Source organism: Micromonospora sp. RTBAU3-60, assembly GCF_054963695.1.
In genome coordinates, this window is the sequence record NZ_JBUEGB010000001.1 from 230686 (window position 1) to 461371 (window position 230686).

The 230686-nt window shown below is 73.3% G+C and carries 175 protein-coding genes, 8 tRNA genes, 1 pseudogene and 1 riboswitch (2 of these 185 running past the window's edge); of the genes and pseudogenes, 94 read left to right on the top strand and 90 right to left on the bottom strand.

Annotation, left to right across the window (positions count from 1 at the left end):
• The 8 genes in view from ACY34I_RS00955 to ACY34I_RS00990 are tightly spaced (at most 43 nt apart) and all read left to right on the top strand, a layout consistent with a single transcriptional unit that may run on beyond the window.
• Window positions 1–817, top strand: the 3' portion of a protein-coding gene (locus ACY34I_RS00955) for an extracellular solute-binding protein (RefSeq protein ID WP_462751497.1). 581 nt of this gene lie to the left of the window's left edge; the window shows 817 of its 1398 coding nt (coding positions 582–1398); the start codon falls outside the window, past its left edge; it ends in the stop codon at window positions 815–817.
• A complete protein-coding gene (locus ACY34I_RS00960) occupies window positions 792–1751 on the top strand; it encodes a carbohydrate ABC transporter permease (protein WP_462751499.1) in 960 nt (319 codons plus the stop codon). The genes ACY34I_RS00955 and ACY34I_RS00960 overlap by 26 nt, the downstream gene beginning before the upstream one ends.
• Window positions 1752–1794: 43 nt before the next feature.
• A complete protein-coding gene (locus ACY34I_RS00965) occupies window positions 1795–2637 on the top strand; it encodes a carbohydrate ABC transporter permease (protein WP_462751501.1) in 843 nt (280 codons plus the stop codon).
• The gene (locus tag ACY34I_RS00970) at window positions 2637–3773 is read left to right on the top strand and encodes an ABC transporter ATP-binding protein (protein ID WP_462751503.1); all 1137 of its coding nucleotides are present in this window, start codon (window positions 2637–2639) and stop codon (window positions 3771–3773) included. Before ACY34I_RS00965 ends, ACY34I_RS00970 begins: the two co-directional genes overlap by 1 nt.
• A gap of 1 nt (window position 3774) precedes the next feature.
• A complete protein-coding gene (locus tag ACY34I_RS00975; protein ID WP_462751505.1) occupies window positions 3775–4983 on the top strand; it encodes a CehA/McbA family metallohydrolase in 1209 nt (402 codons plus the stop codon).
• Window positions 4974–5885 carry a sugar phosphate isomerase/epimerase family protein gene (locus ACY34I_RS00980; RefSeq protein ID WP_462751507.1) on the top strand — a complete coding sequence of 304 codons (912 nt, stop codon included), beginning with the start codon at window positions 4974–4976 and terminating at the stop codon, window positions 5883–5885. Before ACY34I_RS00975 ends, ACY34I_RS00980 begins: the two co-directional genes overlap by 10 nt.
• Window positions 5882–7012 carry a Gfo/Idh/MocA family protein gene (locus tag ACY34I_RS00985; protein ID WP_462751509.1) on the top strand — a complete coding sequence of 377 codons (1131 nt, stop codon included), beginning with the start codon at window positions 5882–5884 and terminating at the stop codon, window positions 7010–7012. The genes ACY34I_RS00980 and ACY34I_RS00985 overlap by 4 nt, the downstream gene beginning before the upstream one ends.
• Complete coding sequence (locus ACY34I_RS00990; RefSeq protein WP_462751511.1) at window positions 7012–9858, top strand: glycoside hydrolase family 38 N-terminal domain-containing protein; 2847 nt, start codon at window positions 7012–7014, stop codon at window positions 9856–9858. Before ACY34I_RS00985 ends, ACY34I_RS00990 begins: the two co-directional genes overlap by 1 nt.
• Window positions 9859–9891: 33 nt before the next feature.
• On the opposite strand, the gene ACY34I_RS00995 is transcribed toward ACY34I_RS00990, so the two are convergent.
• The gene (locus tag ACY34I_RS00995; protein ID WP_462751513.1) at window positions 9892–10518 is read right to left on the bottom strand and encodes an SGNH/GDSL hydrolase family protein; all 627 of its coding nucleotides are present in this window, start codon (window positions 10516–10518) and stop codon (window positions 9892–9894) included.
• Window positions 10519–10812: 294 nt separating this feature from the next.
• On the opposite strand from ACY34I_RS00995, the gene ACY34I_RS01000 reads away from it, so the two are divergent.
• From ACY34I_RS01000 to ACY34I_RS01030, 7 genes are all read left to right on the top strand, one after another.
• Window positions 10813–12048, top strand: coding sequence for a sensor histidine kinase (locus ACY34I_RS01000; protein WP_462751515.1), 1236 nt, complete (start codon window positions 10813–10815; stop codon window positions 12046–12048).
• Complete coding sequence (locus ACY34I_RS01005) at window positions 12045–12503, top strand: roadblock/LC7 domain-containing protein (protein ID WP_148798849.1); 459 nt, start codon at window positions 12045–12047, stop codon at window positions 12501–12503. Before ACY34I_RS01000 ends, ACY34I_RS01005 begins: the two co-directional genes overlap by 4 nt.
• Before the next feature lie 19 nt (window positions 12504–12522).
• Window positions 12523–12864, top strand: coding sequence for a DUF742 domain-containing protein (locus ACY34I_RS01010; RefSeq protein WP_222870589.1), 342 nt, complete (start codon window positions 12523–12525; stop codon window positions 12862–12864).
• A complete protein-coding gene (locus ACY34I_RS01015) occupies window positions 12842–13447 on the top strand; it encodes a GTP-binding protein (protein WP_462751517.1) in 606 nt (201 codons plus the stop codon). Before ACY34I_RS01010 ends, ACY34I_RS01015 begins: the two co-directional genes overlap by 23 nt.
• Before the next feature lie 17 nt (window positions 13448–13464).
• Window positions 13465–14703: a styrene monooxygenase/indole monooxygenase family protein gene (locus ACY34I_RS01020; protein WP_462751519.1), complete on the top strand. Its 1239-nt coding sequence runs from the start codon at window positions 13465–13467 to the stop codon at window positions 14701–14703.
• Between the two features lie 284 nt (window positions 14704–14987).
• Window positions 14988–16412 carry a M1 family metallopeptidase gene (locus tag ACY34I_RS01025; protein WP_462751521.1) on the top strand — a complete coding sequence of 475 codons (1425 nt, stop codon included), beginning with the start codon at window positions 14988–14990 and terminating at the stop codon, window positions 16410–16412.
• Window positions 16413–16565: 153 nt separating this feature from the next.
• Window positions 16566–17783 carry an MFS transporter gene (locus ACY34I_RS01030; RefSeq protein WP_462751523.1) on the top strand — a complete coding sequence of 406 codons (1218 nt, stop codon included), beginning with the start codon at window positions 16566–16568 and terminating at the stop codon, window positions 17781–17783.
• 15 nt (window positions 17784–17798) lie between these two features.
• Here the strand turns inward: ACY34I_RS01030 and ACY34I_RS01035 are convergent, their stop codons facing one another.
• Window positions 17799–18221: a glutaredoxin domain-containing protein gene (locus tag ACY34I_RS01035; RefSeq protein WP_462751525.1), complete on the bottom strand. Its 423-nt coding sequence runs from the start codon at window positions 18219–18221 to the stop codon at window positions 17799–17801.
• 62 nt (window positions 18222–18283) lie between these two features.
• Window positions 18284–21079, bottom strand: coding sequence for an FAD-binding and (Fe-S)-binding domain-containing protein (locus ACY34I_RS01040; RefSeq protein WP_462751527.1), 2796 nt, complete (start codon window positions 21077–21079; stop codon window positions 18284–18286).
• Between the two features lie 186 nt (window positions 21080–21265).
• Here ACY34I_RS01040 and ACY34I_RS01045 point away from each other — a divergent pair, with 186 nt between their 5' ends.
• The 12 genes from ACY34I_RS01045 to ACY34I_RS01100 all read left to right on the top strand — a co-directional run bounded on the left by ACY34I_RS01045 (window position 21266) and on the right by ACY34I_RS01100 (window position 49708).
• A complete protein-coding gene (locus ACY34I_RS01045) occupies window positions 21266–22132 on the top strand; it encodes a S1 family peptidase (RefSeq protein ID WP_462751529.1) in 867 nt (288 codons plus the stop codon).
• A 289-nt stretch (window positions 22133–22421) separates the two neighbouring features.
• On the top strand, window positions 22422–26786 hold the full coding sequence (locus ACY34I_RS01050) for a peptidoglycan-binding protein (protein ID WP_462751531.1): 4365 nt from the start codon (window positions 22422–22424) through the stop codon (window positions 26784–26786).
• A gap of 28 nt (window positions 26787–26814) precedes the next feature.
• Complete coding sequence (locus ACY34I_RS01055; RefSeq protein ID WP_462751533.1) at window positions 26815–30444, top strand: DUF6603 domain-containing protein; 3630 nt, start codon at window positions 26815–26817, stop codon at window positions 30442–30444.
• Window position 30445: 1 nt separating this feature from the next.
• The gene (locus ACY34I_RS01060) at window positions 30446–35245 is read left to right on the top strand and encodes an RHS repeat domain-containing protein (protein WP_462751535.1); all 4800 of its coding nucleotides are present in this window, start codon (window positions 30446–30448) and stop codon (window positions 35243–35245) included.
• Complete coding sequence (locus ACY34I_RS01065) at window positions 35245–39756, top strand: hypothetical protein (RefSeq protein ID WP_462751537.1); 4512 nt, start codon at window positions 35245–35247, stop codon at window positions 39754–39756. The genes ACY34I_RS01060 and ACY34I_RS01065 overlap by 1 nt, the downstream gene beginning before the upstream one ends.
• 140 nt (window positions 39757–39896) lie before the next feature.
• Complete coding sequence (locus tag ACY34I_RS01070) at window positions 39897–41738, top strand: hypothetical protein (protein ID WP_462751539.1); 1842 nt, start codon at window positions 39897–39899, stop codon at window positions 41736–41738.
• A gap of 40 nt (window positions 41739–41778) precedes the next feature.
• Complete coding sequence (locus ACY34I_RS01075) at window positions 41779–43578, top strand: hypothetical protein (RefSeq protein ID WP_462751541.1); 1800 nt, start codon at window positions 41779–41781, stop codon at window positions 43576–43578.
• Complete coding sequence (locus ACY34I_RS01080; protein ID WP_462751543.1) at window positions 43575–45227, top strand: serine/threonine-protein kinase; 1653 nt, start codon at window positions 43575–43577, stop codon at window positions 45225–45227. Before ACY34I_RS01075 ends, ACY34I_RS01080 begins: the two co-directional genes overlap by 4 nt.
• 198 nt (window positions 45228–45425) lie before the next feature.
• Complete coding sequence (locus tag ACY34I_RS01085) at window positions 45426–46448, top strand: HNH endonuclease signature motif containing protein (protein ID WP_462751921.1); 1023 nt, start codon at window positions 45426–45428, stop codon at window positions 46446–46448.
• 197 nt (window positions 46449–46645) lie between these two features.
• Entirely contained in the window at window positions 46646–46870 is a 225-nt protein-coding gene (locus ACY34I_RS01090) for a hypothetical protein (protein WP_462751545.1), read from the top strand.
• A gap of 444 nt (window positions 46871–47314) precedes the next feature.
• The gene (locus tag ACY34I_RS01095; RefSeq protein ID WP_462751547.1) at window positions 47315–48178 is read left to right on the top strand and encodes a peptidoglycan-binding domain-containing protein; all 864 of its coding nucleotides are present in this window, start codon (window positions 47315–47317) and stop codon (window positions 48176–48178) included.
• A gap of 18 nt (window positions 48179–48196) precedes the next feature.
• Complete coding sequence (locus tag ACY34I_RS01100; RefSeq protein WP_462751549.1) at window positions 48197–49708, top strand: hypothetical protein; 1512 nt, start codon at window positions 48197–48199, stop codon at window positions 49706–49708.
• A gap of 45 nt (window positions 49709–49753) precedes the next feature.
• Here ACY34I_RS01100 and ACY34I_RS01105 read toward each other — a convergent pair whose 3' ends face one another.
• The 6 genes from ACY34I_RS01105 to ACY34I_RS01130 form a co-directional block, all read right to left on the bottom strand.
• Complete coding sequence (locus ACY34I_RS01105) at window positions 49754–50566, bottom strand: SAM-dependent methyltransferase (protein ID WP_462751551.1); 813 nt, start codon at window positions 50564–50566, stop codon at window positions 49754–49756.
• A 91-nt stretch (window positions 50567–50657) separates the two neighbouring features.
• Complete coding sequence (locus ACY34I_RS01110; RefSeq protein ID WP_462751553.1) at window positions 50658–51761, bottom strand: glycoside hydrolase family 18 protein; 1104 nt, start codon at window positions 51759–51761, stop codon at window positions 50658–50660.
• 54 nt (window positions 51762–51815) lie between these two features.
• Window positions 51816–52610, bottom strand: a complete 795-nt coding sequence (locus tag ACY34I_RS01115) for a nucleotidyltransferase domain-containing protein (RefSeq protein ID WP_462751555.1) — start codon at window positions 52608–52610, stop codon at window positions 51816–51818.
• A gap of 32 nt (window positions 52611–52642) precedes the next feature.
• Window positions 52643–53677 carry an ABC transporter ATP-binding protein gene (locus tag ACY34I_RS01120; protein ID WP_462751557.1) on the bottom strand — a complete coding sequence of 345 codons (1035 nt, stop codon included), beginning with the start codon at window positions 53675–53677 and terminating at the stop codon, window positions 52643–52645.
• Complete coding sequence (locus ACY34I_RS01125) at window positions 53674–55185, bottom strand: ABC transporter permease (protein ID WP_462751923.1); 1512 nt, start codon at window positions 55183–55185, stop codon at window positions 53674–53676. The genes ACY34I_RS01120 and ACY34I_RS01125 overlap by 4 nt, the downstream gene beginning before the upstream one ends.
• A gap of 56 nt (window positions 55186–55241) precedes the next feature.
• Window positions 55242–56279 carry an iron ABC transporter substrate-binding protein gene (locus ACY34I_RS01130; RefSeq protein ID WP_462751559.1) on the bottom strand — a complete coding sequence of 346 codons (1038 nt, stop codon included), beginning with the start codon at window positions 56277–56279 and terminating at the stop codon, window positions 55242–55244.
• A gap of 83 nt (window positions 56280–56362) precedes the next feature.
• Between ACY34I_RS01130 and ACY34I_RS01135 the strand changes: the two are divergent.
• Window positions 56363–58924, top strand: a pseudogene (locus tag ACY34I_RS01135) (AMP-binding protein); the annotation flags it as partial.
• Here the strand turns inward: ACY34I_RS01135 and ACY34I_RS01140 are convergent.
• Entirely contained in the window at window positions 58862–59788 is a 927-nt protein-coding gene (locus ACY34I_RS01140; RefSeq protein WP_462751561.1) for a diacylglycerol/lipid kinase family protein, read from the bottom strand. The pseudogene ACY34I_RS01135 and the gene ACY34I_RS01140 sit on opposite strands and share 63 nt — an antisense overlap.
• 153 nt (window positions 59789–59941) lie before the next feature.
• Here ACY34I_RS01140 and ACY34I_RS01145 point away from each other — a divergent pair, with 153 nt between their 5' ends.
• The 5 genes from ACY34I_RS01145 (at window position 59942) to ACY34I_RS01165 (ending at window position 65905) form a co-directional block, all read left to right on the top strand.
• Window positions 59942–61150: a hypothetical protein gene (locus ACY34I_RS01145; protein ID WP_462751563.1), complete on the top strand. Its 1209-nt coding sequence runs from the start codon at window positions 59942–59944 to the stop codon at window positions 61148–61150.
• Between the two features lie 160 nt (window positions 61151–61310).
• A complete protein-coding gene (locus ACY34I_RS01150; RefSeq protein WP_462751565.1) occupies window positions 61311–61991 on the top strand; it encodes a hypothetical protein in 681 nt (226 codons plus the stop codon).
• 250 nt (window positions 61992–62241) lie between these two features.
• The gene (locus ACY34I_RS01155) at window positions 62242–64563 is read left to right on the top strand and encodes a transglycosylase domain-containing protein (protein ID WP_462751925.1); all 2322 of its coding nucleotides are present in this window, start codon (window positions 62242–62244) and stop codon (window positions 64561–64563) included.
• Window positions 64564–64622: 59 nt separating this feature from the next.
• Complete coding sequence (locus ACY34I_RS01160; protein WP_462751567.1) at window positions 64623–65240, top strand: YdeI/OmpD-associated family protein; 618 nt, start codon at window positions 64623–64625, stop codon at window positions 65238–65240.
• A complete protein-coding gene (locus ACY34I_RS01165; RefSeq protein WP_462751569.1) occupies window positions 65237–65905 on the top strand; it encodes an HAD family hydrolase in 669 nt (222 codons plus the stop codon). The genes ACY34I_RS01160 and ACY34I_RS01165 overlap by 4 nt, the downstream gene beginning before the upstream one ends.
• 16 nt (window positions 65906–65921) lie before the next feature.
• Here ACY34I_RS01165 and ACY34I_RS01170 read toward each other — a convergent pair whose 3' ends face one another.
• The 4 genes from ACY34I_RS01170 to ACY34I_RS01185 form a co-directional block, all read right to left on the bottom strand.
• A complete protein-coding gene (locus tag ACY34I_RS01170) occupies window positions 65922–66524 on the bottom strand; it encodes a TlpA family protein disulfide reductase (RefSeq protein WP_462751571.1) in 603 nt (200 codons plus the stop codon).
• Entirely contained in the window at window positions 66521–66952 is a 432-nt protein-coding gene (locus tag ACY34I_RS01175) for a hypothetical protein (RefSeq protein ID WP_462751573.1), read from the bottom strand. The genes ACY34I_RS01170 and ACY34I_RS01175 overlap by 4 nt, the downstream gene beginning before the upstream one ends.
• Before the next feature lie 75 nt (window positions 66953–67027).
• Window positions 67028–69082 (bottom strand): M6 family metalloprotease domain-containing protein, encoded by a 2055-nt coding sequence (locus ACY34I_RS01180; protein WP_462751575.1) that lies wholly within the window; start codon window positions 69080–69082, stop codon window positions 67028–67030.
• A 242-nt stretch (window positions 69083–69324) separates the two neighbouring features.
• Window positions 69325–70215 carry a dihydrodipicolinate synthase family protein gene (locus tag ACY34I_RS01185; RefSeq protein WP_462751577.1) on the bottom strand — a complete coding sequence of 297 codons (891 nt, stop codon included), beginning with the start codon at window positions 70213–70215 and terminating at the stop codon, window positions 69325–69327.
• A 302-nt stretch (window positions 70216–70517) separates the two neighbouring features.
• Between ACY34I_RS01185 and ACY34I_RS01190 the strand changes: the two genes are divergently transcribed.
• On the top strand, window positions 70518–71744 hold the full coding sequence (locus tag ACY34I_RS01190) for a PucR family transcriptional regulator (RefSeq protein ID WP_462751579.1): 1227 nt from the start codon (window positions 70518–70520) through the stop codon (window positions 71742–71744).
• 46 nt (window positions 71745–71790) lie between these two features.
• Here ACY34I_RS01190 and ACY34I_RS01195 read toward each other — a convergent pair whose 3' ends face one another.
• The gene (locus tag ACY34I_RS01195) at window positions 71791–73707 is read right to left on the bottom strand and encodes a Xaa-Pro dipeptidyl-peptidase (RefSeq protein WP_462751581.1); all 1917 of its coding nucleotides are present in this window, start codon (window positions 73705–73707) and stop codon (window positions 71791–71793) included.
• Window positions 73708–74141: 434 nt separating this feature from the next.
• On the opposite strand from ACY34I_RS01195, the gene ACY34I_RS01200 reads away from it, so the two are divergent.
• The 3 genes from ACY34I_RS01200 (at window position 74142) to ACY34I_RS01210 (ending at window position 78924) form a co-directional block, all read left to right on the top strand.
• Window positions 74142–76559: a M14 family metallopeptidase gene (locus ACY34I_RS01200; RefSeq protein WP_462751582.1), complete on the top strand. Its 2418-nt coding sequence runs from the start codon at window positions 74142–74144 to the stop codon at window positions 76557–76559.
• Window positions 76560–76751: 192 nt separating this feature from the next.
• Window positions 76752–77960 (top strand): NAD(P)/FAD-dependent oxidoreductase, encoded by a 1209-nt coding sequence (locus ACY34I_RS01205; protein WP_462751584.1) that lies wholly within the window; start codon window positions 76752–76754, stop codon window positions 77958–77960.
• Window positions 77961–77970: 10 nt separating this feature from the next.
• Entirely contained in the window at window positions 77971–78924 is a 954-nt protein-coding gene (locus ACY34I_RS01210; RefSeq protein ID WP_462751586.1) for a sigma-70 family RNA polymerase sigma factor, read from the top strand.
• A 203-nt stretch (window positions 78925–79127) separates the two neighbouring features.
• On the opposite strand, the gene ACY34I_RS01215 is transcribed toward ACY34I_RS01210, so the two are convergent.
• Window positions 79128–79718 (bottom strand): DinB family protein, encoded by a 591-nt coding sequence (locus ACY34I_RS01215; protein ID WP_462751588.1) that lies wholly within the window; start codon window positions 79716–79718, stop codon window positions 79128–79130.
• 123 nt (window positions 79719–79841) lie between these two features.
• On the opposite strand from ACY34I_RS01215, the gene ACY34I_RS01220 reads away from it, so the two are divergent.
• On the top strand, window positions 79842–80252 hold the full coding sequence (locus tag ACY34I_RS01220) for a hypothetical protein (RefSeq protein WP_462751590.1): 411 nt from the start codon (window positions 79842–79844) through the stop codon (window positions 80250–80252).
• A 189-nt stretch (window positions 80253–80441) separates the two neighbouring features.
• On the opposite strand, the gene ACY34I_RS01225 is transcribed toward ACY34I_RS01220, so the two are convergent.
• From ACY34I_RS01225 to ACY34I_RS01240, 4 genes are all read right to left on the bottom strand, one after another.
• Window positions 80442–84497, bottom strand: coding sequence for a ThuA domain-containing protein (locus ACY34I_RS01225; RefSeq protein ID WP_462751592.1), 4056 nt, complete (start codon window positions 84495–84497; stop codon window positions 80442–80444).
• 196 nt (window positions 84498–84693) lie between these two features.
• Complete coding sequence (locus ACY34I_RS01230) at window positions 84694–85926, bottom strand: multicopper oxidase domain-containing protein (RefSeq protein ID WP_462751594.1); 1233 nt, start codon at window positions 85924–85926, stop codon at window positions 84694–84696.
• On the bottom strand, window positions 85923–86888 hold the full coding sequence (locus ACY34I_RS01235) for a sugar phosphate isomerase/epimerase family protein (protein WP_462751596.1): 966 nt from the start codon (window positions 86886–86888) through the stop codon (window positions 85923–85925). Before ACY34I_RS01235 ends, ACY34I_RS01230 begins: the two co-directional genes overlap by 4 nt.
• 20 nt (window positions 86889–86908) lie before the next feature.
• A complete protein-coding gene (locus ACY34I_RS01240; RefSeq protein ID WP_462751598.1) occupies window positions 86909–90049 on the bottom strand; it encodes an OmpL47-type beta-barrel domain-containing protein in 3141 nt (1046 codons plus the stop codon).
• Between the two features lie 1010 nt (window positions 90050–91059).
• Here ACY34I_RS01240 and ACY34I_RS01245 point away from each other — a divergent pair.
• Complete coding sequence (locus ACY34I_RS01245; RefSeq protein WP_462751600.1) at window positions 91060–93099, top strand: M4 family metallopeptidase; 2040 nt, start codon at window positions 91060–91062, stop codon at window positions 93097–93099.
• A 100-nt stretch (window positions 93100–93199) separates the two neighbouring features.
• Here ACY34I_RS01245 and ACY34I_RS01250 read toward each other — a convergent pair whose 3' ends face one another.
• The 3 genes from ACY34I_RS01250 to ACY34I_RS01260 all read right to left on the bottom strand — a co-directional run bounded on the left by ACY34I_RS01250 (window position 93200) and on the right by ACY34I_RS01260 (window position 96599).
• Window positions 93200–93655 (bottom strand): YbaB/EbfC family nucleoid-associated protein, encoded by a 456-nt coding sequence (locus ACY34I_RS01250; RefSeq protein ID WP_462751602.1) that lies wholly within the window; start codon window positions 93653–93655, stop codon window positions 93200–93202.
• A gap of 150 nt (window positions 93656–93805) precedes the next feature.
• Window positions 93806–94459, bottom strand: coding sequence for a transglycosylase family protein (locus ACY34I_RS01255; protein WP_462751604.1), 654 nt, complete (start codon window positions 94457–94459; stop codon window positions 93806–93808).
• A riboswitch (cyclic di-AMP (ydaO/yuaA leader) is annotated at window positions 94459–94605 on the bottom strand. It overlaps the preceding gene by 1 nt.
• Window positions 94606–94775: 170 nt before the next feature.
• A complete protein-coding gene (locus ACY34I_RS01260) occupies window positions 94776–96599 on the bottom strand; it encodes a glycoside hydrolase family 3 protein (protein WP_462751606.1) in 1824 nt (607 codons plus the stop codon).
• Window positions 96600–96799: 200 nt separating this feature from the next.
• Between ACY34I_RS01260 and ACY34I_RS01265 the strand changes: the two genes are divergently transcribed.
• Together ACY34I_RS01265 and ACY34I_RS01270 are read left to right on the top strand one after the other, a co-directional pair.
• Window positions 96800–98368 (top strand): LLM class flavin-dependent oxidoreductase, encoded by a 1569-nt coding sequence (locus ACY34I_RS01265; RefSeq protein ID WP_462751608.1) that lies wholly within the window; start codon window positions 96800–96802, stop codon window positions 98366–98368.
• A 110-nt stretch (window positions 98369–98478) separates the two neighbouring features.
• Window positions 98479–99486 (top strand): glycoside hydrolase family 25 domain-containing protein, encoded by a 1008-nt coding sequence (locus ACY34I_RS01270; RefSeq protein WP_462751610.1) that lies wholly within the window; start codon window positions 98479–98481, stop codon window positions 99484–99486.
• Window positions 99487–99547: 61 nt separating this feature from the next.
• Here the strand turns inward: ACY34I_RS01270 and htpG are convergent, their stop codons facing one another.
• On the bottom strand, window positions 99548–101440 hold the full coding sequence (gene htpG, locus ACY34I_RS01275; RefSeq protein WP_462751611.1) for a molecular chaperone HtpG: 1893 nt from the start codon (window positions 101438–101440) through the stop codon (window positions 99548–99550).
• Window positions 101441–101574: 134 nt separating this feature from the next.
• On the opposite strand from htpG, the gene ACY34I_RS01280 reads away from it, so the two are divergent.
• From ACY34I_RS01280 to ACY34I_RS01290, 3 genes are read left to right on the top strand one after another with little or no spacing between them, the layout of a single operon-like run.
• On the top strand, window positions 101575–102300 hold the full coding sequence (locus ACY34I_RS01280) for a FadR/GntR family transcriptional regulator (protein ID WP_462751613.1): 726 nt from the start codon (window positions 101575–101577) through the stop codon (window positions 102298–102300).
• Window positions 102297–103124, top strand: coding sequence for a sterol desaturase family protein (locus tag ACY34I_RS01285; protein WP_462751615.1), 828 nt, complete (start codon window positions 102297–102299; stop codon window positions 103122–103124). The genes ACY34I_RS01280 and ACY34I_RS01285 overlap by 4 nt, the downstream gene beginning before the upstream one ends.
• Window positions 103121–103765, top strand: coding sequence for a lysoplasmalogenase (locus ACY34I_RS01290; RefSeq protein ID WP_462751617.1), 645 nt, complete (start codon window positions 103121–103123; stop codon window positions 103763–103765). The genes ACY34I_RS01285 and ACY34I_RS01290 overlap by 4 nt, the downstream gene beginning before the upstream one ends.
• Before the next feature lie 140 nt (window positions 103766–103905).
• Here the strand turns inward: ACY34I_RS01290 and ACY34I_RS01295 are convergent, their stop codons facing one another.
• Window positions 103906–104706: a DUF4253 domain-containing protein gene (locus tag ACY34I_RS01295; protein ID WP_462751619.1), complete on the bottom strand. Its 801-nt coding sequence runs from the start codon at window positions 104704–104706 to the stop codon at window positions 103906–103908.
• 78 nt (window positions 104707–104784) lie between these two features.
• Window positions 104785–105396 (bottom strand): TetR/AcrR family transcriptional regulator, encoded by a 612-nt coding sequence (locus tag ACY34I_RS01300; protein ID WP_462751621.1) that lies wholly within the window; start codon window positions 105394–105396, stop codon window positions 104785–104787.
• Window positions 105397–105465: 69 nt separating this feature from the next.
• On the opposite strand from ACY34I_RS01300, the gene ACY34I_RS01305 reads away from it, so the two are divergent.
• Window positions 105466–105996 carry a hypothetical protein gene (locus ACY34I_RS01305; protein WP_462751623.1) on the top strand — a complete coding sequence of 177 codons (531 nt, stop codon included), beginning with the start codon at window positions 105466–105468 and terminating at the stop codon, window positions 105994–105996.
• Window positions 105997–106036: 40 nt separating this feature from the next.
• Here ACY34I_RS01305 and ACY34I_RS01310 read toward each other — a convergent pair whose 3' ends face one another.
• Both ACY34I_RS01310 and ACY34I_RS01315 read right to left on the bottom strand, forming a co-directional pair.
• Window positions 106037–106699, bottom strand: coding sequence for a response regulator (locus ACY34I_RS01310; RefSeq protein ID WP_462751625.1), 663 nt, complete (start codon window positions 106697–106699; stop codon window positions 106037–106039).
• Window positions 106687–108669, bottom strand: coding sequence for a sensor histidine kinase (locus ACY34I_RS01315; RefSeq protein WP_462751627.1), 1983 nt, complete (start codon window positions 108667–108669; stop codon window positions 106687–106689). The genes ACY34I_RS01310 and ACY34I_RS01315 overlap by 13 nt, the downstream gene beginning before the upstream one ends.
• Before the next feature lie 159 nt (window positions 108670–108828).
• Between ACY34I_RS01315 and ACY34I_RS01320 the strand changes: the two genes are divergently transcribed.
• Complete coding sequence (locus ACY34I_RS01320) at window positions 108829–109197, top strand: hypothetical protein (RefSeq protein WP_462751629.1); 369 nt, start codon at window positions 108829–108831, stop codon at window positions 109195–109197.
• Complete coding sequence (locus ACY34I_RS01325; RefSeq protein ID WP_462751631.1) at window positions 109194–109871, top strand: hypothetical protein; 678 nt, start codon at window positions 109194–109196, stop codon at window positions 109869–109871. The genes ACY34I_RS01320 and ACY34I_RS01325 overlap by 4 nt, the downstream gene beginning before the upstream one ends.
• 142 nt (window positions 109872–110013) lie before the next feature.
• On the opposite strand, the gene ACY34I_RS01330 is transcribed toward ACY34I_RS01325, so the two are convergent.
• Window positions 110014–111696: a multicopper oxidase family protein gene (locus ACY34I_RS01330; RefSeq protein ID WP_462751633.1), complete on the bottom strand. Its 1683-nt coding sequence runs from the start codon at window positions 111694–111696 to the stop codon at window positions 110014–110016.
• 152 nt (window positions 111697–111848) lie between these two features.
• On the opposite strand from ACY34I_RS01330, the gene ACY34I_RS01335 reads away from it, so the two are divergent.
• From ACY34I_RS01335 to smpB, 3 genes are all read left to right on the top strand, one after another.
• Entirely contained in the window at window positions 111849–112979 is a 1131-nt protein-coding gene (locus ACY34I_RS01335; RefSeq protein WP_462751635.1) for a sensor histidine kinase, read from the top strand.
• A complete protein-coding gene (locus ACY34I_RS01340) occupies window positions 112976–113662 on the top strand; it encodes a response regulator (protein WP_462751637.1) in 687 nt (228 codons plus the stop codon). The genes ACY34I_RS01335 and ACY34I_RS01340 overlap by 4 nt, the downstream gene beginning before the upstream one ends.
• 87 nt (window positions 113663–113749) lie before the next feature.
• Window positions 113750–114235, top strand: a complete 486-nt coding sequence (gene smpB, locus ACY34I_RS01345) for an SsrA-binding protein SmpB (protein ID WP_148798141.1) — start codon at window positions 113750–113752, stop codon at window positions 114233–114235.
• 91 nt (window positions 114236–114326) lie between these two features.
• Here smpB and ACY34I_RS01350 read toward each other — a convergent pair whose 3' ends face one another.
• Entirely contained in the window at window positions 114327–123992 is a 9666-nt protein-coding gene (locus ACY34I_RS01350) for a hypothetical protein (protein WP_462751639.1), read from the bottom strand.
• Window positions 123993–124215: 223 nt separating this feature from the next.
• Between ACY34I_RS01350 and ACY34I_RS01355 the strand changes: the two genes are divergently transcribed.
• Window positions 124216–124731: a M14 family zinc carboxypeptidase gene (locus ACY34I_RS01355; protein WP_462751641.1), complete on the top strand. Its 516-nt coding sequence runs from the start codon at window positions 124216–124218 to the stop codon at window positions 124729–124731.
• A gap of 131 nt (window positions 124732–124862) precedes the next feature.
• Here ACY34I_RS01355 and ACY34I_RS01360 read toward each other — a convergent pair whose 3' ends face one another.
• Together ACY34I_RS01360 and tnpA are read right to left on the bottom strand one after the other, a co-directional pair.
• Window positions 124863–126080, bottom strand: a complete 1218-nt coding sequence (locus tag ACY34I_RS01360) for an RNA-guided endonuclease InsQ/TnpB family protein (RefSeq protein ID WP_462751643.1) — start codon at window positions 126078–126080, stop codon at window positions 124863–124865.
• Window positions 126081–126479, bottom strand: a complete 399-nt coding sequence (gene tnpA, locus ACY34I_RS01365; protein WP_462751645.1) for an IS200/IS605 family transposase — start codon at window positions 126477–126479, stop codon at window positions 126081–126083.
• A 124-nt stretch (window positions 126480–126603) separates the two neighbouring features.
• Between tnpA and ACY34I_RS01370 the strand changes: the two genes are divergently transcribed.
• On the top strand, window positions 126604–127443 hold the full coding sequence (locus ACY34I_RS01370) for a proprotein convertase P-domain-containing protein (RefSeq protein WP_462751647.1): 840 nt from the start codon (window positions 126604–126606) through the stop codon (window positions 127441–127443).
• 76 nt (window positions 127444–127519) lie between these two features.
• Window positions 127520–128749 (top strand): ricin-type beta-trefoil lectin domain protein, encoded by a 1230-nt coding sequence (locus ACY34I_RS01375; RefSeq protein WP_462751927.1) that lies wholly within the window; start codon window positions 127520–127522, stop codon window positions 128747–128749.
• Between the two features lie 86 nt (window positions 128750–128835).
• On the opposite strand, the gene ACY34I_RS01380 is transcribed toward ACY34I_RS01375, so the two are convergent.
• Both ACY34I_RS01380 and ACY34I_RS01385 read right to left on the bottom strand, forming a co-directional pair.
• Window positions 128836–131019, bottom strand: a complete 2184-nt coding sequence (locus tag ACY34I_RS01380) for a WD40 repeat domain-containing protein (RefSeq protein WP_462751649.1) — start codon at window positions 131017–131019, stop codon at window positions 128836–128838.
• A 5-nt stretch (window positions 131020–131024) separates the two neighbouring features.
• The gene (locus ACY34I_RS01385) at window positions 131025–134624 is read right to left on the bottom strand and encodes a TIR domain-containing protein (protein WP_462751651.1); all 3600 of its coding nucleotides are present in this window, start codon (window positions 134622–134624) and stop codon (window positions 131025–131027) included.
• Window positions 134625–134720: 96 nt separating this feature from the next.
• Here ACY34I_RS01385 and ACY34I_RS01390 point away from each other — a divergent pair, with 96 nt between their 5' ends.
• The 13 genes from ACY34I_RS01390 (at window position 134721) to ACY34I_RS01450 (ending at window position 151055) form a co-directional block, all read left to right on the top strand.
• Entirely contained in the window at window positions 134721–135953 is a 1233-nt protein-coding gene (locus ACY34I_RS01390) for an ArsB/NhaD family transporter (RefSeq protein WP_462751654.1), read from the top strand.
• A 271-nt stretch (window positions 135954–136224) separates the two neighbouring features.
• Complete coding sequence (locus ACY34I_RS01395) at window positions 136225–137586, top strand: M14 family zinc carboxypeptidase (RefSeq protein ID WP_462751656.1); 1362 nt, start codon at window positions 136225–136227, stop codon at window positions 137584–137586.
• A 743-nt stretch (window positions 137587–138329) separates the two neighbouring features.
• The gene (locus ACY34I_RS01400) at window positions 138330–139262 is read left to right on the top strand and encodes a glycosyltransferase family 2 protein (RefSeq protein ID WP_462751658.1); all 933 of its coding nucleotides are present in this window, start codon (window positions 138330–138332) and stop codon (window positions 139260–139262) included.
• Complete coding sequence (locus ACY34I_RS01405) at window positions 139259–140578, top strand: hypothetical protein (protein ID WP_462751660.1); 1320 nt, start codon at window positions 139259–139261, stop codon at window positions 140576–140578. The genes ACY34I_RS01400 and ACY34I_RS01405 overlap by 4 nt, the downstream gene beginning before the upstream one ends.
• Window positions 140575–141690, top strand: a complete 1116-nt coding sequence (locus ACY34I_RS01410) for a GNAT family N-acetyltransferase (RefSeq protein WP_462751662.1) — start codon at window positions 140575–140577, stop codon at window positions 141688–141690. The genes ACY34I_RS01405 and ACY34I_RS01410 overlap by 4 nt, the downstream gene beginning before the upstream one ends.
• Window positions 141687–142997, top strand: a complete 1311-nt coding sequence (locus ACY34I_RS01415) for a nucleotidyltransferase family protein (protein ID WP_462751664.1) — start codon at window positions 141687–141689, stop codon at window positions 142995–142997. The genes ACY34I_RS01410 and ACY34I_RS01415 overlap by 4 nt, the downstream gene beginning before the upstream one ends.
• Entirely contained in the window at window positions 142994–144037 is a 1044-nt protein-coding gene (locus ACY34I_RS01420) for a phosphotransferase family protein (RefSeq protein WP_462751666.1), read from the top strand. Before ACY34I_RS01415 ends, ACY34I_RS01420 begins: the two co-directional genes overlap by 4 nt.
• A 52-nt stretch (window positions 144038–144089) precedes the next feature.
• Entirely contained in the window at window positions 144090–146372 is a 2283-nt protein-coding gene (locus ACY34I_RS01425) for a glycosyltransferase (RefSeq protein ID WP_462751668.1), read from the top strand.
• Window positions 146369–147187: a polysaccharide deacetylase family protein gene (locus tag ACY34I_RS01430; protein ID WP_462751670.1), complete on the top strand. Its 819-nt coding sequence runs from the start codon at window positions 146369–146371 to the stop codon at window positions 147185–147187. The genes ACY34I_RS01425 and ACY34I_RS01430 overlap by 4 nt, the downstream gene beginning before the upstream one ends.
• A 40-nt stretch (window positions 147188–147227) precedes the next feature.
• Entirely contained in the window at window positions 147228–148571 is a 1344-nt protein-coding gene (locus ACY34I_RS01435) for a lipopolysaccharide biosynthesis protein (protein WP_462751672.1), read from the top strand.
• Window positions 148568–150406 (top strand): hypothetical protein, encoded by a 1839-nt coding sequence (locus ACY34I_RS01440; protein WP_462751674.1) that lies wholly within the window; start codon window positions 148568–148570, stop codon window positions 150404–150406. The genes ACY34I_RS01435 and ACY34I_RS01440 overlap by 4 nt, the downstream gene beginning before the upstream one ends.
• 101 nt (window positions 150407–150507) lie before the next feature.
• Window positions 150508–150846, top strand: coding sequence for a hypothetical protein (locus tag ACY34I_RS01445; protein WP_462751676.1), 339 nt, complete (start codon window positions 150508–150510; stop codon window positions 150844–150846).
• Window positions 150843–151055 (top strand): hypothetical protein, encoded by a 213-nt coding sequence (locus ACY34I_RS01450; RefSeq protein ID WP_148798165.1) that lies wholly within the window; start codon window positions 150843–150845, stop codon window positions 151053–151055. The genes ACY34I_RS01445 and ACY34I_RS01450 overlap by 4 nt, the downstream gene beginning before the upstream one ends.
• On the opposite strand, the gene ACY34I_RS01455 is transcribed toward ACY34I_RS01450, so the two are convergent.
• Window positions 151040–152083, bottom strand: coding sequence for an NAD(P)/FAD-dependent oxidoreductase (locus tag ACY34I_RS01455; protein WP_462751678.1), 1044 nt, complete (start codon window positions 152081–152083; stop codon window positions 151040–151042). The genes ACY34I_RS01450 and ACY34I_RS01455 overlap by 16 nt on opposite strands.
• An 80-nt stretch (window positions 152084–152163) precedes the next feature.
• Here ACY34I_RS01455 and ACY34I_RS01460 point away from each other — a divergent pair, with 80 nt between their 5' ends.
• Window positions 152164–152781 (top strand): helix-turn-helix domain-containing protein, encoded by a 618-nt coding sequence (locus tag ACY34I_RS01460; protein ID WP_462751680.1) that lies wholly within the window; start codon window positions 152164–152166, stop codon window positions 152779–152781.
• A gap of 10 nt (window positions 152782–152791) precedes the next feature.
• On the opposite strand, the gene ACY34I_RS01465 is transcribed toward ACY34I_RS01460, so the two are convergent.
• The 6 genes from ACY34I_RS01465 to ACY34I_RS01490 form a co-directional block, all read right to left on the bottom strand.
• Window positions 152792–153460, bottom strand: coding sequence for a hypothetical protein (locus ACY34I_RS01465; protein WP_462751682.1), 669 nt, complete (start codon window positions 153458–153460; stop codon window positions 152792–152794).
• Entirely contained in the window at window positions 153457–154923 is a 1467-nt protein-coding gene (locus ACY34I_RS01470) for a hypothetical protein (protein ID WP_462751684.1), read from the bottom strand. The genes ACY34I_RS01465 and ACY34I_RS01470 overlap by 4 nt, the downstream gene beginning before the upstream one ends.
• A complete protein-coding gene (locus ACY34I_RS01475) occupies window positions 154920–155666 on the bottom strand; it encodes an ATP-binding cassette domain-containing protein (protein WP_462751686.1) in 747 nt (248 codons plus the stop codon). Before ACY34I_RS01475 ends, ACY34I_RS01470 begins: the two co-directional genes overlap by 4 nt.
• Window positions 155663–156391, bottom strand: a complete 729-nt coding sequence (locus ACY34I_RS01480) for a hypothetical protein (RefSeq protein WP_462751688.1) — start codon at window positions 156389–156391, stop codon at window positions 155663–155665. The genes ACY34I_RS01475 and ACY34I_RS01480 overlap by 4 nt, the downstream gene beginning before the upstream one ends.
• Window positions 156388–156942 carry an RNA polymerase sigma factor gene (locus ACY34I_RS01485; protein ID WP_462751690.1) on the bottom strand — a complete coding sequence of 185 codons (555 nt, stop codon included), beginning with the start codon at window positions 156940–156942 and terminating at the stop codon, window positions 156388–156390. The genes ACY34I_RS01480 and ACY34I_RS01485 overlap by 4 nt, the downstream gene beginning before the upstream one ends.
• Window positions 156943–157143: 201 nt before the next feature.
• Window positions 157144–157455, bottom strand: a complete 312-nt coding sequence (locus ACY34I_RS01490) for a DUF6959 family protein (protein ID WP_462751692.1) — start codon at window positions 157453–157455, stop codon at window positions 157144–157146.
• Window positions 157456–157518: 63 nt separating this feature from the next.
• Here ACY34I_RS01490 and ACY34I_RS01495 point away from each other — a divergent pair, with 63 nt between their 5' ends.
• Window positions 157519–158235, top strand: a complete 717-nt coding sequence (locus ACY34I_RS01495) for a methyltransferase (protein ID WP_462751694.1) — start codon at window positions 157519–157521, stop codon at window positions 158233–158235.
• Entirely contained in the window at window positions 158229–158573 is a 345-nt protein-coding gene (locus ACY34I_RS01500; RefSeq protein WP_462751696.1) for a DUF952 domain-containing protein, read from the top strand. Before ACY34I_RS01495 ends, ACY34I_RS01500 begins: the two co-directional genes overlap by 7 nt.
• Before the next feature lie 114 nt (window positions 158574–158687).
• On the opposite strand, the gene ACY34I_RS01505 is transcribed toward ACY34I_RS01500, so the two are convergent.
• From ACY34I_RS01505 to ACY34I_RS01535, 7 genes are all read right to left on the bottom strand, one after another.
• Window positions 158688–159467: a polysaccharide deacetylase family protein gene (locus ACY34I_RS01505; protein WP_462751698.1), complete on the bottom strand. Its 780-nt coding sequence runs from the start codon at window positions 159465–159467 to the stop codon at window positions 158688–158690.
• Window positions 159468–159656: 189 nt separating this feature from the next.
• A complete protein-coding gene (locus ACY34I_RS01510) occupies window positions 159657–160559 on the bottom strand; it encodes an inositol monophosphatase family protein (RefSeq protein ID WP_462751700.1) in 903 nt (300 codons plus the stop codon).
• A 15-nt stretch (window positions 160560–160574) separates the two neighbouring features.
• A complete protein-coding gene (locus ACY34I_RS01515) occupies window positions 160575–161228 on the bottom strand; it encodes a hypothetical protein (protein ID WP_462751702.1) in 654 nt (217 codons plus the stop codon).
• A complete protein-coding gene (locus ACY34I_RS01520) occupies window positions 161225–162226 on the bottom strand; it encodes a hypothetical protein (protein WP_462751704.1) in 1002 nt (333 codons plus the stop codon). Before ACY34I_RS01520 ends, ACY34I_RS01515 begins: the two co-directional genes overlap by 4 nt.
• Window positions 162227–162281: 55 nt before the next feature.
• Window positions 162282–163073 (bottom strand): class I SAM-dependent methyltransferase, encoded by a 792-nt coding sequence (locus tag ACY34I_RS01525; protein ID WP_462751706.1) that lies wholly within the window; start codon window positions 163071–163073, stop codon window positions 162282–162284.
• A 142-nt stretch (window positions 163074–163215) separates the two neighbouring features.
• On the bottom strand, window positions 163216–164172 hold the full coding sequence (locus tag ACY34I_RS01530; RefSeq protein WP_462751708.1) for a TolB family protein: 957 nt from the start codon (window positions 164170–164172) through the stop codon (window positions 163216–163218).
• Window positions 164173–164476: 304 nt separating this feature from the next.
• Window positions 164477–166741 carry a hypothetical protein gene (locus ACY34I_RS01535; protein WP_462751710.1) on the bottom strand — a complete coding sequence of 755 codons (2265 nt, stop codon included), beginning with the start codon at window positions 166739–166741 and terminating at the stop codon, window positions 164477–164479.
• A 192-nt stretch (window positions 166742–166933) separates the two neighbouring features.
• Here ACY34I_RS01535 and ACY34I_RS01540 point away from each other — a divergent pair, with 192 nt between their 5' ends.
• Complete coding sequence (locus tag ACY34I_RS01540; protein WP_148804305.1) at window positions 166934–168178, top strand: PucR family transcriptional regulator; 1245 nt, start codon at window positions 166934–166936, stop codon at window positions 168176–168178.
• 9 nt (window positions 168179–168187) lie between these two features.
• On the opposite strand, the gene ACY34I_RS01545 is transcribed toward ACY34I_RS01540, so the two are convergent.
• Together ACY34I_RS01545 and ACY34I_RS01550 are read right to left on the bottom strand one after the other, a co-directional pair.
• A complete protein-coding gene (locus ACY34I_RS01545; protein WP_462751712.1) occupies window positions 168188–168436 on the bottom strand; it encodes a potassium transporter TrkA in 249 nt (82 codons plus the stop codon).
• 156 nt (window positions 168437–168592) lie between these two features.
• On the bottom strand, window positions 168593–168796 hold the full coding sequence (locus ACY34I_RS01550; RefSeq protein WP_462751714.1) for a hypothetical protein: 204 nt from the start codon (window positions 168794–168796) through the stop codon (window positions 168593–168595).
• A 518-nt stretch (window positions 168797–169314) separates the two neighbouring features.
• Here ACY34I_RS01550 and ACY34I_RS01555 point away from each other — a divergent pair.
• Both ACY34I_RS01555 and ACY34I_RS01560 read left to right on the top strand, forming a co-directional pair.
• Window positions 169315–170130, top strand: coding sequence for a rod shape-determining protein (locus ACY34I_RS01555; RefSeq protein ID WP_462751716.1), 816 nt, complete (start codon window positions 169315–169317; stop codon window positions 170128–170130).
• Window positions 170131–170203: 73 nt separating this feature from the next.
• The gene (locus ACY34I_RS01560; protein ID WP_148804309.1) at window positions 170204–170524 is read left to right on the top strand and encodes a TraR/DksA family transcriptional regulator; all 321 of its coding nucleotides are present in this window, start codon (window positions 170204–170206) and stop codon (window positions 170522–170524) included.
• An 83-nt stretch (window positions 170525–170607) separates the two neighbouring features.
• Here the strand turns inward: ACY34I_RS01560 and ACY34I_RS01565 are convergent, their stop codons facing one another.
• Window positions 170608–171027: an NUDIX domain-containing protein gene (locus ACY34I_RS01565; RefSeq protein ID WP_462751718.1), complete on the bottom strand. Its 420-nt coding sequence runs from the start codon at window positions 171025–171027 to the stop codon at window positions 170608–170610.
• Between the two features lie 4 nt (window positions 171028–171031).
• Window positions 171032–172108 carry an ArsR/SmtB family transcription factor gene (locus tag ACY34I_RS01570; RefSeq protein WP_462751720.1) on the bottom strand — a complete coding sequence of 359 codons (1077 nt, stop codon included), beginning with the start codon at window positions 172106–172108 and terminating at the stop codon, window positions 171032–171034.
• Here ACY34I_RS01570 and ACY34I_RS01575 point away from each other — a divergent pair.
• From ACY34I_RS01575 to ACY34I_RS01595, 5 genes are all read left to right on the top strand, one after another.
• Window positions 172107–173372: an MFS transporter gene (locus tag ACY34I_RS01575; RefSeq protein ID WP_462751722.1), complete on the top strand. Its 1266-nt coding sequence runs from the start codon at window positions 172107–172109 to the stop codon at window positions 173370–173372. The two genes, ACY34I_RS01570 and ACY34I_RS01575, sit on opposite strands and share 2 nt — an antisense overlap.
• 139 nt (window positions 173373–173511) lie before the next feature.
• Complete coding sequence (locus ACY34I_RS01580; protein ID WP_462751724.1) at window positions 173512–174066, top strand: AMIN-like domain-containing (lipo)protein; 555 nt, start codon at window positions 173512–173514, stop codon at window positions 174064–174066.
• Window positions 174067–174158: 92 nt separating this feature from the next.
• A complete protein-coding gene (locus ACY34I_RS01585) occupies window positions 174159–174839 on the top strand; it encodes a response regulator (protein WP_462751726.1) in 681 nt (226 codons plus the stop codon).
• Window positions 174840–174846: 7 nt separating this feature from the next.
• Window positions 174847–176244, top strand: a complete 1398-nt coding sequence (locus tag ACY34I_RS01590) for an ATP-binding protein (protein ID WP_462751728.1) — start codon at window positions 174847–174849, stop codon at window positions 176242–176244.
• Window positions 176232–177122, top strand: a complete 891-nt coding sequence (locus tag ACY34I_RS01595) for a Gmad2 immunoglobulin-like domain-containing protein (protein WP_462751730.1) — start codon at window positions 176232–176234, stop codon at window positions 177120–177122. The genes ACY34I_RS01590 and ACY34I_RS01595 overlap by 13 nt, the downstream gene beginning before the upstream one ends.
• Here ACY34I_RS01595 and ACY34I_RS01600 read toward each other — a convergent pair.
• From ACY34I_RS01600 to ACY34I_RS01610, 3 genes are all read right to left on the bottom strand, one after another.
• Complete coding sequence (locus ACY34I_RS01600) at window positions 177082–178224, bottom strand: glycosyltransferase (RefSeq protein ID WP_462751732.1); 1143 nt, start codon at window positions 178222–178224, stop codon at window positions 177082–177084. The genes ACY34I_RS01595 and ACY34I_RS01600 overlap by 41 nt on opposite strands.
• On the bottom strand, window positions 178221–178811 hold the full coding sequence (locus tag ACY34I_RS01605) for a hypothetical protein (protein WP_462751734.1): 591 nt from the start codon (window positions 178809–178811) through the stop codon (window positions 178221–178223). Before ACY34I_RS01605 ends, ACY34I_RS01600 begins: the two co-directional genes overlap by 4 nt.
• A 63-nt stretch (window positions 178812–178874) precedes the next feature.
• Entirely contained in the window at window positions 178875–179093 is a 219-nt protein-coding gene (locus tag ACY34I_RS01610) for a hypothetical protein (protein WP_148804318.1), read from the bottom strand.
• A gap of 121 nt (window positions 179094–179214) precedes the next feature.
• Between ACY34I_RS01610 and ACY34I_RS01615 the strand changes: the two genes are divergently transcribed.
• From ACY34I_RS01615 to ACY34I_RS01625, 3 genes are all read left to right on the top strand, one after another.
• Window positions 179215–179706 carry a hypothetical protein gene (locus tag ACY34I_RS01615; protein ID WP_148804319.1) on the top strand — a complete coding sequence of 164 codons (492 nt, stop codon included), beginning with the start codon at window positions 179215–179217 and terminating at the stop codon, window positions 179704–179706.
• Between the two features lie 93 nt (window positions 179707–179799).
• On the top strand, window positions 179800–180558 hold the full coding sequence (locus tag ACY34I_RS01620; protein WP_462751736.1) for a HipA family kinase: 759 nt from the start codon (window positions 179800–179802) through the stop codon (window positions 180556–180558).
• Entirely contained in the window at window positions 180555–180923 is a 369-nt protein-coding gene (locus tag ACY34I_RS01625; RefSeq protein WP_462751738.1) for a DUF3037 domain-containing protein, read from the top strand. The genes ACY34I_RS01620 and ACY34I_RS01625 overlap by 4 nt, the downstream gene beginning before the upstream one ends.
• Window positions 180924–180995: 72 nt before the next feature.
• Here ACY34I_RS01625 and ACY34I_RS01630 read toward each other — a convergent pair.
• The 13 genes from ACY34I_RS01630 to ACY34I_RS01690 all read right to left on the bottom strand — a co-directional run bounded on the left by ACY34I_RS01630 (window position 180996) and on the right by ACY34I_RS01690 (window position 186546).
• Window positions 180996–181081 (bottom strand) — tRNA-Ser (locus ACY34I_RS01630).
• Window positions 181082–181189: 108 nt separating this feature from the next.
• Window positions 181190–181261: transfer RNA gene (locus ACY34I_RS01635), tRNA-Ala, on the bottom strand.
• A 135-nt stretch (window positions 181262–181396) separates the two neighbouring features.
• Complete coding sequence (locus ACY34I_RS01640) at window positions 181397–182254, bottom strand: group I intron-associated PD-(D/E)XK endonuclease (protein ID WP_462751740.1); 858 nt, start codon at window positions 182252–182254, stop codon at window positions 181397–181399.
• Between the two features lie 227 nt (window positions 182255–182481).
• Window positions 182482–182555, bottom strand: a tRNA-Gln gene (locus tag ACY34I_RS01645).
• 24 nt (window positions 182556–182579) lie between these two features.
• Window positions 182580–182652: transfer RNA gene (locus ACY34I_RS01650), tRNA-Arg, on the bottom strand.
• A 39-nt stretch (window positions 182653–182691) separates the two neighbouring features.
• A complete protein-coding gene (locus tag ACY34I_RS01655; RefSeq protein WP_462751929.1) occupies window positions 182692–183891 on the bottom strand; it encodes an RtcB family protein in 1200 nt (399 codons plus the stop codon).
• Window positions 183892–183920: 29 nt separating this feature from the next.
• Window positions 183921–183994 (bottom strand) — tRNA-Gly (locus ACY34I_RS01660).
• A 27-nt stretch (window positions 183995–184021) separates the two neighbouring features.
• Window positions 184022–184093, bottom strand: a tRNA-Glu gene (locus tag ACY34I_RS01665).
• 31 nt (window positions 184094–184124) lie between these two features.
• Window positions 184125–184197, bottom strand: a tRNA-Pro gene (locus ACY34I_RS01670).
• A 109-nt stretch (window positions 184198–184306) separates the two neighbouring features.
• Window positions 184307–184378: transfer RNA gene (locus ACY34I_RS01675), tRNA-Trp, on the bottom strand.
• Window positions 184379–184451: 73 nt separating this feature from the next.
• A complete protein-coding gene (locus ACY34I_RS01680; protein ID WP_462751742.1) occupies window positions 184452–184574 on the bottom strand; it encodes a hypothetical protein in 123 nt (40 codons plus the stop codon).
• 182 nt (window positions 184575–184756) lie between these two features.
• Window positions 184757–185167 carry an NUDIX hydrolase gene (locus ACY34I_RS01685; RefSeq protein ID WP_462751744.1) on the bottom strand — a complete coding sequence of 137 codons (411 nt, stop codon included), beginning with the start codon at window positions 185165–185167 and terminating at the stop codon, window positions 184757–184759.
• A 71-nt stretch (window positions 185168–185238) separates the two neighbouring features.
• A complete protein-coding gene (locus ACY34I_RS01690; protein WP_462751746.1) occupies window positions 185239–186546 on the bottom strand; it encodes a hypothetical protein in 1308 nt (435 codons plus the stop codon).
• Between the two features lie 261 nt (window positions 186547–186807).
• On the opposite strand from ACY34I_RS01690, the gene ACY34I_RS01695 reads away from it, so the two are divergent.
• On the top strand, window positions 186808–187419 hold the full coding sequence (locus ACY34I_RS01695; protein WP_462751748.1) for a DUF6058 family natural product biosynthesis protein: 612 nt from the start codon (window positions 186808–186810) through the stop codon (window positions 187417–187419).
• Here the strand turns inward: ACY34I_RS01695 and ACY34I_RS01700 are convergent.
• Together ACY34I_RS01700 and ACY34I_RS01705 are read right to left on the bottom strand one after the other, a co-directional pair.
• A complete protein-coding gene (locus ACY34I_RS01700) occupies window positions 187397–189403 on the bottom strand; it encodes a GTP-binding protein (protein WP_462751749.1) in 2007 nt (668 codons plus the stop codon). The two genes, ACY34I_RS01695 and ACY34I_RS01700, sit on opposite strands and share 23 nt — an antisense overlap.
• A gap of 182 nt (window positions 189404–189585) precedes the next feature.
• A complete protein-coding gene (locus ACY34I_RS01705; RefSeq protein WP_462751751.1) occupies window positions 189586–190011 on the bottom strand; it encodes a hypothetical protein in 426 nt (141 codons plus the stop codon).
• Window positions 190012–190062: 51 nt separating this feature from the next.
• Here ACY34I_RS01705 and ACY34I_RS01710 point away from each other — a divergent pair, with 51 nt between their 5' ends.
• Window positions 190063–190365 (top strand): ArsR/SmtB family transcription factor, encoded by a 303-nt coding sequence (locus ACY34I_RS01710; protein WP_462751753.1) that lies wholly within the window; start codon window positions 190063–190065, stop codon window positions 190363–190365.
• Window positions 190362–190823, top strand: a complete 462-nt coding sequence (locus ACY34I_RS01715; protein WP_462751755.1) for an SRPBCC family protein — start codon at window positions 190362–190364, stop codon at window positions 190821–190823. The genes ACY34I_RS01710 and ACY34I_RS01715 overlap by 4 nt, the downstream gene beginning before the upstream one ends.
• Here the strand turns inward: ACY34I_RS01715 and ACY34I_RS01720 are convergent.
• Window positions 190820–191212 carry a hypothetical protein gene (locus ACY34I_RS01720; RefSeq protein ID WP_462751757.1) on the bottom strand — a complete coding sequence of 131 codons (393 nt, stop codon included), beginning with the start codon at window positions 191210–191212 and terminating at the stop codon, window positions 190820–190822. The two genes, ACY34I_RS01715 and ACY34I_RS01720, sit on opposite strands and share 4 nt — an antisense overlap.
• A 178-nt stretch (window positions 191213–191390) precedes the next feature.
• Here ACY34I_RS01720 and ACY34I_RS01725 point away from each other — a divergent pair, with 178 nt between their 5' ends.
• Window positions 191391–191726 carry a PadR family transcriptional regulator gene (locus ACY34I_RS01725; protein WP_462751759.1) on the top strand — a complete coding sequence of 112 codons (336 nt, stop codon included), beginning with the start codon at window positions 191391–191393 and terminating at the stop codon, window positions 191724–191726.
• A 76-nt stretch (window positions 191727–191802) separates the two neighbouring features.
• Complete coding sequence (locus tag ACY34I_RS01730) at window positions 191803–192573, top strand: permease prefix domain 1-containing protein (protein ID WP_462751761.1); 771 nt, start codon at window positions 191803–191805, stop codon at window positions 192571–192573.
• A 5-nt stretch (window positions 192574–192578) separates the two neighbouring features.
• On the opposite strand, the gene ACY34I_RS01735 is transcribed toward ACY34I_RS01730, so the two are convergent.
• Together ACY34I_RS01735 and ACY34I_RS01740 are read right to left on the bottom strand one after the other, a co-directional pair.
• Window positions 192579–196868, bottom strand: a complete 4290-nt coding sequence (locus tag ACY34I_RS01735) for an FtsK/SpoIIIE domain-containing protein (RefSeq protein ID WP_462751763.1) — start codon at window positions 196866–196868, stop codon at window positions 192579–192581.
• Between the two features lie 2 nt (window positions 196869–196870).
• A complete protein-coding gene (locus ACY34I_RS01740; protein ID WP_462751765.1) occupies window positions 196871–199384 on the bottom strand; it encodes a WD40 repeat domain-containing serine/threonine protein kinase in 2514 nt (837 codons plus the stop codon).
• Window positions 199385–199504: 120 nt separating this feature from the next.
• Between ACY34I_RS01740 and ACY34I_RS01745 the strand changes: the two genes are divergently transcribed.
• The 5 genes from ACY34I_RS01745 to ACY34I_RS01765 are packed head-to-tail and all read left to right on the top strand — an operon-like array spanning window position 199505 to window position 202945.
• Entirely contained in the window at window positions 199505–199813 is a 309-nt protein-coding gene (locus tag ACY34I_RS01745; RefSeq protein WP_462751767.1) for a hypothetical protein, read from the top strand.
• Window positions 199810–200103 (top strand): WXG100 family type VII secretion target, encoded by a 294-nt coding sequence (locus ACY34I_RS01750; protein ID WP_148799876.1) that lies wholly within the window; start codon window positions 199810–199812, stop codon window positions 200101–200103. The genes ACY34I_RS01745 and ACY34I_RS01750 overlap by 4 nt, the downstream gene beginning before the upstream one ends.
• On the top strand, window positions 200100–201578 hold the full coding sequence (locus ACY34I_RS01755; RefSeq protein WP_462751769.1) for a hypothetical protein: 1479 nt from the start codon (window positions 200100–200102) through the stop codon (window positions 201576–201578). Before ACY34I_RS01750 ends, ACY34I_RS01755 begins: the two co-directional genes overlap by 4 nt.
• Window positions 201575–202132, top strand: coding sequence for a hypothetical protein (locus ACY34I_RS01760; protein ID WP_462751771.1), 558 nt, complete (start codon window positions 201575–201577; stop codon window positions 202130–202132). The genes ACY34I_RS01755 and ACY34I_RS01760 overlap by 4 nt, the downstream gene beginning before the upstream one ends.
• Window positions 202133–202159: 27 nt before the next feature.
• Window positions 202160–202945 (top strand): alpha/beta hydrolase, encoded by a 786-nt coding sequence (locus tag ACY34I_RS01765; RefSeq protein WP_462751773.1) that lies wholly within the window; start codon window positions 202160–202162, stop codon window positions 202943–202945.
• Window positions 202946–203059: 114 nt separating this feature from the next.
• On the opposite strand, the gene ACY34I_RS01770 is transcribed toward ACY34I_RS01765, so the two are convergent.
• Both ACY34I_RS01770 and ACY34I_RS01775 read right to left on the bottom strand, forming a co-directional pair.
• Window positions 203060–204256, bottom strand: a complete 1197-nt coding sequence (locus ACY34I_RS01770) for a M20 metallopeptidase family protein (protein ID WP_462751775.1) — start codon at window positions 204254–204256, stop codon at window positions 203060–203062.
• A 90-nt stretch (window positions 204257–204346) separates the two neighbouring features.
• The gene (locus tag ACY34I_RS01775) at window positions 204347–204853 is read right to left on the bottom strand and encodes a DinB family protein (RefSeq protein ID WP_148799884.1); all 507 of its coding nucleotides are present in this window, start codon (window positions 204851–204853) and stop codon (window positions 204347–204349) included.
• Window positions 204854–204958: 105 nt separating this feature from the next.
• Here ACY34I_RS01775 and ACY34I_RS01780 point away from each other — a divergent pair, with 105 nt between their 5' ends.
• Window positions 204959–205996, top strand: a complete 1038-nt coding sequence (locus tag ACY34I_RS01780; protein WP_462751777.1) for a M36 family metallopeptidase — start codon at window positions 204959–204961, stop codon at window positions 205994–205996.
• 36 nt (window positions 205997–206032) lie between these two features.
• Here the strand turns inward: ACY34I_RS01780 and ACY34I_RS01785 are convergent, their stop codons facing one another.
• The 7 genes from ACY34I_RS01785 to ACY34I_RS01815 form a co-directional block, all read right to left on the bottom strand.
• Window positions 206033–206896 (bottom strand): M15 family metallopeptidase, encoded by an 864-nt coding sequence (locus ACY34I_RS01785; protein WP_462751779.1) that lies wholly within the window; start codon window positions 206894–206896, stop codon window positions 206033–206035.
• 148 nt (window positions 206897–207044) lie between these two features.
• Window positions 207045–208925 (bottom strand): copper resistance CopC/CopD family protein, encoded by a 1881-nt coding sequence (locus tag ACY34I_RS01790; protein ID WP_462751781.1) that lies wholly within the window; start codon window positions 208923–208925, stop codon window positions 207045–207047.
• A 5-nt stretch (window positions 208926–208930) separates the two neighbouring features.
• Window positions 208931–209398 carry a hypothetical protein gene (locus tag ACY34I_RS01795; RefSeq protein WP_462751783.1) on the bottom strand — a complete coding sequence of 156 codons (468 nt, stop codon included), beginning with the start codon at window positions 209396–209398 and terminating at the stop codon, window positions 208931–208933.
• Between the two features lie 57 nt (window positions 209399–209455).
• Window positions 209456–212428 (bottom strand): multicopper oxidase domain-containing protein, encoded by a 2973-nt coding sequence (locus ACY34I_RS01800; protein WP_462751785.1) that lies wholly within the window; start codon window positions 212426–212428, stop codon window positions 209456–209458.
• 20 nt (window positions 212429–212448) lie between these two features.
• Entirely contained in the window at window positions 212449–213750 is a 1302-nt protein-coding gene (locus tag ACY34I_RS01805; protein WP_462751787.1) for a multicopper oxidase domain-containing protein, read from the bottom strand.
• A gap of 13 nt (window positions 213751–213763) precedes the next feature.
• Window positions 213764–215023: a multicopper oxidase domain-containing protein gene (locus ACY34I_RS01810; RefSeq protein ID WP_462751789.1), complete on the bottom strand. Its 1260-nt coding sequence runs from the start codon at window positions 215021–215023 to the stop codon at window positions 213764–213766.
• A gap of 71 nt (window positions 215024–215094) precedes the next feature.
• Window positions 215095–220230: an IPT/TIG domain-containing protein gene (locus ACY34I_RS01815; protein WP_462751791.1), complete on the bottom strand. Its 5136-nt coding sequence runs from the start codon at window positions 220228–220230 to the stop codon at window positions 215095–215097.
• A 261-nt stretch (window positions 220231–220491) separates the two neighbouring features.
• Between ACY34I_RS01815 and ACY34I_RS01820 the strand changes: the two genes are divergently transcribed.
• A complete protein-coding gene (locus ACY34I_RS01820; protein WP_462751793.1) occupies window positions 220492–221145 on the top strand; it encodes a response regulator transcription factor in 654 nt (217 codons plus the stop codon).
• On the top strand, window positions 221126–222208 hold the full coding sequence (locus tag ACY34I_RS01825) for a sensor histidine kinase (RefSeq protein ID WP_462751795.1): 1083 nt from the start codon (window positions 221126–221128) through the stop codon (window positions 222206–222208). The genes ACY34I_RS01820 and ACY34I_RS01825 overlap by 20 nt, the downstream gene beginning before the upstream one ends.
• A 66-nt stretch (window positions 222209–222274) precedes the next feature.
• Here the strand turns inward: ACY34I_RS01825 and ACY34I_RS01830 are convergent, their stop codons facing one another.
• The 4 genes from ACY34I_RS01830 to ACY34I_RS01845 form a co-directional block, all read right to left on the bottom strand.
• Window positions 222275–223006: a polysaccharide deacetylase family protein gene (locus ACY34I_RS01830; protein ID WP_148799910.1), complete on the bottom strand. Its 732-nt coding sequence runs from the start codon at window positions 223004–223006 to the stop codon at window positions 222275–222277.
• Window positions 223003–223434, bottom strand: a complete 432-nt coding sequence (locus tag ACY34I_RS01835; protein ID WP_462751797.1) for a hypothetical protein — start codon at window positions 223432–223434, stop codon at window positions 223003–223005. The genes ACY34I_RS01830 and ACY34I_RS01835 overlap by 4 nt, the downstream gene beginning before the upstream one ends.
• Window positions 223435–223443: 9 nt before the next feature.
• Window positions 223444–225204, bottom strand: coding sequence for a lysylphosphatidylglycerol synthase domain-containing protein (locus ACY34I_RS01840; RefSeq protein WP_462751799.1), 1761 nt, complete (start codon window positions 225202–225204; stop codon window positions 223444–223446).
• Window positions 225205–225267: 63 nt separating this feature from the next.
• The gene (locus ACY34I_RS01845) at window positions 225268–226551 is read right to left on the bottom strand and encodes a D-alanyl-D-alanine carboxypeptidase family protein (protein WP_462751801.1); all 1284 of its coding nucleotides are present in this window, start codon (window positions 226549–226551) and stop codon (window positions 225268–225270) included.
• On the opposite strand from ACY34I_RS01845, the gene ACY34I_RS01850 reads away from it, so the two are divergent.
• Window positions 226550–226708 (top strand): hypothetical protein, encoded by a 159-nt coding sequence (locus tag ACY34I_RS01850; RefSeq protein ID WP_462751803.1) that lies wholly within the window; start codon window positions 226550–226552, stop codon window positions 226706–226708. The genes ACY34I_RS01845 and ACY34I_RS01850 overlap by 2 nt on opposite strands.
• A 10-nt stretch (window positions 226709–226718) precedes the next feature.
• Here ACY34I_RS01850 and ACY34I_RS01855 read toward each other — a convergent pair whose 3' ends face one another.
• The 4 genes from ACY34I_RS01855 to ACY34I_RS01870 form a co-directional block, all read right to left on the bottom strand.
• Entirely contained in the window at window positions 226719–227138 is a 420-nt protein-coding gene (locus ACY34I_RS01855; RefSeq protein ID WP_148799918.1) for a protein-tyrosine phosphatase family protein, read from the bottom strand.
• 121 nt (window positions 227139–227259) lie between these two features.
• Complete coding sequence (locus ACY34I_RS01860; protein ID WP_462751805.1) at window positions 227260–227892, bottom strand: carboxypeptidase-like regulatory domain-containing protein; 633 nt, start codon at window positions 227890–227892, stop codon at window positions 227260–227262.
• Between the two features lie 15 nt (window positions 227893–227907).
• Complete coding sequence (locus ACY34I_RS01865; RefSeq protein ID WP_462751807.1) at window positions 227908–229689, bottom strand: DUF4012 domain-containing protein; 1782 nt, start codon at window positions 229687–229689, stop codon at window positions 227908–227910.
• A gap of 126 nt (window positions 229690–229815) precedes the next feature.
• Window positions 229816–230686, bottom strand: partial view of a glycosyltransferase family 4 protein gene (locus tag ACY34I_RS01870; protein WP_462751809.1) — the 3' portion only. The gene runs 356 nt beyond the window's last position; only the last 871 of its 1227 coding nucleotides appear in the window; the start codon falls outside the window, past its right edge — the gene reads right to left on this strand; the stop codon is at window positions 229816–229818.

Sequence of the window (230686 nt, forward strand, 5' to 3'; positions counted from 1 at the left end):
GGAGATCCTCGACGCCGGCACCAAGCTCAAGGCGCTGCCCGGGGTGACGCCGATCCAGATCAACGCCGGCACGGCGATGGGCGAGGCGACGACCATGCAGGGCGCGCTGCCGCTGCTGGTCGGCGCCGGCGGGGAGATCTGGAAGGACGGCAAGTGGGCCGGCGCCAACCAGCCGGTCAAGGACATGCTCGACTTCTACACCAAGGTCTACGGCAGTGGTCTCGGCGACCCGAAGCTCCAGCAGGAGGCGAAGGGGCGGGACAAGTCCTTCGAGGAGTTCGCCGCCGGAAAGATCGGCATCCTGGGCGAGGGCGACTACTTCTGGCGCAGCGTGATCAACCCGAAGGACGGCACCGCGAAGATGCCCGACCGGGACAGCACCGTCGGGTACGCGATGATCCCGGCCAAGCAGCCCGGCGCGGGCATCCGGGGGCAGGACTTCGTCAGCATGTCCGGCGGCGGCGTCGACGTGCTCAACCCGAACTCGAAGTACCCCTCGCAGGCGTTCGAGCTGCTGGCGTTCATGCACTCCGCGGAGGCGACCAAGGCGCAGCTGGCCGGCGCCGCGCGGATCACCTCCCGCGCGGACGTCAACAAGGAGGTCCTCGCCGGCGACCCGATGCTCAACTTCGTCGCCGAGAAGGTGCTGCCGTTGACCGCCTACCGGCCGCCGCTGGCGGTCTACCCGCAGGTGTCGGTGGCGCTGCAGGAGGCGACGGCGGCGGTGGCGTCGGGCAAGAGCGTCGACGAGGCGGCCTCGGCGTACCAGAAGAAGGTCGAGGGGATTGTCGGTGGTCCAGGTAACGTCTCGTCCTGACGAGACGGTCGCGGGAGGGCGCCCGGCGACGGGCGCCTCCCCGGCCCCCGACGCCGCCGGGCTGGGCCGGGCCCGGGCGGCCGGGTTCCTCGTGCCGAGCATGGTGCTGATCCTGCTCTTCCTCGTGGTACCGGCCGCCTGGACGATCTACCTCGGCGTCACCAACTACCGACTCACCGGGTTGGCCGCGGCCCACCCGGAGGTCGTCGGCCTGGACAACTACACCAAGGCGCTGACCGACGAGCGCTTCCGCACCTCGCTGCTGCTGACCCTGCAGTTCGTGCTCGGCTCCGCGGTGCTCGGGCAGGCCGGGCTCGGCTTCGCGATCGCCTACGCGCTGCGCGACCGGCGGGGCCCGCTGCGCCGGGTGGTCGAGGCGTTCATCCTGCTGTCCTGGATCCTGCCCAGCTCGGTCGTCGCGTTCCTCTGGATCGCCCTGCTCGACCGGGACGCCGGGACGCTCAACGCCCTGCTTGGCACGCCCGGCATGGCCTGGCTGCTCGACCACCCGATGCTGTCGATCATCATCTTCAACACCTGGCGGGGCACCGCGTTCTCGATGATGCTCTACGCCGCCGCGCTGGAGAACGTGCCCCGCTCGCATCTGGAGACCGCCCGGCTGGCCGGCGCGTCCACCGGGCAGCAACTGCGCGACGTGGTGTTCCCGCGCATCCGCGGCCACGTGCTGACCAATCTGCTGCTGATCAGCCTCTGGACGTTCAACGACTTCACGCCGTTCCTGATCACCGCCGGCGGGCCCGAGCAGCGCTCGGAGATCCTGGCAGTCTACGTGTACAAGGTGGCGCTGTCCGGCGGCGAGCTGGGCTTCGGTGCCGCGATCTCGTTCATCATGCTGCTGATCAACCTGGTCATCGCGCTGGTCTACCTGCGCATGCTGGCCGGCGAAGGGATCGGGCGTGAGCGCGAGGAGTGAGCCGGTTCCGCGAGCCCCGCAGTCGCAAAGGAAGGGAGCGGGCGTGAGCGACCAGGCAGCGCGGGCGGCGGTACGGCACGTGCTGGCCCGCATCGGGCGCTACGTCTTCCTCTGCCTCGTGCTCGCCTTCTTCGCCCTGCCGCTGCTCTGGCTGGCCACCGCGCCCTTCGACGACACCCCGACGATCGGCATCTCGCTGCCGCGGTTCACCCTGGACAACTTCCGCACCCTGCTGGACAACCCGTACGCGCTGACCTCGCTGGTCAACTCGGTGTGGCTGGCCGGCGGCACCGCCGTCCTGGTGGTGGTGTTCGCCGCGCTGGCCGCCTACGCGCTGAGCCGGGTGCGGGTGCCGGGGCGGGACGGCCTGCTCTACGGCCTGCTGCTGCTGTCGTCCATCGTGACCGGCACGGCCACCATGGTGCCGCTGTTCGAGCTGGCGTTCCGGCTCAACCTGATCGACTCCCGGCTCGGGGTGATCCTGGTCCTCAGCGGTGGCCTGCTGCCCGCGGCGATCTTCATCCTCAAGGACTTCATGGACGCCACGCCGACGTCGTACGAGGAGTCGGCGCGGGTCTTCGGCGCCAGCGCGTTGCAGATCATGCGGCACATCGTGGTGCCGGTGGTCCGGCCCGGGCTGGCCACCGTGGGGGTGTGGGCGGTGGCGAACGTGTGGGGCAACTTCCTGGTGCCGTTCCTGCTGCTGCGCGGCCCGGACAAGGCCCCCGCCGCGGTGATCATGTACACCCTCTACACCGAGGGCGGGCAGGCCGACCTGCGGCTGCTCTCCACCTTCTCGCTGCTGTACTCGCTGCCGGTGGCGCTGATGTTCGTCTTCGTGAGCAGCAGGTACGGGTTCCGCTTCCACGGAGGGATCAAGCGCTGATGTCCGCCATCACCCTGCGCGAGCTGACCAAGGTCTACCCCAACGGGGTACGCGCCCTGGACACCCTCGACCTGGAGATCGCCGATGGCGAGTTCTTCGCCCTGCTCGGCCCGTCCGGCTGCGGGAAGACCACCCTGCTGCGGACCATCGCCGGTCTGGAGCTCGCCTCCGCCGGCAGCGTGTCGATCGGCGACCGGGCGGTCACCAACCTGCCGCCCGGGCAGCGGGACGTGGCGATGGTCTTCCAGGACTACGCGCTCTTCCCGCACATGACAGTGCGGGACAACATCGCGTACCCGTTGCGGATCAAAAAGGTCGGCCGGACCGCCCGGCACGACAAGGCGGCGGCCACGGCCGACGAGCTGGGGCTGTCGGCGCTGCTGGACCGCCGGCCCGGGCAGCTCTCCGGCGGCCAGCAGCAGCGGGTGGCGCTGGCCCGGGCGATGGCCTGCCACCCGCAGGTGTTCCTGCTCGACGAGCCGCTGTCCAACCTGGACGCCCGGCTGCGGCTGGAGGCGCGCACGTTCCTCAAGCGGCTGCAACGGGAACTGGGCGTCACCACCGTCTTCGTCACCCACGACCAGGCCGAGGCGCTGGCCCTGGCCGACCGGATCGCGGTGATGGAGGGCGGCCGGATCCGGCAGGTCGGCACCCCGACCGAGGTGTTCCGGCGCCCGGCCAACACCTTCGTCGCCGGGTTCATCGGCTCGACCCCGATGAACCTGGTCCCGGCGCGGGTGCACGGCGACGAGCTGGCCGTCGCCGGGGTGCGGCTGCCGGCGCCCGAGGACGTCCGCGGCCGGCTGAGCGACGGCGAGCCGGTGGTCTACGGGGTCCGCCCCGAATACCTCGACTACTCCCCCGAGCCCCTGCCGGGCGCCCTCACCGGCCAGGTCGTGGTGGTGGAGAACCTCGGCAGCTTCTCCCTGGTGTCACTGGACGTGCCGGCCGGGGACGACACGGCGACCAGCGTGCAGGTCGTGGTGCCGGAGGGGCGGGAGCCGGCGCCCGGCGACACCGGCTGGGTGGTGCCGCGACCCGGGCGGTCCCTGGTCTACCGGGACGGCGAGCTGGTCACCGGCGCGGCCGCGCCATCGGTGCCCGCGCCGCGTCCCGGCGTCGGGGCGGACGCCTGAGATGGTGACGCACCGGGGCAGGTGGACGCTGCGGGACCGCGCGGAGAGCATCATGCGCGCCCTGCCGGTCACCGTGCCCCCGGGCACCGCCACGCTCACCGTACGACTCGACCACCCCCGCGACGCGGGCGTGCTCGACCTCGGCTGCCTGGGTCCGGCCGGATTCCGCGGCTGGTCGGGCGGCGCCCGCGACGGCTTCACCATCACCGCCGACTGGGCCACCCCGGGCTACCTGCCCGGCGAGCTGGAACCCGGCGAGTGGCAGGTGCTGCTCCGGCTGCACCGGATCCCGCCCGACGGGCTGCCCTACGAGGTCACCGCCACCACCAGCACCCGCTCCCCCGCCCCACCGCCCGCGCCCGAGGCGCCGCCCCGGCCGGAACGGCCGCCCCGCCCGGCGCTGCCGGAGGTGGACGGCCGGCGGTGGCTCGCCGGGGACCTGCACGCGCACACCGTGCACAGCGACGGCGCGTACACCATCGACGAACTGGCCGCCCTCGCCGCCGGGCGGGGTCTGGACTTCCTCGCCGTCACCGACCACAACACGGTCAGCCACCACCCCTGGCTGCCCGGCGCCTCGGCCCACTACGGCGTCACGCTCGTGCCCGGGCAGGAGGTGACCACCGACCGGGGGCACGCCAACGTCTTCGGCCCGGTGGGCTGGATCGACTTCCGGGAACCGGCCGACCACTGGCTCGCCGCGGCGGAGCGGGCCGGTGGGCTGATGTCGGTCAACCACCCGCTCGGCGGCGACTGCGCCTGGCGGCAGCCGCTCACCACCCGGACCCGGCTCGCCGAGGTGTGGCACTCGGGCTGGTGGGACCGCACCTGGGGCGCCCCGCTCGCCTGGGCGCAGGCGTGGCGGCCGGACGTCGTACCGGTCGGGGGCAGCGACTTCCACCGGCCCGGCGCGGACGCGCTGCCCGGCGCGCCGACCACCTGGGTCCTCGCCGACGGCGACCCCACCGACGAGGGTGCGGTCCGCGCCGCTCTGGCCGCCGGCCGCACCGCCATCTCCGCCGGGCCCGACGCGCCCCTGCTGCTGCGGCTGGGCGACGAACTGCTGGCGCTCGGCGCGGACGGCGCGCTGCTCGGCTGTCCCGACGGCCGGCACCGGGTGGTCCGCGGCGACCGGTGCCTGCTGCCGGCCGCCGACGGGCTGCACGTCCTGGAATCCCACCGCATGGAGGTGATCGCACTGTGCAGCTGACCGGACGCACCAGAGTGGCCGGAGCCCCGGTCAACTACGGCATCTACCAGGCGACCGACCCGGACGTCGGCCCGGAGGACCTGCTCGCGTCGTTGGCCGCCGACGGCTACGCCGGCGTGGACTCCGGGCCGATCGGCTACCTCGGCACCGACGCGGTGCTCACCCGCCGGCTGGCCGCGGCCGGGATCGGGCTGGCCGGCGGCTGGGTCGACCTGCGCTTCGCCGACCCGGACGGGTTCACCGCGGACCTGGCCCAGCTCGACGCGGCGCTGGACGTGTTCACCACCGGGCAGGTCGACGACCTGCGCTTCGCGCCCCGGCCCACCCTGGCCTGCGCCGCCAACCCGGCGCGGATGGCCCGACCCGGCACCCCGCCGGACCTGGCCTCGGCGCTGCCCGCCGCCGCCTGGCCGGGCTTCGCCGCTCGGGTGCAGCGGGCCGTCGACCGGTGCCGGGAGCGCGGCCTGGAACCGGTGTTCCACTACCACCTGGGCACCGACGTGGAGACCGAGGCGGAGGCCGACCGGCTGCTGGAACTGACCGACGTGGCGATCTGCCTCGACACCGGGCACCTGACGCTGGCCGGCGGCGACCCCGTCGCGGCGGTGCACCGGTGGGCCGGGCGGATCGGCCAGGTGCACCTCAAGGACGCCGACCTGGCCGCGCACCGCCGGGTACGGGACGCCGGCGGCGGTCTCACCGAGGTGGTCGCCGCGGGCGGGTTCTGTGCGCTGGGCACCGGCGACGTCGACCTCGCCGCGGTGCTGCGCGGCCTGGACGAGACCGGCTACGCCGGCTGGCTGGTGATCGAGCAGGACGCGCCCGAACGGGGACGGAACCTGGACCGGATCCGCGCCGACCAGCGCGCGAACCTGCGCTGGCTGGCGGAGGTGCGGCGATGACCGAACCGGGGAAACGGATCAGGATCGCGGTCGCCGGGCTGGGGATCATCGCCCGTACGGTGCACCTGCCCCTGCTGCAGCGCCGCGCCGACCTGTTCGACGTCGTCGCGCTCAGCGACCTGTCCCCCGCGCGGCTGGCCGAGCTCGGCGACCGGTACGGCGTCGAACCGGCCCGCCGGTACGCGGACGCGGCCGAGATGCTCGACGGCGGTGGCTGCGACGCGGTGCTGCTGGCCACGTCCGGGTCGCACGGCGAACTCGCCGCCGCGGCGTGGGACCGGGGGCTGCCCGTGCTCTGCGAGAAGCCGCTCGCCTACACCCTCGCCGAGGCGGACCGGCTGACCGGGGCGGCGCTCATGGTGGGCTACATGAAGCAGTACGACCCGGCGGTGGTCGAGGCCGCCCGCCTGCTGGACGGGATCGGCGGCGCGGCGGCGGTGCACGCGGTCGAGGTGACCGTCCTGCACGCCGCCGGGGAGCAGCAGCTCACCTTCGCCCACCTGCCTCCGCCGCCGGTCGACGTGCCGGCCGCGGCGGTGGCCCGGCTGCGGGAGGCCGACGCGCGGCTGCTCGACGCCGCGGTGGGCGGGGACGCTGGGGCGCGCGCCCTCTACCAGATCCTGATCAACAGCATCTCGCACGACCTGTCCCTGCTGCGGCTGTTCACCGGGGCGCCGGCCACGGTGGACCAGGTGGCGACGTGGCCGCTGGCGCCCGGCGGGCCGTCCGAGCCGTCGGTGGAGATCTCCGGCCGGCTGCCCGCCGGCGGCCGGTACGGCATCCGGTGGCTCCACCTGCCGGACTACCCGGCCTACCGGGAGACGGTCACCCTGCACCACGCCCGGGGCACGCTGGAGCTGGTCTTCCCGTCGCCGTACCTGCTCAACGCCCCGACCACGCTGACCGCGGTGGACCGGCACGACGGCGGCGAGCGGCGGACGCAGTTCCGGTCGGTGACCGAGGCGTTCGAGCAGGAACTGGTCGCCTTCCACGCGATGGTGACCGCGGGCGCGCGCCCGCGGACCGGCGTCGCCGAGGGCGCGGCCGACCTGCGCACCAGCCAACAGGTGGTACGCCGCTACGGGGAGCTGACCGGGGCGGCGATCGGCGGAGAGGCGGCGAGCTGATGCACCGGCCGACCGAGATCATCGTGGTCCCGCACACGCACTGGGACCGGGAGTGGTACGAGCCGTTCCAGCGGTTCCGGCTGCGGCTCGTGGCGCTGCTCGACGAGGTGTTCGACCGGATGGCGACCGACGAGCGCCAGCGGTTCACGCTGGACGGCCAGCTCGCCGCGGTCGACGACTACCTGGAGGTGCGCCCGGAGCGCCGGGAGCAGGTGGTCGCGCTGGTACGGGCGGGCCGGCTGGCCATCGGGCCGTGGCAGATCCTGCTCGATGAGTTCCTCTGCTCCGGGGAGAACATCGTCCGCAACCTGGAGCGCGGGCTGGCCCGCAGCGCGGCGCTGGGCGGCGCCATGCCGGTCGGCTATCTGCCCGACATGTTCGGCCACATCGCGCAGATGCCGCAGCTGCTCGCCGGCGCGGGCCTTGCCCACGCCTGCGTGTTCCGGGGCGTGCCGGACCGGGTCCGGTCGCACGCGTTCGCCTGGCAGGCCCCGGACGGCACCGCGATCCGCACCGAGTACCTGCCCGGGGGCTACGGCAACGCCGCCGGGCTGATGGACGACCCGCGACTGGTCACCCGCCGGGCCGCCGAGCTGGCCGAGCGGCTGCGCGGCTGGCGATCGGCCGGCGACGACACGCCGATCCTCGCGATGTACGGCACCGACCACGCCGCCCCGGCGCCGGACGCCCCCGACCTGCTGGCCGCCGCGGCCGTCGACGGCGTACGGCTGCGGCTCGGCACCCTGGCGGAGTACTTCGCCACCCAGCCGGCCACGGTGGACGGGCTGCCCACGGTGACCGGGGAGCTGCGCTCGCACGCCCGGGCCAACATCCTGCCCGGCGTGATCTCGGTACGGGCCCATCTCAAGCAGGCGATGGGCCGGGCCGAGCGGCGCGTCGAGCGGTACGCCGAACCCCTCGCCGCCCTCTACCACGATTCGTCCGTGCAGCGGTTCCTGGACATGGCCTGGACCCGACTGATCGACGCGAGCTGCCACGACTCGGTGACCGGATGCGGCTGCGACGAGACGGCCGAGCAGGTGGCCGCCCGGCTCGCCGAGGCGGACCAGCTCGGGCGGGCGGTGTGCGACCTGGTGGGGGCGCGGCTGGCCGGCGGGGTGCCGCGCGACGGGTACCTGCTGTTCAACCCGACTCCGGCGGCCCGGACGGCCCTGGTCCGGCTGGACGTCGAGGTGCCGGCGGACGGACCCGTCGGCCTGCTCACCGCGGACGGTCGGGTGGCGTCCGTCCAGGTCCTCGACCACGCCCCGCTGCTGCTCGCCGACGAGGTGGTGCCGGCCGCCGACCTGCCCGCGATCCTCACCCGGGTCCACGGCCGGGAGCTGTACGGGCAGGAGGTCACCGCGTGGTCGGTGTCGGCCGCCGACGCCACCCTGACATTCCAGGTGGCCCGGCACGGCGACCCGATGTTCGACGTCGAGGACGTCCGGCTCGCGCTCGCCGCGGCCACCGGCCCCGACAGCTGGCGGGTGCGCATCGTCGCCGCCCCGCGGGTGACCGTCGCCGCGCTGGTGGACGTCCCCGCGCTGGGGCAGGCCGCGGTGCGCCCGGTCGCCCTGCCGGTGGCCGGCGCGACACCGCCGCCCACCGACATCGCCCCGGCGGCCGGCGCGGCACGGCCGCCCACCGACATCGCCCCGGCGGCCGGCGTGGCACCGCCGCCCACCGGCGCCGCCCGGCCGGCGCCGGTCGTGCTGGACGGCCGGAAGGTCGACAACGGTCTGCTGCGGGTGACGGTGGCCGAGGACGGCACGCTGCGGCTGTCCACCCCGGACGGACTGAGCGTCGACGGGGTCGGCCGGATCGTCGACGGCGGCGACGTGGGCGACAGCTACAACTACGCCCCACCGGCCGCCGACGAACTGGTCGACAAGCCCCGGGCCGTGCGTACCGTCGTGGTGCACCAAGGTCCGGTGGTCGCCGTGCTCGACGTGGTCCGCGAATACCGCTGGCCGGTCGGCGCCGACGTGGACGCGGACTCGCGCCGGGTGGAGCGGGAGACCGTCACGGTGACCACCCGGGTGGAGGTGCGGGCCGGTGAGCGGTTCGTCCGGCTGCGGCTGACCTTCGACAACCGCTGCGACGACCACCGGGTCCGGCTGCACCTGCCACTGCCGGCACCGGCCGCCACGTCGTACGCGGAGGGGCAGTTCGCGGTCGTGGCGCGGGGGTTGACCGCCGAGGGCGGCGGTGGTGAGGTCCCGCTGCCGACCTTCCCCGCCGCCGGCTTCGTCGCCGCCGGCGGCGCCGCGGGCTCGCTCGCGGTGCTGCTGACCCAGCCCACCGAGTACGAGCTGACCGAGTCCGGCCGGGAGCTGGCGGTCACCGTGCTGCGGGCGATCGGGATGCTGTCCCGCAACCGGCACGCCCTGCGGGACGAACCGGCCGGCCCGCAGCTGCCTACGCCGCAGGCGCAGTGCCGGGGCGAGCGCAGCGTCGAGCTGGCGGTGCTGCCGTTCCGGGGCGACTGGGACTCCGCCGGGGTGCCGGCGGCGGCCGAGGCGTACCGGCACGAACTGCTGGCCTTCGCCGGGGCCGGGGACCCGTCGGCCGGGCTGCCGGCGCCGGTTACCGGGCTGACGGTCGACGGGGACGGCGTCACGCTGACCAGCGTCCGGGACCGGGCCGGCCGGGTCGAGCTGCGGGTGGTGGCGACCCGCGACACCGGCGCCGTCATCGGGGCCGGGCGCGGCGTACGCGGCGCGTGGCGGGCAGACCTGCTCGGCCGGCCGGGCGCGCCCCTGCCGGTCGACGGTGACGGCCTGGTCCGGGTGCCGCTGCGCGCCTGGGAGATCGCCACCGTCCAGCTCGACCTGGCCGGCTGAGCCGACGGGGGTCGGGCGCGCGTCGCCCGACCCTCAGGCCGTCGGCGTGACCGCCCGCAGCCAGGCCTGGGCGATCAGGGCGTGGCCGAACGGCGTCGGGTGCACGCCGTCGCGGGTCCACACCCGGTCGTCGACGTCGGCGGCCTGGAACAGCTCGTCGACCGCGACCAGCGTCGCGTCGAACTCGGCGGCGAGGCGGCGTACCACGTCGACCTTCGGGTCGAGGTCCTCCCGCCAGCCGCGCTGGGCGTCGTCGAGCGGGACGACGAACGGCTCGACGAGGACGATGCGGGCACCCAGCCGCCGGGTCTCCTGGAGGATGTGCCGGTAGTCGCGGGCGAACTCGTCGGCGCTGGTCGGATCGTCCTTGCTGTAGCGCCGCCAGGTGTCGTTGACGCCGATCAGCACCGACACCACCTGCGGGGCGAGGGCCAGGCAGTCGTCCGCCCAGCGGGCGCGCAGGTCGCGCACCCGGTCGCCGGAGATCCCACGGTTGCGGAAGCTGACCCGGTGTTCGGGGTGGCGGGCGGTGAACCAGGCCGCCGCCATCATCGCGTAGCCGGTGCCGAGGTCGTCGCCGCAGGACCGGTCCCGGCCGGCGTCGGTGATGCTGTCCCCGATGAAGAGCACTCGCCCGCCGCGCGGCACCGCCACCGTCATCGCCATCTCCTCCCCTGGACGTTTCGCATGATCATGCAGTGGCGGTCGGGGCGGCCGGGTGACGGGGTCGCCGTAGCGGCCCGGGTGGCCGACGACCGTCCGGTACGCCGTGAAGATTTCTCCGTTCGGCTGTTGCATTTTGTCAGCCCGACCCGATCAACCATTCGTGGCAGCACGGCGAGGCGGGTGGGAAAACCGCCCTAAGTTGACCTTGACCGTTGCAATCGGCACACAAACGGTGGTTGACTGCTGCACCATGCCAGAGCCGACGATCACGTACGGGCCGGTAATTTTGTGAGAAGCACCGACATCACCCCAATGTCCTCGGTCGGTCGACGCCGGGTCACCTGGCGACAACGGGCGGCGCGCTGGTTGGACCCGACGGTCGCGCAGTGGGACGTCGCACCACAGGAGACGCCCGAGCCGCCGCCCCCGCAGGAACCGCCGCCCAGTCCCTGGCCGGCGATCTGCGAGCAGTTCGCGATGCGGATCATGGCGTCGGCGTACCAGATGGGCTCCCACCTGGAGGCGGTGGAGGCCGACGAGCAGGACCCCGACCGGCTGGAGCGGCTCTACCGGATCGACCACGCGAACACCCGCATCCGGCGGCACGCGGAGAACCTCCAGGTCCTGCTGGGCCGCCGGGTCGAGGACGCCAACCCGCAGACCGTCCCACTGGTCGACGTCGTCCGGGCGGCCAGCTCGGCCGTCGAGCACTACGCCCGCATCCGCGTGGGCCACGTGCTGGACCTGGCGGTGGTCGAGTTCGCCGCCGACGACGTGATCCGGGTGCTCACCGAGCTTCTGGACAACGCCACCCGGTTCTCCCCGCCCACCGCCCCGGTGATCGTGTCGGCGTTCATCACCGAGGACGGCGGCACCCTGCTGCGCATCGAGGACGCCGGGGTGGGCCTCCACCCCGACCACCTGACCCAGCTCAACGCCCTGCTCGGCGGCCGGCCGCTCAGCCCGGCCACCCTCGACCCCACGACCCACCTCGGGCTCGCCGTCGTGGCCCACCTGGCCGTCGCCCACCAGCTGCGGGTCACCCTGACCAACCGGCCCTCTGGCGGGACCACGGCGACCGTGCTGGTCCCCGGCGGGCTGCTCTGCGAGATCCCCACCCCGGCGGGCCCGGACCCCGCCGCCCCGACGCCGGCCTGGCCACCCCCGCCCGGACCGGTACCCGGCCAGGCCGGCATGCCCACCCCGCCGCCGGCCTGGCCACCCGCGCCCGCCGGAGGCGGCACCGCCCCCTGGAGCAGACCCGTGGCCACTCCCCCGGACAGCACCCACTCCCCCACCGTGCGCCTGGCCACGCTGGGCGGCCAGACCGCCGACCAGCAGCCGGCCGGCGGCCTGCCGAAACGGGTACCGGCGAGCGTCCGGGACGACTCCACGGCGGCGGCGCGGCCCCCGGCCGACCCCGATGCCGGATCCCCACCCGAGGCGTGGCCGGACGAGACGGCGGCCTTCGCCGCCGGCGTCAGCGACGCGCGGACCACCAGCCACGAAGGACAGCAGCCATGACCCACCCCTACCAACGCACCGGCCCGGCGAGCACCGGCCAGGGGCTGCCGGACTGCGCCTGGCTGATCCGTCAGTTCGCCGAGGACGTGCCCGGGGTCACCCACGCGATGCTCGTCTCGCTGGACGGCCTCCAGCTCGCCGCCTCCGGCAGCGTCGGCCGCGACCTCGGCGACCAGCTCTCCGCGCTGACCGCCGGCCTGCTGAGCATGGCCGACCGCAGCGCGTCCCTGCTGGACCTGGGCCCTTCCGAGTACCTGACCGTCCGGCTGCCCCGCGGGCACCTGCTGTTCATGCGGGTCGGCGAGTCGGCGGGGCTGGCGGTGGCCGCCGCTCCCGGCTGCGACCTGCGGGTCGTCTCGTACCGGATGACCCAGTTCGTCGGCGCGGTGTGGCACGCCCTCACCCCGCAGGTCCGCCACGAACTGCACCGGATGACCGCCAGTCAGCCCCGGTGACGGGCCGAAGGAGCCGATCATGCCGATGACCTACTGGAAGGTGCGGCCGTACGTGCTGACCGCCGGGCGGACCCGTACCCGGCAGCCGCTGCTGGTGCACACCCTGGTGTCGGTGCCGCACTACGACGCCGTCTTCGCCTCCGGGCTGCTGCCCGAGGCCCGGACGCTGTACGAGCACGCCCGCCGGGCGGCCCGCTCGGTGGCCGAACTCTCCGCGGCCTGCGGGATGTCGCTGGGGGTGACCCGGGTGGTCGTCGACGACCTGGCCGCCACCGACCGGCTCATGATCCACGCCGACCACCACAACGTCGACTTCCGCCTCCTGGAGAGACTTCGCGATGGCCTCCGCAAGCTTGCCTGACACTCCGCTGCTGACCTCGGCGAAGATCGTCATCGCGGGCGGCTTCGGGGTCGGCAAGACCACCTGCGTCGGGTCCATCTCGGAGATCCCGCCGATCAACACCGAGGCGTGGATGACCGCGGCCAGCGAGACCGTCGACCGGATGGACCCGGGGATCGACAAGAAGACCACCACGGTGGCGATGGACTTCGGGCGGCTGACCATCGGCCCCGACCTCGTGCTGTACCTGTTCGGCACGCCGGGCCAGCCCCGGTTCTGGCCGATGTGGGACGACCTGTGCCGGGGCGCGGTCGGCGCGCTGGTGCTCGCCGACACCCGGAACCTGGCCGCCGCGTTCCCGGCGGTCAACTACTTCGAACAGGACAGCGACCTGCCGTTCGTGGTCTGCGTGAACCTCTTCGACGGGGTGCTGCACCACCCGCTCGAGGAGGTACGCGAAGCGCTCGCGCTGCCCACCGGCGTACCGCTGACCGCCTGCGACGCCCGTGACCCGTCGTCGGTGGCGCGGGCCCTGCTGACGGTCGTGGAGCACACCATGTCCCGTACCGCCCGGCCCACCGCGGGCGCCCTCGCGGCGCGGTAGCCCAACCTGGAGGAACGATGCGCAAGATCCTGATCGTCGGAGCCGGACAGTCCGGGCTCCAGCTCGCCCTGAGCCTGCTCGCCGAGGGCTACGACGTGACCGTCATGTCCGCCCGTACGCCCGACGAGATCCGCCGCGGCTGGGTGATGAGCACCCAGGCCATGTTCGGCAGCGCGCTGGCCACCGAACGCCGGTACGGGCTGGACCTGTGGCAGGACCAGGCGCCCCGGATCGAGGGGTTGCAGGTCTCGCTGTCCGCCCCGCCCGGCGAGCGGGCGCTGCGGATCCCGGGCCCGATCGACGAGCCGGCGCAGAGCACGGACCAGCGGATCAAGATGGCCACCTGGCTGGAGCTGTTCGAGCAGCGCGGCGGGACCGTGCTCTACCAGACGGTGACCACCGCCGACCTTGACGGGCTGACCCGGCTCGGCCGGTACGACCTGACCGTGGTGGCCGCCGGCAAGGGCGACCTGGTGGGCGTCTTCGACCGGGACCCGCAGCGCTCGGTCTACGACACGCCGCAGCGGGGGCTGGCCGTGGCGTACGTGCACGGGATGACCCCGGACCCGCTGCTGCCGATGCCGCACGTCGGCTTCAACGCCGTACCGGGGCTGGGTGAGCTGTTCGTCATTCCCGGGCTGACCCATTCCGGCCCCTGCGAGATCCTGTTCTGGGAGGCGGTGCCCGGCGGTCCGCTGGACCTGTGGACCGAGCGGCGCGACCCGGCCGAGCACCTGAAGCTGACCCTCGACCTGGCCCGCCGCTACACCCCGTGGGTCTACGAGCGGTGCGCCGACGTGGAGCTGACCGACGGCCGGGCCACCCTCTCCGGCCGTTACACGCCGACCGTCCGCCACCCGGTGGCCGAACTGCCCTCGGGCGGGCTCGTCCTCGGCATGGCCGACGTGGTGGTGGCGAACGACCCGATCACCGGCCAGGGCAGCAACACCGCCGCGAAGTGTGCGTACTCGTACCTGGGGTCGATCGTGAAGCGCGGCGACCAGCCGTTCGACCGGGAGTGGATGACGGAGACCTTCGAGCGGTTCTGGACCGAGACCGGCGAGGCGGTCACCGGCTGGACCAACGCGATGCTGCAACCGCTGCCGCCGCACGTGCAGCAGATCCTCGGGGCCGCCGCCGGGAATCCGGTGGTCGCGCGGCGTTTCGCCAACGGCTTCAGCGATCCGAACGACTTCCGGGACTGGTTCATGACGCCGGACGCCGCCGAGCGTTACCTGGCCGGCGTCGCCGGCTGACCGGGCGGGCCGGGATCCATCCGTCCCCGGTGGATCCCGGCTGCCGGGCCGGCCGCCCGGCTGGGTACGCACCGGGGCGAAGGACCTCGCGCGGCACCCCGCGACGACAGCCCCGGTTCCGCCAGAGATCCCGGGCCACCCGGCTCCGGGACGCTCTCCTGGTGGGCGGGACCGGGTGGCCGTAAAGGCGATGGCTGGCCTGTAGATCTTGACGGCGTCGCCTCGGTGCGGGTGGATAGGGCCAACCCCCGAAGGCCAGCGGCCTTCCCACAGGAAGGATTCCCATGACCATCCCACGCCTGCGCGGTGCCGCGCTGGCCACGGTTGCCCTGGTGGCGGCCGGGTCGGCGGTGGCACCGGACGCGGCCGGCGCGGCGCCGGGCAACCCCGGCGCCCCCCGCTACTCGGCCGGTGCGGCGAGCGTCCACGATCCCTACTTCCCGGACCAGGGCAACGGCGGATACGACGTCCAGCATTACGACTTCGACTTCTCCTACGACCCGGCGACCCGGCTGATGGACGCCACCGCCACGATCACTGCGATCGCCACCCAGGACCTCGACCGGTTCAATCTCGACTTCCGCGGGCCGGAGATCTCCTCGGTGACGGTCAACGGGCACGCCCACGACTTCACCCGTGAGGGCCAGGAGCTGGTCGTCACCCCGCGCCCGAAGCTCAAGGCCGGGCAGACGTTCACCGTGGTGGTGAAGTACGCCGGCGTACCGAGCGTCATCACCGACCCGGACGAGTCGATCGAGGGCTGGGTGCCGACCGACGACGGCGCCTTCGTCGCCGGGGAGCCGCAGGGCGCGCCGGGCTGGCTGCCCACCAACGACCACCCGACCGACAAGGCCACCTACCGGTTCACCGCCAGGGTGCCGGAGGGCCTCACCGCCGTCGGCAACGGCCAGCTCCTCTCCCAGGAGACCAGGGACGGCTGGACCACCTTCGTCTGGGACTCGACCGAGCCGATGGCCAGCTACCTGGCGACGGTCACCATCGGCAACTTCGTGGTCACCGAGTCGACCACGCCGAGCGGGATCCCGGTGTACGTGGCGGTCGACCCGCGGCTGGTCGCCGGGTCGGCCGCCGCGGTGTCGCAGATCCCGAAGATGATCGACTTCTTCGCCGCCACGTTCGGCCCGTACCCGTTCGCCTCCACCGGCGCGATCATCGACCGGGCCCCGAACGTGGGCTACGCCCTGGAGACCCAGACCAAGCCGATCTTCTCCAACACCGCGAGCGTCGGCACCATGGCCCACGAACTGGCCCACCAGTGGTACGGCGACAGCGTCTCGCCGGAGCGCTGGTCGGACATCTGGCTCAACGAGGGCTTCGCCACCTACGCCCAGTGGATGTACACCGAGTACAACGGCGGCGCGTCGGTCAACCAGACGTTCAACAGCAGCAGCAACTACGGGCGGGCCGCGTCGTCGTCGTTCTGGCAGACGGTCCTCGCCGACCCGGGCCCCGTGGACATGTTCAGCAGCATCCCGTACAACCGGGGTGCGATGACCCTGCACGCGCTGCGCGGCAAGGTCGGCGACGAGACGTTCTTCCGCATCCTGCGCCAGTGGGCGGCGACCCACCGCTACGGCCACGCCAGCACGGCCGACTTCATCGCCCTGGCCGAGCGGGAGTCCGGGCAGGACCTCGACGCCTTCTTCGACGTGTGGCTCTACCAGAAGGGCAAGCCCACGACCTGGTGACGCTGGTGGGCTCCGCGACCCGACGGGTCGCGGGGCCGCAGGCGCCTGCGGGCGCGAACATCGGCCCGTGTCAGGGCACCGGATCGGCCGCGCGGAGCTCCCCGGTCTGCCACCGTTGACGGCAGAGTCCGAGCGGGTCGGGGGGTGACAGGGTTGACCGAGCAGCCGCCCGACGAGCCGGACAGCGCCCCGACCGGTCAGCCGACCGGGTCCTGGCTGACCCGGAACCTGAAGGTCCTGTCCGGGGTGTCGCTGCTGCAGGACGCCGCGTCGGAGTTGCTGTACCCGATCCTGCCGATCTTTCTGACGACCGTGCTGGGGGCGCCCGCTGCCGTGGTGGGGGCGGTGGAGGGTGTCGCCGAGGGCACCGCGGCGGTGAGCAAGGTCGCCAGCGGCCGGCTCGCGGACCGGTTCCGGGCCCGTCCGATGATCGGACTCGGGTACGGGCTCGCCGCGCTCGGCAAGGTCGCCATCGCCGCCGCCACCGTCTGGCCGATCGTCCTCGCCGGTCGCAGCGTGGACCGGTTGGGCAAGGGCATCAGGGGTGCGCCCCGGGACGCGCTGATCGCGACCGGCGTGCCGGAACGCGCCAAGGGACGGGCGTTCGGCTTCCACCGGGCGATGGACACCGCCGGCGCGGTGATCGGACCGCTCATCGGTCTCGCCGGTTACGAACTGCTGCACCACCACATCCGGCCACTGCTCATCATCGCCGTGGTGCCCGCCGTGGCCAGCGCCGTCCTCGTCGCCGCGGTCCGCGAGCCACCCCGCCGCCGCCACAAGGCCGGTGGCTGGCACCCGCGGCGCCTGCCCGGCCGCTACTGGCGAGTGGTCGCCGTACTGGCACTGTTCGGCGTGGTCAACTTCCCCGACGCGCTCCTGCTGCTCCGCCTGCACGAGATCGGCTTCTCCGTCCCCGCGGTCATCGGCGCCTACGTCACCTACAACGCGGTCTACGCCGTGCTGAGCTACCCGGCCGGGGTCGTCGCCGATCGGCTGTCACCCCGCACGGTCTTCGGCGCCGGCCTGGTGCTGTTCGCCCTCGCCTACACCGGGCTCGGGCTTACCCGCTCCCACACCGCCGCCTGGGTGCTCCTGGCCGCCTACGGCGGGTTCACCGCCTTCACCGACGGCGTCGGGAAAGCCTGGATCTCCGGACTCCTGGCCGCCCATGAACAGGGGACCGGCCAGGGCCTGTTCCAGGGACTGACCGGGCTGGCGGTCCTGGCCGCCGGCCTCTGGGCCGGACTCGCCTGGGGTCACGACGGCACCCTTCCCCTCCTGGTCTCCGGAATCGCCGCCGCCGTCCTCGCCGCGTGGCTGCTCACCGACGCCGTCCGGCACGTCCACCTGCGGGCCGGCCGGGCCTGAGCCGCCGGGTGTGCCCTACGGCGTCAGCCGCTGCAGCAGCCAGGCCGGCGCCGGGTTCACCACCGCCGCACCGCGCGCCACGACCGTCGGGACCGTCTCGTCGCCGCCGGTGACCGCTCGGACCGCCGCCGCCCCGGCCGGGTCCCGCCAGATGTTGACCCAGTACGCCCGGCCGGCCCGGTGTCCGAGCCGGAGCCGCAGCCGCAGGCAGTACCGGCAGCCGGGCCGCCAGTAGACGATCGGCCGGCCGTCCCGGGCGCTGCGCTGCTGCGCCTGCTCGGCCGAGAGCGACCGGGGAAAGACCAGCGGCGAGAACAACGCCGCCAGGACCAGGAAGATCAGGAACTCGGCCCCCGCGACCCCGGGCACGTTCTGGGTGACCGCGACGAGCACCCCGAGCGCCAGCATCACGATCGCGAACCACCAACTGCGCAGCACGCCGCCGAATGCTACCCGTCAGGCCGATCTCCCCGTTTCCGCCCAGGCACGGGCGGGAGCCTTCAGGCGGTCGCGTCGGCGAGGAGTTCGAGCAGGTGCCGGTACGGCTGCCCGGTCGCCCGGGCCATCCCGATCTCGCAGGTCCGGTTGACCGAGGCGTACCCGTCGAAGGGCCGGGCGGACACGGCGGCCGACTCCTCGCGGGTGGCCGCGGCGGTCAGCTCCGGATGCAGCAGCCCCCGGTCCCCGGCGAAGCCGCAGCACTGCCAGCCGTCGGGGACCACCACCTCGTCGGCGATTGCCCGGGCCACGGTGAGCAGCGCCTCGTCCAGCCCCAGCCGGGTCGACGAGCAGGTCGGGTGCAGGGCGAGGGCGCCGAGCCGGCGCCGGACGGTGAGCCGGGGCAGCAGTTCCGTGGCGGTGTACGCGACGGCGTCGACCACCCGCAGCGGACCGGCGTCGGCGAGCAGCTTGGCGAAGCCCTCGGTACACGAGGCCGCGTCGCTGACCACCGGCAGCGCCCCGTCGCGGCTGGCCGCCCGCAGCGCCGGCGGCACCCGGTCGTGGATCCGCTGGTAGCCGGCGATGAGGCCCTTGGACGACCAGGGCGTGCCGCAGCACATGCCGGCCACCCCGTCGGGCACGAGCAGGCGCACTCCGGCCCGCTCGGCGAGGGTGAGCAGCGCGGCGGCGACCCCCGTACCGCCGTCGGCCGGGGCGAAGAGCGTGCCCAGGCAGGACGGGACGAAGACCGCGTCCGGCTCGTCGACCGGGTGCGGCCGGCGGACGCGGCCACCGCGGGGCAGGTCGCGTCGCCACTGCGGGACCCGATCGGCGCCGAGCACGGCGCGGGCGGCGCGGGTGGCCGTCTCGGGCAGCGCGGGCGGCAGCGCGCCGGCCAGGTCCAGCCCGCGGGCCATTCCCCGGGTGACCGTGCCCCACCGGTTGGCCGCGCTCCGCCAGCCGGACTGGGCGAGACCCCCGTTGGCGTCGCTGCGCAGCCGTTTCACCAGGTCGCCGGTGTTGATCAGGACCGGGCAGGCGGTGGCGCACATCCCGTCGACCGCGCAGGTCTGCACCGCGTCGTAGTCGTACGCCGATTCCAGTTCCCTGGCCAGCACGAGGTCGCCGCCGGCGCGGGCGGCGGCGATCTCCCGGCGCAGCACGATCCGCTGCCGCGGGGTGGTGGTCAGGTCGCGGCTGGGGCAGACCGGTTCGCAGTAGCCGCACTCGACGCAGCGGTCCACCTCGGGTTCGACCGTGGGCACGGTCTTCAGGTGGCGCAGGTGGACGTCGGGGTCGTCGCTGAGCAGCACGCCCGGGTTGAGCATCCCGTCGGGGTCGCAGAGCGTCTTCACCTCGCACATCACCGCGTACAGCTCGTCGCCGAACTGGCGGCGGACGTACGGGGCCATCACCCGGCCGGTGCCGTGCTCGGCCTTGAGCGTGCCGCCGTGGCCGAGGACCAGGTCGACCATCTCCTCGGTGAAGTCGGCGTAGCGGGCCGGCGCCGCGCCGTCCGCGAACCGCTCGTTGAGCATGAAGTGCAGGTTGCCGTCCTTGGCGTGGCCGAAGATCACGCTCTCCTCGTACCCGTGCCGGTCGAAGAGGTCGGCGAGCGCGGCGCAGGTGTCGGCGAGCGCGTCCACCGGGACGGCGATGTCCTCCAGCAGCGCGGTGGTGCCCGAGGGGCGGGCACCGGCGACGGCCGCGTACAGACCCTTGCGGATGTGCCAGAGCCCGGCGCGGGCCCCTGCCTCGCCGCTGAGCCGGGCCGGGGTGGTCAGCGGCAGCTCGGCCAGGACCGGCCCGGCCGCCGCCACCCGCTCGGCGAGCGCGTCCGGGTCGGACTCCTGCCACTCGACCAGCAGCGCCGCGTGGTCGCGGACCGCGAGGCCACGCAGCGCGGCGTCCGCCCTGGGGTCACCCTGGGCGACCCGCAGCGCGGCGGCGTCGAGCAGTTCGATCGCCGCCGGCCCGGCGGCCACCAGCGCCGGCATCGCCGCCATCGCGGCGGCCAGGGTGTCGAAGACCAGCAGGCCGGTCGCGGCGTGCCGGTGCGCCGGTACGGTGCGGAAGGTGGCCGCCGCGACGAACGCGAGCGTGCCCTCGCTGCCGACCACCAGGCGGGTGAGCAGGTCCGCGGGCGAGTCGTGGTCGAGGAAGGCGTTCACCCCGTACCCCATGGTGTTCTTCATGGCGTACTGGGCGTGGATGCGGCGCACCGAGTCGGGGTTGCCGCGGACCCGGTCACGCAGCCGCAGCAGGCCGGCGTGCAGCTCCGGTTCGGTGGCGCGCAGCCGGGCGTCCGCGTCGGGGGCGCCGGTGTCCAGCACCGTGCCGCTGGGCAGCACCAGCACCAGCGACTCCAGCGTCCGGTAGGTGTTGAACTCGTTGCCGCAGGTCATCCCGCTGGAGTTGTTGGCGACCACGCCGCCGACCGTGCAGGCGGACTCGCTGGCCGGGTCCGGCCCGAGCCGCCGGCCGTACGGGGCGAGCCGGGTGTTCACCTGCCGCAGGACCACCCCGGGCTGCACCCGGACCCGGCGGCCGTCGTCGAGCACCGCCAGCTCGCGGAAGTGCCGGCGGGTGTCGACGAGGAGCTGGTCGGTGACCGCCTGCCCGCTGAGGCTGGTGCCGCCGGAGCGGAAGGTGAGCGGGGTGCCGGTCCGCCGGCTGTGCCGCAGCAGCGCGGCGACCTGGTGGGCGTCGGCCGGGGTGACCACCGCGCGGGGGTGCAGCAGGTAGTGCGAGGCGTCGTGGGCCAGCCGGAGCCGGTCGGCGGCCCGGGTCAGCACCCCGCCGGGGACCGCCGCCTCCAGTCCGGCCAGCGGCGTCCCAGTCATCTCCGGCGTCATCGCCCACCTCCCCGGCTCCACCCTAACCAGCGGTGATCCGACGGCGACTGGCCCCTTGCACTTTGCATCGACCTCGATAGATACTCGCCGCTGAAGCGTTCGCCGAGGTCAACCCCGAACCGTTCCCCGGCGACGGTCCACGGGCGCCGACGCAACCGGCGGCCAGCACCCTCCCAGGAGGAGACCGTGAGAATCCGCCGTAGCCGACTCACCCCGCTGCTCGCCGCGACCGTCGGCCTGGTGGCCGCCGGCGCGTTCGCCGTCCCGGGCACCGCCTCGGCCGCCCCGCAGACCTACACCGCCGACCAGCTTTCCCAGGTCGAGGCCGCCGTCGGCGCCTCCGGAGTCGAGGGCATCGCCTGGCACGTGGACAAGGCGTCCGGCCGGGTCGTGGTGACCGCCGACGAGAGCGTCTCCGCCGCCGAACTCGCCACGCTCAAGAAGAGCGCCGGCGCCCAGGCGGGGGCGATCCGGATCGACCGGGCCCGCGGCACCTTCCGGCCGCTGCTGTCGGCCGGCAACGCCATCTACGGCGGCGGCTACCGCTGCTCCCTCGGCTTCAACGTGGTCAAGGGGAGCACCTACTACTTCCTCACCGCCGGGCACTGCGGCAACGTGGCCAACACCTGGTACACCAACTCGAGCCTGACCACGCTCATCGGCCCGACCGTCGGCTCCAGCTTCCCCGGCAACGACTACGCCCTGGTCCGCTACGACAACACGTCGCTGACCCACCCGGGCGGCTACACCGCCGCCAACGCCTTCGTCGGTGAGGCGGTCAAGCGCACCGGCTCGACCACCGGCACGCACAGCGGCACGGTGACCGCCCTGAACGTCTCGGTCCGTTACGTCGGCCAGGGCGGCGGCACCGTGAAGGGCATGATCCAGACCACGGTCTGCGCCGAGCCGGGCGACTCCGGCGGCCCGCTCTACGACGGCACCAAGGCGCTCGGCATCACCTCCGGCGGCAGCGGTGACTGCCGGTCCGGCGGCACCACCTTCTACCAGCCCGTCCCGGAGGCGGCCAGCGCCTACGGCGTGACCGTCTACTGAGCCACCGCCGGCCCGCGCCGGCAACCGGGGACCCGCGCCCGCCAGGGTGCGGGTCCCCGCGCGTCTACGCCTTCTCCACGCCTCCGGCAAGCGGCCGTCGGGTCTCCGTCAGTGAAACAACCTGAGTGGACGTTCACCCCCGACGGTCGGGCGGACCGGCCCGTCGCGGGCCCGATAGTTGCCATCCGGCAAGTCGGAAGCTTCGCGCTGTTGCGCCGTAGGCGCGGCCGGACGTGACGACTTCAATCGAAGTCGACACTTTCACGGCCGAGGGCGAAGGGGATCCCGCATGACCGCTCCGACCGGCCTACCCCTCGTACTCTGCGGCCCGATCGTGCGCCGCGTCGACCCGACCAGCGTCACCGTCTTCGTCGCCCTGCGCGCCGAGTGCACGGTGGCACTGACCGTCTTCGCCGTCGGCGCGGCTCCCGGATACGCCCGGGGCGCCACCGTCGGCACCGGCAGCCGGGCCACCGTGCGGCTCGCCGAGCGGCTGCACGTCGTCGCGGTGACCGTCGCCGGAGTCACCCTCCAGCCGGGCACGCTCTACGGCTACGACCTGGCGTTCTCCGGCGGGGCCACCGCGGGCAGCCTGTTCGACGCCGACGTGGTGGCCGCCGACGCGGCGACCGCCCGGGCCGCGCTGACCTACCAGGGCCACCCGCAGGCGCCGGCGGCGATGCCGGCCGTGCCCACCTTCGTCACCCCGCCGACCGACCCGAACCAGCTGCGGATCTTCCACGGCTCGTGCCGCAAGCCGCACGGCGAGGGCCAGGACGCCTTCCCCGTCCTCGACCCAATCATCGCCGCCGCCGGCGGCGACCCGGCGCTGCGCCCGCACCAGCTCGTCCTCGGCGGCGACCAGATCTACGCCGACGACGTAGCCGACCCGCTGCTCGCCATCATCCACGGCCACGACGCCCTGCCGGCCAGCGGCAGCGACCCGGCGGTGCCCACGTACCAGGGGGTCGCGGCCCGGCTCGGGCTGGCGCCGGAGGCGATGCCGGTCGGCACCAGCTCGCCGCCGACCGACGTGACCTACCTGCCGGGCAAGCGGGCCACCACGATGGAGCGGGACGCGAAGTTCACCTCCGGCGCCGCCCACAGCCACCTCATGTCGCTGCGCGAGTTCCTGTGCATGTACCTGCTGGCCTGGTCGGACGTGCTGTGGCCGGCGAGCTGGCCGACGTTCGAGCACGTGCTGCCGGCCGACACCCGCATCCTGACCGACCCGCAGGGCCGCCGGCCCGGCGAGACGGTGTACGACCTGATGCGTGCCGGCCGGGCGTACTCGCCCAGCGCGCAGCAGAAGGAGATCATCGAGCGCTGGGAGCGCTGGCAGCAGCAGGCCATCGCGCTGGCCACGTTCCGGACCGGCCTGACCGCGGTGCGCCGGCAGCTCGCCAACGTGGCGACGTACATGGTCGCCGACGACCACGAGGTCACCGACGACTGGAACATGACCCGGTCCTGGGTCAACGACGCGGTGGTCAACTCCGCGCTGGGCCGGCGCATCGTGCGCAACGCGATGGCCGCGTTCGTGGTCTTCCAGGCCTGGGGCAACACCCCGGAACGGTTCGGCGAGACCGGGGACGCCGGGGAGCCGGGGCAGGCCGCCCTGACCGCGCTGCGCGGCTGGTCCACCGCACCCAACGACGGCGACGACCTCACCCTGCGCACCCGGCTCGGCCTGCCCACCGGCGTCACCGCCGAGGGCAGGCTGGCCCGGCCGGCCGGCGCGCTGACCTACCACTACACCGTCACCTGGCCCCGCTACCAGCTGATCGCGTTGGACACCCGCACCTGGCGCCAGTACCCGGGCGGCAACGGCAACCCCGGCGGGCTGCTGCTGGACGATCACCCGCTCAACGACATGCTCACCGGCGGCGGGGTGCTCGGCGACGACGCGGTGACCGTGGTGGCCCAGCCGGTCGCGCTGTTCGGCGTGCCCATCCTCGAGCAGGTCGCCCAGCCGCTGGCCAAGGCGACCGCAGGCCGGTGGACCGCCGACGCGGAGGACGCCTGGGTGGCCAGCGACGCCGCCGTGCACAAGATCCTCGCCCGGCTGTTCGCCGCGGCACCCGCGGGGCCGGACGGGATCCGCCGCCGGCGGCTGGTGCTGCTCGGCGGCGACATCCACTTCGGCTCCGCCGAACGGATCCGCTACTCGGCGACCCTCCCGTACGCCTGCGGGCCCGACCCGGCCAAGCCGTACGAGGGGGTCAACCGCACCGAGGGCGTGCTCGCCGGCTTCGTGGCCAGCGCCTTCCGCAACGAGGACTCGATGACCCGGATCCTGCACGACGTCGGCTACGTGCCGCTGCTCGACGTGACCGGCCGGATCGACCTGGTCGGCTGGGCCAACGAGCTGCCCGACAAGGAGGGGCAGCGGATGCGGGCCGGCGTCCAGGTGACCGTCGGCGCCGACGACACCACCGGCTGGTGGGTGTCCGGCCGGCCGGCGGTCAGCGACATCGACGCGCTCAAGCTGCTCGGCCGGCAACCCGAGTGGAACATCTACGTGCAGTTCCTCCGGCACGACGAGGCCGACCCGACGGCACATCGCGACGGCGTGCCGGAGCCGGTGGTGGACCCGGCCGGGCTGCCCCGCGACCAGGCCCTCGCCCAGTACCTGGCGGCCGCCCGCAATTTCGAGGACTACAAGGGATCCTGGGGCAGCGGCAAGGAGATCGTCGGGCGCAACAACCTCGGCGAGATCACCTTCGACTGGCCGGCCGGGGAGTGCAAGTCGGCCACCCAGCGGCTCTGGTGGCACCTGCCCGGCGAGAACCGGGCCGCCGCGTTGACCACGTACACCGTGGACCTCTCGCTCGGTTGCTCGCTGACCAAGCCACCGCCGTACGGCGGGTTCGTGCTGCGGCCCGACGACCACGACGCCACCGGCACGGCCAAGGCCTGCTACGACGGGGTGGATCGGCCGGCGGACCTGGTCAAGGACCGCTGGGTGAGCCGCCTCCAGCACGACCTGGCCACGCTGGGCTTCCTCACCCCCGGGGAGACCGACGGGACGTACGGCATGGTCACCTACTGGGCGGTGCGGGAGTTCCAGGCGTACGCCCGGCGGGAACGGGCGGCGGTGGAGCCGACCGGCTCGACCGCGCCCCGGTGGTCGGACCGGCTGCAACCGGTCGATGTGCCGGAGGCCGAGCGCTACCTCGGGCCGATCAGCGGGGTGGCGGACCTGGCCACCCAGGAGGCGATCCGGCACTGGCTGGACAAGCGGTGGCGCTGCCCCGTCGTGGTCGAGTCCTGGCAGGTTTCCGGGGACACCCCGCAGCGCCTCGACCAGCCCAACGTCTGGCTCTTCGACGATGTCACCGCCACCGACCGGCGGCTCTACTCGCGGGTGGTCACCGGCCGGCCGGCGGGTGCCGGCGGTGCCCCGCCCGGGCATCCGGAGCTGATCCGGCTCGGCGGGTACCGCGCGCATCCGACCGACGCGCAGTGGAGCGGGCCGGTCCTCGACGGCGAGTCGGAGCTGCTGCCGGAGGCCGTCCTGCCCGTTCCGCAGGGACACGGCACCGGTCCCACGCTGACCGACCTGGTCGCCACCATCGGCGCCGGCGGCGACGCCGGTACGCGGGCCGCCCGCCAGCTCTCCACCTTCAAGGTGCTGCGCGCCGCCGCCGAGAACCAGGCGCCCGACGCGGCCGGCGGCTGGCTGGACCGGGTGGCCGCGGACGACCCGGCGGTGATCCGGTTCGGACCGTTCGCCTGGCGGGCGCACGGGCCGCAGACGGCACCCACCACACTGCCGCCCGCGCTGGACATCAATGCCGAGCCGGGCGAGATGTGGGCGTACCTGGCCTTCCTGCGGGCCACCGACCGCGACGCGTACGCCGCCCTCGGCGGGCAGGGCGGCATCAACGCCGTGCCCGGCTGGGGCAAGGACGGCGGCGGACTGCTCCACCCCGAGCTGCGGGTGCTGCGGGCCCGGCCCGCGGAGACCGACTCGACCGGCGCGGCCCGCGAGGCGGTGGGCACCACGCTGGAGCTGCTCGGGCTGCGCTCCTGGCACTGGATGCACCGGTACGCGCTGGCCCTGCGGACCGACGACGGGGTGCGCCGGGGCCTGTGGACCGTCGCCCGGCAGCGGCTGCACGACCTGCTGGTCACCGACTGGGACTCCCCGGACCCGGCGGTCACCCCGACCGTGCCGGACGTGGCCGGCGCCGACGGCAAGCCCCGCCGGGCCCGGATCGGCGACGTGTTCACCTCCGAGCGGTCCGTGGCGCTGCTGGCCTGCTGGCAGCTGCACCGGGCGCACCAGCTCGTCGCGGTGGGACCGCCGGCCGACCGGGCGGAGAAGCCCGAGTTCCGCACCCGGACCCGGGCGGCCAGTGAGCTGCACACCGTGCTGAACCGGGCGAAGGCGCGCGCGGACTTCAGCGGCCCGCCCACCGGCTGGACCGACCTGCACGAGGACGCGCTGATCGGCGCCATCGGTCAGGTCGTCGCCGCCGACGCGCCGGTGGCGGCCGCGCTGGGCGCGCTCGTCGGCTGGCCCGGCTGGCCGACCGGGCACCGCTACACGCTGCCCGTCGCGGTGCTGCCCGCGGCCGAGCGGACCCTCTCCCCCGCCCGCGGCTCGCTGCGGCTGGACCTGAGCGACCTGCCGAGGGTGACGGCATGACCGGCGGCACTGAAGGACGGGAGCTGCGATGACCGAGCCGAAGAACGCCCTCGCCCTGCTCTGGGACGAGGTCCGGTTGCTGGCCGAGCCGGTGCTGTCCGCGTACGACCCGTGGCGGCGGGCCCGGTTGATGCGCGCGCTCGGCTGGGACCTGGAGGCGGTCAGCGGCTTCGACGCCGCCCGCTTCGAGGAGTGGGCCGCCACGGTCGAGGAGGCCCTGGCGGCGGTGTCGGTGGTGCGCAACGACAACCAGCTCGACACCCTGGCTGGGCTCGGCAAGTTGGCCGAGGCGGTCGGGAAGGTGTTCGGGAAGATCGGCGAGCTGCCGACCGTGAAGGGTGGCCTGCCCGACGTGCCCGGGCTGCCCGCCGAACTCGCCGACGACCTGGTCGACCTGCTGGTGCTGACCTACCTGCTGCGCCGGGTGCCCTGGTCGGTGCCGGTGCTCGACCTGCTCGGCCTGGTGGATCCGGCCGCCGCCAACCCGCCCAGCCCGCCGATGCCGCCGACTGATTCGCCGATCCGGCTGCCCAAGCGCCGCGACGAGCTGCACCTGGACCGGGTGGTCGACCTGGTCCGCGACCCCGGTGGTTACTTCCGCGCGCTGTACGCCCCGGCTGGCTGGGACACCCCGGCGGGCGTGGCCGAGCTGTCCGCGCGGCTGCTGCCCCGGCTGGCCCGGGCGCTGCGGGCGTTCGGCCTCGACGCCGACCAGGGCGTCCGCCCCGATCTCGGGCCGGACCAGGGCGAGGTGGGCCGGCGGCTGGCCGACAGCCTGCTGCGGCTGCGCTTCAGCGGCCTGCGTACGCCCGGCGGCGCGCCGCCGCCCGGCGCGGGGCTGGCACCGTGGAGCCCCACCTTCGGCATCGGCGCCACCCTCGGTCTGGCCAGTTGGGACGGCCGGCTCACGGTGATCCTCGCGCCCACCGGCGAGGCGCACCTGGAGGGCTCGATCGGGGCGTGGAACGTCGCCACCGACCTCAGTGGCGCCGGGCCGGCCCTCGCCATCAACAGCCAGGGGGTGACGTTCAGCGGCGACAGCGCCGTGGTGAAGTGGGCCGCGGAGGTGGCCCGGATCGCCCCGGCCGGACAGCCCGGCTGGATCCTCGGCGCCCCCGGCGGCACCCACCTCGCCATCGGCCAGCTCGTCCTCGGCGGGAAGGCCACCCTCGGCGCCGGCCGCGACGACGTCGAGCTGAGCATCCAGGCCGGCCGGGCGGAACTGGTGGTCCGCCCCGGCGACGGCGACGGGCTGCTGGCCAAGCTGCTGCCCGCCGACGGGCTGCGGGTCGGTCTCGACCTCGGACTGGCCTGGTCGCTGCGCGGCGGGCTGCACCTGTCCGGGGCGGCCGCGCTCGCCGCCGAGTACCCGCTGCACCTGTCCTGGCACGGCCTCGGCCTGGAGGGACTGCGGATCGCGCTGGAGGCGGACACCGCCACCCGCGCGCTGCGGCTGACCCTCAGCACCACGGTCCGGGCCGCGCTGGGCCCGCTGCACGCGGTGGTGCAGAACATCGGCGTCCGCGCCGACCTGACCTTCCCGCCGGCGCTGCCGGCCGGCTCCGGTGACCAGGCCACCGCCGGCAACCTCGGCGCGGCCGACCTGCGCCCCCGGTTCAAGGGCCCGGACGGCGTCGCGCTGCGGATGGACAACGGCATCGTCACCGGCGGCGGCTACCTCTTCGTCGACGAGGCCCGCGGCATGTACGCCGGGGTGCTGCAGCTCGGCATGACCTCCACCACCCCCCTCGCCCCGATGAAGGGGTTCCGGCTCCAGGCCACCGCCATCCTCAACACCCGCAACCCCGACGGCAGCCGGCTCACCGAGGCCGACGGCGGGCACACCTTCTCGCTGCTGCTGGCCGGCACGTACGAGTGGTTCCCCGGACTGATGCTGTTCTGGGGCATCTCCATCACCGGACTGGGCCTGGTCGTCGGCTGGAACCGGCGGACCAACCCGGAGGAGGTACGCAACGCCGCCCGCGCCGGCACCCTGGACGCGCTGCTGTTCCCCCAGGACCCGGTCGGCAACGCGCCCGCCGTCATCGCCACCCTCAGCCGGATCTTCCCGGTCGACACCACCGGCACGGTGCTCGGCGCCATGGTTCGGCTGAACTTCCTCAACGGGCAGGTCACCGCCGACCTCGCCGTGCTGGTCGAGTTCCCTGACCCGGTCCGCATCCTGCTGCTCGGCAAGCTGGTCATCGACTTCAAGGAGGCGGGAAAGTTCCGCCTCGACTCGGCGGGCATCGTGGACTTCGCCCGTCGCGAGATCAGCGTCGACGCCGCCCTCATCGACTCCAAGCTGTTCGGCCGGCCCGTGTCCGGGGAGATGGCGCTGCGCGCCCGGTGGGGCGAGGGCAAGGCGTTCGCCCTGTCGATCGGCGGCTTCCATCCCAAGTTCATCGCCCCGCCCGGGTTCCCGCCGGTCAAGCGGTTCAGCATCGCCCTGTCGAAGTCCGGCAAGGGCCTGGACCTGACCGCGTACCTCGCCGTCACCAGCAACACCGCGCAGTTCGGGGCTGAGCTGAAGCTGCACTTCGAGGCCGGCGGGTTCGTCATCGACGGCCGGGCCTGGCTGGACGTGATGTTCCAGTTCAAGCCGTTCTGGTTCACCGCCGAGATCGGCGCGACGGTGTCGCTGAAGTACAAGGACACCGAACTGCTGGCGGTCAACCTGCTGATCGGCGTCAGCGGGCCCAAGCCGTGGCGGGCCTGGGGCGAGGCCCGGATCAAGTTCCTGTTCTGGGAGGTGTCGGCGCACTTCACCTGGACCGACGGGGACACCGCCGCCACCGACGAGCCCACGTACGTCAGCGCGGCCGAGGCGCTGCAGCGGGCGCTGAACGCCCCGGACGCCTGGGAGGTCCGGCCCGCGCTGACCGCCGGGGAACCGGTGACCCTGCGCGACCTGACCGGATGGGCCGGACCGGTGCTGCTGCAACCCGGCGCCCTGCTCGCGGTGCGGGAGAACGTGCTGCCGCTGGACACCGACCTGTCCCGGCTGGGCACCTCCAAGATCAGTGGCGCGAACCGGTTCACCCTCACCGGGGTGACCGTCGGCGTCGGCGACGACGAGCTCGCCGGCCAGCTCGGCGAGCCGGTCGAGGACGACTTCGCCCCCGGCCAGTTCCGCGACCTGTCGCCCGAGGAGCAGCTCACCACCCCCGGATTCGTCCGCCTCGCGGCGGGCCGCACCGTGGCGCTGCCCGACGGCACCGCGCTGCCCCCGGCCGAGTTGACCACCTTCGCCGCGCTCAGCGACGACTCGGCGTACGACCGGATCATCATCGACGACCCGGACGCGGCCGGGCGGCCGCTGCCCGCGGCGCGGCGCCTGACGGCGGCGGGCGGCGGCGACCTGCTGGCCCGGTTCGCGGCCACCTCGCCGGCCGCGTTCGCCGGCAGCCGCCGTGCCGGCCCGGCCCGCTTCACCGGTCCGGCGTTCACCCTGGCCGACGCCGGCCCCGGCGACGCCGGTCTGACTGTTCCCGCGCCCCGCCGCGCGGAGCGGACGACGGACGCCGGCCCGATCCCCACGCCGCGCCGCGGCGTCGACACCACACGGTCCCCGTCCCGGCGCGCCGGGACGCTGCGCCGCCCCCGGGTGCGGGTGCCGCAGCCCCGGATCGTCCCCGCCGAACTGGAGGTCCGCTGACATGGGTGGCCTGCGTTTCCTGCCCTGGGTACGCGACGGCGTCACCCGCGTCGTCGCCGACACCGACCCGTTGGCCGGGGCCCTGCCGCACGCCCGGGCCACGGTCAGCCTCCACGTCACCGCCCTGGGCACCGAGACCGCCACCGGCGAGACCCAGGAGATCGTCGGTACCTCGACGGCGCTGCTGCACGGCCCGGGCGACGTGGTCGGCATCGACCCGCAGGAGATCATCCGCAGCTACCCGGCGCCGGGCGCGGAGAACGTCGAGGTGTCCCTGCTGGCCGCGGTCGAGTTCGACCGGCCCGACCTGCCCTGGCTCTACACCCCGGCCAAGCCCGACGCCCGGGGCGCCCTGCGCCCCTGGCTGGTCCTGGTCGTGGTGCCCGTCGACGGCGGCGGAGAGCTGCGGACCGAGGCGGGCCAGGCGCTGCCCCGGCTCGCCACCACCGTGCGGCAACTGCCCGTCCTGGCCGACTCGTGGGCCTGGGCGCACGCCCAGGTGCTGGTCACCACCGAGACCGAGGACGTCGCCGCGGTGATCGCCGGTGCGCCGGAACGTACCCTGTCCCGGCTGCTCTGCCCGCGCCGGCTCGCCGCCGGCGCCGACTACCTGGCCGCCGTGGTCCCCGCGTTCGAGGCCGGGGTCCGCGCCGGCCTCGGCGAGCCGGTCGACGACGCCGGTCCGCTCGCGCCCGCCTGGGGACCGGGGTCGGCGCACGTCGGGCCGGACGAGCCGGTGCTGCTGCCCGTCTACCACCACTGGACGTTCCGCACCGGGCCGGACGGCGACTTCGAGTCACTCGCCCGCCGGCTGCGGGCCCGACCGCTGCCGCCCGACGTCGGCCGGCAGCCGGTGGACATCGCCGCACCCGGCGGCGGCCTGCCGGCGCAGCCCGACGACGGTGTCGAGGGCCGCTCGGTGCTGGGCTTCGAGGGCGCCCTCGCCGCGCCCGGGATGACCCCGACCAGCTGGGCCGAGGACGTCCGCACCGCCTGGCAGACCGCCCTGACCGGGCTGCTGCGGCACGCGGCGGACCGGCTCACCCCGCCGCTGTACGGCGACATCCACAGCCAGGAGACCCAGCTGCCCGCCCCCGGCGCCGAACCGCGCTGGCTGGCCGGACTCAACCTGGACCCCCGCTACCGCGCGGCGGCCGCGCTCGGCACCCAGGTGGTGCAGCGGCATCAGGAGGACCTGGCGGCGGCGGCCTGGCAGCGGGCCGCCGAGATCCGCGAGGCCAACGAGCAGCTGCGCCGGGGCCAGGCGGCCCGGGACACGGCCACCGCCCTGTACGCTCGCCGGGTCGACCCCGACACCCCCGGCGCGGCGGTCGACGACGACCGTCTGGTGGCCCTGACCCAACCGGTGCACGACCTGGTCGAGATGCCGACCCGCGGCCTCGCCGCCGGCACCGCAGACCCGCTGGACCAGCAGTTGGCGGACAATCCGGGCGCGAAGGCGGCGACGTCGGCGCCGGTCCGCCGGCTGCTGCGCGCCCGCGGCCCGCTGGCCCGCCGGGTGGACGCCGACGCCGGGGCGGCCGCGCTGGCCCGGCTGGCCGGCGGCGCCAGCGCGGTACCGCCCGCCCGGGTGCCGAAGGGCGGCACGGTCCTGGACAACCTGGTCAGCGACGGCCGCGGCGTGGGCGACCTGACCCCCGCGGTGATCGAGCAGGCCGCCGCGAACGGCTGGTGGCGCACCGGGACCACCGGGCTGCGGGCCGCGGCGACCGGCAGCGTCGCGCTGGCCGCCGACGACCCGGTCACCCGGGTCGTCACCAACGGCGGTGACCTGCTCACCGGCGACCGGTTCTTCGTCGGGGCGGCCGACGGCCGGCTGTTCGAGCGGCGCCGAGTCGGCCCGGACAACTGGGTCTGGCGGGACCACGGCACCCCGCCGGGCACCACCGTGGCGACCTCCGGCGCCGTCCTGTCCCCCGGCCGGGTGTACGTGCGTACCCGGGACAGCCGGCTGTTCGAGCGGAGCTGGGACGGCGACCGGTGGGTGTGGGCCGACTGCGGCGCCCCGACCGGCGGAGTGCACAGCCGCCCGGCGGCCGGCGGCTCGCTGCTGTACGTGCTCGGCGGCGACGGGGCGCTGTGGCGCTTCGATCCGACGGGCCGTTCCTGGGTCTCGCTGGGCACCCCGGTCGGCGGCAACGAACGGCTCTGGGGCACGCCCCGGCCGTCGTTCGTCGGCGTGCTGGTCGCCACCAGCGCCAACCGGCTGTTCGCCCACAACGGGCAGTGGCGGTCGTTCGGTGGGCCGGCCGTCTGGGGCTCTCCGGCCGCGGAGCACCGCTACCCCAACGGCCAGTACGGCATCGAGTACGTCACGCCGGACGGGCGGCTCGTGTCGCTGTACGGGGACGGGTCGACGTACCTGCACGACCCGGCGCCGGACAGCCGCCGGGTGGTGTCGCTGGCGCAGCAGGCGGCGCCGTTCGGCAACGACGAGGAGCTGGGCATCGTCACCCTCGCCGCCGGCCCCACCGACGTCCGCCTGATGACCCGCTACCTCTGGTACCACGACGTGCAGGAGCGCTACCTCTGGGGATGGCGCGCGGAGACCACGCAGGTCCCGGCCGGTGGGTTCGGCGCGCACCGGCCCGGGCCACTGGTCGGCGACTCGCGCGACGGGGAACTCTTCGCGGTCACCGCCGACGGCCGGCTCACCTCGTACCGCTGGGCGTACCCGCGCCCGTCCGGTTGGCTCGATCACGGCACCCCGGCCGACCCGCGCGGCGCCGGGCCGGTCGACGCCCCCGCCCCGGCCGACGTGCGGTTCGCGCCGAAGGTGGGGCTGCTCACCTCGCTGGTCTTCACTCACACGGTCACCCAGGGCACCGGCAGCCGGACCCGGACCCAGGTCGCCCACAACCTCGGCGAGGACGGCGCGGTGCAGGAGCCGGCGCTGACCGCCGCGGTGGACGGGCCGGCGATCCCGGCGGTCGCCCTGGCCACCGCCACCACCCTGGGCACCGTCCTGCCGACCGGCCGGCCCACCCTGGTCACCGCCGCGCTGCTGCCGGGCACGGTGGCCGGCACCTGCCGGCTCGCCTACTGGGTGGGCCGGGACGCCAGCGCGAACGGGACGGCGACCGGCGGCTGGACCGGCCCGTACGAGCTGCCCGACCCGGTCAGCGGAAACGCGTCCGGGCTCGACGTGGCACTGGCCGACCTGGACGGCGACGGCCGCCCCGAGCTGGTCGTCGCGTACGCGCTGAACCGGGCCGGCGGCGCCGACAACCGGGTGTTCTACCGGATCGGCTGGCGGCTCGACGAGGCGGGCGCGGTCAGCAACGGCTGGACGGATTCGCTGCCCACCCCCATGCAGCTCGACCGGATCACCTCGGTCGGCATCGACGTGGTGGACATGACCGGTGACCAGGTGCCCGACCTGCTGGTCTTCGCCGTCGGCACGGTCGGCGGCACGGCGGTGGCCCGCTACCTCACCGGGCGGGGGCTCAACCGGCGCGGCCGGGTGGTCGGCGGGTGGACCGCATCCCAGCCGGTGCGGGACGAGGTGGCGACGGCCAGCGCCGAGGCGGCGGGCGTGGTGGTGGCCGACATCACCGGCACCCGCCGGCCGGACCTGGTGGTGGCCCGGCGCACCGGCGGGACCATCACCTACCGGGCCGCCTTCGACCTCGATCCGGACGGCGTCCCGGTGCAGTGGGCCCCGGCGGTCACGCTGACCGGCGCCGCCGACGCCGGCGCCGCCCGCGGCTGCACGGTGGCCGTGGCCGACCTGCGCGCCGACCTGGTCGCCGACCGGGCGAAGATGGGTGACGACTTCATGGGCGCCGCCGCGCGCCACCAGGGCCGGCTCGCCCCCGCCCAGGCACTGGCCCGGGACCACCGGCCCGCCCCGGTGGACGTGGCCAGCGCGGCCGCGGCGGTGCGCGAGACGGTACGCCCGGAGACCGCGGTGGCCGGCGAGGTGCTGGCCGGGCTCACCCTGGGCGGCGGCGACCTGGTCGACGCCCTGCCGGACAGCGGCGACCCGCTGCGGCGGCTGCTCGCCGGGGTCACCTTCGACGTGCCCGCCTACGAGCTGCTGCGTGGGCTCTCCCAGGAGCACGTGGTGCCGAACCTGCCTGCGGTGGCGCCGGAGACGATGACCGCGCTGGCCGCCAACCCCCGGTTCATCGAGGCGTTCCTGGTTGGGCTCAACCACGAGATGAGCCGGGAGATGCTGTGGCGGGAGTTCCCCGCCGACCCGAAGCAGACCTGGTTCCGGCAGTTCTGGGACGTACGCGGCGCCGTGTCGGCCGGCGCGCCGCTGACCGACATCCCGCCGCTGACCGACCCGGCCTGGCGCAACGGGCCGCTCGGCACCCACCTGACCGCCGTCGGCGCGCCCGGCGAACAGTCGCTGGTGCTGGTCATCCGGGGCGAGCTGCTGCGCCGCTACCCGTCCACCATCGTCACCATGCGGGCCGCGACCTGGACCGGCGCGGAGGAGCGCACCCCGACCGGGCCGGACGTGCTGCCCATCTTCAACGCCTGGCTCTCCCCCGACCTGCTGCTGTTCGGCTTCCCCTACCCGGCCGAGGTGGCACGGGGCGCCGGCCGCCAGGCCGACGGGCCGGCCGGGCACTTCTTCGTGCTGCGCGAACAGCCGACCGCGTCCCGCTTCGGGGTGGACCTCACCGGCGACCCGCCGCCGCCGGACGCGGTGGTCTTCGCCGCCCGGCAGGACGGCAACGCCGCCGACACCGCCCTCGCGCTCCTGCAACGCCCCGTCCTCCTGGCCCGCCATGCCAGCGACCTGCTACCCACGCCGGAGAGCCAGTGATGAGCACCTCGTCGTCGTACGCCGCCGACCGGCCGCCGCTGTCCGGCGTGCTCACCGGCACCCCGTGGACGCTGGCCGCCACCGCCCCGGCGGTCATGCTGCCGGTATGCCTGGAGACCCGGTTCGCCGGCGCCACCCTGAAGATCCGCGTCTACCCCGACCAGATCCACGTCGACGACCACGAGCCGGGGCTGACCGCCGAGGAGATCGCCGCCGGGCGGACGTACTGGGGGGAGGGACGCCCGGGCGGGCTGACCGACACCCCCGACGAGGCGGCCTGGAGCGACCTGGTCCGCCGCTTCGGGGCGCCCCGCGCCGCCTGGATCGCGCGGGTGCTGGAACCGGCCGGCGGGCTCTTCCCCGACCCGCTGACCCGCCCCGGCCCGTGGTGCGAGCCGGCCCGGGCCCGGCTGCTGCCCACCCAGTGGTACGCGGTCGGCCGCACCAGCAGCGGCAAACTGTTCACCGGCACGTCCACCACGGTCACCCCCGACCTGCCGGTCGGCCCCAGCCCGGTGCTCAGCGGCGACAGCAGCATCGCGCGCCTCTCCCCCGAGGCTCCCCCGGTCGACGACGGGATGCGCTGGACCGTCGACTTCGCCACCGCCGTCGCCGCCGGCATGGCGCTCACCGTCACCGTGCCCGTGAACGACAAGGGCGAGCCGGAGCGGGTGGAGCGGCTGCTGGTGTTCGGGCTGGACAGCGTCACCGGCCCGGCCGCCTCCGCTCAGGCGCTGAGCCGGCTGCTGGAGGCGCACGCCGCCACCGACGGGCTGGCCTTCCTCGCCCCGGACACCCCCACCAACAACACCGGCACGGACACCCCGGCGGCCACGCCGACCGTGGCGCCGGTGTCCACCGCGGACAGCGCCGCCGGGGTTGCCCCGGAGGCCGCCGCCGCCCTGGTCGCCACCGCGCTCGGCGTGCCGCTGGCCGCGGCGCCGAACGACGCGCTCGCCGCCGCCCGCCGGCGGCCGGCCCGCACCGGCGCGCCGACCGCGCTGGCCCGGGGCACCGGCGCCACCACCGTCGACCGGCCCACCGGACGGCTGGTCCGCCGGGCGCTCTGGCCGGCCAGCTTCGGCGGCCTGCTGCGGCATCTGCTGCCGGTGGCCACCCCGGCCGAGCAGGCCGCGGTACGCGCACACTTCGTCGAGCAGGTGCACGCCGAGGGTCCGCTGCCGACGCTGCGGGTCGGCCGGCAACCGTACGGGCTGCTGCCGGTGGCGAGCCTGCGCGACTGGCAGCCGGCCGGGCCGGGCGAGGCGAAGGCGGTGGCGCTGCTGAACAACCTGTGGCGGAAGGTCTGGCTGCCGTCGCCCATGAAGCGGATCGTGCCGGGACTGCCCGACCCCGAGGGCACCCTGCTGGAGATCCTCGCCACCGACGCCCGGGTGCTGGAGGTCCGGGCCCGCAGCATGCTCGGCAACGAGTACGTCAGCTGGCTGTGGCGCTTCGCCCGGCTCGGCCTCGGGCCGGACTGGCGGGAGCAGGTGGTGGAACCGGCCCGGGACCTGCTGGCCGCCCTCGGGCTGGGCGGCGCCACTGACCCACGGCTGTCCCTGGCGGTTTTCGCCAAGCAGGCGTACGCGCTGGGCACCCCGCTGCTCGACGGGCCCGGACGACCCAGGGCCGATCGGGTCCGGACCTACCTGGACGCGCTGGCCGCGGTCGGGCTGCGCGGCGACGCGGTCCCGGTCAGCCCCGGCGACGGGCCGGTGCCGCTGTTCCACCGGCTGCTGCGGGCCGCCCTGATCGCCGAACACTCGGCCGCCGCGGACGCCTTCGCCGCCGAGGCGGGGCTGCCGGCGGCGGCGGAGATCCCCGAGCCGGAGCTGGTGGACATCCGCCCGCACGACCGTACCGGGGTGCTGCGGCGGCGGCTGGCCGTGCAGGTGCCGGGCACCACGGCCACCGTCGGTGGCCACCTGGCCGGCACGTCGGACGACGCCCGGCAGGTCCGCGCCACCGCCGACCTGCGGGCCTTTCGTGCCGCGCTGGCCGGGCTGGGCGACGCGCTCGACGCTGGGCTGCCCGCCGCCGACCTGGAACGGCACGTGGCGGGGACGCTCGGGTTGGCCAGCCACCGGCTGGACGCCTGGATCACCTCGCTGGCCACCCGGCGGCTCGCCCAGCTCACCGCCGGCCCGGCGCCCGGGGTGCACGTGGGCGGCTACGGCTGGCTGGTCGATCTCGCGCCCGTCGGGAAGCCCACCATGGTGGACCGTCCGGCGGACATCCCGGAGTCGGTGGCGCCGCCGAAGCTGCCCCTCGCCCCGACCGGGGCCGGGCACGTGCACGCCCCCTCCCCGGCCCAGGCGGTGACCGCCGCGGTGCTGCGCAGCGCCTCGCGGACGCACGGCGGGGAGCCGGCGCTCGCCGTGGAGCTGTCCTCCCGCCGGGTCCGCCTCGCCGAGCAACTCCTCGACGGGGTACGCGCCGGGCAGAGCCTCGGCGCGCTGCTCGGCTACCGCTTCGAACGCGGCCTGCACGACCACCCGGCCGGCCCGTGGGACCAGCTCCTGCCGACGTTCCGCGCGCTGGCCCCGGTCCGCGCGCACCGGGTGGACCCCACCGACGACGGCCGCACCAGGATCGCCGCCACCGTCGAGTCGACCGCGACGGTGGACGGGCTGGAGCTGCACCGGCTGCACCAGGCCGGCCAGCTGGACCAGTGGCTGCGCAACCGGCCGGCCGCCGAACGCGCCGCCGTCACGGAGGTCCTCGCCGAGCTGGCCGACGCGGTCGACGCGGTGGCCGACACCCTGCTCGCCGAGAGCGTGCATCAGCTCGCCCTGGGCGACATGAACCGGGCGGCGGCGGCCGTGGACGCCGCCTCGGGGGCGGCCACCAATCCACCCGAGCTGCACGTCACCCGGACCCCGGTCACCGGGGCCACGCTCACCCACCGGGTGCTGCTGCTGGTCAACGACGACACCCGCTTCGCCCAGCTCCGCCGGGACTGGCCGGCGGCCCGCGGCGAGCACCCGCGCATGGCCGGGGCCGCCGTGGACGAACTCACCTCCGTGCTGCTGCCGCCCTCGTTCCGGGTGTTCTGGCGCTACCGCTGGCACGCCCCGGACGGGGTCACCGCCACCGTCTGGCGGCCGGCGAGCCTGGACCGGATGCAGACGCCGGCGGTGGACCTGCTCGCCGCGCCGCCGCACCCCGGCCGGCCGGACGACGCCGAGTTGGATCGGCGGATCGCGCTGGACGCCTGGGGGCCGCTGCGGCCGGCCGAGGTCGGTGACGACTGGACGCTGGAGCTGGACTACGACCGGGCGCCCGACTGGCCGCTGGAGCGGGTCAGCCTCGCCGAGTTCCTGCACGCGGTGAACGTCCTGCGCGACCTGTACGGCCGGTCCCGGCCGGTGGTCACCGCCGACCTCGGCGCCGACCCGTCGGTCCCGCCGCAGATGGACGAGAGCACCCGGGCGCAGGCCGACGAGACCTGGCAGGCGGCCCGGCGGATCGCCACCGGGCTGGCCGCGCTGCCCGCCGAGCCGGCCCCCGGCTGGGACGAGACCACGGCCCGGAACCTGCTCACCGTCGCCGCCGGCCTCGGCGTGGTCGGCGCGGTGCCGCCGCCGGCGCGTCCGGGCGCCGCCGGGGCGGTCGCCGACACCGCGGTCACCGCCCGGTTCGAGCTGGACCGCCGGCTCGCCGCGCACTGCCGGGTGATCGGCGAGTTGCACGAGCGCCCGCCGTGCCCGCCCGGCGACTGCACGTGCGACCCGGCCACCGACTTCGACCGGCCCGACGCGCCGCCGGCCCGCCGCCGGGAGGCACAGATCGCCCGGCTGCGGGCCCTGCTCGGCCCGGACATGCCGGTCTTCCCCAAGGCCACCGCGCCGCAGCCGGCGCAGCTCGCCGCCGCGCTCGCGGCCAGCGACGCGCTCCAGGGTGGCTCACCTCATCCGGTACGCCGCTGGCTGTCCCGCTACGGCCGGGTCCGCCCGGCGGTAGGCCGGCTGCAGGAGGTGCTCACCACCGCGGACGCGCTCGACGCCGGCGGCGTGGTGAAGGTGCCCGCCACCGTCCGGGCGGCTCAGCTCCCGTACGCGCCCGGCGACCGATGGGTCGGCGAGGCCGCCCCGAAGGCGAACACGGACCCACTGTCCCTGGTGGTGGTCGCCCCCGGGGACATCGACCCGAACCGCCCCGTGCAGGGCCTGGTGGTCGACGAATGGACCGAGGTGGTGCCGGCCCAGCGGGTGCAGACCGGGCTCACCTTCGAGTACGACGCGCCCGGCGCCGCCGCCCCGCAGGCGGTGCTGCTGGGGCTGGCGCCGCAGGGGGCGACGAGCTGGCAGCCCGCCAGCCTCGCCCAGGTGCTGGAGGAGGCCCTGGACCTGGCCCTGGCCCGGGCCGTGGACCTGGATTCCCTCGGCGCGGCCGGGCAGTTCCTGCCCGCCCTCTACTTCCCGACCAACGTCGCCGAGGCCACGACCACCACCGACTTCGTGCCGGACGCGACGCTGACGCCGCAGGGCGGACAGGTGGCCCCGTGACCACCGTCGATCCAGGAGGCCCCGGGCGCGCGAGGAGTGAGCCCGGCCGCGAACCCCGCAGCCGCGAACAGGAGATGCACCGTGAGCGCGAGGAGTGAGCCGGGCATGCGAGCCCCGCAGCCGCGAACAGGAGAAGCACTGTGACCACCGTCGAGCAGCCGCTGACCGAAACCGAGCCGCCGTCGGTGACCACCTGGACCCGGCTGGAACCGCGTACCCGCCGGGCGGATCTCGCGCCGGCCGTGGACGCCCGGATCGCCGATCCGCTGTGGCTGCTCGCCCGGCAGTGGCAGCTCGGGGAGTTCACCGGCGAGGACGCCGGCTCCCCGGTCGCCGCCCGGGTGCACGCCGAGGTCGCCCGTTTCACCCGCTACCGGCCCGGCCCGGCCGCCGGGGCGGTGGGGTTGCCCGCCGGCGTGCCGTGGGAGGCGCTGGTGGAACGGGAGGCCGCCGCGACCGCCGATGACCTGCGCTTCGCCGTGGAGAGCGGGCAGCAACTGCTGCGGCTGCTCGCCGACGCCCACGCCGGCGGGCTGGCACCCCGGCTGTGCGACACCTACCGGGTACCGGCCACCCCGCCGGACGGCGCCTCGGCGGCCGACCCGGAGACGGTCGGCTACCTGCGCATCGCCGCCGGCCGGGTGCCGCACGGAGGGTTGGCGCTGCGCGCCTGGGCGGAGGGCCGGTTCATCCGCGAGGTGCAGGTGCCCGACGACCTGGTCGCCGCCGTCAACCGGGCCGTCGCGGACTGGCTGGCCTGGCTGGGCGCGCCGCCCCGGCCCGCCGGACCACCCCCCGGCTACCTGCTGCAGCTGCCGGCGGTGCTGGCGCCCGGCGGCTCCCGGCCGGCCGCGCCGCCGTGGCCGCCGGCCGACTTCACCCCGCTGTTCAGCGCCCCCGGGCTGGAAGGATCGGCGTGGCGCCGGGAGCGGATGGAGTACGAGGCGGCCGTGGCCGCGCACGACGGCCAGGCCGAGCTGGTGCTCACCGCGCACGAGTACGACGGGAACCGGCTGGACTGGTACCACTTCGACCACGAGCCGGGCACCACGCTGGAGGCGCGCAAGGCCGTCGACGACGTGGTGAAGGTGCTGCTGCCCAGCCCGGTCGCGTACGCCGGCATGCCGTCGACCCGGTTCTGGGAGCTGGAGGACGCCCAGGTCAACCTGGCCGGCATCGGTGCCGGGGCCGGCGATCTGGCCCGGATGTTCGTGGTGGAGTACGGCCTGGTCTACGCCAACGACCACTTCCTGCTGCCGCTGGAGCTGCCGGTCGGCTCGGCCACCCGGATCCGCTCGCTGCTGGTCACCGACACGTTCGGCGGGCAGACGCTGGTGCCCGCCGCCCCGGAGTCCACCGCCCTGTTCCGGCCCGCCGCCGACGACGGGCGTGGGGCGACCGACGTGCTGGTCCTGCCGGCGACCGCCGCCGCCACCCTCGACTCCGCCCCGGTAGAGGAGGTCCGCCTCGGCCGGGACGAGACGGCCAACCTGGCCTGGGCCATCGAACGCACGGTCACCGGCGCCACCGGCCGGCCGATCGACCGCACCGCCCAGGTCGGCCGGGCGGCCGTGCCGCCGCGCCCACCGGTCACCGCCGACGCGGACGTGCCCGCGCTGTCGTACGCCTTCGCCACCACCGTGCCGGAGAACTGGGTGCCGCTGCTGCCCGGCCCGACCCAGGACCGCCCCGACGTGGTCCGGCTGCGCCGGGTGCCCCTGCAACAGCCCAGCCGCGACGGGGAGCCGGTCGCGGTGACCGGCTACAGCCGGCTGCTCGACTGGCGCCAGCGGGACGGGCGGCTGGTCGAGCTGGCCTTCCCGGAGGAGGAGGTCCCGCGCGCCGGCAGCCGGGTGCTGCGGCAGTGGCAGCTGGCCCGGTGGACCGACGGCTCGGTGCACCTCTGGCTCGGCCGCGCCCGGCACGTCGGCGCCGGCGAGATCGCCAGCGGCCTGCGCTACGACACCGTCCAACCGCGCTGACCACCCGCCCGCGACCGACCACAGACAGCGGAGAACACGCATGACGATCATCTGGAAGAAGGACCTGCCGCTGCCGATGGCGCGGCCCCGGTACTACGACTACGAGTACCTGCGCGCCGACGACCTCACCCAGGCGTTGGACTACCTGCTGGCCCGGCAGAACCTGGCCGCCCGGCTGCTGCGGCCGATGGGCGTGGTCAGTGGGCTCGAGCTGACCGCCACCGGCAGCGACGTGACCGTCGGCCAGGGCGTCGCGATCGACGGCGACGGCATCGTGATCGTGCTGCCGGAGAGCCGGCGCAACGCGCTGCCCGGCGACGGCACCTTCTTCGTCTGGGTGGAGTACCACGAGTTCCTGTCCGACCCGCGCGACGAGGGCGGGGTCGCCGCGGAGACCCGGTGGACGGAGGAGGGGCTGGTCAAGGTCAGCGCCACCGCCCCGCCCGACGCCGCGCACGCGGTGCTGCTGGGCAAGGTGACCCGGACCGGCGGCACGGTGACCGTGCAGGGCACCGGCCGGCAGGTCGCCGGGCTACGGGTGCCGGTCGGCGCGATCGTGCCAGCCGTCGGCGGCGGGTCCCAGGCCGGCATCACCTTCCCCACCGACCCGGGCGGCGGCTCGGGTGACGAGGCGTTCATCCGCTACTGGCCGTACAGCGGGGAGAACACGATCCTGCGGATCGCCAACAACAACGACCCCGACGACCTGATCGCGTTCACCCAGTACGGTGCGGACCGGCTGCGCATCGGCGGCGGGATGCTGCACCTGGGCAGCATGGAGGGCACCCTGGTGAGCGCCGGGCAGGTGGTCACCGCGCTCGGCTTCTGGGGTCCGGGCGTGCAGCACGCTCAGCTGTCGTTCCGCGCCGGCAAGGGCTTCGAGCTGGTCGACCGCAGCGCCGACGGGCCGAACCTCAGCTACGCCGAGGGCAGCAAGCCGTACGCCGACCTGGGCGTGCGGGAGCTGCGCGCGAGCACCCTGCGCGGGCGTGGCGGCCTGTCGCTGACCGCCGAGGGCAACTTCGCGGTCCGGGCCAGCGGCGGGGTCACCGTGGTCAAGGACGGCACCGGCAACGGGGACCTGACCGTCCAGGGCAACGCGTGGGTGAACGGCAACCTCACCCTGCCGAACTGGAGCTGGATCAACGGCGGCACCCGGCTGCACATCGGCGGCCCGGAACGCCTGCACCTGCTCAACGCCGCCGGCGTGTACGTCGGCTTCGGCGGGGTGCCCGGCGCCGACAGCGGCTGTCTCTTCGTGCAGAACCGCAGCTCCTTCGGTGGCGACATGACCGTGACCGGCAAGCTCATGGTCGGCCCGGCGACGCCGCCATTGGCCTCGTGGAGCGGCGGCGGCATCAGCACCTGGGACCTGTTCGCCTCCGGCGCCATCTACCTCGGCCTCAGCGAGTCCAGCGGCTACACCATCAGCCTGAACGCCGGCAGCGGCGTCATCAAGGGCAAGTCCAAGCAGTTCGCCATCGACCACCCGCTGGACCCGCCGGACGCCACCCAGCGCCGGCAGCTCATCCACGCCGCGATCGAGGGACCGGAGAACGGCGTCTACTACCGGGGCGAGGGCCGACTCGAGGGCGGCGTCGCCACGGTGGAGCTGCCCGCGTACTTCGAGGCGCTGACCCGCCCCGAGGACCGGACCATCCAGCTCACCCCGGTCTTCGAGGACGACGAGCCGGTCTCCCCGCTCGCCGCCGGCCGGGTCCGCGACGGCAGGTTCCGGGTCCGCACCGTCGACGGCTCCCCCGCCTCGCACGCCTTCTACTGGGAGGTCAAGGCGGTCCGCGCCGACCTGGAGCCGCTGGCCGTGGAGGTACCCGCATGATGCCCACCGGCTGGTGCCCGGGCACCCGCACCGTGCCCGGGCTGCTCACCGCGTACCCGGGGACCAGCTGTGTGCGGATCTTCTTCGGGCCCGGCGACGGGCTGCCCGCGTCGGCCTGGACCGACCAGCGGCAGCGGCTGGCCCAGGTGCCCGCCGGCGCCGACGTCATCGTCTCGCACAAGGACCCGGACGTGGACGCCGCCGCGTTCGTCGCCGCCTGGCAGGCCACCGGCCGGACCGGCCGGCTGATCCTGGTGCCGCATCACGAACCGGAGCAGCAGACCGGCGGCGACCCGGCACCGGCCGAGTTCCGCAAGTCGTGGACCCGCACCCGGACCCAGGTGGGCGACCACCCCGCCCGGCACGACGGCCGGTTGCGGCTCGCGGTCTGCTGGACCCTGCAATGGGTACGCCGGGTCGACGCCGCCGGCCGCCGGGTCAACAACTGGCGGACCTGGTGGCCGGAGCACGAGGCCGGCGCGGTGGACCTGGTCCTCGCCGACTGGTACCCATACGACCCGACGGCCCCCAACCCGTTCCGCCCGGCCGCGTACGAGGAACCGCCGGCCGCCCTCGCCGTCATGGTCGAGCTGGCCAAGGCCACCGGGAAGCCGTGGGGCATCGCCGAGATCAACCATCCACGGATCACCACGGCGGGCGGCTACCCGGTCGACCTGGACCCCGACGGCAGCCGCTGCGCCGACTGGTACCGGCGGATGCACGCCTGGGCGAAGGCGAACGGCTGCCAGGTCTGGTCGCACTACCACCGCGACGAGGGCGACCTCACCGAGCGGACGGCCGAACAGCAGGCGCTGCGGGAGCTGATCGCCAACGAGGCCGCCGCGCCCCGCCGGCTCGCCCCGGCGCTGGAGACGCTGCGCGCCGAGCTCACCCGCCGCTGGCCGGGCAGCGGCCGCACGGTGGTCGAGTCGACCCACCACGCCGACCACCGGGCCAACCTGCGGGACACCGTGGACGCGCTCGACGTGGACGTCACCGGGGTCGACACCACCGCGCTGCTCGCGGCGTTCCAGCGCCACCCGTCGGCGACACAGTGGATCCTCGCCGGCAGCAGCGCCCGCGCCGACGACGGCTGGACCCGGCGGCCGTACGCCGGCACCGATCCCGGCGCGGGCCGGCTGCACCTGGGCATCCGCGCCACCGAGGCGGCCGAACGGGACCAGCGACCCTGGGGGCTGGCCGACGGCGACGGTGGCGGCGACGACGCGAAGCGGTTCCTCGCTCTGCTGAAGGATCCGGCGGTGGCCACCCAGCTGCGCGCCCTGCCCTGGCAGTACGCCGGCGGCGGCATCCCGCGCGGCATGTCCACGCTGGCGGTGCTCAACGAGATCGTCCTGACGGTCCGCACCGTCGGCGAGGCCGTCGCCCGACTGGCCGCGGACCCGGCACCGGTACGGGCGGCGCTGGCCCGGCTGCCCCAACCGCGCACCGACACCGGCGCCCCTGTCACCGCGCCGCCTACGACGCCCGTCGACGCCAGCCCGTCCCGCACACCGGCCGATATCCACACGCTTGCCGACGCACTTGCCTCGCGGGTGCTCGCCCTGCTGCCGCCCGATGACACCGGTCCGTCCCATGCCGAACTGACCGCCGTGCTACGCAGCGGCCTAGCTGACCTTGTGCGCTGATCGTGACGCAGGTCACCCCTGTCTCCGATACCCGCGTCACGTTCGCGCTGCCCGACAGCACCGTTGCCATAATCGCCTGTGCCATTGACTCAGCAGCAGGTACAGCCACATGTCGCGCGCTTCATCACGGCGCTCGAGAAGACCGACTCCTGCTGGTATCTCATGGGACGCGCCCGGAGCAACGGCTACGGTTCGATCATGGCCGACGGCAAGCGTGTCAGCGGACACCGCTTCGCCTACGCCGCATTTGTCGGTGACATACCGCCAGGCCATGAAATTGATCATCTCTGCCGAGACCGGGCCTGCGTCAATCCGGCTCACCTGGAGTTGGTCACCCGGGCTGAAAATCTCCGGCGACGGGATCATTTCGGAAAGCCCCTGGGGCACCTGGCCGTAGCCGACCGGCTTCTCGCCCGCCGGTTCGTCGACAGTGACGGGTGCTGGATCTGGACCGGAGCCAAAGTATGCGGCTACGGCGTCCTCTCCGTCGCGGGCCGGACCCGCTACGTCCACCGGGTTGCCTACGAACTCGCCAGTGGCACGCTCGACGACGACGTGACGCTCGATCATCTCTGCCAAAAGCCGGCCTGCTTCAACTCTGATCACCTTGAAGCTGTGCCCCGGAGGGAGAACAGCAAGCGAGCAGCGACGTCGAGCAGACGCCGACGTACCTGCCGCAACGGGCACGTCCGACAAGCGGTCGGTGTCAACTCGGACGGAACGTGCGCAGGCTGTCATCCCGACCGCCGGCGCAAGGGTCCTCCTCGGCGTACGGACGTACATATCAGGTGCGCCAAGGGGCACTCCTACGCCGAGACCGGTCGTTACCCCTCGGGCGGCTGCATCGCCTGTCAGAAGATCAAGGACGAGGGCCGACGGAAAGGTCTGCGTCCACCCGTGCAGTACTGTCCTCGCGGTCACGACACGTTCCAGGTAGGCAGATCGCGTGGCAACGGCGAGTGCCGTGAGTGCGCCCGGCAGTATGCCCGCACCCGATACGGCTACCGGCGCACCGCAGCGGAGCTGGTGACCCACTGCCGGAATGGGCACGTCCGTACTGACGACAACACCCGCACCGTCGGCAGAACCCGGAATGGCCAGCAGCGTACAGAGCGACTCTGCCTGGACTGCCGGCGCGAGGCGGTGGCCCGCCACGAACAGCGGCGAACTGCCCGCTACGGGCCGATGGCGGGCGGCCTTCAGCGGCGCTCCCACCACTGACCGATCTCGGCTCTGCCGCGGGGCCAGCATCGACACCAGACCAGCCAGCGCCTACGGCATGACCGTCTATTGATCCGCGGATCCCGGCCGCCCGGCGCCGCGCCTGGCGGCCGGGCCGCGTCAGCCGGTCTTGCGGCCCACCCGCAGTATTCCGAGGTGGGGTGGTGTTGTTGCCGTGCGGACGCCACCGGGGAAAGGTGACCAGCGACCTGGTGCACTGGCCCGTCCGCGCCATCTCCGGCCACGCCGCTCGCGTCGCCTGGATAGCGGGCACCCTGGCCGACGCGCGGGGCGGCGTAAGGGCGGCGCGGCCCTCGGAGCGGCCGGCGCGCGGCGTACGAGCGCTCTGGGCGGCGGCGCGGACGAGCGCCCTGGACCCGACGCGGGCAGCGACGCGCGCACCGACGGCGCGGGCCGCGTAGGCGAGCGGCGTGGGCGGCCCGACCGAACCGGTGGGCCGCCGCGCCGATCGTGCCGTGCATCACCGCCCGGCGGAGCGGCCGGCTCCACCGATCCCCCACGACCGGCCCGACCGGTCGGCGGCGACGCTGCTCGATCGGCGCGGATCGGCCGCCGCTCGGGTCGCCGCGTCGCCGATAGCCGACTCATGCCTTGCCGCGCTGACCTGGACTTTCGACAGTGGACGCAGCCTTCGGTCGGCACGCCTCGGCGGCCGGCGAGGGCGCGGCGACCCGCCGGTGTGGAGGCCACCGCGCCGGCCCGAGCGGAGAGCGGAGACACGGTGATGGACACCGCCACAGCCGACCCGGACTACCAGGTGACCGTCTTCGAGGAGGACGACGACCCGGAGTCCCTGATCGGCGACGACGTCGACTACGACCTGGCCCTGGACGAGGAGCACTGACGTGAGCGCTCACCTGGCACCCACCCTGCGGGTGCTGCGCGATGAGATCAACGCCCGGTGGCCGCACCGGGACCGCGGCTCCGACGGCTGGATCGGCGACGCCGCCCACCAGGCGCGCGGCTCCCGCTCCGACCACAACCCGGATGGCGACGACCGCTCGGTCAACGCCATCGACGTGGACGTCGACGGCATCGACCCGCTGCTCGTGATCCGCCACTGCATCACCCACCCGTCCTGCCAGTACGTGATCTACAACCGGGTGATCTGGAGCCGCGTCCGCGGCTTCGCCCCCGCCCGCTACACCGGCTCCAACCCCCACAACAAGCACCTGCACGTCAGCGTCAGCCACCAGCGCGCGCTGGAGGACAGCCAGCGGCCGTGGGGCATCGCCGCCGCGGCGGTGACCCGGCTGGGCGACCGGGTGCTGCGCGACGGGTGCCGGGGCAGCGACGTACGGGAGTTGCAGACGCTGGCCAACCGGCTCGATGCCGGGCTCACGGTCGACGGGGCGTTCGGGCCCCGGACCACCGCCTGGGTGCGCAGCTTCCAGCGGGCCCGGGCGCTCACGGTGGACGGCGTCGTCGGCCCGGCCACCCTGGCGGCTCTGCGGAAGGCCACCGCGCCGCCCCCGTCGCAGCCCGGGCGCGCGCCCGGGTCCCGCACCGTGCGGCGGGGCAGCACCGGCGAGGACGTCGCCTTCGTCAAGCGCTTCATCGGCACCCGCCGCTGCGGCCCGCCCGGCGTCGACTTCGACGAGCGCACCGACGCGGGCGTCCGCTGGTACCAGCGGATGCGCGGGCTCACCGACGACGGCATCGTCGGCCGGCTCACCTGGGCGCAGATGGGCGTCCGGGTCACCTACTGAACACACTCGGGAGTCCTCATGCGGGTGTCCTTCCGTCCGGCCTGGGACGGCTTCGCCTTCACCAACGCCTTCGTCAACCAGATCAAGATCATCGGTCTGCCGATCACCGAGACCAAGGGCCGGTGCGGCGGCATGGCGTTCGCCGCGCTGGATCACTGGCACCGGCGGCTCCCGGTGCCCGACGCCGGCTCGCTCCCGGCCGACGGCAACCCGGTCGCCGACTACATCTACGACCGGCTGATCACCAGCATCATGGACAACTGGGCGATGTACGCCCAGTTCATGAGCACCCCGGACCACCCGACGACGCTGCGCGGGATCGGCGTGGCCCGGATGACCCGGGAGGAGCAGTTCCCCAAGCTCAAGCAACTGCTCGACCAGGGACTCCCGCAGCCGCTCGGGCTGGTCCAGTCCCGCGACCCGGCCGGCTTCGGCAACGACCACCAGGTGGTGGCGTACGGCTACGAGCAGGACGCCACCCGGACCCGGATCTTCATCTGGGACAACCGGTTCCGGCGGCGGGAGGACGTGCTGGAGTTCAAGACCGCGTACGACCCGGCCGACCGGGCGGTGCGGCAGAGCAACGGCGACGAGTGGCGGGGCTTCTTCGTGGAGCGCTACTCCCCCCGGACGCCGTGGTACCTCTCCGCGGGCAAGCTGCTCAGCGACCGCTCCGACCCGCGCATCTACGTGGTGCACGGCGGGGCGAAGTTCTGGGTGACCAGCCCGCAGGAGTTCGATCGGCTGGGGCTGCGCTGGACCGAGGTGGTCGAGCTGCCCGACGGCTCGACGGCGTACGTCGCCGACCGGCCCGGCGACCGCCTGCTGCTCCGCGAGATCGACCGCCCCGAGGTGTACGTCACCTATGGCGGCCACGGCTTCCACATCCCCGACCCGGACACCCTGATCCGGCTCGGCTTCGCCTGGTCCGACGTCCGGGTGGTGCCGCGCGACTCGCTGCGCGCCCTGACCCCGGTGCCGATCGACGGCACGGTGCTCCGCGAGGAGCACAAGGATCCCGTCTACCTGGTGTCCGGCGGCGCGCTGCACCACGTACCGGACCCCACCACGTTCACCGCGCTGGGGCTGCGCTGGGACCGGGTGGGGGTGGTGCCGGACGGCGCGCTGGCCAAGCTGCCGATGGGCGACCCACTGCCCACCAGCCACCTGCCGGCCTGGTCCGAGCTGCCGGCGGGTCAGCTGATCACCCGGGACCACGACGCGGTCGACTACCGGATCGAGGCCGGCGCCAAGCCCGCCGACGAGGTGGAGTTCGTGCTGACCCTGGGGTCCGGCCTGACCTGGCGCAAGGAGATCGGGCTGCACGCGAAGGACGGCGACTGGACGATCGCGGTGCAGGACGCCAAGCGCACCGACGCCAACGGGCTCTACCGCTACCAGCTCCCGGAGGGGCAGCTCCGGCTGCGCAAGGCCAAGCTGTTCGGCGCGGTCACCGGCGTGCTGGAGCTGAACGACCTGGACCGGCTGCCGGCCGGCGCCCGGGTCACCTTCACCTGGGTGCGGGACTGATCCGATCCCGGCCGCCCGGCACCGTGCCCGGGCGGCCGGCCCGGGTCAGCCGTTCTTGCGGCCCACCGCGCAGTATTCCGAGGTGGGGGTGGTGTCGTTGCCGTCCGGACGCCACCGGGAACAGGTGACCAGGCCGGGTTCGAGGAGCTCCAGCCCGTCGAAGTACCGGGCGATCGCCGCCGGGGTCCGGACGGCCATCTTGGCGGCGCCGCCCTCGTTCCACATGGCGAGCGCCCGGTCGACCGCCTCCGGGTTGACCTCCCGGGTCGGGTGCGACAGGACCAGGTAGCTGCCGGGCGGCACGGCGTCGACCAGCCGCCGGACGATGCGGGCGGCCTCCTCGTCGTCAACGACGAAATTGACGATGCCGAGCAGCATGATGGCGATCGGCTGGTCGAAGTCCAGCGTCCGGCGGGCCTCGGCCAGGATCAGCTCCGGGTCGCGCAGGTCCGCCTCGATGTAGTCGGTGGCGCCCTCGGGGCTGCTCGTCAACAGGGCGCGGGCGTGGACCAGCACCATCGGGTCGTTGTCGACGTAGACGATGCGCGACTCCGGCGCGGTGGCCTGGGCGACCTGGTGGGTGTTGTTGGCGGTCGGCAGGCCGGTGCCGATGTCGAGGAACTGCCGGACGCCGGCCTCGCCGGCGAGGTGGCGGACCGCGCGGCCGAGGAACTCGCGGTTGAACCGGGCCGACTGGACGAGCTCCGGCATGAAGGCGAGGACCTGCTCGGCGGCCTGCCGATCGGCCGCGAAGTTGTCCTTGCCGCCGAGGAGGTAGTTCCACAGGCGGGCCGAGTGCGGGACGCTGGTGTCCAGCGCGTCGGCGCGGGCCGGGGCGGTCAGGGGCTGCTCGGTCACCGACGCTCCTTTGTGTCTGGTGGTCGCGCACAGCGTAGGTGCCCGTCGGACGTGCGGCAACCGTCGGCCCGGCCGGCCGGGTCCCGCCCGGTCAGCTCTGCCGCAGCGCGGGCATCGGCACCGGGGCGGCCAACGCGGTCGCGCCGGCACCGGCGCCGCGCTCGCAGGTGTTCGGCGGCACCGTGCCGATGCCCCGGGTGGCGGGGCGTTCGGCCGCCCAGAACATGAAGCCGAGCATGCCGGCGGTGGTGCCGGCACCGCGCGGGGCGACGCTCTGCACGTACGGGGCGGCGGCCTGCTGCACCGAGGTGGCGTAGTCGACGCACTCCGGCAGCGGCTTGCCGCCGTAGGCGAGGTAGACGCCGCCGGTGAACTTGGCCGGGGCCAGCGGCGGCACCGGCGGGCTGTACTGCGGCTTTCCGTCGACGTGCTCCTGCCAGCTCGCCTGCGAGGTGCTGGCGGAGGCGGGTCGGGCGGGCACCATCGCGTTGGCGTAGTCGAGGACCGGGGTGTCGGTACGCAGCCAGTCGGCGGTGGCCTTGCGGTTGAGGTCGATGAGCCACCGGTCGCCGGCCGCCACGTCGATGGTGAGCCGGGCCTCGGGCCGGGCGCCGGTGGCGTCGTACGGGTGGATCGCCCGGTAGGCGTCGATGAAGGACTGGAGGCCGGTGAGGTTGGGGCTGCTGTTCTGCTCGTAGTCGATCTCGATGCCCACGCCGAGCCGGGTGGCGACGGCGGCGGCCCGCTGGCCGAGCAGGGTGGGGTTCTCGGCGAGGGCGGCGTCCCAGTCGTCGGTGTAGGTGATCCCGCCGATGGAGAGCATCACCCGCACGCCGTGGGTGGTGAACCAGCCGACGATCTCGGGGGTCATGCCGCGCGGCACGCCGTCGAGGGTGGTGGCGTCGGTGGTCTGGTGCAGCAGGTCGAGCGGGTTGACGAAGCTGAGCACGACCAGGTTGACCGAGGGCCGCCCGTCGCCCCGGTCGATCAGCCAGTGGTTCTGGCTGTCGAACTCGGTCACGGTGCGGGCGGTGCCCCAGGTGCAGTAGTCGTTGCCGCAGTGCCAGGCGCCGTAGACCTGGATCGGGGTGGCCGCGGCGGGTGCGGGCGCCGGCCGGGGTGGCGGCGCGGCGGCGGCGGGCGTGGTGGTGGCGAGCGCGAGCAGGAGCGCGGCCAGCGGTACCGAGCGTCGCATGGGGCCTCCCCGACTCAGCGGTACACCTTGTTTACAGTAGAGCGTCGAGCTCCGTCAATGCGTGCCGGCGATTTCGTCGAGGACCCGGCGCTGGAAGGCGCGGGCCTCGGGGCCACTCGGCGGCAGGCCGCCCCGGCGGGCCGCGATCGACCGCTCGATCAGGTCGGCGTCGTCGCGGCCGGGGCCGGGCCGCGCCTGTCCCGCCGCGAGCCGCCGCCCGGCGTCCACCTTGGCCAGCCAGACGCCGTCGCGGCAGCGAACCAGGGAGCGGCAGGCGCCGAGCACGGCGTCCTCCGCGCCGGGGGCCGGGCCGTCCCCGGACGGGGTCGGCAGCGCCAGCCACCAGGTCAGCGCCGCGACCAGCAGCCGGCGCAGGTCCTCCGGCGTGGGATCGGCGAACACGTCGGCGGCGGGCGGGCCGAGCAGGCTCAGCCCGGACTGGCGCAGGATGCTGCGGTCGAGGGCGTACCAGAAGCGCCCGTCGGCGGCGGGCCGGTCGGCCGGGTCGTACGTGGCGCGGAACGGCATGGTCGCCCCGGTGTTGAGTTCGACCTCGAAGCCCGGCTCAGGGGTGCCGGAGCCGGCGACGTCCCGCCGGTAGGCGACCAGTTCCAGGCCGCGCGCCGGGCAGGGCAGGGCCTCGTGCCGCAGCCGGTCCACCAGCGCCCGCTTCGCGGCGCCGTCGAGCGGGCGGGCGACCACCAGCGCCACGTCCACGTCGCTGCGTCCCGGTTGGTACGCGCCCAGCCCCACCGAGCCGGCCGCGTACGCGCCGACCAGATTCTCGCCGAGCACCGCCCGGGCCCGGTCCACCAGCTCGGCGAGGTATCCGCGTACGTCGTCGTCCATGCCCGCATCCTGCCGGTCGGCCCGGCGGCGGCTCAGACCGGCCCGGCGTACGCGCGGACCTGCCCGCGGACCGTCACCCCGACCTGGGCACCGGCGGACAGCTCGGCGCCCTCGTCGAGCGTCCGCGCGGTGAGCAGGGTGCCGTCGGGCAGCCGGAGGGTGGTCAGCGCGTCGTGTCCGTGGAAGTCCTGCCGGACCACCGTCGCGGCCGACCCGCCGCTCGGGGCGAGTCGGAGCTGTTCGGGGCGGATGAGCACGGTGACGGTGCCGCCGGTCGCCGGGCCGCGTAGCGGCAACCGGCCGAGCGGGGTGACCGCCACATCGACGTCGACGGTGGCCGGCAGCAGCACGGCGTCGCCGACGAACGCGGCAACCCACGGGTCCGCGGGGTTGCGGTAGACCTCGGCCGGAGGACCGCACTGGACGATCCGGCCGGCCTGCATCACCGCCACGGCGTCCGCCATGGACAGCGCCTCGCCCTGGTCGTGGGTGACCAGCACGACGGTCGCCCCGTCAGCGCGCAGCGCCTGGCGGACGTCGGCGCGCAGCTCGCCACGGAGCTGGGCGTCGAGAGCGCTGAACGGCTCGTCGAGGAGCACCAGCGGCGGGCGAGGGGCCAGGGCCCGGGCCACCGCCACCCGCTGCTGTTGCCCACCGGAGAGCTGGTGCGGCATCCGCCCGCCGTATCCGGCGAGCCCGACCAGGGCCAGCACCTCCCCGACCCGGCCGCCACGCCGGTCGGCCCGGGCCAGGCCGTAGCCGACGTTGTCCGCGACGGACAGGTGCGGGAAGAGCGCGCCGTCCTGCGGCACGACCGCGACCCGGCGGCGGTGCGGCGGCACGTGGAGCCGGTCGCCGGCGAGCTGTCGCCCGGCGACGGTGACCACGCCGGAGTCGACCCGTTCGAAGCCGGCGAGGCAGCGCAGCAGGGTGGTCTTGCCGCAGCCGGACGGGCCGAGCACGGCCAGCAGGTCACCGCGGGCGACGTCCAGGTCGACGCCGGCAAGCGCGGCCACCCGGCCGTACGACTTGGTCACCCCGGTCAGGGTCACCATCCTCTCGGTCATCGGGCACCTCCGGTGAGTCCGGTTCGGACGGCGAGCAACCATGTCGGCACGGCGGCTAGCGCCACCAGGATCGCGGCGTATGGGGCGGCGGCCGCGTACGCGGCGGTGGACGTGTGGGTCCACAGCTCGGTGGCAAGTGTGTCCATCCCGGTCGGGCGCAAGAGCAGGGTGGCCGGGAGCTCCTTCACGCAGGTGAGGAACGTCAGCGCGGCGCCGGCGCCGATGCCGGGCAGCGTCAGCGGCAGGGTCACCGTGCGGAACACCGTGAACGGGCCGCGCCCGAGGGACCGGGCGGCCTCTTCGACGGCGGGCGGGCTCTGCGCGGCGGCGGAGGCCACCGCGCCGACGGCCAGGGGCAGGAAGAGCGTCGCGTACGCCAGGGCGAGCAGCCAGGCGCTCTGGTAGAGGGGGTAGGCCACGTTGACCGCGAAGAACACCAGGGAGAGGCCGATGACCACGCCGGGCAGGGCATGGGCCACGTAGGTGAGCCGGTCGAGCACGGTGGCGACCGGTCCCGGCGCCCGTGCGGTGAGCAGCCCCAGCGGCAGGGCGAGGAGCATGGTCAGTGCCGCACCGGCGAGGGAGACCGTCAGCGACGCGCCGGCGGCGGCCGCGATCTCGGCGAGGGAGCCGGGGCGGGACACCCCGGCCGCGAGCCACCGGGCCAGGCCGGCGGCCGGCACGCCGAGGGCGAGCCCGTTCACCGCGAGCAGACCGGCCAGCGCAGGCCCGCGCCACCGGGCCAGCCGCAGCCGTACGGGGGGTCGGACGGCGGTGCTGGCGTACCGGGCGTCGCGGGTGCGGGTGGTCAGCTCGGCGCCGATCAGCAGGACGGTGAGCAGCACCAGCACAGTGGACAGCACGAGAGCGCCGGTGCGGTCGAAGCCGAGGTTGAACGCGGTGAAGATGGCCCGGGTGAAGGTGTCGACCCGGACGATGGAGACCGCGCCGAAGTCGCTGAGCACGTACAGGGCGACCAGCAGTGAGCCGGCGGCGACGGCGGGGCGGATCTGGCGCAGGGTCACCCCGAACAGGGTGGCCCATGGTCCCTTCCCGAGTGATCGGGACACCTCCTCCTGGCCCGGGTCGGTCCGGTTGAGCGCGGCAACCGCGGGCAGGAAGACGTACGGGTAGGAGCAGAGGGTGAGCAGCAGGGCGGCGGCCCAGAAGCCCTCGAAGCCGGTGACGGTGGCGGTCCAGGCGAAGCCGGCCACATAGGTGGGGACGGCCAGCGGCAGCGCGGCGACGACGCCGAAGACCCGCCGGCCGGGCAGGTCGGTGCGGGTCACCAGGAGTGCGGTGCCGACGCCGAGCACGGCGCAGGCGGCGGTGACCACGGCGGCGAGAGCGAGGCTGCGTAGCGCGAGCACCGCGACCCGCGCGGTGAACAGCTCGGCGGCGACTCGGTCACCGCCCGCCTCGCCGGCGCGTACGGCGAGGTAGACCAGCGGTAGCAGGGCGACCGCGACGGCGGCGGCCGAGGCGGCGGTGAGCGCCGGGCGGCGGATCGGCCGGCGCGGCGACCGCCGGGCCTCCGCCCGACGGTCGCCGGCCAGGACGGCGCTCAGGCCAGCCCCGCTTCCTTGATCATTGCGACGGTGGCGTCGAGGGTGTCGAGGTCGTTGAGGTCGATCTTCGGCGCCTCGAGGGCGGTCAGCTGCGGCAGACCCGGCGCGGCGGGCACCCCGGCCGCCAAGGGATACTCGAAGGTCTGGGTAGCGAAGTAGGTCTGCGCCTCGGTGCCGAGCAGGTAGTCGACCAGCGCCTGGGCGTCCGGGTCCGCGCCGGCCCGCTCCAGCAGGCCGACGCCGGCCGCGTTGACCAGGCCACCGGTGTCGCCGTCAGGGAAGAAGTGCAGCTTCGCCTTCAGCACGTCGGTGCTGCCGCCGCGCTCCTTGGCCAACTCGTACACGTAGTAGTGGTTGACCAGGCCGACCGCGAGGGTGCCGGCGTCGATGTCGGCGACGATCTGGACGTTGCCCTCCCGGATCTGCGGCTGGTTGGCCTTGAGCCCGGTGAGGAACTCGCGCGCCTTGGCGTCACCGTGCTGCACCCGCAGGGCGGTGACGAACGCCTGGAAGGAGCCGTTGGTGGGGGCGACACCGATCTTGCCCCGCCACTTCGGGTCGGTCAGCGCGAACACACTCGTCGGCAGTTCGGCGGCACGGACCTGGTCGGCGTTGTAGGCCAGGACGCGGGACCGGCCGCTGACGCCGACCCACCGGCCGTTGGCGTCCCGGTACGCGGCCGGGACCCGGTCGAGCTGCTCGGCGGGCAACACCGCGAAGAGGCCGGCCTTGCTGACCGCGCCGAGCGCGCCGGCGTCCTGGGCGAAGAACGCGTCGGCGGGGCTGCGCTTGCCCTCCTCCAGCAGCTGCGCGGCCATCTGGGACGTGGTGCCGTAGCGCACGTCGACCTTGACGCCGCGGGCCTTCTCGAACTTCTCCAGCACCGGCTTGACCAGGGCCTCGCTGCGGCCGCTGTAGACGGTCAGCCGCTTGTCCCCGGGCTTGCCCGGGTCGCCGTCGGGGCCGCCGCAGGCGGTCAGGGACAACAGGCCGACGAGAGTGCTGGCCAGAAGGAAACTGAGACGCTGTCGCACAGGTAAGGCTTACCTTACTGGCCCCGGTCGAAGCAAGCCGCCCCCTCGTTGGAAATTAGGTGAGGCTCCCCTAACCTGTCGCCATGCGCGTCCTCCCCCACACCGGGCCGGCGCCGTTCGTCCGCGCCCTGGCCGGGCACGGCGACCGGCCGGCAGTGATCACCGCCGACGGCCGGCTCAGCTACGCCGAGCTGGCCGAGCGGGTCAGCGAGCTGGTCGCCCGGCTCGGCCCGGTCCGCCGGCTGGTGCTGCTCGCCGGCGCGAACCGGGCCGACGAGCTGGTCGCGTACCTGGCCGCGCTGGCCGGCGGACATCCCCTGCTGCTGGTGCCCGGAGACCACGACACCGCGACCACCGAGCTGACCCAGGCGTACGACCCGGATGTCGTGATCGGCCCCGTCGACGGGGAACTCGTGGTGGACGAGCGCCGCCCCGGCAGCCGCCACGAGCTGCACCCCGAGCTGGCGCTGCTGCTCAGCACCTCCGGCTCGACCGGCTCCCCCAAGCTGGTCCGGCTGTCGTCGGCGAACCTGCAGGCCAACGCCGAAGCGATCGCCGAGTATCTGGACATCCGCGACACCGACCGGGCCGCCACCACCCTGCCGCTGCACTACTGCTACGGCCTGTCGGTGGTGAACAGCCACCTGCTCCGCGGGGCGGCGCTGATCCTCACCGGACTATCGGTCACCGACCGCTGCTTCTGGGAGCTGTTCCACGCCGCGCACGGCACCACCCTGGCCGGCGTGCCGTACACCTTCGACCTGCTGGACCGGGTCGGCTTCGACCGGATGCACCTGCCCGACCTGCGCTACCTCACCCAGGCCGGCGGCCGACTCGACCCGCAACGGGTGACCAGGTACGCCGCCCTCGGCCGCCGCCACGGCTGGCGGTTCTTCGTCATGTACGGCCAGACCGAGGCCACCGCCCGGATGGCGTACCTGCCGCCGGAGCTGGCCGAACACCGACCGGAGGCGATCGGGCTGCCGATCCCCGGCGGGTCGTTCCGGCTGCGCCCGCTGCCGGACCGGCCCGAGCCGGACACCGGCGAGCTGGTCTACGCCGGACCCAACGTGATGCTCGGCTACGCCGAACGGCCGAGCGACCTGGCCCTCGGGCGCACCGTCACGGAGCTGCACACCGGCGACGTGGCCCGGCGTGCGCCGGACGGGCTCTACGAGATCGTCGGGCGGGCCGCCGAGTTCGCGAAGATCTTCGGCCTGCGGGTCGACCCACGGCGCGTGGCGGAGCGGCTGCGGCGGGCGGGCGTCGAGGCGTACTGCGTCGGCACCGACCGCGAGCTGGTGGTGGCCGCGACCGGCGCTCACCACCCCGACCGGGTGCGCCGCCTGGCCGCCGCCGCGGCGGGGCTGCCGGCCCGCGCGGTCCGCGCGCACGTGCTGGCCGAGCTGCCCCGGCTGGGCAACGGCAAGCCGGACCTGGCGGCCGTCCGCGCCCTCGCCGCGCCGCCAGTGCCCGCCTCCGCGCCCTCCGGGGCGGGTCCGGACCAGGTCTGCCGGCTCTACGCCGAACTGCTGGACCAGCCCGACGTCAGCCCCGACCAGAGCTTCGTCGACCTGGGCGGCGACTCGCTGTCCTACGTGGAGGCGTCCGTCCGCCTGCAGGTTCTCCTCGGCGACCTGCCCGCCGACTGGCACACCACCCCCATCCGGGAGCTGGCCCGGCCGGCGCCAGCCCGGCCGGCCCGGCGTCGGGTGCTGGAAACCGGCGTGGCCCTGCGGGCGCTGGCGATCGTCGTCATCGTCGGCTCACACATCCCGGTCTTCACCATCAAGGGCGGCGCGCATCTGCTGCTCGCCGTCGCCGGGTTCAACTTCGCCCGCTTTCAGCTCACCACCGCGCCCCGGCGGGAGCGGGTACGCGGCGGCGTCCGCGCCGTCGGCCGGATCGTGCTGCCGTCGGTGGCCTGGATCGCCCTGGCCGGCGCGGTCACCGGCGACTACACGCTGGCCAACGTGCTGCTGCTCAACGGCGTCCTCGGCCCGCACGACGGAGCGACTCAGTGGCATTTCTGGTTCATCGAGGCGCTGGTCCACCTCCTCCTGGTGGTCACCGTGCTGATCGCCGTACCGGCCGTGGACCGGATCGAACGCCGATACCCGTTCGGGCTGCCGCTGGCGCTCGCCATCCTCGGCCTGGTCACCCGGTACGACCTGCCCGGTCTCGCCGCCCGCGGACACGTGCCGGAGTCGGTGGTCGTCGGCTGGCTCTTCGCGCTGGGCTGGGCGGCCGCCCGGGCGCGCGGGACCGCGCAGCGGGTGGTGGTCACCGCCGTCGCCGCGCTCACCGTGCCCGGGTTCTTCGGCCAGCCGTACCGGGAGGCGTTCATCGTGGCCGGCTTCGCCCTGCTGGTCTGGGTGCCCCGGCTGCCCAGCCTGCCGGCCATCAACCGAGCGGCCGCCGTGCTGGCCGGCAGTTCCCTCTGGATCTACCTGACCCACTGGCAGGTGCTGCCGGTGGTCGGGCCGTGGTCGCCCGAGCTGGCACTGGTCGCCTCGCTCGCCGTCGGGATCGGCTGCGCCGCGGCCGTCCGCGGCGTGACCCGGCGGCTGGCCCGGCTCGGCTCAGTCAGGGCAGCAGACGGTCAGCGCCCCGGGCACCGCCTTCACCTTCAGCCGCCGCGCCGTGCCCCGCGCGCCGCCGTCCAGCTCGTACGTCTTCGGCGCGGCGAAGCGCACCCGGACCCGGTGACCACGGGTGATCCGGACGAACGGCGAGTCGGCGGAGCGGCCGGCGGCCATCCGCCCCAGCGTCCGTGCCCAGTCGACCGCGCCGCTCGCGGTGGCGACGCCGATCTCCAGGGCGCCGTCGTCGGGGCGGGCGTCGTCGAAGGCGGGGATGCCGCCGGTGATCGTGCCGACGTTGCCGAAGAGCACGCAGCTCGCCTCGCCGTCGAACCAGTCGGCGCCGTCCACCCGGATCCGGGTGCGGACCAGCTCGCCGCGTACGTGCCGTAGCCCGGTCCAGACGTATGCGACCCGGCCCAGCCGGCCCTTGAGCCTGCGGTCGGCGTCGCGGATCAGGTCGCCGTCGAAGCCCGCGCCGGCCATCACGGCGAAGTGCTCCCGGTTGAGCCGGCCCAGGTCGAGCCTGTGTCGCGGGCCGTGCAGGGCGATCCGGACCGCCTCGGGCAGGTCGGTGGGGATGCCCAGGTTGCCGGCGAAGAGGTTCGCGGTGCCGGCGGGCAGGATGGCCATCGGCACCTCCGTCCCGGCCAGGGCGTCGGCGCAGCGCTGCACCATCCCGTCGCCGCCCCACACCAGGATCAGCTCGGCGCCCCGGTCGAGGGCCTTGCGTACCTTCTTCGGCGCCTTGCGGCTCTTCGGCACCTCGTACCAGAGGAGCTGGCCGACCCCGGCGGCGACCAGGCGGGTGCGCAGCTCGTCGAGGCCACCGCCGAAGGTTTTCTTCCGGTGGGCGACGACCGCGACGACGCCGGCCGCCGGGGTGGCCGGGTCGACGACGGGGCGGTCGGCAGTGGGCGTGCTCATGACCCCGGTGGTACCCAGCGGCCGGCGTGGGCACGCCTGGACACCGCGCGACGCGCCGACTTCGACCAGCGGCACCCTGTGATCAATCGACTGCGTTCGGTAGAGTGCGGACGTTGATCGCTGGCGATGGCCGGTGGCCGGAGAGGTGCTGGGATGACTCGACGAGGCGGGCGGTGGACGCGCGTTGCGCTGCGCCTCGGGCTCCTGCTCGGCGGGGTCGTCGTGGCGTGGGGCGCCCACGAGGCCGCCACCAGCCCGGCCGCCTACGCCGCCGAGCGTCCGCCGGCCGCGCCGGTGGACGCCGCCGCCGACCTGCTCGCCGGCATCCTCCGCCCGGTCCTCGAGGCGGCGGCACCTCCACCGGCACCGGAAGCGCCCGCCGACGTCGCGGCCCCACCCACCCCGCCGGCGGCACCCGGCTCCCGCCCGGCGCCGCCGCCGACCCGGACGGCACCGAGCCGCCCGGCCCCGGACCGGGCCTCGCCCCGGCCGGGCCGGGTGTCCGCCCCGCCGGCCCGCCACCTGGAGCCACCGGCGCGGGCCGGCGCGCCGAAGCCCGCCGAGGCGCCCCGCCCGGCCACCGGGCTGCTCGGCGGGGACGCACTGGCACCGGTGGGTGACGTCCTGGGCACGGTCACCGACCCGGTCCGTTCCGGGGTGCTCACCCCGGTGGCCGAGGCGCTACGGCCCGTCACCGACCCGGTGCGCGGCGGAGCGCTCGCCCCGGTGGCCGACGCGCTACGGCCGGTCACCGAGCCCGTGCGGACCGGCGTGCTCACCCCGGTGGCCGACGCTCTCCGTCCGGTGACGCAGCCGCTCGCCCCGGTCCTCTCGCCCGTCTGGCAAGGGCTGGATCCGGTGCTCGAGCCGCTGGATCCCGTGCTCGAGACCCTCGAACCGGTGACGGACCTGGTGGATCCGCCACCCGCGGCGACGCCGCCGGCCGGCCCGGTCGGCGAACCGACGCCCGGCGACGGCCCGGTCGGCGAGCCGATGCCCGGCACCGGCCCGGGCTGCGTCGGGCCGGCCACCGGACCGGTCGACGCCCCGGCCAGAGCCGCCTCGGAACCCGCACCCGGCAGCGCCCCGACGGATCGGCCCACCACGACACAGCTCTCGTCCCTGCCGCGTCTCGCCGGGTCGGACGGCCCGCATCCGGTCGGGCCGGACGCGGACTCCGCGCCGGCCACGACCTTCCCCGGCACCAGCGGATCCGGCGCGTCCGGCACCGTCCACGGCGGCCCGGCCGACGCCCCCACGTCGGCATGGACACCGCCCAGCCTGGCCGGACACCGTTGCCAACCGACCGGTGGCGGCGCTCTCCCCTCCCGCTCGCCCCGCCCGGGCACCCGGCCCGCCTGACCGGCGGGCCGTTTCGTGCCGTCCGCACGGCACAGGCGGCCCCCGCGTACCCGTGTGCCTTGACGGCCCCTGGTGGCCCGTGCCGGCCCGCGGCGGTCCGCGCCGACGCCGGCATCCCTTCCCCGACGTACCCGATCACGATGGTGACCAGGAGTTACCCATGAACGTGAGCATGCCCGTCGTCCGGGCCCGGTGGTGCGACATCGGCCGGATCGCCGATCTCGCCGCCGAGGCCCTCGCACCCACCGACCTCGGCGCCTGGCTCGTCCCCGACGAGCACCGCCGGCCGGCCGTCCTCGCCACCGTGGCCCGGATCTGGGCCGAGCACGCGCTGCTCTTCGGCGACGCGTTCCTGCTCCCGGACGGCACGGCCGCGACCGTCTGGTTCCACCGCTACCGGCCGATCCCACCGCCGGCCCGGTACGCCGACCGGCTCGACGACGCGTGCGGCGCGGACCGGGACCGCTTCCTCGTGCTCGGCCGAAGCCTCGCGGCGCGCCGGCCCACCGAGCCGCACAACCATCTGGCCCTGCTCGCCGCACCGGGCCCGGCGGAGTCGGGCCACGCCGCGGCCGTGCTCGCCAGGTCGCAGCGCTGGATGGACACGCTGAGCCTGCCGACGTACGCGGACGTCTTCACCGAGGCGGGCCGCGAGCTGTTTCAGCGGCACGGCTACACCCACCGGGACGCCTTCCCGCTCGACGGCGACACGACCACCTACTCGATGTGGCGGCTGTCGCCGTTCTGGACCGGCCGGTCCAGCCGCAATGCCCGCTCGCCGGTGCGCCGTCCACTCGTCCTGCCCCGCAACGGCCCGGTCCACCGGTGGGCGCTGCACTGAGCGGCCGGAGCCGCGACGGTGACCGGGGCGCCCCGCTGCCCGTCACCGTCGCGGCGGCGTCCGGTGATGCCAGCCGGTAGCCACCCGATCACGGGGCGCGGCCGAGCTGGTCCGCACGGCAGCAGCGCGGCGGCGACCAGCATCACACCCGGCGGCGGCGACTGCCGCCGTTGTCACCGCAGGTCCGCTAGCCTGGCGGGCCGAGGCAGGGACACGATTCGGCCGAGCAGTCGGAGGGTATCGGGTGCGGATGCTTCCAACCGGTGACAGCGACCACGTCGGGGGTGCCACCGCCCCAAGGCCGGGGCGGCCACGTCGGCGCCGGCGAATACTGATCTTCCTGGCGGTCTTCGCGCTGCTGGCCGGCTCCGGCGTGCTGGCCGGCGGCTACTACTTCGACAGCGTGCCCACGCCCACCGACCTCAAACTCCCGGAGTCGACCACCGTCTACTACTCGGACGGCCGCACGCCGATGGCCAAGCTGGGCGCGGAGAACCGCACCATCGTCCCGTACGACCAGATGAACGACTCGGCCAAGCAGGCCATCGTGGCGGCCGAGGACCGCACCTTCTGGACCAACAAGGGCATCGACTTCAGCGGCGTGCTCCGGGCCGCCTGGTCGAACCTCACCGGCGGGCAGCGGCAGGGCGCCTCCACCATCACCCAGCAGTACGCCCGCGTCGCCGCCGACCTGCGCGGGGTCACCTACTCCCGGAAGCTGCGCGAGGCGGTCATCGCCTGGAAGCTGGACGACAAGTACAGCAAGGAGGAGATCCTCGGCTTCTACCTGAACACCGTCCCGTTCGGCCGGGGCGCGTACGGGATCGAGGCGGCCGCGCAGACCTACTTCGGCAAGACGGTGCGCCGGGACGCGCCCGCCTCCCAGCAGCTCACCCAGGCGGAGGCGATGGTGCTCTGCGCGATGGTGAAGCAGCCGGAGGCGGATCCGAACGATCCCGAGGGCTCCCCCGGCTACGACCCGCGGCGCAACGCGACGGCCCGGCAGAACTCGATGGACCGCTGGAACTACATCCGCGACGGCATGGTGAAGCTCGGCTACCTCACGCGGGAGGAGGCGGCGAACCTGGCGTACCCGGACGACGTGAAGCCGATCGACCCGGACGCCGGCCAGTCCGGCCTCGACCGGCCCACCGGCCTGGTGGTCGACCACGTGCTCAGCGAGCTGCGCCAGACCGAACAGTTCCGCGGCAAGCCGGACGAGGTCATCCGCGACGGCGGCTACCGGATCGTCACCACCATCGACAAGCGGGTCCAGGACGCGGCCGAGGCGGCCGCCGACATCCGGCGCGGCACCGCCCCCGACGCGGTCCGCGGCCAGCCGAAGAACTGGCAGGCCGCCCTGGTGGCGGTGGAACCGGGCACCGGGCGGGTGCTCGGCTACTACGGCGGCAACAGCAGCACCGGCGCGGACTACGCCGGCTGGTACTACGACGAGAAGGGGCAGGCGCACGGGTTCGGCCAGCACCCGCCGGGCTCGTCGTTCAAGGTGTACGACCTGGCCGCCGCCGTGGAGAACAAGGTTTCCGTGAAGCAGCACTTCGACTCGCCGGACACCAAGGAGTTCCCCGAGTCGGGGCGGACCAAGGCCAGCCCGGCCGGCCCCATCCGCAACGCCGAACATGCGCCGTGCCAGCCGAACTGCGCCCTCTGGGAGGCCACGGTCGCGTCCCTGAACGTCACCTACTTCGAGCTGACCGAGAAGCTGGGGGTCGCGAAGGTGATGGACATGGCCAAGCGGGCCGGCGTCGACTCCATGTGGGAGACGGTGCAGGGCAACCCGCAGCCGCAGCGGGTGGACCTGCGCGACAAGCCGACCGACGAGGTCGCGAAGCGCTTCTCCACCGAGGTCGGCATCGGCCAGTACGGCATCACCGTGCAGGACCACGCCAACGGGATGGCCACCTTCGCGGCCGGCGGCAAGCGCGCCGAGGCGCACTTCGTCCGGTCGGTGACCAAGGGCGACGACAAGATCTACACCGAGCAGCTGAAGACGACGGACCTCGGGCTGAACGAGGAGGCGATCAACCAGCTCGACTGGACGCTGCGCCGGGTCAAGGCCGCCAAGTTGGACAACGGCTGGGACTCCGCCGGGAAGACCGGCACCTGGCAGGCCGGGCAGAGCACCACGCAGAACGTGCACACCTGGATGGTCGGCTGGACCGGCGCTCTCGCGGCCGCCGTCTGGCTCGGCACCACCGACGGAAAGCCGCTGCGGACGAAGGACGGCAGCTACGAGGTGTACGGCGCCAGCGGCCCGGGGCCGATCTGGCGGCAGTTCATGGCGCAGGCGACCGAGTCCCTCAAGCTCGACCCGGACAAGTACCGGTTCGACGACCCGAAGTTCCCGGACGATGCCCCGTCGACCACCGGCCCGGCGCAGCCGGCGCCGACCACCTCCGCGCCCCGGCCCACGACGCGGCCGACGCCGAGCGTGACGCCCTCGGAGTCCAGCCCCAGCCCGACCGACTCGTCGACACCGCCGCCGACGGGGTCGCCGTCGCTGCCCCCGCTGCCCACCCTGTCGCCGTCGAAGACCCGGAAGCCGCAGTGACGGACGCTCCGCCCGGGCCACCGCCGGCGGTGGGATGATCCACCGGTGGAGAACCTGACGTGAGCGGTGACCTGCCGGAGCTGACCGTCCCGGATGCCGCCGCCTGGCGGCGGTGGCTCGGCGAACACCACGCCGACCCCACCGGGGTGTGGCTGGTCCTGGCCAAGCGTGGCAGCCAGGGGCCCACCACCCTCAGCTACGACCAGGCGCTCGATGAGGCCCTCTGCCACGGCTGGATCGACGGGCAGGTCAAGGGCCGCGACGAGAGCACCTACCGGCAACGGTTCACCCCGCGGCGGGCTCGTAGCCCCTGGTCGGCCCGGAACGTCGGCATCGTGGCCCGGCTGCTGGCCGAGGGCCGCATGCACCCGGCCGGGATCGCCGAGGTGGAACGCGCCAAGGGCGACGGCCGCTGGGACGCCGCCTACGCGGGACAGGCCGCGGCGGAGGTCCCGGCGGACCTCGCCGCCGCGCTGGCCGCGGAGCCCCGGGCCCGGGCGATGTTCGACATCCTCACCGCGCAGAACCGGTACGCCATCCTGTACCGGCTCACCAGCGCCAAGCGTGCCGACACCCGGGAACGCCGCATCGCCCAGTTCGTCGCCATGCTGGCCCGCGGCGAGACCGTCTACCCGCAGCGCCGCACGCTCGACGAACGGGGGGACGTGGCCGGGTGATCCGGGCTGTCGCGGTCGACGTCGACGACACGCTGTGCCTCACCGAGGCGGCGTGCTTCGAGCTCGAGAACGAGGTGCTGGGGCGGATCGGCCGCGACCCGATGCCGCGGGCCGTGCACCTGGCGACCTGGGGGCAGCCGCTGCTGGAGGCGATGCGGCAGCGCTCGCCGGGGGTGGACCTGGACCGGTTCGCGGCGGCGTACCCGGACGTGCTGCACCGCTACGTCGCGGCCGGCCGGCTCGACGTGATCCCGCCGGAGAACCTGCGCGCGCTGGACCGGCTGGTGGCGGCGGGGCGGACGGTGCTGCTGCTGACCTCGCGCACCGAGGCGGAGATGGCGCACCTGCTGGCGCCGGACCACGTCCTGGCCGAGCGGGTCAGCGCCGTCTTCCACGCCGGCAACACCCGCTACCGCAAACCCGATCCCCGGGCCTTCGACGAGCTGCTCGCCCGCACCGGGTTCGCCCCGCACGAGTGCGCCTACGTGGGCGACTCGCCGGGTGACGCCGAGGCCGCCGGGAAGGCGGGACTGTCGTTCGTCGGTTGCCTGCAGAGCGGCGTACGGCGGCGCGCGGATTTCGACCCGCGCCACGTCGACCTGTTCATCGACGCGTTCCCCGAGGTGGTGGACGCCGTGGCGCGGCTGGAGTCCGGACGCCGCTGACGGCCGGCGGCGCCGGTCAGGGGGCGAGCACCAGCTGGCGCAGCTGGCCGTCGAGGGTCGGTGCGTCCACGCCGCCCGGCCAGCCCCGCAGCAGCGCACCGCCCTTGGCGACCAGCACCACGGCTGGGGGTTCGCGGACCGCGTACGACCGCCAGATCGCGCCGTCGTCGTCGACCACGATCGGATACTCCACCCGGTGCTCCCGCAGGTAGCGCTGCAGATCCTCCGGCTTGTCCTCGGTGACCACCCCGACGAAGACGACCTTGTCCCGGTGGGTGCGGGCCAGCTCGCTGAGGGCGTCCTGCCGTTGCGCGCAGGCGGTGCACCAGGAGCTGAAGAAGACCAGCACGACCGGGCGGTCGGCCCACAGGTCGGCGAAGGCGATCGGGCTGCCGTCGGTGAGCGGGCCGGTGACGGCCGGGGCGCCCGGCGCGCCGGACGGGGCCGGTCGCAGCGCCAGGCCCGCCGGCGCCGGGCCGGGCAGCGCCGATGCCCCACCGGCGACGGTCTCGGTCCGCGCCGGCGCGTCGTCGCCGCCGCCGGAACAGGCGGTCGCGGACAGCACCGCGCCGAGCGCCAGCGCGACGGCCGCCAGCCGGACGGCGTACGGGCGGGTCACGAGGGCACCACGGCGACCAGCGCCGGCCCCTCGCTGCTGTTCGAGGTGAGGTCGATCGCCGGGTGGCCGTCGACGACCAGCCGGTAGGCGTCCCGGGCAGCCAGCTCGACCGGTATGGAGAACTCGCAGTACGTCGGGACGCGGGTCACCTCCAGGTCCTCCTCGAAGGTGGCCACGGACGTGCCGGAGGACAGCGCGCCCTCGGCCAGCGTCCGCCCGCCGGCGTCGATCACCTGGAACGGCGCGCGGTTGTGGAAGTGGGTGTACGGGCCGGTGCCGGCGCACTCCACGCCCTCCGGCCGGATGTTGATGTCCCGCACCAGCACCCGCACGGTCATCGCCGACCGGGCCTCGTCGGCACCACCGCACCCGGCCAGTGCGCCGGTGAGCAGCGACGGCAGCACGACCGCTGCCAGCAGACGCCGCATCTGTCCTCCAGATCGTCGGGGCGGGCCCGGGGTGGCGGGGAACGTGGTCCCCACCGCCCCGGGCCCTTCCGTGGGTCAGCCGAGCAGCGCCCGGGGCCGTTCGACCCGGCACTGGCTGGTCACGGTCTTGCTCGGGTCGCTCTCCGAGGTGGCGGTGAGCGTCACCAGGGTGGTCGCGGCCGCGTCGGCGGTGGCGCCGACCGAGACGCCGACCGGGGTGGTGGCGCCGAACTCGGCGGTGGCCAGCTCGTTGGGCAGCTGCACCCGCCAGCCCTTGCCGTCGACGGTCGCCGAGAGCCGGTACACGTCGGACTTCAGGTACGCGCTGGCGTCCTCCGGGTGCACCTGCTCGCCGGCCACGTACCGGCCGGTGTTGGTCAGGTCGAACGTGCAGTTCGCGCCCTTGCCGGTGGGCTCGCCCCGGGTGACCAGGGAGCCCTTCGACAGGGCCACGCCGTGCTCGCTCGGGCCGGCGCCGTCCAGCGACCGGACCGCCACCGTGTAGGACAGCACCCCGGCACCGTCGCGGCGGAGGTTGAGCACGTAGAAGTGCAGCCGGTTGGCCTCGTCCACGTACTCGTACTCGCTGCCGGAGTTGGCGCCGGCGTGGAACAGCGCGTCCGACAGCTGCCGGTAGTCGCCCATGGTGATCTTCTGCGGGGTGCCGTTCGGCTGGTAGAAGTCCACCATGTCGATGTCCTGCGGGTTCGCGTCCACGACCCACACGAACGGGGCGCTGTCGGTGTTCTTGGTCTTGCTGATCAGCACGCCGTTGTCCGGGGTGAACGAGTCCGCACCCATCCGCTGGACGACCTCGACGGTGTAGTTGTTGAACCGGCCGCCGTCGCAGAGCGGGTCGGTGGTGGTGCTGCACGCCGGCGAGCGGTCGGCGTTCATCGCGATGTTGATGCCGGTCAGCCCACCCGGGCCGGCGTCGACCGCGCGGGCGGTGACGTCGGCGACGACCAGGCCGGACGACGCGAGCCCCTCCCGCGACAGCCGCAGCGCGTGCTCCTCACCGACCAGCCCGATCTTCAGCTTGTCCCGCAGCGTGTGCAGCGATCCCATCGAGCCACCGTTGACCGGGGGGATCTGCCAGCGGGTGTGCGGTCCGCCCGGGCCGTTGAAGGAGCCGCGCGACATCATGCTCCAGATGCCGGTGTACGCGCGGCGCAACGGAACGCCGTACGGGTTGTTGTAGTTGTCGCCGATGCTCAGCAGGTGGCTCAGCTCGTGCGCGTACACGCCCATGCCCGAGCTCTCCGCCTGGGTCGACGAGCCACCACCGGCGTTCGGCCAGATCGTGGCGGCCGCCTTCCAGGACGTCCACTCGACGTACCGGGTCTTCGCGTAGTTGGGCAGGTTGGGGTCCGGCGGGCCCCACGCGTCCGGCACGTCCTCCTTGTTCTGGAACATCATCTGGCCGAACTCCTGCCAGGTCGAGGACTCGTCCTGACCGGCCGACAGAATGAAGACCAGCTCGAAGCTGTTGGCCACCGCGTCGCCGACCGCCGCGCGCCAGGCGCCCAGCCCGTCGGTACGGATGTTCTTCGCGCACGCCTCACCCGACGGGCAGGCGCCGGGGTTGAAGCCGTTGTCGATGCCGTACTGGTAGGACTTCGCCGGCATCTCGTACGGGCCGAAGCCGCTGAGGTCCACGCCGTAGCGGCCGTTGGAGTCCTGCATCCAGTACTCGTGCAGGGTGTGTCCCCGGTTGAGGTCGCCCGGCTTGTTGAGGAAGTCCGAGTAGAACTGCGCGACCTGGTTCCGCGGGATGTTCGCGGCGGTCGCCTGGGGGTTGCCGAAGACCGAGGACTTCGCCGGCTGGGTGACGACGAACGGCTGGTCCGGGTAGTCGAGCGTGACCAGGGCGATCTTGAAGTTGCGGACCGACCCGCGCACGGCGGGGTCGGCCCAGTTCTTGTTGGGAACCGGCTTGTAGTCGTCCCAGGTCATCGCGTCGGGATTCTGCCAGTTCTGCGGGTCGAGCACCTGGAACGGGGCGGTCCCGTCCAGGTCGCCCGGTGCGGCGGCGGCCGGCCCGGTGGCGCCGGACGCGACCACGACGGCCGTGACCGCGGCGGCCAGCACCGAACGCCACACCGCGCGCCTGGGGGGTAGAAGGTGCATCGGGTCACCTTTCAGGTCGGGGGCTTCATCGGCGGGGCGATCGAGCGACGGTTCCGGCTCACGGCGCGACGTCAGACGCGCCGAGCCCGAGTTGTCGCGATACGGGCCACTCGTCGTCCCGCGTGATCACACCCGATCCGAATCTAGGAGCCGGCCGGCGTACGGTCACCGTGCAGATGTCGGCAGGTGGACCGACCACTTCCGACACGTGCAGGACGACATCCGGGCCCGATCCGGTGTGGCTACGCCTCGACGTCGGCCCGCAGCGCCCGCCGCACGTCCCGGCACAGCTGCGTCTCGGTCTCCGGCGGCAGCATGCCGCGGGGTGGCCGGCAGGGCCCGCCGTACCGGCCGACCAGCCCCATCGCCAGCTTCACCGCCTGGACCGCCTCCGGCCGGGAGGCCCAGCCGAGCAGGGGGTGCAGCTGCGCGTACAGCGGCAGCGCCGTCGCCAGGTCGCGGGCGGCGCACAGCCGGTGCAGGCGTAGGCTGAGCCGGGGCAGGGCGTTCGCGCAGTGCCCGATCCACCCCGTCGCGCCGCACATGGTCAACTCCAGCAGCACGTCGTCCGCCCCGGCCAGCACGTCGAGGTGGGGGCACAGGTCACGCACCCGGTGCAGCCGCCGTACGTCGGACACCCGCACCGCCACCACGCCGTCGAGCTCGGCGATCCGGGCCAGCAGGTCCGGCGTCAGATCTGTCCTGCCCTCGACCGGATCGTCGGAGACCACCACCGGCAGCCCGACCGCGGCGACCTCGCGGTAGTGGGCGACGACCTCGGCGGCGCCGACCGGGTAACCGACGGGCGGCGGCGCGAGCACCGCCTGGGCACCGACCGAGCGCGCCTGCTCGGCCCACCGCCGGGCCTGGCGGCTGCCGTACCCGCCGACGCCCGGCACCACCGCGCAGCCGGCCGGCGCCGCCTCGACGGCCGCGCGGACCACGTCGGCGCGCTCACCGTCGGACAGGGCCCGGTACTCCCCCAGGGAGGCGGAGGGTGACACCCCCTGGCAGCCCTCGTCGGTGAGCCACCGCACGTGCTCCTGGAGCCGGTCGTAGTCCACCGAGAGATCGGCCCGGAAGGGGGTGGGAACAGCGACGATGACGCCCTGCCAGGGCCTGGTTGCGGCCACGGAGGTGTTCCCTTCTCGAACGCTGGCGCTTTGGTGGGCGTACACCAACCGGCAGGACGCCCCCACCTGGCCTCTCGGGCCGGCTTCCGCAAACGTTAGGGGCGAAGCCCGCCGTGGGTCTTCCGACAGATGCCGAAACCGTCCAGGGTTTATCGAGATTAGGTGTCGCGGCACTGGCACGAGGATTGCGGCCGGGTCAACATCATCGGGAAGGTTTGCCAACGGTCCTACCCGCACAACAGCCAGCCGGGGCCGAGCGGCGACACCGCAGGGATCGGGCTGGCCGGGGGAAGCGCATGCGCATGGAGCTGCAACGCATCGTCGACCGCGTCGCGGCGCGGGTCAAGCGGCCGGCTCTGATCGAGGACCGGCGCCAGCGGGTCGTCGTCTACAGCGAGCACAGCGGGGTGATCGACGGGGTACGCCGAAGCTCGATCCTGCGCCGGCACACCACCCCGGAGGTCATCGCCTGGGCCCGGGAAATCGGGATCATGGAGGCCCGGGAGCCGGTCCGCACCCCGGCCTGCCCGGAACTGGACCTCCTGCCCCGGGTGTGTGTGCCGATCCGGCACCAGGACCTGCTGCTGGGCTTCGTGTGGTTCATCGACGAGACCAACGGGATGACCGACGAGGACATCTCGGCGGTGGCCGAGGCGATGCCGGACCTGTCGCTCGCTCTCTACCGGGAGAACCTGCTCGGCGAGCTGGCCTCGCAGCGGGAGGCGGAGGCGACCCGGACGCTGCTCGTGGAGTCCCCGGAGGCCCGGCGGGAGGCCGTCCGGTCGCTGCTGACCGACGGCGTGGTCACCAGCGACGGTCAGGTCACCGCTCTGGTCGCCCAGCTCGTCGTGGCCCCGGACGGGGTGCTCGACGACGCGGCCCGGATCGCGCTGGAGCACGCCCTCGTCGCCACCCGGCACTGGGTCGGATCGCGCGAGACGCTGCACCTGGTCCGGCACGATCACGGGGTGCTGCTGCTGTGCGGTGGGCGCAACACCGGGCGGCTCGCGGCGGCGGACGCCGCGGCGCAACTCGACCAGGCGTTGCGCGGGGCCATCCGGGGGCTGGCGTCGGTGGCGCGGACCGTTGTCGGGATCGGGGACGACCGACCGCGCCTGTACGACAGCGTGCTGTCGTACCAGGAGGCCTTCCAGGCGGCCCGGGTGGCTGTCCAACTGCCCGCCCTGGGTCCGGTGGTGCTCTGGTCCGAGCTGGGCATCTACCGGCTGCTGTCCGGGATGGACGCCCGCCACCTGGACGTCGCGCGGGTGCATCCGGGGCTGGGCCGGCTGCTCGACGACGAGGCCCACCAGGTGTTGCTGGAGACCTTGGAGACCTATCTCGACCTGGCCGGCAACGCCCACGCCACGGCGGAGCGACTGCGGCTGCACCGGACGACGCTGTACTACCGGCTGCAGCGGGTGGAACTGCTCGCCGACGCCGACCTGAAGGACGGCAACGAACGGCTCTGCCTGCACCTGGCCCTCAAGCTCGGCCGGCTGACCGGCCAGTACCAGCCGAGCGGCTGACGACGGGGGCGGGGCGCCGGATGCCCGGCGCCCCGCCCCGTGATCCCTACAGACCGGCGGCCTCCGCGGCCGTCCGGCCACCGACCACCGGCAGCGTGATCCGGCTCCGGTCGAAGTGGACGGTGATGTGGGCCCGGTTCTGCTTGGCCCGGCTGCTGTACCCGGAGTACGACCCGAGCAGGACCACCCCGATCTGGTGCCCGGCGTCGAAGACGTAGTCCTCGGGCAGCAGCTTCACGTCGACCTCGGTCTTCGTGCCGGGTGCCAGGGGCGTCGACACCGACGGCGAGTCGAGGTTGAGGCCGTCGATGATGCCCTTGGTCACCAGCTCCTGCGGGTTGGTGGCGACGTTCTTTTCCACCTTCTTGTAGCAGGCGTCCTCGGCGAAGCCGCCCCAGGTCGCCGGCTCTCCCCAGCAGTCCTCCTCCGTCAGCGTCCGGACGCCGTCACCGGCGGTGCTGAAGCGCTGGCGGGTGCCGTAGTCGACGAGCAGCCCGGCGAAGCTGGTGTCCTCGCCGTCGACGGTGGCGTTGATCTTGACGATCGGGGTGCCCGAGATGTGCAACGGCGCCTTCAGCGGCGCGGAGAGGAACACCAGCCGGTTCTCGGTGTTCGCCGTCGGATCCGACGGGTGCCGGATCGCGTTGGTCTGGCTCATCGTCGGGGTGTCCTGGAAGGTCGCCGAGCGGTTGCCGGGACCGGACTTGACGGACAGCCCGCCGGCGTTGCCGGCGGCCGGCGCCTGCAGGAACACCTGGGTCGGCTGGGTGTTCGGCAGCGGCCAGGTGGCGGCGGTCTCCCACACGTCCGGCAGCCGCTCGATGTCGACGGCCGGCTCCTTCATGATCCCGTTGTCGATGCCCTGCAGCCAGTAGTCGAACCAGCGGTGCAGGGTGTCGACCCACTGGGCCCGCCGGAAGTCGAACGGGTCGACGTGGCCGGTGCCGGTCATCCAGAGCTTGCGCGGCACGCCCTGCGCGCCCAGCGCCTCCCACCACTTGCTGAAGTGGTCCGGCCGGACGTTGTCGTCGTTGATCCCGTGCACGACGAAGACGCTGGCCTTGACCCGGTCGGCGTGCGGCACGTAGTCGCGTTCCGCCCAGAAGTCGTTGTAGTCCCCGGTGGTGTCGTCGCCGCCCTGCCCGAGAGCGGTGCGCACCGGCGCGCAGTACGCCCGGCGGGCGGGGTTGGTGACCGTGTTGGCGAGGCTGCCCGAGTAGTTGTTGGCCCGGGTGACCAGGCCGTTGCTACGCGAGTAGTCGTACCAGCTGGAGATGGCGGAGATCGGCACGATCGTGGTCAGCCCGTCCACCCCGCTCGCCGCGGCGGCGTTGGCCAGGGTGCCGTCGTACGACTTGCCGATCATGCCGGTCCGGCCGTTGTGCCAGTCGGCGACGACCTGCCGGCCGGCGGCGTCGTAGCCGGGCCGGCGCCCGTTGAGCCAGTCGATCGCGGTCGGCGCGCTGATGTTGTCGGCCTGGCCACCGGTGACCGGGCAGCCGGTCGAGTTGTTGGTGCCGATCATGTCGAGCAGGATCATCGCGTAGCCGCGCGGGACGAAGTAGTTGTCGTAGAAGAGGGGCCATTTGTCGTTCAGCCCGTCCCCGTCGACGTCGGCCTTGCACTCGCTTTCGTTGCCTCGGCAGACCGTCGAATAGTAGGGGCTGGCGTCCATCACGACCGGCACCTTGAGCCCGTTCTGGCTGGCCTTCGGGCGCATGATGTCCATGGCCACGACATCGAGCTTGCCGTCGCCGTCCGTGTCGACGTCGGACGTGACGAAAATGCGTTCCCGAACCGCGTCGGCATAACCGAACACCGGCTGCGTGACACCGTTGGAAATCATCAACTCGGCGCGCTCGTCGGCACCCGGCTGGGCCAGCGCCCCGGTTGCCGGCAGGCCGGCGGCCACGACCGCCAGGGCCACCACCGACGCCCGCCAGGCGCGTCTTCCTCTTCGCATCCACCTGCTCCTCTCCCGCACACCGGCCGTCGACCAGCGGCTCCGGTAACCCTCCGTTCGGCGGGCACCGGTCACCGCCACGACGTCGCACCGAACCTACGGATCGACACATCTGCAGGTCATCGGACACCTGTGGAAGATGCGTGCCGTCGACTCCTACGCCTGTCGCAGGGCGGAAGCACAATCACCGGCATTCATCGTTTCGTGACGTACCGTCATTGACAGCGCGCGTGGCGTGAGTTCAGGATTTTGGCCAACCCGCCGGCCGATCGCCACCCCGGGGCACCTCTCGCCGTCAATTAGCGACGGCTCCGGTAAGCGATTTTCACCGGCCCTCATCCGTCGGTCGCGCCGAACCTCCGCAGCAGCTGGACCCCGATTCCACCGACCGTCGACGCCCGCAGTTCCGTACGACAGAAAGGGCAACGATGCGAATGCCTAACTCCGGTGACCGCCGCTGGCGCGCACCGGTCGTCGCGATCGCGGCCGTCTCGGCCGTGCTCCTGGTCAGTCCGGCCTCGGCCGTCACGCCGAAAACCGAGGACGCCGGCGCGAGCACCGAACTGAACCGGCTGCCCGACGAGGCGGCCAGCGTGGTGGAGGTCCTGCTCGCCGACCGCGACGAGTTGGACGAACTCGTCGCCACCGGCGTCGACCTCGACCACCACGTCGAACAGACCGAACAGGGGATCGTCGCCCACGCGGTGGTCACGCCCACCGAGGCCGCGGCCCTCCGGGCCCGGGGCTACCGGCTCGGCGAGACCCTCCTCCGGCCCAGCGACTCGGCGGACCGGGTCGCGGAGCGCGCGGAGACCATCGCCGCGCACGTCGCCGAGAACCGGGCGTTCACCGCGGCCCTGGAGACCGCCGGGACCTCGGATGTTAAGATCATCCGCGCCGACTACTACACCTCGGGGACCAGCCAGATCCTGTCCGTCGAGGCGAAGTGGGCCCAGGGCCAGACCTCGACCAGCACCCTCACGGTCGTCCGGGACAGCGGCCCGGGCACCGAGCTCGGCTCCGGCGGCAGCCAGAGCATCTCCCGCTTCGTGGACGCCGGCGTCTACCTGTACCACCGGGGCGCGTCGACGGTGACGACCCGGCCGGACCGGATTCAGATCACCAGCCCGACCGGTGGGGTGGCCGTCGCCCAGGTCAAGGAATGGCTGCCCATCCCGGCCGACGACCCGGAGGGCGCGGGCTACCAGAAGGACTTCGTCACCAGCTACCTGACGCCGACCGACCTCTACGACCGGATCCACCAGCTCGCCGCCGAGTTCCCCGACCTCGCCGAGGTCGTGGAGCTGCCGTACAAGACGAACGGCTACCGCCGCAAGGCGCAGGCGGTGCTCGGCACCACGAACGCCAACCGGGTGGCGATCGACTCGCTCGCCTGGGGACACGAGGGCGGCAACGGCATCTCGGTCGAGCTGGTCAACCCGGGCGCCGCCAGCCGACCGCTGTCGGTGAGCGTGACCGGCAAGGACATCCGGGTCAGCCTGGCGACCAACGCCAGCGGCGCGCTGACCAGCACCGCGGCCCAGGTCGCCGCGGCACTGAACGCCAACGCCGGGTCGCTGGTCCGGTCGTACACCTACCGCGGCGACGCCGGTGCCGGTGTGGTCGCGGCCGCCGCCAAGACGGCGCTCACCGACAATCTGAAGGCGCCGGCCAGCGTGTCCCGGGACCCCCACCCGGTGTACGCGATCCGGATCGGCGAGCAGCGCGACGGGTCCAAGATGGGTGTCCTCGCGTACGCCCAGGAGCACGCCCGCGAGTGGGTGCCGCCGCTGGTCGCCGTCGAGACCGCCGAGCGGCTGCTGCGCAACTACGGCCACGACGGCCGGACCAAGCAGCTGCTCAACAACCTGGACATCTGGATCGCCCCGTCGATCAACCCGGACGGCGGCCACTACTCGTTCTACGACTTCAACTCGCAGCGGAAGAACATGACCAACCACTGCGCGCTGACCGACGCGGCCGACGCCAACGGCCGGAACTCGTGGGGCGTGGACAACAACCGCAACTACACCGAGTACAGCCTCTTCGACGGTTACTCGGGCGCGTCCAGCAGCTGCACCAGCGGCACCTACGCCGGCCCCAGCGAGCTGTCCGAGCCGGAGGACAAGAACCTCGACTGGCTGGCGCAGCGCCCCAACATCAAGTTCTCGATGAACCTGCACTCCTCGGGCAACTACTTCATGTGGTCGCCGGGGGCGTACGCCACCCCGGGCCGGATCTCGGCACCCCGGCCGACCCTCGCCGAGGAGTCGTTCTTCTGGGGCGCGTCGGCCCGGATCCTCACCGCGATCAAGCGGCAGCGCAACATGGCGGTGACGCCGGCGCGGACCGGCCCGATCTCCGACGTGCTGTACTCGGCGGCCGGCAACTCCGGCGACATGCTCTGGTACAAGTACGGCATCTATGCCTGGAACTTCGAGGTCGGCACCTCGTTCCAACCGGAGTGGGACGAGGCGCACCAGGAGACGATGGAGTTCTCCAACGGCCTCGTCGAGCTGATGCGGGTGGCCCGGGACTTCGACACCGACCACCAGCGGCCGGAGAGCGGCCTGTCGGTGAAGCCCAGCGCGACGCCCGGCATGGTGGACGTGACGTTCACGGTGAGCGAGCCGGCGGCGGTCTTCTACACCCTCGACGGCAGCGCACCGACCTACTCGTCCACGCTGTACGCCTCGGCGGGGATCCGGGAGGGCGGCGAGACCCTGACCCTGCCCGCCGGGACGAAGATCCACTGGTTCTCGGTGGACGCGGCCGGCAACGTGGAGCAGAACTACCGCGCTGACGGCACCGGCAAGAACTTCCGCAAGGGCAGCGCCGTGCTGCCCGGATAACGGCATCCGACACGGTGCCGGGTACGGCGGGCTCGCGCCCCGTACCCGGCACCCGGGCGCGCCTCGGCGTCGCGAGCATCGTTGGGCGGCGCACCTGCCGCTCTGTGACCCATGCCACGTGCAGTTCCTGTCAGCAATCGGGGCGCCGTTCCGCTCAACTCACGGAGGCAAGCGAACCGACAGGAGCAGCACATGAAGCACCGCATCGTCGTCCTCGGCGCCGGCTATGCCGGGGCCCACGTGGCCGGGAACCTGGCCCGCCGGCTGTCCCCGGCGGACACCGAGATCATCGTGGTCAACGCCGAGCCGGACTTCGTCCAGCGGCTGCGGCTGCACGAGCTCGCGGCCGGCCACGAGATCAAGGCTCCGAAACTCGCCGACGTCTTCGCGGGCACGGGGATACGGCTGCGCTTGGCCCGTGTCACCGCCGTCGACCCCGAGCGCCAGGTCGTCGCCGTGGCCGGCCCCGACGGCGACGGCGAGCTTGGCTACGACACGCTTCTCTACGCGCTCGGCAGCCACGGCGACGACCGCGGCGTCCCCGGCGTTGTCGAGCATGCCTTCGACATCGCCGCCCGGCCCTCGGCGCTGCGCCTGCGCGAGCGCCTGGACAGCCTGGGCAGGCGGAGCGAAGGCGGGCGTGTGCTGGTCGTCGGCGACGGGTTGACCGGCATCGAGACCGCCACCGAGATCGCCGAAGCCCGGCCCGGCCTGTCGGTGGCGTTGGTCGCCCGCGGCGAGCTGGGCGCCCGGCTCTCCGCCGGAGCCCGCAGCCACCTGCGCCAGGCCTGCGCCCGGCTGGGCATCACCGTCCTGGAGCACACCAGCATCGAAGCCGTCGAAGCGACGCGGGTGCTGTGCGCCGATGGCACCACCCTGGCGTCCGATGCAACCGTGTGGACGGCCGGGTTCGCGGTCAACCCCATCGCCGCCGCCAGCGGGCTGGAGGTCACCGAGAACGGTCGGATCGTCGTCGATCGCACCATGCGGTCGGTCTCGCACCCGAACGTCTACGCCGCCGGCGACAGCGCCTATGCCATCGGCGACAACGGCCGGCCGCTGCCGATGTCCTGTGCTTCGGCCGGCTTCACCGGCCAGCAGGCCATCGAGGCGATCATGGGACGCCTGACCGGCCGCAAGATCGCGAACACCAAGCTGGTCTACCCGGGCAACCACATCAGCCTCGGGCGGCGGGACGGGATCCTGCAGCTGGTCGACGACGAAGCGCGAGCAAAGCCGAAGTACGTGGGCGGCCGGAAGGCCGCGCGGATCAAGGCGGCCATCCTCAAGGTCTCGCTGTGGGCCACATCGCACCCGACCTTCGGCATGCCCAAGCGCAAGCGCCGCCTGGCCGCCGCGCCGAATGCGTCCGCCAAGAAGGCGGTCGGCGTAGCCGCCTAGGGTGATCCGCGTGGACGGCACCGCCACTGATCGCTTCGACACCAGCCGGTTCGAGGCCAGCCGGAATCGGCTGGCCTCGCTGGCGTACCGGCTGCTGGGCTCCGCCGCCGACGCCGAAGACGCCGTGCAGGATGCGTTCCTGCACTGGCAGGCCGTCGACCGGCAGCGGATCAAGGTGCCGGAAGCATGGCTGACCAAGGTCGTCACCAACCTGTGCCTCGACCGGCTCCGCTCGGCACAAGCCCGCCGCGAACGCACCGTCGGCGCCTGGCTGCCCGAACCGCTCCTCGACGGCGACCCGATGCTCGGCCCGGCCGACACTTTCGAGCAGCGCGAATCGGTCTCCCTGGCCGTGCTGACACTCATGGAGCGCCTGTCACCCCTCGAGCGGGCCGTCTACGTCCTGCGCGAAGCGTTCTCCTACAGCCACGCCGAGATCGCCGAGATCCTCGACATCACGGAGTCCGCAAGCCAGCAGCACCTCCACCGGGCCCGACACCGCATCACCGCCGCGCGCCGCCGCGGCGGCGAAGTCGACCCGGCATCCGCCCGCAGGATCGTCGAGGAATTCCTCGCCGCTGCCTCCTCGGGCCGCACCGAACGGCTGGTGGCGCTGCTCACCGACGACGCGACCGCGATCTCCGACGGCGCCGGCCTGGCCAAGACGCTGTTGCGGTACGACACTCCGCAGCGCATCGCCGCCGTCGTACGGGCCGGCTTCAAACCCACACCCGCGAAACGGCGATTTGCCGGCGGCACGCCCGCCATCCACTACGCGCTCGTCAACGGCGCCCCCGCCATCCTCTTCGTGCTCGGCGACCAGGTCATCGGCGCCGTGGCGTTCGACGTCACCACCGGCAAGATCGCAACCGTGCGCGGCATCGCCGCCCCCACCCGCCTCGCCCGTCTCACCGAAGCCTGGCGGCAGCACGAACCGGACCCGCCCCTCATCGCCGCGTGGTGACCCGACGCCAACCGCGGCCAGGCGCAGCACCGTGCTGCGATGAACCGCTCCCAGGCTTCGGACACCACCAGCCGCATGCGGACAGCGTGCAGCGGCTCGCTGCCGTCACGCGCTGAGAGCCCTGCCAGTCACCGAGAGCTGAGTATGCAATCGGCGGCGAGGTCGCCGCTGAACTCACCGACTGTGCCGACGGGACCCGGCGGCTATCCGAAGCGGTCAGCCAGCTTCGTCAGCTTGGTGACGTACGCCGGCCAGTCATAGTCGTGCGGGATGTTGGTGTTCTCCCGCCGCAGGCCGATCGCCGTGTCGTGCTGCTCGCGCATGATGTCGGCGTGACCGGCGTGACGAGCAAGGTCGCAGGTCACGTGAATGATGATCCTTTGCAGCGTCACGGCCTGTGCACCTGGCCGCCACCACGGCACCCGCCCCGGCGCGTCGAGCGGTAGCTGTTCGATCGTCTGATCCGCGAACACTCCGACACGGCGATACAGGTCGATCAGCCCTTCCTTCGTCTCCTCCTCCCGCGCGTACCAGTCTGCCTGCGGGTCCTCCTCGAACGCCTGCATGGGGACCAGTTCCTCAGGCGTCGGGAATTCGCGCCCGAAGGTAGGCCCGAAGTAGCCGGCTTCGACGTTGAGGCAATGCTTGAGGACTCCCAGCAGGTTGTTGCCGGTCGCGGTGCGGGGCAGTCTGGCTTCGCGTTCGCTCAGCCCGTCGAGCTTCCAGATCAGGTCTTCGCGAGTCGTCTGGAGGTAGTGGTGCAGCGCAGCCTTCGCATCGCCCAAGTCAGCCATGCCCGCCAGTCTTCCTCATGCGCCGAGCCATCGTGCGAGGTGCCGTCTCCAAGATCAGAGAACACCAGCCCGGCGGCGAGCTGACCGGTGGCCACTGGGCGCAGGTGAGCGAGGATGTGGCCCATGGGCCATGCGCATCATGTTTTCCACAACCCGCCGCCGGCGACGCCGGCCGATGTGCTCGCGGCGCTTGATCGCGGCGAGCTCTCCAGCGCCCTGGATGCGATGGTCGGTGCCGCGCTGTACGGCGACGGGGACTGGAAGGAGCTGCAGGAACTCTATCTTGGGCTACTCGATCACGAGGATTGCCAGGTGAAGGCCCTCGCCGCCACGTGTTTGGGCCACCTGGCGAGGGTTTACGGCCAACTGGAGGAAGCTCGAGTAGTTGCCGCCCTTCGCCGTGTTCGGTCGGCCCCTTATGTCGGCGGTACCGCCATCACCGCCCTGGAGGACATTGAGCTCTTCCTCCATCCTCGGCGTGCGCGGTGGCGGGGGCGCCTATGGAGAACCCTTCGTCCTTGGACCTGGATCTGAATTTATCCACCAGGGGCGCGTCTACGGACAGGTGACATCCTCCGGCGACCAGCCGTCGGACCAGGACGCTGTTTGTGCGTGCCTCGTCCTGGTGCAGCAAGGCCACCTCCCGTTTCCGGGGAGTGGCCTTCCTGCGTGAGCGGCGAGGGCGCCGGGCACGGGAGGATCCCGTGCCCGGCGCCGAACGGATTACAGCGAGCGGACCCGCACGTCGCGGAACTCGATCAGGTCGTTCGTACCGTGGTTCTGCAACCCGACGAACCCGCTGAGGAACTGCCGCAGGTCGGTCGGCGGGTCACCCGCACGGGAGGACGCCTTGCCGGGCGTGTTGTCGAACTCGTTGATCACCACGCCGTTTCGGATGATCGTGTAGTGCTGGCCGACCACCCGAACCTCGTAGTCGTTCCACTGGCCCTTCGGGGTCGCCCCCGCCTGGTCGAGCCCCTGCGGGTCGAAGTTGTAGATCGACCCGGTCTTCTGCGGCTCGCCGGTCGGCCCGTCGTAGATCTGGATCTCGTGACCGCAGTAGATCGCCACCCAGGCCTGCGAGCTCCGGGCCGAGCCGACCGTGCCGCAGCTGCCGGCCGGCCGCTGGTCCAGCGGGATCCGCGGGTCCGGGAACCGGGTGAAGACCCCACTGTTGGCGTACGTGGTGCCGGCGGAGACGTCCCGGAACTTCAGCCGCAGCGAGAAGTCGGCGAACTCGTCCTTGGCGTACCAGAGCATGCCGAGCCCACCCGAGCTGCGGATGGTCCCGTCGCGCTGCAGGATGAACGACCCGCCGGGCGCCTGCCGCCAGTCGGCGAGCGACGCCGCGGTGCCGTCGAAGAGCGAGCGGTACCCCGCGACCTTGCCGATCTTCGACTGGGATGCGGCGGTCTGCAGCTTCTGCGCCTCCCGGTTGTCCACGACACCGCCGGCCCGCAGGTCGTTGACCACGTCGGCGACGTGGCTCACGAACTGGCCGTGGTTGGTCCAGTTCCGCTCGTCGTCGATCAGGTCGTTGATCGTGCAGCCGCCGCCGACCGCGTGGTTGGTCACGCCGGTGTCGGTGTCCAGCAGCTGCACCGTCTTACGGGTGTCCGGCGCGGCACAGCCCGTGGTGACGGTGATCTTCGCGGTGGACACCTGGCCGTCGGCGTACGTCACCTTGAGGGTGGCCTCGTAGGTGCCGTAGTCCGCGTAGGTGTGGGTCGGGTTGGCCTCGCGCGACGGCGCGCTGCCGTCACCGAAGTTCCACTCCCACGCCACGCCACCGGCCCGGGCCGACGAGAAGGCGATGCTCTTCGGCTGGCTCGGCGTGACCGCCTGCCAGGTGGCGTCGCTCGGCCGCGGCGTCGCCTCGCCACCCTTGTACGTGATCCGGATCAGCTTCTGGTTCGAGTGCAGGCTGAAGAAGCCACCGGCGTAGTCCAGCATGTACAGCGCGCCGTCCGGGCCGAACTTGGCGTCCATCCAGGACTGGAGCTGGGTGCCGCCGCTGCCGGAGCGGATGATCTGGCGCAGGTCCTCGGCGAACGCCGACGGTCCGGCGCTGGCGACCTTGGCCGGGTCGACGGTGACGGCGATCCGGTTGTTGGCGTTGGACTCGTCACCGATGAACCACTTGTTGTCCCAGTACGCCGGCCAGGCGACGCCGCTGTTGGTGTCGACCTTCGCCCGGTGGTAGGTCGGGCCGTCCATGATGGCCTGGCCGCCGCCCTTGAGGTACGGCTGGGTGAAGGTCTCCTCGCCCACGACGTACGAGGGCAGCCCGCTGCCGTCGGTCCGCTTCGGGAAGACCGGGCCACCGCCCTGCGGCGAGTACCAGATCATGTTGTCCCGGGCTGGCGGGATGTTGACCAGGCCGGTGTTGCGCGGCGACTCGTTCTTCAGGTTGTCGCAGTCGTACCAGCCGGTCAGCACGTTGGCGTCGGTGTTGCTGCGGTCCCGGTAGGGCTGCCGGTTACCCATGCAGTAGGGCCAGCCCTGGTTGCCCGCCGAGGTGATGATCGTTGCGGTCTCGTACTTCGCCGGACCGAGGTCCGGGCTCGGGGCGCCGGCGTCCGGGCCCACCCAGGCCGCGGTCAGCCAGTGGTTGACCGGGTCCCAGGCGATCCGGGCGATGTTGCGCACGCCCATCACGTAGATCTCCGGGCGGGTCTTGCCGCCGCCCTCCTCCTGGCCGGTGAACAGGTTCCCGGCCGGGATGGTGTAGGTGCCGTTCGCCTCCGGGTGGATGCGGAGGATCTTGCCGTTGAGGTCGTTGGTGTTGCCCGAGGTACGGCGGGCGTCCTGGAACGAGGTGCCCTTGTAGTCCTGGGTCCAGTTGTTGCCCGAGTAGCCGCTCGACCCGCCGGAGGAGTTGCTGTCACCGGAGCCGATGTAGAGGTTGCCGCTCTCGTCGAACGTCATCCCGCCACCGGCGTGGCAGCAGCTGTGGATCTGGGTGTCCCAGCTGAGCAGGTCCTTGCGGGTGCTCTGGTCGATCGTCTGCGTCGCCGCGTTGTAGGTGAACCGCGAGACGGTCCGCTTGCCGATCCGCTTGTCCCGGTCGATGGACTCGTGCGGCATCCAGTAGACATAGACCCAGCCGTTCTCCGCGAACTTCGGGTCGAGGGTGATGCCGACCAGGCCCTCCTCGTTCTTCACCAGCTCGCTGCCGCTGCCCCGGTTGCCCATCACGGCGAGCGTGGTGAGCAGCTTGACCTGCTTGGTCTTCGGGTCCCACTGGTGGATGGTGCCGCAGCCCAGGCCGACCTTGGGGTCGTCCCAGCTCACGATCGGCCCGCTCGGGCAGGCGGCCTTGCCGATGTAGAAGACCTTGCCGTCGGGGGCGATGGTGAGGCCGTGCGGCTCACCGATCTGGTCGAGCTGGCCCGACTGGTTCGTGGTGGTGAGCCGCTCGATCTGGTAGTTCGAGGCGATGGTGGCCTGGCAGTCGCCGCGGACCAGGCCCGCCGACCACCGGATGGCCCCGGCCAGGTGGCCCTGGAACTGCTTGTCGCTGGTCCAGCTCGCCTCGGTCCGGCCCATGCCGGTGTAGAACGACCGGCCGCCCTCGTAGTCCTGGCACCAGGAGATCGGGTGGAAGGCGCCGTTGCCGCTCAGGCCCGGGTTGTACGTGCCCTCCTCGACCTGCGCGATGGTGTGGACCTTGCCGATCGGGCTGGGGTCCCAGTTGATCCACTGGTCGGAGCGGGTCCAGGTCAGCGGCAGGCCCTTGTTGGCCGGGTGCTGCCGGTCCGTCAGGTCGACGGTGGCCTTCTGCACGGTGCTGTCCGGGGCGGGCCCGGCGTCCGGCCCGATCAGCCACAGCTCCGCCAGCTGCACCAGCGGCTCCCCGCTGTTCGCGGTGACGTTCAGCCGGTAGTGCTGGTACGCCGTGGTGTTGGTGAAGCTGTACTGCTTGGTCTGGAACCGCTGCGGGAAGGTCTCGTTGCTGCGGCTGTCCAGGTCGGTCCAGGTGGTGCCGTCGTTCGAACCCTGCAGGGTCCAGTTCTTCGGGTCCCGGCCGGGGAAGTCGTTGGCCGAGGTGAGCGCGTAGCGGCTCACCGCCACCGGCTTCGCCAGCTTCGCCGCCAGCCACCCGGTCGGGTTGAACGTCAGCCACTTGGTGCCGGTCGACCCGTCGATGGCCTTCGCCGCGGTCTCGTTCGGCGGGTTCTCCGCGCTCGCGGTGGCCGAGACGGGCTTCTCGGCGTTGGGCAGGCTAGTCGCCGGGCGGGCGCCGATCAGGCCGGTGAACCAGGAGGACTCCGGCTGGGCCCGCGCGGCGTCGTGGACGCCGACGAAACCGCCGCCGCCCTTCACGTACGCCTGGAAGGCGGCCTCCTGTGCCTCGTTGAGGGTGACGCCGTTGGCGGAGAGGAACACCACCGCGCGGTAACGGGCCAGGTTGCCGAAGGTGAACACCGCCGGGTCGGCGGAGTCGTCGACGGTGAAGCCCTGCTGCTCGCCCAGCTCTCGGATGGTGGCGGTGGCCCGGGCGACCGGGTCGTCCTGCTTGTCCACCGGGCCGTGGAAGACCAGCACCTTGACCGCGGCGGCGGCCTCGGCGGCGGCCGCCGCGGGGGTGGCGGCCTGGGCGGGCAGGGCCAGCACACCGAGCGCCAGGGCGGCGCTCGACGCCAGGGCACCGATTCGGCGCCCCTGGGTGCGACGCGGTACAGCTGTGGTGAGCGGTGTGGGTGTGGTGGATCCCGTCGAGTCGGCGCGGAGGCGTCCGACCCATCGGGAGAACCGGAAATGGCGTCTGTCGGCCATCTCGACTCCTCCTGGATTGAGGGACAGGTTCTTCCGGGTCGTCCATCTGCCGGTGAGGTGAGGCGCTCACCGGAGCATTGGCCGCGCGACCGCCGGCGCCACCCGGGTCGGGCGGCCGGTGCGGCGGTGTCGCGGGTGGTGGTGCCGGTCCGGTGGCTGCTGGCCCCCTCGACGGAGGCCAGCAGCCACGGACCCGTCAGTTGTGCTGGTGCTGGCCGCCGGCGGCGGGCGCCGCGGCGGCGGCCGCGGTGCCCGCAGTGCCGGCGGTGCTGGCGCCGTGCTGGTGGTCCATGCCCGGCGGCATGTTCCCGTTCTCGTCGAGGACGTGCAGCATGGTCGACATGCCGGCGTCCGAGTGGAACTGCATGTGGCAGTGCAGCATCCAGTGCCCCGGTCCGACCGAGTCGCCGGCCACCACCTGCACGCCGAAGGAGTCACCGGGGCCGAGCGTCTTGTTGTCGATGATCGGTATGGAGTCGACGAACGGCTGCCCGTTGTTGCTGATCACCCCGGTGCGGGTGTCCGCCCAGGAGTGTCCGTGCAGGTGGAAGGTGTGCATGTCGTTGCCGATGCCGACCACGACGAACTCCACCCGCTCGCCCTTGCGGGCGACCAGGCAGCTCGGGCCCGGCTGCGGGTTCACCTCGGTGCAGGTGTCCGTGGCGGCACCGCGGCGCAGGTTGATGCTCTGCCGGTCACCGAAGACCACCGTGTAGGTCCGGTCCGGCTTCGGGTCGCCGGGACGCCGGACGACCACGCCACCGAAGAGACCGGATGAGAGGCCCTGGGTGCCGTGCGGGCCGCCCACCACGTGGTCGTGGTACCACCAGTAGCCGGCCGTGCCCTGCGCCCCGGTCCGGTTGTTGCGCGGCTGGGCGTACCAGGTGTAGGTCCGCGATTCGCCCGGCGGGACGTACGACCCGCTCTGCACCGTGCCGTCGGACTGCTGGGTGTACTTGACCCCGTGCACGTGCAGCGAGACGCCGAGCGGGTGGGCCGGGTCGGTGCGCAGCGCCGCCAGCGTCTCGGCGGACACCTGGTTGTGCAGGGTGATGGCAAGGCACTCCCCCTCCATCATCTCCATGAGCGGGCCCGGGTAGGAGGCCGTCTGCGGAGTGAGGCCGTAGCCCAGGCGGATCTGGGTGCCGTCCTTGGGCAGCTCCACCGCGTACAGCTGGATGCTGCGGTCCGGCTTGCTGCAACCGTCCGGCTTCTCGGCGAACATCCCGGTGCCGGCGACGGCCAGCCCGCCGGCGCCGATCAGGGTGAGCAGCACGGTCGCCGCGACCACCAGCATCCGCCGGGCACCGGTACGCGGGCGCTCGGTCCGGCCGCCCAGCGGACCGGTGGCCTCGCTCGGCGGCCCGGCCTCGCTCGTCGGCCCGGCGTTGGGTGCCGGGTCGTCCTCGACCAGCCGCCAGGAGCTCATCGGGCACCCCGCAGTTCGACCAGGCGCTGGTAGCTACGCTCGGCGGCGCCCAGCGAGCCCGGCGGGTTCGGCTGGGCACCCGGCGCGGAGTCCTGCTCCCAGAGGAACTCGAAGCGGCCCCGGCCCTTGAGCTCGCCGAAGAACTCGGCGAACGGGATGACCCCGGCGCCGAACTCCACGTCGAGGTAGGAGTTGCCCTGCTGCGGGTTGGGCAGCGGCACGCCGTCCTTGACGTGGAACAGCGGGAAGCGGTGCGGGTGGGCGTTGACGTAGTCGACCGGGCGGAAGCCCGGGTACTTCCGCGCCCCGCCGTACGCCCAAAGGATGTCCATCTCCAGGAACACGTACCGGGGGTCGGTCAGCTCCAGGAAGAGGTCGTACAGCCGCACGTCGGGCCGGTCCGTCGCGAAGCTGAACTCGATGGTGTGGTTGTGTTGGTAGAGCTTGAGGCCGCGGGCCGCGGCGGCCTCGCCCCACGCGTTGAACTCGGCGGCGGCCGCCTGGTAGCCGGCGATGGTCCGGTTTCCGGTGGGCGCCTCCGCGGTGCCGATCGCCGGCATGCCGAGGATCTCGGCGACGTCCAGCTCCCACGCCAGGTTGGTGCGGAAGTCTCGCAGCCCGCGGTGGCTGCCGGCCGCCTTCAGCCCGTTGTCGTCGAGCAGCTGGCGGATCTGCTCCGGGGTGATGGCGCCCACCGAGCCCTGGGTGTAGCCGGCGAACTCCACCTCCCGGTAGCCGATGCGGGACAGCTCCTCGAAGACCGCGGCGAAGCCGACCTGGGAGATCTTGTCGCGGACGCTGTAGAGCTGGATGCCCAGGTGCCCCTGCGGGATCAGCTTGCCCTGGCCCCCCTGGTCGGCTCCGGCCGGCAGCGCGCCGGCGAGGCTGGCCGCGCTGACCGCCACGGTGGAGCCGGCGAGGCCCCGCAGCAGGGTACGTCTGTCGATCCTGTTCCTTGCCATGGTGGTTCCCTTTCGCTCGATCAGCAGCAGGAGTTCGGGCCGCCCGCCGCGCCGCCGGGGCAGCAGGGGGTCAGCGGGGCGATCCGGACGTTGCGGAAGCTGATGACGTCGCCCGTGCCGTGGTTCTGCAGCCCGACGTAGCCGGTGGCGTGCTGCCGGCCGGCGCCGCCCGGGTCGTCCGCCCGGGGCGGGCTGAACACGGCGTCCGCCCGGTTGACGTACTCGTTGATCAGCTTTCCGTTGCGGAACACGGAGTAGTGCTGGCCGACCACCCGGATCTCGTAGTCGTTCCAGGTGCCCTTGGGGGTGACCCCCGCGCCGGCCAGGTTGACCTGGTCGAAGCCGTACACCGAGCCGCTCTTGTACTGGTCGCCGTCGGGCCGGTCGAGGATCTGCAGCTCGTGGCCGTACTTGATGGCGACCCACTCCGGCCGGGATTCCGCCGGGTGGCGGCGCACGTCCGGGAATCGGACGAAGACGCCGCTGTTGGCCCGGGCGTCGCCCGGCGCGTCGTCGCGCCACTGGAACTTCAGGGAGAAGTCGCCGTACTGGGCGACCGGGTACCAGAGCATGCCGAGCCCGGGCACCGGCTTGCTGGTGATGGACCCGTCGGCGTTGCGGGTGAAGCCGCCCGCGCCGACCTGCTGCCACTTGCCGAAGGACGCGGCGGTGTCGTCGAGGATCGGCTGGTAGCCGTTCTTCGTGTCCGGCTTGCCGACGCCCGAGCGGGCGGCGGCGCTGGTCAGTTTGCCGTGCTCCTGGTGGCTGATGACGCCCAGGTGGTGCAGGTGCTCGGCGACCTCGTTCACGTAGGAGACGAACTGGCCGTGGTTCGGCCACGGGCGCTCGTCCTCGATGACGTTGTTGATGGTGCAGTCGCCCGCCACCACGCGGTTGGGGACACCGCTGTCGACGGTGCCGAACCAGACGGTGGGCCGGGTGTCCTTCACGCACTCCGGCTGCGGCCCGCTGGCGACCACCGTGAAGGTGACCGAGGCGGCCCCGGAGGTGTTGCCGGCCTTGTCGGTGGCGCGGTAGCTGACCGTGTGCTGGCCCGCCTGGTTGACCGTGACCGGCGCGGAGTACCGGGCGTAGGCGCCGCCGTCGAGGGAGTACTCGATCCGGTCCACGCCCGAGCCGCTGTCGCTGGCCGAGATGATGACCGTGGCGCTGCCGACGTACGCGCCGTCGTCGTCGAGCTGACCGGAGACTGCGGCGGTGGCGGTCGGCGGGGTGGTGTCCGGGGCCGGCGGGTCGACCACCGTGAACGACACCGACTGCGGCGAGGACGTGTTGCCCGCCTTGTCGGTGGCCCGGTAGCTCACCGTGTGCTGGCCCACCTGGTTGACCGTGACCGGGGCGGAGTAGGCGGCGTACGGCTGCCCGTCGAGGGAGAACTCGACCCGGTCGACGCCCGACTGGGTGTCGGTGGCGGACAGGGTGACGGTGGCGCTGCCGATGTACGCGCCGTTGGCGTCCCGCTGGCCGGTAACCGCGGCCGTCACCGTGGGCGGGGTGGTGTCCGCCGGGGGCGTCTCGACCACCGTGAACGATACCGACTGCGGCGACGAGGTGTTGCCCGCCTTGTCCGTGGCCCGGTAGCTCACCGTGTGCTGACCCGGCTGATTCACCGTCACCGGCGCCGAGTACGTGGCGTAGGCGCCGCCGTCGAGCGCGTACTCGACCCGGTCGACGCCCGATTCGGTGTCCGTGGCCGACAGGGTTACCGTCGCGCTGCCCACGTACGCGCCGTTGGCGTCCCGCTGGCCGGTCACCGCGGCCGTCACCGTCGGCGGGGTCGTGTCGGTCGGCGTCGGCTCGGCCACCGTGAACGACACCGACTGCGGCGAGGACGTGTTGCCCGCCTTGTCGGTCGCCCGGTAACTCACCGTGTGCGGACCCGGCTGGTTCACCGTCACCGGCGCCGAGTAGGCGGCGTACGGCTGCCCGTCGAGGGAGAACTCGACCCGGTCCACGCCCGACTGGGTGTCGGTGGCGGACAGGGTGACGGTGGCGCTGCCGATGTACGCGCCGTTGGCGTCCTTCTCCCCCGTCACCGTCGCCGTCACCGTGGGCGGGGTGGTGTCCGCCGGGGGCGTCTCGACCACCGTGAACGACACCGACTGCGGCGAGGACGTGTTGCCCGCCTTGTCGGTCGCCCGGTAACTCACCGTGTGCGGACCCGGCTGGTTCACCGTCACCGGCGCCGAGTAGGTGCCGTACGCCCCGCCGTCCAGGAAGTACTCGACCCGGTCCACGCCCGATTCGGTGTCCGTGGCCGACAGGGTCACCGTCGCGCTGCCGATGTACGCGCCGTTGGCGTCCCGCTGGCCGGTCACCGCGGCCGTCACCGTGGGTGGCGTGGTGTCCGTCGGCGGCGGTTCGACCACCGTGAACGACACCGACTGCGGCGACGAGGTGTTGCCCGCCTTGTCCGTGGCCCGGTAGCTCACCGTGTGCGGACCCGGCTGATTCACCGTCACCGGCGCCGAGTAGGTGCCGTACGCCCCGCCGTCCAGGGAGTACTCGACCCGGTCCACGCCCGAGCCGCTGTCGGTCGCCGACAGGGTCACGGTCGCGTTGCCCACGTACGCCCCGGTGGAGTCCTTCTCCCCGGACACGGTGGCGGTCACGGTGGGCGGCGTGGTGTCCGAGCTGCCGCCGCTGACCACCAGCAGCCCGGTCATGCCGCCGTGGCCCGGGATGGAGCAGAAGTACCGGTAGGTGCCGGGCGACAGCACCACGTCGACGGTCCAGCGGCCCCCGTTGGCGTCCGTCGGGTCGGCCAGGATGTTCACGTCGACGTCGCTGTTGTACCTCGGGTCGCCCGTTTCGAAGGTGAGCGTGTGCTGCATGCCGGTGGTGTTGCCGGTGGCCCGGCTGTTCTCGAAGACCAGCGTGGCCGGCCCGGCCGTGGCGGTGGTCGGCGCCGACAGGTACGACAGGAAGTTGTCGCCGGCGGTCCAGGTCAGGACCTGGGCCTGCAGTTGCGTCGAGGAGCTGGTCCCGGCCGTGGCCGACCGCTCGGTGTCGATCGGACGCGCGTTCGCCGGGGAGCCGGTCAAACCGGCGGTCAGCAGCAGCGCCATCGTGGCGATGGCGGCCACCGATCTCCGAAGCCGGCTCCCGGAGAGCCGAGCCCGCGGTGCGGATGGGTTCATGGATGCCTCTTTCACGGTCCGGGAACAACCGGGCGGATTCGGCCCGTCGGTGTCAGGTGTCGTCAGAGGTGCGTTGTCGCGTGCTGGCGTCCCGCCGGCCCCTCCCTGGCCGCACGGGATCCCCGGCCGTGGCGGCGGCCACGGTCGTCCGATGTGGATGCTTGGTCGGCTCCGATGTCAGCGGCGAGCCGGATCGCCCGCGACACCGGGCAGGGTGGCGCGTCGGAGCTGGTCGGAGGTTGTCGGGTACGGGCGGTCGGTCGACCCGTGGCGCGTGCCCGCGCCGAGTCGCCGTGGTGCGGCGTTGACCCGGGGTGGCCGTCGCTGGCCGGTCATGACCCTCGGACGTGTTGCGCCGCCTGAAGGCCACGGTCGAGAACTACTGTGCCGGTAGTTCATCTCGACGAAACATATTGATGGTGCCCGACAGTACTAACTTCCTCTCAGGCTGTCCATAGCTTTCGTCGGCTCACGGACTACTTTTCTCTACGACAGACGAAAGTGGCCGGAAGGTCCCGATGGGGCGGCCAGCGCCCGGTCCGGCGAGATCAGCCGAACGGCGATCTCGCCAGACGCCACGGATGATCGTGGCCGCCCGTTCGGCATCGGGCACCCGACCGGTCGGGTCGGGTAGATCGACATATCGACCGAGGGTGAACGTGCGCCATCCGCGCGGAGCGGCAATAGCCGCCTGTCGGGCGCGCCGCCTCCACTCCGGAGCGTATTAGCCCTGGCCAGGGGCCATAGAAGACCCTGGCTCGCTGGCTCCGGCGACCCGGCGCGGAGATCGACCGAGGCGGTTGCCCGGGTCACCCATTGATCCGGGTCGACGGCCGTGTGATTGTGCTCCAGCGAGTCGCCGACCCCCGGCGGCTCGGACGGTCGATCCGTCGAACCGGGGCCACGCCGGCAGCCCCGGGGACCGACCGTCGTCCCGCCTCATCACCATGTCGCGCCGCGTGTCCCCACCGGGCTCCATGCTGCGCGCCCAGGAACAGGAGCGTACCCCCGTGAAGCTCTCACCCCGCCTCGCCGCGCTCTCCGGCGCGGCCGCGGCCGGCCTGATCGCCGCCGGCACCGCCGCGGCCGTGCAGGCCGCGCCGTCCAGTCCCGCTCCCGACCCCGCCCAGGCCCGTACGCTCGCCGCGAACTCGGCCAGCGCGCTGGTCGCCAGCCGGCCCGGCTACCTGCACGCCAGCTCCGACGAGGCGTTCGTGCAGAAGCCGGTCATCAGCTCCGAGGGCACCCAGTACGTGCCCTACGAGCGCACCTACAAGGGCCTTCCGGTGACCGGTGGCGACTTCGTGCTGGCCACCGACTCGCTCGGCAACCTGAAGTACGCCTCCGTCGCGCAGCAGCGCGCCATCGGCAGCCTGTCCACCACGCCGAAGCTCGCCTCGACGGCGGCGGAGAAGACGGCCCGAGCCCAGCTCAAGACGGTCAGCGCCGTCGAGGGCACCCGGCTCGTCGTCTTCACCCTGGACGCCACGCCGGCGCTGGCCTGGGAGACCACGGTCCGCGGCACCGGCGCCGAGGGCCCCAGCCGGCTCACCGTCGACGTCGACGCCCTGACCGGCAGGGTGCTGCGTACGCAGGAGCACGTCGTGCACGGCACCGGCACCGGCGCGTGGAACGGCCCGAGCCCGCTCACGCTCAACACCACGCTGTCGGGCAGCACGTACTCCATGAAGGACCCGACCGTCACCAACCTGAGCTGTCAGGACGCCGCCACCAACACGACGTTCACCGGCTCGGACGACGCCTGGGGCAACGGCACCGCCACCAACAAGGAGACCGGCTGCGTCGACGCGCTCTACGGCGCCCAGACCGAGCACAAGATGCTCTCGCAGTGGCTGGGCCGTAACGGCGCCGACGGCAACGGTGGCTACTGGCCGATCCGGGTGGGCCTGAACGACCAGAACGCCTACTACGACGGCACCCAGGTGCAGATCGGCAAGAACACCTCGGGCCAGTGGATCGGCTCGCTGGACGTGGTGGCCCACGAGATCGGCCACGGCATCGACGACCACACCCCGGGCGGCATCTCCGGCTCGGGCACCCAGGAGTTCGTCGCCGACACCTTCGGCGCGGCCACCGAGTGGTTCGCCAACGAGCCCTCCACCTACGACGCCCCCGACTTCCTGGTCGGCGAGAAGGTCAACCTGGTGGGCAGCGGCCCGATCCGCAACATGTACAACCCGTCGGCCCTCGGCGACCCGAACTGCTACTCCAGCAGCATCCCGAGCACCGAGGTGCACGCCGCGGCCGGCCCAGGCAACCACTGGTTCTATCTGCTGGCCATGGGCAGCAGCCCGACCAACGGCCAGCCGTCCAGCCCGACCTGCAACGGCAGCTCGGTCACGGGCCTCGGCATCCAGAAGGCCATCAAGATCATGTACAACGCGATGCTGATGAAGACCTCGTCGTCGTCGTACCTGAAGTACCGCACCTGGACGCTGCAGGCGGCCAAGAACCTCTACGGCAGCACCGGCTGCACCGAGTTCAACACCGTCAAGGCCGCCTGGGACGCGGTCAGCGTGCCGGCGCTGTCCGGTGACCCGACCTGCTCGGGCAGCACCACCCCGCCGCCGACCGGCTCCTGCTCCGGCCAGAAGCTGGCCAACCCCGGCTTCGAGTCCGGCAACGTGAGCTGGAGCGCCTCCTCCGGGGTCATCACCAGCTCCACCGGCCAGGCCGCGCACAGCGGCTCGTGGAAGGCGTGGCTGGACGGCTACGGCACCACCCACACCGACACCCTGTCCCAGTCGGTGACGATCCCGTCCGGTTGCCGGGCGACCCTCACCTTCTGGCTGCACATCGACAGCGCGGAGTCGACGACCACCACCGCCTACGACAAGCTGACCGTGAAGGCGGGCAGCACCACCCTGGCCACCTACTCCAACCTCAACAAGGCCGCCGGCTACGTCCAGAAGTCCTTCGACGTCTCGTCGCTGGCCGGGACCACCGCCACCATCTCGTTCACCGGTGTGGAGGACGTCTCCCTGCAGACCTCCTTCGTCATCGACGACACCGCGGTCAACCTCTCCTGAGCACAACCGGAGCGGCCGGCCGTCGTCCTCCCGACGGCTGGCCGCTCCGTGGCTGCTCCATGCCGGGATTGTGCCGTCCGGGTCCGACGGCGGGCGGCGCTCAGCCCGGGCGACCCGCCCGGGCGTCACCGCCGCGGTTGAGCCGGGCCAGCACGTCGTCCACCGCCCGGCTGAACAGCTCCACCTGTCGCACCGGCTGCTCCTCGAGCCCGCCGAGCCGCGCGGCCAGAGCGTCGACGTCGGCCTGGGCCGAGGCGCTGACCTGGGCGTCGAGCTCGGCGAGGGCGGCGTTGACGGCCACCACGACGTGCCCGCAGACCGCCGCCAACCCCTCCCCGGCCAGTGCCGGGTCCACCGTGACGGACTCCAGCCGGCCGCCCTGGACGACCCGGGCCCGGACCCGGCCGTCGGCCGCCGTACCCTCGGCGCGGAGCAGCTCGCCCGGGTCGCCGTCGGGGTGCTCGGCCGCCCGCGAGCGCATGGCCGACAGCGCCTGCTGCGTCCTGGTGAGCAGCTCGTCGAGGCTCGCCGCCGCGGAGAACGAGTCGTTGGTCATATCCGCGCCTTCTTCACGTCTTTCCGGAGCACCGCGACGATAGCAACCGCCCCGACCCGGGCACCGCGAGCACCCAGAGCCCGGAACCCGGAGGGAGCGGCCATCCGGGCGGGACGGCCACTCCTTCCGGGTATCAGCGCGGAACGCGGGTCAGCGCAGGCGTAGCTGCTGGCCCGGGAAGATCAGACCCGGGTTGTCGCCGACCACGCGCTTGTTGCGCTCGTAGAGCGCCTGCCAGCCGCCGGCGAGGTGCTTCGCCTCCGTGATCAGCGACAGCGAGTCACCCGGCTGGACGGTGTAGGTCGCGCCGCCCGACGCCGGCGCGGTACGCCGGTGGCTGCGGGTGGCCGGCTGGTCGCTGCGGGACGGCCCCTTCTTCGTCACCTTCTTGTGCGGCTTCGGGGAGCCGGCGTCCTTGGTGGAGTAGTGCCTGGTGGAGCCGCCCTTCTTGCCGCAGACCGGCCAGGCGCCGATGCCCTGTCCGTCGAGGACCTTCTCGGCGACGGCGATCTGCTCGCTGCGGCTGGCCAGGTCGGCGCGGCTGGCGTACTTCTGGCCGCCGTAGCCGTTCCAGGTGCTCTTCGAGAACTGGAGGCCGCCGTAGTAACCGTTGCCGGTGTTGATGTGCCAGTTGCCGCCGGACTCGCACTGGGCGATGGCGTCCCAGTTCACGCTGGACGCGCTGGCCGGCGCGGCCGGCCCGAGGATGGCGGCGGCGCCGGTGGCGGCACCGACGACGAGCGCCCCGACGGCGACGCGACGCTGCGTGGCCCGCCGGTGGCGTGCGACGTATTCAGTTGCCATGTTGGTTTCCTCCACGCCGACGAGGTGAGCTGTCGGGTTCGGGCCGAGGAGCCCGGCCGCCGGAAGGGCGGCTTCACCCCGAGGTGTCGAGCACCGAGGAACATGTGGGTCCCCCGCTCCCGCCTGAGGTCCAGTGACCGACGGGCCGGCGGCGGGATTAGGCGTTGCCGGCCCGTGGTGTCCGCGATCGCGAACGCAGTCGACGTTAGGGACGGATTCGGACGATCGCCCACTTCTTGTGAAGTTCTTCACCCAGCCGGGCGAAGGCCGCACCGTACGAGTTGCGCGACGTCCACAGGTGCCTTACAAGCGGCCGTCAGTAGGTCAGGCCGAAGCCCTGCGGGAAAAGCGGAACCTGCCCGTCACCGGCGTTGATGGGCTGCTGGTCAACGGAGTTCATCCAGGTCATCGGCAGTTTTCCGGTCGGCGCGTACCCGCCGAAGAGGACGTCGGCGACGCCGGCGCCCTCGGTGCCGGGCAGCCAGGAGGCGAGCAGCGCGGCCCAGTTCGGCAGCTCGCCGGCGACGTCCAGCGGCCGGCCGGAGACCAGCACCACGATCACGGGTACGCTGGCGTTGCGCAGGGTCGCGATGGTGCGCAGGTCGTCCCGGTCCAGGCTCATGGCACCGGTCCGGTCGCCCTGGCCCTCGGCGTACGGTGTCTCGCCGACCACGGCGATCGCGGCGCGGTAGCTGCTGTTGATGCCGGTGCCGCGCTGGTTGTAGGTGACCGTCGTGGTCGGACCGACGGCGGCGCGGATGCCCTGGAGGATGCTGGTGCCGGGGGTGATGTTGCCCGACGAGCCCTGCCAGGAGATGGTCCAGCCACCGCTCTGGTTGCCGATGTTGTCGGCGTTCTTGCCGGCCACGAAGATCTTGTTGTTGTCCCGGGCCAGCGGCAGGATCCCGGCGGAGTTCTTCAGCAGCACCTGGGACTCGCGGACGGCCTGCCGGGCGAGCGCCCGGTGCGCCGCGCTGCCGACCGTCGGGGTCCAACTCCGATCCGTGTACGGCCGCTCGAAGAGGCCCAGCTCGAACTTCTTGGTGAGGATCCGCCGGTTGGCGTCGTCGATCCGGCTCATCGGCACGTGCCCGTTCTGCACCTCGGCGCGGAGGGTGCTGATGAACGTCTTCCAGGCGGTCGGGACCATGACCATGTCGATGCCGGCGTTGATCGCCGTGGTGACCTCGGCGGCGGTGAAGCCGGCGCTGCCGTCGATCTGGTCGATGCCGTTCCAGTCGGAGACGACGAAGCCGGAGAAGCCCAGCTCTCCCTTGAGGACAGTGGTGATCAGGTACTGGTTGCCGTGCAGCTTCACGCCGTTCCAACTGCTGTAGGAGATCATCACCGCGCCGACGCCACGCTGCACCGCCGCCTGGAACGGGGGCAGGTGGACGGCCCGTAGTTCGGCCTCGCTGAGCTGGGTGTTCCCCTGGTCGTCGCCGCCGGTGGTGCCGCCGTCGCCGACATAGTGCTTGGCGGTGGCGAGCACCGAGGTGGGCCCGCCGAGGGTGTCACCCTGCAGGCCGGTGACCAGGGTGGACATGCTCGACGGCAGGTCGGGGGTCTCACCGAAGGACTCGTAGGTGCGGCCCCAGCGGTCGTTGCGGGCGACGCAGAGGCAGGGCGCGAAGTCCCAGTCGACGCCGGTGCCGGCGACCTCCTCGGCCACGGCCTGGCCGATCTGCTGCACCAGGGCCGGGTCGCGGCTGGCGCCGAGGCCGATGTTGTGCGGGAAGATCGTCGCCCCGTACACGTTGTTGTGCCCGTGCACGGCGTCGACGCCGTAGATCATCGGAATGGCGAGCGGGGTGGCGAGGGCGGCCCGCTGGAAGCCGTCGTACATGTCCGCCCAGGCGGTGGCGGTGTTCGGCGTCGGCGCGGAGCCGCCACCGGAGAGGACCGAACCGAGCCGGTAGGTGGTGAGGTCGCTCGCCGTGACCGAGCCGCGCTCGGCCTGGGTCATCTGGCCGATCTTCTCGTCCAGGGTCATCCGGGAGAGCAGATCGGCGACGCGGGTGGTGACCGGCAGCGTGGGGTCCTGGTACGGGTAGCCGGCGGCAGCGGCCGGGGCGGGCGCGGCCACGGCGGTGACCGCGACGACGAGGAGGGCGAGGCCGAGGGGGCGGTGGCGGATCACGGGTCGCTCCTTTCGAAGGAACGTGAAGGCCGTTCACCAGAACCCTAGGCCAGCGGGACATTGATCGACACCACTGCGTTCGTCACCCTGCGCGAAAAGTCCTCGCGGTTGCCGGAGCGGGCGCGCGCCGCCCCGGCACCGACTACGGTGGCGAGGTCCGGCACGGTCGCCGGGCCCGGGGCGCACGCAGGCGGAGATACATGACTGACTACGGACACGAGCTGGCCTTCGGCGGCTTCCTCACCCCCACCGCCGGCCAGTTCGCGCAGGTGGTGTCGCTGGCCAAGCTCTGCGAGCAGGTCAACCTGGACCTGGTCACGTTCCAGGACCACCCCTACCAGCCGGGCTTCCTGGACACCTGGACGCTGATGTCCTACCTGGCCGCGGCGACCAGCCGGATCCGGTTGGCCGGCAACGTGCTCAACCTGCCCCTGCGCCAGCCGGTGGTGCTGGCGCGCAGCGTGGCCAGCCTGGACCTGCTCACCGGCGGCCGGGTCGAGCTGGGTCTCGGCGCGGGGGCGTTCTGGGAGGCGATCGAGGCGGTCGGCGGTCGGCGGCTCAGCCCCGGCGAGGCTGTGGACGCCCTGGACGAGGCGATCCGGGTGATCCGCGAGGTCTGGGACGCCGGGCGGCGGGACATGGTCCGGGTCGACGGCGCGTACTACCGGGTGGTCGGGGCGAAGCGGGGACCGGCGCCGGCCCACCCGGTGGAGATCTGGGTCGGCGCGTACAAGCCCCGGATGCTGCGGCTGGTGGGGCGGGCGGCGGACGGCTGGCTGCCGTCGCTGTCGTACCTGCCCAAGGGGTCGGCCGAGCTGCCGGGGCTGAACACGCTGATCGACGAGGGCGCCGAGGCCGCCGGGCGGGACCCCCGGTCGGTCCGCCGGCTGCTGAACATCAATGGCCGGTTCACCCGCTCCTCCACCGACTTCCTCGCCGGGCCACCGGAGCAGTGGGTGGAGGAGCTGGCCGGACTGGCGCTGGACCACGGCATCTCCACCTTCATCCTGGGCGCCGACGACCCCACCGCCATCCAGCTCTTCGCCCGGGAGGTGGCGCCCGCGCTGCGCGAGCTGGTCGCCGCGGAGCGCGCCGAGCCGGGCACCCGGGCCAGCGCGGTGGCGGAACAACGCGAGGCGATCGAGGCCGGCGGGTCGACCACGCTCACGGTCACCCCCACCCCCGATCCCGGGGTACGGCTGACCGACCACCAGCTGTGGGACGAGTCCACCCGCCCGGTCGCCCCGCGGGCGCCGGCCGGGCACGTCTACACCCCGCACGGGCAGGCCGTCGGCGCGCACCTCGTCGACGTGCACGACCACCTGCGCCAGGAGTTGGCACAGGTGCGCGACCTGCTGGAACAGGTCAAGCGGGGGGTGGTCTCGGCCGGTGCCGCCCGGGCCGTGCTCAACCAGATGACCATGCGGCAGAACAACTGGACGCTAGGGGCGTACTGCGCCGCGTACTGCACGGTGGTCACCCAGCACCACGGGCTGGAGGACAACTCGATCTTCCCGCACCTGCGGCGGTCCGACCCCGGGCTGGGCCCGGTGCTGGACCGGCTGGAGGCGGAGCACGTGGTGATCCACGATGTCGTGGAGGGCGTGGACCGGGCCCTGGTCGACCTGATCCGCAACCCGGGCGACTTCACCGAGGTCCAGAAGGCGGTGGACATCCTCACCGACACCCTGCTGTCGCACCTGTCGTACGAGGAGCAGAACATCGTCGAGCCACTGGCCCGCCACGGCTTCTACGCCGGCCAGATCTGACCGCCGGCGGCCGCCGCCACGGGGCCGTCGGCCATCCCAACCACTGACCAATTTTCGCGTTAGCGCAGGTCAGATGGGCCGAGCTACGGTGGGCGGCAGAGGTGATGGCAATGGTCACGATCTATGTCGACCTGTCCTACCACGACTGGGACCGGGTGAAGGGCGAGTTCGACTGGGGGGCCGTCCGCCGGGCCACCTCCCCGGTCCTGTGCCTGCGGGCCACCTACGGCGATCCGCAGGGCTATCACCCGCCCAGCCCCCACGTCAGCGAGATGGCGCACGGTGCGGCCAGCGCCGGCTTCGACGTGATCGGCGGCTACCACAACCTGATCCGGGGCGATCAGGCCAGCACCAACCGGCAGGTCGACTACCTGCGGAGCACCCTCGACGGGATCGGGGCGGTGTGGGCGATGCTCGACGTCGAGCGCTACCCGGAGCTGGTCGCCAACGGACTGTGGCCGCGCTTCGACGACGTACGCCGGTTCGTGGACCGCTGGCACGCCGTCGACCAGCGGGTGCTGGCGATCTACCTGCCGAAGTGGAACTGGGACGGGAACCTCGGCCGGCCCGACCTCCGGCCGCTCAACGCACCCCTGGTCGCCAGCGACTACGGCAGCAACCCCACCGGCGCGCCCGCTGCCGTCTACGCGCAAGGTGGTGGGGACGGCGGCCCGGGCTGGGCCGCGTACGGCGGGGTGACCCCGTCGATCTGGCAGTACGGGTCGAACGTCGCCTGCCCCGGCGCGTCCGGACAGACCGACTGCAACGCATACCGTGGCACGCTCGCCCACCTGCGGGCCCTGTTGACGAAGGACGACACCATGACCCCCGCCGAATTCTCCGCGATCCTGTCCGACCCGGCTGTCGCCGCGAAGATGCGCGCGCTGCCCTGGCAGTACATCGGTGGCGGCATCCCCGCGGGCATGTCGACGCTGAACGTGCTCAACGACCTCTACCAGACCACCCATGCCGCCCCGACCGCCGCCGCGATCGCCGCGGCGACCGTGCAGGCACTTGGCGGGCAGGCCCCGGCCGATGCCGCCGCCGCCATCGTGGCCGCGATCGGCAAGGACCGGGCGGCGGCACTCGCCGCGGCCCTCACCGCAGCCACCCAGTAGCGACGGCGGTGGTCTCCGTCGGCCGCGACGGGGCTGCCGCGGCCGACGGAGGCGGCGGGCGCTACAGCGTACGGGCCAGCCGGTCGGCGAGGATGCGGGTGAACCGGGCCGGGTCGGCCAGCTCCCCGCCCTCGGCGAGCAGCGCCATCCCGTACAGCAGCTCGGCGGTCTCGGTGAGGGCGGTCTGGTCGCCGCCCTGCTCGTGGGCCTTGCGCAGCCCGGTGACCAGCGGGTGGGTCGGGTTGAGCTCCAGGATCCGCTTGACCCGGGGCACCTCCTGGCCCATCGCCCGGTACATCTTCTCCAGCGTCGGCGTCATGTCGTGCGCGTCGCCGACCACGCAGGCCGGCGAGGTGGTCAGCCGCGAGGAGAGCCGGACCTCCTTGACGCTGTCGGTCAGCGCGCCGCTCATCCAGCTGAGCAGGTCGGCGTACTCCTGCCGCTCGGCCTCGGCCTTCTCCTTCTCCTCGTCGGTCTCCAGGTCGACCTGCCCCTTGGCGACCGAGCGCAGGGTCTTCCCGTCGTACTGGCCGACGCGCTCGACCCACACCTCGTCGACCGGGTCGGTGAGGATCAGCACCTCGAAGCCCTTGGCGCGGAACGCCTCCAGGTGCGGCGAGTTCTCGATGGTGGCCCGGTTCTCGCCGGTGGCGTAGTAGATCTCGGTCTGGCCGTCCTTCATCCGCTCCACGTAGTCGCGCAGGGTGGTCAGCTCGGCCGGGTCGTGGGTGCTGGCGGCCCGGACCAGGTCCAGCAGCGCCTCGGTGTTGTCCGGGTCCTCGAGCAGCCCCTCCTTGACCACCGCGCCGAACTCACTCCAGAAGGTGCGGTAGGTCTCCGCCGACATCTCCTTGAGGGTGGCGAGGACCTTCTTGACCAGGCGGCGGCGCACGGCGCGGATCTGCCGGTCCTGCTGGAGGATCTCCCGGGAGATGTTCAGCGACAGGTCGTGCGCGTCCACCACGCCCTTGACGAAGCGCAGGTAGTTGGGCATCAGCGCATCGCAGTCGTCCATGATGAAGACGCGCTTGACATAGAGCTGCACGCCGCGACGGCCCTGCGGGGAGAACAGGTCGAGCGGGGCGTGCGAGGGCAGGAAGAGCAGCGCCTCGTACTCGAACGTGCCCTCGCCGCGCATGTGGATGGTCTCGAGGGGATCGGCCCAGTCGTGGGCGACGTGCCGGTAGAACTCCTTGTACTCGGCCTCGTCGACCTCGTCCCGGGAGCGGGCCCAGAGCGCCTTCATCGAGTTGAGGGTCTGCTCCTCGCGGGTGGTGGCGCCGTCCTCACCCGACCGCTCGACGGTCATCCGGATCGGCCAGGCGATGAAGTCCGAGTACCGCTTGACGATCTCCCGGATCGTCCACTCGGCGGTGTAGTCGTGCAGGTTGTCCTCGGCGTCGGCCAGCTTGAGATGCAGGGTGACCGAGGTGCCCTGCGGGGCGTCGTCGACCGACTCGACCGAGTAGGTGCCCTCGCCGGTGGACTCCCAGCGGGTGCCCCCGCCCTGCCCGGCGCGGCGGGTCAGCAGGGTGACCTTGTCGGCCACCATGAAGGTGGCGTAGAAGCCGACGCCGAACTGGCCGATCAGCTCCTGGGAGGCGGCGGCGTCCTTGGACTCGCGCAGCTTGCGCAGCAGCTCGGCCGTGCCGGACTTGGCGATGGTGCCGATCAGCCCGATCACCTCGTCGCGGGACATGCCGACGCCGTTGTCCCGCACGGTCAGCGTGCGGGCCTCCTTGTCGACCTCGATCTCGATGTGCAGGTCGGCGGTGTCGACCTGCAGGTCCTTGTCGACCAACGACTCCAGCCGCAGCTTGTCCAACGCGTCGGAGGCGTTCGAGATCAGTTCGCGCAGGAAGACGTCCTTGTTCGAGTAGATCGAGTGCACCATCAGCTGGAGCAGCTGACGGGCCTCCGCCTGGAACTCCAACGTCTCGACCCGGTCGCTCACACCGACTCCCTTCCATGTCGCGGGCCTTCCGGCGGAAAGGATACGAGGCGTGCGCATCCGGCCACCGCAGGGTGGCGGATTCCAGCTGGTCCAACCAGTTGACGGGTTGATGTGTCGGGGACCACACTGCTGTCATGGCCTTCGCCCCGGTCCCCCGCGCCTCGGTCTCCGACCACGTCTTCGGCCAGCTCCGCGACGCCATCGTCAGCGGCCGTTACCGGCCCGGCGAGACGCTGCCCGGCGAGCGGGAGCTGGCCGCCGCCTTCGAGGTCAACCGGCACGCCGTCCGGGAGGCACTGCGCCGGCTCCAGCAGCTCGGGCTGCTCCGGGTCAGCCAGGGCGGCGCGACCCGGGTGCTCGACTGGCGGGTGCACGCCGGGCTGGACCTGGCGCTGTCGCTGGCCCGGTCAGGCGACGTACTCCCGGTCGAGACGCTGGTCCGCGACATGCTGGAGATGCGGGCCTGCGTCGGGATCGACGCGGCCAGGCTCTGCGCCGAACGCGGCGACCCGGCGATCACCGCGGAAGTGGTCCGGGCCGCCGAGGAGTACGCGGCGCTCGCTCCCGACCTGCCCCGGATGCACGACGCCGACATCGCCATGTGGCGGTTGATCGTCACCGGCTCCGGCAACACCGCCTACCTGCTGGCCTTCAACAGCCTGGTGGCGGGCGCGCTCGCGGTGGACGACGTGCCGCTGGACGGCCGGGCCGCCGAACTGCTCGACGTCGCCGGCCACCGCCGGCTCGCCGCCGCCATCGCGGCCGGCCAGGGCGCGGCCGCCGCCCGGCACGCCCGGGCCCTGCTGACCGCCCCGGTCACCACCCCCACCACCCCGTCCGAAAAGGAAGCCCGAGCATGATCCCCGCCGTGCTCTACGCCGTCCCGGCGTTCCTGCTGCTGATCATCATCGAAGCGGTCTCCTACCGGCTCCTGCCCGACGACGACGAACGCGGCTACGAGCTGCGCGACACCACCACCAGCCTGTCCATGGGCCTGGGCAGCGTGCTCATCGGCGTCCCGTGGAAGCTGGTCACCGCCGGCGTCTACGCGGCGCTGTGGCTGGTCGCGCCGATCCACCTCTCCCCGACCCACTGGTCGACCTGGGTGCTGCTGTTCTTCGCCGACGACCTCGCCTACTACTCGTTCCACCGGCTGCACCACGAGGTACGCGTGTTCTGGGCCAGCCACGTGGTCCACCACTCCAGCGTCTACTTCAACCTCTCCACCGCGCTGCGGCAGAGCTGGACGCCGATGACCTCGCTGCCGTTCTGGCTGCCCCTGGCGCTGCTCGGCGTACCGCCGTGGATGATCTTCCTGCAGCAGTCGATCAGCCTGCTCTACCAGTTCTTCCTGCACACCGAGCGGATCAACGTCCTACCCCGGCCGATCGAACTGGTCTTCAACACCCCGTCGCACCACCGCGTCCACCACGGCGCCAACACCGAATACCTGGACCGCAACTACGCCGGCATCCTGATCGTCTGGGACCGGCTCTTCGGCACCTTCGAGCCGGAACGGGCCGCGGTCCGGTACGGGCTGACCAAGAACATCAACACCTACAACCCGCTGCGGGTGGCCACCCACGAGTTCGCCGCGATCTGGGCCGACGCCCGGGCCGCCCGCACCTGGCGGGACCGGCTCGGCTACGTCTTCGGCCGGCCCGGCTGGCAGCCGGCCCGGTGAGGCGCCCCTGGCTGCCCCTGTTCGGGGCCGTCGCCGCGATCGAGCTGGCCGGCGTCGCGGTCGACTCCACCGCGATCCAGTGGCTGGCCAAGCCGCTGCTGGCGCCGCTGCTGCTGGCGTACCTGTGGGACCGGCGGCGACGGGTGGACCCGGTGGCGGTCGGGCTGGTCGCCGCCACCGCCGGGGACGTGGCCCTGCTGGTGCCGGGACAGGCCGCGTTCCTGGCCGGCATGGGCTGCTTCCTGGTCACCCAGCTGGCGTTCCTCACCGCGTTCGTCCGGCACCGCCGGCCGCCGGCCCCGGCGATGCTGGCGTACGTGGCGCTCTGGGCGGTCGCCAACGCGCTGCTCTGGGGCGCGCTGGGACCGCTGCGGCTGCCCGTGCTCGGCTACAGCCTGGCGCTGTCGCTGATGGCTACCGCCGCGACCGGGGTGTCCCGGCGGGTGGCGGCCGGCGGGGCACTCTTCCTCGGCTCGGACCTGCTGATCGGGTTGGACGCGGCCGGCGTCCACCTGCCCGGGCACGGTCTGCTGGTGATGACGACCTACATCGCCGCGCTGCTGCTCATCACCACGGGCTGGGCGGCGGCTCCGACCACCGCCGACCGCCACCCGTCCGCGATCGGGCCAGCCCTGGCTTGATCCACTCCACGTCGCGCAGGTGGCGGTGTCCCCGCCGGACGGATACCGCCACATCGCGTATCTTGCGTCGGTCCCGACCGGCGGCGGCCTAGCCGTCCGACTGGCGGCCGGGCCAGGCTGCGAAAGGCTAGGGCGGACGCTCAGTCCCACCAGAACGACCAGTGGTCGGTGGGCGCCTGCCGGCGGGCGACGTCGTACACGTCGCCGAGAATCTGTTCCAGGTCGTCGCAGTAGGACAACTGCTCGATGGCGCAGGTCGCGGCGGTGAGCGGGTCGCGCGGTGGACGGGTGACGGCCAGTTCCAGGTTGTCGACGCAGGGGTGGTACAGCTCGGCGCCCCAGGCCTTCTCCCAGTGCCGGAGCACGAACACGTGGTCCGCGTAGTGCAGGTCCGGGTGCGAGGGGCCGCCCATCCAGTTGTTCATGATCGCCATGAGTCCCGGCACCAGGGCGAGCACCTCGTGGCCGGCCGCCGCCGGCACCAGCAGCACGTCGGTGGGCGGGTACGAACCGGCCTGGCGCCGGATCCCGGGCGGAATCTCCCCGAGCGGATCGATGGCCTCGGCGACCCGCGCCGGGTCGAACTCGGCTCGGCGTTCCTCCTGCCACGCCATCTGCGGGTCAGCGGAATCGTCGTCCTCGACGATCCACTCCCGCTTGGATCGGATGATCAGCGCCATCCGCTCCGCCGGGTCGACCTCGCGCAGGGCGATCAGCCAGGCGGGTCCCTGGTGCCGGCGGCACCAGTCGTACGTCCCCTCGGCCGCAGTGCCGGCCGTCCAGCCCAGCACCGGCCAGAGACCCGTACGGGGGTGCTCGGCCCGCAACGCCCGCCAGACCCGGTCGTGTTCGCCCTCCGGAAATGTTCCGCTGACCAGCGGCAAACCGGCGGCCGTCTCGGCGAACTCGATCCCGTCCAGGGAACGGAGCAGCGTCTTCACACGCAGGAGAGTACGAAGATTGCCGCCCTCGGCCGAGCGAGTATCAACCGGAGTTCATGGCGCCGGCGCATCAGCCGTTCACTGGGCCTGTTCGGTGAGTTCGGCGCCCGTGAGGTCGGCGAGGTACGCGTCGAGCTGCGCGACGATCTCCTCGGCGGTGAGGTGACCGGCGAGGGCGTGGACCGTGAGCCCGTCGACGACCGCGTGCATGCGGCGGGCCAGTGTCTCGACGTTCTGCCCGGTCTGCGCCAGCGCGTCGCGATCGGCGAGATCCTGGACGAGCCGCAGGCACAGCTCGTACATGCCGGTGAAGTGGCGGCGCTGGACCCGGGCGAGCTCGGGGTCGCCGAGGCCGAGGGCGAGGAAGGCGAAGGCGATCGAGTCCTCGGTGCGGCGCGTCTCGTCGACCGGCATGGTCTCCAGCAGGATGGCGCGGACCGCGTGGACCGGGTCGCCGGTGTGCCGCAGTGCCTGGATCCGCTCGGTCACCTGCTCGATGACCTGCTCGCAGGCGAAGGCGAGCAGCTCGGCGCGGGTGGAGAAGTAGTGGCGCAGCGCGCCGGAGGACCAACCCGAGGCGGCGGCCACTGATCGGATGGAGATCCCGTCCACCCCGTCACGGGCGATGACCTGCCAGACGGCGGCGGCCAGCTCGCGGCGGCGCTGGTCGTGGTCGACGATCTTCGGCACTTGATGATTATCGCACGCTCGTGTAAAAATGGAAATGACACACTCGTGTGATAAAACGGAGGGTCGGCCGTGCTGGCGTTGATCGTCGCCTGCGAGATCGCGTTCTGGGTCCTACTCCTGCTCGGCCTCGCCACTCGCTATCTGCTGCGCGCCCGGAAGCTCAGCACCGTCCTGCTGATCTGCGTGCCGCTCGTCGACGTGCTGCTGCTGGCCGCCTCCGTCCTCGACCTGCGCCGCGGCGCGGACGCCGACACCGCCCACGGCCTCGCCGCGATCTACCTCGGAGTCTCGGTCGCCTTCGGTGGCCAGATGCTCCGCTGGGCCGACGAGCGGTTCGCGCACCGGTTCGCCGGCGGACCCAGCCCCAAGCGGCCGCGGAAGACCGGGCTCGAGCACGCCGCCCACGAACGGCGGCAGTGGCTGCGGCATCTCCTGGCGTACGCGGTCGCCGCGGCCGTCATGGGGCTCTTCACCCTGCTCGTCGGGGACACGCGGGTGGCGGCGATGTGGGGGCCGATGGGCGGGTGGGGCATCGTCCTGATCATCGATTTCCTGATCTCGTTCAGTTACACGCTCGCGCCCCGCAAAGCGAAGTCCTGACCGAAGGCGCGGGCGGGCTCGGGGCCGACCCACGAGGTGCTCAGCCGTGCGTCCGGCGTGGGGTGGCCTGGCGAAGGTGGACCAGCACCGCGAGGACACGGCGGTGGTCCTCGTCGGACGCGGCCAGGTCGAGCTTGGCCATGATGGAGCTGACGTGCGCCTCCACCGTGCGCTCGGTGAGCCACAGCCGGCGGGCGATCCCCACGTTCGTACGCCCCTCGGCCATCAGCGCGAGGATCTCCCGCTCCCGCGCGGTGAGGGTGCTGAGCGGGTCGTCCGGCGGCCGGCGGCCGATGAGCCGGGTGACCACCTCCGGGTCGAGCGCCGACCCGCCCGCGGCCACCCGTCGCAGGGCGTCGAGAAAGTCGTCGACGTCGAGCACCCGGTCCTTGAGCAGGTAGCCGAACCGTCCGCTGGCCACCAGGTCCACCGAGTGCCGGGTCTCGATGTGCTGGGAGAGCAGCACGATGCCGAGCTGCGGATGGCGGGTGCGGATCTCGCGGGCCGCCCGCGCGCCGTCGTCGGTGTGGTCGGGCGGCATCCGTACGTCGATGACGGCCAGGTCGGGCTGGGCCGCGTCGGTGACGGCCAGCAGGCTCGGCGCGTCGACCGCCTTGCCGACCACCTCGTGGCCGGCGTCGACGAGCAACCGGGCCAGCCCTTCCCGGAACAGCGCCGAGTCCTCGCCGATCACGATCCGCACGGCAGCACCGCCTCGACGAGAGTCCCGTCGCCGGGTCGGCCGGCCACGGTGAGCGCGCCCCCGGCGGCGGCCACCCGGTCGGTGATGCCCGCCAGGCCACCGCCCGGTCGTACGCACGCCCCGCCCACGCCGTCGTCGCGGATCGTCACCCTCAGCCGACCGTCGGTGTGCGACACCCGCAGGTGGACGCTGGTGGCGGCGGAGTGCTTGACCACGTTGGCCAGCGCCTCGCTGGCCACGTAGTAGGCGGTGGTGGCCAGCTCCTCGGGCACCGGCTCGCCGCCGATGTCGAGCGTGACGGGCAGCGGCACGCCGCGGACCAGCATCGTCAGCGCGTTGGTCAGCCCCTCGTCCAGGCTGGACGGGCGCAGCCCGTGGGCGATCTGGCGCAGCTCGGCGACCGCGGTGCCCAGTTCGGCGACTGCCTGGTCGAGCAGGCCGGCGACGTCAGTCTCGGGCAGGTGCCGCTGGGCGAGGCGCAGCGCCATGCCGAGGGAGACGAGCCGCTGCTGGGCACCGTCGTGCAGGTCGCGTTCCAGCCGCACCCGCTCGGCGTACCCGGCGCGCAGCAGCCGCGCCCGGCTGGCCTCCACGTCGCGCAGCGCCCGGCGTAGCTGCAACCGCAGCCGCACCACCTCGACGAGCAGGGCACAGGCGTCGGCCAGCTCGCGCATCAGCTCACGGGTGGTGGCCTCGCCGCGCACGAGGACGCCGATCTGCTGGCCACCCAGCCGGATGGCGACCGCGTCGTCCGCCGGCTCGAAGCCGGCCCCGGTCGCGGTGACCAGTTCGTCCGTGCCCGGCATCCGATATCCGACCCGCAGCTGCGGATCACGCAGCGCCTGGCGCAGCGCGGCTTCGAGCCGCTCCGGCGCCGCCTCTCCGGCGTGCATCCGGTCCCGGAGGTCCTCGATCGCCGCGAGCGCCGCCCGGCGGGCGGGATAGAGCCGACGGTCCACCCGGCGCTGCAACCGCACCCGCAACGGGGACAACGCCAGCGCGCAGACGGCGGTGGCCCCGGCCGCGGCCACCGGCGACGACCGACCCGCCACGACGCCGACGACGATTGTGGCGGCCGTGTAGAACGCCAGCAGCGCGGCGGTGACCAGGCCGTAGGTGACGGTGGCGCTCAGCGCCTTGTCCACGTCGTACAGGTCGTGGCGGAGGATGCCGACCGTGGTCGCCGCCGGGATCGCGATCAACGTGGCGGCGAGCCCGCCCACGGCGAGCTCCGGCCCGTCGAGCAGCAGGTAGCTCAGCCAGCACAGCAGCAGCGTCGCGGGGAGGAACAGCGCGCCGAGCGCGAACCACTTCAGCTGCGCCCGGCGTTCCGGGTCGGTGGCCCGCCGATACCGCACGACCATCGCCGTCGCGGACGCGACGAGCAGGGCGAGCAGCGCGGGCAGCAGCGCGAACACGATCGGTTGCAGCACCCGCCACAGCGCCGGTGGCGGGGTGCCGAAGGCGTGGTCGACGCCCGCGAACGGCGCCGGGAACGGGGCGGGGTCGAGACCGGCGAGCACGATGAACGCGGCCGGCACCGCCACGATGCCGGCCGCAGTCACCCGCCAGCGGCGCCCGGGCAGCAGCCGCCCGTCGGGAAAGAACAGCATGAGCAGCGCCGCCGGCACGTAGTTGAGCATCCAGTGCCCCTGGCTCGCGGTGGCCAGGAGCGGCGACACCGGCAACGCTTCCGGGCGGTGCGCGATGACGTACGCGTACATGTCGGTCCCGGCGATCCAGATCGAGAGCAGCCCGAAGAGGGTGAGCAGCGCCCCGATCACGTTGGCCGGACGCTTCGTCGCGATCAGCACGCCCAGGACCACGGAGGCCGAGGCGAGCAGACAGGCGATCGCGAAGTAGCCGACCTGACCGGCGTCGGCACCGAGGGTCAGCAGCCAGCCACCCGCGCCGACGAGCGCGGCGGCGAGCGCCGCCATGCCGTACGCAACCAGCCGCGGCAGGGTCATGGGCTCACGGTAAGCCCTCCACCACAGTGGCGGATGCGTGCCAGCACGGAGATCGCTTCCGTGCCTCCCCGCAGGCCGGATCCCGAGCCCGCCCCGATGCCCGCCGGCGGCCCGCGGACCAACACTTCTGGCCAGGACATCCGCTCAAGGAGGGCAATCGTGAGACATACCCGTACCTTCACCGTCGGTCTCGTGCTCGCCGGCCTGCTCGGCCTCAGCGACGTGGCCACCTGGCTCTTCGGCGTGGGCGGCCCGGGCCAGCCGCCGGTCGCGGCGGCGGCGGTCATCACGCTGCTCGGCGCGCTCACCCTCGCCGGCACCTGGCTCGCCTGGCGCGGCCGGCGCGGTGGCCTGGTGGCGGTGGTCGTGAGCCGGATCCTGTCCGGGCTCGCCATGCTGCCGGCGTTCGGGGACGACACCATCTCCACCGCCAACGAGGTTCTCCTCGGCGTCGGTCTCGCGGTCACCGTGGCCGCCCTCGCGCTGATCTGGCCGGGCCTGCGCCGGCCTGCGGTGGCCGCGTCATGACCGCCATCCTCGACCGTGAGGTCGGGGTCGCCCCGACCGACGGGCTGCGCCGCGTCGGCACCGCCACCGCCATGCTGCTCGCTCCGTGGGGGTTCGTGGTGGCCAACGTCGGCTACGCCTGGGCCACCCGCGACGGCGGCAGCGACGCGACCGGCGCGGACAGCCTCGCGCTCGCTGCCGCGCATCCGACGCCAGTGCGGGTGGGGGCCATCGCGGCCATGCTCGGCTGCCTGCTCATCGTCCCGGCCACGCTCGGCGCCATTGGCTTCACCCGGCACCGGGCGAACCGACTCGGCCTCATCGGCGGGTCACTCATGATCGCCGGGTACGTGGCGTACTTCGGCGCCGTGATGAGAGGTCTGGTCGACCTGGCCATGGCCGAGCGGGGTGGCCCCACCGGCGACTACGCCGCCGTGTTGGACGCCGCCAGCGAGGCCGCGATCCCGTGGCTGCTGCTCTTCGTGGCCGGGAACCTGCTCGGCACGCTGTTGCTCGGCATCGCCCTGCTGCGCGCCCGGACCGTACCGGCCTGGGCCGCGGCCGCGATCTGCTGCTGGCCGGTGTTGCACGTGACCGGCCTGATCGCCGGCACCGAGTGGTTCGAGGTCGCCGGCGCCACGCTCCAGGCCGTCGGCTTCGCCGCCCTCGCGCTACGGGTGGCACGGACCGGCTGACCCACCGGCTGGGCGGGGCCCGACCACCGCCGGACCAGCCCTGGATTGTGATTCAAGGTCGCGCAGGTTGCGGTATCCGCCCCGTGTCGGATACCGCAACCTGCGCGACCCGGAGTCGGTCGGGCGCCGAGGACGGCAGCGGCTACCGTCGGAGGCTGATGCCGGCACCCGCCGGCGGCCTGTCGGGCAGCAGCCCACCGCCGGACCCTTGGTGATCATGCTCTGCCGCCGGTGGCCGGCCGGGGCCTTGGCCTTTCCGCACGACGACGAACTGGCCCATCATGCCGCGGTCCTCGTGCCGCAGGACGTGGCAGTGGAACATGTACGGGACGTCCGGGTCGGCGTAGTCGGAGAAGCGGAGAATCAGTCGGGCCGTGGTGCCGGGCGCCACGTAGATCGTGTCCTTCCAGCCTGACAGTTCGGGTCCCGGGCGGCGGCCGGCGACCCCGAGGACGGCGAACTGGACGTCGTGCACGTGGAAGTTGTGCGGGGTGTTGCCGGGGTTGGTGACCTCCCATATCTCGGTGGTGTCCACCTCGACGGCCTCGTCGATCCGGCTCATGTCCATCTTCTTGCCGTTGATGTTGGAGCCGCCCAGCCGGAACGTGCGGGTCTTCCTGGCGTCGGCGGCGCCGAGGTCGGGCGCGTCCGCGAGGCGTTCGGGCAGCGCCGGTGAGGTGGTGAGGCTGTCGGCGGCCCGCAGTTGCAGGACGTCGAAGGTGTCGTCGCCGCCGGCGAACCGCTCGTTCCAGAAGTCGGTGCCCAGGTCCGGTGGGTAGCTGCGCAGCACGGCGTGCTCGCCCGCCCGCATACGCACGACGATCTCGGCCCGCTCACCAGGCGAGAGACGCACCCGGTTGGTGCGGTACGGAGCGGGCAACAGGCCACCGTCGGTGGCGATCAGCGAGAAGTCGCGGTCGTCGTGCATCCCGAAGTCGTAGACGCGGGCGTTGGAGCCGTTGAGAATCCGCAGCCGGATCAGTTCGGTGGTGACGTCGTGGTAGGCGCCGATGGTGCCGTTGGTGAGGATGGTGTCGCCGAGGAAGCCGACGGGGCTGAACGTCGGATCCCCGTCGTGGAATTGGCCGTCGCCGTCGAAGGAGCTGTCCTGCACTATCAGCGGCACGTCGTCCACGCCGTACCTCGACGGCAGGCCGAGGGTGGCGGTCCTGGCATCGTCGAGGATGAACATGCCGGCCAGGCCGCGATGGACGTGGGCGGCGGTCGAGCCGTGCAGGTGTGGGTGGTACCACGTGGTGGCGGCCGGTTGATCGATCTGCCAGTGGGGGCTCCAGGTCTCGCCGGGTTCGACCATCTGGTGCGGGCCGCCGTCCATCGCCGCGGGCAGGTGCTGGCCGTGCCAGTGCACCGTGGTGGTCTCGCCGAGTTCGTTGCTGACGTTGATCTGGATCTGCTCGCCCCGCTTGGCGCGGAGCGTCGGACCGAGGTAGGAGCCGTTGAACCCCCAGGTGAGGGTCTTCCGGTCGCCGACGCCGAAGTCGCTGACACCCTCGATGGCGCGCAGGTCGAACACGCGGCGTCCGTCCTCGACGCGGCTGGTGGCCAGCGGGGGGATGGCGAGCGGGCGGACGAAAACCGTCCGGCCGGCGGTGTTGGTGACGGCGTTGGCCCACAGCAGGGCCAGGACCCCGGCAGCGGCGGCGGGGACGAGGAGCGCGATGGCCAGGAATCCACCGAGCCAGCGCGCCAACCGGCGACGCCGTGGCGGCCGTGCGGGCGGGTGGGCCACGGGTTGGCTGGACATCCGGGACATCAGCTCCTGGGTCAGGGTCACCGGCGGATCGCCGGTGCGGCTGTTCGTCAAGCGAAGGTACGGGGCCGCGGGCGCCGTCGGCGTCGGCTGCGGGGATCGTTCGAGATACCGCGGATGCGGTACGCGCAGCGCGTGACCGCCGCGCCGTGCGGCCCTAAACTTGTCCGGTGCGTTCGGGCTGGTGGAGGTGGCTACCGGCGGACGTGACCAGTGCCGGGGTGATGACGGCCGTGATGGTCGTCGCGGCGGCGGAGTCGGACGACTTTCCGGCGCGGCCGGTCGACGCGCCGGTGATCGCGGCGGTGGCGCTGGTCGGGAGCTGGACCGGCGCCGCGCGGCGCGTGCCACGGACCGCGCTCGCGGGCAGCTGCGCGAGCCTGTACGTCGCCCTGTTCTTCGGCGTGCCCGGGTTCTCCCCGGCGCTGGCGCTCGGCGTCCCGTTGTTCGCGGTGGCCTGGGCGGGCTACCTGTGGTGGGGCGTGACGGCGGTCGCCGCCGTCCTGGCCATCGGCGTGCCGTTCCGCCTCCTCGACGCGGGCGCGGAGCCGGTCGGTCAGGTGGCGCTGGCGACCATGTTCGACGTCGCCCTGCTGGCGGTGCTGCTGCTCCTCGGTGACAGCCTGCGCAGCCGCCGGGCCCTGCGGGCCGAGGCGGTCGGGCGGCTGCGGATGGCGGAACAGGAGCACCAGCGGCGCCTCACGGCCGAGCGGCTGCGCGTCGCCCGCGACCTGCACGACGTGCTGTCGCACACGATCGCCGTCGTCAGCATCCAGGCGGGCGTCGCCGCGGAGAGCATCGACAGCCACCCGGTGCGCGCCAAGCAGGCGGTCGAGCTGGTGCGCTCGGCCACCCGGGACGCCATGCTGGACCTGCGCAGCACCATCGCCGTCCTTCGCGAGGACATCGCGGGCGAGACGCGGCGGGGCCCGACGCCGGGGCTCGCCCAGCTGCCGGATCTCGTCGACTCGGTCCGCTCGGACCGGCTCAGCGCCTCGCTCAGCGTCCGGGGCGACGTGGGGCCCCTGCGGCCCGCCGTCGAGCTGGCGATCTACCGGATCGTGCAGGAGTCCCTGACCAACGTGCTGCGCCACGCTCGCGCCACCTCGGTCGCCGTCCTCGTCGAACGCGGCACCGACGAGGTACGGGTCGAGGTGCGGGACGACGGGCACGTTCCCGGCCAATCACCCACCGGCGGGCCGGTTCCGGGATCAGGCCTGCAGGGAATGCTGGAAAGGGCGGGCGCCCTCGGCGGCGCACTGTCCTTCGGCCCGGTCCCGGACCCGCCTCGGGGGTTCGTGGTCGAGGCCCGCCTCCCCACGGGCGACGCCCGATGACGCTCCGGGTCCTGGTCGCCGACGACCAGGAGATGGTCCGGACGGGGCTGCGGACGCTGTGTGAGCACGACGGCGACATCACCGTGGTCGGGGAAGCGGAGAACGGGCAGGTGGCGGTTGCCCTCGCCCGGGAACGTCGCCCCGACGTCATCCTCATGGACATCCGGATGCCGGTGCTGGACGGGCTGGCGGCGACCCGCCGCATCCTCACCGACCGGGACATCGGTCCGGGCGTCCGCGTGCTGGTGTTGACCACGTACGAGCAGGACGAGAACGTCTTCGAGGCAATCCGATCGGGGGCGAGCGGCTTCCTCACCAAGGACGTCAGCCCGACCGAGCTGCGGGCCGCCATTCGAACAGTTGCCGCCGGGCAGGCCCTGCTCTCGCCCAGGGCCACCCGGTCGCTGGTGGAAACGTTCGTGGCGTACCCACCGCACCGGCCCGATCCGCGCCCGCTGGACGTGCTGACCGACCGGGAACGGGAGGTCCTCGCCATGGTCGGCCGGGGCCTGTCCAACCTCGAGATAGCACGCATGCTGTTCCTCAGCCCCGCCACCGTCAAGACGCACGTCAACCGGTCGATGGGCAAACTCGGGGCGCGGGATCGCGCCCAACTCGTGGTGACCGCGTACGAGACGGGCCTCGTCCGCCCCGGGCACCCTGGTTCCGGCGGCCCGGGCTAGGGCCGGGCAGCGAGAGCGCCGTGCGCGGCGTGCCGCCCTGACCGTTCGCTTATCCTGCATGGGGCCGAGAGCACGGGGAGGTGGGGCGTGGCCAGGGAGACCGGACGGAAGCTCATCGCCTCCAACAAGAAGGCGCGGCACGACTACACCATCCTCAAGACGTACGAGGCCGGGATCGTGCTGGCCGGCACCGAGGTGAAGTCGCTGCGCGAGGGGCGGGCGTCGCTGGTCGACGCGTTCGCCCAGGAGCGCGACGGCGAGCTCATGCTGTACGGCCTGCACATCGCCGAGTACGGCTACGGCACGTGGACCAACCACCAGCCGCGGCGCACCCGCAAGCTGCTGCTCAACCGGATCGAGATCGGTCGGATCCTGGAGAAGCTGCGCGAGGGCGGGGTGACCCTGGTGCCGCTGTCGATGTACTTCTCCAACGGCTGGGCCAAGGTCGAGCTAGGCCTCGCCCGAGGCAAGAAGTCGTACGACAAGCGGCAGGCCCTCGCCGAGCGGGACGCCAACAAGGAGATCGCCCGGGAGCTGGGCCGCCGCCTCAAGGGCGCCCGCCCCACCCGCTGACCCCACCCCGCCACGCCCACCCGAACGCGGCCTGGACGCAGGCGGGCCGGGGCCCGGCTCCCCGCTGGGGAAGCCGGGCCCTGGTGACCGGTCAGTCGGTGCAGGACGGTTCGTCGAAGTGCCCCGGGGTGCCCGGGAACGCCGCGCCGGCTCCCTGTTCCTTGTTGTCCCTCGGGTAGACGTAGGACAACTCCAGGAAGGCCGAGGTGCCCGCCGTGGTCACGTCGGAGGCGCTGCGACCCGCGCCGGTGGCCCAGGCCAGCCGGGTGAGGAAGTCCTGCATCGCCGGGCTGTGCTGGCGGACGTCGTTGAACCCGCCGTACGCCGAGTTGCAGTGGGTGAACAGGTTGTAGGCGCCGTTCCAGTCGAAGAGCCGGTCGCCGTTGTTCGGGCCGTTGGCGGTGACGTCGCCCTGGAGCACGTCCCGGTCCCAGCCGCCGTAAATCCAGTCGGTGCCGTGGTGGTGCTGGTTGTCGGCCACCTCGTCGTTGTCCAGGTTCGTCATCTCGAACCAGCGGCACGGGTCGACCGTCCCCGAGGTGAGGTCGACCGGCCAGGCCCCGGCTGCGCAGTTGCCCGGGTAGGAGCCGCGCGGACGGAAGTCCAGCAGGTCGGAGCTGAGCACGGCGGTCACCGCCGGGCCGCTGGTCGCCCCGGCACCGCCGAAGAGGTGGTCGACGTACTGGTCGTGGTCGCCCCGGGCGGCGGCGCTGAACACGCCGTCGACCAGGCACTGCGGGTTGGTCGCGTCGAGCGCCGGGTCGCAGCCCTTGCCGCCCCAGAGCACGTCCGAGCCCTCCCCGCCGAAGACCTGGTCACCGCCGCTGTCGCCGTTGGCGACGTCGTCGCCGAACCCGCCGTGGATGTTGTCCGCGCCGGCCCCGCCGCGGATGAAGTCACCCGCGCCGGCGGTCAGCCCGGCGTGCGGCATCGGCGCCGAGGTGGCGCTGCCGATCCAGGCGTCGCCGTCGGTGTCGTGCAGCAGGTCCACCCGCCGGTCGTAGTCGCCGGCCCGGAACCCGGTGAACGTCTCCTGCGGCACCGACGACAGGGTGATGGTGAAGCCCAGCGCCGCCACGTCGTCGGCGTTGAGGTACTGGTTCACCACGCCGCCCCGGTCGCCCAGGATGGCGTCGGCGCCGTCGTCGCCGTACAGGGTGTCGGTGCCGAGCTCACCGACGAGGTCGTCGTCGCCGGCGCCGCCCCGGATCAGGTCGTCGCCGTCCTGACCCCAGACACCGTCGTTGCCGGCGTCACCGTAGAGCTGGTCGTTGCCGAAGGCGCCGGCCGGCTCGCAGGTGGCCTGGGCGGTGGTGCAGAACCGGGTGGACGAGCCGGGCAGCGCCGGGTCGTGGGTCCGGGCCACCGTGGCGTCGGCCGGCACCGCGCCGGTCGGGTAGCGCTCGGTGTAGACCCGCTCGGCCGCCTTGCCGTCGACCGTGGTCACGGTCCGCAGCAGCGAACCGTTGTCGCCGAGGATCACGTCGTCCGCGCCGTTGCCCTCGACCACGTCCCCGGTGTCCCGGAAGCCCGCCGCCGAGCTGCCACCGATCAGGTCGTCCTGCCCGGCCGGGGCACCGGCCCCGACCAGCTCGGCCGGCGGCGACGGCTCGCCCGGCCAGCCCGGGTCGGGCAGCGGGGCCACCGCCTGGCGGCCCGCCGCGCCGAGGGCGCTGTCGCCGCGGAGGTTGTCCGCGCCGCCGTTGCCCTCCAGGTAGTCGCCGTCGCCGTCACCGGTCAGCGCGTCGTCGCCGTCCTGGCCCCAGAGGGCGTCCACGCCGTCGCCGCCGCTGAGCCGGTCGTCGCCGTACCGGTTGGCGGTGGCCGCCGCCCGGTCCAGCAGCACCACGATCCGCGGCCCGAACGGGCTGCCGTCGGCGCCGAGCCGCACGGTCACCGCGGTCGGCTGCTCACCGGCGAGCGGGCGCAGCACCGCGCCGTTGTCGCCGATGACCGCGTCGGAGCCGGGTCCGCCGAAGACGGCGTCCGCGGTGTCCGGCTGGCCCGTGGTGGTCGCCCCGGTTCCGTCGTACGCGGTGCTGGAGCCGCCGACGAGGTCGTCGTCGCCGGCGTCACCCTCGACCCAGTCGGTGCCCGGGCCGCCCTCGGCGTAGTCGTTCCCGGCGTCGGCGTGCACCCGGTCCGGTCCGCCCTGCCCGAAGATCACGTCGTCGGCGTCCCCACCGGAGATCAGGTCGCCGCCGCTGGTGCCGGCCGCCGGGGTGAACCCGAGGTCGAGCAGGGTGACCTTGCGCGCCGGGCCGGTCCGGCCCTGGGTGACCCGGGTCGCGTCGGTGGTGGCCGGCGTGAACCGGGCGTTGTCCCCGGCGATCAGGTCGGCGTCCGCGTCGCCGTACAACTGGTCGCCGGTGTCCGGGCGGCCGGTGCCGGCGGCCGGCTCCTGCGAGGAGCCACCGACGATCTCGTCGCGGCCGAGATCACCGTGGATCAGGTCGGCGTCGTTGTTCCCCTCGAGCTGGTCGTCCCCGGCGTCGCCGTTGATCCGGTCGGCGCCGAGCCCGCCGTACGCCACGTCGTCGTCCCCGCCGCCGGAGATCACGTCCCCGGCGCCGGCCCCGGCAACGTCCCCGGCCAGGTCCAGCGGGTACGGCCCGACGTCCCCGATCCGCGGGGTGCCGTTGTCGCCGAGGATCCGGTCGGTGCCCTCCTCGCCGTAGAGGAAGTCCCGGCCGTCGCTCGCGCCGGCGACCCGCGAGCCGCCGTAGAGCACGTCCGCGTCCGGGCCGCCGAAGACCTGGTCGCCGCCCTCGTTACCCTCGGCGGTGTCCTGCCCGGCGTCGCCGTAGAGACCGTCGTTGCCGGTGTTGCCGAAGAGCAGGTCGTCACCGTCGTCGCCGTGCAGCTGGTCGACGCCGGCGCCGCCCCAGGCCCGGTCGTTGCCGCCGCCCAGGTGCAGGGTGTCGTCGCCGAGCTGGCCGCAGGCGCGGTCGTCGCCGGCACCGAGGTCGGCCCGGTCGTCGCCACTGCCGGCCGAGACCACCTCGACCCCGGCGCCGCCGCGGATCAGGTCGGCCGCGCCCTGGTCGGCGGGGTCCGGCTGCGCGTCGGCGAGGGTGGCGTCGACGCACGTCTCGGCGGGCAGGTGCCGGTCACCGAAGACGGTCGCCCCGCCGTCCCCGCCGATCAGGTGGTCGCTGCCGAGCCCACCGACGAGCAGCTTGGTCTGCGACTGGGTGCCGGCCGGCAGCGCCTGGTGGGTGACCTGGCGGAACGGGCCGTACCCGTCATCGGCACCCGGCTCCCCCACCTGCGACGGCTCGGCGATCAGGTAGTCCTCGTCGGGGCCGCCGAACAGCTCGTCGGTGCCGTAGCCGCCGACCAGCACGTCGTCGCCGCCGTAGCCGTAGAGGCGGCCGGTCTGGCCGTTGGCGGAGTGGGAGACCACCAGGTCGATGCCGGCGCTGCCGTAGACGGTGTCCTGCCCGGCGCCGGTGTCCACCTGGTTGGTCAGCCCGACGTCGCCGCTGCCGGCCTGGTCCACGTCGGCGGGAATCGCGGTGTCGTACGTGTGGATGGTGTCATCGCCGCGGCCACCGTTGATCGTGTCACCGCCGGGGCCGCCGACCAGGGTGTTCTTCCCGTTGGGCCGGTCGTCGACCACCACGCCGAGCACGTCGTCGCCGCCGTTGCCGTAGATCCGGCTGGCGCCGTGCCCGACGGTGACGTGGTCGTCCTCGCCGGCCGTGGCGGCCGTGGGGTCGGTCAGGGTGGTCCAGTCGATCAGCCCGGTGAGGGTCTTGTCGCCGACGGAGGTGTGCACGGTGGTGGCGCCCCGGTCGGTGCCGCCGAGGCCGCTGTCGCCGGCCACCACGTCGTTGCCGTCGCCGGTGGTGACGGTGTCCTTGCCCAGCCCGCCGGCGACCCGGCTGACCGTGCCGGGCGACTCGGCGGTGACGATCACGTCATCGCCACCCCGCCCGTCCACGTACGCCGGTCCGGTGCCGGTGCGGATCTGGTCCTTGCCGTCGGAGCCGAGCACCACGGCGGTCTTGTCGAACGCCGAGGTCTTCGTGCCGTCGCCGCTGGTGTCGCCGTCGCCGAGCAGCAGCACCGACAGCGAGACCTTGTCGGCGTCGGCGACATGGTAGCCGCGCCCGTCGACCACCACCCGGGTCAGGGACGGGTCGAGGAACTCCTGCTTGCGGCCGAGGGCCTCGACCGCGAAGCCGTCGAAGTCGTCGCTGGCGCCGTCGGTGCCGGCGTCGGCGTAGTGCAGCGCGTACACCTTGACCACGTCACCGGCGTAGGTGCCGGCGCTGTTGTCCCAGGCCTTGTCGCCGCGCTGTTCCTGCTTGCCGAACTTGCCGGCGAAGACCACCAGGGTGTCCCCGACGGTGCCGCCGAGTTCCGGTGGTGGCGGGGTGCAGTCGGGTTGCGCCCGGAAGTCGAGCAGGGTGGCATCGACCAGGGTGAAGTCGAAGGTCTTGGAGAACAGGAACAGGTCGATGGTGATGTAGACCTTGAGGAAGACGGAGAGCTGCCCGCTGGTGGTGAACAGGCAGATCGGGTTCACCCGCAGCCTCTCGAGAAACTCGCTGGTGCGGAACTTGCCGTCGTTGTTCGGGTCGTTCCAGCTGAATCCGACGGTCAGCCGGATGCCACCCTGGATGCCGGCCTTGACGATCAGCACGCTGACCTCGGCCCCGGCACCGATCTCGCCGCGCAGGGTGACCACCGGGACGGGCTTGCCGGTGCTGTCGGCGGTCTTGAAGTACAGCCCGTCGAGCAGGCTGACGGCGTCGAGCTTGCTGCCGTCGGTGGCCGCCTCGACGGCGTGCCGGATGCCCGCGGTGTCCAGCCCCGCGATGAACCGGGCGGTGACCGAGGCGCTGCCGGAGAGGGTGACCAACACCGGCGGCGGGGCGTAGACGGGGCCGAAGGACTGCCGCCAGCTGAAGCCCAGCGCCAGCGGACCGGAGTCGAAGCTGACCAGCTCGACGTCCTGGCCGAGCAGCAGCCCGAACAGCGAGCCCGGGTTGTCGAAGATCGGGAAGCTGAAGCCGGTCTTCTCCGCGTTGGACTTCTCCCCGGCGTTCTTCGGGGTGAACAGCTTCTCCCCGTCGTCGCCGGCGGCGTCGTCGATCTTCGTCTTCACCTCGGCGGCGGACTTTGCCTGGGTGAACGGGTCGTCCCGCTTGATCAGGCTCTCGGCGGAGGCGGGTGACACCTCGGTGGTGAGCGCCTTCGCCGGGTCGACCAGGAACTGGCCGAGCGGGATGGAGCAGCCGGAGTCGCAGTCCGGTATCCGGTTCACGAAGGTGATCACCGCCCGCACGGTGTCCACGAAGTCCAGCTTCGGGCCGCCGTTGAGGGTGCTGAAGGTCTTGGCGAGCCAGACCAGGGTGATGTCCGGTCCACCGGTGGCCTTCGACAGGTCCGACAGCACCGGGATGGGTGCGTAGAGGGTGTCGATGACCGGCTGGAGCGGACCGGTGACCGCCTTGAGCTTCGCCACGACCGGCTTGAGGATCTTGTCGAAGAAGGCACCCGCGTCCAGCGCGATGTCGGTGAAGGTGACCTTCAGCGGCGTGGTGACGCCGTCGCCGGTGGCGGTGAGGGCGCCCTGCTTGTGCTCCAGGCCCCACTTCAGCCCGAAGCGGGCGCTGATGCCGGGCAGGGCCGAGCCGACCTCGTCGCCGGTGTTCACCACCGCCGCCAGCTTCCAGTCGATGTCGACCTTGGCGGTGAGGTCGGTGGCGAGCAGCGAGCCCAGGTCGCCGAACTCGGCGAGGGTGAGCTTGGCGTCCGGGTCGGCCGTGCAGTCCGCGGTGACCGTCGGGTCGAAGCAGCTCTTCTCCCCCGGCGAGCCCTTGAGGTCGATGCCGAAGTACGCCCGCACCAGCGGGTCGGTGCTCTGCTTGGTGGCGTTGACCTGGATGAACGCGAGTTGCGCGGCCAGGTTGCCGGTGGTGTCGAAGCTGCCCCCGATCTGCACCTCGGGCGTGGTGTCCCCGTCGTGGGTGGGGATGTAGAAGCCCTCGTCCCGGTCGAGGACCAGGTCCAGGTGCAGCTTCCAGCCGAGCTTGGCCTTGATGCCGTCGGCGGCGCCCTTCTTCGCCTTCAGTGACAGGCCGGGGATGCCGAGGTCGAGCGGCACGTTGGCCTCGGCACAGCCGGTCTGGCAGCCGCCGCTCGCGGACGGGTCACCCTTGGCCGAGGTGAGCTTGATCCGGACGGCCTGGAAGTCCTCCGGCTGGCAGGGGGTGGCCACCCCGGTGCGGCAGCTGACCTCGGCGGTGACGTTCTCGTCGACCGGCTTGAGCGCCTCCTTGAGCGCGGCGTTCAGGCCGGCGCTGTCCAGCGTGGCGTCGGCCAGCACCGGGCCGATCGCCGCCTTGATCTGCTCGCGGAGCTGCGCCACGAACCGCTGGCCCTGTTGCAGGTCGTCGCCGACCAGGGGCAGCTTGCCGTCGAAGCTGGCCAGCCGGAGCGCCTCCTCCACCTTCGCCAGGTAGCCGTCGATGCCGACGTTGAAGTCGGTGAGCTTCATGGTCAGGTTGGCGAAGCAGGAGTCCAGGTTCGGGGTGTTCGCCGTGGGCGTGAGGTCCAGGCCCATGGTGAAGGTGAGCAGGTTGGTGGCGTCGGCCGGCTCGCAGTTGTTGACGAAGAGCGGAGCGCGGGCGCAGATCGGCACGTTGGCGCCGCCGACCCCACCGCCGCAGTCGACGCCCGCGGTGCTGAACTTTGGGCTCAGCCCGAGCAGGCCGCTGATCGGGCCATCCTCGGTCAACCCGCCGAGCCCCACGCTGAGGTTGGCCTTGACGGTGGCGAAGTCGGGGTCCTTGCCCAGGTCGAGGGCGAGCGGGCCGACCCGGGCGGCGATCGCGCCGTTGGTGATCCCGCCGGAGACGGTGACGCTGGCCGAGGAGGTGTGGTCCAGGATCGGCGCGGCGTCCAGGCGCAACGGCAGCAGCAGCCCGAGCTTGGCGTTCGCCGAGACGTCGAGGGCAAAGGTGCCGGAGCTGTCCAGGCTGATCAGGTCCTTGCCGCCGCCCCAGCCGAAGGCGAGCGGACCGCCGGTGTGGAAGTTCCGCTTCCAGTCCAGCCCGATCCGCAGGAACGGGCCGCCCTCGCGCTGATCCACGGTGAAGCTGACCCCGCTGCCCGTGCCGATGGCGTTGTTGAGCACGTCGAGGGCGTCCTGGAGGTTGTCCGGGGGCGCGGCGAGCAGCCGGTCCAGCGCGTCGGCGAGTTCCGGCCGCAGCGCGTACGCGGTACCGTCCGCCGGCTTCGGGGTGCCCGCCGCGTCGATCCGCAGCGTCTGCGCGTCCACCTGCTTCAGCACCCGGTACGCCTTGCTGCCGATCACCACGGTCCGCCCCTCGAGCCGGGCGTCGAAACCGGCGTCATCCTTGCGCGTGCCGTCCTTGAGCAGGAAGTTCGTCCCGTCGGCGACGAACGTGACGTCCTTGCCGACGCCGCTCTCGTCCGCGCCGAGCAGCTGCCGGGCGGAGCGGCCGAGCAGCGGGATCTTCTTGTCCAGCGGTCCGCTGCCCGCGTCCGCCTGGGAGAGCGCCGCGTTGACCAGCCGGAGCGCCTCGACGACGACCGCGAAGAGCGCCTTGGGGTCGTTCGGGTCGAAGTCCACGGCGAAGAGCCCGGTCAGCCCGGAGGTGTTCACCACCGGGTCCTCCCCGGCCTTCCAGCTCACATCCACCCCGATGCCCTGCCCCAGGGCGCCGGTGTCACCGGGAACGCTGACCTTGACCCGGCCGGTGGTCTTCACCGACGCGGACGCGGCGAGCAGGGTGGTCGGCTCGGACTGCAGCCGGTGGAAGAACGCGCCCAGACTGATGTCCTCGGCCTGCTTGAACTTCACCTCCAGCATCCGCTGACCGGCGGTGGCCGGCCCGACGGACAGGTCGCCGCCCAGCTTGACCTTGAGGAATCCGGCGGTGGCGTAGAAGTCGACCCCGGTGGTGATCGGGAAGTCCGCGGTGAACAGCGGCACCGCGGGGTCGGTACGCAGCAGCACCCGGTCCGCGTTGGCCGCCGGGCTGTCCAGGTCGTCGCGCAGGTCGAGGACGAGGGTGAGCGCGGCGCTGTAGCGCGGCTTCACCTTGGCGAAGCTGGCCTGCGCGTTCGCCGCCCGCAGGCCGACCTTCTTGTCGTCGTCGACCGGGTCGGTGAGCGTGCCGGCCAGCTCGACCGCGCCGATGTTCGGGCTGGACCCGCTGATCACCCAGACGCTGTCGTTTGCCGGCTGGCCGCCGATCCAGTCCTGCACCAGGGTGACGGAGTTGGCGGTGTTGGCCGCGACGGTGCCGGCGGAGGTGCCGGCCACCACCCGCTGCCCGACGAGGTCACCGGGGGTGAACCGGTTGCCGCTGACGCTGAAGCCGTTGGCGGTGAACGTGGCACCGCGGCCGGAGAGCGAGGCCGCGCCCGGGTCGAGCGGCACCTCCACGGTGGACTCCCGCTCCAGCTTGACCCGGAACACCAGCTTGTCGCCGGCGAAGGAGAGGTTGTCCACGGGCAACCCCTCGGCGGCGAGCAGCGCGAGCAGCTCCTGGATGGAGCTGAACCTGGGCTGCCCGGCCAGGGCCGGGTCGTCCTTGGTGGGATCGAACTGCGGGTCGTCCGGCCGCGGGTGGACGTACTTCTTGAGGAAGTCGGTGAGCTTCTCGTTGACCTTGACCGCGTCGGCGAAGGTGCCGCGCAGGAACGGCAGGTTCAGGTTGCCCGCCGGGCCGCTCTGCTGCACGCCGCTGAGCAGGGTGGCGAGCTGGGCGAGCCCGGAGGCGAGATCGAGCGGGCTCATGTTGCGGAACTTGGCGATCGTCTCGTCCAGCCCGGTGGTGGTCACCGTCGGGCTGCCGGCCGAGATGTCATTCCAGTCGATGTTCACGGTCGCCGCCACCGCAGGCAGGGCGAAGGGCACGCCGGCGGTGGCCGCGCCGAGCTTGATCACGCCGTGCACCGAGCCCGGGCCCGGCTCGGTCTCGGTGTCGGAGATCCGGCCGCCGCCGGATCCATCCAGCGCCACCTGTGCCAGGCCGGCGAGGGAGCCGGCCGCGGCGAGTTCACCGGTGCCGGCCCCGGCGGGCGTGTCGAAGGCCAGCCGGCCGTCGCCGTTGGGGTCGGTGACGGTGACCTTGAGGTGGGTACGGGCGGTCAGGGTGCTGCCGGCGGTGAGGGTGACGCCGAGGATGCCCACGGAGGCGGTGGCCTTGTCCAGGTCGGCGCGCAGTCGCGCCGCCGCGTCGATGTCGATCCGTGGGGTGTCGCCGTCGCGGACCAGGTAAGTCTCCCCGGCGGCGGTGTGCCGGGCGCGCAGGTGCAGGGTGGCCCAGCCGGTGACACTGACCGCCTTGGCGAGGGTGATCCCGTTGACGGTCAACTCCTTGTCGGCCACCTCGCGTTTCGTGGTCAGCAGCACGTCGAGCAGGTGGTCACCGCCGCTGGTGGTCACCGAGCTGGTGAGCCGGGTGCCGCCGCCGAGGTCCACGTCGTCCTTGGTCAGGCCGCTGGCCAGCGCGTCGGACGCCGTCTTGGCGAGCTTGTCCGCGTCGACCAGCGCGCCGGGGCTGACCCCGAGCAGGGGCAACGGCTGGCCGAGCTGCCCGATCTGGGAGAGTCCACCGTCGGCCCAGGTGGCGGTGCGGGACATCAGGGACTTGAGCGCGGTCTCCCACGCCTCGTCGGCGTGGGCCGGCGCCGCCGTCCACACCAACGCCAGCGCGGCCGTCAGGACCGCCGCGATCGCCGCGGCCAGCAGCCGCCGTAGAGCCACCATGAGCCACCTCGTCCAGTTCGATGGCCGTCACCGACGGCGCTGGTCGGCGACAGCACATCGATCGCGGAAGTTGCTCACAACGACTGTGTCGGGATGGTGACACAGCGTTGAGCCATTCGGTCGAGACCCTCGATACGGCCGGCCCGAAGAGACTGTGCTCGCGGATCGGACCGCGCCCGCCGCGCCGCGCCCACCCCCGTCCACCAGCCCGCCGGGAGGCCTCGTGCTGCTACGGACCAGTGCCCTGCGTACCGCCCTGCTCGCCGGCGTCACGCTGCTGGCCACGGCGGCGGCCGCCGCCCCGCCCGCCGCCGGAGCACCCGTGGGGCCGGGCGCGGGTGCCCACGCCGACCCGGACCGGGCAGCGCCGTACCGGGTCACCCACCTCAAGTCGAAGGCCGACGTGGACGCGGTCGCCCGCACCGGCGCCGCGATCGAGCACATCGAGCACGGCGAACTGACCGTCACGGCCACCCCCGCCGAGGTACGCGCCATCCAGCGCCTCGGCCTGCGTACGGTGGCGGTGTCCACGCCGGACGCCTCGGCGATGGCCTTCCCCGCCCCCGACGCCGCGTACCACGACCACGCGGAGACGCTGGCCGCGGTGGACGCGATCGTCGCCGCCCACCCGGCGATCGCCAGCCGGCGGGTCATCGGGAAGTCGTACGAGGGCCGGGACATCGTGGCGCTCAAGATCTCCGACAACGTCCACCGTGGTGAGCGGGATAAGCGCCGATGAGTACGCGACCTACCAGGCCATCGGCCAGCAGATGGCGGCGACCAACGGGTACACGCCGGAGCAGGCGAGCGACCTGTACTTGACTTCCTCCCCACGCCTGGAGGCGAGGGATTCCCGTGGCTGAGGCGCGTTCACGCCGCGAGCCGTTCGGGTGGTTGGCGTTTCGCAGACAGCCCTGCGGCGAGGTCTCCACGCCCTGTTACCGCCAGCCCGGCGGCGAGGATGTTCTTGGCCGCGTTCACGTCGGCGTGGTCCTGGTGCCCGCAGGCGACGCACCGGAAGACCGCTTGGCTCTCACGGGACTCCGGGGCGACATGCTTGCAGGCATTGCAGGTCTGCGACGTGTACGCGGGGTTGACCTTCTCGATCTTTGCTCCGTGATAGCGGGCGGCATGCTCCAGCTTCAGCAGGAACCCACCCCAGCCCTTGGACAGGATGGCCCGATTCAGACCAGCCTTCTGACGCACGTTGCAGCCCGGCTGCTCGACGATGCCCTTGGCGCTGGCGGTCATGTTCTTGATCTGCAGACGCTCGACAACAACCAGGCCATGGTCGCGCACAAGTTGTACGGCTTCCTGCGCGACGAAGTCGACCCGCCGGTGCCGGATGCGGGCGTTGAGCCGGCCGATCTCGGCGCGTACCTTGTCGCGGCGGTTCGACCCGCGGTTACGGCCATGAACCCGCAGCGACCGCGACAGGCGCTGCTGCAACCGCTTGAGCCGCGACGCCTCGCCTGGAGTGACAAAAGCCCGGTCGCCCAGACCCCCGTCAGAGGTGGCCACCGCCACGGCCACACCACGATCCACACCGACCGGCGGCCCACCGTTCGGCGCCGCCTCGGTCACGCCGTCCTCGACGCAGAACGAGACGTACCAGCGCCCACCATCACGGGAGACCGTGGCGTTACGGACGACGCCACCCAACGGGCGGGTCCACCGGAACCTGACCGGCCCGAACTTCGGCAGGCGTACCTCACCCCACCGGTGGTTCAGCCGCCGCACCGCAATGTGATTCGGGTCGGGGAAGCGGAACGACGGTGTCGTACGGGCCTTGGACCGCCAGCGCACCTTCCACGTGCCATGCGTCTTACACGCCCGGTCCAGGTCCCGGAGGGTCTGCTGCAACACGTGCGACGGTGCGTCGGCCAGCCACGCACAGTCCGGGTCCTTCTTCGCCTCGGCCACCTGCCGGGCCTGCTCGTTGTAGCCGATGAACACGCCACGGCGGCGGTACTCACGCCGCTGCTCCAGGCCCGTGTTCCACACCGCCCGACACACCGCACCGACCTGTTCGGCGTAGGCGGCCTGCTCGTCAGTGAACGCAAGCAGATAGCGGCGGCCGGTCAGCATTCAGCGGCCCTTCTGCTGCTCAACGTACCGCTCCACCGCCGCCAGTGGGGCACCGCCGGTGGTCGACACAAAGTACGAGTTCGTCCACAGGGTAGGCAGCCGGGAACGCAGCGACGGGAACTCCTCCCGCAACACCCGCGACGTCCGTGCCTTGACCGCCTTGACGAGCTTGTGGACACCGAACTGCGGGTCCACCTCGACCAGCAGGTGAACCTGGTCGGGCATGACGTCCAACGCCACCAGCCACGCCCCTTTCTCCTCCACCACCTCCCGGACGAGCTCCTGCAACCGCTCCTCGATCCGACCGCCGAGCACCCTACGTCGGTACTTCGGGCACCACACGACGTGGAAAGCGCACTGGAAGACAACGTCACTGCTCGACCGCAGAGCAACGGACACCCGTGCAATATACAGCCTTGTGCTACCTACTGTCCGTCCGAGACTGACGCGCTATCCCCACAGCTAAGCCGGGAGTCTGCGCGCTACGCATTTCGGTCATTGACGGGTCGGTCGACGACTGGTTGTGGGCCAGGAGCGGATCTTCACGTGCACCTTCGAGCTGTCCCCGGTCGGCCCGGATCCCGGCTTCTACCCGCCCGCCTCGGACATCCCGACCGCGACCGCGCGCAACCGCGAGGCCGTCCTGATGTTCGGCGAGTACGCCGACTGCCCGTACCGGGCGATCGGCAAGGCGTCGACCTACTGTGCGGCGGCTGACGACTTCACCATGAGCGCCAGTCCGGCCAGCGGCACGGTGAGCGCGGGCGGCTCGGTGACCACCACGGTGACCACCACGACCACGGCCGGCAACCCGCAGCAGGTCACGCTCAGCGCCAGCGGCCTGCCGGCGGGGGCGAGCGCGGTGTTCCTACCGCCCACGGTGACCTCGGGCGGCTCGGCGACCATGACCGTCACCGTGCCGGCCGGCGCCCTGCCGGCGAGCTACGCGGTGACCGTCACCGGCACCGGCACCGGCACCACCCGGTCGACCGCCTACGGGCTCGGCGTCGACGGGCGGGCCGGCTGCACCGGCAGCAACGACACGGACGTGGCGATCCCCGACCTGTCCCCGGTGCGGAGTACGATCACGATCGGCGCCTGCCCCGGCAACGCCGCCGCGGCCAGCGCCGTCGAGGTGCACGTGACCCATCCGTACGTCGGTGATCTGACGCTGATCCTGATCGCGCCGGACGGCAGCGAGTACGTGCTCCGGGACCGGGTGGGCGGCAGCGCGGACAACATCGACCAGACCTTCCCGGTCGATCTGTCCGGCGAGGTCGCCAACGGCGCCTGGCAGCTGAAGGTGTACGACGCCGCGGTCAACGACACCGGCACCCTCACCGGTTGGAAGCTCTCGCTCTGACCGGGGTGGGTCCGCTCTCGACGAGTCCCGCCCGGCGCAGCCGAGGCGAGCCGGACGATTGACGGGAGGTATCCGTCTGCGCAGCATCCGCGCCATCGCCGTCGCCCTCGCCGGCGTGGGCCTCACGGTCGCCCTCACGGTGACCACGAGCACCCCCGCCGCGGCGGCGCCCGGCGCCGTCACCTGGGCCGACGAGTTCGACGGGGCGGCCGGCGCGCCGCCGGACGCCGGCAGGTGGCGCTACGACGTCGGCGGCGGTGGCTGGGGCAACAATGAGCTGCAGTACTACACCTCGAGCACCCGCAACGCCGCCCTCGACGGCAATGGAAACCTGGTGATCACCGCCCGCCGGGAGAACCCGTCCGGCTACTGGTGCTGGTACGGCAGCTGTCAGTACACCTCGGCCCGGCTGGTGACCGCCGGCACGTTCACCCAGGCGTACGGGCGGTTCGAGGCGCGGATCAGGATCCCCCGGGGGCAGGGGCTATGGCCGGCGTTCTGGATGCTGGGCAACGACATCGCCGCCAACCCGTGGCCCGACAACGGCGAGATCGACGTCATGGAGAACATCGGCCGGGAGCCATCCACCGGGCACGGCAGCCTGCACGGGCCGGGCTACTCCGGTCGCAACGCGCTGACCGGCCGGACCTCCCTGCCCGGCGGCCAGGCCCTCGCCGACGCGTTCCACACCTACACCGTCGACTGGGCGCCCGACTCCATCACCTGGTACCTCGACGGCGTGGCGTACTCCCGCAAGACCCCGGCGGACGCGGGTGGCGACCGGTGGGTCTTCGACCACCCGTTCTTCATGGTCATGAACGTGGCGGTCGGCGGCAGGTGGCCCGGCTCCCCGGACGGCAGCACGGTCTTCCCGCAGGCGATGGTCGTCGACTACGTCCGGGTCCAGGCCTGGAACAACGCCGGCGATACCGGCGGCCCGATCGCCGGCCACGGGAACAAGTGCGTGGACGTCGCCGGCGCGAACATCGCCAACGGCACGGCCGTCCAGCTCTGGACCTGCAACGGCACCGCCGCCCAGCGCTGGAGCTGGCACGCCGACGGCTCGGTACGCGCCCTCGGCAAGTGCCTCGACGTCACCGGCGGGTCGACCGCCAACGGCGCCCGGGTGCAGCTCTACGACTGCAACGGCACCGGCGCACAGCGATGGGTGTTCACCTCCGCCGGGGACATCGTGAACCCGCAGGCCGACAAGTGCCTGGACGCCACCGACGTCGGCTCCGCCGACGGCACCCGACTCCAGATCTGGGACTGCACCGGCGGCCCGAACCAGAAGTGGAGACGCTGACCGGGCCCGACCGCCTCCGGCCCGGCGCGCGAGTCGCGCCAGGTCACCGACTGACGCGACGCGCCGGGCCGGCTCGCCCCGCCGGCTCAGAACGGCGCGTCCACCGACAGCCGCCGCACCTGCGTGAGGTACGGGTCCAGCTCCCCCACCTCGAACCGGCAGGTGCCGATGACGTGCCAGAACTGGCCGCCCGGGTCGCCGTCCAGTTTGTACCGGCCGTCGGGGCTGACCGCGGCCCAGCCGTCCGGCAGGCCGATCAGGGTGGTCCGCAACTGCGCGTGCTCCGGGTCCGCGACGTCCCACAGCCGGACGGTGCCGTCGTCCCCGGCGCTGGCGAGCAGGCTGCTGTCCGGGCTGAACGCCACCGACCAGACCCGCCGGGTGTGCGCGGCAAGGGTGCCGTGCAGCCGGCCGGTGCCCGGATCCCAGAGCCGGATGATCAGGTCGTCGCCGGCGGTGGCGAGCAGCGCGCCGTTCGGGCTGAACGCGCAGGACCAGAGCCGGCCGGTGTGCTCGGTGAGCACCGTGCGCCGCTCGCCGGTGAGCACGTCCCACACCACGGCGGTGCCGTCGTTGCTGGCGCTGGCGAGCAGCGTCCCCTCGGTGTTGAAGGACACCCCGTACACCCGGTCGGTGTGGTGTTCGAGGGTGAGCCGGCAGGTCGCGGTGGCCGCGTCCCAGAGCCGGACGAGGCGGTCGTCGCAGCCGGTGGCGATGGTCTCGCCGTCCGGGCTGAACGCGACCGCCCGCACCCGCCCCTGGTGTGGGGTGAGCGTGGCGAAGTGCCGGCCGGTGCGCCGGTACCAGAGTCGGACGGTGTCGTCGTCGTTGGCGGTGGCCAACGCGTCGCCGTCGGGGCTGAACGCGGCCGCCCAGACGTGGTCAGTGTCCACGTTTAGTTCGCGCTCGTCGACGCCGGTGTCGGTGTTCCACAGGTGGACCCCGCCGTCGCCGCTGGGCGAGGCGACCAGCGACTCGCCCGGGCAGAACACCGCGGAGAGCAGCCGGTCGGCCGGGCTGGCGAGCTGCCGCACCAGCCGGCCGGTGCGCGGCTCCCAGAGTCGTACCACGCCGTCGTTGCCGCAGGCGGCCAGCACCTCACCGTCGTCGCGGAAGGACAGCGCGGTGACCCGCCGGCCGTGCCCGCGCAGGGTGTGCTGGAGCTGCCCGGTGCGGACGTCCCACATCCGGGTGGTGCCGTCGTTGCTGCTGCTGGCCACCTGCGCCTGGTCCGGCCGCCAGACCACCGGCCAGACCGAGCCGCGGTGCCGGGTCAGCTCGTGCCGGGGCTGGCCGTCGGCGGTGTCCCAGAGTTGGATGGCGCCGTCGCTGGCGGCCGTGGCGAGCAGGCTGCCGTCGCCGTTGAACCGGACGCTGTAGATCGCGCCGCGCTGCCGGCCCAGCACGCGCACCGGCCGCCCGGTCTCCACCTCCCAGAGGCGGATCGCGCCGTGGGTGTCGCCGGTGGCCATCAGCGCGCCGTCCGGGTGCACGTCGAGGGCGTACACGTCGGCCTCGTGGCCGCGTGGCTGGCGCAGCAGCTCGCCGTCGGCGGCCCGGCGGATCCACACCCGGCCGTGCTGGCCGACCGCGACCAGCGACCGGCCGTCCGGGGTGTGCACCACCCGGTAGACCACCTCCGGCTCCCGCGCCTCGAAGGCGAGGTCGCCGGAGGTGATGTCCCAGCCACGGATCACGCCGGCGCTGTCCACCACCACGACCCGTCGGCCGTCCGGGCTGAACGAGGTGCCCCAGATGGGCGCGGCGTGCCCGGGCCACTTCTGACGCAGCCGGGCGGTCCGGGTGTCGTAGAGGCGGACCACTCCCGCCGCGTCGCCCACCACCAACCGGCCCCGCGCCCCGTCGGTGAGCAGCGGCCACACCCAGCCGGCGAAGACGTCCTCGATGACGTGCCGCACGTCGCCGTGGTCGGCGTCCCACAGCCGTACGGTGAGGTCGGCCGCGCCGGTGACCAGCTGGTGCGAGGCGGCGTCGAAGCGGACCGCGTACACCCGCCCCCGATGGCCCTGCAGGGTACGCACCGGCAGGCCGCTGGCGGTGTCGCAGATCAGCACGCCACCGTCGTCGCTGCCGACGGCGAGCACCGCCCCGTCCGGGCTGTACGCGACCGGCACCGGCAGCCGGCCCACCTCGAAGCCGTAGGAGACGCCGACGGCGGGTGGGGCCAGGCCCGGCGCCACCGGGCGGCCCGGGGCGACCACCGCGCCACGCAGCTCCGGCGCGCGCAGCAGCGCCGGGTCGGCCGTCACGTCGATCAGGGCGGCCCGGTGCCAGCTGCTGCCGGTGATCTCGGCGCCGCGCAGGTCGGCGCGGAACAGCCGGGCCCCGGCCAGCTCCGCCCCGCGCAGGCCAGCCGGGCCTGGTCGAGACGGGCGCCGCGCAGCCGGGCGTGCTCCAGCCGGGCCTCGGCCAGGTTGGTGGCGACCAGGCGGGTGTCGGTCAGGTCGGCGGACGTCAGGTCCGCCCCGGTCAGCTCCCGGTGGGACAGGTCCTCGCCGCGCAGCACCGCGCCGCGCAGGTCGGCCCGGTCGGGCAGCCGCAGCCGGGCGCTGAGCCGCAACGCGTTGGCCCGGACCGTCTCCCCCGCCGTCTCGTCCCCGAGCACCCGGGAGGTCCAGGCCGTGCACCGGGCGGAGTCGGCGAGATCGCCGAGGAACTCCACGGTGAGCGCCGACAGCGGGCGCACCGCCAGGGCCGCGGGCTCCTCCCCCCGGTTGATCTGGGCGGCGATCCCCTCGGCGACCAGCCACTCCATCACCGAGGTGTGGATGAACCCGAACAGGCCGTCGTCGGTCCGGATCAGCAGGCTGCCGGCACCGACCGCGTGCACGGCCTGCGGCCCGGACAGCCGGGACTCCGCCAGCCCGGCGAGCTGGCCGGCGGTCTCGGCCAGCTCGGCCAGCCGCAGGTAGGACTCCCCGCTCTCCCAGAGCTGGAACGCCAGCCGGCTCACCGCGTGCCACAGCTCGGGGCGGCGCAGGCTCACCGGCGCCCCGGGCACCCCCTGGGTGCGCCGCTCCTCGAAGTCCAGCCAGGACTCCAGGATCTCCCGGTAGAGCGCCGCCGCGCTGAACGCGCCGCCGGCCCCCGCCACGGCCGCCAGCCGACCCTCGTCCAGGTTGGCGATGAAGCCCAGCATCCGCGGGTTGCGGGACAACCCGAGCAGGTCCTTCACCCCGGCGAGCAGGTCCAACCGCTGCCGGGCGGCCCGCTCGTCGCCGCCGTATCGGTGGCGCAGGAAGGTCTCGATCTGCCCGGGGGTGAAGTCCTCGATGGCCAGCACCCGGCGGTGCGGCAGCAGCCCGACCCGCTCGCCCAGGGCGGTCAACACCTGCGAGTTGGTCTTGAAGTGCTGGGTGCGGCTGCTCACCACGATCTTGGCGTTGCCCTCGGCCGCCTGCAGCAGCGTCTCCAGGTGGTCGGCCGCCCGGTCGTACGTCACCCGGGCCACCAGCTCGTCGAAGCCGTCGAAGAGCAGCACGATCCGCCCCTGGCGGAGCATGTAGCGGAAGGCCTTGAGGTCGATCACCTGCTCGCCGTGGTTGGCCAGGTGCGCGGCCACCAGGCCGTCCACCGAGTGCGCCTTGTCCAGGGCGCGCAGCTCCACCAGGATCGGGATCAGGTCGGGAGCGGCGGTGGGCAGCCGGCGGGCCACCTCGCGCAGCGCGAACGTCTTGCCCCGGCCGAAGTCGCCGAGCACCAGCACGAACCGGCCGTCCGGCGCAGAGGCCAGCTCCAGCAGCTCGTCCACCACGTCCTCGCGGACCCGCTGGTCCGCGCCGACCAGGTGCCGGTAGCGCTGCGGCACGTACTGGCCGGGGGGATAGAGCCGGTCGGCCTGGAGCCGGGCGGTCTGCGCGGCCACGTATTCGCGCAGGTCGAGCAGGCCCTGGAACTCGGTCAGGTGCAGCACCCGTACGCCACGCCGCTGCGCCGCCTCGGCCAGCCCGCGCGGCGCCCGGTCGCCGTCGTAGACCAGCTCGGAGGGGATGTCCGGATCGGTGGCGTGCACCCGCCGGGCGAAGTGGTCGACGTCCGCGGGGGACGGGGTGCCCACGTGCGCGCCGACCCGCTGCTGCCGGATCACCCCGTCGGACCGGTAGGTGACGAACAGGTGCGGCGGCTCGGCCGACACCCGGCGGACCAGCACCCGGTCGTGGCGCGCCTCGCAGACCTCGGCCAGCCGGTCCAGCAGCCGGTCCAGCGGAGCCGGCGGCACCACGGCCGGCGCGGCGGCCCGCCCGTCGGCCGGCGCGGCCTGGGTGGGCCCCTCGGCCGGGGTGGGCAGCCGCGGGTCGGGCACCTGGGCCGGACCGGTCGCCCCGAACGTGGCCGCCGCCCGCGGCCAGGCGGCCGCCGTCGGCTCGCCCACGTCGTGCCGGTCGTCGCGGCCGAGCACCCAGCGGGTCATCCCGTCGGCGGCGAGCCGCAGCACCTGCGCCCGGCCGTCGCGGGAGGCGGTGGCCACCGGCACCACCGGGTCGACTCGCGCGCCGGACGCGGCGTCGGACAGGAGCAGGTTGAGCATCGGACCGACCAGGCGGTGGAACGAGGCGCGGTCGCGCAGCGTCACCCCGTCCGGGACGGCCAGCTCGTCGGCGTACGGGGTGCGCCCGCCCGGGGCGTGCGCCATCGCGCCCAGCCGCAGCCAGCCGGACTGCTGGTAGTGGCGCAGCCGCTGGGCGAACCAGGTGGACTGGGCCTCGCCCAGGAAGCCGTACCGGTCCTCCTCACGGTGGGTGATCGCGATGGTGGAGTTCAGCCCGGCCACCACCACCCGCAGGTCCGGCACCGGGAACAGCGTCCACGGCTGCTCGCTGTCGAAGATCCGGTCGTCGAGGCCCTGGTAGAGCTCGTCGAAGAGCCGGGCGTAGTGCCGCCACTTCGGCCAGTACGGCGGCTGCGGGTCGACGTCGTCGGCCTCGCAGGTGGCGAAGTAGGCACGGCTGGCCGCCATGGTGACGTCACGCGGGCCGGGCACCACGACCAGGCGGTGCGGCTCCAACCCGAGCAGCACCCGCAACCCGGTGAGAAAGGTGAGCGCGTCGGAGAACTCGCGTGGGCTGCCCGACTCGGTCAGGTTGCCGGCCACCACCAGCAGGTCCGGCCGGGGCACCCCGTCGTTCACCAGCAGGGTCAGGTCACCCATCAGGTGTTCCTGCAGCTCGCCGGGGGTGACCGGGGCGCCCGGCTCGATCACGCCCCGGCCGAAGCGCGGCCCGGCCACCTGGAGCACGGTCAGCGTGCCCCGGGCCGCCGGCACGGTCGCCGCCGCGGGCGGGAACGGCGGCGGGTTGATCGGCGTACGCCGGGCGCGGCGTGGCGCGGGCGGACCGGCGACGGGTGCGGCGAGCACCCCGGCCGGGTCGGCGGGATGGTGCGGGAAGGCCGGTTGCCGGACCGGCTTGGCCCGCCCGTCGAGCGCCTCGCGGATCCGGTCGAGCACCCGGGCCCGCGCCTGCCCCGGGTCGGTGACCCCGACCAGGTCGACGTACGTGATGGTGGCGAGCAGCCCGTCGATCGGGCAGTCCTCCACCCGGACGGTGACCAGCTTGTTGCCGGTGCCGTCCGGGTCGGCGCGCAGCGCGGCCTGCCACTCCAGCTTCCCGTACGTGGAGTGCAGGTAGCGTTCGGAGAGGACGGCGACCACGACGGCCGCCTCCCGCACCCCACGGTCCATGAAGTCGATGAAGTTGGTGCCGGCGACGAAGTCCCACGCCTGGAGCAGGGTGCGGTAGCCGGCGGCCTCGAACTCCCAGGCCAGCCACGTCGCCCAGCGCTCGTCGGCCGGCGAGTAGCTGATGAAGAAGTCGATGGGGCGGTCGGACCGGGTCGGGTGCGCGCCTACAGCCACCCGGTCATTATGGCCACCCATCGTCAATTCGTGGGCACCCTCAGCAGCCGTGTGGGGCGCGGCCGGGCGAGCGCGTGTGTGCGAGGATCACGGGTCGTGGAGACCGTCGGCGAGCCACCGTCCGCCGCACCGGACCGATCCCGTTGGGGCCGGCTGCACGTACTGGACTGGATCGCGATCGGGCTCGCCGCGGGTGGCGTCCTCTGCGTCCTCACCGGACTGCTCCCCCGCGCGGACGCCGAGGCCACCGTACGTCGGATCATCCCCATCCTGATCTTCCTCGGCACGGTGGTGGTGCTGGCCGAACTGACCGCGGTGGCCGGGGTCTTCGACGCGCTCGCCGCCCGGGTGGCGATCACCGCGCGGGGGAGCTACCGCACGTTGTTCTGGCTCTGCGTCGGCTTCGCCTCGGTCACCACCATCGCGCTCAACCTGGACACCACCGCCGTCCTGCTCACCCCGGTGATGATCGCGCTGGCCCGCAAGCTCGGCGTGCCGCCGACGCCGCTGGCGATGACCACGGTGTGGCTGGCCAACACGGCGAGCCTGCTGCTGCCGGTGTCCAACCTGACCAACATCCTGGCCAGCGACCGGATCGGGCTGGCACCGGTGCCGTGGGCGGCCCGGATGTGGTGGCCGCAGCTGGTCGCCATCGTGATCACCATGCTGCTGCTGTGGTGGTGGTACTGGCGACCGGCGCGGGCCGGCGCCGACCCGTTCGTCCCACCGCCGCCGCACGTGCCGCCCGACCGGGTGTTGTACCGCACCGCGTTCGGCGCGTGCCTGCTCTTCGTCGCCGGGATCCTCGTCGGGGTCGAGATCGGAGTCGCCTCCGGGGTGGCCGCGGCGATCCTGGTCGCCGGTTTCGCCGTGCGCGCCCGGCGCAGCCTGACGCTCCACCTCGTCCCGTGGCGGCTGCTGGTGTTCGTCACCGGGCTGTTCCTGGTGGTGCAGACCATCGGCCGGCACGGCCTGGACACCGGGATGGGCACGCTGATCGGCACCGACCCGGGCGCCGAGGGCGCGTTGCGGGCCGGCGCCGTCGGCGCGCTCTTCGCCAACGTGGTCAACAACCTGCCCGCGTACGTGGCCGGCGAGGCGGTCATCGCCGTCGACCATCACACCCAGTTGCTGGCCCTGCTGGTGGGCACCAACGTCGGGCCGCTGGCCACCCCGTGGGCGTCGCTCGCCACCCTGATCTGGTACGAGCGCTGCCGGGCCGCCGGGGTGGCCGTCCCGCTGGGCCGGTTCGTCGCCACCAGCGCCGTCCTCGCCGTGCTCGGCACCACGGCCACCGTCGCCGCCCTGCTGCTCGGCTCGCCGGCCTGACCGCGGCTGCCTCGGTTGACCGCCCGGCACCGGGCCCTCGCCGGTCACCGTGGCCACGGCGACGGCCACGCGCCGGCCGCCCGGGCGGCACGTCGCCTGCCGCATGCTCTTGACCAGCGGTGACGGGTGTCGATACGGTCGCTTGATCTTGCCCTGGGGACGGCAGTCCGGGCGGCGGCGCCGAGCCTGGCGACCTGGCGGACGGAGGTGAGGCGCCGGTCTCGCTCGCCCGCCCTTGTCCATGCAACGACAGCAAGGGGATGAATGCGAAATGTGGATCAACAAACCTGGCCGGCTTCCCTGGCGGGCGGTGCTGTCGGCGGCAGCCGCGGCGTGTCTCGCCGGCGCTGGGCTCGCGGCCCCCGCGGCAGCCGCCCCGGTCGCCGCGACCGAGTCGGCGCTGCCGAGCGGCAACACCACCTACCGGACGCTGGCCGACTACGAGCGCGACATGGAGACGTTGGCGCGTGAGCACTCCGATCTGGTCAAGCCGCTGACGCTTCCGTACCCGACGTCGTCGGGCCGGCTGGTCCGCGGCATCGAGATCTCCCGCGACGTACGGAACAACGACGGCAAGCCGGTCTTCGTCACGGTCGGGATGCATCACGGCAACGAGTGGCCGAGCGGTGAACTGGTCATGGAGTACGCCGTCGATCTGGTGCGCAGCGCCTCCGCCGGCGATCCCTACGTCTCGTCCCTGCTGGACCGCGCCCGGCTCGTGGTCGTACCGGTCGTCAACGTGGACGGGTTCGTGCGCAACCGCCGGCAGACCGACACCAACGTCGACATGAACCGCAACTACGGGTTCGGCTGGCTGCCGATCTCGACGGGCGGCGCGGCGCCCTGGTCCGAGCCGGAGGCGCGGAACATCGAGTGGCTGCTGTCGACCCGGCAGGCCACCACCTTCGTCACCCAGCACACGTGCATCCAGGTCGTCCTCTACCCGCCCCTGCAACTGGCGGCCGGGCCGACCCAGGACGTGGCGCGGTTCGAGGATCTGGCGACCAGGATGGCCAAGCGCTACGGCCCGAACTACATCGCGCGCGACTCCGCCCACGACTACGAGACGACCGGTGAGGCCATCGACTGGGCCTACTTCGCCACCCGCGGGCTGGCGCTCACGGCCGAGACCTGCCCCGACCGTGGCGTCGCGAGGACGTTCCAGACCCAGGTCACGGACGCCTACCCGGCCCACCGGCTGGCGATGTTCGAGGCGTTGGAGAACACCGCCGACCCGGCGCAGCACGCGGTCATCGAAGGCAAGGCACCCAAGGACGCGGTGCTGCGGATCAGAAAGTCCTTCGACATGTACACCCAGCCGTACCCGCAGCCGGACGGCACCACGCGGCCGAGCGGGTTCCCCACGACCCTGACCTCCGACCTGGACATCACCCGGCCGAACGGCAAGTTCCGCTGGGCGGTCAACCCGTCGTACCGGCCGGTGCCGCCGTACCAGGCCGACGGCGTGCACCCGAACCAGACCGGCTTCCACGCCGAGCCGTGGACCCTGACGTGCGAGCGGCCGGACGGCACGGTCCTGCAGCGGACGCCGGTGAACGTCGACCTGGGCCAGACGGTCACGGTCGACCTGCAGCAGTGCATCCGCAACTTCCACAAGAAGGACCCGAGGTAACACCCGCGGTGCCGGCCGGTTCCGACGCGGCTCGGAGCCGGCCGGCACGCACTGATCAGGTACGGCAGGGCTGCCACCGCCACAAGCCCCTTACCGCCCCGCCCTACAAAAACGGTCTTACCAGGCAATATTGAATAGCATTGAATGCTGACCCCAAGTGCAGTTGAGCAGCGTGTTCGAATCGGGGGGACACCGCCAGCGCCCTGGGCAGGAAAATGTAAAACCGCAGGTCAGAGCGGCAGCATTCAGGACAGTTCATGCTGGCGGTCGGCGCCGACCGCCCGCTCAGTACGTCGTTGATCACCCGCCGGCTGCCCGATCGCCGGCTCAGCGCCGGCGGCACCTTCACGGCGTCGCATCTCGCGGCGATCCCGTTTGGCAGCTTCGCGTGCACGGCTGCCGCTCGTGCGGGCGCCACCAGAGTGGACATCAGCCGACCGTCCGACTCGGTCGGCCGCGCGTGCACCCCTCCTGACGCGTCGTGCACAATCGACCTGATCCATCACATAGTTCCGGCGTGTTCCTCTTTGCGCCGTGTTAGCTTTTCCTCCAATTCATCTCGACCCAAACCAGGCCGAATCGGCACAAACCGGACATTCGGTATTTAAGGGTCGATAGTGCTCACGCATTACGGGGGAAGAGGAGCTGATGGGAAGTAGATGGATTGTCACCGCCGGCCGCGCAGGGGAGCCCGACTTCGCACCGCGGAGCGGCCGCACGGCGCCGGCCAAGGAGGGGATCCGGTGACCCCGTACCGGGAGGGCATCGACACGCACGTCCCCAGCCAGCCGTCCGAGCCGGCGCTCACCGCACCGTCCGGGCAGGGTGACCGGACACTGAGCATCCTGCGGATGCGGGAACGGCCCGCGGACGAGGCCGGAGTGGTCGACGCTGGTCCCGATCGGCAGACCGTGAGCGTGGTCATCCCGACGCTCAACGAGGAGAAGAACATCGCGTGGGTGCTCGAGCGCATGCCGCCGATCGTCGACGAGGTGATCCTGGTCGACGGGCACTCGTCGGACCGTACGGTCGAGGTCGCCCGCGCCATCCGGCCGGACATCGTGGTGCTGACGCAGCACTGCCGAGGCAAGGGCGACGCGTTGCGGGTGGCGTTCGCCGCGGCCACCGGCGACCTGATCGTGATGATCGACGCCGACGGCAGCATGGATCCCGGCGAGATCCACCGCTTCGTCACCCCGCTCAGGAACGGGTACGACTTCGTCAAGGGCTCCCGGTTCCTGGCCGGCGGCGGGTCGACCGACCTGACTCCGCTGCGCCGTAGCGGCAACCAGGTGCTGGTGCGGTTGACGAACAGCTTCTTCCTGGTCCGCTTCACCGACCTGTGCTACGGCTTCCTGTCGTTCCGCCGTGACTGCCTGCCGGCGCTCGCCCTGACCGCGCATGGCTTCGAGATCGAGACCGAACTCGTGGTTCACGCGCTGAAGGCGAACCTGCGCATCGCCGAGGTGCCGAGCAACGAGCTCCCCCGCCGCTGCGGCATCTCCAACCTGCGCACCTTCCGGGACGGTCAGCGGGTGCTCCGCACCCTGATCCGGGAGCGGGTCGTACGGCGCCCTCGACCGGTGGTGGACCCGATCGACCACCGCGTGCTGCAGCGGTGGCAGCCCCCCGCCGGCGAGTCGACCAGCCCGACCCTGAGCGAGGTGCCCCGATGAGGACGCGTTTCCGGCGGCGCGCCTGGGTCGCGCGCGGTGTCTACGCCCTCGCCCTGCTGCTGGGCCTGCCGCTCGGCGTCGCACCCCTGCCCGGCGGGCTCGCCACACCGGCCAGGGCGGCTACCGGCGACATCGGCTACGTCGGTCCGTCCACCTCGGGTGACGGCTCGGCGGCGACCGGGGAGAAGCCGGAGAGCAAGCTGTGGTGGAACGACGGCGCCTGGTGGGCGGTGCTCTTCCACACCAGCAGCCAGACCCACCACATCTTCCGGCTGGACCGCTCCAGCCAACAGTGGGTCGACACCGGAACCGTGGTCGACAACCGGCCGAAGACCCGCTCCGACGCGTTGTGGGACGGCACCCGGCTCTACGTCTCCTCACACGTGCGGGCCAGTTCCTCCGCGGACGCGGCCGCCGGCAACCCGGCCCGGCTCTACCGCTTCAGCTACCACGCCGCGACGAAGACCTACACCCGCGACACCGGCTTCCCGGTGCAGATCAGCAACTACTCCAGCGAGACCCTCACCATCGACAAGGACTCGACGGGCGTGCTCTGGGCGACCTGGACGCAGGGCTCGAAGGTCTACGTGAACAACACGACGGGCGGGGACGCGGTCTGGGGCGCCCCGTTCGTGCTCCCGGCCGACGCCGCCGCGGACCTGCCCAGCGACGACATCTCGTCGGTGGTGAGCTTCGGGGGCTCCCGGATCGGCGTGATGTGGAGCAACCAGTCGAGGTCCGCGGTGTACTTCGCCGAGCACGTCGCCGGCGCATCCCGCTCCACCTGGGGCGTCTCGCGTACGGCGGTCCAGGGTCCGAACAGCGCCGACGACCACATCAACCTCAAGGCGCTCGAGGCCGACGCCTCGGGACGGGTCTTCGCGGTCATCAAGACCAGCCTCGACGACGCCGGCGCCACGACCTCGGCGCCGCTGATCATGCTCCTCGCCCGGGACACGTCGACCGGCAACTGGTCCAGCTACCAGGTGGGGCGGATCAAGGACTGCCACACCCGGCCGGTTCTGCTGCTCGACTCCGAACATCAGATGCTGTACGTCTTCATGACCGCGCCGGACACCGGATGCCCCTACACGGGCTACCCCGGCACGATCTTCATGAAGAGCTCCCCGATGGGCGGCATCGCCTTCCCCGACGGCCGCGGCACCCCGGTCATCAGGGACGCCCTCTCGCCCAACATGAACAATGTGACGAGCACCAAGCAGAGCGTCACTAGCGCCACCGGCATGGTCATCCTGGCCAGCAACGACGTCACCCAGCGTTACTGGCACGCCGACATCCCGCTGGGTTCGTCGTGAGCGCCGGGACCACCCTCGAGCCCCGCCTCGGACCGGCACCCGGGGACCCGCGACCGCTGCGGGTGACGAGTCCAGCCCCGGTCGAAACGTGGGAGCAGGTGCTCGCCTCCGCACCGAACGCACTGCCCAGCCAGACGCCGACCTGGCTCCGCTGCGTGTGCACGGTCGAAGGTTACGAGGACGTCTCGCGCCTCTACGAGACCGTCGACGGAAGGCGGCTCGTCCTTCCGCTCGTACGGCGCCCGGGACTCGGTCCGATCCTCGCGACGGACTTCGGGCTCCCCGTCGGCTGGGGACCGGGCGGGCTGGTCTGCGACGGCGGCGAACTCCGCCCGGAGGACGTCCGCATGGTGGTCGCCGACCTGGCACAGCGGCACGTACTGAGCACCCTGGTCCGCCCCGACCCGGCAACGGCCGGGACGTGGGACGCGGTGGTGCCGGCGAGCGTGCTGCGCGAGGAGCGGATGACGCAGACGGTCTTCCTCGACGGCGGCTTCGACGAGGTCTGGCGCAAGCGGTTCCGCAGCGACACCCGCAACCGGATCCGCCGCGCGGAGCGGGCCGGCGTCCTCGTCGAGTGTGACGACACAGGCGGGCTGGTCCCGGTCTTCCATCGGCTCTACGGTGAGTCCGTCGACCGCTGGGCGCGGCGGGACCGGCTCCCGCTCCCGCTCGCCCGGCGGCTGGCGGCCCGACGCGAGCCGCACCGGAAGCTGGAGACCGTCGCGGCCAGGCTCGGCTCCCGGTGCCGGCTATACGCCGCGTACCACGAGGGACGGCCGGTCGCCGCGATCGTGGTGCTGCTCGGGGCGACGACGGCGATGTACTGGCGCGGCGCGATGCTGGAGAAGCTCGCCGGCCCCGTCTACGCCAACTACCTGCTGCACAAGACGGCGATCGCGGACGCGATCGAGGCCGGGTGCACGGCCTACAACATGGGCGACTCGGCACGGGTGTCCTCGTTGGAGCTGTTCAAGAGCCGCTTCGGTGCCGTCAGCCAGGACTACGCCAGCTACCGGATCGAGCGGGTGCCGATCACCCCGCTGGTCCAGCGCGCTCGGGGCGGCGTACGGCGGATCCTGGCGCTCCGACCGGTGCGGAGCAGTGCATGATCCGTACGCCGCCGGGCCCGCCGACGGCGGTGGCGGGCCGTCCCGAAGCGCCGCGGCCGGCGGAACCGGCCACGGCCGCCCATGGCCTCGCCCGGGGGGTGCTGGCCGGCCTCGACGAAGCCGGCGTTCGCTGGTGCCTGCTGCGCGGCGGCCCGGAGGCGCTCATCGCCCCCGGAGACCTGGATCTCCTGGTCGCGCCGGCCGATCTCGCACGGGCCGCGGCCGTCATGGCGGAACACGGCCTGGTCCGGCTGGCCAGTCGCGGCCGGGGCAGTCACCGCTTCTTCCTCGGGCTCGACCGGTCCACCAGTTCGTGGGTCGAACTCGACCTGGTGACAGAGCTTGCCTACGGCCGTCACTTCGAGGTGCACGCCCTCGCCGCCGACCAGTGCCTGGACCGCCGGGCACGCCAGGACGACGTGTGGGTGCTCGCACCCGGCGACGAGTTCTGGGCGCTGCTGCTGCACTGTGTGCTCGACAAGGGCCTCGTCGCCGACCACCATCTACGCCGGCTGCGACAGCTGGAGGACCACGCCACGCTCGACGGTCCACTCGCCCGGGCGCTACCGGACCGGGCGGCCCGGATGCTGCTGGCCTACTGGCGGGCCGGGCGCCCGGCAGCGCTGCCGGCCGTACGTCGGCGGCTGCTCGCCGCGTGCTGGTGGGCCCGTCCGGCCAGCGCGGCCGGCCGTTTCGTCGGCTCGGCCACCCTGCGCTCGATTGAGCGGCCGTTGCAGGCGTGGAGCCGTCGCGGTGCCGCCGTCGCCCTGATCGGCCCCGACGGATCGGGCAAGTCGACCCTGGCCCAGGGCATCGAGTCGGCGTTCTACTTTCCGGTACGCCGCGTCTACATGGGACTGTGGCCGTCGCACGAGGCCCCGCGCAGCACCGCCGAGCAGGGCGTACGCATCCTGCTGCGCCCGTTCACCGTGTGGCGTCGCTACCTGGCGGCGGTGCGCCACCGGGCACTGGGCCGAATGGTGGTCTTCGACCGCTACGTCTACGACGCCCTGCTGCCGCCGCGCGGGCCGCTGGTCTGGCTCAAGCGGCCGTACTTCCAACTGCTGAGCCGACTCTGCCCGGCACCCGACGTGGTGCTGCTGCTGGACGTGCCAGGTTCGGTCATGCACCGCCGCTCCGGGGAGTACGACCCCGAGCACCTCGAGCGGGAACGCGAGCAGTACCGGCGGCTGCGCCGGCGTGTTCCGCACCTGGAGCGGGTGGACGCCGACCGGACGCCGGAGCTGGTGCTCGCCGATGCGCTCGGCCGGATCTGGCGGCACTACGTCGAGCGGACGGCCCGGTGAGAGGCGCCGTGCAGTGGGCGCAGCCGGTCCTGCGGGACCGGCTGGCCTGCTGGCTGCACCGGCCCGAACGGAGCTGGACCGCCGCCGTGGCACCTCGCCTGGTCGCCCGGGCGACCGCCACCGACGACGCGCGGTGGCGGACCGAGTCCGTCGCCTTCACCAGTACGTCGGTCGCCGTGGCCACGGTAGGGGGCCGCGGGACCGACGGGCGCTTCATGGTCAAGGTGCCGTGGACCGGCCGGGCCGTCGAGGGCCTGCGGCGCCAGGCCGCGGTGCTCGAGCTGCTGTGGACGCACCCACGTCTGCCCGGCCTGCGCCCGCTCCTGCCGTTCTGCGCGGCGCAGGGAGATGTCGAGGGGCGCTACTACTGCGTGGAGGGGGCGCTGCGGGGCGCTCCGGCGAGCGGGATGATGCTGCGGCGTGCCCGGCGAGCCGCGCTGCTCGCCTCTGCCAGCCGGGTCATCCGCGACCTCCACCGGCGCACTCGGGAACGGACCCTGCTGGACCGGGCCGCGGTGGCGGAGTGGGTGGACGTCCCGCTCCGGCGGCTGGAGGTGTTCGCCGCAACCCGCCCGCGATGTGCCCGGTTCCTCGACACGGTCTGGCGACTACGGGAGGAACTCGTCCTCGCCCTCGTCGGCCGCACCGTGCACACCTCCTGGATCCACGGCGACCTCTGGCCCGGGAACCTGCTGGCCACCTCCCCGGACGGCCAGGTGACCGGGATCGTCGACTGGGACCAGGCCTCGGCCCGCCAACTCCCCCTGCACGACCTGCTGCACCTGCACGTCCTCGCCCGTCGGCTGGCCCGCGGCGACGAACTCGGCGAGATCGTCGTCGAGGCACTGCGGCACGGCATCGACCGGACGCTGGACGTCCCCGCCGACGAGGCGGCCGACTGGCTGGACGGCATCCCGCCCCGACCGGCCCTGCTCCTCTACTGGCTACGCCACATCCTGCTCTTCATCGACTCGGAAGGTGACCATGACGATCCACGCTGGATCCGCGGCAACGTCGAACGCGTCCTCGCCAACGTCTGAGCCGGTCGCCGTCCTGGATCAGGCGCCGGCCGGGCCCGGCCCGACCCCGACCGTGACCGTGACCGTGGTCGTCTGCGTCTACACCGAGCGGCGGTGGCCACAGATCGTCCGGGCGGTCCGCTCCGTGCTCACGCAGGACGCACCGGCGGCACAGGTCGTCGTGGTCGTCGACCACAACCTGGCGCTGCTGGAGCGGGTACGGGCCACGTTCCCCGAGCTGACCGTCGTGCCGAGCACCGGCCGGCGGGGCCTCTCGGCGGCCCGCAACACCGGGCTGGCCCAAGCAACCAGCGAGATCGTGGCCTTCCTCGACGACGACGCCGAGGCGGAGCCCGACTGGCTGGCCCGGCTGCTGCCGCACTACCGGGACGAGCGGGTGCTCGCCGTCGGCGGCCACGCCGTACCGGCCTGGGAGGAGGAACGGCCGCGCTGGCTGCCCCCCGAGTTCGACTGGGTGGTCGGGTGCAGCTTCACCGGCCAGCCCACGGAGGTCGCCCCCGTCCGAAACGTCATCGGCTGCAACATGTCCTTCCGCCGGTCGGTCCTGGATCGCACCACCGGCTTCGACCCGGCGCTCGGTCGGGTCGGCCGGACGCCGGTCGGCTGCGAGGAGACGGAACTCTGCATCCGGATCCGGCAGCTCGAACCGGACGGCGTGGTGCTCTACGAGCCTGCGGCCCTGGTCCGGCACCGGGTGACCGTCGACCGGGCGACCTGGCGCTACTTCCGGCAGCGCTGCTTCTCCGAGGGGCGGTCCAAGGCGGTCGTCGCCCGGCTGGTCGGCAGCGACGCCGGGCTCGCCACGGAGCGCACCTACACCCGCCGTACCCTGCCCGCCGGGATACGCCGCGGCCTGCGCCAGGTCCGTGCCGGCGACCGCGCCGGGGTGCTGCGCTCCGGCGCGATCGTCGCCGGGCTGCTGGTGACCGCCGCGGGCTACCTCTCGGCCCTGGCCCTGCGCGCCTCTCAGGCGGTCGGCGAGCCGGTGCCCCGGCGGCGGGTGGATCCGGCGCCGGTACGGGTGCTCACCGTCGAGCTCGCCGAGGGGGTGCCCGACATCCCCGACACGGGCGGGCCGGAGGGCGTCCGGTACGGCGCGGCGCAGGTCCTGGTCCGGCTGCACGGGGAGCCGCTCGGGCTGGTCGACGTCGCGCTGCCGGCCGGCGGGCTGACCGCGCCGGCGCTCACCGCCGCGATCCGGGACCACCTCGCCACGGCGATCGACACGCACCTGCGGCACGACGGCCTGCCCGCGCTCGACGCCCGCCCGGACGGGGAGACCGACGACGCCGGGACGGCACCCTTCGCCGAGGCGGCCGCTCCCGCCGGGTCGTGTCCGTCCCGCCGACCGGCGGCGCACGCCCCGTTCGTCAGCGTGGTCGTGCCCACGTGTGGACGCACGCCGCTCTTCGAGTCCACCCTCGACACGCTCGCCGCGCTCGACTACCCCGACTTCGAGATCGTCGTCGTGGACAACGCGCCGCAGGTCACCGATACGGCGCGGATCGTCGCCAGTCGCTCCGCCGCCGATCCCCGGCTCCGCTACACGAGTGAACCGCGACCCGGCGTCGCGCAGGCCCGCAACCGAGGGCTGGCCGAGGCGCGGGGCGAGATCGTGGCCTTCGCCGACGACGACCTCATCCTCGACCAGGGGTGGCTGCGCAGCCTCGTCGAGGGCTTCATCGACGAGAACGTGGCCGGGGTGACCGGTCAGATCCTCGCCCGGGAACTCGACACACCGGCGCAGATCTGGCTGGAGCAGTACGGCGGTTACGGCAAGGGCTGCCAGCGGCGGAGGTTCGACCGGTCCGGGGTCGCCGCGATCGAGGCGGGGGGCGCACGTCGGGTCGACCTGCCACCGCGGTCGCTCCACCCGTACCTGCCCGGGTCGTACGGCTCCGGCGCCAACATGGCCTTCCGCACCGACGCGCTGCGCCGGCTGGGCGGCTTCGATCCGCGGCTGCGCAGCGGAGAGGACATCGACCTGCTGCTGCGTACGGTCCTCGCCGGGCACGCACTGACCTACGAGCCGGGGGCCATCGCCTGGCACACGCACCGACGTGAGCTGCGGGCGCTGCGACGGACCATGTACCAGTACGGGGTCGGCCTCGGCACCGTACTGACGAAATGCCTGGCGAGCGACCCGACCGCCCGACGCGAGCTGCTGCGGCGGCTGCCCCGCGGCATCGCCTACGCCCTGGCACCCGGGTCGGCGAAGAACAACCGGAAGCAGCAGGGCTATCCCGCCTCGCTGACCGCCCTCGAGCTGTGCGGACTGGCGCTCGGGCCGGTCCACTACGCCGCCGCGGCCCGAGCTGGAAGGAGCCGCAGGTGAACCGTTCACCGAAGACGGTCGTCCCCGTCCTCTGCTACCACAGCATCGGCGACGTGCCCCGCGACAACACGCTGCGCTGGTCGGTGTCGCCGGGCGACTTCGACGAGCAGCTGGCGCTGATCCGGGAGTGCGGGCGCACGCCGATGACGGTGAGCGGCTACGCGGCCGTCCTGCGCGGGCTGGCCCCGCTGCCGCCGCGACCCGTGCTGATCACCTTCGACGACGGATTCCCCGACCTCGCCGAGATCGCACTGCCGGTGCTGCGCCGGCACCGGCTCACCGCTACCGCGTACGTCATCGCCGCGCGGGTGGGCACGGCGCCGTCACCGGACCGGGACCCGTCACTCGACTGGGACCAACTCCGTGAGCTGCACGCGCACGGGGTGGAGATCGGGTCGCACAGCCGGAGCCACCGCGCCCTCGACTGTCTACGCCAGACCGAGCTGCACCAGGAGGCGGCGGGAAGCCGACGGTTGCTGGAGGACGGGATGGGGACGCCGATCCGGTCGTTCGCCTATCCGTACGGCTACCACAGCCTCGCCGTGCGGAGCGCGGTACGGGCCGCCGGCTACTCCTCCGCCTGCGGAGTCAAGAACGCGCTGAGCCACCCGAACGATGACGTCTTCGCCATCGCCCGGGTGCTGATCGAACGGGACACCGGCGTCCCCGGGATCGGGGCTCTGCTCGACGGCACCGGTTGGCCGCTGGCCTGGCGCGGCGAGCGGTTGCGCACCCGAGGCTGGCGCGCGTACCGGCGGGCCCGCCACCTCGTTGCGCACAGCGCACCGCCGTGGCCGAGCCAGCCGACCTCGTGATGCCAGGGAGAGCACCAGCGACCGGAGGAGGGGTGACCGGGTGAGCACCCAACATGCGGGGACCGCGGACGCACCGGTCGACCGCTCCGCTCCCGGCGTCGACGCCGTTGCCGAGCCGATCGGCGTACGGCTGCGCCAGCACCTGCGCGACCCGCTGAACAGCAACGTCTACGCGTTGATGCTCAACACGGCGGTGAGCTCGCTGCTCGGCATCGCGTACTGGGCGCTCGCCGCCCGCCTCTACTCGCCGGCCGAGCTCGGCGTCGGGGCGGCGATGGTGTCCACGATGACGTTTCTGAGCAACCTCGCCCAGCTCAATCTGAACGGCGCCGTCGCCCGCTTCCTGCCCGCCGCGGCCGGGCAGGGCAGCCGGCTGGTCGGGTACGCCTACGTGGTCACCTGTCTCGCGGCGCTCGCCCTGAGCAGCGGTTTCCTGCTGCTCGCTCCCCTGGTCACCGACCGGCTCGATTTCCTGCACGGCACTCCCCTGCTCGCCGTGGCGTTCGCCCTCTCCGTCGCGTGCTGGTGCGTCTTCACCCTGCAGGACAGCGTGCTGACCGCCCTGCGCGGTGTCGTCTGGGTCCCCGTCGAGAACACCGCCTACGGGCTCGCCAAGATCGGGCTGCTGGTGCTGCTCGCCGGCGCCGTACCGAGCCTGGGCATCTTCATCTCGTGGAACCTGGCGGTCGTCGCGGCACTCATCCCCGTCAACGTGCTGGTCTTCCGCCGGCTGCTGCCCCGGCAGCGGGCACGCCGCGCCGAAGCGGCGCTGCCGGACCGAGGGGTGCTCGCCCGGTTCGTGGCGCTGGACTACGTCGGATACCTGTTCATGCAGGCCGGCACCAACGCCCTGCCGTTGATCGTGACCGCCCGGCTGGGCGCGGAGGCCAACGGCCTCTTCTACGTGGCGTGGCTGCTCGGCGGCTCCCTGGAGCTGGTGGCGTACCACTTCGGCACCTCGCTGACCGTGGAGGCTGCCGCCCACGAATCGCGGCTCGCGGCGTACGCGCGGCAGGTGCTGCGCCGGGGCCTGCTCCTCTTCGTCCCGGCGGTCGTCCTGCTCTGCGTGTCGGCGCCGCTGCTGCTGGCCCTGTTCGGCAGCGGTTACGCCGCCACCGGCTCGGACACCCTGCGGCTCTTCGCCGTCGCGGTGCTGCCCAAGCTGGTGCTGACCGTCTTCGTCGCGGCGGCCCGGGTGCAACGCCGGGTGGGCCGGATCATCGCCGTGCACGCGGCCACGAGCGCCCTGGTGGTGGCGCTGGCGCTGGTCGCGATGCCCGAGATCGGGGTCGTCGGGGTCGGCGTCGCGTACCTCACCGGACAGGTCGTGGTGATGGCTGCCGTCCTGCCGTCGCTGACGCGGCTGCTGCGGAGCGCCTCGTGAGCGGCCGCGCGGCCCTCCTGGCCGCCCCGACCGCAGCCGGTCGGCTCCGGAACGGCCTGCTCGCCGGCACCGACTGGGCTGCGCCCGCAGCGGCGCTCGCGCTCGGGCTCTGGGCCCTGCGACGGGGGGACGCCGCCGACATCGGGTCGCTCGGCCTGGTCACCGCGCTCCGCCCCGAGCTGTACGTCGCGCTGGCCCTGTTGACCGCGAGCTTCCTCCGCGGCGTCTTCCGCACCCGCCCGGCTTCCGACACCCTGCTCGCCGCGCACGTGGTGGTGCTCGTCATCCTGCTCTTCGGCGCGGCGCCGATCATCGAGCCACTGCCGCGTGTGATCTCGGGCTGGCTGCACGTCGGCTTCGCCGACTACATCGCCCGTACCGGGGAGACGTTGCCGGACCTGGACGCCCGCTTCAGCTGGCCCGGATTCTTCGCCCTGACGGCAATGGCGACGCGGGCGGCCGGGATGCCGGACGCCATGCCGCTGCTCGCCTGGGCGCCGGTGGGGTTCAACCTGCTCTACGGCGCCGCGCTGTTCCGGCTGGCCCGGCTGATGTCGACCGACGCGCGGGCGGCGTGGCTCGCCCTCTGGCTGTTCTTCCCGGCCAACTGGGTGGGGCAGGACTATTTCGGCCCCCAAGCGATGAACTACCTGTTCTACCTGGTCCTGCTGATGGTGCTGCTGCGCTGGTTCCGCCCGAGCGGGCACGGCGGCCCGGGCCGCGAGCGGTCGCCGTGGAGCCCGGTCGGTCTGCTGCTGCGCCTGCTCCGGCTCCCGCCGAGGCCGCTGCTGCTCGAACCGGTGGCCGATCAGGCCAGCCCGGCGTCGCTGGCCGGTCTGGTTGCGCTGGTCCTCGCGGTCTTCGCGGCCAGCACCGTGAGCCACCAGCTCACCCCGATAGCGATCGTGGTCAGCGTCGGTGCGCTGGTGCTGGTCCGCCGCTGCACGCTCCGTACGCTGCCGGTCCTGCTCGCCGTCGTGCTGATGGCCTACATCAGCTACGGCGCCGTCGCGTACTGGGCGGGGCACCTGGACGACATGTTCGGCTCCTTCGGGAATGTCGGCGGCACCATCAACGACGGGGCGGTCGAACGGGTGCGCGGCGACGCGGGGCACCAGTTGGTGGTGCTCCTGCGGGTCGTCCTCGCGGTGGCGGTCTGGGGGCTGGCGGCCATCGGCGCGTGGCGACGAATGCGCCGGGGACAGGCCGGCCTGGGGCTGCTGGCGCTCGCCGGTGCACCGTTCCTCCTGCTCGGGATGCAGAGCTACGGCGGCGAGATCTTCCTCCGGGTGTACGCCTTCGCCCTGCCGTTCATGGCGATCCTCCTGGCCGCGCTGCTGGTCCCGGTGTGGCCGGCGCGGCGTCGCGTCCCCGCGGCTCTCGCGGCGGGCGCGCTGAGCGCCGTCCTCATCGGCGCCTTCTTCGTCGCCCGATACGGCAACGACGCCTTCGAGCAGGTACGCCCGGGTGATCATCGGGCCGTGGAGTGGCTCTACGCGCACGCCCCGGCGGACGCCACGTTCGTGTCGGTGACCTCCAACGTCCCGTGGCGGGCGAAGAGCGTCGAACGGTACCAGTACCGACCCCTCGGCCAGGACCTCGGGCCGACGACGGTCCCCGCCATCGAGGCGGAGATGCGGAGCAACCCGAAGGGCGCATACCTGATCATGACGAAGGGGCAGTTCGTCTTCGCGCAGTCGTTCCTGGGCAAGCCGCGGGGCTGGGGCGAGGAACTGGAACGCCAGGTGGTCGACTCAGGACGGTTCCGGCTCGTCTACCGGAATCCCGAGGCGAGGGTCTACGTCCTGGGCGGCAGCGAAGGGGGCGGCCGATGACCCAGATCGTCAGGACCGCCATCGACGCCGATCCCGGTTCTTCCGGCCAACAGGCCTCTCCCTCGCTGCCGGACCTCCCTTCTGGTACTCCATGGCCGGCGTTGGCGACGCTCGTCGCCGGCGACGTCGTTCTCGCCCTCGTCCTCTGGGACGTGCCGGGCATCCTGCGGGCCGTCGCCGTCCTCACCTACCTCGCCGTGGCGCCGGGACTGGCCTGCGCGAGGCTGATCCGGATACCGGACGGCCTCACCCGGTTCGTCGTCGGCGTCGCGCTCAGCCTCGCCCTCGGCGTCCTGGTCGCGCAGGGGATGATCCACCTGCACCTGTGGTCGCCGCTGCTCGGGATCGTCACCCTCACCGCGATCGCGTCGCTGGCCGCCCTGATCGAGCTGGGCCGCGACATGCTGCAGCACCACCGGAGACGATGGGACGCGGAATGACTGACACCCTCCTCAGCGTGGCCCGGTCCGGGCCGGTCCAGGCGGCCGTGCTCACCCTGCTCATGGTGGCGCTCATCGCCCGGATCATGGTGCAGCTCACCGCGCGACCGGCGCGGCCGACGCTCCTCTGGACGCTCGACATGGCGGCCACCCCGCTGCTCGTCGCGTTCGTCATCGTCCTCCTGCAGCGGTTTCATGACCTGAGCTGACCGCGGTCGACGAGGCCGTGGCGGCGGTCGCCCGTCACCAGCTCACTGATCCGCGCCTCCGACACGGCCGCGAAGGGGTCCCGGTGGGCGGCCACCGCCTGCCGGGTCTCCTCGGCGACCAGGTCGGCGTTGATCTGGGCGCCCGCGCCCGCGCCGGCCGCCGCGGCAGCGCCGACCTGGGCGGCCGGGTCGGTGACGTTGCCCGCGACCCACACCCCGGGCACCTCGGTACGGCCGGTCGCGTCGGCCGGGATGTGCTCACCGACCCCCGCCGGGTGTGCCGCCGGCTGCAGCCCGAGCGCCGCCAGGAAGCCGCCGCGCGCCACCATCCGGGGCGCGACGACCACCGCGTCCCGATCGACCACCGTGCCGTCGCGGAGCCGTACGCCCACGAGGCGGTCCTCGGCGATCTCCAGGGACGCCACCTCGGCGGCCACCACCCGGATGCCGCGGGCGGCCAGTTGCTCCGCCTGCTCGTCGCCGGGCGGCGGCATGGTGTGGGTGAAGAACGTGACATCGGCGCTCCACTGACGGAACAGCAACGCCTGGTGCACCGACATCGGCCCGGTGGCCAGCACCCCGATCGCCTGGTCCTGGACCTCCCAGCCGTGGCAGTACGGGCAGTGGAGCACGTCCCGGCCCCACCGGGCGCGCAGTCCCGGCAGGTCGGGCAGCTCGTCCACCAGCCCGGTGGCCACCAGCAACCGGCGCGCCCGTACCGTCCGGCCGTCGGTCAGCGCCACCACGAACCCGTCGCCGGCGCGCGTCGCGGCGGCGACCTCGCCGGGCACCACGTGGCCGCCGTAGTCACGGACCTCCGCCCGGCCGCGCTCCAACAGCTCGGCCGGGGGCATCCCGTCGCGGGCCAGCAGCCCGTGCACCCCGTCGGCCGGGGCGTTGCGCGGGGCGCCACCGTCGATCACCACCACCGACCGGCGCGCCCGGGCCAGCATCAGCGCCCCGCTCAACCCCGCGGCGCCACCGCCGACCACCACCACGTCATAGCTCTCCCTGAGCTGCTCGGTCATCCTGACCACCTCCGAGGGCAACCATCCGGGCAGCCCGCGAAACTGGCAACCTTTGTTGCCGATCTGGCAAACTAGGGCGCATGGACCACGACCTCGACCAGGCGCTCGACGCGGTCGGCCCCCGGCTCCGCGCGCTGCGCCGGCAGCGCGACACCACCCTCGCCGAACTGTCGGCCGCCACCGGCATCTCGGTGAGCACCCTGTCCCGGCTGGAATCCGGCACCCGCCGGCCCACCCTGGAACTCCTGCTCCCCCTGGCCCGGGCCCACGACGTCACGCTCGACGAACTCGTCGGCGCCCCACCCACCGGGGACCCGCGCATCCACCTGCGCCCGGTCACCCGCCACGGCATGACCATGCTGCCGCTGACCCGCCGGGCCGGCGGCATCCAGGCGTACAAGCTGGTGATCCCGGCCGACGGCCGGCGGAGCGAACCCGACCCGCAGACCCACGAGGGCTACGAATGGCTGTACGTCCTCAACGGGCGGCTGCGGCTCGTCCTCGGCGACCACGACCTGGTGCTCTCCCCCGGCGAGGCGGCCGAGTTCGACACCCGCGTACCGCACTGGTTCGGCGCCGCCGACGCCGAACCGGTCGAGTTCCTCAGCCTGTTCGGCCGGCAGGGCGAACGCCTGCACCTCCGTGCCCGCCCCGCCGGCTCCTCGCGGTCGTCCGCATCGGGCAGCAGCGACGGGTGAACGCCCAGCTTCACGATCCGGCGACGGTGTCGCGGGCGCCGCGCACCGCAATGAGCAGCACTCCGCCGGCGAACACCAGGCCGGCGCAGATGGCGGCGCCGACATCGTGCGGTGGACGGGCCGGCCAGATCCACGGCGTGGTCAGCGCCGGCCCGTGCCACTGCGTGTAGAGCGCGTAGAGGGCGACCATGAGGTAGCCGGCCGGGCCGGCCCAGGCCAGCGGGCCGCCGAGCGCGGCGGCACACAGCAGACCGAGGCCGGTCAGCCCGGCGGTGTCGCGCAGCACCGCCAGGGTGCCGCCGGCCAGGTGCGCCCCGGTTCCGGCGGCGGCCAGCGCACCGGCTGCGGCGACGGTCAGCACCAACGCGGTGCCCAGCCGCAGGAACGGCAGCCACCGGCCGGTGGCGCGTTCCGGCTCGCCGAACGGGCTCGCGGTGGTGGCGGCGATGACCACGGCACAGCCGGTCTCGAAGATCAGCGGCAGCTGGCGTGCCCCGTACGCCGTCCAGTGCCCGTGCAGCAACGCGATCCGCAGCCCGACGGCGCAGGCCGCCACCGCGGCCAGGGCGGCCGGGACCCGACGGCTGGCAAGGTGCAGGTGTGCCAACCGCAGGCCGACCCGCGCCGCCCCGCCCGGCGGTGATCCGGACGGCAGTGTCCGTGCCCTACCCCTGCTCATGGCAGCTGCCCGAGGGTGACGTCGCCGGTCCGCAGCGCGGCCAGGTGGTCCACGAGCCAGGCGTGCCGGGCGGCGGCCGGCAGCGCCGCGAATCGCCGGGCGGCGGCCGCCGCCGGACTACCGGGCGGCAGGGTGGAGGTCCGCAGCATCCCGTCCGCGACCGCCTGCTGCGCCGGCGTGGCGCCGCGGCCGCCGCCGACGACGGCGTCCACGAGGTCGCGGCCGACCGTCGCGCGCACCTCGGCCGCGAAGTCACCGCTGGCCGTCCGACGGGCGAGGTGACTGGGCAGGACAAGGTGGAACACCGGCGGTGTGCCGCTCACCGCCGGGCCGGCTCTGCCGATGCGGACGCCGTTGCCCGGTTCCTGCCGGTAGGTCGCGGCGACCTGGCTGATCCGGGCCGGCGCGCCCGGCAGGCCGGCCACCTCGTGGAGCACCGGTTCCAGGGCGTCCACCACGGCGGGCAGATACCCCGCATAGGCGGGGTGCAGGCAGACCGGGACCGGGGTACGGCTGCAGACCGGTGAGTAGGGGATCGGATCGTCGTCGGCCGCGTCGTGCAGGGCCGGGATGGCGATCATGCCGTGCGCGTCGAGCCGGCCGGTGCCGGCGAGCCCGACGGCGGTGGCGGCCACGACCAGGCCGACAACGGCGGTGGCCGCGGCGGATCCACGCAGCCACCGCCCGCCGGCGCCGGCGGGCACGCCGAGGGCGCCCAGCAGCGCCGCGGTGAGGCCGGCGAGGAACATCACCTGGGCGATGGGAAGGTCGGGCAGGTAGGGGTAGAACGTGGCGACACCCTCGTCGGGCCCGATCTCCCAGGGACCGGCGACCAGGGGCGAGACCTGCCAGTACGAATGGTCGCCGTGGATGAACTGCGCGCTGATCTCGAACGCGAGGAACGCGGCGACCGCGGCCAGCGGTGGGGTGAACCGGCTGGGCCGCAGCGCCCCGGCGACGAACCCGAGCGCGGAGAACGCCGGCAGGCTGGCCACGCCCACCACGGCCGGCCACCACAACGGCCCACCCCAGGCGGCCTGCCGCGCGGTCACCCCGTACAGGACGCCTGCGCAGCCGAGGTAGGCCACGACCGCCCAGGAGGTGGTGGCGGCCCAGGCGGCGAGCTGGCGGAACCATCGCGGCCGGGCGGTGCCGCTCACCAGTTCGGCCATGCCGTGGCGGCCCTCGCGGGAGCCCAGCCAGGCGGCGGCGCCGACCACCGTCGGCACGAAGACCGCCAGGGCCGTGCCCTGCATGGTCATGGCGCGCAGGTTCCACATCGGCGGGTACGCCATGCTCGGACGGTAGGTGATGAACCAGAAGAGCCCGGCTATCAGCGGCAGCAGCCACGGCATTACGTTGCGGCGCAGCTCCAGCCGCAGCATCCGTCCCGCCGCCGTGAGCGGCACGCGGTGCGCCCGCATCGGCCTGGCGGGCGCCGGCACCACCGGCGCGGCGGTCACGACCGCGCCTCCGCCAACACCGCGCTGTAGCCGCGCTCCAGCGGGGCGTCGCCGGCCGCGCTGGTCCCCTCGGCGCGCCCGGCCAACTCGTCCGGGGTGCCACGGAAGACGATCCTTCCCCGGTCCATCAGGGCGACCCGGGCGCAGGCGGCCCCGACATCCTCCACCAGGTGCGTGCTGACGACCACGGTGGCGGCCTGCCCGAGGTCGCGCAGCAGGGCCCGGAACGCCACCCGCTGCTCGGGATCCAGCCCGGCGGTCGGCTCGTCCAGCAGCAGCAGCTCCGGCTCGTTGACGATCGCCTGCGCGATGCCGACCCGGCGCAGCATCCCGCCGGAGAGGGTGGCCAGCTTCGCCCTGGCCTTGTCGCCGAGGCCCACGCGCTCGACCGCCGCGGCCACCGCGTGGTGCACCCGCGCCGGCGGCATTTCCTTCAGCAGCGCGAAATACTCGACGAACTCGACGACCGTGAACCGCGGGTAGTAGCCCAGGCTCTGCGGCACATAGCCGAGGCCGCGCCGAATCTGTCTGCGCTGCCCGTACCCGCCGGGATCGCGGCCGAGCAGCCGGATCCGGCCCGAGGACGGGGGGATCACCGTGGCCATCATCCGCAACAGCGAGGTCTTGCCCGCGCCGTTCGGACCCAGCAGCCCCAACACCCCGGGGCCCGCCTCCATCGTCACCCCGGCCACGGCCTGGGTACGGCCGAACCGCCGGGTCACCTCGATGAGCTCGACGTTCATGACGTTCCTCTCGGGATCCGGGTGGCGTAGAGGACGATCACGGCGCAGCAGACGGCGAACGCCAGGTAGGGCAGCCAGAGGGCGGAATCGGTGACCGCGGCGGTGAGCCGGCCGGCGGCCACCCGCCCGGACAGGACGGTCGTCACCCAGCCGGTCAGGCCGGCCGCCACGCCCACGTTCGCCGATCGGGCGACCGTCGCGGCGGCCAGCGCCAGCGCGCACACCGCGGTCATCGGGACCAGCCAACCGATCGTGACCGCGGTGGCGGCTCCCGACGCGGCCGAGGCGGCCAGCCCGAGCGCCGTATTCAGGCCGAACACCGCCAACGCCCGGACCAGCAGTACCATTCGGTCGCTGACCGCCACGCTGCACGACAGCTCCCAGGCCGGGTCGATCCCCGGCCCGTACGCGTAGGCGATGCCCGCCGCGGCGACCGCGGGCGCGACGAGCGCCACGTACGGCGTCCCGGTCTCCCGGGTGGCCAGCATCCCGGCGAGCAGCACCACGGCGGTGGCGATCACCCACCCGAGCAGCAGCGACGGTGTGGTCACCAGCGCCCGGGCCAGCCCCGGCGAGCGGAGCAGCCGCCCGGCCAGCCGCTCCACCGGCCCGGGATGGCGGCGCCACACCTGCGCGGCCACCCCGATCCAGACCCGATCCAGGTCGACGTCGGGTTGCCCCTGGTCCACCCGGTCCTGGTCTCCGCTCACCCCGTCACCGGTCATCGCCCACCTCCCTCCGGCTCCGGCTCGTGCCGCCGCAGCGCGGCACGCATCAGCCGGCGGATCTGGTACGCACGGCTCTTCACCGTCCCCGCCGGAACACCCATCAGCTCAGCCACCTCAGCCACCGTCCGGTCCTCGACATACATCAGCCGCCAGGTCTCGCGCTGCGGGCTGCCCTCCGCGCCCAGCGCCTCGACGGCATCGGCAAGCTCCGCCCTGGACAACGCCGCGTCCGCCGGGTCGGCCGGGGAACGCCCGCCGGCAGCCCCCAGCGCGGCGAGCAGCAACTCGGGGCGCCCACGGCGACGCAGCCACAACGCGGCCTGGCGGCGCGCTATCCCCCACAGCCAGCCGCCGGCGCCCTCCGACCGGTAGCCCGCCGCGCCCCGCCAGGCCGCCAGGAAGGTCTCCTGCAACACGTCCTCGACGTCGGCGGCCGGCAGCACCGCGCGCAGCCGGGCAGCCAGCCACGGCGCGTGTCGGGAGAACAGCTCCCGCAGCGCCGTGTCGTCTCCGCCGGCAACGGCGGCGATCAACTCGTCGTTGTCCATCGCCTCTGTGTTGCGATCCGACACCGATCGGTTCACCCGGCCACCAATTTTGTTGCTGAGACCTGGCGAGGTTCGTGAGCCGGCCGCCGTACCCCTTCGTCGCCAACGGCCGCCACCGGCGTGCCCCGGCTGCGGCGACCGGAACCGGCAGGCGCGGCGCCGGTCGAGCGGCACTGGCGCTACCCAGGCCACATGCCGTGGCTACGCCGGATCGTCTGCCGGGGTCACGCCCGCCCGCGGGTCCCGGGCGTACGGCAGCCGCATCCCGGCCCGGCGCAGCGCCTCGGCGTACGTGCCCAGCACCGCCTCCATCTCGTCGCCCAGCTCCTCGGCCTCCTCCCGGGCGTCGACGAGCCGGCCGTCCTCGAACGCGGCACGCAGGCGGACCACCTGATCAGCGAGGATGGCGAACGTGTCGCCCTGCAGCATGACGCCGGGAAAGTGCCGGCCGGGCAACCTGAGCACGGCCACGTTGCCGTTGCGGGCATAGAGCTCGATCTCGACACGGTCCACCGGCCGACCGTACCGGCCGGCGCGGGGCTGCGGGGCCACGCTATGCCCTGGCAGAGTGGCCGGATGAGCGCAACGCGCACGGCCGCACAGGCCTGGGACGAGGAGTACCGGCGCGGCCGGTACCAGGACGAGCCGCCGGTCGCGTTCGTCGCCGACATCCTGGCCGCCGCCCACGGGGCGGGCGCGACCAACGGCCTCTACGTCGGCTGCGGCAACGGACGCAACCTGCTGCCGCTGGTGGACGGTGGGCTCGATCTGCTCGGCCTGGACGTCTCCGCCGAGGCGGTCCGCCAGCTCGCCGGCCGGCGACCGGACCGGGCCGGACAGCTGCACCACGGCGACCTGGACTCGCTGCCAGCCGGAGCGACCTGGCCGCTGGTGATCGGCATCCAGGTCTTCCAGCACGGCGACCGCGGGCAGGCGCACCGACAGGTCCGCGCGGCGCAGCGGCGAGTCGCCCCGGGCGGGCTGATCTGCGTACGGGTCAACGCGGTCGGCACGGACGTGTGGCCGGCGCACGAGGTGGTCGAGCGCGCCCCCGACGACGGGTTCACCGTGCGCTACACGGCGGGACCGAAGCGCGGGCTGGACATCCACTTCTTCAGCCGCGCCGAGTTGGACCAGCTCTTCGCGGGGTGGGCGCCGGTGCTTCCGGCCCGGCCGCACCGCACCGAGCGGGACACCTCCGGCACTGGGCAGTGGACGCGGTGGGAGGCGATCTGGCAGCGCCCTGCGGAGCTGGTCACCGCGTACCGCTCTGGCACTCTGGGGCGGTGCTGATCTACAAGATCCTGCTGCCCAGCGAGTGGGACGAGTTCGAAGCCGCCGGGCGCTTCGATGGCTCGTCCTTCGATCGCCGCTCCGGCTTCATCCACTGCTCCTCCCGTGAGCAGGTGGGGGCTACGGCGGTGCGAGTATTCGGACAGGACCCGGCACTAGTGGTGGTGGCCCTCGATGCGCAGGCGCTCGGTGAGGCCGTGCGCTGGGAGCCGGCACCACCCGACGGCGCTCTGTTCCCGCACGTGTATGCCGCCCTGCCGATTACCGCGGTGGCGGCGGTGTACCGGGTTGCCGGCGCGTCGTCGGTGGACGAGGCACTGACGCGAGAGCAGCCCTGACTGAATCGCGACGCCAACACCCAGCTGCCGTGGTTCCGTCGCGGCCTGCCGGCCAGGTGTCGGGTGATTTCTGGCTGTCCCGCCCTGGTCCGGCTACTGCGGTTGCCCGCCTTGTTACGGACGTGGTGACGGCGCGCTGGTCCGGCCGGTCACAGGTGCATTGACGGGCAACGCCCCGAGCTGGAAACGGCTCAGCAGGTCGGGCAGAAGGGTCGTGAGGGCGGTGACGGTGTTCTGCCGGTCGCCGCCGCCGTCGTGCAGGAGCACGATGGAGCCAGCCGCGGTGCCCTTGGAGATGGTGGAGATGATGGCGGCTGCTGCCGGTTCCTCCCAGTCCCGCGGATCCACCGCCCAGTGCAGGCTGGTCATGCCCAGGTCCTCGGCGACGTCCACCAGCTGTCGGGTCCAGTTCCCGCCCGGCTGCCGGAAGTACGTGATCGGCGCGTGCGGCGCGGCGACGTGGATGGCCTGGCTGGTTCGCAGCAGATTGCCCTCAATGTCCTGACGGGGCCGGCTGCCGAGGTCAAGGTCCTCGTTCCAGGTGTGGTTGCACAAGGTGTGGCCGTCGGCCACGATGGCCCGCACGAGTTCCGGATACGCCTCGGCATTCTTGCCGAGCAGGCAGAACGTCGCCTTGACGTGGAACTGGCGCAGCGTTTTCAGGACGAGCGGAGTCCAGGTGGGATCGGGTCCGTCGTTGAAGGTCAGCGCCACTTGCGCCGACCCGGTGGTCATCTGGACACCGGACGGCACGGGGGATTCGGTGGCGGACGGCGCCTCGGCGGACGGTGAGGCGTGTGGCAGCAGGGACCGGCCGATCACATAGACGCCGCCGAGCACCACCGCGACCACGGTCAGGACGACGGCGGCGCGCAGCGCCGAAGACCGGCGCATCAGGCTGTCCTTCGGCTGGCTGCCGCCGCGGGCATGTCATGGCTGGTCACTGTCGCCCCTTCGGTCAATCCGACAGGCGCCACGTTAGCCGCCAAAACCCTAAATCGTGTTTATACGAACAAATTGCTCTCACTGTCGCATTACGGCTCGAACCGGTAATCACCCTCGGATCAGTCGGCCGAACGATATTCACCAACCGACAGAGGCCAGGCTGATGGGCGTGAGCTGACGAACCTGCGGCTCGATCCACTGTGCCGCGGTGACCAGCTTGACCAGCCGGTCGATGGTCTCCGGCGGCCCGGCCACGAAGCTGCGCCGCTCGGCCGGGCAACCGTACCGGTCGTCGAAGCAGCCGCCGTCGAGGGCGCGGACCGCCATGCCCGCCTCGGCGGCCAGCAGCATCCCGGCCGGCAGGTCGACCGCCTCCGGGCGGTAGCCGACGATGCCGTCGATGTCGCCGCGGGCCAGCATCACCCAGGACAGCAGCGGCGCCCACAGTTGCAGCACCCGCCGGGCGGTGGTGTCGAGCACCACCTTGAGCGCCCGGGCGGTGCTGTCGTCCCGGGGTACCTCGTGACCCTGGGTCCAGGCCAGCACAGGTGCGGCCGGCACCGGCCGGCGGGGCGCGCGCAGCGGGCGGCCGGACGGGCCCGACGCGTGCACGAACGCGCCCCGGCCGCGTACGGCGGACCAGGTGCGCCCGGCGACCGGGTCGTGCACCACGCCGAGCACCGGTGAGCCCCGGTCGCAGAGGGCGATCCCGACGACGTACGCGGGCAGGCCGATCGCCACGTTGTTGGTGCCGTCGAGCGGGTCGACCAGCCACGCCCAGGAGGTGTCGGCGGCGTACTCGCCGCCCTCCTCGGCGATCACGCCGTGCTCGGGCCAGCGGGCCCGGATCCGGTCGACGATCAGCCGCTCGGCGGCCAGGTCCAGGTCGGTGACCAGGTCACCGGAGGCGCTCTTGGCCCGGGCGTGCAGCTCGCCCCGGGCGCCCCGGCGCAGCAGCCGCCCGGCGGCCTGGGCGGCCTCCACCGCGAACCGGTGCGCGTCGCGCAGGTCGGGTCCGCCTCTGCTCGGCTCCACGTCCATTGCTCCTCCAGCCACTCAGCCCCGTGCCACCAGTTGAGCTATCTCCCGCGCCATCCGCGCGGTCTCCGCCGGGTCGCAGCGGTTCCGGCGTACCCGGTGGCTGCGCCCGTCCACCGCGCCGAGGCTGAGGTCGCACGCGCCGGGGGTGGTCCGGCCGAGCGCCACGGTCACCGCCGGCTGCCCCCGGTCCACCTCCGAGGTGTGGAAGCCGCCGGCGCGCAACGCGTACGAGTCGCCGGCGGAGTGGGTCTCCACCGTGGCCGTCACTGCGGTCACCAGCCGGTCGGTGGCGGCCATCTCGTCGACGTCACCGCGGCTGTGCACCTCGTACACCCGCCAGGCGGGGTCCACGGGCGCGTCGGTCACCTCGATCAGCTCGTTGCGGACCCGCCCGTGGAGCACGTGGCTGAGCAGGTCCCAGCTGTGTGAGTGCATGGCGGACGTGGTCGGCTGCCCGGCCGGCGGGCCGGCCGGCCAGGCGTGCACGCAGACGCCGTTGGGACCGGCACGCTCCACCGGCAGGCAGGTGAAGCCGAGCGGGTGGCGGACGGCCAGCAGCGGTCGCCGCCCCTCGGCGACGTCGTCGAGGACGGTCAGCACCCAGTCGCGAAGCAGCTCCGGCCGGGTGCCCCGGTCGATCTCGCGTTCGAGGTCGGCGTAGGTCATCATGCGTACGGGTTCCTCGCCTGGATGGCCCGGCTGACGATGTCGGCGACCTCGCGGTCGCCGAAGGACCGGGGTAGTGGCAGTCCGAGCGCGGTGAACAGCCGGCGGACCTGTTCCACGGAGGGCTCGTCGTCGAGCTTGACCTGCCCGGCGGCCTCGATGGGCACCCGTCGGCTCTGCTCGCGGCTGAACTGCAACTCGATGTTGTAGCGGTTGTAGTAGAGCTCCGTGCGGTCGATCCGCAGCGCCGGGGTCTGCGGGTTCTCCTGGGTGATGATGACGCAGCTGGAGGAGAGGTCGTAGCGGAAGGTGGTCATCTGCGCGGAGAGGCGCACGTCGATGGTAAGCAGCCCGGAGCGTTGCCGGTGCCAGCAGGCGGCCAGCACGGTGGCGTAGGACTCCTTGCGGGTGCGGTCGACCGTCCACCGCTCCCCCGGCGCGTCCGGGGCGAGGCTGCGCCGGAACTGCGCGTAGCGCTCGCAGACCGCCTCGTCGGTCGGGTCGATGATCTCGATGGCGAACTGCAGGGTGGCGTTTCGCCGGCGGGCGTGCTCCAGGCACTCCGGCAGGGTGACCGCGCGGGTGTAGGTGCCGGTGCCGCCCTTGAAGGTCCACCGGTCGGTGTGCCGGCGGGCCTCGGCCAGGGCCTGCCCGACCTCGCTGCCGTGCAGTACGCGGACCATGGTGACGCTGTCGATCGCCTCGCGGGCCCGTTTCAGCGCCCCCTCCGGGCCGCTGATCTCGCGCAGCTGCGGCACCAGCTCGGCGAGCTGGGCCCGGGTGTCGTGGATGACCTCCCGCACCTCGTGCTCCGCGGTCTGCCGGCGTAGCCGGTCGCGCAGCAGCGCCTGGGCGAGCACGCCGAGGACGAGCAGGATGACGCTGTTCACCACGTCCTGGCTGACCGTGTTGTTCAGCCCGAGGATCGCGACGACCAGGGCCAGCACCAGCCCGATGAACGCGTCGAGATTCTTGACGACCCAGGTGACCACGCGCGCCATGACACCCCCCGGTCGACGGCGGAGCCTTCATGATAGCCCTTTGTCAATATCACCATCACGCACCGTTCAGCCGGTCGGTGCCTTTCGGTGACGGTGGAGCGGTGCCGCGGCGGGCGGCGCAGATCAACGATCCGCCGAGCCCCGGCGCGAGTCGGGCGAGCAGCCGGGAGGCCACCCAGCGCCCGCCGGGCAGCCGCCAGCCGACGTGGTTGGAGCGGATCGCCAGCGGCGCGAACCCGGCCTGCCGCAGCGCCCGGCGCAGCAGCGACGCGGTGAACGGCCGGATGTGCAGCCAGAGGTAGGGGTGCAGCGGATCGACCTGGCGCGGGGCCCGTCCGAAGAGGAACGCCAGCCGGTCCTGGACCGGGGCCAGGTTCGGGGTGGTGAGCACCAGCAGGCCGCTCGGGGCGAGCACCCGGTGGCACTCCCGCAGCAGCGCCACCGGGTCGTACACGTGCTCGATCAGCTCCCCGGTGAGCAGCCCGGCGAAGCTGCCGGTGCGGAACGGCAGGCTACGGGTGGCGTCCAGGCTGACTGGCACGGCCCGGCAGTGGGCGGCCCGGCGCGCCTCGCCCAGCGCCGCCTCCGCCATGTCCGCCACCACCAGCGGACCGGGCAGCTCCGCCGGGTCGAGCATGCTCCGCGGGCCGCAACCCAGCTCCAGCACCGGGCGTCCACCGACGACGCCGTCGACCATCAGCCGGGCCGCGACCGCCCGGCGGATCCGGTGGTACGGGTCGTCGACGTACCCGTTGACCTGCACGCCGTCGTGATAGCTGCGCCGGTTGGCGCGCCGGCCGTGCGCCTGGGCGCTACGGGACGAGGCTCCGATCGGCGGCTCGCCCATGCACCCTCCACTGCGGTCGCCGGGTCCGGCGACGGCGCCCGCCTACAGCCTCGCACCACCCCCGCGAAGCGGCGAGGAAATCCGGGCCGACGACGACGCGGCGGCCGGGAAGCCGGCCGCCGCGTCGCGGGTCGTGCCCGGGTCAGATCGCGCGGGCCCAGTCCACCCGCATGCTGTCGTCGTACTCGTCGCCGGGGATCCACCACTGGTCGCCGAAGCCGCTGGTCGAGACGATGATGTTGCCGCCGTCCGGGTACTCGTTGGTCGGCGGCACCGACAGCGCGGCGCAGTAGCGCCCGTCGGGCGAGAACACCGGCGACAGGTACATCCGCGGTTCGTCGGTGAGCTTCTTGAGGCCGGTGCCGTCGAGCCGCACCGACGCGAGCGAGTCCTCGCCGAGTGGCAGGTCGACGTCGCGGTACCAGCGGTTGGTGCAGAACACCACCCGCTCCGAGTTGGGCATGAAGACGGCCCAGCCGAAACGCTCACCCTCGTCGGGCTGGTAGACCCGCCGCACCTTGCCGGTCGCCAGCTCCAGCATGCGCAACTGCCGGCCCTCCGAGCGGCTGGTCCACTCCATGACGATCATGGAGCCGTCCCGGGACCAGTTGGGACGGGTCATGTTGTGCCCTTGGACGAGCACCCGCCGCGCGCCGGTGGCCACGTTCACCGCGACCAGCGTTTCGCGGTCGACGACGAGGGCGACCTCCGTGCCGTCCGGGGACCAGGTCGGCCACTGGTACGAGATGCCGAACGGGTCGCTGATCACCTTCCGGACCTCGCCGGTCACCCGGTCGAACAGCGACAGGTTCGACCCGGTCTCGCCCTCGTAGCGCAGGTTGTTCACGGCCACGTAGCGGCCGTCCGGCGAGGTGGTGGCGTCGTAGCCGTTAGTCAGCAGCACCTGCGGCGTGGTGTGGCCGGGGTTGATCTGGAGCAGACCCGCGCTGCCCGTGACGAGCCACGGCCCGTTGACCACCTCGGTGGCCTCCGCCGCCGCTGCGGGCGCCGCCGCCAGTCCCCCGGCCACACCGGTCACCGCGGCCGCGCCGGCCAGTGCCGCGGTACGCAGCAGGGCACGACGGTTCAGTTCGGTCATGTGCACACCCCCGTGGTGGATGACGATGTCCGGTCCACCCTCCTCAAGCGAGGGTCAACGGTGTATCCGACGACCGGCCCGGGCGGGATGGGCCGGTCGGACGAGGGTCGGGCGCGCAGCCGCTACGACCTGGCCTGCGGCCCGGGGCCCGACGGTCGATGGCACGGCTGGTACCGGGTGATGGTCCACGGCAGGGCGCTACGGCCGCTCGGGCTGCACCCTGACCAACCGACCTCGGTCGTGGACGGCCCCTCGCCGCCCGGTTGGTGGCACGCCGCCGCGGAATGTCGCGTGGCCGACCAGGTCAGCCGGACGCGGTGCGCCCACCCTCGGTAGGCCCCTGCCGGTCGAGGCAGTCGGCGAGTTCGATGACGACCTCCGTGTAGCGGGGGTCGGTGTGGTACGGCCAGTGCGCCTCGATCGGCGGCGGGACCGTGTCCATCGGGTTGACGGTGACCGCGCGCGGGTCGCGCAGGCGTACGTCGACCTGGGCGGCCGGACCCTCGACGGCGGGTGCTTCGCCCGGCCGGTGTGTGGAGAAGATCGCCCCGCTGATCGGGTCGGTGTTCCGCCAGAGGTTGCGCCACCGCCACCCGACGCGCTCGCCGAGCTCGCGTAGCACGTCCTCGCCGAAGTAGGCCGGCATCAGGTGTCCGTAGAGCCGGCGCAGCGGCGAGCCGTAGGTGAGCAGGGCAACCCGGTGCAGCATCTCCGGCGGCAGTTGCAGGACGGCCGCCGCGGCCAGCGCGGAGCCGTGGCTGTGCCCGGACAGCACCACCTTCTGGTTCCGGGCCAGTGCGCTCACCCGCTTGGCGAGCTCCGGCACGGCGCGCTCGGCGTAGCAGGGCGGCGCGAACGGGTGGGTCGTGCGGGGGAAGAAGGTGCCCAGGTCCCACAGCACCCCGGCCGCCCGCCGGACCTCAGGGGAGACGTAGGCCATGAGACCGATCAACACGAGCCCGACGATGATCAACCCGAGCGAGATCGTCCCGGCGTCGGTGAGGTAGGCAGCGAGCCCCACGAACGTCTGGCGGTTCCCGCTGAACTGCTGCGCCAGCTGAGTCGGCCCGATCTCGATCAGGTCGAGCGCGGTGAACACGAGGCTGAGCAGGGAGAGCACGAAGTACACGACGAGCAGCGGGCTGAACTGCTCGGCGAGGCGCGATCTGCTGATCGCTCGGCGGACGCGCTGGATCTGCCCGGCGGCCTGCGGCGGCGCGTCGGGAAAGTCCTCCCGGCTGATCCGCTCCGCCACCCGTTCCCGCCGCCGCCGGCTGAACCGGCCCGCGTACAGGCCCACGACGGCGACCAGCAGCACGGTGAAGAGGGCGCCCAGCGCCTCCCACCGGTAGGCGATCGGCGGGTCGAGCGGCGGGGCGCCGGGTGGCGGTGGATGCCCCGGGCCGGGGATGTTGCCCCGGTCCAGGATGTCGGCCGCCCGATAGACGAGCCCCGCGGTGATGGTCGCCGCGAGACCCGCCGCGATCGCGCCGAACACCGGGGCGCCCAGGCCCCGGAAGAACGCCCGCGCCGAGGGTGGGGCCGCCCGCTGCTGCCACACGGTGATCACCCCTAGCGCCACCAGCAAGGCGGCCTGTCCGAGGATCACCGAATTGACACTGAGGGCGAAACCGGGCAGCGCCCCACCCTTGGGTACGGGGGGACGCGGCAGGGCGGCGTACCCGATGCTCAGGACGGTGATCGCGGCGACCGCGACCCGCAGTGGCCGGATGACCAACCTGGTCCAGTCCCAGCCGGTGTGGGGGGAGCTCAGCGCGGGCAGGCAGAGCAGCACCACGCAGGCGGCCAGGAGCAGCACCGCCGCGGCGATGAGCGCGACACCGACCGGCCGGCGGTCCAGGGTGAAGAGGGCGACGACGACGCTGACGTCGAGCGTGCCGTACGCGATCGCCACGTGGATCGAGCGGAGCCGCCCGACAAGGACCTCCCCGCTCCAGAAGCCGGGGGCGTCGAGCCGGTCCCCGGGTGGGGCCCCCGAGGTGCCGTACGTGGACTCGAACGCCTCGTAGGAGCGCGCGGAGCGCGAACCCACCCACCAGATGAGGCGGATGGTGGCCGCCGGGAACACGGCGAGAACGACCAGCCGGGGTCCGATCGGAAACGCGGCGAGCCAGCCCAGGTATCCCCGCCCGGCGGTGCACGGCCGGTACTGCACGCACTGCCAGCCCACGAGGTCCACGGTGACGCCGATGATCGACAGCACGAAGATGACGGTGATGGTGGCGCCGAGCACCCGGCACAGGGCCTTCACCGTGTCGCCGTTGCCGCCCGGCGGCCGCAGCCACGCCGCCAGGTTGCTGAACATGAAGGGCAGCAGGAAGATCAGCGACAGCGTCCGGGACACCGTGCTCGCGGTCAGGTTCCGCCACTGGTACGCCTCGATGACCACCCCGCCCGGCCCCGACGTGACGCCGAAGCCCGGGCGGGGGCGGTAGAAGCCGGCGTCACGGTCACCGGCGACCCGGACCACCACCGGGTGGTCCAGCAACTCCTCCGCCCGCACCCCGGTGACCCCGTGTACGCGCAGCTCCACCACATCTCGCGACATGTGCCCCTGATCACGCCGTCGGGTCGGCCATGGGCCGCCGCGGGCCCGCTCGAGCCTGCCGCGCGCGCATACCCCGGACCGGAACCGCTATGCGCGGCGATGCCGGCTCCGGCGACCGCCCCCGCCCCCTCGCTAAGCTGGCCGGGACCGGATCGGCGATGAACCGGCGACGGGCCAGGAGGAGTGGCGGCGATGACCGGTGGCGTCCGGCGGTCCGGCCAGGGCCCCGCGATCGAGACCGACCGGGACGCGTGCCTGGCGGCGGTGGCCCGGGCCGCCAGCGCCGACGCCGGCGGGGTGTCGGTGGACCTGCTCGGTGACTACCTGTGGCTGCTCGCGGAGGCGGCGGTGACCGGGCGCCGACCCCGGCGCGCCGAACTCGACGCCGTCGGTGTGCTCGGGCGGCGCGCCGCCGAGCAGGGCGTGTCGGCCGGGCGCGCGGTCCAGCTGTACCTGTCGGCGGCCCGCCGGCTGTGGCAGCAGCTGCCGCAGCTGACCACGCCCACCGACAGCGCGGGGGTACGCGCGTCCGCCGAGGCCGTGCTGCACGTCGTCGACAGCGCGGTGGCGACCCTCGCCGAGGGCTACGCCGCCGCCCGCCGGGACCTGGTCCGGCGCGAGGAGACGCTGCGCCGGGAGCTCGTGGACGACCTGCTGCGCGGCGACTCCGACCTGGGCGGCCTGGTGGAGCGGGCCGAGCCGTTCGGGTTGGACCTGGCCCGGGTGCACCAGGTGGCGCTGGCCGCACCGAGCCGGCGGCTGCCGGACACCGACGCGGCGATCAGCGCGCTGGAGGCCGTCATCTTCGATCGCCTCGGTGACCGGGACGTGCTGGTGGCCACCAAGGAGGGGCTGCTGGTGGTGATCGCCCCCGCCGACGCGGTGGCCCCCGACCGGGGTGGCCGCGGTCGGGGCGCGGTCGGCGACCTTGGGCGGTTGATGCACAACGAACTCGACCGCCTGCCGCGTGGCGGCCCATGGCAGGTGGCGGTCGGGCGCCCGCACCCCGGTCTGTACGGCATCGCCCGTTCCTACGAGGAGGCCCGGGAGGCGCTGACGATGGCGCAGCGGCTGAACGCCGACACGCCCGTCATCGACGCCCACGACCTGCTGATCTACCGTGTCCTGCTGCGTGACCAGCCGGCCATCGTCGACCTGGTGCAGGCGGTGCTTAGCCCGCTGCGACACGCCCGCGGTGGCGCCCAGCCGTTGCTGGACACCCTCGACGCGTACTTCGCCACCGGCGGCGTCGCCACCGAGGCCGCCCGCCGGCTGCACGTGTCGGTCCGCACGGTCACCTATCGACTGAGCCGGATCCGGACCCTCAGCGGCTACGACCCGAACGACCCCAGCGACCGGTTCACCCTGCAGGCCGCGGTGTACGGCGCGCGAGCGCTGGACTGGCCGCGCCACCCACTGCCCGGTCCCGCCGCGTAGCCAGCGGCCTCACCCGCACCGGTCGCCGCCGGCGGCGACCTCGACCACCTCGAGCAGGCCCAGCAGGCCGGCCAGCGCCACCGCCTCGGACCGGGTGAGGCGGAAACCGCAGGTGCTGTCCGGGTCGTCCAGGTCGTCGTGGATCACGTCCCGCCGGTCCTGCCCCCGGTACTCGACCACACCGATCCGGCGACCCTGCGCGGTCGTGAAAGTGTGCCGCACTCCGATGCCCGGCAACGGCGTACGTTCGATCTTCATTGGGGTGCTCCGTACTGGAAGGGCTGGTGACGGGTGCCCGCGATCCCGTAGCGGTCGGCCGACGCCGACCACGGCCGGTGGCGGCGCGCGGCGGGACCGCGACGCCGAGGTGCAGGGGTACCGGACCGGGACTGAGGGTGCGGGTTCGGGTGCGCGTCAGCTGACGGCGGGGCGCCCCGGCGGCGCCCGGTCGGCCGACCACGCGGGCACGCATCCCGGGATGGCCTTCGCCAGTCTGACCACGATGCACAGGCCCACGGCCGGGCGGGCGTGCCGGAACGCGGTGAGCACGGCGACCAGCACGAGAATCGCCAGGGCGCTGCGCTGGGCGACGTCGGACCGGTGCCGGTGGGGTGGCATGCGGTCACCATAGCCCTCCGACAGGCCCCGCCGGTGCCGCCCGCACCACCGCCGCCGACGCGCGCACCGGAACCACCGGACGGAGGTCCAGCCGGTGCCGCCTCGGACACCGGCCACCGGCGCTTCATCGCCGGTGGCCGGCAACGAAGCCGCCGGATGTTGGCCGGCCGCGGGCCATGTCAGACCGCCGCTTCCGGCCGACGCTGGAGGTCCGACAGGTTCCTGACCGGCGAGGAGGTGGGTGATGACGACCAGCATGGTGGTGTTGCCACCCGTGCCGGCCGGTCGCGCCGCGGCCGCCCCGCCGACGTCTCCCGGCGGCGCCGCGACGACCTCACGCCGTCCCCGTCGCCGATCCGCGCCCCGCCGGCCGGGGCCGCTCGGGGTTCCGGGCACGGTCAGCGGCTGACCGCCGCGACCCACCGCGACCGCTGAGGTCAGCCCCTTCCGTTGTCTTTCCCGCCGCCCCACGTCCGGGCGGCGGCATCGTCACATCCACCGTTGAAAAAGAGGTCGGCATGCCTGTCGTCCAGGCCCCCACCGGTCGCCAGCGGCACACCGCCGGCTCCGGGTCCGTGCTCACCAGCACCGTCGGGCCCGCCACCACCCGCCCCAGCCCCATCGCTGTCGACCTCGGCAGCGGGCAACTGCGGATCCGGGTGGGCAGCCACGGGACGCTCAGCACCCCGGTCGGCGACCGGCAGATCCGGCCGCTGGTGCGGCGTGGCCAGATCGTCGACGGTGCCGGGTGCGCCGCCGCGCTGGCTCAGCTGCTGCGACAGCACCACATCACGGTGCCGGCCCGGCCGTTGGTCGTCGCCTGCCGTCCGTTGCTGGCGACGCCCACCGACCACGACACGACCCGGCAGGTCCTCGACGCGGTGTTCGCGCCCGCGCGACTGCTGTTCATCGACACCGTGCGCGCCGCCGCCATCGGCGCCGGCGCCGGCGCCGGGGCACTGCTCGTCGCCGACATCGGCGCCCAGCTCACCGAGGTGGCGGTCCTGCGCGACAGCCAGGTCGTCGCCGGCCGGCGGCTGAACCTCGGCACCGGCGACCTCGCCCACGGCACCACGGTCGAGATGCTCGCCGACACGCTCGCCCGCCTGGTGCGGGAGCTGACCCAGGGCGCGAAGGCCGTGCCGTCGGCCGCCAGCGCGCTGACCCGCGGGATGGTCATCGTCGGGGACGGCGCCACCCGACCCAACCTGCGAGAGCGCCTCGCCGCGATGACCGGGATCCCGGTGCACCGCGCCGCGGGACCTCGCACGGCCGCGCTGACCGGCGCGAGCCTGGCCGCGGCGGCTGCGGCCCGCCATCCGGCCGCGGACTGAGCCTGGTCCGCCCACCCCTCCCCAACCTCGCGCTGGTCCCGTGCCGGCGCGTCCAGTGAAAGGTACCCACGCCATGACCGACACGCTGAGCGACCGCGCGAAGTCCCTGCGCGACATCCTCGAACGGCAATTCGAGGAGCACACCGGTCAACTCACCGCGCTCACCGCGCACGCCCGGGAGCCCGGCCACGGCGGCTACGACCCGGACACCCTGCGCGGGCTCATGGAGACCGCCCGCCAGGGCATCGCGGACACCGCGGCGGCGCTGCGGCGCATGGCGGAGGGCAGCTACGGCAGCTGCGAGAGCTGCAGCGGTGAGATTCCCGTCGCCCGGCTGGAGATCCTGCCCTGGGCCCGCCACTGCGTCCCCTGCCAGCAGAAGCAGCGGGTCTGAGCGCGGGCACCGTCCATGGCGGCGTCCGCGGTCTGCCGACCGGCACGGCCGTCCGGGGTGGCTCGCCACCCCGGACGGCCAGGTCAGGCCAGGTGGTCCGGTAGCAGCGCCAGGGTGGGCGCGAGCTGCGAGTGCAGCGGCGTGGGCAGCGCGTCGCGGGTGTACCAGCCGAGCCGGTCGAACTTGTGCGGCTCACCGATGGCGACCGTGGCCGGGTCGACCCGGACCGCGAAGACCACCGCCACCCAGTGCGAGGGCGGGTCGTCGCGCAGCACGTTGCGTACCCCGAGCAGCGTGATCGCCAACGGCGACGTCGCATATTCCTCACGGACCTCGCGGGTGACGGCCGCCTCGAACGTCTCACCGAACTCCAGCGCGCCGGCGCCGGTGTCCCAGGTGCCGGGTTCGTCGCGGGCGCCGGCGCCGCGCCGGGCCAGCAGCAGCCGGCCGGCACCGTCGTGGCAGACGAAGACGCAGGACACCGAAGGGGTACGCGCGGACATCGGCTCATTGTGCGGCATCGGTCCGCTCGGCCGGCCCGGCCCCGGCCAGCAACGCCTCGGCCGAGCTGGTCCGGGCATAGAGCAGGAACCGGCCGGCCCGGTGGGTGCCCACCAGGCCGGCGTCGCGCAGCGCGGTGAGGTGGTGTGACACGGTGCCGGCGGAAAGCCCGCAGCGCCGCGCCAGCTCGGTGGTGGCGGCCGGCACGGCCAGCTCGTGCAGCAGGGTGGCCCGGGTCCGCCCCAGCACCCGGGCGAGCGCCTCGCTGGCCGGGGCGGCGCTGCGTTCCCAGAGCGTCCCGACCGCCCGGGCCGGGTAGCGCAGCAGGGGCTGCGCGGCCGGCTCGGTGAGATTGGACCAGACCCGAGCGCCGGCGAAGACCGACGGGATCAGCAGCAGGCCTCGACCCTCCAGGTCGACCGCGCCCGCGCGGGTCAGGTGGTCGACGTGCAGCGTGCCGTCGTCCCACGAGACGTACGGGTCGATCCGGTCGAGCAGGCCGCGCACGCCGTCGGCGGCCATCCGCCCCGCGCCGACGAGCACCTCCCGCTCCAGCAGCGTCCGCATCCGCGGCCAGTACGGGGCGATCGCCGCCTCGACGTACCCGGCGATCGCCTCGGCGAGGCGGGCGAGCCCGGCCGGCGGGTCGGCGTACAGCGCGGCGAGCCGGGGCGAGCGGGGGCCGGGCAGCTCGTCCAGGCCGGCGCGGACCGTCTCGGGCGGGGTGGCGGCGAGCGCGGCCAGTTCCCACTCGATGGTGGGCTGCGCGGCCGGCGGGGGCGGGCAGACGAACGACGGGATCACTACGGTCGGCACCGGCACGAGGTCGGCGAAGAGCCGCCAGTCCACGGCGGACAGCCGCGGCCGGACCTGCCGGTGCCAGGGCAGATGTGCCGGAAACTGGTCCGGGTTCTTGACCACCCGGACGCTGGCCACCGCCTCCCACAGCGGCGACACGGCGAACCGGATGTTCGCCAGGTCCCGCACCCCCAACGCGACGCTCAGCACCGGCACCTCCCCGTGGATTCGACGCAGCTCAAACTTATCGACCGGGGCTGCGGTCGCGGCCAGGCTCGCGGCCATGACCGTGACCACACCCTCGACGGCAGCCACCCGCTGGCCCCGCCCGTTCCGCTACGTCTACGCCGCCAACCTCGCCGACAGCCTCGGCTACCAGGTCGGCTACCTGGCCGTGCCGGTGCTGGCCGTGTCGGTGCTCGCCGCCACCCCCGGGCAGGTCGGCCTGCTCGCCGTGCTCGGCACCGCCGCCTTCCTGGTGATCGGCCTGCCGGCCGGGGTGTGGGTCGACCGGTCACCCCGCCGCACCGTGATGCTCACCGCCGACCTGGCCCGCGCCGCCCTGTACGCCTCGATCCCGGTGGCCTGGTGGGCGGACGCGCTGACCATCGGCCAGCTCTACGCGGTGGTGCTGCTCACCGGCGTCGCCACGGTCTTCGGTGACGTGGCCGCGCAGAGCTTCCTGCCGGAGCTGGTCGGCCGGGACCGGCTGGTGGCGGCGAACTCCCTGCTGATGACCACCAACGCCACCGTCCAGATCGGCGGTCGGGGGTTCGGCGGGGTGCTCGTGCAGTGGCTCGGGGCGCCGCTCGCGCTGGCCCTGAACGCGGTCACCCACCTGCTCTCCGCGCTCGCCCTCACCCGGGTACGCCCCACCACCACGACCGGGCCCGGCGGGGACCGGCCGGCCGGCGGCTTCGGCCGGCAGCTCGCCGAGGGCGTACGGCACGTGCTCGGCAACCCGCTGCTGCGCCCGCTCGCCCTCTCGCTGGCCGGCATCAACCTCACGGTCAACCTGATGACCACCATGCTGCCGGTGGTCTTCCTGCGCGAGCTCGGGCTCGGCGCCGGCGTGCTCGGACTCTTCCTCGGCGCCGGTGGGGTCGGCGCGCTGCTGGGCGCGGTGACGGCCCGTCCGCTGGCCGCCCGGATCGGGCACGGCCGGGCGCTGTGGCTGCCCGGGGTGCTGGTCGCGCCGGCCGGCGCCCTCGTCGCGCTGGTCGACACCGGAGCCTGGCTGTGGCTGGCCGGCCTCGGCTGGCTGGCGCTGGCCTGGCGTACCGGGATCGGCAACGTGATCGGAGTCAGCCTGCGGCAGCGGGTCACCCCGGACGCGCTGCTCGGCCGGATGAACGCCACCTTCCGATTCCTGCTGACCGGCGCGATCGCGGTCGGCGCCGGGCTGGCCGGCCTGCTCGGCCAGTACGCGGGCCCGCGTACCTCGCTCTGGGTCGGCGCGATCGGCGTGGCGCTGACATGGCTGCCGGTGTTCCGCTCGCCGCTGCGCACCCTGGCCGAGCCGGCCGCGCTGCCGCCGGCCGACCGGTGACCCCTGGCCGTGCGGGCGGCACTGTTACCCGCCGGTTACCCCGCTGCGAAGCCACCGTGGCACGGCGGGCCGACCGTCGAGCCACGGGACCACCGGAGACGGTCCGGTGCTCGTCCCGGGTATCGACAGGAGGACAGCGATGAGAATCAGGAGAGCGCTGGTGGCGCTGGTCGTCGTGCTCGGCGGGCTGGTCGCCGGCGTCGGCGGGGCCGCGGCGGCCACGCCGTACTGCGGGATCACCTGGGGCAGCACCGCCAGGGCAGGCGGCGCGCTGAGCACGGCCCCGCTGGTCGAGGTCCGCACCGGGCGGCACGAGTGCTGGGACCGGGTGGTCTTCGAGTTCGCCGGCCCGGCCGACGGCTGGTCGGTCGCGTACGGGGAGACCCACACCGAGGGGCAGGGGCTCACACTGTCCCCGTACACCGCCGGTGGGGCGCTGCTGCGGGTCTCGCTGCGCGCCCCGGCGTACGACGAGCACCACGCCGCCACCGTGCCGTACCGCACCGGTGAGCACGCCGCGAACGCGCTGGGCTACCGGACCCTGCGGGACGTGGTCTTCGGCGGCAGCTTCGAGGGCTACACCACCTTCGCCGTGGGCGTCCGCGCCCGGCTGCCGTTCCGGGTCTTCGTGCTCAACGGCCCCGGTACGCACAGCCGGATCGTGCTCGACGTGGCCCACCAGTGGCAGGCGTGAGTGCGGCGGCGGTGATGGGGAGCCGACCGGGCCCCCATCACCGACCGTTATGCCAGGGTCCCGCAGTGTCGCACCCGGCTACCCTGAGCCGCATGGAGGGCCGCGTGCTGGTCGTCGAGGACGATGCCTCCATCCGGGAGGTCACCGCCCTCGGCCTGCGCCGGTCCGGGTTCCGGGTGGACACCGCGGTCGACGGCCCCACGGCCCTCGCCGCGTGGCGGGCCCGGCCGGTCGACCTGATCGTGCTCGACGTGATGCTGCCCGGCCTCGACGGCTTCGAGGTCTGCCGGGAGATCCGGCGGACCAGCCAGGTGCCGATCCTGATGCTCACCGCCCGCACCGACACCATCGACGTGGTCGTCGGACTGGAGTGCGGCGCCGACGACTACCTGCGCAAACCGTTCGACCTCCCGGAACTGGTCGCCCGGGTCCGCGCGGTGCTGCGCCGCGCGGTCGCCCCGGTCACCGAGACCACCGTGACGGCCGGGCCGCTGGAGATCGACCCGGCCCGGTTCGTGGCCCGCAAGGCCGGCCGCGAGCTGACCCTCACCGCGACCGAGTTCCGGCTGCTGCTGGAGCTGGCCCGCCGACCCGGGCAGGTGTTCACCCGCGAACTGCTGCTCGACCGGGTGTGGGGGCACACCTACCTCGGCGACTCCCGGCTCGTGGACGTGGCGGTGCAACGGCTGCGTGCCAAGGTGGAGGACGACCCCGCCGCCCCGGCACTGATCAAAACGGTGCGCGGGGCGGGCTACAAGCTGTCGACGGGGTGACGGCGCAATGGCCGCGGGCAGGGTCGCGCCCGGGCGCCTGCGGCGCCGGCTCGTCGTCGCGTTCGTACTCGTCGCCGGGGTCTCCGCCGGCGCGCTCGCCGGCGGGTCGTACCTGATGCTGCGGCAGGCCCGGTTCGACGGCTCGCTGCAACGCGCCGCCGCCGACGCCCGCTACCAGCTCGTCCTGGCCGCCCAGTTCCTGCCGCTGACCGACGCCCGCCAGGCGGACCTGCTGGCCAGCTTCGAGCAGAGCGGACGGCACGTGCTGCTGGTCGCCGGCGGCACCCAGGCGTCGAACCCCCGCTACGCGCCGACGCCCGGCCCGGCCCTGCGGGACGCGGTCGCCGCCGGGCAGCTCGGCTTCCAGCGCTCCCCCGGCGGCGCCCGGCCGCACCTGCTCGTGGTCGGCGGCCGGATCCCCGGCTCCACCGCCGAGCTGTACGTGGTGACCGTCGAGGACGACCTCGCCGACGGCCTCCACCAGCTCCGCACCGCGCTGGCGGTCGGCTGGGGGGCGGTGGTGCTGCTCGCCGCCGCGGTGGGCAACACCCTCGCCCGACGCACCCTGGAACCGGTGGGCCGGGCCAGCCGGGCGGCCCGGGCCGTGGCCGAAGGCCTGCTGCACACCCGGCTGCCGGTGCACGGCCGCGACGAGTTCAGCGGGTGGGCCGTGTCGTTCAACGAGATGGCCGAGGCGCTGGAGAACAAGATCGAGGCGCTGTCCCAGGCGCAGACCCGGGAGCGGCGGTTCACCGCCGACGTGGCGCACGAACTGCGTACCCCGGTCACCGCCCTGGTGGCCGCGGCGTCGCTGCTCGCCGACCAGCTCGACGCGCTCCCCGCCGACGCCCGCCGCGCCGCCGAACTCCTCGTCACCGACGTGGTCCGGCTCCGCCGGCTCGTCGAGGAGCTGATGGAGATCTCCCGCCTCGACGCCGGGCGGGAGCCCGTGTCGATCCGGCCGGTGGACGTCGCCGCGCTGCTCCGCGGGATCGTCGACGCGCGGGGCTGGGCCGACCAGGTGACCGTGGCCGGGGAGGCGCCCACCACCCACACCGACCCGCGCCGGCTGGAACGAGTGCTGGCCAACCTGGTGTCCAACGCGGTCGAACACGGCGGCGGCGAGGTCCGGGCCGAGGTACGCCACACCGGCGGGAAGGTCCTCGTCGAGGTCACCGACCAGGGCCCCGGCATCCCCGCCGAGCACCTGCCACACCTGTTCGACCGCTTCTACAAGGCCGACCCGGCCCGCACCGGACCCGGCAGCGGCCTCGGCCTGGCCATCGCCCTGGAGAACACCCGGCTGCTCGGCGGGCGGCTGGCGGCGCACAGCGAGGTCGGCCGGGGCACCCGCTTCCAGCTCGCACTCCCCCTCGACCACGGAGGTGACCCATGCGACGCCTGACCGCGCCGCTCGCGGCGCTGCTCCTGCTCACCGCCGGCTGCGCGCCGGCCCGCACCGGCACCCTCGGCCCGGCCCCCGCCGGCGCATCCACCAGCGCCGCCGCCACCCCGACCGGAACCAGCCGGACTCACCCGGCCAGCCCGTCGCCGAGCCGCCGTCAACCGTCGGCGTCCTCCACCCCACTCGCCCCGGACACCACCGCGAGCGGCACCATCACCGTGCAGCTCTGGTTCACCCGGGACGGGAAGCTCGCCCCGACCCGACGTACGCTGCCGGCCACCCTCACCACGTCCCGGCTGGCCCTCGCCGAACTGGCCACCGGCCCCAGCCGCGCCGAGACGGCGACCGGGCTGACCACCCTCGTCCCGCCCGGCGGCCAGGTCGTCCACATCGCCGACGGAGTGGCGACGCTGGCCCCGCCGGCCGGCATCGACGCCGGCGGGGCGGCCAGCGTGCGGCTGCGCCACGCCCAGGTGGTCTGGACGCTGACCCAGTTCCCCACCGTGCGCCGGGTGGCCTTCGGCCCGAGCGGCACCACACCCACCGGGCGCGGCGACTACGCCGACCTCCTGCCCCCCATCGTGGTGACCGCCCCGTCCGTCGGCGACCGGGTCACCAGCCCGGTGACGGTGACCGGGACCGCCGACGTCTTCGAGGCGACCGTGAGCGTCCGGGTCCTCGACCCGGCCGGCCGGGAGGTCGGCACCGCCTTCACCACCGCCACCTGCGGCTCCGGCTGCCGCGGCGACTACCGGATCCGGGTCGGCTATCGGCTGGACCGGACCGGACCGGGCACGATCGAGGTGTACGAGGTGTCCGCCCGGGACGGTTCCCGGGTCAACGTCGTGGCCGTTCCGGTCGTCCTGACCGGGGGTTAGGCACGGCCAGCTTCTCGATCAGGTCGGCGGCGACCGCCGCACCGTCGGCCGAGCGGATCTGCCTGCCGAGCCGGGCCGCGGCATCACGGTGCGGGCCATCGCCGAGCATCTGGACGATCGCGGCTCGGATGTCGCCGACCGAGGCGGTCTTGTGCAACACGGTGGCGGCGCCCTGACGGGCGACGGCCCGGGCCACCGCGGGCTGGTCGGCCAGCCGGGTCATGGGGATGAGCACCATCGGCAGATCATGCGCGAGCGCCTGCATGGTGGTGCTGTGACCGGCGTGTCCCACGACCAGGCTCACGGTCGGCAGGACCTGTGCGTGCGGCAGGAACTGGTGCACCTCGACGTTGGCCGGTGGGCGGAGTTCGTCGGCCGCGACGCCGTGGCCGATGGTCAGCACCGCCTGCACCGGCAGGTCGGCGACCGCCTCCAGGATCGACTGCAACACCGCCTTCTGCCCGACGTAGTAGATCGAGCTGAGGCTGATCAGGATCCGTGGCTGCCGCGCCGCGTGGGGCATCGGGGCAGGCGCGCCGGCGGGCCACACCGGGCCGGTGACCCGCACGTTCGCGGGCAGCGCCGCGGCCTCGTCCAGGTCCGCCACGGTGACCAGCAGGCTCAGGTCGCTGCGGCGCCACAGCCGCGCCGGCGGCATGCCCTTGGCGCGGGCGACCACTCCGATCGGCCCCCGCACCCAGGCATCGTGCAGGTAGCGGTGCACGGTGTGCATGAGCGTCACCTGCGGGACGGCGAGGTCCTGCGCGGCCTTGATCCCCGCCAGCAGCATGCAGTCGACCACCGCGACGTCGGTCGGCTCGCGGCGCAGCGACTCGGCCACATCGACACCCACGGCCGTCTCGGTGAACAGTCGTAGATAGTTCATGGCCCACCGCGGGCTGTTGGCACGCGTCACCGGCGACCAGGCGCGGGCGTGCCGGTACGGCTCGAAACGCAACCCGGCCGCCTCCACCGCCTGCCGTTGCCCGGGGTGGCCGAGCATCCGGACCGCGTGCCCGCGGCGCTGAAGTTCGGCGGCGACACCGAGCGCCGGCGGCACATTGCCGCCACCGTCCCAGGTGACGAACAGCGATGACGTCATGACGACTCCCCAAGAATCGCTGCGATGAGTTGCCGGACCCTCGCCTCGGCCTGCTCCCGGGCCAACCGGCGGTCTCGGGTGAGAAGCTTCCAGGTGTACAGGTCCGTCGCGATGACCAGCAGATCGGTGACCGCCTCCCGCGCGCCGGCCGGCCGGGCCGCGAGCATCGGCGCGAAGACCTGCCCGACCCAGTCACGATGGAATTCGCGCCCCTGCTCGGTGACCGCGTAGACCTTCGGGTCGTGCGCCTCACGGGCGAGGAAGCGCAGCATCACCTCGCCCCAGCGGTCGTAATGGTCGAAGAGAGCCGCTACGGCGGCATCGACGTCGCCGGCCGGGGCGCGTCGTTCCGCACTGACCTGCTGCACTGCTTGCGCCGCCGCCGCCTCGAACAGGCCGTCCCGGCTGCCGAAGTGCCGCAGCACCGTCTGCACGCTAACCAGGGCGGACTCGGCCACGTCGGTGAGCACGATCTCCACCGACGCCTGCCGCCGGACCAGCGCCACCGTGGCATCCACGATGCGCTGCCTGGTACGCGCCGCCGATGCGGCCCGCGCCGTCTGTACGTAGGTCCGCTTGGCGTTCACAACCTTCACTGAACACCGCGACCCGCTTTCGCATCAATGACATTGACACGAAAATGACTCCACCTACCCGGTGGTGGCCGCCGGCGTCTCGTAGATCCACGACTCGATCGCGCCCGCCGGCGCGCGCTCCACCCGGCGATATTCGACGGTCTCCGCCGTTTCATGGGGTCCGTGCAGCTTCAGCTGGTAGGTCACCGGCGGATCGTCCGCGTCCGGCACTTCCCAGTCCACGTGCATCCCGTCGTACGGCCCGCCACGCAGGCGCAGCTTCGCGATCGCCACGCTACTCACCGTAGCGAAGCGAGGGTCCGCACGGGCCCGTTAGCGAGGCCAGGACCAGCCCGCCACTCACCCCCGCGCGAACGGTGATCACGCATGGATGGACCCGCGGGACAATGCCGCCGTGACCGTCTTCCTGTGCGCCCGCTGCAGCGTCGCGCTGACGCCCGACCTGGCCGCCCTGCCGACCGTTCCCGACGCGCCCGACGAGGCCGACCGGGACCCGAAGACACGGCGGCTCCCCTCCACCGTGCCGCTCGGTCACTACGCCGTCGAGCCGGACCCCTGGGGCGCACCCTACATACCGCAGGACGACCAGAACCCGGAACCGTGCCAACCACGAGGGAACCTCATGGTGATCGACGATGCCTTCGTGATCTCGGCAGGCCCGCGGAACACCGTCGTCATCCACCCGGACGACGCCCCCGCCCTGCAGCCGCTACCCAACTGGGAGAACAGCTCCGGCTGCTGCGGCCCGACCGGGCAGCACGGCCCGAACCGGGCATGCCCTTGCGGCAACCAGCTCGCGACGCTCGCCGCCGACTGCTACACCCCCTACGAACTGCACCTGGACCCGGTGCGGGTACACCCGGTCGAGGGGTGGCCCGGCACCTGACCCGGCCCACTGAGTCGCTCCCCCGCCCAGCGAGAATCCATGAGATCCGGACACGCGGCGAAGCCCCGTGGCCGCCGCACTAGGGTGGGTGCCGTGCTGCGCCAGGTCACCGGAATCCGCTACGTCACCCCCCTGCGGGAGGGCGGCTCGCTGCCCGGCGTGGTCGAGGCCGACGACCTCGGCACCTACGTGGCGAAGTTCCGCGGCGCGGGACAGGGCCCGAAGGCCCTCGTCGCCGAGGTGATCTGCGGGGAACTGGCCCGCCGGCTCGGGCTGGCCGTACCCCGCCTCGTGGTGCTCGACATCGACCCGGTCATCGGCCGGGCCGAGCCGGACGAGGAGGTACAGGAGCTGCTGCGCGGCAGCGGCGGGGCCAACCTCGGGATGGACTTCCTACCCGGGGCACTCGGCTACGACCCCATCGCGCACCCGGTCGACCCGGCGCTCGCCTCCCGGGTGCTCTGGTTCGACGCGTTCACCGAGAACGTCGACCGCAGCTGGCGCAACCCCAACCTGCTGATCTGGCACCGGCAGCTGTGGCTGATCGACCACGGCGCCTGCCTGTACTTCCACCACAACTGGCCGCGCGCCGAAGCGGCCGTGCACCGGGCGTACCGGGCCGACGACCACGTGCTCGCCCCGTACGCCACCCAGTTGGCCGAGGCGGACGCCGACCTGGCACCGCGGGTCACCCCCGCACTGCTGACCGAGGTGCTGGCCCTGGTCCCCGACGAATGGCTGGCCGGCCCCGACTTCGACTCCGCCAACACGGCCCGGGCCGCGTACGCCGACCACCTCGCCCGGCGGGTCGCCCGCACCGCCGACTGGCTGCCGCAGGAGAGCGTCGCATGAGACAGCCCTTCGAGTACGCGGTGATCCGCCTGGTGCCCCGAATCGAGCGCGGCGAGCAGATCAACGTCGGGGTGATCCTCTACTGCCAGGGCCTCGACTTCCTCGGCGCGCGTACCCACCTGGACGCCGACCGGGCCCGGGCGCTCGCGCCCGACGTGGACCTGACCGAGGTCGCCGCGGCGCTGCGCTCGTGGGACCGCACCTGCATGGGGGACGGCCCGTCGGCAGGAATGCGGCACGGCGAACGGTTCCGCTGGCTGGTCGCGCCGCGCAGCACGATGATCCAGGCCGGGCCGGTGCACACGGGCCTCACCACCGACCCGGCGGCGGAGCTGGACCGGCTGCTGGAGACGCTGGTGCGCTGAGCCGGCGGCGCGACGATCAACCGCACAGTGGACGGCGGATCGAGACCGAGGTGGGATTCGAACCCACGTGCCCGGAGGGTGAAGGAGTCGAACCTCTCGACGGCCCGGGGGCCGCGATGGGTTAGCAACCGCTTGCCGCGCCTGGCGGCGAACCCTCCATGCGCGCTGACGGCGGGACTCCAATCCCGCGGTCTTTCAGCTGAAAAACGGCTGCTCTGGCCACTGAGCAACACCAGCATGGTCCCCCAGGCCAGCGACCGGAAGACTGGAGCCGAGCGGAATCGAACCGTCGGCCTTCGCAGTGCGAATGCGATTTCTACCAACTGAACTACAGCCCCATGCGTTCGCTCGGGCAGAGTCGAGCTCCCACCACCCTTCCCCGTACACGGGCCTGAACCGCATGTTTCTACCTAATCTTCCATCACGAGCGCGTGTGACTGTTGTGCGCCGACAGGCGACCAGGCTCCAACTGGCTATGGCCGGCTTACAAGGCCCGCTGCGCCTTCCCGTGGCGCCTTGCCGGCGGGCAACCTGTAGTTCGAATACTTCGGAAGGCTAAGACAGGTCATGCCGAAAACCGCCTCCAGCGGGATCAGGTACATCGCGCCGTCGCCGGCATAAACAAAGAACAGGTCGACCTCTCCCTTCCAGTATGGGCGGCTGCCGTACTTTCCAGTCGAAGGTCGAGCGGGGCTACCTCCGTACTGCGTCTTCGTGATCCCTACAGTCTTGCCGCTTCGACTGGTCTTGACCTGCACTCGCTTCAGTCCCTCGTCAGACTCGACCACGAGGTCGTACGTCGTCGTCTCGACAGGTAGAGAGACCATGTACCCGCGACTGAGGAACCAGGCCATTGCCGCCGCTGCTCCAACTTTGTGGAGGTTCATTACGTCGAACTCTCGCGCGAAGGGCACCTGCAGGGCGGGCACAGGGTGGCGAGACCAGGCCTGGCCGGGAAGGTCGCCGAGGTCCACGCCCAGCCGTTCCGCCGCGCTCTGCAGTCGCTCGTAGGTCCTCCCCCGACCCGGAAGGCCCAGCTTCCTGGCCACCTCTGCCAGTGAAGTTGAATCGTCCACAACTGCCGCCAACTGCTCCCTCGTTAGCCAGCTCAGATCACCCGACCCAGCCTCTGGGGAGTGGATCGGTACCGCCTTCGCCTGGCTCTTGAGGTGGGAGGTGTCGATCCCGAGACGCATGGCGTGGCCCAGGAGGCGCCTGTAGTTCTTGCCATGGATGCTCAATCCGAGGCGCTCCGTCACCTCCGCCCATGAGGCGGAGCCGGGTACTGCCTTCGCGAGCTGCTCGTCGGTCCAGGTTCTAGGTCTCGGCATAGCCTAACCATAGGCTACTAACCACCTTTCCCGTTAGGCTACCTGAGCCCAGAGCACGGAGCAGAGCCAGGTGAAGTGCCCGGTTACACCAGCCCGCGAGGGGCCGGCGAGCCGCGGTCTCGCCGGCCGGGGGTCAGCGCGTTGCCTAATGGTCGCCCAGGTGGGACCGTCGGCTGCCGCGGCGGCTCACTGCCGCTGCCTCTCCCGTTGGGCTACGAGGGCGGGTGCTGCGAGCGGAGGACTCGAACCTCCAACCTTCCCTTCCAGAAAGGGACGTGCTGCCCAGTTGCACCAGCTCGCATGGTGTCCGCCGAGCGGCGGACCGTGCCCCGACCAGGATTCGAACCTGGGCTTTCCGGTTTCGTAGACCGGCGCGCTCTCCGCTGCGCCACCGGGGCGGGTGACCGGCGCCCTCCCCCCGAGGGGCGCCGGTCTGGTCAACCCTTCACGCAGACCACCTGCTTGAGGTGCGCCACCACCTCGACCAGGTCCTCCTGCTGCGCCATCACCTGGGTGATGTCCTTGTATGCGCCGGGGATCTCGTCCACCACCCCGGCGTCCTTGCGGCACTCCACGCCGGCCGTCTGCGCCGCCAGGTCCGCGGTGCTGTACGTCCGCTTCGCCTGACCGCGCGACATCCGGCGCCCGGCGCCATGCGATGCCGAGCAGTACGCGTCCAGGTTGCCCTTGCCGCGCACGATGTACGAGCCGGTGCCCATCGACCCCGGGATGATGCCGAGGTCGCCCTTGCCGGCCCGGATGGCGCCCTTGCGGGTCACCAGCACGTCCACCCCGTCGTACGTCTCCTCCGCCACATAGTTGTGGTGGCAGCTGGTCGGCTCGTCGAACGTCACGTGCGGGAACTCGTCGCGCACCACCCCGCAGAGCAGGGCGAGCATGACGGCCCGGTTGCGGCGCGCGTACTCCTGCGCCCACCAGAGGTCCCGACGGTAGGCGTCCATCTCCGGGGTGCCGGCGAGGAACACCGCGAGGTCCCGGTCGGGCAGGTCGACGTTGTGCGGCAGCCCGCGGGCCACCGCCATGTGCCGCTCGGCGAGTTCCTTGCCGATGTTGCGGGACCCGGAGTGCAGCATCAGCCAGACCTGGCCGTCGTCGGGGCCGCCCTGCTCCAGGCAGACCTCGATGAAGTGGTTGCCGCCGCCGAGGGTGCCCAGCTGGCGCTGCGCCCGAGTCTCCAGCTGCGCGACCTTTCGGTCGAGGGTGCCGAAGCGCCGCCAGAAGTCGTCCCAGCCGCGCTGCTCCAGGCCGCGGATCCGGCGCGGGTCGACCGCGTCGTCCCGCATGGCGAAGCCGACCGGGATGGCCGCCTCGATCGCGGTACGCAGCGGGGCGAGGTCGTCCGGGAGGTCGGCCGCGGTGAGTGAGGTGCGCACCGCCGACATGCCGCAGCCGATGTCGACGCCGACCGCGGCCGGCGAGACGGCCTGGCGCATGGCGATGACTGAGCCGACGGTGGCGCCCTTGCCGAAGTGCACGTCCGGCATGACGGCGACCCCCTGTACCCAGGGCAGCGCACCGATGTTGCGCAGCTGCTTGGCGGCCTGCGCCTCGATGCTGTAGGGGTCGGTCCAGACCCGGACCGGCGCCCGGGTGCCGGCCAGCGGGGTGTAGCCCATCGTCGTCTCCTTGTGCTGAGTGATGTCCGAGCGGTTGGCCGGATTCGAACCGGCGATCTTCACCGTGGCAGGGTGACGCGCTGCCTGGCTGCGCTACAACCGCGAGGTGGTCCCGGAGGTGGGACCGGCGTAGGCCGTACGGGACTTGAACCCGTAGCCTCCCGGGTGAGAACCGGGTGAGCTGCCATTGCTCCAACGGCCCGCGTGGGACGGCGGGTTGCCGTCCGAGAAAGTCCGGGACCGCGGAATCGAACCGCGTGTCTCTCGCGCCCAAGGCGAGCGGGTCAGCCAGCTCCCTCGTCCCGGAGGCCCGGCCGGCGTCGGGAGGGACGCCGGGCCGGGACAGTACTCATGCCGTCCACTGTGGAGTTGAGAAGGTGCGACGTCGCCGGCCGGCGGCCGGGACGGGGTGGAGCAGGGGCGACAGGATTCGAACCTGCAACCGTCGGAGTTGGAATCCGGTGCTCTTCCGTTGAGCTACGCCCCTTGGATCGGGGTGATGAAAAAGCCGCCCGGTCCCTGGTCTCGGGGCGGGCGGCTGCGCGGGTCTCGCGCTGGCGCTAGGCGCGCCACCACCCTGGTTGCCAGAGCTGCCGTCGGCAGCCGCCCAGGCCGGATTCCGGCAGCAGGGCACCGCCGCGCGGCGCGGGCCGCTCGGCCTGGGTGCGGTTCTGCTGCGACACGGTGTGCTCCCTGGGTGGTGGTGCCGGTTGATGTTGCCCGCTCACGGTAGGCGGGCCGGCGGGCGGATGGCAATGGATATTCGTACGCCTGGCATCAGCCGGGGCAATCGGTCAGGCGGGCCAGCGCACGAAGATCCACCTCACGGTCGATGGGCCTGCTCTGGCTGCCGTACCGGCACGGGTCATGCGTCCTTGAGGTGGAGGGGCAGGACCAGCGCCGAGGAGACCGCCAGCTCACGATTCAGTACCTCATCCCGGGGGACGAACACCATGGCGCGTCCCTCGCCGAGCACCACGTCCTCCTGGCGCGCCCTGGTGGTGCCGCGGAAGACGTGGACGGTCACGGTGTGGGGGAAGCCCTCCTCATATGGGCGCGGGCCGCTCCACAGCGGGTGGAGCTCACCCGCTGTCAGGCCTGTTTCTTCCAGTAGCTCGCGGCGGGCGGCCTCCTCGGGCGTCTCACCGGGCTCGACGTAGCCGCCCGGCAGGCCCCATTGGTTCGGCGAGACGGGCGCGTGTTCGTCGCGGTGCTGCAAGAGCACCGCGCCCGAGGGATCAACAAGCAGCACAAGTGCGATGTCATACGTGGCCATCGCAAGAGCATGCCACGACCGATACACGCAGAGAGGTCCTCACAGAGCCGCTACCTGATCGGCAGGACGCTCTACTCGGCATCGCGGAGGAAGGCGGTGACGCGGGTGCTGATGGTGGCGTGCAGGGCAGCCACCGCCTCGACGCCCTCGCGCAATGCCGCGGTCAGCGCCGCAAGGTCGCACGGGTCGTCGATCGGGCGCGCGACCGCGAGGGCGCCTTCCCACCAGTAGGTGGTTACCGCCCACGTAACATCGTCGTCGGAGAGGATGAGGTCGTCCAGCACCTGGTCGATGGCCTCGCCGAGGTCTTCGTCGTCCACGTCCGGATGGTCGTCGACGCACCGTTGCCGCAGCCGCCCGGCGTCAGCGTCGATCCGCAGTTGCCAGCCCTCGTCGGCGGCGGTGACGTCGAACCACTTCGGTAGGCTGCGGTCGGTGTCGTCGCTCGCCCTCAGGCAGGGGATACGCAGGTCGTCGATCGGGTGGGCGCGGACCAAGTCGTACCCCAGGGCGCTCGCTGCCTGGCGCAGCTGCGCGGCGCGGCCGCCCTCCCAGCGGGCGCCCACCGGCAGCACTGCGCGCAACCGTTCCCCGATCGTCGCCCAGCGCGCGTTCGGAACGAGCACCTGCAGCGCAGCCGCAATGTCTTCGAAGGTGACCGCCGGCAGTCGCGGGTCGCCCGCGTACAACTCGATGTGGGGTTCGAGCAGGCAGGTGAGCAGTACCTGCTCGGCGGCGACCTCATATGGTGGGGCGTCGTCGATGTAGGCCAGCGCGTCGGCGATCCCGGACACCGGGTCGTGGGCGTTCCAGGCGACCGGCCGCCAGGCGATCGAGCCGCAGTCGCAGCGACTGGCGGGCGCGGTCGGGGACAGGTCGGCGTCGCAGCGGGGACAGGTCAGTCCGGCAGCGGCGGTCTGTCGGGCGTAGTCGTCGCGGATCGCGGCCAGGTCTGCGGCGATCTGCCGCGGTGACCCTTCGAGGAATCCGGCCCAGCCGAAGTCGGTGTAGATCTTTACTGTCCACACCCGGCCGCGGCGGCCACGCTCGGAGTCGGCGTCGGCGAGTTCCCAGCCGTCGGGGCCGAGCTTGGCGGTGAGTGCGTCGATGACCGGCTGCCAGGCCGACAGGTCGTCGTCCGGTGGCGGCGGTGGGGCGGGGCGGCCGGCCGCGGCGGCGGCGAGCGCCGTGGCGCGCCAGATCGAGCGTGCCTGAGCGGGGGTCGGGGCGCTGACGGTGTAGCCGGTGAAGTATCCGGCGACGTCCGGGGTGACGGCCACGAGGTGGCCGTCGGGCACGACCAGCGAGGCCGGCGCCTCGGGGAGGCGGTGGCGCGCGCATACCAGCGCGTCGAAGCCGCGGATGAGTGCCGCACGCACTGATCGCGTGTGGCCGCACTCGGCGCAGGTGACGCTGACCTTCCCCCGGCTTTGTGCCACGATTCGTCCTCCCTGCGCGTCGGTGCGGGCCCACGCTACCTCCGGGGTCCGACAGCGTGGTTCGTCGGCATCTGGACCCGCCTGCGCCGCGCTCGGGTCTCGCGGCACGGCATCGCCGCCGTATTCGCGAGCACGTTTCGGCGGGCGCCGAACTGTCCCGGTCCTAGCCTGTGGCGGGGCACGGGAGGAAGGAAGGCCGGGATGGAGTTGCGGCGTCGGGTGGCGGAGCGGTTTCGCGAGGTCAACGGGGATCACCCGATGACGGCGGCGGACGACGCGTACGTCAGCGGGCAGTTCGTGGTGCTGACGGAGCTGTGCGCGGCGACCGGGCGGGACCCGGACGACGTACGCCGGTTGATGCTGGACCGGCGGCTGCCGCTGCCGGGTTATCTGCGCTCGGACGGCGCGGAGATGGTGCCGGCCGATCTGTTCGCGCTGGCGGAGCGGGCGGGTGGCGCGGAGTTGCTGGCGCAGTGGTTCGTCGGGCACTGGGCCGACCCGGCGCAGGGCGCGGACGAGTGGGATGCCTACCTGAGTGGGCAGTATGTGTGCCTGCACTCGGTGACGCCGGGGACCATCCGGCGCAAGGGCGAGCTGACCGCGGCGATCGAGGCGGCGCTGGCCGCGGCGGACGCGGAGTCGGCGGCCTGGCGGGACCGGCTGCACGCGCTGGTCGACGAGCTGGACGCGCTGGAGCCGGCGTTCACCGGGTACGACCGGCTCCGGTTCGGCGGTCCGACGTCGCGGGACACCTGCATCGACGCGGTGCGGGCTCGGTACCCGCGCCGGGTCACCGCTCGGGACGGGCGGTGACCCGGCGGGCCACGGCGAGCAGGTACTCCTTGCGGTGGAGAGGGTCGTGGTCCCAGCGGGGCCGGCTGGGGACGGGGCCGCGGACCGGCCGGTAGTGGTCGAACTCCGATTCGAGGGTCCCCTCGCCCCGGGTCAGCGCGGGCAGCCGCTGTTCCAGCGTGTGCACCCGCCCGGCCGGCACCTCGCCCTCGACCAGGTACCCGCTGCCGTGCGGGGTGGCGGCGCGGGACACCGCGTCGAGGCCGGACAGCACCGGCAGGACCGTGCCGAACAGGTCGGCCGGCAGGTCCAGGCGGAACCGGTGCACCGGTTCGTGGACGCGGGTGCCGGCGCGGGCGAGCGCGGCCATGAGCACCAGTGGAGTGAGGTTGCGGAAGTCGCCGGCGGTGCTGGACATGCTCTTGTCGAACACGCCGTGGGAGTGGCTCTGCCGGGCCCAGTAGCCGCCGTGGGTGAGGGTGACGACGCAGTCGATCACCGCCCAGCCGTGCAGCCCCTGTCGTAGGGTCTCCCGGACGGTCTCCTCGATGGCCTTGAGGAACGCCAGCGGCATCGAGCCGAGTTCGATGTCGAGCCGGAACTCGACGCCACTGTCGAGCGGGCCGGGTTCCACCTGGAGCCCGACGGTGCCGAGGAACGGGTTCGGGTCGCGGCCGATCCACTCGACCGCGGCGCCGACGCCGACGGGCCGTTCCACGCAGACGGTGGTGGTTTCCCGGAAGCTGACCGGGACGCCGTACTCGTCGGCGAGGGTGGCCTGGATGACCTCCTTCTGCACCTCGCCGTAGAGGGACACCGCGATCTCCTGGCGCAGGTCGTCCTGGCGGAGGTTGATCAGCGGGTCCTGCTCGGCGAGTTGGGCGAGGGCCGCGTGCAGGGCCGGTCGGTCGGCCGGCCGCCCGGGTACGACCACGGTCTCCAGGGTGGGCGGGGCGAAGTGGTGGCGGCCGGCCGGGCGGTCGGGCGGGGTGCCGAGCGGGTCGCCGACCTGGACGTAGGTCAGGCCGTGCAGGCGGGCGATCCGGCCGGCGCCGACCGAGTCGGCGGGTGCCGGCGCGCCGCCGTCGAAGACCCCGATGCCGGTCACCTTGGCCTCGAGGTCCCGCCGGTAGCGGATCCGGTCGCGGACCCGCACGGTTCCGGCGAAGATCCGGGCGTACGCGATCTTTTCGCCGGCCGGGCCGCGCTCGACCTTGAAGACGGTGCCGGACAGTGCGGCCTGGTCGTCGCCCTCGGCGGCGGGCAGCAGCTCGGCGAGGCCGGTGATCAGGTCGTCCACCCCGGCGCCGGTGATGGCCGAGCCGGCGTACAGGGGATGCACCCGGGCTCGCGCGGTCTGGGCGGCCAGCGCCGCCCGCAGCCGGGCCGGGGTCACCGTCCGCTCCTCGGCGACGTACGCGGCGAGCAGCGCGTCGTCGTGCGTGGAGAGCAGGTCGACCAGCCGGGCGGTGTGGCCGGGGTCGTCCGGCCCGAAGGGTACCCACCGGGCGGCGGGGGTGCCGGGCGCGTCGACCTGGCCGAGGGCGACCAGGTCCGGGGTGAGGCGGTCGGCGATCTGGCGCAGCACGCGGTCCGGGTCGGCGCCGGCCCGGTCCACCTTGTTCACGAAGATCAGGGTGGGGATGCGGAGTCGGTGCAGGGTGCGCGCCAGCACTCGGGTCTGGGCCTGGACGCCCTCGACGGCGGAGACGACGAGCACCGCCCCGTCGAGTACGCCGAGGGCGCGCTCCACCTCGGCGATGAAGTCCGGGTGGCCGGGTGTGTCGATCAGGTTGACGGTGACCCCGGCGACGGCGAAGGAGACGACGGCGGAGCGGATGGTGATGCCGCGCTGCCGTTCCAGGGTCAGGGTGTCGGTACGGGTGCTGCCGTCGTCGACGCTGCCGAGCTCGTCGATGACGCCGGCGCTGTGCAGCAGCCGTTCCGTCAGGCTGGTCTTACCGGCGTCGACATGGGCGAGGATGCCGAGGTTGAGGGTTTTCACGCAGCGTCATGTCCTCCGGGTAGGCGGTCATTCCCTTCTGGTGGGACATGGACGCTGCTCGCATCTCGTGACTCCTCGCTATGTGGGTGTCGTGGTGGATTGCACAACGGCGCCGCAGCGCCGGCAAGCGATTAACCCGGACGGGTGACGGTGGACGGGGTAGGGCGTCAGCGCGTCGGCGCTCACGTTTCGCGGGCGAACTCCATGTCCATCCAGTCCACCCAGGTTGCGCCGCCGAGCGAGCGCTCCCATTTCGCGGCCATCGTCTTGCCGTCGGCGCCGATGGTCAGTGTCGCGCGCATCGTGTCCCCGGTGAACGTCCACACTCCGGCCTCGTCGACGCTTGCCCGCATCTCGCCGTATCCGCCCTGGTGGTCGAACGCCCGCATCCGCAGCCGGCCGCCGTCAGCCGGGTCCGGGTCGCCGATCAGCTCGATCACCCGTACTCGATCGTCGCCCATCTGCACGTCGACGTGGTGCACCAGGAACCCGCCACCCGGGAACCACTCGTAGGCGTCCGTGCCGGCGATCTGCACGCCGTCCACCGTGCGGCCGCTGGATCGCCACCGTCCGACCAGGGGTTCAAGCTGCTCGATCACCGGAATCACACTCCCACCTTCGGGTAAGCTCGTAGGCACAAGCTTACGCGAAGGGATGGCATGGACGAGGTACTCATTGCCGTGGCCGACCCCACCCGCCGCGGAATCCTTCTGCTCACCCGCGACCGCGAGGTCGCAGCCGGCGAGATCGCCGCACAGTTCCCGATGATCAGCCGACCGGCCGTGTCGCAGCACCTGCGCGTCCTGAGCCACGCTGGCCTGCTCCATATGCGACGCGATGGCAGCCGCCGTCTCTACCGGCTGCGGGCAGAAGGCTTCGCCGAGGCGGCCGGCTTCCTGGAGGCCATGTGGGCGGCCCGGCTCGACCATCTCAAACAAGAAGTGGAGAAGGAACACCGATGATCGAGCGCACCATCCGGATCGAAGCCCCACCAGAGGTGGTCTGGTGCTTCTTCACCGACCCGGCGCGGATGGAGCGCTGGCTCGGCCCGGCCGATCTCGACCCGGTGCCGGGCGGCGAGCTGACGTTTCAGCTCGCCGACGGCGCCCGGCCCGTCGTGCGCGGCCACTTCACCGAGCTCCGGCCGTACGAGAAGATCGCCTTCACGTTTGGCTGGGACCCGACGCCGGGCGTGCCCGACCTGCCACCCGGTTCTTCCCAGGTCGAGGTGACCCTGTCGGCGCAAGCCGGCGGCACCCTGCTGACCCTGCGCCACACCAGCGTGCCGCCCAACCTCGTCGACAACACCTACGCCGGCTGGGCCGGCTTCCTTCAGACCCTCAAAGCCGGGGCCGCGACCGCCTGGCGTCCTGCTGCAGCCGGCGGCCCTCCTCGTCGGTCAACCGCCGCCCTCGACTAGCTCGCCTGGGCAACCGGGTAGCGCTTCATCTCCTCCATGAAGGGGAACCGCGCGGTGAGTTCGGCCAGCGTGGTCCCGGCGCGCCAGGCATCGGCCACCTGCGCCACCTGGAGCAGGTCGGTGGCGTCGCCACGGGCCTGGACCTCGCCGGACACCCGGAGGTCGATCATGAAGTAGCGGGCCTGAGAGCCGAGGCCGACGCAGACGACGCCGCGGTCGGAGGTCAGCTCGGCGCAGGTGAACCGGGCACGCCCGTGGTCGGGGGCGGCCACCTGGCCGAGGTCGAGCTGGTGCCGGGCGGCCGTGTCGGAGAGCGCGGGGGCGAGTCCGCCCCGCTCGACCAGGTCCGGGTAGAGGCGCACACCCAGCGCCGTCGACACGTCGCTCATGAACTGACTCCCACTTCCTCGTGACAGAGACCAGCAGCGCGCGGTTACGGGAATGTTTCCGCACGCCTTGGTCATCCTGTCCCTCCTGGCTGCCCACGGCAATAGGAACGGTCGATTCAGCCGCTTTCGGGGGGACATCGCTTGACACCTAGGATTCCTATGCCTAGCGTCTCTAGGCATGGCGATGGACCTACGTGGACACCTCGACCTGCTCATCCTCGCGACCCTGCGCGGGACCGGCCCGACCCACGGCTACGCCCTGATCCAGGCGCTGCGGGACCGCTCGGACGGCACCTTCGACCTGCCCGAGGGCACCGTCTACCCGGCCCTGCACCGGCTCGAGCGCGCCGGCCTGGTGGCCAGCGCCTGGCGCGACGGGGCGGGGCGCCGCCGCCGCTGCTACGAGCTGACCGACCAGGGTCTCGCCGCGCTGGCCACGAAGCAGTCGGAGTGGCAGTCGCTGGTCCGCGGCGTCGCCGCGATCCTCGCACCGACCCAGGGAGCAACGGCATGAGCGAGCGCAGCGAGCGAATCATCAGGCACAGCGCGGTGGAGCCTCATGCGGCTGCCGAGCGGAGCGAGGTGGCAGCATGAGCGAGTCACCGATCGACGCCCACCTCGACCAGCTCTTCGACCGGCTGGCCGGCACCGGGGCCGCCGGCCGGCGCGCCCTCGCCGAGGCCGAGGACCACCTGCGCAGCGCGGCGGCCCAGGCGGTCGCGGCGGGCGCGGACCCCGTAGCGGCCGAACGGGTCGCGGTGGCCCGCTTCGGCGACGCTGCCGACATCGCCGCCCGGCTGCGCCGCGTCCACCTGCCCACCGGCGACCTGCTGCGGCGCAGTGTCGCCGGCGCCTGGCTGCTCGGCGCGGTGGGGCTGCTGGCCATCGGGGTCAGCGGCCTGCTCGCCGAGGCGATCGGCCGAATCTTCGGCGCGCACCTGGTGGCCGGGGACGACGCCGGCGTCACGTACACCGCGCAGCGCTGCGCCGACTACCTGCGGCTGGTGCCCGGCGCGCCGAGCTGCGCGCGGGCCGCCGAGGTGCACCACTGGGGCGAGGTGGTGCAGTACCGGGTGGCCGCCGGAGTGCTCGGCCTGCTCGCGCTCGCGCTGTACGCCCTGGCCCGGCGGGTGGGCCCGCTGCGCGGGCCCCGGTGGCGGCCGCCGGCCGCGCCGCTGGCCCTGGTCGCCGTGGCCGTCTTCGGCCTCGCCGCCGCGGCACTCGCGCTGCCGGAACTGGGTCGGGCGGTGTTCGGCGACGTGGCCGGGATCGGCGCCAACCTCACCGCCGGGGTGGTCGCCGCGATCGCGGCCGCGGCCGCCGCCGTGGTCGGGCTGCGCCGCCGGGACGCCCACGCCTGACGGATCTACACCGGGTCCGGCACGGCCAGTTGCAGCAGGGCCGGGGCGCGACCGGCCGAGAGGTAGCCCCGGCCCGGCGGGTCGGCGAAGTACTGGTCCGGTTCCAGCGTGACGTTGTGCGCCAGGGCCACCGCCCGGTTCTCCGGGGCGAGCAACAGGCGGGTGCCGGCCGTCATCACCGTGTTGATCAGGCGGGCGGCCGGGCCGGGGAAGCCGCTGAGCACCGACGTGGCGTCCCCGGCCAGGACCAGGGCACGCGTCCCCCGCGCGGCCGGCTGGGCGATCTCCTCCAGCAGGGTGGGCGTGCTGGTGAAGCCCTGCTCGGTGGGGAGCACCGCGAGCTGGTCGACGTCGTCGACGACCATCACGTACGGTATGCCGTCGAAGGCTGCCGCGGCCGCCCGCAGGTCGCTGTCCGGGATGGCCGCACCGGTCACCACCCGCACTGCCGGGGCTGCTGGAAGCAACTGCGGCAATGGCGACCGGGGCGACGTGACCGCCAGGACGCCGACGTCCCGCCGGAGCAGTCCCTGCGACACGGTGGCGAGCGCGGTGCTGCGACCGGCGCCCGACGGCCCGGAGATCAGGAGCAGGTGGGGCCCGATCTCGAAAAGGTCGATGCCGACGGTGGCCGTGGCGTCCGCGCCGACGCCAAGGGGGATCCAGGTGGCCGACGGCGGCGGGTCCGGTAGGGACAGTTCACCCAGGGCCACCCGGACGGGTAGGGCCGGGAACCGCACCGGCAGGCGCGCGGGGTCGACGTCCCCGACGGCGCGCCGCGCGTCGCCGACGAGTTGCGCCGCGGACCGCGCCGGCCGGCAGATCTGGAGATGGCGCCCGCTGCCGGCATCGATCGCCCGCCCCGGCAACACCGGCGGGCTGGCCATCCCGGCGCTCAGGTGCGCACGGCGGGTGTCCTCCTTCGGGAACGACAGCAGCAGCCGCCGGTTGTACAGGCCGGGCAGCTTGTGGTTGAGCAGGTCGTCGCCGCCGAGCGGCACGACGTGCACCCCGAGCGGCGCGCCGGCGGTGACGACTCCCCGCAGCGTGCTGAGCAGCGCGGTGTCCACGAAGTCGGGGTTGGTGTGGTCCTCGAAGTGTTCCCAACCGTCGATGACCACGACGATCCATGGCGGTGGCGGGTGGACGGTGCCGGCGGCGGTGCGCCGCCGGACCTCCTGGTCGAGCCAGGTGACCAGGCGGCGGATCCGATCGGGTTCCGCCGGCGTGAACACGCCGCCGCAGTGCGGCAGTCCAGCGTGGTCGGCGAGCCCGCCGGGGTGGCGTTCGACGACGTAGAGGTGGACCTGGTCGGGCCCGAACCGGGTGACGAGGCCGGTGATCAGGGTCCGCGCGAAGGTGGTCCGTCCCGACTGCGGACCGCCGGCGACCAGCAACCGGTCGGCGGCGGCGAAGTCGAGGAACTCCGCCGGCTGCGCCTGCCGCCCGGGCTCATCCGCCAGGCCGAAGGGCACCGCGGTGACGGGCGGCGCCACGGTCTGCCGGCGGGTCAGGTCAGCCAGGGTCAGCGTCGCGGGCAGTGCTGGCAGCAGCGGCCGGAAGGGGGCGGACAGGCCGGCGGACCGGGCGGCGTCCCGGACCGCCGCGATCGCCGACTCCTGGTCGGTCGGGCCGTCCCCGGCCGGGGCGTCGGCGGCGGGGCGCGGTGCGCCGAGGTCCACCCGGTCGAGGGTACGGACGGTGACGGGGCTGGCGCCGGAGGGCGGCGGGTCGCCGAGGTAGCCGGACTGGAACTCCTGCGGCACGCGGGTCTCGCCGGTCGTGCAGAAGATCATCCCGCGGCCTCGGCGCGTGCCGGGAATCGCGGCGGCGTCCGGCACGCCGAGCACCTCGGTGCTGTCGGCCGCCTCGTTCTGCCGCAGGCTGATCCGCAGCGAGACGTTGTTCTTCAGCTCCGGCGAGAGCTTGCCCTGCAACGACTGCGTGGCCAGCACGAGGTGCATGCCGAGGGAGCGCCCCTTGGCGGCGACGTTCACCAGTTCCCGGACGAAGTCTGGTGCGGTGTCGAGCACCCGGGCGAACTCGTCGAAGATCATCACCAGTCGCGGCAACGGCGGCAGGTCCGCTCCGGCGCGTCGCCTGTCCCAGTACCGGTCGATCTCGCCTTCGTAGCGGGCCAACAGCGACTCGCGCCGGCTCACCTCGGCGCGGATGGACGCTAGCACCCGGGCCGCGGCGGCGTCGTCGAAGACCTCGGCGGCGCTCTCCCCGGTGGACCTGATCAGCGCGACGACGTGGGGACAGCCCTCGAACGGCAGGAAGGCGCTGCCGCCCTTGAAGTCCACCAGGACCAGGTTCAGCTCGTCCGGCCGGTTGGCCAGCAGCAACGCGGTGACCAGCGTCTGCAGCAGGACACTCTTGCCCGCTCCGGTCGCTCCGCCGAGCATGGTGTGTGGGCCCTGCCCGGCCAGGTCGACGTGCACCGGCCCGCGGGCGTCCGCGCCCAGGATCACCCGGGTACGCGGTCCCCGGCTATCGCCCCACAGTGCGAGCACGTCGTCCGCACTCGGCACGCCCACTCGGAGCAGGTCGAGCAGGCGTACCCGGTCGGGAATGGCGTGGTGCGCCGCAGCCAGGGTGGCTCGGTCCCGCATCGGCGCCAGCGCGCGGGCGAGGTGTTCGGCGCTGGCCTCGTCGAGCGTGTGCGCCTGCGTCCTGACGCGCGGCTCGCCGGGCCCACGGGTGAGCGTCGCCATGCGGGGGCCGACCTCGCACAGGCCCCGGCACTCGTTCATGCCCTGCCGGTCGGCGCAGATCAGGTACACCCCGACGGCTGGGCCGTCGCGCAGCACCTCGTCCATGCCCGGCAGCTCGCGCAGCGCCAGCGCGCCGTCCAGGACGACGACCACCTCGTCGCCGGTCCGGGTGGCCGCGTCCGGCCCCCGATCGGCGCGGCGGGCGGCGACCAGCTGGCGCAGCTCGGCCACGCGGGCCGATCGGGTCTGCGGGGTGTTGCCGATCCGGCACGGCACGGGCCCCCCGGCGCCCGCGTCGAGGTGCGGCAGCCAGCGGATCCAGTCCAGCCGGTCGGCACCACCGGCCGTGATCAGGAACAGCCGCAGGTCGTCGGGGCCGCGCAGGGTGGCCAGTTGGATCAGCAGCCAGCGCAGCATGCCGTCGACGGGTTCGGCGGCGCCCACGACGCCGAGCACGCCGGTGGTCCGCAGGTCCACGGTCACCGGGACGGCGCGTACCATTGGCGTCTCGAAGCCGGGCCACGGCTCGCCGCGCGCGGTCACCGCGGCCGGCTGGTCGGCGGTGCCGATCCGCAGGGTGAGCCCGTACGGTGAGTCGGCGCGGCGGGTCCACAGGTCGGCGCGTTCGCCGGTGGCCGTCTCGGCTATCTCCGTGGGGCCGGGTGCGAGCAGCCGGCGGACGCGCTGCTCCGCCGACACCTGCTCGCTGAGTTGCTCCTCGACGGCCTTCTTCGCGGCCGTGAAGGCCTGCTTCCGTTTCGTGCTCTGGAGATCCTCCGACGAGCTCATGACGAGATAGCCGATGACGGCTGCCGCCGCGCCCAGCCAGAGCAGGGGTTGCTGCAGCAGCAGCGCCGCCACCACGGCGACCCCCGCGCCGAGCAGGGCCATCGGGCCGTTGCCCCGCACCGGAGGCTGCTGCACCGGGAAGGTCACCTCGATGCTCGGCACGGCCGGCGCGGCGGCGAAGGCCCGGTCGAAGTCGAGCCTGCCGTCCGGGGCGCGCGCCACCCGAAGCCCGCCGGCCGGGGCGGGGATCCACCGCAGCTCGTCGGCGCCCACCCGCAGCAGGCGCCGGGGCGTCAGTCGGGTCGGTGCGGTGATGCGTACCCCGCCGACGAAGGTGCCGTTGCTGGAACCGGCGTCCACGACTTCAGCGGTGCCGTCGTCGTGGACCACCAGCTCGGCGTGGGCCTGCCGGGAGACGTCCCGGTCCCGCAGCGGCACCGGAGCCTTCGAGCTTCGGGCGATGAGATGCCGGCCAGGCCCCAGGGCGACGGCGAGACCGACGTCCGGGCCGCTCAGCACCTCCAGCACGCCAGCGGCGTCCGCACCCCCGGCGGGACGACCGGTCGGCCCGGGCTCGCCCACGCTGATGATCGACCCGGGTACGAGCGGTGTATCCGCGAGGCTGGTCCGGGGATCCAGCGGGACCGCGCCGACGAAGCAGGGCCGTCCGTCGACGGGCAGCGGGAGCGCCGCGAGCAGGGCGGCGACGCTGCTCTGCGGGGCCGCCCTGACCTCGATGTCCTGGCTGCTACCGGTGGCCGGATCGTGGACCGTCAGGCGGAGGATCATCGTCAGTGCTCCGGCGCGAAGGTCCATACCCGCAGCCCGTCGTCGCTGGCGCACGCCACGGCCCGCCCGTCCGACCGCATCGCCAGCGAGTCACAGCGGGGAACGCTCCACCGGAACAGGTTCGTCTCCAGGACCTGCGCCGTGCGGCCAGTGCGGATGTGCCACACCTGGATCCGCTCCCAAGTGCCGGTGGCGAACAGATCGCCGGGCCCGAAGGCGGCGGCGTAGATGGAATCCCCGTCGCCGCGGAGGGTGGCGAGGATCTGGTCGGTGCCGGCGTCCCGGATCAGGACGGAGTGGTCGTTCTGGACCGTGGCCATCGGGCCGAAGACACCGTTCGGACGCACCTCGCGACCGCTCGTCGTCTGCCAGGCGTGCCGGGCGGCCTGACTGTCGACCCCGAGCAGGACCCGGCTGTCCGTGCTGAACCGGATGACCTCGACATTGGCGTCGTCCAGGAGGCGCTTGCCGAGGTTGTTCAGCCGCCACATCCCGACGTCCCCGATGTCGTTGATGGCCGCCAGCGTGGCACCATCGGGACTGATCGCCAGCCGCTCGATCCCGAGCTTGAGTTCACTGTCGTCCATCGCGACGGTGGCGGCGGCGCGCGCGGCCGTGATGTTCCACAGTTTGATGACCCCGTTGTCGTCCCCGCTGACCAGTAGCTCTCCGTCGGGGCTGAAGGCCAGCGCGGTGACGTCGTCGGAGTGACCGGAGAGCAGGGCGGTCTTCTGCCGGGTGGCCGGGTTCCACACCGTGATCGTCCGGTCGGCACCGCTGGCCAGCGCCGTCCCGGCTGGGTTGTAGGCGACCACGGCTGTGTCCTCCTCGGCGAGGGTGACCAGATCCGCGTTCTGGTGCCGGTAGTAGAGGGTGCCGGCGATCAGGGCCAGGACAGCCAGGATCCAGAACACCGACCCGTCCCGCCGGGGACCGACCAGACGACCGTCCCGAGGGGTGTCACCCCCGGTCGGGCCGGTGACGGTGACGCCGTCCGGGACGGCGGCCTGGATCGCCTCCGCCACATCGTCCGGGCCGGCGTCGACGTCGCCCAGCGTGTACACGAGGCGGCCGTGGACGCCGCGTCGTAGGAACCCCTTAAACGGGGGCGCCAGGATCACCGTGTTCGGGACGGCGTCGATCAGGCGGATGACCACCCTGCTCCGCTCGGCGGCGGTGCCGGATGGCGCGATGACGAGCTCGTGGATGTGTTCCCAGCACAGGACCGTGTCGACGAGCGATCGCCCCGGCTTTCGCACGGCCCCTCTGCAGACCAGGCCCGACTCGGTGACTTCGAACCGCCCGCGGAACGAGGGGCGGATCGTGCTCATCACCACGACCCACGCGAGCAGGAGGGGGATCATGACGGTGGTGAACAGGGGCGCCCCCAGCGTGGCGTGCAGCAGCAGCCAGCCGGCCGTCCCGAACAGCGCGAACGTGACCACCCCGACCAGGCGGTTCCGGTGGCGGACCGACGCCGGCAGGACCACGGCGAACCCCTCCTCCGGGCTCCGCGCGGCCGCGGCCCGCTGGCGTGGAACCGATCCGGCGCCGGCCGCACCGTGGAGGTTCGTCGGGTCCTGCTCCCATGCCGCTCCGGGCACTGGAGACCCCGGCTGCTCGCCGGGCGCCGCGACGCGCGTCGATTCGGGCATCGCGACCCGCGTCGGGTCGGGCGTCGCGTCGGCGGGGACCGCGCCGGCCAGCAGGTCGCGGGCCTGCTGGAGGGACATCCGGTCGGCCTGCTCGCGGACGAGGAGGCCGGCGATCACGGTGGCGAGCGGCGGGTCGCAAGGTACGGCTGGCAGGTCCGCGTAGAGGACCGCGTGGATGGTCGCCGCAGTGGAATCACGTTCGAACGGTCCGACACCGTTGACGGCCTGCCACAGGGTCACCCCCACCGCCCACAGGTCCGTCTCGGGGGTGGGCTGCCCGCCATGGAACAGCTCTGGCGCGAGGTAGCCGGTCGAACCCATCACCCCGTCGCGGGTCAGCCGAGTGTCGTCGGCGGCCTGGGCGATGCCGAAGTCGACGAGCTTCACCCCGTCGCCATCGAGCACCATGATGTTGCTCGGCTTGATGTCCCGGTGCACCACGCCGCTCGCGTGGGCGGCGGTCAGCGCCTCCAGGATCCGCACCGCCATCGCGCTGACCCGGGCCGGCGGCAGCGGGCCCTCCCGGTGCAGGACGTCGGCGAGAGTGGGCGCCTGCACCAACTCGGAGACGATGTAGACCGCCTCGTCGTCCGCTTCGGCGGGGACCAGGTCGTGGATGGCGACCACGCCGGGGTGGTTGATCCGCCCGGCCGTACGCGCCTCGCGCAGCGCCCGCTCCCCGAACAGCGCCCGCTCCGCCGGCGGAAGGCCCGCCGGTGAACGTACCTCCTTCACCGCGACCGCCCGGCCGATCAGCTCGTCGGTCGCCCGCCAGACCACGCCCATCCCACCGCGACCCAGCACCTCGGTGAGCCGGTAGCGCCCCGCCACGAGGCGCTCCGACGCCCGGGACTCCTGCACACCCACCCCTTGCCGCGAAGCCGTAAAGTCACTGTGGACAGTACCGGGCGCGGGGTGACGGCAGGAGTCCCCCGACCGCGGGCACCACCCACACGCCGGGCGAGGAGGGGCGACGGACGGATGGCGGAACGGTTCGCTGTCGACCCGGACGGGGTGCGGCGCCTGGCGCGAGAGCTGACGGCCGTCCGGTCCGACGCCGACGCCACCCGGCAGGGCCTCGACGGCCCCCTGTCCGCCGGCTCCGCGGCGGTGGAGGAGGCGGTGCGGGCTTTCGCGAGCGCCGCGACGAAGGCCCACGCCGAGCTGTACGGGTCGGTGGACCGCCTGGCGCGCTGGCTGGACGACGTCGCCGCCGGGCAATTCTCCATCGACCGGATGTTGGGTGACCACGTCTCGCCCGGCCACCTCAACCCAAGGAGCGACCGATGACCGATGTGAACGTCGGCTACGACGGCCTGCAGCGAGCCGCCGCCCAGCTCAGGACCGGGCAGCAGGACATGACCCAGCGACTCCAGGCGCTCAAGTCCATGATCGACCAACTGGTCGGCAGCGAGTTCCGCACCCAGCTCGCCTCCGGCCGGTTCCAGGACTCGTACCAACAGTGGTCCACCGGCGCGCAGAACATGATCGATGGCCTGGAGGGCATGTCGACCTTCCTCAACGAGGTCGTCCGGGAATACCAGGACCTGGACAACCGGCTCGCCGGCGGCCTCGGTTGAGCTTTCCCGGCGGGGAGAACTGGGCCGTCCTCGGCCTCGCCCAGGATCCCACCCCCGGGTCGCCGGAGCAGGTCCGGGCGCTCGCCGGGCAGTTCCGGCAGCGGGCCGAGCAGGCGCAGCGGCACACCCAGCGACTCCACGGGGTCGCCACCGAGCGAGCCGGCCTGCGGCTCTGGGGCGACTACGCGGAGATCCTCGACGGGAAGCTCGGGACGCTCCCCCGGTATGCCGAACAGCTCGGCGCGGCGTACCACGCCTGCGCCGGCGCCATGACAACCTACGCACAGGAGCTGGATCAGGCCCAGGCCGCGTCCCGGGCCGCCCTGCGACAGGGCAGTCAGGCGGACGAGCGATACCGACAATTGCTGGCCACGTTCGCCTCGGTGGTGCCGCTGAGGTTCACCGGCACCGGCCTCTGGCGCGGGCTAGACGCGGCCACCGCGGCACAGCTCAGCGCCCAACACGGACCGTCGATACAGCAGTGGGCGGTCGCCGTTGGCCGGAACGCCGGCATGTGCGAGTCCGAACGGAAGCTGGCCCGCGGCGCCGCCGAACAAGCTGGCTACTTCCACCGTGATGCCGCGGCCCGCTGCGCCGCGCGGATCCTCGCCGCGGTGCACGACCTACCCGCCGACCAGTCCGGGCACACCGCGAACCCGGCCGCTGGGGGCCGGGTGAGCTCCGCGGACCAGCGGCGTCTCGACGGGCTTCGGGCGGCGCTGACGGACGACCCGGAGGCGCTGGACGCGCTGGAGACCGTGATCGCGAAGCTCGGACCGCGGGTGGCGGGCGAGCGCCTGGTCAAGGCCCAGGCGAACGGCGCATTGGGGCGGGCCGCGACCGGCCTGGCGAAGAAGCTCCGGGACTGGACCGACCTCACCGAGGAGGAGCGGAGGCGGGTCGGTGTCTGGCTCCGCAACGCGGAGACGGTGCAGCGGAAGATCGCCGAACTCGACCGGAGGTTCCCCGACGCCAGCAAGGCAGGCGGATTCGAGGGTGTGAAGAGTGAGTTCCGGGATCTCCGCGGGAAGCTCGACGTCATGCTGAGGGACGCCCGGGAGTTCAACCCGCGGATCGGTGACCGCATCCTGACGATGGAGTGGGAGGTCGACGTGGCGCTCGCCCACCCCGACGTACGGGCCGTGTCGATCAACGTCAAGCGGCGCGAATACAGCAGGCAGGAAGTCGACGTGGTCGGATACCGGGACGGGCGATTCGAGTTCATCGACGCCAAGCGGAAACATCTGGTCGACGTCGGCGACGTCGACGAGGCCTGGACGCAGTTGGAAAAGCAGTTGGGCGTGGCAGAGGATCCCGATCCGGACTGGCCCGTCCAGTACCCGAACCCCCGGATCATCTACTACCCGAAGAACGGGATCACCCCGGAGGCGGCGGACGAGCTGGAGAGGCGCGTCGGGCCGGGCGGCCGGCGGGTGCAGGTCCTCGGGCCCCGGATCGACGGAGCAGGGCGATGACCGAGTGGCGGGACGCGTCGGTCTTCTTCCTCCGCACGACCCCGCCCGACGACGAACGGTGGCTGCGCGGACTGTCGGAAGTCATCGACCTTCGGTCGGACGGCCTGGTGTTCGAGGAGCGGGAGCGGCTCCTCCACTGCGAATGGAACGGTCTCAGCTCCCGGGCGCAGCTGCTCGACGGCCCAGCCGGCGACATCCTCGTCATCAGCTACTTCAGCCGCGACTTCCACTCTGACATCGCCGAGCAGCCGGACCGGTGGCGCGACTTCTGTCTGCTGTTCGCCGGAGCCTGCCAGGCGCTCGCCCCCACCGCCGCGGTGGCCCTCGGCACCATCTCCGACGACGTGCTGACCGACGTCCGGCAGTTCGCGGCGGTGGCCGCCGAAGAAGAGGTCACCCGGCTGCGGGCCCAGCCCTACGCGCTGCTGTACCTGGGCCCCGAACTTCAGCGGGCGGCGCGGGAGCAGGACCCCTCGTGGGAGGTCGTCGCACACGAACTCGACGACGGCGGCGGCATCACCACCGGCTGGGCGTACGACGAATTCCCCGAGTGAGGGCCGGCATCGGTAGGGTTGATCACCATGGCGCGGATCCGGTGTGACTTCTTCTCCGAGGCGCTCGGCATGGGCACGTCGATGACGGTGCTGCTGCCGGAGCGGGCCGCCACGCAGATCGGCATGGCCGGCAGCGTCACCGTCGGCGATCCGCCGGTGCTCTACCTGCTGCACGGGCTGAGCGACGACGACACGATCTGGACCCGGCGTACCTCGATCGAGCGGTACGTGGCGCCGCTCGGGCTGGCGGTGGTGATGCCGCAGGCCGGGCGGAGCTTCTACACCGACGAGGCGCACGGCAACCGCTACTGGACTTTCCTCAGCGAGGAGCTGCCGCGGGTCTGCCACTCGTTCTTCCGCCTCTCGGACCGGCGGGCGGACACCTTCGTCGCCGGCCTGTCGATGGGCGGCTACGGGGCGGTGAAGTGGGCGCTGCGCGAGCCGGGCCGGTTCGCGGCCGCGGCCAGCCTCTCCGGGGCGCTGGACGTCAGCCGGCGGCGGGCGCACCCGACCAGCCCGGTGAACCCGGCGGTGTGGCACACCGTGTGGGGCGACCGGGAGGTGACCGGCACCGACGACGACACGGTGGCGCTGCTGGAGCGCGCCGGCGACGAGCTGCCCGCGCTCTACGTCGCCTGCGGCACCGAGGACTTCCTGTACGAGGACAACGTCCGCTTCGTCGACACGGCCCGCCGCCGCGGGACGCCGGTCACCGTGGACTTCTCCCCCGGCGACCACGACTGGGCGTACTGGGACGCGAAGATCCAGGACGTGCTGGCCTGGCTGCCGCTGCGCCGCGACGTCACCGGCTGACCGGCGGCCCCGCGCCTCCGGTCTCCGCCCGAAGGGACCGGCGGGCCGGACCGGGCCGGCCGGGTCAGCGGGCCCGCCCGAAGGACCGGTGGGCGGGAGGGCGGCCCGGCCGGGTCAGCGGGGAGTGAGGGCGAGCGCGGCGAGGGCGGCGACCCCGGCGGTCAGCGCGGACTCGTCGAGCCGCATCTCGGGCGAGTGCACCGGCGCGGCCGGGCCGTCCGCCGGCCGGGTGCCGAGGATCAGCATCGCGCCGGGCGTGCGCTGCAACAGGTACGCGAAGTCCTCACTGGCCGGAACCGGGGTGGGTAGCTCGCTGACCCGGTCGTGGCCGAGCGTGCCGGCGACCGCAGCCAGTGCCCAACGCGCCTCCCCCGGGTCGTTGACGGTGGGCGGGTAGCCCGGCTCGATCCGTACCTCCGCGGTGCAGCCGTGCGCGGCGGCGACACCGGCGGCAACCTCGGCGAGCGCCTCGGCCACCCGGGCCCGGGTGGCGTCACTGAAGGTGCGCACGGTGCCCGCGGCCGTCGCGGTGTCGGGGATGACGCCGGCGCCGGGGATGCCGGCGTCGAGCCGGTTGATCGTGACGACCACCGGGTCGAAGACGTCGAACCGGCGGGTGACCATCTGCTGCACGGCCAGCACGATGGCGCAGAGCACCGGCACCGGGTCGGCGCCGAGGTGCGGCAGGGCCACGTGGCCGCCCGCGCCGCGCACGACGACGGTGAGCCCGTCCGCGCTGGCCAGTAGTGCGCCCGGACGGGTGGCGACCACCCCCGCGGGCAGCCCCGGGAACTGGTGCAGGGCGTACGCGCGGGCGGGCGCGAAGCCCCCGTCGAGCAGGCCGTCGGCCAGCACGATGCGGCAGCCGTCGTGGCCCTCCTCGCCTGGTTGGAACATGAAGATCACATCGCCGGGCGGGCCGGGGTCGGCACCCGCGACCAGGTGGGCGGCCTCCACCAGCATGGCGGTGTGCGCGTCGTGCCCGCAGGCGTGCATGGCACCGGGCACCGCCGAGGCGTACGGCAGCCCGGTGCGCTCGGTCAGCGGCAGCGCATCCATGTCGGCGCGCAGCAGCACCGGCGGCGCGTCGCCCCGGCCGGCCAGCCGGGCGACCACGGCGCTGGACGTGGTGCCGGTGCGTACCTCCAGTGGCAGCGGGCGCAGGGCGTCGAGCACGGCCGCCTGGGTGTGCGGCAGCCGCAGGCCCAGTTCCGGGCGGCGGTGCAGCCTCCGGTACAACTCGGTCAGCGGAGCCCGCCGCCGCTCCGCGCGGACCAGCAGCTGTGGCGGTTCCGTGGTCGGCGACGCCATGGGTCGAGAATCGGGCCGGTGCGGCCGGACGGTCAAGGACCCGCGCCGTAGGGTCGGGCTTCGGACAGCCCACGGCGCGGGTAAACGCGGTCAGACGCCGACTGACCCGTCGATGGCCTCGCGGAGGAAGTCGGCGTGTCCGTTGTGCCGGGCGTACTCGTGCATCATGTGCAGCATCACCAGGCGCAGGGAGACGTCCTCCTGCCAGCGCGCGTTGTAGGCGGTGACGTCGAGCGACTCGGCCTCCCGCTCGATGCGGCGGGCGTGCTCCACCTCCCGCTGCCACGCCTCGAACGCCGCCGACCGGTCGGCGGAGCTCGCGTCGTACGCCTCCTGGAAGTCGCCGCTGTCCGACCAGACCAGCGGAATGTCCTCGCCGTTGATCACCCGGCGGAACCAGGTGCGCTCCACCTCGGCCATGTGCCGAACCAGGCCGAGCAGCGACAGCGTCGAGGGCGGCGACGACTGGCGGCGCAGCTCCTCGTCGGTGAGCCCCTCGCACTTCATGGCCAGGGTGGCCCGGTGGAAGTCGAGGAACGCGCGCAGCATCTCCCGCTCCCCGGCCAGCAGCGGCGGGCCGATCCGTTCGGTCTCCACGCGAGTCCTTCCTCGCAGGCCGGGCGGCCTGCTCGTGGTTGCTTGGCAGTGGTCGACGGCGAGCCTAGTCTCAGCGCATTCGATCCACCTCAGAAGGGATCATGGATGAACCCCCACCTCCGACGTTCCGCGCTGGTCGTCTCGGCGGTCACCGCGGCGCTGGTCGCCGGCGGCACCACCGTCCAGGCGGCCGGCGACCCCTACGGCCACACCGCCACCGCGACGGTCTTCGCCCCGAACCCGGTGCAGCAGCTCGGCGACCAGTCGCTGACCGACCAGAAGGACGCGGACTATCCGGCGCTGGCCGGGGCGTACCGGTCGGTGCTGCTGACCAACCTGGACTCCTCGGGCACGCTGACCGGCCGGTACGTCGTGGTCAAGAGCAGCACCGGCACGGCCGCCCGGGCGGTCGACGGCGCGTTCCCGGCGTGGCACCGCGACGCCGACCAGTTCGAGCAGGTCATGGGCTACCACTGGGTGAACACCGCGCAGGCGTACCTGCAGTCGCTGGGCTTCGGCAGCGCGCTGCGTCCGGTAAACCAGCGCCAGATCGAGCTGCGCATCGATCAGTACGGCGGCGACAACTCGTTCTTCCGTGAGGACAAGGCGAACATCAGCCTGGGCAAGGGCGGGGTGGACGACGCCGAGGACGCCGAGGTGATCGTCCACGAGTACGGCCACTCGGTGCAGGACGGCCAGGTGCCGGGCTTCGGCACCACCCTGGAGTCCGGCGCGATCGGCGAGGCGTTCGGCGACTATCTGGCGGTCGCGGTCACCAGCTGGGCCACCGGCGTGCCGACCCGGACCCCTGAGGCGTGCGTGGCCGACTGGGATTCCGTCTCGTACACCCGGGCCGCCCCGCACTGCCTGCGCCGCCTCGACGGCACCAAGGTCTATCCGACGGACCTGCGGGGCGAGGTGCACGCCGACGGGGAGATCTGGTCCCGGGCGCTGTGGGACATCCGCACCGCCCTCGGCGACCGCAAGGCGACCACGCTGATCGTGGACGCGCAGTTCGACTTCCGGAAGGACACCACCTTCCGGGACGCGGCGCTGGCGACCGTGGCCGCCGCGCAGCGGCTCTACGGCGGCCAGGCCGCGACCGCGGCCCGCGCCGCGTTCGCCGCCCGCGGCATCCTCTGACGCCGTGGTGGGCGCCGCTCCCCGCCGGGGCGGCGCTCACCGCAGCGAGGACCGGGCCACCGGGAAGTCGAAGTACGTGTCCGGGTACGGCTCGTCGCGGTAGCGGTAGTGCCACCACTCCCGCGGATAGTTCTCGAAGCCCTGCGCGGTCATCAGCCGCTTGAGCAACTCCCGGTTGTCCCGGGCCGGTCCGGTGATCCGGGCGTCGGCGGTGTGGGCGCGCGGGTCGAAGCAGTCGAACCCGGTGCCCATGTCGATCGAGTTGTCCGGGAAGCGGCGCCGGGCCGGCGCGGTGCAGGGCAGCAGCGGCTGTCCCGGCGCGTACGCCGGCGGGTCGGGGGTGGGCACCGGGACCAGGGTCAGGTCGAGGGTGCTGCCCCGGCTGTGCGCGGTCGGGGCGCCGATGTACCCGTCGGCGAACAACCGGTTCTTGGGCTCGTCGGGATAGAACTCGGCCTTCATCTGCTGCTCCCCGGGGGCCTTCGCCCAGGCGACGAAGTCGTCCACCGCCCGTTGGGGGCGGTAGCAGTCGTACACCTTGAGGCTGTGGCCCTGGGCGAGCGCGGCGGCCTGGACCCGGTGCAGCGCGTCCGCGGCCGCCCGGGTGAGCAGGCACCGCGGTTCCGGGTAGCCGGTGATCGGCCGGCCGGCGAAGTTGTGCGCGGTGGCGTACCGGATGTCGGTGCGGATGCTCGGGTCGACGGCGGTGACGTCGACGAAGTCGGCCGGGGCGCGCGGCCCGGGCGACGGCGTCGGCGAGAGGGTGGGTGCCGGTGAGGGGGTGGGCGCCGAGGTGGGATGTGGCGCGGGCCGCTGGCACGCGCTGCCGAGCGCCGCGACCAGCACGACCAGGGCCGCCGTCCCCCGGACGCCGCCGCCCCGCCGTCTCCCACTCCCCACCCCGCCCTGTCTACCAGTGTCGCCGCCCGCAGATTCACGGAAAGAGTGGCTTCCGCAAGCGGACTGGCCACTCTTTCCGTGAATCTGTCGTTTCCGATCGGGCGCGGGCAGGTGGTGGGCCACCGGGGGCCGGGCCGCCCGCCCCGCCTCACGGACCGGACGGGACGCCGCCGGTGACCGCCAGCCGGTCCGCGGGCAACGGGCCGTCCGGGTCGGTGCCGGGCCGGCGGCCACGCCACCACCGCCGCCCGGCGAACGCCGCGCCGGCCAGCGCAACCAGCGCGACCAGCAGCGCGGCCCGGTTCAGCGCCGGCCGCAGCGGGGCCGCCGAGACGCGTACGGGGGCGGCAGCGTCGCCGGCGGGCACCAGCCAGGGGTGGGTGTCGCTGACCGGGGGCAGCCCCTCGCGCAGCACGGTCACCCCGACCCGCCACTGGCCGGGCGAGCGGATGTCGTCGACGGTCACCACCCAGCCGTCGGCGGTCCGGGTGACCGGATGCACCGCGCGCTCCCCGTTCGGGCCGGTGAGCAGCAGCGACACCCCGGTCACCCGGGCGGGGGCCGGGCGGCGGGTGTCCCCCACGCTGATGCTGACGACGTTGCGTCCCGGCCGGTTGGGGCGTACGGCCACCGTGTCGACGAGGTCCGCGGCCTGGCCGGTGACCTGGGGCACGGACCGCGGCGCGTCGGCCACCGGGAAGGCGGGGCCCCGGCCCGGCCCGGCGGCGGCCAGCGCCCCGGCCAGGGCGAGGACGACCGCGAGCAGCCCGGCCTCGGCGCGCAGGCCCCGCCAGGGCAGGTCGGCCCGCCGCAGCCGTCGGGCGGTACGCGCACCGAGCAGCCCGGCCCCGCCGGCCACCGCGACCTTGGCGAGCAGCAGCAGCCCGTACGGGGAGCCGAGCAGCGCGTCGGCGGTGGCCACCTGGGGGCCGGTGAGCAGTAGCCCGGTGAGCAGGAGCATGGTGAGGCAGCCGACGGCGAGCGGGGCGAAGGCGCGCAGCACCGCCCGGACCTGGACGGCCCGGTCGGGCGCCCGGCGGGTCGCTGGCAGCAGGGCGAGGACGGCGGCCAGGACCGCGCCGGCCCAGGCACCGGCGGCCAGCACGTGGACCCCGCCGACCAGCGCGGTCCGCAGCGGCCCGCCCATCGGGTGGCCGAGCAGCGCGGTGCCCGCCGCGGCGGCGAGCGCCCCGGCCAGCCCGACGGCGACCGCCCCGGGAACGGCCCGGCCGGCCCGGAGCCGGCGGGTGGCGCCCAGCACGGCCGCGAGCAGCGCCGCCGTGCCGACCTCACGGAGGAGCCAACGGCCGCTGGTGAGCTGATCGACCAGGAGTGGCCACCGCCCGCCGCCCGCTCCGGACAGCTGGATGGTCAGTTGCAGGGGCGCGGCGAACAGCGCCACCACCCCCGCGCACCCGGCAACCACGAGCAACCGACGAGGCAGCGCGAGGTCCACACCTCCACCAGTCCGCCCACGGCGGCGGGTGCCGGCCGCGGTCAGCAGGGCCAGCGCGGCGCCGCCGAGCAGGATCGCGAGGCCGAGCAGCCCGACCGCCCGGGCGGCGGTCTCGCGGGGGCCGGGGGCGGCCGGGCGGGTGACGCCCACGGCGGTGACCTGCCGCCCGATGCCGAAGACCAGGGTGCCGCTGGTGGTGTGCAGGTCGTCGGAGGAGAGGGTCCGCCAGGAGACGTGGTAGGTGTTCGGCGGCAGGGCCGGCAGGCCGGCGACCAGGGTGACCGGTTCCTCGCTGTCGTCGTCGGTGGCGGGTGCGCCGTCCTCGCCGCGCAGCGCCAGCCCGGTCACCGCCCAGGGCCGGCCGTCGCCGTCGACCACGCTGATCCGGGCGGCGGAGAGTTCCACGTGCTCGGTGAAGGCCAGGGTGAGGGTGTCCGGTGCCCGGTCGAGCACCGCGCCGTCGGCCGGCGCGCTGCGGGCCAGGTACGCGTGGGCCTGCGCCGGGGTGGACCCGACCAGCACGGTCAGGCCCGCCACGGTGAGGGCGGTGAGGAGGTGGCCCAGGCGGCGCATGCGGCTCACCGCACCGGCACGTGGGCCAGGCGGCGCTGACCGGAGGTGATCTCGATCTTGTCGCCGCGCTTGATGGCGCTGTCGTTGTTCAGGTAGAGCAGGTAGTAGCTCTGGCCGGGGCGCAGCTCGTGGCCCTGCTTCATCAGCGCCGCCCGCCAGGCCAGCTTGCCGGAGCGCTCGTTGCGCAGCCGGGGCGGGTGCTTGGTGTCGTTCTGGAAGGCCGACGCCTTCTCGGTGTCGAGCACCACGTAGCGCAGCTCCACCAGGCCACCGTCGCCGACCACGGCGGCCTGGGTGAAGCGGATGCCGAGCGTGGCCTCCAGCTGCCCGTCGTGCGGGACGGCGTAGCCCTGCCGGGCGTCGGCGTATCCGCCGAAGCGGACGATCGACGCCGCGACCAGCGCCAGCACGAGCAGCGGGAGCACCACCCGGCCGAGGCGGGGACGCGGGATGCGGAACGGGATCGCGACCATCGTCAGGACTCCTCGGATGAGGTGGGGGCCGGGCGCGCACCCGGCCCCCGTGCGGCGTCAGGGTGCGGTGTAGCGCGTGGCGGCGTAGTTGTCGAAGCTCAGCGACCCGCTGGTGGTGGCGGTCCGGGCGACCAGCCCCAGCGCCGCCGACTCCACGGTGTAGCCGCTGGTGTCGCCGGTCAGCGTGCCGACCGTGACGGCGCCGACCTTCAGGGTGGCGGAGCCGGCGGTGGCGGACACCCAGTCCAGCCGGACCGTCCCGCCGTTGGCGGCGGCCCAACCGGTGTACGCCCAACCGGCCGGCCGCAGCAGCCCCAGCCGGAACTGGTTGACGCCGTTGCTGCGGCGGTACTGCACCACGGCGAGGGCCCCGCCGGCGGCGTTGCGCAGCTGGTAGACGGTGACCACGGCGGTCTGCGGGTTGACCGTGCCGAGGATGACGTCCGCCTTGGCATGAATGCTGCGCTCGGCGGCCGGGGTGTTGTCCACGACGTATCCCACCGTGCCGGCGACCAGTTGCCCGCCGGAGACCGACACCGTGCCGCTCACCTGCGACCAGGCGCTCGTGCCGCCCGTGAAGGCGTCCGCGAAGATGGCGTTCGGCGGGTCCACGCCGACGGTCACGCTGCCGGCCGTACCCCAGTTGCCCAGCGCGTCCCGGGCCCGCACGCGCAGGGTGTGGTTGCCCCTGCTGAACCCGTTGAGGGCGACCGTGGTGGCGAGGGCCGTGCCGCTGACCGTCATCGGGTGGCCGTGGCCGGCGCCGGGGTCGGCGCCCTCGTACCATTCGGCGGCGGTGACCGCGGCGGCCGCGTCGGTGGCGGTGGCCGTCAGGGTGAGCGTCGCCGCCCGGGCGGTCGGGTTCGGGGCCGCGGTGACCGCGCCGACCACCGGCCCGGTCCGGTCCAGGACGAAGGTGACCGCGGCGAGCGGCCCCCAGTTGCCGGCCGAGTCGCGGGCGTGCACCAGCACCTGATGGGTGCCGTCGGCGACGCCGGTCAGCTCGCTGAGCGGCAGCAGCCCGTAGGTGTTCTCGGTGGCGCCGTTGTACGACCCGTCGAGGGCGACGAAGGTGAAGCCGGTGCCGTCGGCCCCGCCGGCGTCGAGGAAGCCTTCCGCGCCGGCGATCGTCGAGTGCACCCCACCCCCGTTGGGGTCGGTGAACGCGGCGTTGATCCGCAGGTCGGTCGGGTCGGACGCCGAGCCGCTGCGGCCGTCGGTGGCGGCCGGGTCCACCGCCCCGGAGAGCAGGGTCGGCACCGTCCGGTCCACCACCAGGTCGGCGGCGGCGTACGGGCCCCAGAGCCCGAACGAGTCCGCGGTGTGCACCAGCACGGTGTGCCGGCCCTCGGCCAGGGCCGCGGCCACCACGGCCGGGACGCTGCCGGACTCGGCGCTCACCGCCGCGTCGGGGGTGCCCAGGGTGAGCGGGGTGCCGCTGCCGTTGGCTCCGGTGGTGTCCACGAAGTACTCCGCGCCGGTCACCGTGCCGCCGAGGCCGCGGTCGTCGCCGGTGGCGGAGATCGCGACGTCACCGCTGCCCCGGGTCGGGTTCGGGCCGACCGTCACCCCGGTGGTGACGGCGCCGGTGACCGCGAGGTTCAAGGTGGTGCTGCCGACCACGCCCCAGTTGCCCGCCGCGTCGTGACCACGCACCCAGATGGCGTGTTTCCCCTGGGTCAGCGTGGTGAGCAGGTCGGCCGGGAGGGTGGCGGTGGCGCCGGTGACGGTCGGGCCGGCACCGAAGCCGGCGGCGGTGAACGGGATGCCGGTGCCCTCGGCGACCCGCAGGTCGTCGACCACGGCCTCGGCCCGGTCGACCACCGAGTTGCCGCCGCGCGCGTCGGTGAAGTCGGCGGTGACGGTCACCGTGTCGCGCACGCTGGCCGGGCTCGGTGCGGCCCGGACGTTCGCCGCGGTCGGGCCGACGTGGTCGCCGCTGACCGGGGGCGGGTTGGTGTCGAGGAAGGTGAGCATGCCGCCGAACGCCTGTTGCGGGCTGACGCCGGTGACGGTGGTGCCGTAGCGCTGCCCGGCGTTGTTGAGCTGGCCGCCGGACTCCAGCAGCGCGAAGCGCCGCCCGTCCGGGCCGGACGGCACGCTCACCACGGCGTCCACCGCCTGCCCCGGTTGCAGCGGCACGGTGACCGCCGCCTCCGGGTACGCGGCCGGTCGGGCGTCCTGACCGACGACGTTCTGGTCCAGCCCGAGCAGGGTCATCGGGTGCGGCTGCAGCCCGGCGGCGACGTAGCGCAGCAGCACCTTGCGGCCGACGTCGGTGGCGACCACGTCCGTCTCCGGGAACGCCTTGCCGTTGATCAACCGGTACTTCGGGGCGTACGCGCGCAGGTCGTAGCTGCCCGGTGCGGCGTTGAAGGCCGGGTCCACCTCGGTGAGCACCAGCACCGCCTCGTCGTCGTAGACCGAGGCGGCGTCCCCGTACGCGCTGGGCCGTCCGCCGACCGCGGGGGCACGGACCACCAGCGCGCCGACCAGGCCCATGGCAACCTGCCGGGCGCCGAGTGCGGTGTGGCCGGCCTGGTAGAGGTACGTGCCGGGGCGGGCGGCGGTGAAGGTGTAGCTGCGGGTGCCGCCGGGTGCCGCGCCGGTGCGGTCCGGGGCGAGCCCGGTGACCGCAGGGAACGCCAGCGCCAGGGCGTCGGTGAGTCCGTTGTGCACGGTGATGGTGACCCGGTCGCCCTGGTCGACCACGAGCACCGGGCCGGGCAGGGTCGCCGGGGTGGCGTCGGTCGAGGCGAAGCCCCAGATCGGCACGGGCGCCGCGGCGCCGGGCAGCACCACCGAGCCGGGCTTGGCCCAGAGGTCGCAGGTGGCCGTGCCGTCGGCGAGCTGGCAGCCGGTCTGCGGCAGGGTGCCCTGGGGCGGGGCCGGGTCACCGGCGAGGGTGGCCGGCGTCCGCCCGGTGGCCATCGCCGGCTGCGGAGCCGCGGCGCGCGCCGGGGCCGGGCCGAGCGTCAGCAGCGCGGCCGCCATCCCGGCGACCAGCCGAGGCGTACGGGTCAGTGTCATCGTCGCCCTCCCCTGCCGTGTCACGCCGGGCACCCGGCGGGCGGGTCGATGCGGATCAGCGTCATCATTCCGCCGAAGCTCGCCCCGTAGTTGGTGGCCTGTTCCAGCGCGTGGCTGTGCGCGACGTGGTAGTACTCGCCGCACTGGTTGTTCTGCACCACGCCGGGTGGCAGCTCGCCCTGCTCACCGCCGAGGTACGGGTTCTCCGCGAACCAGGTCTCCGGGCCGGGGCCGACGATCTGGTCCTGCAACGACGGCAGCGGCACCGGGATCGGGTTGGCGTTCGGGTCCCAGTGCTCGGCGTCCTTCCAGACCATCAGGGTGTCCACGGTCTGCCCGGGGGCGACGTCGATGAGGAAGTTGGAGAACGAGAGGTCCTGCCCGCCGGGGCCCTGCGCCGGCCGCCCGTCCCGGGCGATCAGTTGCTCGTCGCTGCCGTGCGGGTGGAACGGGTAGCTGACCGAGCCGGCGTTGAGGTAGCGGATCAGCGCTGGCTTCGGGTTGCTGACCGGGTCGTACGGGCGGATGTGGATCAGCGCGCCGTACGGCTGGGCGGGCAGCCAGTCGGCGTGGTTCGGGGCGATGGTGTCCGGCATGCTGCGCCCGTTGATGGTGAAGTAGCGGGCCTTGTACTTCGTGAAGTCGTACGCCCGCCGGCGCTCGACGGCCAGGTGCAGGTCCGGGTCGATCTCGCCGAGCAGGTAGAGGTACTCGTGGTCGGGGTCGAACGCCGAGTCGGCCCGGTCGTTCTCCCGGTCCGGGTGCCCGGCCGGCCGGACTACGAGGGCCCCGTACAGGCCCATCTGCACCTGCTTCTGCACATCGGTGCCGGACTGGTAGAGGTAGGTGCCCGGCGGGCCGGCGGTGAAGGTGTAGGTGACCGAGCCGGAGTTGGCGTCGGCGGTGGTGGTGAGCGAGGTGAGGGTGCCGCCGGCGTCGGTCTCCGGCTGGGCCGGCTGGCCGTCGGCGAGCACCTGCGCCTGGCCGGGGAAGGTGATCGAGGTGGGCTCGGGGAGCGTGTTGTGCAGCACCACGGTCACCTGCACCCCGGCGGTGACGCAGAGCGTCGGGCCGGGCAACTGGAAGGCGCCGCCGCTGGCCGCGTAGCTCCACATGTAGATGCTGTTGCCGTCCGGCATGGCCGCGTACCCGCCGCTGGCGGTGAGGTCGAAGGCGTTGTCGCCGGAGGTGAGGCACTCCAGGCCGGCGGGCGGGCTGGCGGCCGACTGGCTCGGCGCGGGGACGAGGAGCACGGCGACGATGGCGGCGGCGAGCGGCACCGCGCTCAGCCGCTTCCACCGGCGGCGGTCGAGACGAAGCATCGGTACCCCCATCTCAGGCGTTCGCCCGGGTCTGCGCCGGGAGCGTGCCGGGCGGTGAGATCCGGATCTCGGTCAACTGCCCGCCCCGCCCGCCGCCGGCGTTGGCCAGCGACGTCAGGTCGCGGTCGTAGAGCAGGTACGTGCCGGCGTCGGGCGTGGTGAAGATGACGTCGCGGCTCTCCCCCGGTCCGATCTCGACGGTGTTGGTCACCTGGTACTCGGCGCTGCCGTCCCGGCCGCGCAGCAGCGCGGCGTCCTTGCCGACCACCAGCAGGTCGATGCCGTCGACGGTGAGGGTGTGGTTCTGGTAGCCGAGGTTCGCCAGCCGCAGCAGCACCCGCTCGCCCGCGTTCGCCGTGATCAGGGAGGAGATCGGCTGGTAGCGCAGCCGCCCGGCGGCAGGGCTGAGCGGGTCGCCGTTCGGGGCGAGGGTGTCCGGGTAGCAGCGGCCGTTGAAGGCGAAGAAGGACGGCTTGTAGTCGGTCCAGTCGGTGGTCTGGATGTGCGCGTCGCGGTAGTGCGCCTCGGCCCACACCTCGGTGAGCATCAGCGCGAACTCCCGGTCGTACCGGGTGGAACCGTCGCCGTCGTTGTAGACGTACCTGCCGGGCGGCACGTCGGCGGTGCCGGCGTTCTGCGTCGGACGCACGTAGACGATGCCGGTCATGCCCATCTGCACGTGCTCGACGTCTTCGAAGTGACAGTGGTACATGTACGTGCCGGCGTCATGCGGCCGGTAGAAGTAGGTGAACTCGCGGCCGATCGGCACCGAGATGGACAGCTCCGGCACGCCGTCGAAGAGCGGGATGGCGTTGCGGAAGCCGTGCCAGTGCACGGTGTGCCCGTCGACCAGGTCGGGCCGCTGCGCCAGCCCGAGGTTGGTCAGCTTGATCTTGATGTCGGTCTCCTGGTCGAAGCCGAGCAGCGGGGCGCTGATCTGCGCCTTGCCGCGCTGCGCGGTGACCTCGGTGGCGGACAGGCCGGTCACGTCGCGGAACCCGAAGACGTACAGGTCGGTGCCGGCCGGGGCGAGCGGATCGGGCCAGAACGGGCTGATCGGCGGGGAGCCCTGCGGCATGGACACCCAGCCGTCGGTGGCCGCCAGGTGCAGGGTCGCCGTCGGGTTCGGCACCGCGCGGGGCAGCACGGCCGCCGGGCGGCGCAGCTGGGCGTCGGAGCCGCTCTCCGGCAGGACCGCCCAGGTGCCCAGACCGGTCACGCCGGCCAGCAGGGCCCGCCGGCTGATGCGCCGCTGCCGTACGGGATCGCTCACGATCTCCTCCTCGGGGTGGGGACGGGCGGGTCCGCGGGCGGCCGGTGTGGGCGCCGGCCGCCCGCGGACGGTCAGGGCACTTCGTCCGCGCCGGCGTCCGGGCGGGTGGTGCTGCGCGCCTGGCCGTCGATGTCGACCGTCGGGGCGGTGACGGTGAAGGTGCCGTAGGTGCGGGAGCGCACCCCGAGGTCGCTGGCCGACGAGCTGGCGTCGGCCAGGTGGTAGTCGCCCATGCCGGTCAACGGGACCTGCTGGAGCACCAGCACGGCCTGCCGGAACGACGGGAAGGTGCGCGAGGTGAGGATCTGCACCGACACCGGGAACGGGCTGCGGAACCGCGGATCCGCGCCGACCCGGTTGGTGCCGCTGAGCGTGGTGCCGGTGGTGTCCTGGAGCGCCGAGTTGGTCGGGGTCAGCGGGCCGACCCCGTCGGCGGAGCCCATGTCCCAGTGGCGGACGGTGTCGCCGGCCGGGGCGTCGGCGGCGCCGATCCCGGTGACGGTGACGCCGTTCCACTCGCCGGCCCGGTTGTCCCAGAAGATGTTGTTGAACAGCTTCGGCTTGCTGAAGGTGGGCGCGCCGGCCGGCAGCGTGGCCTGGAGCTGGCCACTGTTGGCGGTGGTGGACAGGCCGGCCGGGGCGGCGCGGCCGTTGCTGGTGGCCGCGGTGGAGGTGGTGATGTTGCCGGCCACCGTGTTGTTGACGAACCGGACGTCCGGCGCGTCGTCGAGCGCGACCCCGCCGCCCTCGTGGGTGGAGATGTTGTCCAGCACCATGTTGTTGGTCACCGAGATCGGCACGTTGCCGGCCTGGAGCAGCCGGATGCCGCCGCCGTCGTCGTTGGCCAGATTCGCCTCCACCACGTTGGCGTCGATGTCCACCGCGCCGGAACCGGGCGAGAGCTTCGTCGGATCCGACGGCAGCTCCCCGGCGACCATGATCCCGCCGGCCTCGTCGTACGACTGGTTGAGCCAGATCCGGTTGTTCGCGATCCGGCCGTTGTAGGACAGGCCGTAGTGGCTGATCCCGCCGCCGTACTCCGCGGAGAAGTTGCCGCAGACGGCGTTGTGGTCGACGGAGTACGCGTTGCTGCCGGCGAAGATGCCGATGCCGCCGGCCAGGTTGGTGCCGCCGTTGTCCCGGATCTGGTTGCGGGAGATGGTGACGTGGTCGTTGCCGGTGTTCAGGTACGGGGTGCCGACTCGGATCGCGCCGCCGTACGAGCCGCTGTTGGCGACGATGACGTTGTCGGTGATCCGGGTGTAGCGGGCGGCACCGTGCAGGTAGATCCCGCCGCCCTGGGTGATCACCGCGCCCGGCGCGCCGTACGGGGTGCTCACCCCGCCGGTCGCGGCGTTGATGTTGCCCGGGAAGTCGGACTGGTTGCCGCCGGTGATCCGGAAACCGTCGACGGTGACGGCGTTGCCGGAGCTGAACTGGCCGGGACGGGCCAGCACGGTCACCACCGCGCCGTCCGGCACGGCCGCCGGCCCGGCGTGCGGGAGGGACGCGACGAGGTTCAGCCACGCGGTGCCGGCCGGGTTGTCGATGCCGAACGCCCGGCCGTCCAGGATGGACCCGCCGACCACCGTGCCGTCGGCGTACCGGCCGCCGGGGCCGACGCCCTGGAGGCGGACCGACGAGTGCACGACGACGTTCTCGTAGTACGCCCCGGTGGGGTTGTCCGGTCCGGGGCTGTTCGGCCAGACGGCGACGACCGCGATGCCGCCGATGGTGGCCGCCGCCTCCAGCGCCGCCTGCACGCCGGAGTAGGTGGTCTCCCCGGTACGCACCGCCCAGGCGGGCGGCCTGACCTGGAAGAGCCGGGGGTTGGCCGCCCCGCCGATGCCGGTGCCGTAGGTGGTGCCGAGGAGCTGGACGGTGAGTCCGTTGGTGGTCCGTTGGCCGTTGGCGGCGGTGACGCTCACCTCCGCCGGGCCGACCGAGCCACCGGTGACGGTGACCTCGATCCGCCGGTCGGACCAGGAGTTGACGGTCACCGTCGGGTCGGTGCCGGCCGAGTCGAAGACGACGGCGCTGCCCGGACCGCGGCTGCCGAACCCGCTGCCGGTGATGGTGACCCGGCGGTCGGTGTCGGTGCTGCGCAGGAAGGGCCGGGAGACCGCGAAGAGCTGCGGGGTGTCCCCGGCCGGGTCGCACTGCACCGCGCCGAGCTGCCCGGAGCCGGGCGACAGCACCACCGGGGCGACCGCGGTCGGCGCGGTGTCGGTCACCGTGTAGAGCCCGGGCCAGGCCTGGAAGTTGGTGGCGATGGTGCGGTAGCGGGGGTTGTAGTTGCCGTTGAGGTGCCCGGGCTGGCCGGGGTCGTTGCCGACGAAGCGGTACATGTTCGGGCACGGCCCGGCCGGCAGTGGGCAGTTGTACGTGCTGGTCGAGGGTTCGATCGCCTCGTACATGCCGTTGAAGTCGGTGTCCACGGTGTCCACCAGGCGGCCGGCCCAGTCGTAGAGGCCGACCGGGATGTTCGGGATGCCCTCGGCCTCGCCGTAGTTGACGCTGCGCTTGTCGTGGCTCAGGCCGAGGTCGTTGATGACCAGGCCCCAGAAGTGGGTGGGCAGCGGCACGGGGGTGAACAGGTTGAAGTTGGGTGCGCTGGCCTGCCCGGCCCGGACCTCGACCAGCTTGGTGTCGCAGAGCGGGCGTCGCTGGCCCTCGAACGGGCTGCCGCCACCGTCGCGGAAAGCGGGGTCGGTGACGTGCACGGTGTGCAGCGCGCCGGCGCACGACGAGTTGATGCCGTTGCCCTGGGACGGGGGCTCGCCCGGGTCGGGCTGCGGGTCCGGCGGCGCCGGCTGCTCGGTCGCCTGGTCGGGCGAGGGCGGGAAGTTCTCCTGGGGCAGGAAGCCGTCGCCGTCGAAGACGTTGACGTCCTCCTCCCGGGTGGGCAGGTACATCGGGCCGCCGCCGACCGGGTTCTCGCCCAGTTCCACCGACACCAGGTAGTCGTCCGGCACCAGCGGCTGCGTCTGGCCGTCGGGCAGCGGCGCATACAGCGGCAGATCGTGGTCGGGGCCGGGGTTCGCCGGGTCGCCCGGCGGGATCAGGTTCAGCTTGGAGTCGGCGAACGCGTAGTTGCCGTTGACGGTCTGCCCGAAGTTGGTCGGGTCGTTGTCGGTCGGGGCGGCCTGGAAGCCCATCATCGGGGCCTCGACGCACATCTGGTTCGCCTCGGTGCCGAAGTCGGGCAGGGCGAGCTGGTCGGTCAGCGGACGCCCGTCGAACATCCGGGCGGTGCAGCCGCGGCCGGGCTGCCAGGTCTCCGAGGTGTACGCGTCGTTGAGCTCCGGGCCCTTCTGCAGGGAGCCGTCCTCGTCCCGGACCGGGTCACCGTTGGCGTCCCGGACCACCGCGTACAGGTGGACCTTGAGGCCGGGGATGCCCGGCTGGTACGGCTCGGTGACCGCGTACGCCGGGTCGAGCTCGTTGCGGGTGGTGTCGTAGGTGACGGTGCCGGCGATGCCACCGTTCTCCGCCCCCCGGTACGGCTGCACACCCCAGTCCACCCGGCCGGCGAGGCCGATGATGGGCAGCACGTCGACGTCGACGGCCGCGCCGAGCAGCGTGGTCGGGGTGGGGTCGTTGGGCGCCTGGTACGTGATGCCGGTGGTCTTGTAACGGGTCTGGAACGCCTCCAGCACCAGCCATTTGCTCAGCGGGTACACCTCCTTGATGGCGTAGTGGCCGGCGCTGTCGGTGACCACGTTGTTGGTGGCCTGGTCCATCAGGGAGTTGTCGCGCTCCTTGACCACCACCGGGAAGCGGGGCACGCCGCTCTCCCCCGGGTCCTGCTTCCCGTTGCCGTTGGTGTCGAGGAAGACCGTGCCGGTGATCTCGGTGAACCAGCCCGCCAGGGGCTTGAGGCCGACGTCGACGGTCTTCCCGCCGCTGACCGTGACGTTGAACGAGTCGAGCAGCATCTCCTGCGGGCCGTCCCAGACGGTCAGCTGGTAGTCGCCGTCGGGCACGTGCGGGATGCGGAAGGAACCGTCGGCGGCGCCCCGGTCCAGGTAGATCATCTGATCGCCGTCGCCGAGGTCGGACAGGGCCACCCAGGGCCGGGTCACCGGGCCGGCGACCTTCCCGCCGGCCACCCCGGTCTCCGGCACCGTCACGCCGCCCTGCCCACCGATGTAGGTGTACAGCTGCACCACGGTGCCGGTGATCGCGCCGGTGGCGGTGCCGGTGAGCGCCTTCGGCGAAACGAAGCCGAAGTCCACGTACGGCACCGGCTCGCCACCGAGGGTCTGCTCGGTGTCGTAGCCGGTGTCGTTCTCCTGCACCCAGACGTCCCAGTCGTGGCCACCCTCCAGGGTGGTGGTCTGCGCCCACGTCTGCCCGCCGGGAGCGACGACCGAGGCCGCGTAGCGGTCCGGGCCGAGGTTGGGGATGACGATGTCGCCGTCCGCGTCGCTGCGGCAGCCGGTGGACTCCTTCGCGATCACCGGCCGGCCGTCGTCGTCGAAGACCACCTGGCCGGCCGGGTGGGTGGCGTCCGGGGCGCTGTGCGCGTACTCGGTGCAGAGCGGGTTGCCGTAGTAGTCGACGGTCACCTCGCCCATCACGTCGGCCAGGTGGGCGGTGAAGCCGGCCAGGCCGCGCTCGGCGCCGACCTCGTAGGTGCCGTCGACCGGGACGCTGTCCTCGAAGATCCGCAGTCGGACCGTGCCGAGCGGCAGCGGGTACGGCTGCATGCCGACGGTCACCGCGGTGGTCTGACCCGGGCTGACGGAGAAGTGTTCGCCGTCGATCTTGTAGCCGTCGGCGGTCACCGAGATCAGGTAGCGGCCGGCCGGCAGGCCGTCCAGCGCCGTACCGGTGGCGAGCGTGGCCTGGTCGCCCTGGGCGACCACCGGAACCGCACCGGGGGTGTTGCGGGTCGAGGGCCAGCGACAGTGGTCGGCGAAGTCCGCCGCGCTGGCCACCCCGGCCCGGGCCGGCAGGCAGTGCGTCAGCGCGTCGTGCGGGTCGCCGGTGTCGTCCGCCGTGACCATCCAGCGGTAGTCGGTCACCGGGTCGCCCTGCTGGATCTGGGGTGCCGGCCCGACGGTACGGGCACTGACCACCGTGAGGGTGATGCCACCGGTGGTGGGCTCGGCGGCGGCCGGACCCGGCGGTACCACGAACCCGACGAGCAGCAGGCAACTGGCGGACACGAACCAGCGCGGCCAGACGGAACGACGCGCCATGCCCTCACCCCTTCGGTCAGCGGAGACCGGCCGCGGCGGTGCGCGGCCGGCCTGGTGTGAGGAGCATGGGCGGGCCGGGACCGCCGACGACCGTTTATGACGACGCCGTCATCCGACCGTCATCCGGCCGCCGACGTTCTGTGTCGGAACGGCGACAGGAATGCGCTCCGTTCGGCCGTGGCGTAGATGAACACGACGCGCGCTTCATAAGGGCACCAGAAAGTCACCGACGGCTGTGGGGGCACGGTGGGACGAGTACTGGTGATCGAGGACGACGAGCGGATCGGCCGGTTGGTCACCCGGGCGCTGGAGGGCGGCGGCCTGCTCACCGAGCGGGCGGCGTCCGGGACGACCGGGTTGGACGCGGCGCTGCGCCGCGACTTCGACCTCGTGGTGCTGGACCTGATGCTGCCCGGGCTGGACGGCCGCCAGGTGCTGGACCGGCTGCTGGAGCAGCGGCCCGGACAGCCGGTCCTGGTGCTCTCCGCGGTGCCCGAGATCAGCACCCGGGTCGCGGTGCTGGAGGCGGGCGCGGCGGACTTCCTGGGCAAGCCGTTCGCGGTGGCCGAGCTGCTGGCCCGGGTGCGGGCCCGGATGCGCGCGCGGCCGGCCGGCGACGCCGGACGATGGCTGCGGGTCGGTCCGGTGCAGCTGGACCTGCACCGGCGCCGGGCCACCGTCAACGGGGTCCACCTGGATCTGCCGCTGCGGGAGTTCCTGCTGTTGCAGCACCTGATGAGCCGGGCCGGCCGGCCGTGCAGCCGGGAGGAGCTGCTGGCCGACGTGTGGGGCATGCACTTCGATCCGGGCAGCAACGTGGTCGACGTGTCGATCCGCCGGCTGCGCGGCCGGCTGGACCGCCCCGACCGGATCGAGACGGTACGCGGCGTGGGCTATGCGTACGCCGTCGACTGACCGGGTCCTGGCCGCGGTCTGGGCCCTCTTCGCCGCGGTCAACGTGGCGTTGATGTGGTTCCTGCCCGGCCAGGAGACGGTGCCGTTCCACCTGGTCTGGATCAGCCTGGCCCTGGTCTACGGCTTCACCACCTGGCCGCTGAGCTGGATCGTGGCCACGCTGGTCGCGGTCACCACCACGACCGGGGTGATCCTGGCCCACCACGCGGCCGTCGGCGAGATCCGCTGGGAGGAGACCGCCGAGGAGCCGCTGATGGCGGTGATCTTCATCGTGATGGCCTGGCACGTGCACCGTCGGCACGTGCTGCTGCATCAGATGCGCCGCCTCGGCGAGGCCGAGCGGGACCGGGCGCACCGGCAGGAGCTGCTGGTCCGCCTCGCCTCGCACGAGCTGCGCACCCCGCTGACCATCGCCCGCGGCTACACGGAGCTGCTACGTACGGCCCACGACGATCCATCCACGGTGGACGACACGGCGGTGGTCCTCGACGAGCTGGACAAGGCCACCCGGATCACCCACCGGCTGGTCACCCTGATGCAGCTGGAGCAGCAGCATCCGGTACGCCGGGTCGACCTGGACGCCGAGTTGGCCCGGATCGCCCGGCGCTGGGCCCCCACCGCCGACCGGGACTGGTCCTGCCGCTCGGCCATCGGGCTGACCCGGGTCAACCCGGAACGGCTGGAGGCGGCCCTGGACTGCCTGATTGAGAACGCGGTGAAGTTCACCGGGCCCGGCGACCGCATCGCGCTGGTCGGCCGCCGGGACGCCACCGGGTGGACGGTGGAGGTGGTGGACTCCGGCAGCGGCATCCCGCCGGACGTCGTACCCGAGCTGCTCGCCGGGCGGCCGGGTCGCCCCACCGCCACCGGCACCGGTCTCGGGTTGGCCACCGTCGGGGCGGTCGCCGGGGCGCTCGGCGGTCGAGTCACCGTCGGTGCCGGGCCGGGCGGTGGCGCCCGGGTCGGGCTGCGGGTGCCGGAACCGCCACCCACCGGCCCGACCTGGCCGGAGGCCGCCCGGCCGGAACCCGCCGAGAGCCCGGTGCGGCTGGCCTCCGGCTGACCGGCCGTGCAGCACCGGTGGGCGTTGACCGACCCGGACCACCCCGGCGGTGGGTGCCCGCGAGGATCACCGCGCCGCGTCCCGGTGCTCCCCCAGCGGCCCGACCGTCCAGCCCTCGCGGCGGCACTCCGCCAGCACCCGCGGCAGGGCGGCCAGCCCGGCCCGCCAGGCGCCCGGCGCGGCGGCGCACGAGGAGTCGTGCAGCAGGATCGTGCCTCCGCCGGAGAGTCCGGCCCGAACGGTGTCGTACACGCTGTCGCCGGTGGCCTTGCGGGTCCAGTCCCGGCCCCAGCAGCTCCACAGCACCGGCTCCAGCCGCAGCCTGCGCGCCGCCAGCAGGGTCGCGCCGGTGAGCACCCCGTACGGCGGGCGCAGGAACCGGGGTGTTTGGCCGGTCACCGCGGCGATCAGTGCGTGGGCGCGGGCCAGGTCGCGTACGGTGGCCGCCGGCCCGCGCAGCAGCAGGTTGTGATGCGCCCACCCGTGCACCGCCACCTCATGGCCGGCGGCGACGATCTCCCGGCCGAGTTCCGGGGCTCGCTGGAGCATCACGCCGAGCAGGAAGAAGGTGGCCCGCACCCGGTGCGCGGCCAGCACCTCCAGAAACCGCGGGGTCGACTCCGGGTCGGGACCGTCGTCGAAGGTCAGCGCGACCCGGTCCGGCGGGCCCACCCCGTGCAGTCCGGGCAGAAACCACCGCCGGACGGGCGGCAGCGCGGTCACCACCGGCGCCACCTGCAACGCCGGCAGCGCGGCCGCCGCGGCCCAGCCGGCCCGGACGACGGGTCCGGCGCTCACCGGAGACCGCCGGTGGACTGCAGCAGCGCGGCCACCACGGCGACCGCGTCGCCGAGCGAGTCGACCAGCGGGCGGTGGCTGCGGTCGTCGACTCCGGCGTTCCCGGGCATCCGGGCCTGGAGCGGCCGGAACAGCGCGCGGAGCACCGAAACGGACAAGCGGGACCGGCTGGTGGGGGCGGAGAGCGGGTCGTGCCCCCACGGCAGCCACCGCAGGATGCCCCGGTACGCCTCGCGGAAGACCCAGCGCGCCGGGCGGGGCAGCACGGCCAGGAAGTTCAGCCGGCCCACCACGAAGCCCCGGCCGCGCAGCCGCCGCGTCAGCTCGACGGCGGCCGCGTCGTGGCCGGCGCCGATGTCCGCGGAGATCACCACAATCCGTCCGGCGCTCTCCATGTGGCGGCGCATACCCAGGGCCACGGCATCCACGCGTCCGCCTCAGACGGCGCGTCGGCGGACCAACATGCGCAGTGCCACGTACCCGGGCAGCACCGGCAGCCAGAAGGTGGCCAGCCGGTAGATCAGTACCCCGGCGACCGCGGTGTGCACCGGCACCCCGTAGAGCAGCAGCCCGGAGACCAGGGCCGCTTCGGTGGCGCCCAGTCCGCTGGGGGTCGGCGCGACGGAGGCCACGCCCTCCCCCAGCGCGGAGACCAGCACCACGGGCGCGATCAGCGCCGGAGCGGAGGGCAGCCCGACGGCGAGCAACGCGAGCCAGAGCGCGGCCCCGTAGGCCACGGTGAGCGCCACGCCGACCGGCAGCAGCCGCAGCATCCGCCCGCTGCGGACGAGCAGGCGAAGGGCCTCGAGCGCCTGCCGGCGGGCCTGCCGCACGCGGGTCCGCCACCGGCGTACGCCGAACGCCACGACGGCCAGCGCGAGCAGCGCGAGCACCACGAGCAGGAGGATCCGGCCCCGACCGACGGCCGCGCTGCCCAGGTGCTGCGCGGAGCCCGGGACGAACGGCACCAGGACGGGCAGCAGCAGCGCGAAGGCGACCGCGCCCGCGGCCCGGTCCACGGCGATCGCGGTGGCCGCGACCGGCAGCGGCAGGCGCTGCCGACGCAGGTAGCGGAGGCTGAGCGCGACCCCGCCGACGGCGCCCGGCGCGAGCCGGTTGACGAACGCCGAGGCCACCTGCACCGCCACCGTGGTGCCGAACGGGATCCTCCCGGGGGCGGCGAGGCGCAGCGCCAGGGCGCTGATCGGGTACGTTGCCGCGGCGGCGAGCAGCGCACCGGCCACCGCCCAGGGCATCGCGCGGCGCAGCGCTTCCAGGGCCATGGCGACCTGGCCGGTCTGGGCGAACACGAGGTAGCCCAGGACGCCGAGCATGACGACCAGGAGGATGCCCCGGCCGGTGAACCGGACCACCCGGGCCGGCCGGGCGGGGCGGCCCGGGCAGCGGTGGAGAATCTCGTCGCGGAGCTCGTCGAGCAGGCCAGGCGAGGCGCCCAGCGCGTGCCGCCCGGCCCGGGACAGCAGCGCGGGTTGCAGCCAGGGCAGGCAGTCGGCCACCGCGTCGGCGCCCAGGTGGGTGGCCGCGGCCGCGACGGTGGGGCGTACGCCGGCCAGGGCGGCGAGCGTGACCAGCGGCTCGACCAGGTCATGGGCGCGCTGCTCGGGGCTGGCCCGGTCGACGGCGGCGGCCAGCCCGACCAGTCGCGCCTCGGTGTCGGTCACCAGCACGCAGCCGCCGCGCAGGTCCTGGTGGGCCAGCCCGGCCCGGTGCAGCAGCGCCACCTGCCGCCAGACGTCGGCCAGCGCGTCCGCACCCAGCTCGCCGGGGCGGAGGGTGTCCAGCGGACGTCCGGGCACGAACTCCTCGACCAGCAGGCCCTCCCCGGCCGGGTCGGTGGTCACGTCCAGCAGCCTCGGCACCCGCACCCCGGCCCGCGCGGCGCGCCGGAGCAGCTCCGCCTCGTGCTCGGCCTTCCGCACTGCCGTGCCGTACGGGGGACCGTCGGGGAGGTGGCGGTAACGCAGCCTCCGGTACCACCGGCGCAGGCGTCCCGCGTCCCGCTGCCGGCTGGCGGTCAGCTTGACGAAGAGGCAGCGGCCGTCGTCGGTGCCGACCCGCCAGGGGCGGGAGCCGCGACGGTCGCTCGGCAGCGGCTCGAGGGCACGCACCGGGACACCCCGGTCGGCGAGGAGTTGGCGGACCCGCGCGGCGGCGCCGGCCCCGCCGCTGTCCCGCATGCTCCGACCATAGGACGCGGCCGGCGCAGGTCGGGCGACAACGGCGCCGATCCGTCCGCCGGGTCAGGCGCGGCGGCGGCCGACCCGGCGGGACCGGCCCCGGCGGGCGACCAGCGCGGCCACCACACCGCCGACGGCCAGGGCGAGGACGCCGGCGACCGGCGCGATGACCTGCCAGTCACCGTCGGCCATCCGCGCCAGCGCGTTACCGGCCGGCCCTCGCCAGGGCGCCGGCGTGACCGTGGTCGACGGGGCCGGGGAGCCGCTCGGGGCCGCCTCCGCCTCGGCCAGCTCGCCGGGCTTGACCAGCCGGCCGACCGACGCGTCCCGGGGCTGGGCGAATCCCCAGTCGAGCAGCTGGGCCCCCTGCTGCCAGCCGCGTACCGGGCGGGCCTCGGCGCCGAGCAGGGTGACCACGAGCCGCCGGCCGCCGCGCTCGGCGGCGCCCACGTAGCTGTGCCGGGCCAGCTCGGTGAAGCCGGTCTTGCCGCCGAGGGCGCCCGGGTAGCGGTAGATGAGCTGGTTCTCGTTCTGGATCTGGAAGCCGCCCTTCTTCAGGGCCGGCTGGGCCGGGATCTGGGTGCGCTCGGTGAGCGCGTACCGGCGGAACAGCGGGTTGGCGAAGCAGGCCCGCGCGATGAGCGCCAGGTCGTACGCGCTGGTGAACTGTCCCTTGCCGTCCAGCCCCGACGGGGTGACGGCGTGCGTCTGCCGGGCGCCGAGCCGGTGCGCCTCCTCGTTCATCGCGCGCACCCCGCCCGGCACGCCGTCCGCGCCGCCGCCGAGCCGGGCCAGCACGTTGGCGGCCTCGTTGCCGGAGTTGAGCAGCAGCCCGAGCCACACCGTCTCGACGGGGTACTTCCCGCCGACGAGCAGGCCGACGGCGGAACTGCCCGGCTCGATCTTCAGGTCGTCCCGGGTCACGGTGACCACCTGTTTCGGGTCGAGCTTCGGCAGCATGGTGGCCGCGAGCAGCAGCTTCTGGGTGCTGGCCGGGGTGCCGTACTCGTGCGGCCCGCAGGCGCCCAGCACCGCGCCGGTGTCCAGGTCGGCGACCAGCCAGGAGGTGGCGGTGACCGCCGGCGGCGCGGGTGCCCCGTCGGGCACGACCAACCCGGGTGTGTCCAGCCGCTCACCACCCACCACCCGGTCCGCCGGCACGTTCGGCGGCGGCACCGGTCGGGGCGGGCGGGACGCCTTCGGGGCCGGCGCCTTCGGGCAGGGCACGGGTGCCGGGGCTGCGCCCTGCCTCGTCGGTGCGGCGTACGCGACCGGCGCGGCGGGGACGGCCGTCCCGGTGCCCAGGAGGGCGGCGGCGGTGCAGGCGGCCAGGGCCCGAGCTCTCATGACCAGGGAGACTAACCCGCAAGATCGCGTCGCGGTGACACCCGGCCGGGTCCGCCACGCCGCGTCCAGCCGCCGGTCGCGCGGGGTAACCGGCGAGCCCGCCCCGGGCGCGGGACAGCTCACCGCCCGCCACCTGCGCGCCTACGTGAACCGCTGACCGCGCCGGCTCAGGGCAGCCGGCGCAGCCACCACCGCTGCCACGGGGTCTCGACCGCGCGCGGGTGGTGGTGTGCGCGTACCCACGCCACCGCCTGCTCGGGGGCGAGCCCGTCGAGGACGGCGAGCGCGGCCAGGGCGGTGCCGGTCCGCCCGACCCCGCCCCGGCAGGCGACCTCCACCCGCTCCCCCGCGTACGCCCGGCGCCATGCCTCCCGCAGCGCCTCCCGCGCGTCGGCGGAGTCGAGCGGCACCCAGAAGTCGGGCCAGCGGACCCACCGGTGCGGCCAGGGCGGGGTCGGGCCGGCGGCCAGCAGCACGGCGAAATCGGCCGGCGAGGCCGGCGCGCCGATCCGGCGGCCGCGTACGGTGGCGCCGCCGGGCAGCACGACCAGCCCGGCGCGATCGGTCCAGTGCTCGCCCGCGTCCATCCGGTCATTGTGCCGGTTGCCGCCCGGCACCGGCGGCCGCCGGCCCCGCGCACGAGGGTGCCCGCCGGACGTGGTCCGGCGGGCACCCGTCGCGGTCCGGGCCCTGCCCGGCGCGCCTCCGTCAGCGCGAGCCCATCCCGAAGCGGCCGCGACGACGCCAGGCCAGGGAGAGCAGCAGCAGGACGACACCCGCGCCGGCGAGGCCGCCGCCGAGCTTCATCGGAGTGCTGACGCTGGAACCGGTCACCGGCAGGTTGCCGCCACCGTGCGGCGGCCGGGTCGGCCGCGGCGGGAGGACGGTCCCGGTGGCTTCGCCGGTGACGGTGCGCCCGTCGGCGGCCTCACCCGTGGCGGTGAAGGTGTACCGCCCCGGCCGGTTCGGCCGGTACTCCACGGTGTACGTCCCGGCGCTGTTGGTCGTCACCGTGAAGTCCGTCGGCGCCGGCTGGGGCTGCGCGTACGCCACCGGGGCCATTGCCACCGTGCTGCCGTCGCTGCGGCGTACCGTGCCCTGGGCGGGTGCGGCGACCGGCAACGGCCCGATCTCGACGTGGATCCTGACCGTCGTGCGGGGCGCCATGCCGCGGCCGTGGAGCACGAAGACCCCGCCGAGGTGGATGGTGGGGTTCTCGAGCTCAAGGACGACGACGGGCGGGTAGACCGGTGGCTGCGGCTGCGCCGCCCCGGCCGCGGTCGGCGCGGCCGCCACGGCCAGGCCGACCGTGAGCGCCATGATGATGCGGGATAGCCGCATGTGGATTCCCTCCTACTACTGGTCACAGCTTGGTGCGGTTACAACTTGGGTGGTCCATGGGGTGACGGTGGGCGTGAGTACCAGCTCGGCCCTGCCGGCGCCGGTCTGCCCGGTGAGCAGCGTGACGTCGAGGGTCCGGGTCCGGCCCGGCTTGACCTCGACGGTCGCCACGGTCACCTGGCGGCGGCCATCAGTCCCGGCGCCCATCGCGGTGCGTCGTCCGTCCAGCTGGCCGCCGAGCACCGCCCCTCCGGTCGGGCTGTACACCGACACCAGGGTGCGGGCGGTGTACGGGTCGCCGGCGAGGGCGGCGCCGGTGACCGACTTGTCCAGGCCCGACCGCGGCGCGGTGGAGTGCACCGTGACGCGCAGCCGGAGCTCTCGGCGCCCGTCGGGCTGGCAGTCGCCGACCGTCAGGTTTGCCGAGAACCGCAGGTAGTAGCCGAGCTTCGCGCCGCTGCCGTCGTTGAGGAAGACGCCGACCGTCGGCACGGTGTCCTTCTCGGGGAGCGTCCCGGTCAACGGGCTGTCGCCCAGGACGCGCTGCTCCTCGGGATGGACACTCCAGAACAATATCCGACGTTCAGTAATAGAACGGGCGAAAACGGTCAAAACTTCCCGCGGATTGACCGTCTTGGTGAAGAGCGAGTCGAACACGGCCGAAGCCGCCTGCGCGTAGTACGCGTCCTGGGCCTTGACGTCCAGGTCCCGGTAGGAGTCGCTCAGCAGCGTCCGGACCACCGTCTTCGCCGCCAGGGACGGGCGGCCGGGCACGGCCACCGGACCGATGACGCCGAGCAGGTACGACAGCACCACCGGATCCACCGCCAGCACCCCGTCCACCGTCGTCCCGGTGCGCCGACGGACCATCTCGCGGTAGAGCGCCGCCGCGGTCGGGAAGTCGGGACTGAGGTTGACGTCCGCCGGAAAGGTCCCCGGCAGGTCGTTCCAGAGCCGACGCATCTCCGCATCCACCCGCAACGGCGGGTCGAAGTACTCCATGCTGGCGGAGGCGCCCTGCCCGGTCATCCGGATCTTGCCGCCCTCGGCGCTGATCACCGCGTACGCGCCGAACATGCCGCCGGTGGCCCGCAACTCCGCCGGATTCTGTGACACCAGCAGGTAGCGACGGGGACCGTCGGCACCGAGCAGCGGCGGCAGCAACCGCGCGCCCTGGTCCGCAGCGGCGGTCAGGCCGGCGAGCCGGTCGAGTTCGCCACGCAGCCCGGTCAACGCGTCGCGCACCTGCCCGACGAGGTCGCCCGTCGGCACCGCCCGCAGCCGCTCGTTCGTCTCCCGGACCGCTCGATCCGCCGCGGACACCTCCGCGGAGACGGTGCGCAGCCGGGCCAGGTCGAGTCGCCCTTCCTTGGGCACCAGCGAGGCGAGGTCGATCCGGAGCAGGGTCGGGAAGGCGAGTCGCGCGAGGTCGTCCACCGCCACCGCGATCCGGCGCACGGCGGAGAGGTTGTCCCCGGCGTACGGCGTCTGCTGGCCGAGCCACCAGCCCGGGTCACCCGTGGCGCCCCGGGCGGCGGCCGCCTGCTCCTGGAGCGCGGCGAGGGTCCGCTGGGCCCGGCCGGCGTCGCCGCCCACCACCTGGGAGCTGAGCTCCTTGGCCAGCCCCGCCGCGTTGAGCAGGTGGGCGCGGGCCTGCCAACCCCGGAAGCCGACCCAGCCACCGGCCGTCAACAGCAGCGAGACGACCACCAGCCCGATGAGCAGGACGCGCCGGATCCGGGCCCGGTTCCGCCCGCGAGACCGTCGCCGGCGACGCGACACACCGCTCTCCGCCACACCACTCCTCCAGGCCGAACCGGACAGACTTGTCGATAGATCGCTTTCTACCACAAAGGGGAACTCGATCAGGGCGTAATTAAGCGCTTTGCTGCCGCGCGTCCTGTTTGGCGATAACGGCTCGCCCTAGCGGCGTACGCGCGCCGACGCGGAGACGTCGTGGAGCATCTGCTCGATCCGGTCGACGCCGGCCCGCAACGACATCTCCCGCAGGTAGGCGTCCCGCCCCCGGCGGCCCATGTCCACCCGGGCGGGCGGCGGGATCGTCGACGCCAGCCAGAACCGGTCCGCCAGCGCGGCCCAGTCCTCCGGCGGGCAGGACAACCCGGCCCGGGCCCGCTCCACGAGCGCCACCGTGTCGCCGCCGGCGGAGGCCACCACCGGCGACGCGCAGGAGAGTGCGGCCTGGAGCTTGCCCGGCACCATCCCGTGCAGCTCGGGCAGGTCGCGCAGCACGACGAGCTGGTAGTCGGCCGCCGCGTACAGCGCCGGCATGTCCAAGGGCGAGCGTCGTTCCACGAAGCGCACGTTGTCCGCCCGCAGCTCGGCGGCGAGCCCCCGCACCCGCCGCTCCTCCGCTCCGGAGCCGACCAGGACCAGATCCATCCGGTCGCCCAGCGCGGCCGCCGCGCGCACCGCGGTTTCCAGGCCCTGCCGTACGCCGATCGTCCCCGCGTGCATCACCACGCACCGGCCGTCGCGGCGGATCAGCTGCCGGGCGGCCGCGCTGGGCTCGGTCGGCCGGAAGACCCGTTCGTCGGTCCAGTTGAGCACCACCCCCACCCGGTCCGGGTCGGCACCGCCGGAGACGACCAGGTCCCGCATGGACGGTGCGGTGACGGCGATGCCGCCGGCCTCCTGGTAGATCCGGCGCAGGGTGGCCCCGAGCCGCCCGGACCACCGGCGGCCCTCGTCCGGCTGGGACGGTTCGTCCTCCGGCCAGACGTCCTGCACGTGCAGCACGGTCGGTACCCGACCGAGCAGCCGCACCAGGGCG

Coding starts and splice junctions, on each gene's coding strand:
- ACY34I_RS00970 (WP_462751503.1), top strand. CDS start 2,637: ATGTCCGCCATCACCCTGCGCGAGCTGACCAAGGTCTACCCCAACGGG.
- ACY34I_RS00975 (WP_462751505.1), top strand. CDS start 3,775: ATGGTGACGCACCGGGGCAGGTGGACGCTGCGGGACCGCGCGGAGAGC.
- ACY34I_RS00985 (WP_462751509.1), top strand. CDS start 5,882: ATGACCGAACCGGGGAAACGGATCAGGATCGCGGTCGCCGGGCTGGGG.
- ACY34I_RS00990 (WP_462751511.1), top strand. CDS start 7,012: ATGCACCGGCCGACCGAGATCATCGTGGTCCCGCACACGCACTGGGAC.
- ACY34I_RS00995 (WP_462751513.1), bottom strand. CDS start 10,518: ATGACGGTGGCGGTGCCGCGCGGCGGGCGAGTGCTCTTCATCGGGGAC.
- ACY34I_RS01005 (WP_148798849.1), top strand. CDS start 12,045: ATGACCCACCCCTACCAACGCACCGGCCCGGCGAGCACCGGCCAGGGG.
- ACY34I_RS01010 (WP_222870589.1), top strand. CDS start 12,523: ATGCCGATGACCTACTGGAAGGTGCGGCCGTACGTGCTGACCGCCGGG.
- ACY34I_RS01015 (WP_462751517.1), top strand. CDS start 12,842: ATGGCCTCCGCAAGCTTGCCTGACACTCCGCTGCTGACCTCGGCGAAG.
- ACY34I_RS01020 (WP_462751519.1), top strand. CDS start 13,465: ATGCGCAAGATCCTGATCGTCGGAGCCGGACAGTCCGGGCTCCAGCTC.
- ACY34I_RS01025 (WP_462751521.1), top strand. CDS start 14,988: ATGACCATCCCACGCCTGCGCGGTGCCGCGCTGGCCACGGTTGCCCTG.
- ACY34I_RS01040 (WP_462751527.1), bottom strand. CDS start 21,079: ATGACGCCGGAGATGACTGGGACGCCGCTGGCCGGACTGGAGGCGGCG.
- ACY34I_RS01050 (WP_462751531.1), top strand. CDS start 22,422: ATGACCGCTCCGACCGGCCTACCCCTCGTACTCTGCGGCCCGATCGTG.
- ACY34I_RS01055 (WP_462751533.1), top strand. CDS start 26,815: ATGACCGAGCCGAAGAACGCCCTCGCCCTGCTCTGGGACGAGGTCCGG.
- ACY34I_RS01060 (WP_462751535.1), top strand. CDS start 30,446: ATGGGTGGCCTGCGTTTCCTGCCCTGGGTACGCGACGGCGTCACCCGC.
- ACY34I_RS01065 (WP_462751537.1), top strand. CDS start 35,245: ATGAGCACCTCGTCGTCGTACGCCGCCGACCGGCCGCCGCTGTCCGGC.
- ACY34I_RS01075 (WP_462751541.1), top strand. CDS start 41,779: ATGACGATCATCTGGAAGAAGGACCTGCCGCTGCCGATGGCGCGGCCC.
- ACY34I_RS01080 (WP_462751543.1), top strand. CDS start 43,575: ATGATGCCCACCGGCTGGTGCCCGGGCACCCGCACCGTGCCCGGGCTG.
- ACY34I_RS01085 (WP_462751921.1), top strand. CDS start 45,426: ATGGCCGACGGCAAGCGTGTCAGCGGACACCGCTTCGCCTACGCCGCA.
- ACY34I_RS01100 (WP_462751549.1), top strand. CDS start 48,197: ATGCGGGTGTCCTTCCGTCCGGCCTGGGACGGCTTCGCCTTCACCAAC.
- ACY34I_RS01110 (WP_462751553.1), bottom strand. CDS start 51,761: ATGCGACGCTCGGTACCGCTGGCCGCGCTCCTGCTCGCGCTCGCCACC.
- ACY34I_RS01115 (WP_462751555.1), bottom strand. CDS start 52,610: ATGGACGACGACGTACGCGGATACCTCGCCGAGCTGGTGGACCGGGCC.
- ACY34I_RS01120 (WP_462751557.1), bottom strand. CDS start 53,677: ATGACCGAGAGGATGGTGACCCTGACCGGGGTGACCAAGTCGTACGGC.
- ACY34I_RS01140 (WP_462751561.1), bottom strand. CDS start 59,788: ATGAGCACGCCCACTGCCGACCGCCCCGTCGTCGACCCGGCCACCCCG.
- ACY34I_RS01145 (WP_462751563.1), top strand. CDS start 59,942: ATGACTCGACGAGGCGGGCGGTGGACGCGCGTTGCGCTGCGCCTCGGG.
- ACY34I_RS01150 (WP_462751565.1), top strand. CDS start 61,311: ATGAACGTGAGCATGCCCGTCGTCCGGGCCCGGTGGTGCGACATCGGC.
- ACY34I_RS01155 (WP_462751925.1), top strand. CDS start 62,242: ATGCTTCCAACCGGTGACAGCGACCACGTCGGGGGTGCCACCGCCCCA.
- ACY34I_RS01175 (WP_462751573.1), bottom strand. CDS start 66,952: ATGCGGCGTCTGCTGGCAGCGGTCGTGCTGCCGTCGCTGCTCACCGGC.
- ACY34I_RS01180 (WP_462751575.1), bottom strand. CDS start 69,082: ATGCACCTTCTACCCCCCAGGCGCGCGGTGTGGCGTTCGGTGCTGGCC.
- ACY34I_RS01190 (WP_462751579.1), top strand. CDS start 70,518: ATGGAGCTGCAACGCATCGTCGACCGCGTCGCGGCGCGGGTCAAGCGG.
- ACY34I_RS01195 (WP_462751581.1), bottom strand. CDS start 73,707: ATGCGAAGAGGAAGACGCGCCTGGCGGGCGTCGGTGGTGGCCCTGGCG.
- ACY34I_RS01200 (WP_462751582.1), top strand. CDS start 74,142: ATGCCTAACTCCGGTGACCGCCGCTGGCGCGCACCGGTCGTCGCGATC.
- ACY34I_RS01205 (WP_462751584.1), top strand. CDS start 76,752: ATGAAGCACCGCATCGTCGTCCTCGGCGCCGGCTATGCCGGGGCCCAC.
- ACY34I_RS01215 (WP_462751588.1), bottom strand. CDS start 79,718: ATGGCTGACTTGGGCGATGCGAAGGCTGCGCTGCACCACTACCTCCAG.
- ACY34I_RS01220 (WP_462751590.1), top strand. CDS start 79,842: ATGGGCCATGCGCATCATGTTTTCCACAACCCGCCGCCGGCGACGCCG.
- ACY34I_RS01225 (WP_462751592.1), bottom strand. CDS start 84,497: ATGGCCGACAGACGCCATTTCCGGTTCTCCCGATGGGTCGGACGCCTC.
- ACY34I_RS01230 (WP_462751594.1), bottom strand. CDS start 85,926: ATGAGCTCCTGGCGGCTGGTCGAGGACGACCCGGCACCCAACGCCGGG.
- ACY34I_RS01235 (WP_462751596.1), bottom strand. CDS start 86,888: ATGGCAAGGAACAGGATCGACAGACGTACCCTGCTGCGGGGCCTCGCC.
- ACY34I_RS01240 (WP_462751598.1), bottom strand. CDS start 90,049: ATGAACCCATCCGCACCGCGGGCTCGGCTCTCCGGGAGCCGGCTTCGG.
- ACY34I_RS01250 (WP_462751602.1), bottom strand. CDS start 93,655: ATGACCAACGACTCGTTCTCCGCGGCGGCGAGCCTCGACGAGCTGCTC.
- ACY34I_RS01255 (WP_462751604.1), bottom strand. CDS start 94,459: ATGGCAACTGAATACGTCGCACGCCACCGGCGGGCCACGCAGCGTCGC.
- ACY34I_RS01265 (WP_462751608.1), top strand. CDS start 96,800: ATGACTGACTACGGACACGAGCTGGCCTTCGGCGGCTTCCTCACCCCC.
- ACY34I_RS01270 (WP_462751610.1), top strand. CDS start 98,479: ATGGTCACGATCTATGTCGACCTGTCCTACCACGACTGGGACCGGGTG.
- ACY34I_RS01280 (WP_462751613.1), top strand. CDS start 101,575: ATGGCCTTCGCCCCGGTCCCCCGCGCCTCGGTCTCCGACCACGTCTTC.
- ACY34I_RS01285 (WP_462751615.1), top strand. CDS start 102,297: ATGATCCCCGCCGTGCTCTACGCCGTCCCGGCGTTCCTGCTGCTGATC.
- ACY34I_RS01315 (WP_462751627.1), bottom strand. CDS start 108,669: ATGACCCTGCCGCGGCTGGTTGCGTACGGCATGGCGGCGCTCGCCGCC.
- ACY34I_RS01325 (WP_462751631.1), top strand. CDS start 109,194: ATGACCGCCATCCTCGACCGTGAGGTCGGGGTCGCCCCGACCGACGGG.
- ACY34I_RS01340 (WP_462751637.1), top strand. CDS start 112,976: ATGACGCTCCGGGTCCTGGTCGCCGACGACCAGGAGATGGTCCGGACG.
- ACY34I_RS01350 (WP_462751639.1), bottom strand. CDS start 123,992: ATGGTGGCTCTACGGCGGCTGCTGGCCGCGGCGATCGCGGCGGTCCTG.
- ACY34I_RS01360 (WP_462751643.1), bottom strand. CDS start 126,080: ATGCTGACCGGCCGCCGCTATCTGCTTGCGTTCACTGACGAGCAGGCC.
- ACY34I_RS01395 (WP_462751656.1), top strand. CDS start 136,225: ATGTGGATCAACAAACCTGGCCGGCTTCCCTGGCGGGCGGTGCTGTCG.
- ACY34I_RS01405 (WP_462751660.1), top strand. CDS start 139,259: ATGAGGACGCGTTTCCGGCGGCGCGCCTGGGTCGCGCGCGGTGTCTAC.
- ACY34I_RS01415 (WP_462751664.1), top strand. CDS start 141,687: ATGATCCGTACGCCGCCGGGCCCGCCGACGGCGGTGGCGGGCCGTCCC.
- ACY34I_RS01450 (WP_148798165.1), top strand. CDS start 150,843: ATGACTGACACCCTCCTCAGCGTGGCCCGGTCCGGGCCGGTCCAGGCG.
- ACY34I_RS01455 (WP_462751678.1), bottom strand. CDS start 152,083: ATGACCGAGCAGCTCAGGGAGAGCTATGACGTGGTGGTGGTCGGCGGT.
- ACY34I_RS01460 (WP_462751680.1), top strand. CDS start 152,164: ATGGACCACGACCTCGACCAGGCGCTCGACGCGGTCGGCCCCCGGCTC.
- ACY34I_RS01465 (WP_462751682.1), bottom strand. CDS start 153,460: ATGAGCAGGGGTAGGGCACGGACACTGCCGTCCGGATCACCGCCGGGC.
- ACY34I_RS01475 (WP_462751686.1), bottom strand. CDS start 155,666: ATGAACGTCGAGCTCATCGAGGTGACCCGGCGGTTCGGCCGTACCCAG.
- ACY34I_RS01480 (WP_462751688.1), bottom strand. CDS start 156,391: ATGACCGGTGACGGGGTGAGCGGAGACCAGGACCGGGTGGACCAGGGG.
- ACY34I_RS01485 (WP_462751690.1), bottom strand. CDS start 156,942: ATGGACAACGACGAGTTGATCGCCGCCGTTGCCGGCGGAGACGACACG.
- ACY34I_RS01495 (WP_462751694.1), top strand. CDS start 157,519: ATGAGCGCAACGCGCACGGCCGCACAGGCCTGGGACGAGGAGTACCGG.
- ACY34I_RS01505 (WP_462751698.1), bottom strand. CDS start 159,467: ATGCGCCGGTCTTCGGCGCTGCGCGCCGCCGTCGTCCTGACCGTGGTC.
- ACY34I_RS01510 (WP_462751700.1), bottom strand. CDS start 160,559: ATGGACGTGGAGCCGAGCAGAGGCGGACCCGACCTGCGCGACGCGCAC.
- ACY34I_RS01515 (WP_462751702.1), bottom strand. CDS start 161,228: ATGATGACCTACGCCGACCTCGAACGCGAGATCGACCGGGGCACCCGG.
- ACY34I_RS01520 (WP_462751704.1), bottom strand. CDS start 162,226: ATGGCGCGCGTGGTCACCTGGGTCGTCAAGAATCTCGACGCGTTCATC.
- ACY34I_RS01525 (WP_462751706.1), bottom strand. CDS start 163,073: ATGGGCGAGCCGCCGATCGGAGCCTCGTCCCGTAGCGCCCAGGCGCAC.
- ACY34I_RS01530 (WP_462751708.1), bottom strand. CDS start 164,172: ATGACCGAACTGAACCGTCGTGCCCTGCTGCGTACCGCGGCACTGGCC.
- ACY34I_RS01535 (WP_462751710.1), bottom strand. CDS start 166,741: ATGTCGCGAGATGTGGTGGAGCTGCGCGTACACGGGGTCACCGGGGTG.
- ACY34I_RS01540 (WP_148804305.1), top strand. CDS start 166,934: ATGACCGGTGGCGTCCGGCGGTCCGGCCAGGGCCCCGCGATCGAGACC.
- ACY34I_RS01545 (WP_462751712.1), bottom strand. CDS start 168,436: ATGAAGATCGAACGTACGCCGTTGCCGGGCATCGGAGTGCGGCACACT.
- ACY34I_RS01550 (WP_462751714.1), bottom strand. CDS start 168,796: ATGCCACCCCACCGGCACCGGTCCGACGTCGCCCAGCGCAGCGCCCTG.
- ACY34I_RS01555 (WP_462751716.1), top strand. CDS start 169,315: ATGCCTGTCGTCCAGGCCCCCACCGGTCGCCAGCGGCACACCGCCGGC.
- ACY34I_RS01560 (WP_148804309.1), top strand. CDS start 170,204: ATGACCGACACGCTGAGCGACCGCGCGAAGTCCCTGCGCGACATCCTC.
- ACY34I_RS01565 (WP_462751718.1), bottom strand. CDS start 171,027: ATGTCCGCGCGTACCCCTTCGGTGTCCTGCGTCTTCGTCTGCCACGAC.
- ACY34I_RS01575 (WP_462751722.1), top strand. CDS start 172,107: ATGACCGTGACCACACCCTCGACGGCAGCCACCCGCTGGCCCCGCCCG.
- ACY34I_RS01570 (WP_462751720.1), bottom strand. CDS start 172,108: ATGGCCGCGAGCCTGGCCGCGACCGCAGCCCCGGTCGATAAGTTTGAG.
- ACY34I_RS01580 (WP_462751724.1), top strand. CDS start 173,512: ATGAGAATCAGGAGAGCGCTGGTGGCGCTGGTCGTCGTGCTCGGCGGG.
- ACY34I_RS01585 (WP_462751726.1), top strand. CDS start 174,159: ATGGAGGGCCGCGTGCTGGTCGTCGAGGACGATGCCTCCATCCGGGAG.
- ACY34I_RS01590 (WP_462751728.1), top strand. CDS start 174,847: ATGGCCGCGGGCAGGGTCGCGCCCGGGCGCCTGCGGCGCCGGCTCGTC.
- ACY34I_RS01595 (WP_462751730.1), top strand. CDS start 176,232: ATGCGACGCCTGACCGCGCCGCTCGCGGCGCTGCTCCTGCTCACCGCC.
- ACY34I_RS01600 (WP_462751732.1), bottom strand. CDS start 178,224: ATGACGTCATCGCTGTTCGTCACCTGGGACGGTGGCGGCAATGTGCCG.
- ACY34I_RS01625 (WP_462751738.1), top strand. CDS start 180,555: ATGAGACAGCCCTTCGAGTACGCGGTGATCCGCCTGGTGCCCCGAATC.
- ACY34I_RS01640 (WP_462751740.1), bottom strand. CDS start 182,254: ATGCCGAGACCTAGAACCTGGACCGACGAGCAGCTCGCGAAGGCAGTA.
- ACY34I_RS01655 (WP_462751929.1), bottom strand. CDS start 183,891: ATGGGCTACACCCCGCTGGCCGGCACCCGGGCGCCGGTCCGGGTCTGG.
- ACY34I_RS01685 (WP_462751744.1), bottom strand. CDS start 185,167: ATGGCCACGTATGACATCGCACTTGTGCTGCTTGTTGATCCCTCGGGC.
- ACY34I_RS01695 (WP_462751748.1), top strand. CDS start 186,808: ATGGAGTTGCGGCGTCGGGTGGCGGAGCGGTTTCGCGAGGTCAACGGG.
- ACY34I_RS01710 (WP_462751753.1), top strand. CDS start 190,063: ATGGACGAGGTACTCATTGCCGTGGCCGACCCCACCCGCCGCGGAATC.
- ACY34I_RS01715 (WP_462751755.1), top strand. CDS start 190,362: ATGATCGAGCGCACCATCCGGATCGAAGCCCCACCAGAGGTGGTCTGG.
- ACY34I_RS01720 (WP_462751757.1), bottom strand. CDS start 191,212: ATGAGCGACGTGTCGACGGCGCTGGGTGTGCGCCTCTACCCGGACCTG.
- ACY34I_RS01725 (WP_462751759.1), top strand. CDS start 191,391: ATGGCGATGGACCTACGTGGACACCTCGACCTGCTCATCCTCGCGACC.
- ACY34I_RS01730 (WP_462751761.1), top strand. CDS start 191,803: ATGAGCGAGTCACCGATCGACGCCCACCTCGACCAGCTCTTCGACCGG.
- ACY34I_RS01735 (WP_462751763.1), bottom strand. CDS start 196,868: ATGATCCTCCGCCTGACGGTCCACGATCCGGCCACCGGTAGCAGCCAG.
- ACY34I_RS01745 (WP_462751767.1), top strand. CDS start 199,505: ATGGCGGAACGGTTCGCTGTCGACCCGGACGGGGTGCGGCGCCTGGCG.
- ACY34I_RS01750 (WP_148799876.1), top strand. CDS start 199,810: ATGACCGATGTGAACGTCGGCTACGACGGCCTGCAGCGAGCCGCCGCC.
- ACY34I_RS01760 (WP_462751771.1), top strand. CDS start 201,575: ATGACCGAGTGGCGGGACGCGTCGGTCTTCTTCCTCCGCACGACCCCG.
- ACY34I_RS01765 (WP_462751773.1), top strand. CDS start 202,160: ATGGCGCGGATCCGGTGTGACTTCTTCTCCGAGGCGCTCGGCATGGGC.
- ACY34I_RS01770 (WP_462751775.1), bottom strand. CDS start 204,256: ATGGCGTCGCCGACCACGGAACCGCCACAGCTGCTGGTCCGCGCGGAG.
- ACY34I_RS01780 (WP_462751777.1), top strand. CDS start 204,959: ATGAACCCCCACCTCCGACGTTCCGCGCTGGTCGTCTCGGCGGTCACC.
- ACY34I_RS01790 (WP_462751781.1), bottom strand. CDS start 208,925: ATGCGCCGCCTGGGCCACCTCCTCACCGCCCTCACCGTGGCGGGCCTG.
- ACY34I_RS01795 (WP_462751783.1), bottom strand. CDS start 209,398: ATGGTCGCGATCCCGTTCCGCATCCCGCGTCCCCGCCTCGGCCGGGTG.
- ACY34I_RS01800 (WP_462751785.1), bottom strand. CDS start 212,428: ATGACACTGACCCGTACGCCTCGGCTGGTCGCCGGGATGGCGGCCGCG.
- ACY34I_RS01805 (WP_462751787.1), bottom strand. CDS start 213,750: ATGCTTCGTCTCGACCGCCGCCGGTGGAAGCGGCTGAGCGCGGTGCCG.
- ACY34I_RS01815 (WP_462751791.1), bottom strand. CDS start 220,230: ATGGCGCGTCGTTCCGTCTGGCCGCGCTGGTTCGTGTCCGCCAGTTGC.
- ACY34I_RS01825 (WP_462751795.1), top strand. CDS start 221,126: ATGCGTACGCCGTCGACTGACCGGGTCCTGGCCGCGGTCTGGGCCCTC.
- ACY34I_RS01840 (WP_462751799.1), bottom strand. CDS start 225,204: ATGCGGGACAGCGGCGGGGCCGGCGCCGCCGCGCGGGTCCGCCAACTC.
- ACY34I_RS01850 (WP_462751803.1), top strand. CDS start 226,550: ATGACCAGGGAGACTAACCCGCAAGATCGCGTCGCGGTGACACCCGGC.
- ACY34I_RS01845 (WP_462751801.1), bottom strand. CDS start 226,551: ATGAGAGCTCGGGCCCTGGCCGCCTGCACCGCCGCCGCCCTCCTGGGC.
- ACY34I_RS01855 (WP_148799918.1), bottom strand. CDS start 227,138: ATGGACGCGGGCGAGCACTGGACCGATCGCGCCGGGCTGGTCGTGCTG.
- ACY34I_RS01860 (WP_462751805.1), bottom strand. CDS start 227,892: ATGCGGCTATCCCGCATCATCATGGCGCTCACGGTCGGCCTGGCCGTG.